Here is a 230686-nt window from a genome sequence, read left to right on the forward strand (position 1 = left end):
TGTGGAAGCCTTGTGAGGGGTGGAGCTGACCGGTACTAATAGGCCGAGGGCTTGTCCGCTGCAGGTAATTGGATGTTCGCGCACATTTGTTCACATCATGGTTTCCGTGGTGGTTATGGCGGGGGGGTTACACCCGGTTACATTCCGAACCCGGTCGTTAAGTCCTTTTGCGCTGATGGTACTGCCCTGTGGTGGGGTGGGAGAGTAGGTCGCTGCCACGGTTTTTCTTGGAGGGGGTCGCCCATGGGGCGGCCCCCCTTTTTTTGTTGTACGGGTGTGATGGTGGTTGGGGTGTGGTCGAGCGGTTGGGGGTGGTGACCTTTGGGGCCCTGTGGTGCTGTAGCGGGAGGGTTTGCGGGCCGACCCCCTGTGGTTGAGCATCCGCGACGGTGACCCTCGAACCCCCTGTGGCCAAGCGCGCGGGGGACGCTCTGCCCAACCCCCCTGGGGCTGAGCGAGCAGGGGTGCTTTGCCCAACCCCCCTGTGGTCCTGTACCGGTCAGGCCTCCCCAACCCCCCTGTGGCTGGACGGGCGGGAGTGCTTTGCCCAACCCCCCTGTGGTCCTGTACCAGTCGGACCTCCCTAACCCCCCTGTGGTTGGGCGGGCGGGGAGGGTGTAGACCCCCTTTCCGGTGACGGGTGTGCGGACCTGTGTGGGGCTTGGGGCGGGTGTTTGCTGGACCGTCCACCCCCCGCTCCTGGGGCCGGGGGTGTCATCACTTCGGAATCACGTTCCCACGTGGTGGCCGCCTTCTGCATATCTGTGGACCGTCCGGGGTGACGGTAGGTGAGGGACCTCGCCCTCCGGAACGAATTCGCTGCGCGAACACGCCCTCCGGACGAGCCACACCCCCACCGGTGACCGGGGCGGTAGAACACCACACCCAACCCCCTATGGACCCGAGAACCAGTCGACCCAACCCCCCTTCGGCGCCCCGGAGCGAGCACGCGCTCTGTCCGACCCCCTGTGGTTGGCCGACCAGGGACGGTCACCCCCGACCCCCGCAACACAAGGCCCCGGGCGGGCTCTCGGTGACCCGGGGGTCAGATGGGACGGCGGCCGGTCAGGCCGATCGGCGCGCGATGTCGGCCACCGACGGGCGGGTGGCCGGAATCCCTCCCCGCCCGGCCCAGCCACAGGGGGGTTCGAGGGTCACCGTTCCCGGGCGCTCAACCCCTCGGGGGGTAGAGGGTCACTGTCCCTCATCGGCCAGCTACTGGGGGGTTGGGTGGTCCTGTTCTCGGGTCCACTGGGGGTTGGGTGTGGTGTTTTACTGCCCCGGTCACCGGTGGGGGTGTGGCTCGTCCGGAGGGCGTGTTCGCGCAGCGAATTCGTTCCGGAGGGCGAGGTCCCTCACCTATGGTCACCGCTGGCGGTCCACAGATATGCAGGCGGCGGTCACCACGTGGGAACGTGATTCCGAAGTGATGACACCCCCGACCCCAGGAGCGGGGGGTGGACGGTCCAGCAAACATCGGCCCCAAGCCCCACACCGGTCCGCACACCCGTCACCGGAAAGGGGGTCTACACGCTCACTGCCCGCCCAACCACAGGGGGGTTGGGCAAAACATCCCTGTCCCGCTCAGCCCCAGGGGGGTTGGGGAGGCCTGACCGGTACAGGACCACAGGGGGTTGGGCAAAGCACCCCTGCTCGCTCAGCCCCAGGGGGGTTGGGCAGGGCGTCCCCCGCGCGCCTGGCCACAGGGGGTTTCGAGGGTCACCGTCGCGGATGCTCAACCACAGGGGGTCGGCCCGAAAACCCTCCCGGTACAGCACCACAGGGGATCCGCCGGAAACCCTCCCGGTACAGCACTGCCGGGAACCCTCCTGGTACAGGACCACAGGGGATCCGTCGAAAACCCTCCCACCCCGGTCACCCCAGGGGCTCCGCCGCAAACCTTCCCGCCCCGCTTCACCCCAGGGGGCCGACGGCCACCGCCCCCGCGTCCCCCCGCGGCCCGGCCCCCGCGGACGCCGCGGACACGCGTCGGCCCGGGAGGGACTCCCCCTCCCGGGCCGACGCGTGTGCGCTACGACTCCAGGGCGAGCAGGAACCTCTTGCGCTCCAGGCCCCCCGCGTAGCCGGTGAGGGACCCGTCGGCCCCGATCACACGGTGGCACGGCACGATGATGCTGATCGGGTTGCGGCCGTTGGCCATGCCGACCGCCCGGGAGGCGGTCGGACGGCCCAGCTCCTCCGCCAGCTGGCCGTAGGAGGCGGTCTCGCCGTACGGGATCGTGGTCAGGGCGGCCCACACCTTCAACTGCCAGTCCGTGCCGGCCGGGGCGAGCGGGAGGTCGAACTCCCGGAGGTCACCCGCGAAGTAGGCCCGCAGCTGGGTGATCGCCTCCTTGAACGCGGGCTGGTCCCTGTCCCAGCTCTCGGGGACGGCTTGCGCCCGGGTCCACACCCCGCTGAGGGACTCCGCGTCGCCGAAGAGCGTCAGCTCGCCGATGGGGGAGTCCATGGTGGCGTAGCGGGTCGGTCCCGTCGCCTCGCGGAACTCCTGCCGGAGCAGTCGAGGCGGGGCCTCCGGGCGGGGTACTTCCACGTCGAGTGGCAACGTTGGCTGGTTCATGTCGCATCCGTTCTCGCCCACAGGAGGTGTGTGGCGTAGGACCGCCACGGGCTCCATTGTTCCGGTGTGATCTGCTCGCTGCGCAGTGCCTGGCGGACCCCCAGGTCCCCGTCGAGGAAGACGTCGGGGTCTCCCAGGCCGCGCATGCGGATGTAGCTCGCGGTCCACGGGCCGATGCCGCGGAGCGCCAGGAGGTCCTTCTCGGTCCGTTCCCGGTCGCAGCCGGGACCGAGGTCGACGCCGCCGTCGGCGATCGCCGCGCAGAGGCCGACCAGGGCACGTCCCCGCGAAACGGGCATCGACAGGTCGGACGGGTCGACCGCGGCCAGGGTCTCCGGAGTCGGGAAGAGGTGGGTCAGCCCGCCTCCCGTGTCCTCCAGGCCCTCCGGAAGCGGCTGGCCGAACCGTTCGACGAGCCGACCGGCCAGCGTTCGGGCGGCCTGTACGGAGACCTGCTGCCCGAGCACCGCCCGGACAGCCAGTTCCGCGGCGTCCACGTGGCCGGGGGAGCGGATGCCCGGGTGCGCGGCCACCGTGGGGCCCAGGACCGGATCGTCACGCAGCGCCTCAAACACCGCGCGCGGGTCGGCGTCCAGGTCCAGCAGCCACCGGCACCGGCGGACGGCGGACATCAGGTCGCTGGGGGAGGACAGCCGGAGGCGGCACACGACGTGCCCGTCACCGGCGGAGAGTTCGACGACGCCCGGTCCGTGCGGGAGGGAGAGCGTGCGGCGGTACGCGCCGTCGCGGAACTCCTCGACGCCGGGCACCGCGCGGTCGCCCAGGAAACGCAGCGTCCGGTCCAGGCCGATCGGCTCCCGGTAGGGCAGCCGGAGCGTGAGCGACCCCTCCGGCGCGGGGCCGCCCCCGCGCATATCGGTGGGGGTCCGGTCGAAGACCACGCGCATCGTCTCGTTGAACTGCCGGATGCTGGAGAAGCCCGACGCGAACGCCACGTCGGCGAGCGGCATGTCGGTGGTCTCCACCAGGATGCGCGCGGTCTGCGCGCGCTCCGTACGGGCCAGGGCCAGGGCGCCCGCCCCCAGTTCGGCGGTCAACAGGCGGTTGAGCTGGCGTTCGCTGTACCCGACGGCCGAGGCGAGGGCGCCCACTCCGCCGCGGTCCACGGCGCCGTCCTGGATGAGCCGCATCGCCCGGCCCACGACGTCGGCCCGCAGGTTCCACTCGGGGGAACCGGGCGTCCGGTCGGGGCGGCAGCGCTTGCAGGCCCGGTAGCCGGACTCCTGCGCGGCGGCGGCCGACGGGAAGAAGCTCGTGTTCTCCCGCTTGGGCGTCACCGCCGGGCAGCTGGGGCGGCAGTAGATGCCGGTCGTGCGCACCGCGGTGTAGAACACGCCGTCGAATCGGGCATCGCGGCTGTGCACGGCGCGGTAGCGCTGGTCGTCGTCCATGTGTCCATGTTCACCGACGCGTCAGACCCTCGGCTGGCGGTTTTCGGACATTAGCCTTCCCGCGTCTTGAGGTACTCCACGTAGACCGGGCGCAGGGCCTCCTGCACCTTCGGGTCGCTCTCCACGGACAGGGCCTCGTACAGGAACCCGGACGCCTGGGCGACGCTGGCGTCGCTCGCCTCCATGTTGCCCGCGACCGCCTCGGCCGCCGGGATCAGCCTCAGCAGGCGCCAGAAGAAGCGCACGTCCCACCGCTCGCGTGCGAGCTCCACGGCGCGGTCCCGCAGTTCCTCGGTGCTGAGCCGTTCGAAGTTCTCCCCGTTCTCCCCCATGCCGGGAAGATACCCCCGAGCGTGGCCGCCATCCCTGGGTTACGCTTCTCCCGGGGGGTGTGTCATGACCAGGGTCGTCGTCGCCAAGCCCGGTCTGGACGGGCATGACCGCGGGGTGAAGATCGTCGCCCGGGTGCTGCGCGACGCCGGGGTCGAGGTCATCTACACCGGGTTGCGGCAGACTCCCGAGATGATCGTCGCCACGGCGCTCCAGGAGGACGCCGACGCCATCGGCCTGTCCGTGCTCTCCGGCGCCCACATGACCATCTTCGCCCGCGTCATGGAACTGCTTCGGGAGAACGACGCCACCGACATCCGGGTCTTCGGGGGCGGCATCATCCCCGACGCCGACATCGGGGAGCTGGAGCGCATGGGGGTCGCCCGGATCTTCACCCCCGGCTCGCCGACGGCGGAGATCGCCGAGTGGGTGCGGGAGAACGTGCGTCCGGCGACCGCGCGCGGGTGATGTTCGTCGCATCCTCCAAGGGGTGAATGCTCCCGTGGCGGTGTGATTGTTCGTGTCTCTGATCACACGAATTCCCATCAGAGGTGCCTCACGGGGCCGTATGGGCGCGGATCGGGCCGGAACGGCCCTGGGCAACACGCCCCCGGTGTCCGTCGGCCAGATCTCGGGCGACTAAGCTTTGCGCATGTCGCGGGTGGCGATACCCGGCGTCTTCTGTAGCAACCCAGCCCACGAGGCTGCGCGTCGTGTGACACATGATCAGTGAGTCGCAGCCGATCCGGACGAGGCCACCCCGGCAGACACTCTTGAGCCAGCGAGTTACAAGGACGGACCCTCGTGGACCTGTTCGAATACCAGGCGAAGCAACTCTTCGCAGAGTACGGGGTTCCCGTACCCCAGGGGAAGGTGGCGAGCACGGCCGCTGAGGCGCGTGCCATCGCTGAGGAGTTCGCCGCCGCGGGCAAGCCTCGCGTCGTCGTCAAGGCGCAGGTCAAGACCGGCGGCCGCGGCAAGGCCGGCGGCGTGAAGGTCGCGGAGGGGCCCGAGGACGCCCAGGCCAAGGCCGAGCAGATCCTCGGAATGGACATCAAGGGCCACACGGTCCACCGTGTCCTGGTCGAGGAGGCCTCCGACATCGCGGAGGAGTACTACTTCTCCTTCCTCCTGGACCGCGCGAACCGCACCTTCCTGTCGATCTGCTCCGCCGAGGGAGGCATGGAGATCGAGGAGGTCGCGGTCTCCAACCCCGACGCGGTCGCCAAGATCGCCGTCGACCCGCTGACCGGCGCTCCCGCCGACGTCGCCGCGGAGATCGTCAGGGCGGGCAAGCTCCCGCAGGCCGCCGCCGAGGGCGCGGCCGAGGTCGTCACCAAGCTGTGGGACGCCTTCGTCGGCAAGGACGCGACCCTCGTCGAGGTCAACCCGCTCATCCTCACCAAGGACGGCCGTGTCGTCGCGCTCGACGGCAAGGTGACCCTGGACGAGAACGCCGAGTTCCGCCAGGACCTGGAGAGCCTCACCTTCCCGGAGGAGGGTGACCCGCTGGAGGTCGCCGCCAAGGAGAAGGGCCTCAACTACGTCAAGCTGGACGGCGAGGTCGGCATCATCGGCAACGGCGCGGGTCTGGTCATGTCCACCCTGGACGTGGTCGCCTACGCCGGCGAGGCGCACGGGGGCGTCAAGCCCGCGAACTTCCTGGACATCGGCGGCGGGGCGTCCGCCGAGGTCATGGCCAACGGCCTGGAGATCATCCTGGGCGACCCGGCGGTCAAGAGCGTGTTCGTCAACGTCTTCGGCGGCATCACCGCCTGCGACGCCGTCGCCAACGGCATCGTCCAGGCGCTGGAGCTGCTGGAGGGCCAGGGCGGGGACGTCTCCAAGCCGCTGGTCGTGCGACTGGACGGGAACAACGCCGAGCTGGGTCGCGAGATCCTCACCAAGCGCGCCCACCCGGCCGTGCGACAGGTCGACACGATGGACGGCGCCGCCGCTCAGGCCGCCGAGCTCGCGGCGAAGTAGGGGAACGGACACCATGGCTATCTTCCTGAGCAAGGACAGCAAGGTGCTGGTCCAGGGCATGACCGGCTCTGAGGGCACCAAGCACACCCGCCGCATGCTCGCGTCGGGCACCAACATCGTCGGCGGCGTCAACCCGCGCAAGGCCGGGCAGAGCGTCGACTTCGACGGCACCGACGTCCCGGTCTTCGGCTCCGTGGCCGAGGGCATGGAGGCCACGGGCGCCGACGTCACCGTCATCTTCGTCCCGCCCAAGTTCTGCAAGGGCGCGGTCGTCGAGGCGATCGACGCCGGCATCGGCCTGGCCGTCGTGATCACCGAGGGCATCCCCGTGCACGACACCGCCGCGTTCTGGGCGCACGCGGGCGCCAAGGGCAACAAGACGCGGATCATCGGCCCGAACTGCCCGGGTCTGATCACGCCGGGCCAGTCCAACGCGGGCATCATCCCGGCCGACATCACCAAGCCGGGCCGGATCGGGCTGGTGTCCAAGTCCGGGACGCTGACCTACCAGATGATGTACGAGCTGCGCGACATCGGCTTCTCCTCGGCCGTGGGCATCGGCGGCGACCCGATCATCGGGACCACGCACATCGACGCGCTCGCCGCGTTCGAGGCCGACCCCGACACCGACGTGATCGTGATGATCGGCGAGATCGGCGGCGACGCCGAGGAGCGTGCCGCCGACTTCATCAAGGAGAACGTGTCCAAGCCGGTCGTCGGCTACGTGGCCGGGTTCACCGCCCCCGAGGGCAAGACCATGGGTCACGCGGGCGCGATCGTGTCGGGCTCCTCCGGCACCGCCGCCGCCAAGAAGGAGGCCCTGGAGGCCGTCGGCGTCAAGGTCGGCAAGACCCCCAGCGAGACCGCCAAGCTGGTGCGCGAGCTGTTCTAGGACACCGCGCCGTCACGGCCCCGTCCCCGGTGTGGGGGCGGGGCCGTTCCTCATTCGCCCTCGATCTGGCCGCGCCCGCCCCCGAGTTCGCGGCGGGTCCTCCTCGCTCGGATTTCGCGCGTGGTGGCCACGGCCACGCCGGGGACGACGACGAGTGCGAAGAAGGCCAGCCAGCCGATGATGGCGTACTGGTTCCCGCTGATGATCGCGGGCAGCCCCCACAGCACGAAGAGGAACCCGCCCCAGATGAGCGGGCCGGTCGCCCGGTTGCCCTCCCGTCCGTCGTCGGCCGCGGGCACGGCCGGGGCCTGCGCCGCCGGTTCGGCGGGTGCCAGGTCCGCGGGCGGCGTCTCCGGGTGCGTCAGGGTCGTGGGACGCAGGCGCGGGGGGAGGTCGTCGAAGAGCGGTGCCAGGTCGGCGGTGGTGACCGCGTTCAGGGCGGTGGTGGATCGGGACTCGTGCTCGTCGAAGTCCAGCCGCCCCTCCGAGAGCGCCGTCCGCAGCCGTTCCAGGGCCTCGTCGCGCTCGTCGTCGGACAGTCGGTAGCCGTGGTCGGGGCCGGTCATGGGGGTTCCTTCGGGGTGCGTGGGAGGGAGGTCGTCCGTGCGGTCTATCACATGCCCTGCGCTCCCTGCACCGCCGCCGACGGGCGCCGCGTCCGCCGACCGGACCGTCACGGCCGCGGGGACCGCTCTGTCCCCGCGCCTCCTACCGGAGCCGGGACCGGGTGCGGGAGCCTCCGAGCGCGGGGGCGTGTCCCGCCCCTGCCTCTGGGACGCCCGTCCGGGCCATCGGGTTCCGGTTCACCCACGACACGCGCGGCCGGGATACCCCGGAGCATTCCGGTGCCTGGCAGCATAAGTCGGGTGAGTACGCCAGGATCTCCCCCTGACCGCGGTCGGAAACGGCCGAGCGGCACGCCGGCCGACCCACCCAGGGAACCCTCCCACGGGCCTCGGCCGCTCTACCCGACCGGCGGGATCGCCGCCGCCACCGCGGCGGGCAGCGGCCTCGCGGTCATCGTGACGCTCACCATCGCCGGCTGGGTGGCCGCGCCGCACGCGCCGTTCGGCGAGGAGATCGTCGAACTCCTCCAGGGGGCGGTGCTCGCCTGGCTCGTGGGCCACCACGTCTCCTTCACCATCCAGGACGGCCAGTTCGGGCTGCTGCCGATCGGGCTGGTCCTCATCCCCGCCCTGCTCCTGTACCGGTCGGGGCGGTGGCTGGCGCGCAGCTGCGAGATCGGGCGGCTGAGGCACGTCCACCGGGCGGCGCTGGCGATCGCCGGGCCCTACGCGGCGATCGCGGGCACGCTCGCGCTGCTGGCGCGCACCGACGCGGTGGAGCCCAGCATGCCGCGCGCGCTGGTGATGGGGTTCGTCATCGCCTTCCTGTCCGGGGGGCTCGGCGCGCTGCGCCAGATGATGCGTGAACGGGGGGTGGCGGTGCGAGCCCTGCTGGGGCTCATGCCGGGGCGTGCGCGCTCCCTCCTGGTGGGAATGGGAGCCGCCACCGGTTCCCTGCTCCTGGGCGGGCTCCTGCTGTTCCTGGCGGCGCTCGCGGCCAACCTGCCCGAGGCGGTCGAGGCGACCCGGGCGCTCGCACCCGGGGTGGTCGGCGGGGCGCTGCTCCTGCTCGTCCAGCTCGCGTACCTGCCCAACGCGGTGGTCTTCGCCGTCTGCTACGCGCTCGGGCCGGGGTTCACGATGGGCGCGGCGACGATCGTGGCGCCGACCGGTGTCTCCGTCGGCCCGCTGCCGATGTTCCCGATACTGGCCGCCCTCCCCGCCAACGGCGCCGCGCCCGTGGTGTCGCTGGCGGCGCTGGCCGTCCCGTTCGCGGCGGGCGCGGTCGGCGGTGTGCTGACCCAGCGCAGCGCGCCGGACGTGGTCAGCGAGGCGGCGCCACTGTGGGGGTTCGTGTGCGGTGTGACCACGGGGATGGTGTGCGCGGCGCTGGGCGAGCTGGCGGGCGGTTCCCTCGGGGCGGAGCGGCTGACCGACATCGGCCCCTCCTCGTGGCAGGTGGGGCTGGTCGCGGCGCTGGAGGTCGGGGTGGCGGCGGCGATCGCGGCGTGGATCGCCAACTGGTGGTACACGCGCCGGATGCGCCTGGCGGTCGCGGCGGCGGCCGAGGTCCCGGAGAAGACGGGGACCGGCGGGGCCGAGCCGGAGCTGCCCGAGCCCGTGCCGGTCGGCGAGGGGCTGGCCACGGTGACGCCGCTGCGCCCGCGCGAGGACGGGGAGGACGAGCCCGCGGAGCGGGAGCCGTCCGAGGCGGAGCGCTTCACCGAGCGGCAACGGGTCCGGGAGAGGGCCAAGCGTGCGAAGCGGGCCGAGCGCGCCGCGCGTCGGGAGGCCCGCGCCGAGCTGCGCGCCCAGCGCGGGGAGGAGCGGCGTGCGCGGAAGGCGGAGAAGCGCCGCGGACGCCGCCGACACCGCGACGAGGAGTCCGAGGAGTTGTACGGGATCAGCTACGAGGCCTCGTCGGAGGAGGTCGACGCTCCCTGACCGCCGGGGCGGGGCGCCGCGGGTGCGCGTCCCTCGTCCGGACCGGGCCGACGCCCGGACCCGGGAGGGGGCCGTGGTGGAGCGTTCCGCCCCCAGCCGATGACGCCGACCCGCCCGTCTCGCGCCGCACGGCCCCTGGGAGCGGAACCGGGTCCCGCCGCGTGCGGCGGGACCCGGGACGGGAGGTCAGCCCTTGGCGGCGGTCTTCCTGGAGGGTTCGAAGATCGCGTTGACCAGCTCCGTGCACCACGCGAGCAGCTCCAGGTCGCGCAGCGGCTTGCCGCCGATTCCGCCCGCCTTGGGCACCGGCACGAGCAGCGTCCTGGTCGCCTCCTTGCGCACGGACTTGGGGTACATCCGGCGCAGCCGCAGTTCCTGCGACTCGCGCAGCTCCACCGGGGCGAAGCGGATCTGGTTGCCCTGCAGGACCACGTCGGACAGGCCCGCCGACTTGGCCAGCACCCGGAACCGCGCCACGGCCATGAGGTTGTCCACCGGCTCGGGCGGGGTCCCGTACCGGTCGGTGAGCTCCTCGTACGCGGCGAGGATGTCCTCCTCGCAGGTGACGCTGGCGATGCGCTTGTAGGACTGCAGGCGCAGCCGCTCGCCCGGCACGTAGTCGTGCGGGATGTGCGCGTTGATGGGCAGCTCGACGCGGGTCTCGACCTCCTCGGCCGCGTCCGGGTCGCCCTTGAGCTCGGCGACGGCCTCGCCGACCATGCGCACGTACAGGTCGAAGCCGACCCCGGCGATGGTCCCGGACTGCTCGGCGCCCAGGATGTTGCCCGCGCCGCGGATCTCCAGGTCCTTCATCGCCACGTACATGCCCGCACCGGTCTCGGTGTGCTGGGCGACCGTGGCCAGCCGCTCGTAGGCGGTCTCGGTGAGCGGCTTCTCCGGCGGGTAGAGGAAGTAGGCGTAGGCGCGCTCACGGCCCCGGCCGACCCGGCCGCGCAGCTGGTGCAGCTGGGACAGGCCGTAGGTGTCGGCGCGGTCGATGATGAGGGTGTTGGCGTTGGGCACGTCCAGGCCGGACTCGACGATGGTCGTGGAGACCAGCACGTCGAAGTTCTTCTCCCAGAAGTCGACCATCACCTTCTCGAGCTGCTGCTCGTTCATCTGGCCGTGCGCGTAGGCCACGCGGGCCTCGGGCACCAGGCGCTGGATGGACGCCGCGACCTTGTCGATGGAGGCCACCCGGTTGTGCACGAAGAACACCTGTCCTTCGCGCATCAGCTCGCGGCGGATGGCCGCGGTGATCTGCTTGTCCTCGTAGGGGCCGACGAAGGTGAGCACCGGGTGGCGCTCCTCCGGCGGAGTGAGGATGGTGGTCATCTCCCGGATGCCGGTGAGGCCCATCTCCAGCGTTCGCGGGATCGGGGTGGCCGACATGGCGAGCACGTCGACCTGGGTGCGCAGCCGTTTGAGCGACTCCTTGTGCTCGACGCCGAAGCGCTGCTCCTCGTCGATGATGACCAGGCCCAGGTCCTTGAACCGGGTCTCGGCCGACAGCAGCCGGTGCGTGCCGATGACCACGTCGACCTCGCCGCTGCGCAGCCCCTCGCGGGTCAGCTCCACCTCGGCGTCGGTCTGGAACCGCGACATCGGCTTGACCGTGACCGGGAAGGACGCGTACCGCTCGGTGAACGTGGACAGGTGCTGCTGGACCAGCAGGGTGGTCGGCACCAGCAGGGCGACCTGTTTGCCGTCCTGGACCGCCTTGAACGCGGCGCGCACGGCGACCTCGGTCTTGCCGTAGCCGACGTCGCCGCAGATCAGCCGGTCCATCGGGACCGAGCGGCCCATGTCCTTCTTGACCTCGTCGATCGCGGCGAGCTGGTCGGGCGTCTCCACGTAGGGGAACGCGTCCTCCAGCTCCCGCTGCCACGGGGTGTCCGGGCCGAACGCGTGGCCGGGGGAGGCCTGGCGGGCGGAGTAGAGCCGGATGAGGTCGCCGGCGATCTCGCGCACCACCTTGCGGGCGCGGCTCTTGGCCTTGCTCCACTCGGCGCCGCCCATCTTGGACAGCGTCGGCGCCTCGCCGCCGACGTACCGGGTGACCTCGCCCAGCTGCTCGGTGGGCACGAACAGGCGGTCGCCGGGTTGGCCGCGTTTGGACGGCGCGTACTCGATGAGCAGGTAGTCGCGGGTGGCGCCCTGTACCTGGCGGCTGACCATCTCCAGGTAGCGGCCCACACCGTGCTGTTCGTGCACGACGTAGTCGCCGGGTTTGAGCTGGAGCGGGTCGACCGTGCCGCGCCGCCGACTGGGCATCCTGCGCATGTCGCGGGTGGAGGACTTCTGGCCGACCAGGTCGGTCTCGGTGAGCACGACGGTGCGCACCGACCTGAGCAGGAACCCGTGGTCGACCAGGCCGGTGGTCACGGTGGCCACGGCGGACGCGGGCGGTTCGGCGAGGTCGGCGGCCAGGGTGGCGCCCAGGCCCGCGTCGCGCAGCATCGCCACGAGCCGTTCGGCGGGGCCGTGGCCCTGCGTGACCATGACGACGCTCCAGTCGTCGTGCAGCCAGCCCTTGACGTCGGCCAGGGCGCGTTCGGTGTCGCCCCGGTAGGACTCGGCGGGCACGGCGCCCACGACGACGGCGTGGTCCTCCTCGGCGGCGCCGTGGCCGTCGGCGCCGAACGGGGTCAGCCCCCACCAGGGCAGGCCCAGTTCCGCGGCGGTGGCGCGCAGGTCCGCGATGGACATGTACGCCGAGTCGCCGAGGTCGATGGGGGCCTCCCCGCCGGAGGCGGCGTTGATCCAAGAGGCGTCGAGGAACTCGGCGCTGGTGGCCTCCAGCTCGACGGCGCGGGTGCGGATGCGCTCGGGGTCGCAGCCGACGACGAGCGCGCCCTCGGGCAGGTAGGAGAAGAACGGCTCCATGCGGTCGGCGAGCACGGGAGCGAACGCCTCCATGCCCTCGACCGTGACGCCGTCGGCGATCCTGGTGAGGATCTCGGCCAGGGAGGGGTGTTCGGCGGCCAGGGCGCGGGCGCGTCCGCGGACGGTGTCGGTGAGCAGGAGTTCGCGGCAGGGCGGAGCGAACAGGCCGGAGGCGGCGTCGGAGCCGGGGGCGCCGCCCTCGGACGGCTGGATGGAGCGCTGGTCGGCGACCTGGAAGTAGCGGATGTCCTCGACGGTGTCGCCCCAGAACTCCAGTCGCAGCGGGTGTTCCTCGGTGGGCGGGAAGACGTCCAGGATGCCGCCGCGCACGGCCATGTCGCCGCGCTTCTCGACCAGGTCGACACGGGCGTAGCCGGTCATGGCCAGGGCGTCGACCACCTCCTCCAGGGGCGCTTCGTCGCCGGGGCGGATCCGCACCGGTTCCAGGTCGCCCAGGCCGCCCACGAGCGGCTGGAGGACGCTGCGCACCGGCGCCACGACCACCCGCAGCGGGGCGGTGAGGGGGTCGGCGGGGTCGGGGTGGGCGAGGCGGCGCAGCACGGCCAGGCGCTGGCCGACGGTGTCGGAGCGGGGGGACAGGCGCTCGTGCGGCAGGGTCTCCCACGCGGGGAAGTGCGCGACCGTGTCGGCGGGCAGCAGGGAGCCGAGGGCGTCGGTGAGGTCGGTGGCCTCCCGCTCGGTGGCGGTGATGGCCAGGACCGGCCGTCCGGCGCCGACGGGGGCGTCGGCGGCCAGTGCGCCCACCATGAAGGGGCGCAGCGCCGCGGGGGCGATGAGGTCGGTGTGGGGATCGTGGCCGCCGCGGGCGGCCTCGATCGCGCTGTGCAGCGCCGGGTCCTTGCAGACGTCGGCGAGAAGTCCAATGAGGCTCATAGCACCAAGGAGATGGGAGTGGTCCGGATCAGGCGGTGGTCGCGGCCTGCACGGTGGAGGGCGGCAATGTCGTGAACGGCCGCCCGGTTCCTCTCAGCCTAGCGACTCCCCCGGCTTCGCGCGGTCGGCCGTGGACGGCGGCCGCGGGCGCGCGCCCGCGGGCCCGCCCCGCGGGAGCGGGACGGCGCACAGCGAGTGAAACCAGCTTTGACCTGGTCGTATTCCGGATCGGTCGGATCGGCGCGGAGCCCGGGTCAGGAGCGGGCATACGCTGGGTGCATCGCGGACCACGACAGATGAGGGAGCGTGCGGTGAGTGCCAACGGGTGGGGACGCACACCGGTCGGGAACGCCGGCCGGCCGGAGGCGCGGGTGGTGACCCCGGCCCAGGACGAGCTCGCGCACCTGGAGCTGATCCTCAACGGAGCGTGTCCGCTGCCCGGTTTCATGACCAGGGAACAGGTCGCGTCGGTCGAGCGGGACGGGCGGCTGCCCGACGGCGGCGGCTGGCCGGTTCCGGTCACCCTGACCGTCCCCGAGCACCTCGCGGACGAGGACCGGCTGGTGCTGGCCGATCCCGAGGGCTTCCCGCTGGCGGAGCTGGCGGTCACCGAGCGCTGGACGGCCGACGGCGGGGACGGGCGCGCGGCCCGCCGCCACGTGGCCGGTGAGGTGTCCCTGGCCAACCTGCCCATGGGCGGCGTCCTGCGCAAGCTGCGGGTGCCGCCGGCCGAGGTGCGCGGTCAGCGCGCGCTCGGCCCCGACCATCCGCTGCTGGCCGTGGTCACCGACCGCCCCCTGCACCACCGGGCGCTGCACCAGGTCCGCGCCCAGGCCAAGGCGCTCGGCCACGCCGATCTGCTGGTGATCGTGGACGCCCCGCTGGAGGACGAGGGCCTGGCTCCGGCCGTGCTCGCGGCGGAGCCCCTGCTGTCGGCGCGTACGCGGTTCGTCGTGTGCACGCTGCCGCGCGCGGCCGCCCGTTCCGAGGGGGCGTTCGGGGGCCGGTGGGGAGCGCGCGACGTGGCGCTGGCCGCGCACGTGGCGGCCGCCTACGGGGCCACGCACATGATGGTGGAGGCGGGTCCGGCGGGCGCCGACGTCGAGGGCGCCGCGGCCCTGGAGCCGCCGGTGGTCCTGGTGTCGCCGGAGCCGTGGTGCTACGACACGGCCGGGGCGATGTGGCGGCCCCGGGAGGCCGTGGCCGAGGAGGCGCGCCGCGCCGAGCCGAGCGACGCGGAGGTGTCCGTGGAGCTGGCGCACGGCCGTGAGCTGCCGTCCTGGTTCACCCCGGCCCGGGTGGGCGCGGAGTTGGCCCGGTTGCGTCCGGCGCGGACCCGGCGTGGGTTGACGCTGCTGTTCACCGGGTTGTCCGGCTCGGGCAAGTCGACGATCGCGCAGCGGGTGCGCGAGGGCGTCAACCGGGCGGGGAGGACGGTGACGCTGCTGGACGGCGACGTCGTGCGGCTGATGCTGTCCAAGGGCCTGACCTTCTCGCGGGAGGACCGCGAGATGAACGTCCGCCGCATCGGCTACGTGGCCTCCGAGATCACCCGGCACGGCGGGGTGGCGGTGTGCGCGCCGATCGCCCCCTACGCCCGGAGCCGCGCCGAGGTGCGGGCCATGGTGGAGGAGTTCGGCGACTTCTTCCTCGTCCACGTGGCGACGCCGCTGGAGGTGTGCGAGGCCCGGGACCGCAAGGGGCTGTACGCCAAGGCGCGGGCGGGGGAGATCCCCGAGTTCACCGGGATCTCCGACCCCTACGAGGAGCCGACCGACGCCGACATGGTCATCGACACCGTGGACGAGGACCCGTTCGAGTCCGCGGCCAGGGTGCTGGCCGCGCTGCGCGAGGGCGGCTGGCTGCCGGAGAAGGAGCTGTAGGAGACGGTGATGCGCGATACCCCCGGCCACGACGGGGCCGCGGCCCCAGGACACCGGTTGCCGCACCTGGTCGAGGTGATGGCCACGCTGCGCCGGGAGTGCCCCTGGGACCGGGGCCAGACCCACGAGTCGCTGGCCAAGTACCTGATCCAGGAGGCCTACGAGACGTTGGAGGCCATCGAGGAGGGCGATCCGTCCCTGCTGCCCGAGGAGCTGGGGGACGTGCTGCTCCAGGTGGTCTTCCACGCGGCGATCGCGGCCGAGCGCCCGGAGGGCGACCCGGCGCGGTTCACCGTGGACGACGTCGCCGACGCGATCATCGACAAGATGACCCGCCGCCACCCGCACGTGTTCGGCGGGGTGGAGGTGTCCGGCGCCGACGAGGTCAAGAGCAACTGGGAGGCGATCAAGGCCGCCGAGCGGCGGGAGAAGGCCAGGGCGAGGGGGCACGACGGCGAGGGGTCGGTGCTGGACGGCGTGCCCTTCGCCCAGCCCGCCGTGCTGCTGTCGGAGGAGTTGCAGCGGAGGGCGGTGCGCAACGGCGTTCCGGCGGACCTGGTCGTCGACGACGGCGGCGCGGGCGGCGAGCTGTTCGCGGCGGTGGCGGCCGAGCGGGAGCGGGGCCGTGACGCCGAGGGCGACCTGCGGGCGGCGGCGCGTCGGTTCGACGCCCGTGTGCGGGCAGCGGAGGGGCTGGCCAGGGCGGACGGCAGCGACCCCCGGGAGTTGTCAGGGGACGCGTGGCGGCGCTACTGGGACCGTGCCGGGGAGGACCGCGAGGTGTAGGCGCCGTCCCGACGAGGGCGACGGCGCCGCGGTCCCGGTGGTGGAGCGGGCGCGCCGCGCACCGCGCGGGTATGTGTGCCCGGCACATGCCCCGGCGGCGGGAAACGGTGTCAACGGGACTTGACCCCCATGCGTCGCGTGACCCACAGTGCTCCGGTGTGGGCGCCTCCTGGGCCCGGATCTCCCCCGTTCCCCCGGGCGAGGGGCGCCCGACGATGGGAGCCTCATGCGTCGGTTCGGAAACCTCCTCGCCGCGTTCAGTGCCCGCTGGGTGCCGGACGCCTTCGTGTTCGCGATCTTCCTCACGGTCCTCGTCTTCGGTCTGGCCCTCGGGCTGACCGACCGCACTCCGCTCGAACTGGTCGGCGACTGGTACGGCGGGTTCTGGAACCTCCTCGAGTTCGGCATGCAGATGACCCTGGTGCTGGTCACCGGGTACGCGCTCGCCTCCTCGCCGCCGGCCAGGCGGGCGATCGGGTGGGTGGCGGGCCGCACGCGCGGCCCGCTCTCCGCGGTCGGCGTCACCGCGCTGGGCGCCGCTCTGCTGGGCACGCTGCACTGGGGGCTCGGCCTCATCGCGGGCGCCCTGCTGGCGGTGGAGGTGGCCCGGTCGTGCAGGGAGCGCGGCATCCGGGTGCACTTCCCGCTGGTGGCGGCGGGCGGGTACGTCGGACTGATGGTCTGGCACAGCGGCCTGTCCGGTTCGGCGCCGCTGCTGGTCAACACCCCCGGGCACTTCCTGGAGGAGCGGATCGGCCTGGTCCCGCTCAGCGAGACCATCCTCCAGCCGTTCAACCTGGTCTTCCTCGCCACGATGCTGATCGGCGCCCCGCTGCTGCTCATGAGCATGCATCCCCGGGCCGAGGACAGCGAGGAGATCGAGTCCCACGACGACGGCGCCGACGACGGCTCCGGCGGGGCGGGCGGCGGCGGGGTCCGCACCGCGACCGCTCTGCGGGAGCTGTCCCCGGCCCAGCGCCTCATGCACAGCCGTGTCCTGGTCTACCTGGTGGTGGCCGTGGGGCTGGTGTACCTGGTGCCCGCGCTGGTCGCCGGCGGTGTCGTGGGCATGGACATCAACCTGCTCAACTTCGCCTTCCTCATCGCGGGACTGGGCCTGCACGGGACGCTGGCGGGTTACTCGGCGGCGGCGGCCGAGGGGGCCCGCAACGCCGCGGCGGTCATCGTCCAGTTCCCCTTCTACGCGGGCATCATGGGGATCATGGCGAGCTCCGGGCTGCTGGAGGTCGTCACCGAGGCCTTCGTGTCCGTCGCCACGCCGTCCAGCTACCCGTTCTGGGCGCTGACCAGCGCCGCCCTGGTCAACTTCGCCGTGCCCTCGGGCGGCGGCCAGTGGGCGGTGCAGGGGCCCGTGGTCATCGGGGCCACCGAGTCCCTGGGCATCGACCCGGGGGTCGGAGTGATGGCGGTCGCGATGGGCGACCAGCTCACCAACGGCATCCAGCCGTTCTGGGCGCTGCCGCTGCTCGCGCTGACCCGGCTGCGGGCGGGCAGCGTGCTCGGCTACTCGGCGGCGGTGATGCTGTTCGCGTTCGTCGTCGCGTCGCTGTGCATCACCTTCCTCACCTGAATCGGGGCGGTGCGCCGTCCGCGGCGGGGCGGTGGTTCACCCCTCGTCCCGGCGCGGGCGCCGCCGGACCCGGCGCAGGTCGATGACCTCCGTCGCGGCGTCGCCGGGCGCGTGGCCCTCGGTGAAGGTCTCCTGGGGGCGGCGCGCCTGTTCGCTGATCACCAGCCACAGGCCGGCGATCACCCAGTTGGCCATCAGCGCCGACCCGCCCGCGGACAGGAACGGCGTGGTCATGCCGGTGAGCGGGATGACGAGGGTGGCGCCGCCCAGGACGATGAACACGTTGAAGGCCAGGAGGAACGCGTACCCCAGCGCGGTGAGCTTGAGGAAGACGTCGCGGCAGCCCAGCGCGATCCGGAAGCCCCGTTCGGCGAGCAGGAACAGCAGCATCAGAACGGCGAGGAGGCCGGTCAGCCCCAGCTTCTCGCCGATCGAGACCAGGATGAGGTCGCTGTCGGCGGCGAAGATCTCCTGGGCGAAGCCCTCGTTGAAGCCGGTGCCGAACACGCCTCCGTTGGCCAGCGCGAACATGCCCTCGACCACCTGGAAGCTGCCGCCCGGCTGTCCGTAGACGTCGGGGTCGAAGGCGTTCAGCCAGATCTCCACGCGGTTGCGCACGTGTCCGAACAGCAGGTAGGCGACGTAGGCTCCGGCGGCGAAGGCGGCGAGGCCGATGGCCACCCACGACTTGCGGGAGGTCGCGGCGTACAGGACGGCCAGGAAGGTGCCGAACAGCAGGAGCGAGGTGCCCAGGTCGCGGGTGCCCACCAGCAGCAGGATCGCCATGCCCCAGCCGACCGCCATGGGGGCCAGGTCCCGGGCGCGGGGGATGCTGAACACCTTGGTCCGGCCGACCCTGACCGTACGGGTGACCAGCGACATCACCTCGCGCCGCCGCCCCAGGTAGGAGGCGAGGAAGACGACCAGCAGGACCTTGGCGAACTCCGACGGCTGCATGGTGAACGGGCCGATCCCGATCCACCGGCGCGCCCCCAGCACCTCGATCCCCAGGGGCGAGAGCGGCAGCAGGAGCAGCAGCAGCGCTGCCACGGCGATGACGTAGGTGTACATGGTGAGGCGGCGCGGCTGGCGTACCAGGACGATCGTGGCCCCGCACAGGACCATGCCCACGACCGTCCACATGAGCTGTCGGTCGGCGTCGCCGTGGGCGGGCTCGGCCTCGGCCATCTGGAGGGCCCAGATCATGGTGAGGCCGAGCGCGTTGAGGACCGTGGCCAGCGGCAGGACGACGGGGTCGGCGTAGGGGGCGAGGAACCGGAGCAGGACGTGCAGCGCGACCGCGCCCGCGCTGACCACGGCGGCGGCGACGATGACGGAGGGTTCGACCCCGGCGGTCAGCGAGAGCGACGCGGTGACCAGGCCGGCCGCGCCGGTCACCAGAGCCGGGACGAGCAGGCGCAGTTCCGCCGATCTCTGGCGGACGGGCGGCAGCGCCCGGTGGGAGTCGTTCGTCTCGCGCTGAGGGTTGCCCATGTCGTCGTGCCGTTCCGCCGTCCACGTGAGGGGCACGGTGCCCGTGGAGGGCGGCCGCGCCCGGTCCGAGAGGGGAGGTTCGCCGTCCTCGCACTATAGGCGCGGTGCTGTCGGATGCCCGTAAGGCGTGCCGGGGCGCCCTCGGTGAGCGGGGGTGCTCAGGCGGAGGCCGGTGAGGGCGCGTCGAGGTCGATGGCCTCGGCGGCCCGGGACATCCTGTTCCCGAGTCCGGGCAGCGCCGAGAGCGCGGGGGCGGCGCGCAGCAGCAGGTTGCGCGCCGTGATCCCGAACCGGGTGCGGGGCGCGAGGAAGGACATGCCGGTGTCGGCGATGTCCTGGTTGACGCGGACGAAGGGGCGCATGCGGTCCTCGTAGGCGGCCAGCGCGGGTGCGAGGGCGTCGTGCCGGGCCAGTTCGCGGGCCAGCACGTAGGCTCCGACCAGCGCCAGGCTGGTGCCCTGTCCCGTCATGGGGGAGGGGCAGTACCCGGCGTCGCCGAGCAGGGTGACGCGCCCGGCCGACCACCGGTCCATGCGGATCTGGGCGACCGCGTCGAAGTAGAACTCGTCGGAGCGGTCCATCTCGTCCAGCAGGCGGTCGGTCTCCCATCCCGCGCCCGAGAAGTGCTCGCGCAGCATCCGCCGCTGCTCCTCGGGCGACGCGCGGTCGATGCCCGTGTCCTCGGCCGACGACAGACCGAACAGTGCCTGGGCGAGTTCCTTGCGCGGTGAGTGGTACAGGGCGGTGAGGCCGCGGGTCGTGTTGTACAGCAGGGTCTCGTCGGCGAGCCCGAGGTGGTGGGGGACGTCGCAGAAGCTGATGTAGCCGTGCAGGAACCGCCGGTACCGCTCCTCGGGGCCGAAGGCCAGCCGCCGGGTGCCCGAGTGCAGCCCGTCGGCGCCCACGACGAGGTCGGTGGTGCGGGGCGCGCCGTGCTCGAAGCGGACGCGCACGCCGTCGTCGTCCTGGTCCAGGGAGGTGAACCGGTCTCCGAGGACGTACTCGGTGTGCTCGCGGGTGTGCCGGTACAGGAGGGTGACCAGGTCCCCTCGCAGCACCTCCAGGGAGCGTCCCGAGGGGGTGAGGTCGGCGGCGTCGAACCCGGTCACGCGGTGTCCGCGTGCGTTGACGACGCTGACGCGGTTCATCCCGGTCCGGGCTCTGCGCAGGTCGGGGAGGAGGCCCATGCGGTCGGCGACGTCGACCGCCGCGCCGCGGACGTCGATCGCGTAGCCGCCGGAGCGGATCACGGGGGCTCGTTCGACCACGGTCGCGGCGATGCCGTGGCGGTGGAGCCCGTGGGCGAGGGTGGGACCGGCGATGCCGGCGCCGGAGATGAGGACGTGGCGTACGGCGGGCATGTCGTGCTCCTTGCGCTGCCGCGCTCCGGTGGGGCGGGAGCGGGGGGTCGGGACTGTCCGTGCGGGGCTCACACTAGGCGGCTACTTACCGGTCGTCAAGTAACTTACCGTCCGGCAGGTCGGCGATAGGATCGACCCATCACCGACGAGGGAGGGGAGGCCGCCGTGCCCAGGACCGAGGGCGACACGAGGGCGGAGATCCGCGAGGCGGCGCTGGAGCTGTTCGCGGAGAAGGGCTTCGAGAAGACGAGCCTGCGGGAGATCGCCGACCGTCTGGGGGTGACCAAGGCGGCGCTGTACTACCACTTCCCGTCCAAGGACGACCTCCTGCGCGCCCTGGTCGTCCCGTTCGCCGAGGAGATCGAGAGGGTCATCGACACGTACGGGGAGGGGCCCGCCCGGGATCCCCGCGCGGTCCTGACGGACTACTTCGACGTGTGCGTGCGCCACCGCGCGCTCATGCTCGGCATGCTCAACAACCTGGCCGCGCTGGCGCGGGTGGGGCTGGTCGAGTCCGTGGTCTCCTGGCGCCGCCGCCTGGAGGCCGTGCTGGTCGGCCCGGGGGCCGGAGCCGCGGCCAGCGTGGGCGCGGTGATCGCGCTCGGCGGGATCCAGGACGTCAGCGTCGTCCTCCGGCTCGACGAGGACCCGCGCGCCCAACGGGAGTACGCGGTCACCTGCGCCCTGGCCGCGTTGGAGGCCGGTGCGCATAAGGACTAGACCATTCCGGCCGGGTGGGCGAGCGACGCCGGTCAGGGGGTCGCTACCCTCGTGTCGGGTCCAGAACCAGTGGTCCGACCAACCAAGATACGGAGAGTGACCGTGGCGTCCATCGAGTCAGTCCAGGCGCGGGAGATCCTCGATTCCCGGGGCAACCCGACAGTCGAGGTCGAGGTCCTGCTCGACGACGGCACCTTCGCGCGCGCGGGTGTCCCCAGCGGTGCCTCCACCGGGCAGTTCGAGGCCGTCGAGCTGCGTGACGGCGGCGAGCGGTACGGCGGCAAGGGCGTGGAGAAGGCCGTCCGCGCCGTCAACGACGAGATCACCGGCGCGCTGCTGGGCAGCGACGCCGACGAGCAGCGCCTCATCGACCGTGCGCTCATCGACCTGGACGGCACGCCCGACAAGTCGCGGATCGGCGCCAACGCCATCCTCGGCGTCTCGCTGGCCGTGGCCAGGGCCGCCGCCGACGAGGCCGGGCTGCCGCTGTTCCGCTACATCGGCGGGCCGAACGCGCACGTGCTGCCCGTGCCGATGATGAACATCCTCAACGGCGGCGCCCACGCCGACAGCAACGTCGACATCCAGGAGTTCATGATCGCGCCGATCGGCGCGGCCACCTTCTCCGAGGCCGTGCGCTGGGGCGCGGAGGTCTACCACTCCCTCAAGGCGGTCCTCAAGTCCCACGGCCTGGGCACCGGCGTGGGTGACGAGGGCGGCTTCGCCCCGAACCTGGAGAGCAACCGCGCCGCCCTCGACCTCATCGTCGAGGCGATCACCAAGGCCGGGTACACCCCGGGCGCGGACATCGCGCTCGCCCTGGACGTGGCCGCCACCGAGCTGTACTCCGACGGCGTGTACACCTTCGAGGGCAAGCCGCGCACGTCCGAGGAGATGGCCGCCTACTACGCCGAGCTGGTCGCCGACTACCCGCTCGTGTCGATCGAGGACCCGCTCGACGAGGAGGACTGGGAGGGCTGGAAGCGCCTCACCGCCGCGCTGGGCGACAAGGTGCAGCTGGTCGGCGACGACCTGTTCGTCACCAACCCCGAGCGGCTCAAGCGCGGCATCGACGCCGACACCGCCAACTCGCTGCTGGTGAAGGTCAACCAGATCGGCACGCTCACCGAGACGCTGGACGCGGTCAGCCTCGCCCAGCGCAGCGGCTACACGGCGATGATCAGCCACCGCTCCGGTGAGACCGAGGACACCACCATCGCCGACATCGCGGTGGCCACCAACGCCGGCCAGATCAAGACCGGCGCCCCGGCCCGCAGCGAGCGCGTCGCGAAGTACAACCAGCTGCTGCGGATCGAGGAGGAGCTCGCCGACGCCGCCGTGTACGCGGGCGTGTCGGCCTTCCCGAGGTTCGCCGACCGCGGCTAGTCTGCCCCAGTGTCCCGCGAATCCAAACAGCCGCCCCCAAAGACGACGAAGGCCACCAGAGCCGACGGGTCGGAGCGCAGGGGTGCTCGGAACGCGGAGGCGCCGAGGCCGAGCGGGGGCCGCACCCGTCGGGTGCGGCCCATGCTCACCAGCCGCGCGGCCATCCTGGCCCTGGTCGTGTGCGTGATCGCTCTCAGCCTGGCCTACCCCCTGCGCGAGTACGTCCTGCAGCGCTCGCAGATCGCGCAGCTCCAGGACGAACGCGCCCGCATGGAGGAGGACGTGCGCGTCCTCCGGCAGCGGGAGGAGGAGCTCACACAGGAGGGGTACGTGGAGGACGAGGCGCGCACCCGCCTCCACTACCAGTACCCCGACGAGATCACCTACATCGTCATCAGCCCCGAGGACGAGGACGAGGACGGTCCCGAGTCGCCGCCGTCGGAGCCGTGGTTCGAGACCCTGTGGCGCTCGGTCGTGGAGGCCGACAGCCCGGTGCCGGACGCGGGGATCTGACCCACCGGCCGGAGCCGCGGACCGCCCGGTGCCCTAGGCTGGAGTCCGTCATGACTTCCGCAGATCAGCCCGCCCCCGGGCATTACGAGAACGTCCCGCGCGAGGGCGACGGCCGGTCGGCCCAGGGCCCGGTTCCGGCGCGCGACATCGCCGCCGTCGAACGCCAACTGGGCCGCGCGCCGCGCGGGGTGCGCGCGGTCGCCCACCGGTGCCCGTGCGGCCTGCCCGACGTGGTCCGCACCGCGCCGCGCCTGGAGAGCGGCGAACCGTTCCCGACGCTGTACTACCTGACCTGCCCGCGCGCGGCCTCCGCCATCGGTCGGCTGGAGAACGAGGGCCGGATGCGCGCGATGCAGGAGCGCCTGGGCGAGGACCCAGAGCTCCAGGCGGCCTACACCAGGGCGCACGAGTCCTACCTGGCCGAGCGCGACGAGCAGGCGCGGCTGGACGGGGTGGACCCGCTGCCCGCGGGGATGCAGAGCACCGGGGGCATGCCGACCCGGGTCAAGTGCCTGCACGCGCTGGTCGCCCACGAGCTGGCGGAGCCGGGGGTCAACCCGTTCGGGGCCGAGGCGCTGAAGGAGCTCCCGGACTGGTGGGACCGGGGACCGTGTGTGTGCGTGGACGAGGACGTGCCCGAGGAAGGGAACAGGTCATGAGCGGTGTCGCGGCCATCGACTGCGGAACCAACTCGATCCGGCTGCTGGTCGCCGAGGTCGTGCACGTGGACGGCGACGAGGTGCAGGTGGTCGACGTCGACCGGCGGATGGAGATCGTCCGCCTGGGCGAGGGCGTCGACGAGACGGGGGAGTTCGCGCCCCAGGCCCTGGAGCGCACGTTCGACGCGCTGCGGGGCTACGCGGAGGCGATCCGCGCGCACGGCATCGAACTCGGTCCGGACGCGGTGCGCATGGTGGCGACCAGCGCCACCCGGGACGCGGCCAACCGCCAGGTGTTCGTCGACGGGGTGAAGGAGATCATCGGGGTCGAACCCGAGGTGGTCACCGGGCTCGACGAGGCGGAGCTGTCCTTCGTGGGCGCCACCGCCGAGTTCGAGGCCGAGGCGGAGGACGACGGGTTCACACCGCCGTTCCTGGTGGTCGACATCGGCGGCGGGTCCACCGAGTTCGTGCTCGGCGGCGAGGGCGGTCCGGACGGCGAGCTGGTGCGGGCGTCGCTGTCGGTGGACATCGGGTGTGTGCGGATGACCGAGCGGCACCTGCGCGACGACCCGCCGACGGCCGAGCAGGTCGCCGCGGCCACGGCGGACATCGACGCCGCGCTCGACGAGGTGGAGAAGGTCGTTCCGCTGCGTGAGGCCGGTTCGGTGGTGTGCGTGGCCGGGACGGCGACCACGGTCGCCGGGATCGCCCTCGACCTGCCCGAGTACGACTCCGAGCGGATCCACCACACGCGGGTGGACGTCGCGGACCTGGAGCGCATCACGGCCGGACTGCTGCGCTCCACCCACGACGAGCGGGCGGGGATCGGCGTCATGCACCCCGGCCGGGTGGACGTGATCGGTGCGGGCGCGCTGGTGCTGTCCCGGGTTCTGGCGCGAACGGGCGCGGACCACTTCACGGCGAGCGAGCACGACATCCTGGACGGGGTCGCCTGGAGTCTGGTCGTGTAGGCGGTGCTTGTCCTGGGCTCCGCTGCGCTTCGGCCCGGGTTCGAGCGGGCCGGGGGTCGCAAGGCCCCTGACCTGCTCCTCCGGGTGAGACGCGTCACCCGGGCAGACCTTGTGAAAGCATTCACAACCACTCTGACCTGCGCAAACGTCGCTGGCATGGGTGGGAAAGTGGTGAGAAGGTGAACTGCTGTGAGCCTTCTCTGCCGACGGCTGCTTGTGAAAGAATGCACAAGCAACAGGGTCGTAACGCCCCAAGGGTCCCCGCCAGGGCCTGACCGGGCGTTTCGACGGGGGCGACCGAGGAACGTGACACTCTTCGCCGTCCTGGGCAAGGGCGCCACAGAACACCGTTAGGGCGGATATGCGATGACCGAGAGCAGGAACTACCGACTGGTACACGGCGGAGGGGACGAGGCGGAGATTCCGCACGTGCTCATCGTCGGCGGCGGTTACCTCGGGATGTACACCGCGAGGCGGCTGGAGAAGCGGCTCGGTCCCGGTGAGGCCCGCATCACCGTCATCGACCCGAACTCCTACATGACCTACCAGCCGTTCCTGCCCGAGACCGCCGCTGGCAACATCTCCCCGCGCCACGTGGTGGTGCCCCTGCGCAAGGTCTTCGACCGGGTCCGCGTCCTGGGCGGCCGTGTCGTGCGCATCGACCACGCCGAGCGCACCGTCCGCTACGAGCCCAACGTGGGCGAGCCCGAGACCCTCCACTACGACCACATCGTGCTGGCAGCGGGCGCCGTCTCGCGCACGCTGCCCATCCCGGGCCTGGCCGAGTGGGGCATCGGCATCAAGACCGTGGAGGAGGCCGCCTACCTCCGCAACCACGTCCTCAACCAGCTCGCCGTCGCCGACTCCACCGACGACGCGGACGTCCGCGCCAAGGCGCTCCGCTTCGTCTTCGTCGGCGGCGGGTTCGCCGGCGCCGAGGCCGTCGCCGAGCTGGAGGACCTGGTCCGCGACGCGGTCCGGATGTACAGCTCCATCGGACTGGAGGACGTCCGGTTCTACCTCATCGAGGCGGCCGACAAGATCCTGCCCGAGGTCGGCCCCGAGGTCGGCACCAAGGCGCTCAACCAGCTGCGCCAGCGCGGCATCGACGTCCGGCTCAAGACCTTCCTGGAGTCGGCGACCGACCAGCGCGTCAAGCTCAGCGACGGCACCGAGTTCGACGCGGGCACCCTGGTGTGGACGGCGGGTGTCAAGCCCAGCCCGGTCGTCGAGGCCAGCGACCTGCCGCTCGGCCCCAAGGGCCACGTCGACACCAGCGAGTTCCTCACCGTCAACGGTGTGGAGAACGCCTTCGCCGGTGGTGACAACGCCCAGGTGCCCGACGGCAACGGCGGCTACTACCCGCCCAACGCCCAGAACGCGGTCCGCCAGGCGCCGGTGCTCGCCGACAACGTCGTCGCCACCCTGCGCGGCGGCAAGCTCAAGGCCTACCGCCACAAGAACCTCGGCGCCGTCGCCGGGCTCGGCCTGCACAAGGGCGCCGCCCAGCTGTTCGGGAAGATCAGGCTCAACGGCCGCCTCGCCTGGTACGCGCACCGCGCCTACCACCTGTACGCCGTCCCGACCTTCAACCGCAAGATGCGGGTGCTGGCCGACTGGACGCTCGCCTTCCTGCTGCGCCGCGACTTCGCCGCGCTGCCGGAGATGATCGAGCCGCGGCACGCCTTCGAGGAGGCCAGCGCGCCGCAGATCGTCCAGGACGGTCACCTGCGCCGCGTCAGCTGACCCGCGGGTACGCGCACGGAACGGCCGGTTTCCCAGGGGAAGCCGGCCGTTTCGTGTCCCCATCCGGCCAAGCCGAGTCAAAGTGGGCAATCACCCCGGCCGGTATGATGGGCTCGCCCTCGTAGCCCAATGGAAGAGGCAGGCCCCCTAAAAGGGTCACAAGTGTCGGTTCGAGTCCGACCGGGGGTACTGCGCTTCCCGCGCGCTCGTCGCCTCGTGTCGGGGCCCGGCGCCGGGCCCGGCCGCGGCGGCGTCAGCGGGCTGGCCCGAGGTGCTCCATCAGCAGCTGGAGCTGCGTGAAGAGCCGCTCGCCCGGATCGCCCAGGTCGATGCCGCTCACCGCCGCGGCCCGCCGTACCCGGTACCGCAGCGTGTTCGGGTGGATGTGCAGCCGCTCCGCCGCCGCCCGCGCGTCCCCGAACGCCTCCAGGTAGGCCAGCAGCGAGTTCACCAGGTCGGCGCCGCCCGAGCGGTCGTACTCGATCAGGCGGCTCACCCGGGGATCGCGCAGCGACGGGTCCGCCCGCAGGTGGGCCAGGGTCTCGCTGATCAGCACCCGCGAACGGACGTCGGAGATGGTGGCCACCTCCCAGTCCAGGCCCCGGTCCAGGTCGCGGCCCATCGCGTCCAGCACCCGGTCCGCCTCGGCGCGGGAGTCGGGGACCTCGCCCAGCCGCTCCACCAGCGATCCCACGGCCGCCTGCACCTCCAGGTCCAGAGCCGCACGCGCCGCCGCCACGGTCTTGCGGGTCAGCGCGAGCACCGACTGCTCCACGCCGCGCCACCCCTCGCGGCCCCGCACGAGATCGGGCAGGAGCACGTACACCCGTCCCCCCAGCTCGGTCACCAGCGCGCTGCGCCGGTAGGCGGCCGTGTGCACCGACACCAGGTCGATGAGCTGGCGGCGGCGCAGTTCGCGTTCGGGCCGGTCGGGCGGTCCGGGCCGCTCCGAACGCTCCTCGCCGCCCGCCTCCGCGTCGGCGGCGGGCGCCGTCTGCTGGGTGAGGGAGAACGCCACGACCAGCGCCCCGCGGTCGGTGTGCACCTCCACCGTGTCGGCCAGCGCGCTCGCGTCGATCCGCCCCTCCAGCAGGCTCGACAGCAGGTCCTCCCGCAGGCGGAGCCCCGCGCTGGCCTGGGTCCGCTGCCGGATCATGTGCAGCGCGGTCGTGCGCGCCGCTCCCAGCAGCGCCTCCTCGGCGTGTTCGGCCAGCGGCTCCGACCCCTCCTGCACCCAGATCGAGCCCAGCGGCTGGCGCCCGGCGTGGATGCCGACCGCCAGACGTCGGCGGATGCCGAGGTCGGGGCGTTCGTCGATGCGCACGACCTCCTCGCCGGAACGCAGCTTGGTGAACACCCCCCACTCCCGCAACAGCGCCAGGTAGGGCTCCGGGCCCCGGCGGCCCAGGACGGACAGGCGGCGCAGCTCGTCCACCTCCGAGCCGGACGAGTAGGCCAGCACCCGGCTCGCCGAGTCCTCGATCGCCACCAGTCCGTTGGTCAGCCGCGCGATCGTCTGCGCCATGGAGAACAGGTCGCCCGAGGTCTCGCCCGGGTCCTCGGAGTGGGAGGGCCGGGCGTCGTCGACGATGTTCTGGCACACCGACTGCAGTTGGTCCCAGCGCACCTCGGGCCGCACGGCGAGCAGTGCGATCCCGGCGTCCTCGGCCTCCGCGCGCAGAGCGGCCAACTCGTCCTTGCCCCCGGGGCGGTAGGGCCTGGACCCGCGCGAGCCCGCGGGCGGCGGCAGCACCTCCTCGGGCGGGGCGTGGGTGCTCGTCTTGACCGCCACGGCCGTCGCGCCCCGCTCCGCGAGCGCCCGCACGAGTCTGCGGGCGGCCCCGCCGCGGGCGCCGATCAACAGGACGAGGTCCCCCGACCGGGCCTCGGTGCGGTCCTCAGGGTCGAGGATGACGACGTTGTCCACCTGGACATCCAACCCGGCGGGGGCCGCGGCGACGTCCATCACCGGATCGCCGACGACGAGGAGGAGCCTCCGCAGAGCGATCCCCGTCGCACCCGGTTCATCCTCACCAGGATGACCAGGCATGACGTCGCGCCACGCCACGGGCAGGCGAGGCTCGTCGTCTCCGGGGCGGAACGGGCCGGAAAGTGGGGCGTCTGTGCTCATATGCCCCCCATTTTGTCCTATTGGACAAATAAGCCTGGCAAAGAGTGGCCTGTCCCACAAGGTTCCCATACGTTGGTTCTGAGAGCGTTGAATCAGATCGACCCTGTGTGGAACAGGGACAGACTTTCCAGGGAGGTGCCCATGGACGCCGTGACCAACGTCCCGCTGCCGAAGAACGAGCCCGTTCTGTCGTACGCGCCCGGCAGCGCTGAGCGCGCCGAGCTCGTCGCCAGACTCGACGAACTCGGTCGGGAGAGCATCGACCTGCCGATGTACATCGCCGGTGAGCGCCGCATGGGTGGCGGCGAGCGCATCGACGCCGTGCAGCCGCACCGCCACGCCGCGGTCCTGGGCACCATGGGCAACGCCACCCACGACGACGCCCGCGACGCGATCGCCGCCGCCAAGGCCGCGGCCCCGGCCTGGCGCGCGATGTCCTTCGACGACCGCGCGGCCATCATCCTGCGCGCCGCCGAACTTCTCGCCGGCCCGTGGCGCGCCACGATCAACGCCGCGACCATGCTCGGCCAGTCCAAGACGGTGCAGCAGGCGGAGATCGACTCGGCCTGCGAGCTCATCGACTTCTGGCGCTTCAACGTCTCCTACGCGCGGCAGCTCATCGAGCAGCAGCCGCTGAGCGTCCCCGGCGTGTGGAACCGCATGGAGCAGCGGCCGCTGGAGGGCTTCGTCTACGCGATCACGCCCTTCAACTTCACCGCCATCGCGGGCAACCTGCCCACGGCCCCGGCCCTCATGGGCAACGTGGTCGTGTGGAAGCCGTCCCCGACGCAGCAGTTCGCCGCCGAGTTCACGATGCGCCTGCTGGAGGAGGCCGGTCTTCCCCCGGGCGTCATCAACATGGTGACCGGCGACGGCCTGGCCGTCTCCGACGTCGCCCTGAACGACCCGGACCTGGCCGGTGTGCACTTCACCGGTTCGACCCGCACCTTCCAGCACCTGTGGAAGACCGTCGGCGAGAACATCTCCAACTACCGGAGCTACCCGCGCATCGTCGGCGAGACCGGCGGCAAGGACTTCATCGTCGCGCACTCCTCCGCGGACCCCGAGGTCCTGCGCACCGCGATCGTCCGCGGCGCCTTCGAGTACCAGGGCCAGAAGTGCTCGGCCGCCTCGCGTGCCTTCGTCGCCCGCTCCGTGTGGGAGAAGGTCCGCGACGACCTCGTCGCCGAGACCGAGGCGATCAGGATGGGCGACGTCACCGACCTGTCGAACTTCGTCGGCGCCGTCATCGACCGCCGTGCCTTCGACAAGCTCGCCAAGGTCCTGGAGGACGCCAAGTCCGACCCGACCCTGTCGATCATCGCGGGCGGCACCGCCGACGACTCGGTCGGCTACTTCGTGCGCCCGACCGTCATCGAGGGTTCCGACCCCTCCCACGACGTGTTCCGCACCGAGTACTTCGGTCCGATCGTCGCCGTCCACGTCTACGAGGACGAGAAGTTCGACGAGATCCTCGAGATCGTCGACCAGGGCTCCGCCTACGCGCTGACCGGCGCCGTCCTGGCCAAGGACCGCGCCGCGATCGCCAAGGCCACCGAGGCGCTGCGCTTCACCGCGGGCAACTTCTACGTCAACGACCGGCCGACCGGTTCCATCGTGGGCCAGCAGCCCTTCGGCGGCGGCCGCGCCTCCGGCACCAACGACAAGGCCGGTTCGGCGCAGAACCTGTCGCGCTGGGCCAGCCCGCGTGCCATCAAGGAGACCTTCGTCGCTCCGACGACCTCCTCCTACCCGCACATGGACTAGTCGGGTCCGCCCGCACGGTCCGTCACCGCCCCGCGCCGCCGCCACCCCGGCGGCGCGGGGCGGGCCACCCCCCGAGGAGTTCACCGGTACGGCCGGTCGTCTCCGGCAGTCACCGCAGTCCGCGCCGGCCGATCGGCTCGCGCACGTCATCTTCGAGGTCTCCATGCTTCGCAAGTCCCTGCTGCTCGCCGCCAGGTCCAGGACCTGCCGCACGATCGTCGAGCGCACTCCCGTCACCCGGGGCCTGGTCTCCCGGTTCGTCGCCGGCTCCACTCTCGGCGAGGCCCTGCCCGCCGTCGCCGACCTGGCCGCCGACCGGTACGTCACGCTCGACTTCCTGGGCGAGGACACCACCGATCTGGCGCAGGCCGACGCCACGGTCACCGCCTACGAGGATCTGCTGGCGGCTCTGGGCGAGGCCGGTCTGGGCGGGCGCGCCGAGGTGTCGGTCAAGCTGTCGGCGGTCGGCCAGTTCCTCAACCAGGACGGCGAGAAGATCGCGCTGGACAACGCCCGGCGGATCGCCGAGGCCGCGGCGGCGATCGGCACCACGGTGACGCTGGACATGGAGGACCACACGACCACCGACTCCACGCTGGGCATCCTGCGCGAGCTGCGCGAGGACTTCCCGAGCGTCGGCGCCGTCCTGCAGGCCTACCTGCACCGCACCGAGGCCGACTGCCGCGACCTGAGCGGCGCCGGTTCGCGCGTGCGCCTGTGCAAGGGCGCCTACGACGAGCCCGCCTCCGTCGCCTACCGCGACAAGGCCGAGGTCGACAAGGCGTACGTGCGCGCTCTGCGCATCCTCATGGAGGGTGACGGCTACCCGATGGTCGCCTCGCACGACCCGCGCATGGTGGCGATCGCCGGGGAGCTGGCCAAGGCCAACGGCCGGTCGGCGGACGAGTACGAGTACCAGATGCTCTACGGCATCCGCGACGCCGAGCAGGTCCGCCTGGCGGCCGAGGGCAGGCGGATGCGCGTCTACGTCCCCTACGGCGACGAGTGGTACGGCTACTACATGCGCCGTCTCGCCGAGCGCCCGGCCAACGTGCTGTTCCTGGCGCGTTCGGTGATCACCCGGAACTGATCCGGCCGACGCCGCGGGTCACAGGCTCCGACTCCTCCTCGGCAGGGAGATCGGGACACCCTCGGAGCGAACTTGTGACCTGGCGCAGGAACCCGCCGGAGGCCCGATACGTTACCTTGTGGGCAGCAAACCACGCGTGAAAGGCCATGACGAGACATGAGGTTGCGGAGTTCCAACCCCGTCCTCAAGCGGGCGCTCAAGCAGTCCGGCACGGGCGGCTACGCCCAGCCCGGCTACGGTCAGGCGTACCCGCAGCAGGGATACCCCCAGCAGGGTTACGGCCAGCAGGGTTACGGCCAGCCGTACCCCCAGGCCGCCTACCCCCAGCAGGGCTACGGCCAGCCCGGATACCCGCAGCAGGGATACCCCGCGGGCCCGGTCCAGGGCGCCGACGCCCAGCCGATGACCATCGACGACGTCGTCGTGCGCACCGGGATGTCGCTCGGGATCGTCGCGGTCCTGGGCGTCGTCAACTACTTCCTCTTCAGCTTCAACCCGGGCCTCGCCCTGCTGCTGACCGTGGTCGGCGCCCTGGGCGGTCTCGTCCTGGGCCTGATCATCGGCTTCCGGCAGAGCACCAGCGCCGGCCTGATCCTGACGTACTCGGCCCTGGAGGGCCTGTTCGTCGGTGGTCTGTCCGCCCTGCTCGGCGCGCAGCTGGCGGTGACCACGGGTGACGCCGGGGCGAGTGCCTCCCTGGTCTCCCAGGCCGTGGTCGGCACCGTCGCCGTGTTCGGCGTGATGCTGGCGCTGTACAAGTTCCGGATCATCAAGGTGACCGACGGCTTCGTCAAGGCCGTCACCTTCGCGGTCCTGGGCGCCTTCGTGCTCCTGCTCATCAACTTCGTGCTGAGCTTCTTCATCGCCGGCGGCCTCGGCCTGCGCGAGCCCAGCCCGCTGGGCCTCGTGGTCGGCCTGGTGCTGGTGGTCGTCGCGGCTCTGACGCTCGCGATCGAGTTCCGCGGTATCGAGGAGGGTGTCCAGTCGGGCATCCCGGCCAAGTTCGCCTGGCAGTTCGCCTTCGGCCTGACCGTGTCGCTGGTCTGGCTCTACATCGAGATCCTGCGCCTGCTCTGGATCATCAAGTCGATCTTCGCCGAGTAGCGGCGACGGGATCGGACGTGGCGAGGGGCCGCCTCCCGGGTACTGCCCGGGGGTGGCCCCTTCGCCGTCGGACGCGGCTGCCGGAAGCGGGCCGCGTCGCTCGACGGGTCAGGATCCGTCGCGGCGAGGGGTGGGAATCGAACGGTTGCGGCGACGGCGCTCGTACTCCGTGACGATCGCCTGGGCGTACCAGTGGGGCAGGCTGTACTCGTCGGCGAGCCAGGTCGAGCGGGCCGAGCAGCGGAGCAGGCTCGGGCCCTTGTCGAGGGCGTCGAACCACTCGGGGAGCCCTCGGCCGGTGACAGCCGGGACGCGTTCGATGAGCTTGGCGTGGATCTCCGGCGAGTGGGTTACCGACATGGGCACCTCCGGCGCGTTGGCGTGTGACCTTACCTGCGACACTGCATCAGGATCACGTTCTGGACAAGCCCCGGTCACCAGCTTTTACCCTGCGCGAGGGAGATCGTTGGTCCGCGCGGCCGCCCTCGGGCGCCGCGCACGGCTCCGCCCGGACCCGTGCGGACGGGTCCGGGCGGGAGCGGCAGAGTCGTCCGCGAGGTCAGCTCAGGCGCTCGAAGACGGCCGCCATGCCCTGGCCGCCGCCGACGCACATGGTCTCCAGACCGAACGTCCCGTCGTGGAACCGCAGGCCGTTGAGGAGCGTGCCGGTGATCCGGGCGCCGGTCATGCCGAACGGGTGGCCGACCGCGATGGCGCCGCCGTTGACGTTGAGCTGGCTGTCGATGTCGATGCCGAGCTGGTCGGCCGAGGGCAGCACCTGCGCGGCGAAGGCCTCGTTGATCTCGGCCAGGTCGATGTCGCCGATGGCCATGTTGGCGCGGGCGAGCGCCTGCCTGGAGGCCTCGACCGGACCGAGGCCCATGATCTCGGGGCTCAGGCCGCTGACCCCCGTGGACACGATGCGCGCCAGCGGGGTGATGCCCAGCTGGGCGGCGCGGGTGTCGCTCATGATGACCAGCGCGGCGGCGCCGTCGTTGAGGGGGCAGGCGTTGCCGGCGGTGACCGTTCCGTCGGGCCGGAACACCGGCTTGAGTTCGCTGACCTTCTCGTAGGTGGTGCCGCGGCGGATGCCGTCGTCGGTGGTGACCACGGTGCCGTCCGGGAGGGTCACCGGGGTGATCTCGCGCTCCCAGAAGCCGTTGTCCAGGGACTTCTCGGCGAGGTTCTGCGAGCGGACCGCGAACTCGTCCTGCCGCTGGCGGGAGACGCCGGTGATCTGGGCGACGTTCTCGGCGGTCTGGCCCATCGCGATGTAGGCGTCGGGCAGGCGGCCGTCCTCGCGCGGGTCGGTCCACGTGTCGGCGCCGCCCTCGGCGCGCTTCTCCGTGCGGGCCTTGGCGTCGGCGAAGAGGGGGTTCTCGTTGTGCGGGTTGTCGCTGCTGCCGTGGGCGAAGCGGCTGACCGTCTCCACGCCGGCGGAGACGAACACGTCGCCCTCGCCCGCCTTGATCGCGTGGTAGGCCATGCGGGTGGTCTGGAGGGACGAGGAGCAGTACCGGGTCACGGTGGTGCCCGGGACGGTGTCGAGGCCGAGCTGGACGGCGACGATCCGGGCCAGGTTGAAGCCCTGCTCGCCGCCGGGAAGGCCGCAGCCGAGCATGAGGTCGTCGATGTCCTCGGGGTCGAGCTCGGGGACCTTGGCCAGGGCCGCGCCGACGATCTGGGCGGTCAGGTCGTCGGGGCGGATGTCCTTCAGGGAGCCCTTGAAGGCACGGCCGATCGGGGAGCGCGCGGTGGCGACGATGACTGCTTCGGGCATGTGCTTCGTCCCATTCGGTGTCGGGGTGCTGCGGTGCCGGTCTCTCGGGTGGCCGGGCGGCCTGGCCTGCCTCGACCCCCGTGGCCCGTCTTGTTACTGACCAGTTAACATGTCCGTCCCTCGCCGTCGCCACCCGGGGTCGGCCTTGGCGCGTCCTCCGTGCCGTCCGTCCCGTCGCGGGCGGTCCGCCCGGCCGTCTCGACGGACCGCTCCGCCCCGGTCGGGACGTCCGCCGGACCCGTCCGGGCGCCGCGCGGGCGGAAGGGCGCCCGGACGAGGGCGGCCCACCGGCCGCGCCGGCCCGTCGGCTCCACGGGGATCCGGGAGACCTCGGTGCCGGGGGTCTCGGCGGCGATCACCGCGGCGCGGTCCACCGGCAGGATGCCCTCGGACCGTTCGGGCTCGCCGAGCTCGGGGAGCAGCCCGAGCGCGGCGCACACCGAGGGAAGGACGGCGGAGGCCGCCTGGGCGTATCCGAGCGCCGACGGGTGGAACCGGTCGGGTCCGAACATGGAGGAGGGATCGGACCGGAAGTCGTCGGAGAGCAGGTCGCTCATGGAGACCGTGTACCCGCCGACCTCGGTGACGGCGATGGTCTGGGCGGCGGCGAGCTGTCTGGAGACCCGCCGGGCGACCGACCGCAGCGGCCAGCTGATCGGGCGGACCGTCCCGAGGTCCGGGCAGGTCGCCACGACCACCGCCGTGCCCTGGCCGACGAGGCGGCGGGTGAGGTCGCGCAGTTGGTCGACGGCGTCGCCCGGGCGGACCCTGCGGATCACGTCGTTGGCTCCGATGAAGACGACCGCCACGTCGTAGCGGGTGGCCTCCTGGAAGGCCTCTGCGCGTTCGGCCTGGTCGGCGAGGTCGGCGGAGGTGGCGCCGGGAGAGGCGGTGCAGCGCAGCCGCACCGGCCGGTCGGCCGCGCCCGCGATCCCCGCCGCCAGCAGCACCCCCGGGGTCTGCGCGGCCTCGGAGACCGCGAAACCGGCCGCCGTGGAGTCGCCCAGCATGAGCATGCGCAGGGGCGGTTCGGGGCCGTCGCCGTAGACCCCGTTGACCCGGGGCCGCTTCCACGGGGTGACGCCGACCGCGCGCCGGGCGAGCCGCGCCTGGAGGTAGAGGAGGGCGACGGCGCCCGCGCCCACCAGTGTCACGCCGCCGCCGCCGAACGCCGTGGCGGCGGCGATACGCCGTGCGCGCGCGGCTCGCAGCATCGGACCACCCCCGGGGCATCGTCTCCGTCCGCCCTGGGGCGGGCCGGTTGGAATCGAGGCTACATCCGGAGTACCGGCGGGTCACGTACCCCGGGCGGCACACGATGCGCGCCGGGCGGTCAGCCGGATCGCGCCCGCGCGTGACGTCGGGTGACCGACACCGCGGGAGCGCGGCGCGAACCGCGCGGGAACGGCCTAGAGTCGAGGTGTGGTGGGTCGGACCGGCCCGCCGCCCCGGTCGAGGCGGCCGGGGGCGAGGACCAGGCGGACCGACGGATCCGGCCGCCACGACTCCGAGGGAGCCCACAGTGCGGGTACACGACTCACTGATCGACCTGGTGGGGGACACCCCGCTGGTGCGTCTTCGGAAGGTCACCGAGGGGCTCGCGCCGACCGTCCTCGCCAAGGTCGAGTACTTCAACCCCGGCGGTTCGGTGAAGGACCGCATCGCGCTGCGCATGGTCGAGGCCGCGGAGAAGAGCGGCGAGCTCAGGCCGGGCGGCACCATCGTCGAGCCGACCTCCGGCAACACGGGCATCGGGCTGGCCATGGTCGCGCAGGAGAAGGGCTACCGCTGCGTCTTCGTCTGCCCGGACAAGGTGGGCCCGGACAAGCTGGCGGTGCTGCGTGCCTACGGCGCCGAGGTCGTGGTCTGCCCGACGACGGTGGCCCCCGACCACCCCGACTCCTACTACTCGGTCTCCGACCGCCTGGCCGAGGAGATCCCGGGCGCCTGGAAGCCGAACCAGTACGAGAACCAGAACAACCCGGAGTCGCACTACCACTCCACCGGTCCCGAGATCTGGGACCAGACCGAGGGGCGCGTGACGCACTTCGTCGCGGGCATCGGCACCGGCGGGACGATCAGCGGCACCGGCCGCTACCTCAAGGAGGTCTCGGGAGGGCGGGTCAAGGTCGTCGGCGCCGACCCCGAGGGCTCGGTGTACTCGGGCGGGTCGGGCCGCCCCTACCTGGTCGAGGGCGTGGGCGAGGACATCTGGCCCGGCACCTACGACACGGGGATCTGCGACGACATCGTGGCGGTGAGCGACAAGGACTCCTTCCTCATGACGCGTCGGCTGGCGCGCGAGGAGGCGCTGCTGGTCGGCGGGTCCTGCGGTCTGGCGGTCGAGGCGGCGCTGCGGGTGGCGCGGGACGCGGGGCCCGACGACGTCATCGTGGTCCTGCTGCCCGACGGCGGCCGCGGCTACCTCGGCAAGATCTTCAACGACGAGTGGATGGCCGACTACGGCTTCCTGTCGGCGGAGACCGAGGAGGCCACCGCGGGGCAGGTCCTGAACGGCAAGGGCGCCGCGATGCCGGACTTCGTGCACACCCACCCGCACGAGACCCTCGGCACCGCCGTGGCGATCATGCGCGAGTACGGGGTCTCCCAGCTGCCGGTGATGAAGGAGGAGCCGCCGGTCATGGCGGCCGAGGTGGTCGGCTCGATCGCCGAGCGCGACGTCCTGGACGCCCTCTTCGACGGCCGGGCCCAGCTGGACGACAGTGTGGAGACGCACATGGGCAAGCCGCTGGCCACGGTCGGCACGGGCACGCCGGTCAGCGACTGCGTGCGCCTGCTGCGGGGCTCGGGCGCGCTGGTCGTGCTGCGCGACGGCCGTCCCGTGGGGATCCTCACCCGACAGGACCTGCTGGCCCACCTGTCCGGCTGAGCCCGCCCGCCGACGTCCCGGGCGTTTCGCGGAGGTGACTGCCGCCCTCAGCGGACGCCTGCGGACCAGTGTCCGCCCTCGGGGCCCCGGACCGCGTTCCGTGCGGTTCGGGGCCCCGACGCGTGCATACCGGATGGAGCGGCGCATACTCGGACACTGCTACCCTTCGCGGCAACATTACTGGCAGGTAACACATGGGAGCTCGCGTGTCGCGGCTGTTGTCCTGGATCATCCGCTCCGTCTGGTCGTACGCGCGGAGCAGCGCCGAAATCCGCGCGGACTCCAAGGCGGCCAGGAGGTTCGCGCGCTTCGGCGCGGGCTCGGCGATCGCCTTCCCGACCGCCACGCTGTACGGGGAGCCGTGGATCGAGATCGGCGTGCACACCGTGCTGGGCGGCGACATGACCCTCGCGGCGGGCATGGGCCCCGACTACGACCTGGGACCGGGCACCGTCGTGCGGATCGGCTCGGGCTGCGCGATCGGCCGCGGGTCGCACATCGTCGCGCACCGCTCCGTGGACATCGGGGACCACGTCTACACCGGCCCCTACGTCTACATCACCGACCAGAACCACTCCTACGCCAACACCGAGATCCCCGTCGGCCTCCAGTGGCCCGTCGACGACCCCGTCAGCGTCGGCGACGGCACCTGGATCGGCGCGAACGCGGTGATCCTGCCCGGCGTCCACCTGGGCCGCAACTGCGTGGTCGCGGCGGGCACGGTGGTCCGGCCCGGCCGCTACCCCGACCACTGCGTCGTCGCCGGCGTTCCGGGGAGGATCGTGCGCACCCACGACCCCGAGCTGGGATGGGACCCGCCGATGCGCGGGAGCGGCACCCCGACCCGCGTGCCCACACCGGCGGCGGGACTCCCGCCCGAGGTGCCGACCGAGCCGCCGGCCCCGGGTTCGGCCACGCGGTTCCCGCCCGTCTAGGACCTGTGGAAACCGGGGCTTCAGTGGTGGTTGGCGACTATTGTGGCCCCATGACGTTCGACGGGTTTGAGACGCTGGCCATCCACGCGGGGCAGGAACCGGACGCCGGGACCGGGGCCGTGGCGGTGCCGATCTACCAGACCAGCACCTACGCCCAGGACGGCGTGGGCGGCCTGCGCCAGGGATACGAGTACTCGCGCACGGGCAACCCGACGCGCGCCGCCCTGGAGGAGTGCCTGGCCGCGCTGGAGTCCGGTGTGCGGGGGCTGGCCTTCGCCTCGGGCATGGCCGCCGAGGACACGCTGCTGCGCACGGTCCTCTCGCCCGGCGACCACATCATCATCCCCGGCGACGCCTACGGCGGCACCTTCCGGCTGATCTCCAAGGTCGTCGAGCGCTGGGGCGTCAGCTGGGACGCGGTCGACCAGACCGACCCCGAGGCGGTGCGCGCGGCGCTGCGCCCCACCACCAGGGTCGTGTGGACGGAGACGCCCACCAACCCGCTGCTCAACATCACCGACATCGAGACGGTCGCGCGGATCGCGCACGACGCGGGCGCGCTGTACGTCGTCGACAACACGTTCGCCTCGCCCTACCTCCAGCAGCCGCTCGCGCTGGGTGCGGACGTGGTCGTGCACTCCACGACCAAGTACCTCGGCGGGCACTCCGACGTGGTCGGCGGCGCCCTGGTGGTCGCCGACGCCGAACTGGGCGAGCGGCTGGCCTTCCACCAGAACACCATGGGTGCGGTGCCGGGGCCGTTCGACTCCTGGCTGACGCTGCGCGGGATCAAGACGCTGGGCGTGCGCATGGACCGGCACAGCGCCAACGCCGAGCGGGTCGTGGCCGAGCTGGAGCGCCACCCGGCGGTGCGCACGGTGTACTACCCCGGGCTGGACGGCCACCCGGGACACAAGATCGCGGAGCGGCAGATGCGCTCCTTCGGCGGGATGGTGTCCTTCACCCTGCGCGACGGGGAGAAGGCGGCGCTGCGGCTGTGCGAGCGCACCGAGGTCTTCACCCTGGGGGAGTCGCTGGGCGGGGTCGAGTCCCTCATCGAGCACCCCGGTCGGATGACGCACGCGTCCACCGCGGGTTCCGCGCTGGAGGTTCCGTCCGACCTGGTGCGGGTCTCCGTCGGCATCGAGTCCGCGGACGACCTGGTGGCGGACCTGCTGCGGGCGTTGGAGGACTGACCGGGCCTCAGACCGCGCTGGGGGTGCGGTCCCGCCGGTCGGGGGAGTGGGCGTCGTTGGCGAAGCGCAGGCCGACGACGAGGCTTCCGGTGCGGGACAGGGCGCTCCGGTCGTCGTCGTCTCGCAGGGACCGGTAGCTGCCACGGCGGTCCTGGCGTCGGATGCCGATGGAGACGGCGAGGAAGAACCCCGCGGCCAGGCCCAGGAGTACGACGCCGGCGAGCGTGATGACGAGGGGGATCATGGTGTTCTCCTCACGGATGTCGGTTCAGTTCCGCGGACTCCCCTCCTACGTCGTGGGGGGAGTCCCGCGTGTGCTCACGAGGTCTCTTCCGTGTTCTCGGCGGTCGGCGGCGGGCGACGACCGCGGATGATCTCCGTCGGCTCCGGGGGCCGGGGGCCGTGTACTTAGGGTGGCCTTCCTCTAGGATGGGTAGAGGCTCACCAGACGGACATGTTCTGTTGGTGTTGTGCTCATCTTGTTGGTACAAGCGAACCTGTTGGACTTCTACCCCTTCGAGAGCGGACTTATGCGGGCAGAAAGTAGATATCGACAGATCGCCCGGGTCTTGCGCCGCGAGATCCAGGACCGCGCCCTTCCTCCCGGAGGGCAACTCCCCTCCGAGAAGCAGTTGGAGGAGCGCTTCGAGGCCTCCCGCAACACCGTCCGGCTCGCCCTGGGCATGCTCCGCAACCAGGGACTCATCCTCAGCAGGCCCGGCCGCGGCCACTTCGTCCAGAACGTCGTCCCCGAGACCTTCTACGCCACCCGGCCCACCCAGAGCACAGGCCTCAACGAGTCCGCCCTGTCCGGACAGACCCTGGAGGAGCTCCAGCTCCTCAGCGCCACCCCCGACATCGCGAGCCGCCTCCGCGTCCCGGAGGGCGACATGACCGTCGTCCGGCGCATGTACCGGTTCTCCGGGGACGTGTCCGGCTCCATCAGCTCGGCCTACTACCCCATGGAGCTCGTCCAGGGCACCGCGCTCATGATGCCCGAGGACGTGGACAGCGCCCTGGAGGTCCTTCTGGAGCACGGCCACCGCCAGGTCGGCTGCGTCGACGAGGTGGAGACGCGCATGCCGTCGCCCCAGGAGGCGTCGCAGCTCGAACTCCCCCCGGGAGTGCCCGTGCTGAACGTGCACCGCACCGACTACTCCGAGGAGCGCCCGATCCGGGTGGTGCACACCGTCTACGCCGGGCACAGCATCCGGTACCAGTTCGAACACGGCAACCTCAAGGCCTACCACCGGGACTGAGCACACAGATGAGCACGTCAAAGAAGACCGTGGTCGCCGACCATCTGCGCGAGGCGCTGGCCAGGGGCGAGTACAAGCCCGGCGACCGCCTGCCCGGGGAGGAGGAACTCGCGGAGCGGTTCGACGTCTCCCGCGCCACGGCGCGCATGGGGATGCGCATCCTCCAGGAGGAGGGCCGCATCGCCATCCGCGCGGGCCGCGGGGCCTACGCCGCCGACCACCGGCCCATCATCCACCTGGCCACACCCGTCACCGGCGGCTCGGACTCCGAACGCTTCCAGGAGGGCTACCAGCCGCACCTGCGCGAGGCCGGTTACCACAACATCGACGAGAAGATCAAAGTCAGCCTGGACACCATGAGCCCGCGCGTGGCCAAGCGCCTGCGCCCGGAGACCGACCCCGCGGTCCCCCAGGGCGGACTCGTCGTCATCCGCTCCTGCGACCGGTTCGTCGAGGGCGGGCTCTGGCAGTCCCAGATCACCTACTTCCCGTTCACCATCGCCAACAACACGCCGCTGATGTCGCCCGAACGCCTCAACCAGGGGGTCAGCACCACCCTGAGCGGCCTGGGCCACCACGAGACCTGGAACTGGGACGTCGTCGGCGCGCGCATGCCCTCGCCCGACGAGGCCGAGGCCTTCGGGCTCGGTCCCGGCATCCCCCTGCTCGTCCAGGAACGCGTGGCCTACGCCGGGGACGTCGCGCTGCGGTTCACCGAGACGATCATGCCCGCCAACCGCCACCAGCTGCTCTACTCCGGCGGCGACGCCCCCGAGGCGCTGCTGGTCCTGGCCTCCGACGTCAACGTCTTCGAACTCTGACCGACGCCTCCCGGCCGGTCAGCCCCGCCGCCCCAGGTACCGGTCGAGCACGAGCGGACCCAGGGCCGCGGCGTCGGACCGCACGACCCGCACCGACCGCCGCCGCCCCACCTCGGCCGCGAAGGCCCGCAGCCGGGGGGCGTCGGCGAGCAGGAAGAACACCGCCTCCGCACCTTCGCGCAGCAGCCGGTCCAGCTCGGCGAGGGTGACCTCGGCGGTGCGCGGATCGGGCGGCCACGCGAACCGGGCGCGGCCGTCGTCGTCCACGTGCGCGGTGGGCTCGCCGTCGGTGACCACCAGCACCAGGGGCCGGAGTCCGCGGTGGCGCCGTGCGTTGCGTCTGGCCAGCCGTAGCGCGTGGTGCAGGTTGGTGCCGGGTGCGCGCCGCCACTCGTGCGCCGTCAGCCGACCGGGGGCCAGCTCGTGCGCGGTCTCACCGAAGCCGACGAGGTGGATCCGGTCCTCCGGGTGGTGGGCGCCGACCAGGGTGTGCAGGGCCAGCGCGGTCCGGGCGGCCGCCGTGTGCAGGTCGCGCTCGACCATCGAGTGCGACAGGTCGACCAGCAGCGACACCGCCCGCGCGCCGACCGGCTCGGTCTCGGCGACGCGGAGGTCGTCCGCCCGCAGCCGGATCTCCCGCTCCGCGGGGTCACGGCGGCGCAGCGTCGCCGCCCGCACGCTGGCCACGGGGTCGAGGGGGCGGTCGTCGTCCGCGTCGCGGGGCAGGGACGCTCCCGTGGGCTCCGTGCCCGGCGCGCCGCCGCCCGCGTGCCGGCCCGTTCCGCTCCGTGCGGCCCGCTCGATGTCGCGCAACGCGATCCGGCCGAGCCTTCGCAGTTCGCGCGGGGTGAGTCCGTGGCCGTTCCCGTCCACGGGCGCCAGAAGGCCGTCGGTTCGCGACCCGACCGGCGGTGGCGCCGCGCCGGAGCCCTCGCCCGCGTCGCCGTCCCCCTCCCGCCCGCGTCCGAGCGCGGTCGCCTCGACCCGCTCCTCCGCGCGGGGCGGATCGGGGTCGGCCAGCGGGTCCGGTCCGCCCGTGTACGCCCGGTAGCGGAACCCCATGCCCGTCTCCTCTCGCGCGCGCCCGCGTCGTCGCGGGTCAGAACCGGTAGACCCCGCCGTCGGGGACGGCGTCCTTGGACAGTCGCCGTTCCAGGTACAGCCCTTCCAGCGCGAACTCGACGACCGCGGCGGCCAGACCCTGGGTGGGCGGACCGTCCTCGGCCTCGGGCGCGGCGCTCTCGATGAGGGCGGCCAGGCCCGGTACGGCGCCCACCCGGCGCAGGAGTTCGGCGGCGGCCACGAGGTCGCCGGTCTCGACGCTGCCGCCCCCGGCGAAGCGGTCGGCGACGGGGGACAGGTCGGCCTCGCCGAGCCGGGCGCGGAAGGTCTCGGCGACCGCCCGCCGCAGGAGCACGTGCAGGATCTCGGCCTCGCGCCCCTCCGCCTCCAGCTCGAACTCGACCTTGCCCAGCAGCGGCTCGACGACGGCGGGCAGGTCGCTCACCCGGGCCACCGGGACGTCCTCACCGGTCAGGGCGGCGCGGCGCAGGGCCGAGGCGGCGACGGTCTCGGCGGCGGCCACGGAGAAGCGCACCGACACCCCGGAGCGGCCGTCGACCTTCCTGGACGCGCGGACCAGCCGCGTGAACCGCGCGACGGCCTCCAGCAGGTGCGCGGGCACGGTGGTGCCCTCGGGGAGCACCGCCTCCTGCCGCACCAGCGCGAGTTCGTCGTCGAGCGCCAGGGGGTAGTGGGTGCGCACCTGGGCGCCGAACCGGTCCTTGAGCGGTGTGACGATCCGTCCCCGGCTCGTGTAGTCCTCCGGGTTGGCGCTGGCGACCAGCAGCAGGTCCAGCGGCAGCCGCAGGGTGTACCCCCGGATCTGGAGGTCGCGCTCCTCCAACACGTTGAAGAGCGCCACCTGGGCGCGGGCGGGCAGGTCCGGCAGTTCGTTGACGCAGAAGACGCCCCGGTTGGCGCGCGGCACGAGGCCGTAGTGGATGGTCTCGGGGTCGCCCAGCGAGCGCCCCTCCGCCAGCCGTGCGGGGTCCACGTCGCCGATGAGCTCGCCCACACCGGTGTCGGGAGTGGCGAGCTTCTCCCCGTACCGGTCCTCCCGGTGCCGCCAGACGACCGGTAGGGCGTCGCCCTCGCGTTCGGCCCGTGCCCGGCACCCGGGGCACACGGGCGCGAACGGGTGGTCGTTGACAGGGCAGCCCGCGACGGCGGGCGACCACTCGTCGAGAAGTCCGGCCAGGGTGCGGATCAGCCGTGACTTGCCCTGGCCGCGCTCGCCCAGGAGCACGATGTCGTGCCCGGCGATCAGGGCCCGCTCCACCTGCGGGAGCACCGTGGCGTCGAATCCGTGCAGGCCGGGGAAGCGGGGGCGGCCGGCGCCCATCCGGCGCAGCAGGTTGTCCCGTACCTCGGCGGCCACGGAACGGTGGACGTGTCCGGACGCGCGCAGCGCGGCGCGCGTCGTCGGCAGGTCGCTCGGCGGTGGGGGAGGCGTGGCGGGACTCACGTCAAGGAGTCTAGGGAGTCTCGGCGGTCCCGGGGGCCGAAACCCCCCAGAGTGGGGCGGGGAGTGGAAGAATGGGAGTGAGGGTGCGGTCCGAGGTCCGGCCGGAGAGCCGGTGAAGGCGGGGTGGCGGCTGGTGGCACGGTTCGGCGATGCTCTGACGACGGGGGCCGACCTCGTGAACGCGGCCGAGCGGGCCGTGATGGGCGCTCTCGAGCAACTGGGCGGGGCCGCGCCGGGCGACGGCCGAGGAGGGGCGGGCGGCGCGGTCGACCTCGTGTGCTTCTTCGTCAGCGGGGCCGATCCGGACGAGGTCACGCTCGCCGGCAGGCGCGTGATGGAGCTGGTCCCCGGCGCCGTCGCGCTCGGGTGCAGCTCCACCGGCGTGATCGGCGGCGGTCGCGGTGTTGAGGGCCAGGGCGCGGTCAGCGTGTGGTGCGCGCGGCTGCCGGGCGTGGAGCTCACCCCGTTCCAGCTGGACACCGTTCTGGAGGAGGACCACCTCGCCGTGGTCGGTATGCGCGAACCCGGCCCGCTCGACCGGGTGGCGATCCTGCTGGCCAACCCCTACGAGTTCCCCACCCAGGCCTTCGTCCGCGAGTCCACCCCGGCGCTCGGCGGGCTGCCGCTCGTCGGCGGCATGGCCGACGGGCTGCGCGGGGAGGAGTCCGTCCGGCTGTTCTGTGACGGGGACGTGGTCGACAGCGGCGCCATCGGGGTGCTGGTCGGCGGCGAGGGCGTGCTCGGGACCGTGGTCAGCCAGGGCTGCCGCCCGATCGGTCCGAACATGACCGTCACCAAGGCTGAGGGGAACCTCCTCCTGGAACTCGCGGGGACCAACGCCTACGAGAAGCTCGAGGGCCTGTTGGACTCGCTGGGCGAGGAGGACCGCGAGCTGGCCGCCCAGGGGCTGCACGTGGGCATCGCCATCGACGAGTACGCGGAGAAGCACGAGCAGGGCGACTTCCTGATCCGGGCGCTCGCCGGCGTCGATCCCGACATGGGGGCGCTGGCGGTCGGGGACATGGTCGAGGTCGGCCAGACCGTGCGTTTCCAGGTGCGCGACGCGGGGACGGCGGACGAGGACCTGGCGCGCAGACTGGCCGACTTCGGCGCGGAGCACGAGGTCGGCGCCGGGTTGCTCTTCTCCTGCAACGGGCGCGGCGGGGCCCTGTTCCCCCAGGCCGACCACGACGTGCTCGCCGTCCGCCGCATCCTCGGCGTGGACGCGGTGGCGGGGTTCTTCGCCGCGGGGGAGATCGGTCCGGTCGGCGGCGTCAACCACGTCCACGGGTTCACCGCGTGCCTGCTCGCCTTCGCCGACTGAGGGTTGCCTAACGAATCGGACTTTTACCGGCGTATCACCAACACCCGACACAAGCTCCTTGAGTGCGCACGCACCAGGGCGCTTACTGAGAGTGACGAACTTGTCCTCTTTGGGTGAAGGAAGACGCCATGTCCGACCGACGGTGCCCAGCCACCGCGCAGACCCTGGCCGCTCTGAGCGCCGTCGCACTGCTGGTGCCGACGGCCCCGGCCCTCGCGCGGACGGGCTGGATCGCGCAGGACCTCGCCTCCGCCGACCGGGTCGGGCTGGTGCTCGACGACGGAGCGCTGCGCGTGGCCGCCGACGGGTCGGTGGACGGGACCAGCGCCCGCAGGGAGCACGACACGCCCGACACGGGGCTGGCCACCTTCCCCGAACAGGGGCTGGGGGCGCGCACCGACACGGTGGACGTGTCGGTGCGCGCCGAGGGGGACCGGCGCGACGTGTTGGCCGAGGCGCGCGGCGTGCGCGACGACGGCATGTGGACCGAGTGGCACCCGGCGCCGCGGCACGGCCGGGTCACCCTGCCCGAGAGCGTCTCCCGCGTGCAGCTGAGGGTGGAGGTGGACGGGGACGACGCGGCGCTGACCGGGCTGGGCGTACGTCCGGGCGACCCGTCGCCGGACGGCGGACCCGACGGGGACGGCGCCGCGGGGGAGGACGGCGCCGACGGGGAGGACGGCGCCGCGGGGGCGGACGGTACGGAGGGGACGGACGGTTCCGACTACCCCGAGGACCGGACCGGCGGGGAGGAGGGGCAGGAGGGGACCGCCGACGAGCGGACCGAACCGTTCTCCGCCCGGCTCTTCGCCACCCGCATCGGGCTGGTCGGCGGGCGGACCGCCAACGGACACACCATCCGCACCGCCGACCACTTCGTGGCGCTTCCGTCGCGCCGCGCACTGGCTCCCCGCGGCGGGGGCGACTACACGGTGCGGGTGTGCACCACGGGGGTGCTGGGACCGAAGGCCCAGGGCTCGCCCGCGGACCACGAAGCCCGCTGCGCCTACCTCCCGGTCTGGGACGTGGGCCCGTGGAACATCACCGACGACCACTGGAACGAGTCCCGCCAGAGCTGGCCCGACCTGGACCACGGCCGCCCCCAGGCGCAGGCCGCCTACTCCGACGGCCACAACGGCGGTCGCGACGGGTTCGGCCGCAGGGTGCGCAACCCGGCCGGGATCGACCTGGCCGACGGCGCGTTCCGCGAGGGGCTCCAGATGCCGGACAACGGGTGGGTGGAGGTCGACTACCTCTGGACCGCGGACTACGGCGCCAAGGCCAGGATCACGACCGCGACGCGGCGCGACCCGGTGGTCGTGCGGGGCGGGCCCGGGCTGGAGCACTCCCCGGTGGGTCTGGCCGCGCACACGGCGGTCGTGGACGTGGCCTGCCAGGCGGTCGGGGATGTGGCCAGGGGGCCGTTCGGGACGGATGACGCCTGGTACCGGATCGGAGAGGGCAACTACGTCCCGGCCGTGTTCGCCGACGGCGGCGCCGACGCGCCCGCGTGCGAACCGCTTCCGTGAGGGTCTCTCCCGGCGGTGCGGGTCAGTCGCGGATGACCACGGTTCCGCAGGCCCGGTCGTGGAGGGCGCGGCGGTGCTCCCCGAGGGAGGCCATGGACTCGCCCAGGGAGAACAGGTGGCCCAGGACCGGCAGTGACTGCGGAAGTCCGAACAGCGCGGCCCGGCCCATGGCCTGGCCCTGGCTGAGCCGGCCGCCGTCGGCGGCGTCGACCACCCTGATCCCGACCACGGCCTTGCCCAGGGTGCGTCCCCACGCCACCAGGTACAGCCAGTCGTAGAAGAACAGCAGCACGCCCCAGCCGAAGAAGAGCATCAGTGCCCAGACCTCGGCCTGGGCGTCGTTGTCGCCGGAACCCCCGGTCAGCACCTCCAGCAGGATGACCGCGACGACGAAGAACGCGGTCGCGGCGATCACGGCGAGGACGTAGTCGATGGACCGTGCGGCCAGGCGGCGGCCGAAACCGGCCGGTTCCGGCCCTCCGCGCGCCGCGTGGGCGGACGGGACCGCGGGGGCGGCGTACCTGGGGTCCTGCGGATACCAGTGGGGGGTGGACATGCGGTTCCTCGGTGGGTGGTTCTCGTCGGGGCGCGGCCGCCCTGACGGAATTCGAGAGTACCGCCGCGATGGCCGCGCCTGGTGCGGCCGACGAGGGCCCGATCGGGCGGAGGCGGGGGGCGGATCGCCGCCCCCCGCCCGAACTCCGCGGCGTCAGGCGCCGTTGTAGGGCACCGCGTCGATGATCTCCACGCCCAGCGAGCGGCCGTTGGGGAGCGGGTAGCTCACGCTCTCGCCCACGCGCTTGCCGTTGATGGCCGAGCCGAGCGGCGACTTCGGGGAGTACACGTCGATGGGGGCGCCGCTCTCCTCACGGGAGGCGAGGAGGAAGGTGACCTCCTCGTCGTCACCGTCGAACCTGACGGTGACCGTCATGCCGGGGCCCACCACGCCCTCGGTCCGGGGCGCCTCGCCGACCCGCGCGGTGCGCAGGATCTCGGTGAGCTGGAGGATGCGGGCCTCCATCTTGCCCTGCTCCTCCTTGGCGGCGTGGTAGCCGCCGTTCTCCCTCAGGTCGCCCTCTTCCCGGGCCGCCTCGATCTTCTCCGCGATCTCGACGCGCCCGCGCCCCGTCAGGTGGTCCAGCTCTCCCTTGAGCCGGTCGTACGCCTCCTGGGTGAGCCAGGTGACGTTGTCGTCGCGGGTCTGGGTCACGGGAACTCCTTGGTGTACTCGTAGCTCTGGCCACCAGGCGGCCAGAGCTGAACTCACGAGATTATCACCGTGCGTCGACACGCACTGGCACTCGCGTGTCCGCCCTGGCGCCGGGCCACGCAGGGGGAGGGCTCGGTGGATCAGTCCTCCGGGTCTTGTTCCCTGCACGAGGCGACTTCTACCGTGGAAGCCTCTCGAACCGTGTCAACGCTCGTGGTGACCATGCGGTTCCCCGCCTCGACCGCGGAACGGGCCTGGCCGACCTGGACGTGCTGGTCGTCCAGGGCCGTGATGAGGCACCGGGCGCCGGCCTGGCTGTTGACCTCGAAGGTGATCCTCGCCTCGTCGGCCGACGCGATCTCGTAGGACACGACCTGGTGGTACACCCCGCCGGCCAGGCCCGAGTAGTTCATGACGGAGTAGCCCCACCCGATCGCCGTGACGACGGCGAAGACGGTCCCGAAGACGAAGAAGAGCGGGCCGTTGCCGTGGCGCTTGCGCAGCGCTGGCGTGGCGTCGGCACTGTTCACGGCGGCTTCTTCCGGGGTCGCGGGCATCGGGAATCTCCGAACGAGGGGACGGTGTTGTCTAAGATATCCCCGACCTGACAGCCCCCCTACTCGGCCCACACGTGAGTCGTCCATGCCGTGCTTCCGGGGTGCCCGGACGGCCCACCCATCGAGCCGTTCACCGAGTCAAGGAGAATCCTTCGTTGTCCGAGCGACTGCGCCTCATGGCGGTTCACGCCCACCCCGACGACGAGTCCAGCAAGGGCGCGGCCACCATGGCGCGTTACGTGGAGGAGGGCGTCGACGTACTCGTCGTCACCATGACCGGCGGCGAACGCGGCGACATCCTCAACCCCGCGATGGAACGTCCCGAGATCCGAGAGAACATCGCCGAGGTCCGGCGTGAGGAGATGGACCGGGCCAGGGAGATCCTCGGCATCAAGCAGGAGTTCGCCGGTTTCGTCGACTCCGGCCTGCCCGAGGGCGACCCGCTGCCGCCCCTCCCGGAGGGCAGCTTCGCCACCCTCCCGGTCGAGAAGGGCGCCGAGCCCCTCGTCGAGTCCATCCGCCGGTTCCGCCCGCACGTCATCCTCACCTACGACGAGCAGGGCGGATACCCGCATCCGGACCACATCATGACCCACAAGGTGTCGATGCTCGCCTTCGACGCCGCCGGCGATCCGGACGCCTACCCGGAGGCCGGTGAGCCGTGGCAGCCGCTCAAGCTGTACTACTTCGTGTCCTTCCCGCCCGAGCGGTTCGACGCGCTGGCCAAGGTCCTCGCCGAGCGGGGCCTGGAGAACCCGTTCGCCGAGTGGGTCGACCGCATCAAGGACATGGACCGCCCGCGCTGGGAGATCACCACCCAGGTCCAGGCGAGCGAGTACTTCGACGTCGCCGACGAGGCGCTCAGGGCGCACGCCACCCAGGTCGACCCGAACGGGTTCTGGTTCGCGGTGCCCAACGAGATCAAGGCCGAGGCCTGGCCGACGGAGGACTACCACCTGGTCCGTTCGCTGGTCGACACCGAGGTCCCGGAGACGGACCTCTTCGCGGGCGTCACCGAGTCCGTGGGAGTATGAGTGGCATGAACACGCTTCTGATCTCCGCGCCCGTGCTGGCGGACCAGATCGAGCTGGACCGGAACCTCGTGACCCCCGGTGTCCTGGGCTTCCTCACGGTGTTCGCGATCGGGGTCGCGCTCTACTTCCTCATGCGCAACATGACGGGGAAGCTGCGCGGCCTGTCCGCCGAGGCCGCCGAGGCCGGCGACGGCGCCACCGCGGCCGCGGCGACGGGCGACGGCGCGGAGGCCGGCAAGGACTGAGGCTCGTGCCCCGCCGTGCCCCAGCGGGGACCACGCCTCCGCGGAGGCGCGTGCGGCTGATGGCACAGTGGGGATATGCCCAACCGCCTGAGCGACGCGACCAGTCCGTACCTCCTGCAGCACGCCGACAACCCCGTGGAGTGGCACCCCTGGGGTGAGGAGGCGTTCGCGGAGGCACGCCGTCGCGACGTGCCCGTGCTCGTCTCCGTCGGCTACGCCGCCTGTCACTGGTGCCACGTGATGGCCCACGAGTCCTTCGAGGACGCGGCGACCGCCGAGCGGATGAACGCCCTGTTCGTCAACGTCAAGGTGGACCGCGAGGAGCGTCCGGACGTCGACGCCGTGTACATGGAGGCCACCCAGGCCATGACCGGTCAGGGCGGATGGCCCATGACCGTGTTCGCCACCCCCGACGGGGCTCCGTTCTACTGCGGGACCTACTTTCCGCGCGACCACTTCCAGCGGCTCCTGGAGGGCGTGGCCACGGCCTGGCGCGACCGGCGCGACGAACTCCTCAAGCAGGGCGAGCGGGTGGTGGCCGCGCTCAGCGGGCCGCGTACGCTGGCCGCCGCGCCCCCGCCCACGCGGGAGACCCTCGACCTGGCGGTGCAGGCGCTGGTCCGCGACTACGACCACGGCCACGGCGGTTTCGGCGCCGAGCCCAAGTTCCCGCCGTCCATGGTGCTGTCGTTCCTCATCGCGCAGCACGAGCGCACCCTGCCGCTCCAGAGCACCGGTGACCCCACACCCGCGGGGCTGATGGCCGCGGGCACGGCGGTCGGAATGGCCCGCGGCGGCGTCTACGACCAACTCGGCGGCGGTTTCGCCCGCTACTCGGTGGACCGGGAGTGGGTGGTGCCCCACTTCGAGAAGATGCTCTACGACAACGCGCTCCTGCTGCGCGCCTACACCCGGATGAGCCGCAGGCCGTCCGACGCGGGCCTCGCCGGGCCCGACGAGCGCCCGCTCCTGCTCCGGGTCGCCGAGGAGACCGCCGACTGGATGGTGCGCGACCTGCGCACCCCCGAGGGCGGGTTCGCCTCGTCCCTGGACGCCGACACCGAGGGCGAGGAGGGCGCCTTCTACGTGTGGACGCCCGCCCAACTGCGCGAGGTCCTCGGCGACGAGGACGCCGAGTTCGCCGCGCGGGTGTTCCGGGTGACGGAGGAGGGCACCTTCGAGCGCGGGGCCTCGGTCCTCCAGCTCCCCCGGACGCCCGCCGATCACGACCGGTACGACCGCGTCCGCGCGGCGTTGCTGCGCGCCCGCGCGGACCGCGAGGCTCCCGGCCGGGACGACAAGGTGGTCGCCGCCTGGAACGGTCTGGCCGTCGCCGCCCTGGCCGAGGCGGGCGCCCTGCTCGAACGCCCCGACCTCGTGGACGCCGCCCGCTCCGCCGCCGACCTGATCCTGGACGTCCACCTGCGCGACGGCCGTCTCGTGCGCACCTCCCGCGACGGCCGCGCCGGAACCAGCGCGGGTGTGCTGGAGGACTACGCGGACATGGCCGAGGGGCTGCTCGCCCTGCACGGGGTGACCGGGGAGGCCCGCTACGCGCACGAGGCGGGGCGCCTGCTCGACGCCGTCCTGGAGCACTTCGGCGACGGGGAGGGCGGGCTCTTCGACACGGCCGACGACGCCGAGCACCTGTTCAGCCGCCCCCAGGACCCGACCGACAACGCCACCCCCTCGGGGCGGTCGGCCGCCGCCTCCGCGCTGGTGGCCTACGCGGCGCTGACCGGTTCGGAGCGGCACCGCACGGCCGCGGAGGGGGCGCTGTCACCGGTGTCCCTCCTGGCGGAGAAGGCCGCCCGGTTCGCCGGGTGGGCCCTGGCCACGGGGGAGGCCGTGCTGAGCGGACCGCGCGCGGTCGCGGTGGTCGGCGACCCGCGGGACCCCGCCGTGGACGAGTTGGTGCGCACGGCGCTGCGTTGGGCGCCGTTGGGAACGGTGCTCGCGCGCGGCGACGGCCGCACGGACGGCGGCGTGCCGCTGCTGCGGGGACGCGTGCCGGTCGAGGGCCGTGCCACCGCGTACGTGTGCGAGGGTTTCACCTGCAAGCTGCCGGTCACCACGCCGGAGGAGCTGAGGGAGCAGGTGGCCGGAGTCTGAGCCGCCGGTGGCCCCGGCGGCGCCCGAGGAGGCGGGACGGTTCAGCGCAGCGCGATCGCGGTGATGATCCTGTCCACGAGGTCGGGCCGGTAGTCGGGCTGCCGGACCTCCAGGTAGACGGTCTTGGGCACGCCCGGTTCGTGGACGGCGGCGCTGCTGAAGGACCCGTTGCCGTTGCAGTCCGCCCACTCCCACACGGTGCCCTCCCACGTGCGGCCGTCGACGGCGCGCTCGGTCGGTCGGCCGTCGCACGGGTCGGTGTCGGCGATCGCGGCCAGGGGTTGGGCGCCCGGCATGACCGTCGTGTAGACCCCGTAGGACGGCTTGTCGGTGGAGTGCCAGTCGTCGACGTCGGTCGCCACGAGCAGTCCGGGGCCCGCGCCGGCGTCGGCCGCCACCGGCCGGGCCTCCTGGTCGACGTCGAGTTCGGCGAGCCAGGCCATGGGGACGCCCACCTCCAGCTCGTGGCCGTCGGACTGGATGAGCGTCAGGTCCATCCCGGGGTGGCCGACGGAGGAGGTGACGCCCGCGAACGTCACGACGAGGGCGGCCAGGAGGCGGCCCGCCCGGTGCCAGGGCATCCGGTAACGGCTCCACCACGGGTCCGCCCGGGGCAGGTCGGGCGACATGCGGATCGCCCTGACCCGATCGGTGAAGGTTTTGGCGTCCGCTGGGCGGCTTTCCCGGTCCACCGAAAGTGCCGACAGAATGAGCGTGTCGAGCGCCGGAGGCAGCCCTGGCCGGATCCGGCCAGGGGCGATCCGCACGGGCGGGCGCGAGGGCGGACGGCCGGTGATGAGCTCGTAGGCGACCGCGCCGAGCGAGTACACGTCCGAGCGGACGTCCAGGTCACCGCCGGGGATGCTCTGCTCCGGAGACATGTACCCGGGGGTCCCGGCGGCCGCGGTGAACCCCGACGCCTCGTCGATCGACTTGGCGAACCCCAGGTCCGCCACCAGCACCCGCTGACCCACCGGCGACGACTGCAGCAGCACGTTGGACGGCTTGATGTCGCGGTGGATCGTGCCGTGGTTGTGCAGCACGGTGATGCCCTGGCCGATCTCGGTCAGCAGCCGCAGCGCCTCGTCGAGAGGCAGCTGACCTCGGCGGATGAGGTCTGCGACACTACCCTGGTCGGCGTAGGTCATCACCATGTACGGCCGCCCGTCCGGCAGCACGTCCACGTCGTGCACGGCCACCAGCCAGGTGGAGTCGGTCTGGCGCAGGATGCGCGCCTCCTCCAGGAACCGGTGCTGGATGTCCATCTGGTGCGCCCAGTTCTCGGCGAGTACCTTGATGGCCACCGGATAGTTGAGTAGATCGTCCTGTGCCAACCAGACGGTCGCGAAGGAGCCGGAACCCAGGCGCCTGATGACGCGGTAACGTCCGAAGGCCTCCGGTTGGCTCATGTCCGCCTCGGTCTGTCGGGGGTGGAAACGCGGTCGTTGCCCACTAATACACCATCTAGACCCCCACGCCGCGTTCCGCGGATATGATCCCCACTCCGGATACCTCCGATCACCGCGGGGCATGCACACCCATGGGATCCGTAGGCGGACGTGTGCACCACACGAGGGGCGCGAATCAGGGAGAGACCACTCATGGCCAGTAGTGACCACCCAGTCCACGACGAGACCCCCGCGCCCCGGCGCCGGGTGGCGAGCAACGTCGACCAGGAGCTGGAGGATCTCGCCCGGCGGGCCAGGGACGGCGACGCCGCGGCCCTGGACGAGGTCCTCCGCCGCATCCAGCCCGAGGTGCTGCGTCGCTGCTCCCGGTTCCTCCCCTACCGCCAGGACGCGGAGGAGGCGTGCCAGGACGCGCTGCTGCGCGTGGCCCGCAAGATCGGCAGCTTCAAGGGCGACTCCCTGTTCACCACGTGGCTGTACACGGTGGTGTCCAACTCCGCCCGGCAGACCTACCGTTCCATGAAGCGCCGCGCGGCCGAGTTCCCCACCGAGGCCGAGCGCATGCCCCACCAGAGCGACCCCCGCACGACCAGCGTCATCGCCGGTTCGCGCATCGACTTGCTGGAGGCCCTCGACCAGCTGGAGAAGGACCGCCCCAACCTGGTCGCCCCCCTGGTCCTGCGCGACCTGTGCCAGATGGACTACAACGAGATCGCCTCCGAGCTGAACCTGGCGCTGGGCACGGTCAAGTCCCGGATCCACCAGGGGCGCAAACACGTGCGCAAGTCGCTCGCCGTGACGTGACCGCCCGCGGCGAACTACTCTGGGAGACATCCCGTCCCGGCCGCCGCTCCGGCGTGCGCCGTTCCCGCTCCAGCTCTGAGAGGTATCGCCCATGGGGCTTCGTGACCCCCTGTACTGGTTGTACGAGCGACGTCTCGAACGTCACCTGACCAGCCAGGAGATGCCGCGCCACGTCGGTGTGGTGCTGGACGGGAACCGGCGCTGGGCCCGGAGCAGCGGCAAGCAGGCGCTCGAGGACGGGCACCGGGCCGGCGCGGACAAGATCTTCGAACTCCTGCGCTGGTGCGACGAGCTGGGCGTGCAGGTGGTCACCATCTGGATGCTGTCCACCGACAACCTGACCCGTGACGACTCCGAGCTCCAGCCGCTCCTGCGCATCATCGAGGCCACCGTCGGCCGACTGCGGGACGAGGGATGGAACACCCGGCCGGTCGGAGCCCTCGACGTCCTGCCCGACACCACCGCCCGCGCCCTGAAGGAGGCGGAAGCGGCCACATCCGGCAATCCGGGCCTGGTTGTCAACGTCGCCGTCGGGTATGGGGGTAGACGTGAGATCGCCGACGCGGTTCGGTCCCTCCTCCAGGAGGAGGCGGCCAGGGGCACCGGTATCCAGGAGCTCGCCGAGCGCCTGGACATCGAGGACATCGCGCGGCATCTCTACACGCGCGGCCAACCCGATCCCGACCTGCTCATCCGCACGTCGGGGGAGCAACGACTGTCCGGTTTCATGCTGTGGCAGAGCGTGCACTCGGAGTTCTACTTCTGCGAGGTCCACTGGCCTGCTTTCCGCAGGGTCGACTTCCTCCGTGCACTGCGTTCGTACGGCGCGCGCAACCGTCGCTTCGGCTCCTGACCCCCAACCCCGCCCTCCTCATCGGAGGCGCCCCTTAACGCGGTATTCACCGCATGTCGGGCCGGGGCTCTGGAAAACGGGCCGGTGGGCACGTAGCGTCGGATCTGACGGGTGGCGTTCGTCCATCCGTTCGGGAGGCCCCGGCTCATTGATCTCCTCCGTCACAGCGGAACGTCAACGAGGAGGGCCGGACCCGGCCCTCTGGGGCCAGGTCCCGGTCCTCCATGATCCCGTGACAGTAGGGCGCCCCAGCGGTGCCCAAGGGGAGAACGAGTGGCTAGTTCCTCGACCGATCGCCGTGACACCCAGTCCCCCACCACCCCCCACCCGGAGGTGACGGAGGGCACGCGCGTGTACGTGCTCGACACCAGCGTCCTGCTCGCCGACCCGATGGCGGTCACCCGGTTCGCCGAGCACGAGGTCGTCATCCCCGTGGTGGTGATCACCGAGCTGGAGAGCAAGCGACACCACCCGGAGCTCGGGTACTTCGCGCGCCAGGCGCTGCGCCTCCTGGACGACCTGCGGGTCGCCAACGGTCGGCTGGACGTCCCGGTGCCGGTGAACGACCAGGGCGGCACGCTGCGCGTCGAACTCAACCACAGCGATCCGGAGGTCCTGCCGGCGGGGTTCCGCCTCGGCGACAACGACACCCGGATCCTGACGGTGGCGCGCAACCTCCAGCTCTCGCCGCACGGCCGCGGGGACGCGGCCGAGGGGGAGGACGCCGAGGGCGACGTCGTGCTGGTGAGCAAGGATCTGCCGATGCGGATCAAGGCCTCCTCGATCGGCCTGGCCGCCGACGAGTACCGGGCCGAGCTCGCCATCGAGCACGGGTGGACCGGCATGGCCGAGCTGGACGTGCCCGCCCACCGGATCGGGGAGTTGTTCGAGGCGGGCACCAGTGAGATCGAGGAGGCCCGCGACCTGCCCTGCCACACCGGTCTGGTGCTGGTGTCCGAACGGGGCAAGGCGCTCGGCCGGGTGCGTCCCGACAAGTCCGTGCGGTTGGTGCGCGGCGACCGCGACGTGTTCGGCCTGCACGGACGCAGCGCGGAGCAGCGGATCGCGCTGGACCTGCTCACCGACCCGGAGGTGGGAATCGTCTCCCTGGGCGGGCGCGCGGGCACCGGTAAGTCGGCGCTGGCGCTGTGCGCGGGGCTGGAGTCGGTCCTGGAGCGCCGCCAGCACCGCAAGGTGATGGTGTTCCGCCCGCTCTACGCGGTGGGCGGCCAGGAGCTCGGCTACCTGCCCGGGACCGAGAACGACAAGATGACCCCGTGGGGCCAGGCGGTGCACGACACCCTGTCCGCGGTGACCAGCGAGGACGTCATCGAGGAGATCGTGGACCGGGGCATGTTGGAGGTGCTCCCGCTCACGCACATCCGCGGGCGCTCGCTGCACGACGCGTTCGTGATCGTGGACGAGGCCCAGTCGCTGGAGCGCGGGGTCCTGCTCACCGTGCTGTCCCGGTTGGGGGAGAACTCGCGGGTCGTGCTGACCCACGACATCGCCCAGCGCGACAACCTGCGGGTCGGTCGCCACGACGGCGTCGTCGCGGTGATCGAGAAGCTCAAGGGCCACCCGCTGTTCGCGCACGTCACCCTGACCCGCTCCGAGCGGTCGCCGATCGCCGCACTGGTCACGGAGATGCTGGAGAACTGACGGGGAACGGGACCACGCCGCAGGCGTTCGCCCGGGGCGGCTCGCGTCCGCGCGAGGCGCTCCGGGCGGTGGCGGGCGGGCCCGCGGCGCGTCACCGCTCCCCGGCAGCCGTCAACGCATTCCGGACACCAGGGCGCCCCACCGCCTGACGCGGGCCAGGCTGGCCTCGTAGCGCGCTCCCACCACGAGCAGGGCCGCGCCGACGACCGCGAACGGCACCCAGTTCGGCAGCTGGACGGTCAGGTCCCACAGCGGCGGCCCGAAGGCCCGCAGCGACGACACCAGCAGGGCGGTCGCGCCCAGGACCAGCCCTGCCTGGAGCCTCGCCCGAAGCCCCCATACGGCGACGGCCAGGCCCGCGGCGAGCACTGCGGGCACCCGCCAGAGCGCGCCGGAGCCGTCGAACACCATCCACACGGTCGGGAGGAGGAGCAGCGCGAGCCCGCCGCCGTACGCGACCCAACTGGACGGCGGAGGGACGGCCTTGCGGCTCCACTCCCACCCGACGACCAGCGCGGCGGTCGCGGGCACGACCGTGTACGCCTCGGGGACGGTCACACGCCAGGCCCCCAGCACCGTCCACAGCGCCATCAGCAGGAGCGCGCCGCCGACCCCGGCCAGCCAGCGGCGGCGCGGCCGTACGGCGCTGGCCAGGGCGATCACACCGACCAGGGCGAGGGCGAGCGCCACCAGCTCCCCGCGCGTCCCCGCCACCGCGGTCACGGTCACCGCGACCGCGGCCCACAGGGCCGCCGGGATCTCGGCGCTCTCCAGCAGCGGAGCGCGCAGTCGGGGTGCGACCGCCGCGACCCCCGCCACCAGGGCGATCGGCACCAGGGCCGCGTACTCCACGGGCACTCCCAGGGCCAGCGGCACCGCCAGCGCGCAGGCCCCGGTGGCCGTCGTGGCCGCGGCCGTGCCGCCGGCCGCGGCGAGGGCGGTCCTGGCCAGCGCGGCTGCGACGGCGCAGGCGACCGCGACGGCCGTGAGCGCTGCGGAGAGGGCGTACGGCTCCGGCAGGGCCCAGCACAGCCCCAGCAGCAGCGTGAGCAGACCGGTCACCCCGGGCACCCAGGTCACCCGTCGGTCCCGCGGCAGGGCCGAGGCCACGACGAGGGCGGAGCCGACGGCCAGGGTCCATGCCAGGGCGACCGCGAACGGAGCGCCGAGGACGATCGGCACGGGGACGAGCGCGGACGGAGCCACGAGCGCGGCCGTGTGCGCGCTCCACCGACGGGCGAGGACGAGGACCGCCCCGGCGGCGAGCACCCCGCTCAGCACCAGCCCGGACGCCACGGCCACGGCGGTGCCCGTGTCCGGCTGGCCCGGAAGTCCCAGGAAGACGTGCGCGGGCAGGAGGAGGTCCTCGGGGGCGGCGGGGGCGAGGAACGGGACGCGGACGAACCCGGACAGCACCGGCGCGCCGCGCGGTCCGGCGACCAGGGGGACGACGGCGAGCAGGAACAGGCCGACCAGGCTGGGCAACGACGGTCGGGCGCCCGCTCCGGCGGGCACCGGAAGGAACGGGAACGCCGTCCGGCTGACCGTCAGGGCGGCGGTCCCGACCATGAGCGCGGAGGCGGCGAGCAGCCACCGGGACACGGGTCCGCCGTCGGCCGCGGCGATCGCGACCAGGCAGACCGCCCCGATCACGACGGCGAGCAGCCCCAGCGCCACGGTCGTCACACCCACCCGCAGCGCCCGGTCCCGCCGCTCGGGAGCGGTGGTCCGGACGAGGACCGCCGCGCCGGCCGACGCGGTCGCGGAGAGAACGGCGAGCGCGACCAGGGTGGCGTGCCGTTCGGGCAGCGCCCACAGCACGCCGAGGAGGAGGGTGAGCGTGCCGGTGGCCGCGGGCACCCAGGCGGAGCCGCCCGCGACCCGGGACACGGCCAGGACGAGCGCGGCCCCGACGAGCGCCGTCCACACGACCGCCGCGACGAACGGAAGCCCGAGGACCACCGGAAGCGGTACGAGCGCGGCGGGGGCGGCGAGCGCGGTCGCCGCCCCCGTCCACCGCCGGTCGGCGACCCTGGCCACCAGGACGGCGAGGATCCCGGTCACGACGACGCCGAGCGCGATCCCGACCGCGGGGACGCCCGACCGGACCGACACGCCCAGGACCTCGTGCGCGGGGTCGAGCAGCGCCGACGCGGGCGCTGCCCAGGGGGCGTGGGGTCCCGCCGAGCCCGGCAGCGCGGGGGAGGAACCCGGGCCGGTGAGCAGCGGGCCGGACAGGAGCGGGGCGGCCGGCAACAGGAGCAGACCCGCGACCGTGGCCGACGGCGGAACGGCGGACCCGTCCGCTCCCGGCCCGGCGAACGGGTTCGGGGACCGCCCGAACACCAGCGCGGCGGCGCCGGCCGTGAGCACGAGCGCGGTGAACGACCAGTCCGGCGGTCCCGCCGCGCCTCCGGCGGCCCGGGTCCAGGCGAGCAGAGCCGCGCCCACGGCCAGGGAGAGCGCCCACAGCGCCGCGCTGGCCGCGTACAGGGGCCGGACGGGTCCGTCCCCCCGCCCGGCCCCCAGCCGCGCCTGGGCGAGTGCCAGGACGAGCGCGGTCGCGGCCACCAGCAGGAGCGCGGCCATGGTGGTGTGGGGCGAGGACAGCGACCAGCACACGCCCGTCACGACGGTCAGCGTGCCCGTGACCGCCGGGATCCAGCCCAGGCGGTCCGTTCGCAGGGCCACCGCGCCCAGGACGAGCGCCGCGCCGCACAGGACCGCCCAGACGGCCGCGGCGGCTCCGGGGAACCCCAGGAGCGACGGCACCGCCAACAGCGCGGCGGGAGCCGTCACGGCGACGACGGGCAGGACGAGCCGGCGCAGCAGCAGGGCGGGCGCGGCCACCGCCAGTCCGGCGCCGAGCAGGACCGCGACGAGGTGGGCGAGGGCGGCCGACGACCCCGGATCCGGGACGGCGACCCCCGACAGCGCGGCGATCGGGGCGGTGACGGCGTCGTTCCCGCCCGACCACGGCGCCGCCGGTATCCGGGGGAGCGCGGGCAGCGAGGCGGGACCGGCCGCGAGCGGCACCGCGCCCAGGGCCGCGAGGGCGGCGCCGGCGAACGCCCGGGGCGCGAGGCCCGGAGCGGGCACGGGACGGCGTGCCAGCAGCAGGCCGGTCACGCCGAGCAGTGCCAGGGCCGCGGCCACCGGCCACCGGCGTTCGGGGTCGATGCCGGGGTCGGCGCCGAACAGCACGGTCGCGGACGCTCCGGCGGCGCCGAGCCACAGCAGGAGCGCCGACCAGTACAGGGTCCGTACGGGACGCCCGGAGCGGGGCGTTCCGAGCCGACGGGCGACGACCGTGTCGGCCAGCGCGGTGGCGGCGACGGCGGGCAGCAGCCAGGACCAACGGCCGTCGAACGGCGTGGCCAGCACGGCCAGGAAGGCGACCGGTTGGGCGAGCACGACCGTGAGGACCCGGGGCCCGGCCAGGGGGACGACCAACGGGTACAGGGCGAGCAGCGCGCCGATCGCCGCGAGGGCGCCCGCCGCGTACCCCGCCGCGTTGGTGAGCCCGTCCGACAGCAGGAACAGGGCGAGGGCGTCGACGCAGAGCAGGCCCGCCGCCAGGGCCCCGAAGGTCTCGGCGCTCGCGCGCAGGCCGCGCCGGTGCAGGGGGAGGGCGACCCCGGCGATGGCGAGGGTGGTCAGGCCGAGCACGGTCGCGCGCGTGCCGGTGCCCATGTCGCTCCACGTCCAGACGGCGAAGACCAGGGCCGCGATGCCGACGAGCAGTCCGCCCAGACCGAGGATGGCGTTCTGCGCCGAACGCCGGGTGACCTCGCCCGCGCGCGTCGCAGCGGGGTGCGCCCCGGCGTGGGGTGCACCCGGATCGGCTCCGGGGACCCCGGAGGACGCGAACCCGGCCGCCGGCCCCTGGCCGGGGCCGACGGAGCCGTCCAGGGCCATCGGCGGGGTGTCGGGTGCGGCGGCCGGGCGCGACCGCGCACGCGAGACCCCCTGGGCTGGGGGGTCCTGGAGTGCCTGGGCGGCGATGAGGGACTCCCGGCGCAGCAGCCGGAGCAGGAGGACCCGCTCGGCGTTGAGCGCGGTCCCGCGGTCGGCGAGGGCGGCCAGCTCGGTGTCGATGTGCCACAGGCGTTCGGCCGCGGGGCCCACGAGCAGGATCCCGCACCGCGCGCAGGCGCGGGCCCGGTCGCTCAGGGGGGCGCGGCAGTCCGGGCACGCGAGATCCGGAACCGCGCGGTGCGGTGGGGGTCCTTGTCCGTTCATGCGGCCATCCTGGTCCGATTCCGGCGCGCGGACATCCGTACGGATACTCAGATCTCGGTTTCGGACACCGCGCCACGCTCACGGAGAGCTCAGGGGACACTCCCCACAACACAGACCACTTGGCCGACTCTTGACTCTTCGTGTCATATTGCAGGTCAGAGCACTGCAAATCCGACACATTCCGTGATGTGACCCAAGGCACAGTAAAAGTGGCGTTACTTTACCGTGACGGTGGTGCAGGCTGAATCCGCCGCTCAGTGCGTTCCGCCCTGAGCGGGCCCCTCGTCGCGGCGGGTCGAACGGAGTCCCCGTCCCCGCCGCGCGGCACGTGCCCGGACCGGGCCGTGCGCGCTGTGGCGCCCGACCCCCCAAGCGCGGGCGCCCACCTGTTCCACCAGGAATCTCCCTGCCCGAACACCCCTCTTGGGAAAGGCAACCGTGGTACTCAACCGAATGTCGCTGCGCATCACCGCGGCCGTCGGTGTGGCGACCCTCGTCGCCGGCGGGACCTTCGCCGTCGTCGCCTTCGCCGACGACGACACCGAGCCGGATTCGGCCGTCAACGCCGCCGTCCCCGACACCGAGGAGCCCGCGGACGAGGCGGAGTTCTTCGCCTCCGAGGAACTGACCGACGAGGAGCTCCAGGGCCTGCGCGCGCAGGCCGAGCAGGAGCGCGACGCCGCGGTCGGCGGCGGCGTGCTGTCCCTCCAGGTCCAGGCCGGCGACATCGTCGAGGAGGTGGAGGAGGAAGAGGAGGAGCCGGCGGACGACGCTCCCGAGTTCACCGGCGACGCGAGGGCCGTCGCGCGCGACATGGTCCTGGCCGAGGGCTGGCCCGCCAGCGAGTTCGACGACTGCCTGGAACCCCTGTGGCAGAAGGAGAGCAACTGGAACCACACGGCGCAGAACCCGAGTTCCGGCGCCTACGGCATCCCGCAGTCCCTCCCCGGCGACAAGATGGCCAGCCACGGCGACGACTGGCGCACCAACCCCGCCACGCAGATCGCGTGGGGCATCGACTACATCAAGGGTCGCTACGGCACCCCCTGCGAGGCCTGGGCCCACTCCCAGACCAACGGCTGGTACTGACCGGCCCGCCGCGCGGGCGCGGGGACCGGCGCCCGGCGCCCGCGCGGCCCCGCGTCAGCCGGTGTGCGGGTCGAACGTCTGGACGACCTCCTCGGCGAGGTCGTCGAAGTCGTCGGCCTGCCCGCGCGGCACGTTGACGCTCACGAGGTAGAAGATCCGCTGGCCCTCGTACTCGAAGTTGATCACGTACCGCCAGAAGTGGCGCTCCGCCGTGCCCCACTGCACGTTCGAGAAGTCGGCCTCGACGCAGGCGACGTCCCACTCCTCGCCCCACGCGTCGGGGAAGTCGTCGCTGTCGACCTCGTTCAGCTCCAGCTGCTCGTAGTCGGTCGTGACGTCGTCCGGAACGACGTTCGTGCCGCCCTCCGTCTCCTCCAGGTACTCGGCGCTGGTCCCCTCGAACTCCTGCTCCGTCCAACCGGTCGCCAGAACCTGGTGGTCCTGCCCGGGCGCGACGAAGTAGACGAGCGTCTCGTCGATCCTGGTGTCGTCGACCGTCCACCCGCTCGGGTAGTCCACGTCGAACCACTGCGAGCGGAAGGTCGTCAGGTCGTCGTAGGACGGCGGATCCTCGTCGGTCCGGCCCGGATCGCCGCTCCCGGCCGGCTCCGGAGGGGACTGCTGGGCCGTGGGGCCGCCCGTCTGCCGCGGGGTCTCGACCACCTGCTCCTGCCCGCTCGGTTCACCGCCCGCGCGGACCATGAGCGCCGCCGCCACCACCGCGACGAGCACCACGGCCACGCCGCCGGCGCCCAGCCCGATGAGGAGCTTGCCCGTCGTGCCCGTCCCGGACCTCCGCCCCCCGCCGTGCCCACCGGAGTGGACGGGGCCGGTGGTGCCGCCGGGCCCGCCGCGCGGCGGCACGGGCGGGTGGACGGGCCCGTGCGGGGGCCGTCCGAGGCTCGGGTGGGGTGTCGTCGGCCCGGGGCCCGGATACGGACCCGCGGGCCGGGGCCCGGTGTTCGGCGCGGGGTGACCGCCGCTCGGCGCGTGGTGGGCGGGCCCCCGGAAGCCCGCGTGGGGCCCGCTGGGGTGCCCGGCCGTGCCGGGCACGGGCGCTCCGGCCGGTCCGGGCGCGAAGACGCCGACCGCGCCGAGCGCGCCGGCGGCGTGTCCACCGGTGCCGCCTCCGGGCGCCGCGGAGGGCTGGGCGCCCGTGCCGCCGCCGCGCTCGCGCAGCAGGGCCAGCGCCGCGTCGGCGGACAGCCGCCGGTCCGGGTCCCGCTCCAGGAGGCCGCTGATGACCGGCTCCAGCCACCCGGCGCGCGTCATCGGCGGCAGCGGCGCTGAGATCACCGCGGCGATCGCCGCCGTGATGGTGTCCCGCTTGAACGGCGAGACGCCCTCCACCGCGGCGAACAGGGTCACGCCGATGCTCCACAGGTCGCCCCTGTGCTCGGCGGGACCGCCTTCCAGACGCTCCGGCGGCATGTACTCGGGCGAACCGATGAGGGCTCCGGTCCGCGTGATGCTCGGCCCGCCCTCCATCGTGGCGATGCCGAAGTCGGTGAGGATGACCCGGCCGTCCGCGGACATCATGATGTTGCCGGGTTTGATGTCGCGGTGCAGGACACCGGCCTCGTTGGCCGCCCGCACGGCCCGCAGGAGCGATGCGGCGACCGTCGCGGCGCTCTCCGGGTCCAGGGCGCCGCGCTCGGCGAGCACGTCCTGGAGCGACCCGCCCTCGACCAGCTCCATGACCACCCACGGGTCGCCCTCGAAGACGAACACGTCGTGGATGGTGATCACGGTGGGGTGGCTGACCCGTGCCGCCGAGCGGGCCTCGCGCCGCACCCGCGCGTGCGCGTCCTCCCGCTCCGACTCGGTGAAGTGGTCGGGCAGGAGGACCTGTTTGATGGCGACGATCCGGTCCAGGGAGGGGTCGAAGGCCTCCCAGACCACACCCATCCCGCCGCGGCCGAGCTCGCGACGGAGGACGTAGCGGTCCGCGACGATCCGTTCAGGGTCGCTGTTCATCGACATGTATCGCTCTCTCGGCGGGCTCATGCGGGTGCTCTGACACGAAGGTCCGATGACACCCGGAGCGAAAAGGTTCCTGGGGAAGGGGGGCGGAACCACGACCGTGACCCCGGTCGGCGGGGCGCGCCGCCGTCATGGGGCGCCCCGCCGTCGTCGCGCGGCTACTGGCGCGCGTTGGTCATCTTCAGGACGTCGAGGGCGGCGTCGAGCTGCTCCTCGGTGAGCTTGCCGTCCTCGACGTACCCGCGCTCGATGACCACCTGCCGGATGGTCTTGCGCTCGGCGAGCGACTGCTTGGCGACCTTGGCGGCCTCCTCGTAGCCGATGTAGCGGTTGAGCGGCGTGACGATCGAGGGGGAGGACTCCGCGTAGGTGCGGCACTGGTCCTCGTCGGCCTCGATCCCGGCGACGCAGCGGTCCGCGAACACGCGCGAGACGTTGGCCAGCAGACGGATCGACTCCAGCACGTTGCGGGCGATCATCGGCAGCTGGACGTTGAGCTCGAAGTTGCCGCTCGCGCCGCCGAAGGCCACCGCCGCGTCGTTGCCGACCACCTGCGAGGCGACCTGGAGCACGGCCTCGCACAGGACCGGGTTGACCTTGCCGGGCATGATCGACGAGCCGGGCTGGAGGTCGGGGAGGCGGATCTCGGACAGGCCGGTGGTCGGGCCCGAACCCATCCAGCGGATGTCGTTGGCGATCTTGCAGTAGGCCACGGCGATCGTCCGCAGCTGGCCGGACAGCTCGACCAGGCCGTCACGGGCGCCCTGGGCCTCGAAGTGGTCGCGGGCCTCGGTGAGCGGAAGGCCGGTGTTCGCCGCGATCTCGGCGATGACGCGCGCGGCGAAGCCCTCCGGGGTGTTGATGCCGGTGCCGACGGCGGTTCCGCCCAGGGGGAGCTCGGCGACGCGCGGCAGGACGGCCTCCAGGCGCTCGACGCCGTAGCGCACCTGGGCGGCGAACCCGGCGAACTCCTGGCCGAGGGTGACCGGGGTGGCGTCCATGAGGTGGGTGCGGCCGCTCTTGACGACGGACGCGAACTCGACCGACTTGCGGGTGAGCTCGCCCTCCAGGTGCCGCAGCGCCGGGATCAGGTCCTTCTGGACGGCCGCGGTGGCGGCGATGTGGATCGAGGACGGGAAGACGTCGTTGGAGGACTGCGACGCGTTCACGTGGTCGTTGGGGTGCACGTCCAGGCCGGTGCGCTCCCTGGCGAGCGTGGCCACGACCTCGTTGGTGTTCATGTTGCTGGAGGTGCCGGACCCCGTCTGGAACACGTCGATCGGGAACTCGGAGTCCCACCGTCCCTCGGCGACCTCCAGGGCCGCGTCCCGGATGGCCTTGCCATGGTCGTCGCCGATGACGCCGAGCTCCGCGTTGACCTTGGCCGCGGCGGCCTTGATCTGGCCGAGGGCGGCGATGTGGGCGCCCTCCAGACCCTGGCCCGAGATCGGGAAGTTCTCGACCGCGCGCTGCGTCTGGGCCCGCCACTTGGCCTCGGCGGGAACCCTGACCTCACCCATCGAGTCGTGCTCGATGCGGAACTCACTCATTGCAACCCATCCCTCCTGGGAAAACCTGTGAGTCACAGCCTGCCAGACGCGCGATCGGGCACAGCCACTCACCCTGAGTTGGCGGTGTCGCGTGCGTCATGTCCGGTTTCGGGGCCCGGGTTCAGGCGCCGATCCCGCGCCGCCGCGGCCGTCGCCGCCAGCCCAGGAGGCGGCGTCGCCTGGGCTGACGGATCCGGACGGAGCCCAGCAGGGTGAAGCCGTCGATCTCCAGGACGGGCGGGTGTGAAAGCGTGGACGGGCGCGCCGCGGTGGTGCGCAGTCCGAGGAAGGACCAGCCGCGCAGGCGCACCTCGACGCCCTCCGGAACCTCGATCTCGACGCGGCCGAGCACGGCGCTCACGGTCATCCGGTGCCGGTTGCGCAGGAGCAGGGCCTCGCGCATGTCGACGTCGACCCGTCCGGCGAGCGCGGCCACGTGCTCGCCGGGGACCGCCACCCAGCGGCCGCGGCGGCTGAGCGTCGAGAACAGGGCGAGGACGGGCTGCGGCTCCAGACGGATGGGCTGCTGCTCGGCGGGGAGGAGGTCGGCGGTCAGGGCCGGGAGTTCGCCGAGAGTGCGGGCCTCCTGCGCGCGACCGCTGCGCTCGGTGAACTCGTCCAGGTCGAGCCGACCGTCGGCGGCGGCGTCGCGCAGCACCTTCAGGACCCGTTCCCGGTCGCGGTGCGAGGCGCGGAGTCGGGCGGGGGAGACATCCTCACTCACACCGCCACCCTAGGGCGTCCCCGGCGGACACGTACCCCGCTGCGCGAGGGGCGGCGTCCGCCGGGCGCGTCTCGGACGCGCCGCGCGGCGGAGCCGGCCCCGTCCGCCGGGTCGGCCGCGTCGGCGGACCCGGCGGACGGGGACCCCGGTCAGGGGAGGAGCGGCATCCGGAGCGGGACGGCGGCGACCGCCAGGGGCCGCACCGCCAGGCGCACCAGCGCGCGGGCGTTGTCGTCGCCCGCGACGCGGTTGGCGCCGAGCTCCCCGCACCGGACGCAGCGGTGGACGACGAGCCACTCGCCGTCCGATCGCGTCGTCAGACTGAGGGCGGCCATCCGCCCCCGGCAGTCGGCCGCGCGGTCGCCGGGGACGCTCCGGTCCACGTGCAGGCTGGTCAGGCAGTGCGGACAGTGGTTGCGGTGGGCCGTGCCCGGAGCGTCGACCGGGACCAGGAGCCGGCACTGCGCGCAGCGGAACGCCCCGGTACGGCCGGACCCGCCGCGGACGTGCGTGACGCTCTTGCGGCGCTGCGGGCGCCGGTCGCGGGGGGAGTTGCGGCGCCCCACGGTCACACCTCCCCGAGCAGGTCGAGCGGGAAGGGCGGGTCGGCGAGCGGACGCACGGCGATGCCCATGAGCACGAGGTGGTTGTCGTCCGCGGCGACGGGGCCCTCGGACATCTCGTCGCACACCACACAGCGGTGCACGAGCAGCCAGGCGCCGCCGCGCTGGACCGCGACGGAGATCGGCGCCATCCGTCCGCCGCAGCGGGCGGCGCCGCCGGTCTGGTCGACGACGTGTCGGGAGCTCAGGCAGCTCGGGCAGTGGTCGCGCGGATCGCCGTCGGGCCCGACGGCGGAGACGGTGAGGCCGCAACGGACGCAGGTGAACGTGGCGGGGTTCGGTTCGGTGCTGGACACCCGGGAACTCCTTGCTGGACTGGTCGGAAGGACAGCAGGAGGAGCGCCGAGCGGGTCTCGACGGCGGGGCGGGGCCGCGTCAGGTCGCCGAACGGGACCGGGGACGCGGGTCGTCCGCACAGGGGTGAGGCGCGCTCGGCGCGGTCCGGGGCATACTCACCGATCCTTGTCATGCGCGGGCGAGGCCCGCGGGGTGTCGTCAGCAGTGGTCGATGATAGGTCGGCCGGTGAGCGGGGGCAACGGGTTTTCCGCGCGGCCGGGGGTCGGCCAGCGTTGTCCACAGGCGGGGAAAAGCGCTGGATATCCGCGCTGTCCGATGCCTACGGTTGGCTCATGAGCACATCACTCCCCGGCCGTCGGGCACCTGGAAGCGCCGCCATGAGCGGCCGGGACGCCCCGGCCGTGCCCGCACTGCTCCTGCGCGGGGTCGTCAAACGCTTCGGATCCCTCACCGCCGTCGACGGACTGGACCTGGAGGTCCCCCAGGGCGTCGTCCTCGGGCTCCTGGGGCCCAACGGGGCGGGGAAGTCGACCACCATGCGGATGCTCACCGCGCAGAGCCTGGCCGACGAGGGCGAGATCCGCATCCTCGGCCACGAGATCCCGACCGAGTCCAAGTGGGCCCGCGCCCGCATGGGCGTCGTGCCCCAGCACGACAACCTCGACGAGGAACTCACCGTCGAGCAGAATCTGCTGATGTTCACCTACCTGTACCGCGTCCCGCGCCGCCGCCGCGCCGAGGCCGTCGCCCGCGCCATGCGGCTGGCCCAGCTCGACGGCCGGGGCGGCACCCGGGTGGACAGCCTGTCCGGCGGGATGCGCCGCCGCCTCCTCATCGTCCGCGCGCTGCTGCACCGACCGGAGCTGGTCCTCATGGACGAGCCCACCGTCGGGCTCGACCCCCAGGTGCGCCAGGACCTGTGGAGCGTCATCTCCGCCCTGCGGGACGAGGGGGTCACCGTCCTGATGTCCACGCACTACATCGAGGAGGCCGAGCGCCTCTCCGACGAGGTCGCGCTCATGGCCCGGGGCAGGATCGTCGAGCGCGGGAGCCCGGCCGACCTCGTCGCCAAGTACGCGGGCGCCACCGTGGAGGAGTACGTGCCGGGCGCGGAGGGCGTGGGCGGGCTCGAACGCCTCCTCCACGACCAGGGCTTCACCACCCGCCGCACCGGAACCACCCTGTCCGTGCTGCGCGCCGAGGAGCTGCCCGACCCGCTGCGTGACCGGCTCGGCGAACCCCTGCGCCGGGCGAGCAATCTGGAGGACGTGTTCGTCGCCCTGACCGGAGAGAGTTTCGAATGACGCTGGAACAGACCCGTGAGGACGCGCGCCCGGAGGCGCACGCGCGGCCCGGACGGTTCGAGCTGGACGCGGTGCTGGGCGTCGTCGCCCGCGAGTGGATCCTCTACCGGGAGTCCTGGCGGTCGACCACCTTCGCCGCCGTGGTGGAACCCACGCTGTACCTGCTCGCCTTCGGCTTCGGCATGGGCGCCCTCGTCGGGACGCTCGCCGGATACAGCTACATCGACTTCCTCGGCACCGGCATCGTGGCCGTGTCGATCATGTTCCAGTCGATGATGCCCGCCGTCATCAACACCTTCATCAAACGCCGGTTCCAGCACACCTACGAGGGGATCCTCGCGGCCCCCGTGGACGTGCGCGAGGTGGTCACCGGAGAGGCCCTGTGGCTGGCCCTGCGCTCGGCGGCCTACGGTTGCGTGCCGCTGCTGGTGGCGGTCGGGTTCGGTCTGAGACCGGGGCCCTGGGTGGTGTTCGTGCCGGTCATCTCGTTCGTCGTCGGCTTCGCCTTCTCGCTGTTCGGGATCTGGATCTCGGCGGTGATCAGGTCGGTGCGGTCCATGGACTACGTGTTCAGCGGACTGTTCACGCCGCTGTTCCTCATGGCGGGCACGTTCTTCCCGCTGACCGAGTTGCCGGGGTGGGTGCAGGCGGGGGCCATGGCGAATCCGCTCTACCACGCGGTCGAGCTGATCCGGGGCGCGGTGTTCGGCGGCCTCGAGGCACGGGCCGTGCTCGGACACGTCGCCGTGGTGCTGGCGTTCATCGTGGTCATCTGGTTCCTGGCGGTCAGACAGATGCGCCGCCGCGTCGTCAGCTGAGGCCGTCGCCCCTTCCGGGCAGCGAACCGGCGCCGGACACGGGAACGGCGCGGGAGGCGGTCCCTCCCGCGCCGCGCGCAACGCGTGTCCGGCCTGCGGGCTACGCCGCGCTGGGCGACCAGCGCAACTCGACGCTGCCCCGGCGCCCCTCGTCGGTGACGCTCATGCCGAACCCCACCGCGCCCCACTGGTCGGGGTCGGCGACGTCCCCCTCGGGCAGCACCTGGCGCAGGTCGAAGAACCCGGCGATGACGGCGTCGTCCATGTCCTGCATGGTCTGCTGGAACACCGGGTCGTCCGCCAGCTGCCCCGTGTCGCTGGTGCCCTGCGAGACCACGACGGCGTCGCCCTCGCTGCTCACGTTCGGCGGGGTCGAGTACGTTCCCTCGAACGTCCCCGCGATGAGGTCGCTGAGCGCCTGCTCGTCGCCGCCGACCGCGCGGTACTGGAAGCTGATCTCCTCGCCGCCGCCGCTGCCGCCGTAGGAGGGGGTGAAGAAGCTGTTCGGGTCGATGCTGGTGATCCCGAACGCGGTCGAGCCGCCCAGCAGGCCGGAGAGGCTGGCGGGGAGCGGGAGGCCGAAGGAGTTGAACTCGCGCTCGATCTCCGTGCGCTCGCCCCGGCTCATCGGCAGCTGGTCGTTCTCCCAGGCCTGGGTCAGCGCGTCGCCGAGCCCGCTGGCGCCCACGGCGACGACCGTGTTCTCGGGCAGGGTGCCCATCGCCTCCACGCTCGCCCCGGGCGCCTCCGCGAGCCAGGACAGGTCGGACTCGCCCACCTCGAAGTCGAAGGCGTCCATCCGCGCCTCGAGGTAGTCGCCGTCCACGCGCACGGACGCGGTCACCCGGCCGCTGACCTGCTCGGCCTCGACGAGGCCGTACTCGTCGCTCGCGAACTCGTCCAGCTCCATGAGCGCCGCGCCGTCCGCCCACACCGCGGCCAGGCTCCCGGAGGGGAGACCGGCCATGTCCGCGGAGAACACGTCGTCGCGCTCCAGCGGGCCGAACTCCTCCATCTGGTCCTGGAGGTCGTCCAGCATCGCGTCGGAGTCGGAGAAGACGACGAAGCCGTCCACCACCTCGTAGGCCAGGTCGTCCTCCTCGATGCCGACGAAGGTCTCCTCGGCCAGCCGCTCGTCGGTCACCGCCAGCGCCACCGCGCCGCCCATGTCCCCGTCGACGTTCGACGAGTCCGTCGGCCAGACGGCGGCCCCCACACCCTGGCCGATCCACTCCTCGACCTCGCTCTGGCGGGCGTCCGGGAAGACCTCGGTGAAGCCCTCCGCGAGCGTTTCCGTCATGTCGCCGTCGGGCTCGCCCATCTCCTCGGTGACCTCGTCCGGGAGCCGTTCGACGAACTGGAGCAGCTCGATCGCCTGGGCGCCGTCGATGGACAGGTCGAGCTTGGCGAAGGCCGCCGCGCTCGCGGGCAGGACGGACTCGGGCTTGGGGCCGCCGAAGTCGACCAGCGCCACCGTGGCCCACACCGTGCTCGCCATCACCACGACCGCCACCCCGACGGCCGAGGGGATCAGCCACCGGTTGCGCCCCCCGCCCGAGGGCGGGACCGGTCCACCGGGGTACGGTCCGCCCGCGAACGGCCCGGAGGGCGGACCGGTCGGCGGCGGACCGCCGGGCGCACCGCCGCCGGGGTACGGCGGCTGACCGGGCACGCCGCCCTGGGGCGGCCCGAAGCCCGGCATCGGCTGTCCGGGCTGGGGCGGCTGCCACGGGGGCTGCTGCGGGGGATCGGGGTAGGACATCGAACCTCCGATGAGGGGAACTCGGTGTGCGGTCACACGGGGTACACGAAATCTGATGCGCGCGGGCTCCGTGACGTTCCCGACGTGCTCGTGTTCTTGGTGTGACGGATGCGACGCGTGGCCCGACCGGTCCCGTGCGGGTGGGGGACGGTCACGGGGCGGACGTGAGGTCCACGCCGCTGTAGGCCGACAGCTTGCTCAGCCGGTGCTCGCTGAGCACCTGGCGGACGGTACCACTGCGGCCGCGCATGACGAGCGAGTCCGTGATGACCCGGGAGGACTCGTAGCGCACCCCGCCGACCAGCTCGCCGTCGGTGATGCCCGTCGCCGCGAAGAACACGTCGTCGGAGGAGACGAGGTCGTCGGTGTACAGCACGCGGTCCAGGTCGTGGCCGGCGGCGATCGCCTTCTGGCGCTCCGGCTCGTCCTTGGGCCACAGGCGGCCCTGGATGACACCGCCCAGGCACTTCATCGCGCAGGCGGCGATGATGCCCTCCGGCGTGCCGCCGATGCCGAGCAGCAGATCCACACCGGTTCCGGCGCGGGCGGCCATGATCGCGCCCGCGACGTCGCCGTCGCGGATGAACTTGATGCGCGCGCCCGCGTCCCGCACGTCCTGGACGATCTGCTTGTGGCGGGGACGGTCCAGGATGACCACCGTGACGTCCTGCGGCGACTTCCCCTTGGCGCGGGCGACCGCGCGGATGTTGTCACCCACCGGAGCGGCGATGTCGACGACCTCGGCGGACTCCGGGCCGGTGGCGAGCTTCTCCATGTAGAAGACCGCGGAGGGGTCGAACATGGTGTGCCGCGGACTCACCGCGATCACGGCGATCGCGTTGGGCATGCCCATCGCGGTGAGCGTGGTGCCGTCGATCGGGTCGACCGCCACGTCCCACTCCTGGCCGCCGCCGTCGCCGACGCGCTCGCCGTTGAAGAGCATGGGGGCGTCGTCCTTCTCGCCCTCGCCGATGACCACGGTGCCGTTCATCGAGACGGTGCTGATCATGTGCCGCATGCCGCGCACGGCGGCGCCGTCCGCGCCGATCTTGTCGCCCTTGCCGACCCAGCGGGCCGCGGCCAGCGCGGCGGTCTCGGTGACGCGGACGAGCTCGAGCGCGAGGTTGCGGTCGGGGGCGGCGGGGGACTCGGGCGAGCCGCTGGCCTGCGACATGGGGTGACACCTTCCGTCAGGGATCGGGGTGGGGCTTCGGCACCTAGGGTAGTCACCCGACGTGATCCCCGGCTGCTGTGGGTGCGCCGCACCAGATGACGGCGCCCGCGGCCCGCCCGGTACCGTCTAGTCTGGCGGCACGCGGACTGGAGTGAGGGCATGACAGTGGACAAGACGGACAAGCCCGCGCGGGTGTCCCCACGTGGCGCGGCCACCCGTAGTGCTCTGCTCGGGGCGGCGGCCCAGGTCTTCAACACCGTGGGTTTCGCGAAGGCGGGCGTGAGCGAGGTCGTCTCGGTGGCGGGCGCCAGTGTCGGCAGCCTGTACCACCACTTCACGGGCAAGGCCGACCTGTACCTGGCCCTGTACGAGGAGTTCCAGCAGCGGCAGCAGGAGCGCACCCACCGGGCCGTGGTGGACGCCCGCGCCGCCGGTGAGAGCGACCCCACACGGCTGATGAACATCGCCGCCCGCGCCTACCTGCTGGGATGCATCGAGGAGCGGGACACGGCACGGCTGTTCTTCAGCGGCGACGGCCCGCCCGGATTCGACTACCAGCTGCGCGCGCGGCTCACCCAGTGGACCGACCGCAACGTGGCGCTGTTCCGCAAGGCCGACGAGCCGGTGGACGAGGCGCTGCTGATCGTGGTGAGCGGAGCGATGCTGCTGGCCGTGGCCGAGGTCGTGCGCCGCGACGACGCGGACGCGCGTGCTCTCGCCGACGACATCACGCGCCTGCTCACCAAGCTGGAGCCCGGGCGCCGGGAGTGACGGCGGCGGCCAAGCCGACCCCGGGTCAGACGGGTCCGGGACCTGCGGCAAGCTGGGGTGCGTCATGAGTGAGTACAGCCGGTCCAACGCGACCTTCGTCAACTACGCCATCTCCCTGGGGATCGTCGTCGGCATCCTCCTGGTGATGGCGTTCGTGGTCTCCACCCGCTCCGGCGAGCGCATCCCGACCGTGGACTACCGTCCCGACGTCGACGTCCTGCGCGAGGCGGCCGACTACCCGGTGACCGTTCCGTCCGAGGACCTTCCGGCCCAGGGGTGGACGCCCACCAGCTCGACCCTCGACACGAGCGGTCCCGTGGAGTGGAGCGTCGGCTACGCCACGGCGGCGGACAGCCACGCCAGGTTCGTCCAGAGCGACGCCGATCCGGGCGGATTCGTGGCCGAGCAGGTCCGCGACGCGGAGGAGGTCGGCACGGTCGCGGTGGGCGGACGCGAGTGGGGCCACTACGAGTCCGAGGACTGGGGCGCGCTCGTCCTGTACGAGGAGGACGTCACCCTGGTCGTCGCGGGCAGCGCGGACGTCGACGAACTCGCCCAGCTGGCCGAGGGGCTGGAGACCGACGCGACCGGTGCGGACGACACGGAGGGCGGGCCCGCCGGCGGCGGCGACGCGTCCGAGGAACCGCAGGACGCCTGAGCGGCGCGTTCCGGCTGTCCGCGCCTTCCACCGCCCGGACACGACGACGGCCCCAGCCGAGTGGCGGGGGCCGTCCGACGTGCGACTACTCGGCGCGCAGGTCGCGGCGCAGTTCCTTGGGCAGCGAGAAGGTCAGAGTCTCGTCGGCCGTGGTCACCGGGGTGACCGAGCCGTAGCCGCGCGCGGACAGCTGGTCGAGCAGTTCGCGGACCAGGATGTCCGGCACGGAGGCGCCGCTGGTGACGCCGACCGTGGTCACGCCCTCCAGCCACGCGTCGTCCATGAGCGAGGCGTTGTCGATGAGGTGGGCGGCGTCGGCGCCGGCGTCGAGGGCGACCTCGACCAGGCGGACCGAGTTCGACGAGTTGTCGGAGCCGACCACGATGACGAGTTCGCACTCGGGGGCCATCGCCTTGACCGCGTCCTGGCGGTTGGACGTGGCGTAGCAGATGTCGTCGCTGGGCGGGTCGAGCAGATTGGGGAACCGGTCGCGGAGCGCGTTCACGGTCTGGGTGGTCTCGTCGACCGACAGCGTGGTCTGTGACAGCCAGGAGACGTTGTTCGGGTCCCGGACCTGGACCTTGTCCACCTCGTCCGGGCTCTCCACGATCTGGATGTGCTCGGGGGCCTCACCGCTGGTGCCCTCGACCTCCTCGTGGCCGATGTGGCCGATGAGGATGATGTCCCGGTCCTCGGCCGCGAAGCGCTTGGCCTCCTTGTGGACCTTGGTCACGAGCGGGCAGGTGGCGTCGATGGTCTTGAGCTTGCGCCGCTCGGCCTGCTCGTGGACGGCGGGGGACACGCCGTGCGCGGAGAAGACGACGATGGCGCCCTCGGGCACCTCCTCGGTCTCCTCGACGAAGATCGCGCCGCGCTCCTCCAGGGTGCGCACCACGTGGGTGTTGTGCACGATCTGCTTGCGCACGTAGATCGGTGCGCCGTACTGCTCCAGGGCCTTCTCGACGGTGATGACCGCGCGGTCGACACCGGCGCAGTATCCGCGGGGGTTGGCGAGCAGGACACGGCGTTGGTTCGTCGCAGTGGTCGTCGCAGTCATGCCCCCCATCCTAGGTGTCCTGAGCGGTTCCCGGGGCGGATGTGGGTGAGGGCACTGACATGGCCTTTCCCGGGAACGGTCCGTTCGGGGCCGCGCGCGGGCCGGGCGGGAGCGGCCGGGATGGCGAAACGTCGCCGGTTCTCCCGCGACGTGGCGAAATCGTTCACTTATCCCCTGCTCATGGTGATCCTCCCTCCTCTATCCTGGTTCACCATCGCATCCGATCGGCGGTTCGCCCCCAACACGGCCTTGCTGGTTTGCTGGACGCGCGCCGCTCGCCCACCCGCCGAAAGCATCAGGAGCCCCCGTCCTATGTCGAATCCGACCGTCGCCACGAAGCTGCTGACCCTGGTCAAGGGGATCTTCGGGCGCAAGGAGGCCGTGCCCGCCACCGCTCCCGCGAAGGGGCCCGAGTCCCGGAGCGCCGAGCCGGCCCCGGCCGCCGAGGAGAAGCCCGAGGCCTCCGCCGCCGAGGAGAAGCCCGCCGCCCAGGAGACCGAGGAGTCCGCGACGACCGACGCCTCGGAGAAGGCCGAGGACTCCGTGCCCGAAGAGTCCGCCCCGGTCGGGACGGCCACCGTGCCGGAGGCGGCCGACGACGCTCCCGCCTCCGTCGAGGAGGCCTCGCCCGAGCCCCCCGCCCCAGCCACGGCCGACCTCCAGGAGAAGAGCGCGGAGATCGCCGAGGAGATCGCGGTCGCCGAGGCCCACACCGAGGTCGCCAGCGACGAGGTCCTCGAGCGGGTCCGCAAGGAGGCCGCCCCCAGCGCCGACGAGCTCGCCGTTCCCACCTACGACGACCTCACGCTGCCCTCGATCCGCGCCCGCCTGCGCAAGCTCACCATCGTCCAGGTCCGCGACCTGCGCGCCTACGAGGTCGCGCACCAGGGGCGCTCCGAGTTCATCAAGATGTACGACAACCGCATCGCCAAGCTGGAGTCCGCCGAGTGACCGCCCCCGTCGCGGCGGGGCCGCCCCTTCGTTCGGACGGCCCCGCCGGGGGTGCGCTCAGGCGCCCGTGATCGCGCGCAGCGCGGCGACGTGCGCGCGGTAGGCGGCCCGGCCCTCCCGGGTCAGGGAGAGCCACACACGCTGTCGGCGATCCCGCGTGGCCCGGCTCTGGTCCAGGTAACCGTGGTCCATCAGGACGCTCACGTGCTTGCTGAGGACCGACGCGCTCACGCCCAGCCGCGCCTGGACGGTGGCGAACTCGACCCGGTCGGCCGCGTCGAGCATCGCGCAGATCCGCAGCCGCTGGGGCGCGTGGACCGTCGCGTTGAAGCCGCCGTCCGACTCGGCGCTCAACGGTGCCCGCCCTCCTGGTAGTAGGGGCTCGTGCGCCGGTGGTACGGCCCGAACAGGGCGATGGCGACGCCCAGACCGACGGACGCGGCGACCCAGGCCCACGGGGTGCCGTAGGCGAGGTACAGCCCGATCCCGCCGAGGACCGGGAACACGGACCAGATCGCGACGGGCCGCAGTTCGGTGGGGCTCAACCACCGGAGGACCCCCATCTGGTTCACACCCGCGCGCATCAGCACGACGGTCGCGGCCATGAAGGCGGCCAGACCGAGCACGTACACGGCGAGCCACACGCCGGTGCGGGGGATGACGAACAGCAGTCCGTAGGGGGCGACCAGCAGCCCCAGCACGGGGTAGTACCAGGCGGGCACCCTCACGGCGCGGGTGGTCTCCTGGACGGCCTCCACCTCGCGGAGCGCGGCGGCGGCCTCCTCGGGGGTGGGGCGGGGGGTCACGGGGTCAGTTTCCATGGTGGAAACTTAGCCGCTGACTTTCCATGTCGTCAACTGAGGATCCGTCCCGCCGCGCGCCGCGTGGTGCGAGGTTGTCGGCGGCCTCCCGTAGGGTCGATCGGTATGGGGATGGAGAGTTCCGCCGAGGCGCCGCAGCCGGTACGCGTCGTGCTGAGCGCCGTCGGCAACTGGATCAACCGCCTGGGCCGGATCTGGGTCGAGGGCCAGATCGCCGAGCTCAACCGGCGTGGCCGCATGGCGTACATGACGCTGCGCGACCCCGTCGCCAACGTGTCCGTGCGCGTCGTGTGCCAGACCTCGGTCCTGGACGCGCAGAGCCCGCCGCCCGAGGCGGGGGCGCGCGTGGTCGTCCACGCCAAGCCCGACTTCTACGAGGTGCGCGGCACCTTCTCGCTGCGCGCGCTGGAGATCCGCCACGTCGGTCTCGGCGAGCTCCTCGCCCGGCTCGAACAGCTGCGCCGCACCCTGACCGCCGAGGGCCTGTTCGACGCCGAACGCAAGCGCCCGCTCCCGTTCCTGCCCAACACGGTCGGCCTCATCTGCGGCCGTGACTCGGCGGCCGAGAGGGACGTGCTGGAGAACGGCCGCCGCCGCTGGCCCGCGGTGCGCTTCGAGGTCCGTCCCGTCGCCGTGCAGGGCGACCGGGCCGTCCGCGAGGTCATGGAGGCGCTCAAGGACCTGGACTCGCACCCGGACGTCGACGTCATCGTCATCGCGCGCGGCGGCGGATCCCTGGAGGACCTGCTGCCGTTCTCCGACGAGGCGCTGGTCCGGGCGGTGGCCGCCGCCGGGACGCCGGTGGTGAGCGCGATCGGGCACGAGCAGGACGCCCCGCTGCTCGACCACGTCGCCGACCTGCGCGCCTCCACGCCCACCGACGCCGCCAAGCGGACCGTCCCCGACGTGGGGGAGCAGCTGGAGATCGTCCGGCAGCTGCGCGACCGGGGCCGCCGGGTCATCCGTGGCGGCGTGGAGCGCGAACTGGCCTGGCTGCGGGGCGTCCGTTCGCGCCCGGCGCTGGCCAGCCCCGTCCGCGAGATCGACCGCCTCACCGAACAGGTCCTGGAACTGCGCGACCGCGCCCGTCGGAGCCTGACCGTCTCCCTGGACCGGGCGGAGGAGGGACTCGCGCACACACGGGCGCGCCTGCACGCCCTGTCCCCGGCCACCACCCTGGCGCGGGGTTACGCCATCGTGCAGCGCGAGGACGGGTCGGTGGTCCGGTCCGCGGCCGAGCCGGGCGTGGGGGAGGCCCTGCGCGTGCGGTTCGCCGAGGACAGCCTGACGGCGACCGTGGACGCGATCCACACCGGGCGAACCGAAGACACCGAGCACACCACGGAGGGGGAGTAGGCATGGCGGAGCGGGTCGAGGACCAGGACGAGGCGAACACCGAGCCCGAGCTCAGCTACGAGGAGAGCCGGGAGGAGCTGAACAACGTCGTCCGCCGGCTGGAGTCCGGCGGTCTGAGCCTCAAGGACTCCCTCGCGCTGTGGGAGCGCGGCGAGGAGCTGGCGCGCGTGTGCGAGCAGTGGCTGGAGGGGGCTCGCGCCAAGCTGGCCGCCGCCATGGACGAACGCCAGGGCGACGCCTCCGAGAACGGCGACGCCCCCTTCTAGGAGTCGGCCCGCCCCTGGGCGGACGCTCCGTCGGGCGGCCCTACCGCCGACCGTTGACGTCGTCGCTCAGCTCGCGGATGTTGCCGGGCAGCCCCCGGAACACCCCGATCACCAGTACCAGCGCCGTGCCCAGGAACAGCCACGGCGCCACCTCGGCCAGGCGCGAGGCCAGCCCCAGCGTCAGCACGCGGGCGAAGCCCTCGTTGCCCAGCGCGATCAGGCTCTCGGCGGCGGCCACGGCGACGAAGTAGGCGATGGGCGGGCTGACCGACAGCGACAGCAGGTCGCTCGGACGGACCAGTGACGCGGTGACCAGACACGCGGTGGTGAAGGCCAGGCCCGGGGCCGCTGGAGCGGACGTCCAGTGCGCGATCATCGTCCCGGCGAAGCTGAGGACGCAGATCAGCAGCACCCCGCCCCGGCCGGTCAGGCGGGGCGGCCGCCCCGCGGGCGCCGAGGGTGGTGGATCCGTACGGTTGGACTTCGTGGCGCGAGGGACGTCCCGTCCGCGGCCGCGGGGCCGTACGGAGTGCGGTGCGTGTCCGGGCCTCGGACCATCCGCCTTCCGCGGGGGCATGACCGTGCGCCTCCCAAGTGTGTTACTCACGGTGTTCAGTGTGTCACTTCACGTGAGTCTTCGGTGACTTTTCCTTGGATCGTGTCGCCATTTCGGCTGGTTGCCCCATCCGCGACGAACACGTCTTCCACCCGTTGGACACCGGGTTGGGGCGTGATGGTTCCGCCTGGATCCGGTACCACACAGCGTGAACGGTACCTTCTGGATCCATTTGGGACTGTCCCTGCTTCGCGTTAACCCCGTACCGAATTTTGTCGCGGACAGTGACTGACCCGATGGCGGACATTCCTTATTCAACCATTTCAGGTGCGGACAGTTCGGGCGCGGCCACGGCACGCGGGTGCTCCTCCACACCCGAGGGCCGTTCCAGCTCGCCGTCGGCCAACCCGAGTTCGTTGAACCGGCGGGCGGTCACCAGGACCCGGCTCTCCAGGGAGCCGACCGTCTGGTTGTACGCGCTCACCGTCCGCCCCAGCGCCCGGCCCAGGCCCTCCACGTGCCCGCCCAGCGTGCTGAGGCGGCCGTGCAGCAGCTTGCCCAGCTCGAACACCTCCCGCGCGTTCTCGCTCAGCGCCTCCTGCTGCCACGCGTACTGCGCGGTGCGCAGCAGGGAGATCAGCGTCGTCGGGGTGGCGATGTGCACCCGTCGGGCCATCGCGTGCTCCAGCAACCCGGGGTCGCGCTCCAGGGCGGGCGCCAGGAACGCCTCCCCCGGGACGAACAGCACGACGAACTCCGGAGCCGGAGCGAAGGCCGCCCAGTACGACTTCGCCGCCAACTGGCCGACATGCGTGCGCAGTTGCCTGGCGTGGGCGCGCATCCGCTCGGCCGAGACCGCCTCGTCCTCGGCCTCGACCGCGTCCAGGTAGGCGGCCAGCGGGACCTTGGCGTCCACGACGACGTTCTTTCCGCCCGCGAGGCGCACCACCATGTCCGGTCGGAGAGCGCCGTCGCCCGTGCTCGCCTGTTCGTCGAAGTCGCAGTGCGCGGCCATCCCGGCCAGCTCCGCCACCCGGCGCAGTTGCAGCTCGCCCCACCGCCCGCGCGCCTCCGGCCGCCGCAGCGCGGTCACCAGCGCCCGTGTCTGGTCCCGCAGGCGCTCGGAGCCCTCGCGCACCAGCTCGACCTGCTTGGCGAGTTCGGCGTGGGCGGCGGCCCGCCCCGCGTCCGCCTCGCGCAGCTGCGTCTCCACCCGGTTGAGCGTGGCGGTCAGGGGTTCGACCATGCGCTCCACCGCGCGGCGCCTCGCGTCGAGGTCTCCCCCGGCCTCGGCGCTGACCGCGCGCAACCGGCCCTCGGCCAGTTCGAGGAAGCGCTGGTTGGTCTGGTCCAGCGCCTGTGCCGACAGCGCGCGGAACCGGTCGGCCAGCTGTTCCTCGACGTAGGCGGCGCGCTCCTCGGCCGCGCGGGCGTTCGCGCGGTCCTCGGCCGAGCGGCCTCGGGCCAGGGCCCAACCGACCGCGATCCCGATGGCCAGACCGACGAGGAGCACGAGAACGAGAACGAGGGCGTCCATGCCGCCCATGGTGTCAGGAGCGGTCGGATTCCGGGGGCGCGCCACGCAGGACATCGGTGAGGAGTCCCACCAAGACCGGCATGTCCACCGAATCCGGGTCGTAGAGCCACTGGAGCTGGATGCCGTCCATGGCGGCGGTGAGAAGGGCCGCGGCCTGGTCGGGGGTGGCGCCGCTCGGCAGCCGGTCCCCGTGTTCGCCGCGCAGGGTGCGCGCGAGCTGCTCCCGGACGCGAGCGTAGCGGTCGCGGACGTAGTCGGAGGCGGGGTGGTCGCCGGTCAGGCCCTCGGCGGTGAGCAGGCTGTGCAGGCGGACCACCTCGGGGCGGCGGGCGTTGCGTTCGGCCAGCTCGACGACGGCGGAGGTCTCGTCGAGGCCGTCGAGTTCACGGACGTCGACCTCGTCGCGCCGGGCGAGCGCCGCGATGAGGAGGGCCTCCCTGCTGGGGAAGTGGTGCAGTACGCCCTGCTGGCTCAGCCCGACCCGGCGCCCGACGGCGGCGAGCGAGGTGCCCTGCACGCCGGACTCGGCGAACTCGGCCAGCGCGGCGTCGAGGATCTCGTCCCGGCGTCCGGTCGCGGGCGGGCGGCCGCGGCCCCGGCGGGCGGGACCGGGCGCCGACGGAGGAGTGGGATCGGGCTCGGTCATCGGGGCCAGGCTACCCGTGGGGGGCTTCACACGTTCAGCTTAAGCGTTTAACCTGAGGTCAGTGTTTTGCTGAATGACCGGTAGGTAAATTCCTTCCGTGTCCCCCGACGCACCCGTGGGAGAGACATGAACGCACCGACCGACGCCGACCTGGCCCGCGAGCGGCGGGTCGACGCCGCCCTCGCCGCCCTCGACCTCGAAGCCAAGGTCCGCCTGCTCTCCGGCGACTCCATGTGGGCCGTCGCCGCCAACCCCGCCATCGGCCTCGGCCGCCTCGTCATGTCCGACGGGCCCGTGGGCGTGCGCGGCGAGCGCTGGACCCCCGACGACCCCTCCGTCCAGCTGCCCAGCCCCACCGCCATCGCCGCCACCTGGGACCGCGACCTCGTGCGCACCGCCGGGCGCCTGCTCGCCCAGGAGGCCCGGCGCAAGGGCGTCCACGTCCTGCTCGCCCCCGCCGTCAACATGCACCGCTCCCCGCTCGGCGGACGGCACTTCGAGACGTTCTCCGAGGACCCCTACCTCACCGGGGAGATCGGAGCCGCCTACGTCCTGGGCGTCCAGGACGGCGGAGTCGGCACCACCGTCAAGCACTTCGTCGCCAACGACTCCGAGACCGACCGCTTCACCGTGGACGTCCGCGCCGAGGAGCGGACGCTGCGCGAGATCTACCTGGCGCCCTTCGAACGCATCGTCACCCGCGCGCGGCCCTGGGGCGTGATGGCCGCGTACAACAAGGTCAACGGCACGACGATGACCGAGCACCTCGACCTCAACACCGTGCTGCGCGACGAGTGGGGCTTCGACGGGTTCATCGTCTCGGACTGGACCGCCGCCCGAGACACCGTCCGCGACTGCCTGGCGGGGCTCGACGTGGCCATGCCCGGCCCCAACACGGTGTACGGGCAGCACCTCGTCGACGCCGTCCGCGACGGTCGCGTTCCGGAGAAGGCGGTGGACGCGCTCGCCCGGCGTGTCCTGCTGCTCGCCGCCCGTGTGGGCCTGCTGGAGGGCGCCGAGCCCGTCGTCGCCCCGGCCGACCGGCCGTCCGTCCTGGACGGACGTGCCGTCGCCCGTGAGATCGCCACCCGGTCCTTCGTGCTGCTGCGCAACGAGCGCGGGGCCCTGCCCGTCGACCCCTCCGGGACGGGGCGGGTCGCGCTGATCGGACTGGCCGCCTCCGAGGCCCGCACCAGCGGAGGCGGCAGCGCCAGCGTGTTCGCCGAGCGCACGGTCACTCCGCTGGAGGGGCTGCGTGCCGCCCTGCCCGAGGGGGTGGAGCTGACCTACGCGGTGGGCGCCGATCCGCGCGTGAGTCTGCCCGCGGTGGCCGCGCCGATGACGGCCGCGTTCCTGGCCGCCGACGGCCGGGTGCTGGCCACCGAGTCGCTGCCCGACGGCACCGCCCGTTGGATCGGCGAGCTGCCCGACGGCGTGGCCAACGCCGAGCTGGACCGGGTCGAGGTGAGCGGGGCCCTCACACCGGAGGCGACCGGCGAGCACGTCTTCGGCATCTCGGGCGCGGGGCGCTACGTCCTCACGGTCGGCGGCGAGGTCGTCTTCGACGGTGAGCTGCACTTCGAGGGCGACGACCCGGCCGCGGCGATGTTCGACCCGCCCACGACCAACGTCCCCGTCGGGCTGACCGCGGGCGAGGAGGTCCGGGTCAGCGTCGTCAAGACCCACCAGGACCTGGGGATGGGCGACTTCGCCTTCATCGGCTTCACCCTCGCCCACCGGGGGCCGATGGCCGGTGACGACGAGCTGATCGCTGAGGCGGTCGAGGCGGCTCGGGACGCCGACGTCGCCGTCGTCCTGGTGGCCACGACCGCGGAGGTGGAGTCCGAGGGCTTCGACCGCTCCGACCTGCGGCTGCCCGGGCGCCAGGACGAACTGGTCGCGCGGGTCGCGCAGGTCAACGAGCGCACCGTGGTCGTGGTCAACGCGGGTTCGCCCGTGGAGATGCCCTGGCGGGAGGACGTGTCGGCGATCCTGCTGACCTGGTTCGGCGGCCAGGAGGTCGGTGGAGCGCTCGCGGACGTGCTGCTCGGCGAGCGGGACCCGTCCGGGCGCCTGCCCACGACGTGGCCGGTCGCCGCGCGGGACGTGCCGGTGCTGGGGGTGGCGCCCACCGACGGCGTGCTGGACTACGCCGAGGGGGTGTTCGTGGGTTACCGGGCCTGGGAGCGCGTCGGGACCGCCCCGGCGTTCTGCTTCGGGCACGGGCTTTCCTACACCGAGTGGCGCTACGACTCCGTGGACGTCGAGCTGGCCGGTCCCGGCGCGGAGGGGGACGACCTGGCCGGTGTGCGGGTGCGGGTGACCAACGTCGGCGAGCGCGACGGCGACGAGGTCGTGCAGGTCTACCTGGCGCCGCGCGAGCCCGGGGACCGGCCCGCGCGCGTGCTGGCCGGGTTCGCGTCCGTGCGCGCGGCGGCGGGAGAGACCGTCGAGGCCGTGGTCACGGTGCCGCGCGACGCGATCCGCACGTGGGCGGCCGACGCCGACGAGTGGGAGTACGCGACGGGGACCTACGCGTTGCTGGTCGGGCGCTCGTACCAGGACACGCGCCTGTCCGTCCCGGTCGAGCTGCGGTGACCGCGCCCGTCCGTTGACCGGGCCCCGCCCGGCCGCAGCGTGCCGACGCGCGCCCGGTCGGGCGGGGCCCGTGCCGGGTCGCCCGAGCGGTCCGCCGCCGTGCCCGCGCCCGGGCCGCGTCGTCCACAGGCGCCGGGACAGGACTGGCGGACCGGGGCTCCGCCGTGGTCCTCTGTCATACAAGGGGGGTCTCACCCGTCCCCGCCATGCGGCGTGCCCGTCGAGCCGCCCGCCCCGCCCGCGGGCTCCCCGCCCTATGTCTCCCGGCGCACCAGGACCGGCGTCCACGGGGACAGGTGGACCTCAGCGCGGTCCCGGACCGCGTCGACGATCCGCCGGGCCGTGGCCTGGGGGTCCTCCGACTCCACGCGCACGCTCGTCAGCCGCGGCCGCAGCATCTGGCAGAGCATCACGTCGTCCGCGCCCACCAGCGCGACCTGCTCGGGGACCCGCACACCCGCGTCCGACAGGGCGCCGAGCAGCAACCCGCTGAACTCGTCGTCGTAGCCGAACACCCCGTCGGGCAGCCCCTCCCCGACCCACGTCCGGACGAGCTCGGCCGCGCTCTCGGGCGTCCAGTCCATGTCGTGGCGCCGTACGGCGGCCCCCGCCCCGGACTCCACGGTCGCCCCGGCCCCGGACCGCACGCCCTCCAGGCGCCGCTCGCCCATCTGGCGCAGCACGTCCTGCCGGGGCACGACCGCGGCGATGTCGAGGCAGCCCCGTTCGACCAGGTGGCGTCCGGCGATCTCACCCAGCCGGTGGTGGTCCATGGTCAGCGTCGACACGCCCAACTCCTTGGCGCGCCCGGTCGACGTGCCCACCGCGATCACCTGGATGTCCGCCTTGCGGAGCAGCTCGATCCCCGCCGGGGTGAGCCGGTCGTCCCCGGCGATGACGGCGGACGGACGCATGCCCGCCCAGGTCCGTGCGGCCTTGACCCCCCGGCTCCGCTCCGCCCCGTACTGCATGAGCGTGTATCCCAGTGCGCGCAACCCGTGCGACAGGTCGTGCAGGAACCGCGAGGCCAGCGGTCCCTGCACGACGTCCATCTGCACGTACAGCACGAGGTCGCTGCTGCCGGTGCGCAGCGACCGGGCGCTGGCGTGCGGGACGTAGCCCAGCTCGTCGGCGACGGACCGCACGCGGGACCGCGTCGCCTCCGGGATGCGCGCCCCCGGGGTGTCGTTGAGGACGTACGACACGGTCGCGGTCGACACGCCCGCGCGTTTGGCGATGTCGGTGATGGTCGCGGGTCGGGGGCGGATGGAAGTCATGGACCTATCTTGCCCTGCCTGTCGGGGCCGGAGCCCGGTGGACGTCCCGGACGGGACCGGCCTGTGTGAACTGTCGATGTCGTATCTATTGACAAGGTTAAACGCGTAACCTAGCTTAAACGCATAACCAGAGCCTGAACAGGCATTTCTTCGTCACAAAGGTTCACGCCAGGGAGACACGACATGTCCGAGCACGCTTCCCCCAGGCCGGACGCGCGGGGCTCCGCCCCCACCCCAGCCCCCACCCCACCCACCGGACGGCGTGGCCTCGGCCGTCTCATCCCGCTCATGGGAGTGGGCAACCTCGCCGTCTACGCCTTCTACCTCGGCGTCGGCGCGGTCCTGCTCCCCCTGCAGGTCCAGGCCCTCACACCCGGCGACGAGCAGGCCGCCGTCGCCAACCTGGGACAGGTCGCCGGCATCGCCGCGGTCTTCGGCACCGTGTTCAACCCGATCGGCGGCGCGCTCTCCGACCGCACCCGCACCCGCTGGGGGCGCCGCAACCCCTGGCTCCTCGGCGGCGCCGCGGCCGCGTTCGTCCTGGTGTTCGCCCTGGGCTACGCCGACTCACTCCTGATGATCGCGATCGGCTGGTGCCTGGCCCAAGGCGCCATGAACCTGCACCACGCGGCACTCACCGCGATCATCCCCGACCGCGTCCCCCACGCCCGGCGCGGCACCGCTGCCGCCGCCATGGGGATCGCCGTCTCCGTGGCGGGCGTCCTGGGCACCGGCCTCGCCGCCCTCTTCACCGCCCGGCTCGCCCTCGGCTACATCGTGCTCGGCGCCCTCGTGGTCGCGGCGGCGGTCCTGCTCACCTCGACCACCCACGACCCTCGCGGCGACGAACTGCCCGAGCGCGGCACCACCGCGGGCGGCAACCCCGTCGCCGCCCTGGGCCGCTTCCTGTCCGCGCTGTCCCACCGCGACTTCGCCCTCGTCTTCGCCGGTCGGGCGCTGCTCTTCCTCGGCTACTTCCTCATCTTCGGCTTCCAGCTCTACATCCTCGACTACTTCATCGTGCTGCCCGAGGGGCTCGCACCCGCCGCCGCCGTCACCGTGCTCACCCTCGTGAGCGCCGCGGGCACCATCCTCACCACGGCCGTCGGCGGCCCGCTCTCCGACCGCCTCGACCGACGCAAGCTCTTCGCGCTGGTCTCCGGCGTCGTCTCCGCGCTGGCGATGCTCATCCCCTTCCTCTCGCCGACCTGGACCGGCATGCTCGTCTTCGCCGCCGTCAACGGCAGCGCGTTCGGGTGCTTCATGGCCGTGGACACCGCGCTGGCCACCCTCGTCCTGCCGAGCGACGCCGACGCGGCCCGGGACATGGGCGTCCTCAACATCGCCGCCGCTGGGCCGCAGATCATCGCTCCGTTCATCGCCTCGGCGATCATCCTCCACCTGGGCGGCTACGGTTCGCTGTTCCTGGTCGGCTCGGCCGTCGGCCTCCTGGGCGCGCTCGCCATCGTCTTCGTCCGCCAGGTGCGCTGACCCCCTGGCGCCCGACCACCCCGAACGCGTCCCCGACCACCCGTACAGGAGAGACCATGCGACTCGCGACCCACGTGACCGGCGACGGTGACCGGACCGCCCTGCTCGTCCACGGCGCCATGTCCGACCACGGCACCTGGCACGCCCTCGAAGCCGACCTGCTCGACCGCGGCTACCGCGTGATCGGCGTCGACCTGCGCGGCCACGGCAGGAGCCCGCGCGGCGCGTACTCCGTCGCGGCGCTCGGCCAGGACCTGGTCGACACCCTTCCGACCGGCGCCGACCTCGCCGTCGGCCACTCCATGGGCGGTCTGGCCCTCTCCCTGGCCGTCGGTCACCTGCGTCCGGCCCGCGCGGTCTACTCCGACCCGGCGTTCCAGTTCAGCGGCGCGTCGGCGGCGGCTCTCGGCGCCATGCGCCGCATGGTCTCCGAGGCCACGGCGGAGAGCGTGCGGGCCATGAACCCGCGGTGGAGCGACGCCGACGTCGAGGCCGAACTCGTCGGGTTCGCCGCCTTCGACCCCGACTTCTTCGACGTCGTCACCGAGGCGTCCGCGGAGGACCGGATGCCGAAGGAGGCCGTGGTGCCCTCCCTGGTCCAGTTGGCCGACCCGAGCTTCACCGTGGGCGAGGACGGCGCCCGCCTGCTGGCCGGGCGCGGGTTCACCGTCCGGACGGTGGAGGGCGCGGGCCACTGCATCCACCGGGACGACTACCCGGCCTTCCTCGCGTCCCTGGACGGCTGGCTCTAGCCGCGGCGCGGGAGGACCGCCGAACGCACAGCGCACCCATCCCCCGACACGGAAGGCCGCTCGATGTCATCCCGTAGCCACCGCGCGATCCGCCGCACCGCCGCCCTGGCGGCGCTCCCCCTCCTCGCCGCGTGCACCGCCCCCGGCGTTTCCTCCGACCAGGCCACCGACGCCGGCGGGCAGGAGGAGTTCGCCCCCGCCTCCCTCGACGGCGTCCGGGTCCTCCTGGGCAACGACGACTCCATGCGCGCGGCGGAGGAGGACGGCTCCGACGGCCTGGGCCTGTACGAGCTGCGGTCGGCGCTCTGCGCGGCGGGCGCGGACGTCGTGGTCTTCGCGCCCTGGGACTACCAGTCGAGCATGAGCAGCGCCGTCTCCCACAGCGGGTCGTTCGGTCTGGGCGGGCACCCCGGCCTCCCGGACGAGTACGCCGACGACTGCGCCGACGCCTCCGGGCAGGGGGCGGTCTACGGAGTCTGCGTCGAGGACGGACCGTGCGAGGACGGCTCGCCCAGCGCCACCCCCGTCGACGCGGTGAACTTCGCGCTCCGCCACGGCCTGCCCGAGTTGGTCGGGTGGGACGACGCACCCGATCTGGTGGTGTCCGGCGCCAACTCCGGCCCCAACGTGGCCACCCAGATCCCCCACTCCGGCACGGTCGGGGCCGCGCTCGCGGGCCAGCTCGCGGGGGTTCCGTCCGTCGCGGTGAGCGCGTCGATCGACGACGACCTGACCGTCGCCCCCGAGACCTACACCGCCGCGGCGGCCTTCGCCACCGACCTCATCGCCAGGCTGCACGGCGCGGACCTGCTCACCAGTGCGTACCTGCTCAACGTCAACCACCCGCACTCCCCGGACGGGGAGCCCGCCGCCGACGTCCGGTGGACCGAGGCGGGCACCGGAACCGTCCTGCTCCCCGAGTACACCGGCGAGGACTCCTACGAGCTCGGCGTGACCGTCTGCGGGCCGGACACCCCGGACTGCCTGCCCGAGACGAAGGAGAACGCAGACAGCACGGCGCTCCTCGTGGAGGGCGCGGTCTCGGTCAGCGCGCTGACCGCCGATCGGACCTACGCCTCCGGCGAGGACCCGGCCGAGGTGGAGCGCCTGGCCGCCCTGGTGGACTCCCTCGGCTCCTCCTGACGGGTCCGCCGCGGGCCCGCCGCTCCAGGCGGGCCCGTACACCGCCCGCCGTCCCCTCCGCCGCTCAGCACTCCCGCCGTGCCGCGGGCGAACACTCCTCCAGGGCGCGCCGCCACGCCCTGACCGAAGACCAGAACGCCTCCGTGGCCGGGGACGGAGTGAACATCCACATCCGCTCCCACGCGGGCGACGCCCGCCCGGCGATCTCCGGGCGCGGCTCGTAGGGCGGCGGGCCGCTCACCGGGTACCACGTGTACCCCAGCGGGTCGAGCAGCGCCATGAGCCGCTCCTCGAGCCCCCGGTCCGGACGCACCTTCACCAGCATCCAGGGCCGGTGGCGCCGGAGGACCTCCAGCCCGCCCGCCACCACGTCCGGTTCCGTGCCCGCCGTGTCCACCTTGAGCACCGACGGCCGGACCGACGCCTCCTCGTTCCACCGGCACAGGGTCACCACGGAGACCGGGATGTGCGCGAGGTCGGCGCGCGAGGTGTGGACGATCGTGTTGCACATCTCGTTGTGCCGGGCCCGGCGCAGGTGGGCGGTGCCGTTGTGGTTGCTCAGCGCCAGTTCCACCACCGTGAAGCCCAGGTCGGCGCTCCGGGACACCACGCGTGCGGCCGAGGCGATCTCCGGGGTGGGCTCGAAGGCGAAGACGGGGCGCTCCGTGCGAGCGCTGGCCAGGATCGAGTACACGCCCACCCCGGAGCCCACGTCCAGGACCGCGCCGGGCGGGGTGTGGTCGAGCATCGCCAGGAAGCAGGCGAGGCTGTCGGGCTCGTGCCGGGTGAAGCCGGACGCGGCCAGGCGCCGGGGGACGGTCAGGTCTCCGGGCAGGCGCAGCGCGATACTGTCCGGCCCGGTGGAGGGCGTGCCGGTGTCCAGCCGGGGCAGGACGACGGTCAGGTCCCGGTTCCACGGAGGCACCCTGGCGGGGTCGAGCCCGCCCCACCGTCTGGGGAGGTGGACGCGGATCTGGCGCGTGGCGAAGCGCACCATGGGATAGCGGCGTACGAGCGCGCGTAGCTGGTCGGTGACCACAGTTGTCTCCCCCTGTCTCCCCCGGGAACGGGGTCGTGGCGCGGGATGGGGGAGCGGACCGCTCGGCGTCCCGCGACACCGGGGCGACGCCCGTCTACGGCGCCCCCGTGTGCCCCCTCCGCCCCAGGACTCCGGCGACTGCTCCGAACTTACTGTGCGTGGTGGTCCCTGCGCAGTGCGTTTGGGTGATTGGCCCCGCCCCCGGAGCGCGACGGATCGGCCCACCCGTCGGTCCGCATAGACTCTGACCTTGTGAGTCTGTCTATCGGGATCGTCGGCCTGCCCAACGTCGGCAAGTCCACCCTCTTCAACGCGCTGACCAAGAACGAAGCTCTGGCCGCGAACTACCCGTTCGCGACCATCGAGCCCAATGTCGGGGTCGTGGGCGTGCCCGATTCCCGGCTCGCCGCCCTGGCCGGGATCTTCGGTTCGGCGAAGGTCCTCCCGGCGACGGTGGACTTCGTCGACATCGCGGGCATCGTGCGCGGCGCCTCGACCGGTGAGGGCCTGGGCAACAAGTTCCTCGCCAACATCCGCGAGAGCGACGCCATCTGCCAGGTGATCCGGGTCTTCGACGACCCCGACGTCACCCACGTCGACGGCGACATCGAGCCTTCGCGCGACATCGAGACCATCAACACCGAGCTGATCCTCGCCGACCTCCAGACCCTGGAGAAGGCGATCCCGCGGTTGGAGAAGGACGCCAAGCGCAACGCCAAGGACAAGGACGCCCAGGAGCTGCTGCGGACGGCGCTGGCCGCCCGCGAGGTCCTCGACGGCGGCACCTCCCTCTACGCGGCCGAGGGCCTGGACACGCACCGGCTGCGCGAGCTCAGCCTGCTCACCGTCAAGCCGTTCATCTACGTGTTCAACCTCGACAGCGACGAGCTGACCAACGAGGCCCTGCGCGCGAAGCTCCAGGAGATCGTCGCCCCGGCCGAGGCGATCTTCCTCGACGCCAAGATCGAGGCGGAGCTGGCCGAACTGGACGAGGACGAGGCGCAGGAGCTCCTGGAGTCCATGGGCCAGAAGGAGTCGGGCCTGGCACAGCTGGCCCGGGTCGGCTTCGACACCCTGGGCCTGCAGACCTACCTCACCGCCGGTCCGAAGGAGGCGCGTGCCTGGACCGTGCGCAAGGGCGCGACGGCTCCCGAGGCGGCCGGGGTCATCCACACCGACTTCCAGCGCGGCTTCATCAAGGCCGAGGTGGTCTCCTACGACGACCTGGTCGAGGCGGGCGACATGCAGGCGGCCCGCGCCGCCGGCCGGGTCCGCATGGAGGGCAAGGACTACGTGATGGCAGACGGCGACGTGGTGGAGTTCCGCTTCAACGTCTGACGCACGGCCACCGCCGCGCTCATCCGGTGAGAACGCATGCCGAAGGGGCCGCCTCCGCGGAGACGGCCCCTTCGGCATGCGCTGTCGGGGGCGGCCGGCGGGCCGCCCGTGCCGACCCCCGCGCCGCGACGGGCGTCGCTACACGGTGCCCGACTTCGCGATGAGGGCCTCCTTGGCGACCCGTCCGCTGGCCGAGCCCAGCTTCTCGATCTCCCTCACGAGGTCCATGCCCTCGACGACCTCGCCGAAGACGACGTGCTTGCCGTCCAGCCAGGCGGTGGGGACGGTGGTGATGAAGAACTGGGAGCCGTTGGTGTTCTTGCCCGCGTTCGCCATGGAAAGAAGGCCGGGCCGGTCGTGCTTCCGCTCGAAGTTCTCGTCGTCGAAGGTCTCTCCGTAGACGCTCCTGCCGCCGGTGCCGTCGCCCTTGTCGAAGTCGCCGCCCTGCAGCATGAACGCCGGGATGACGCGGTGGAACGAGGAGCCCTCGTAGCCGAAGCCGTGCTCGCCGGTGGCGAGCTCCCGGAAGTTCCGCGCGGTCTTGGGCACCACGTCGTCGTACAGCGTGAAGACGATCCTGCCCGCGGGCTTCCCGTCGATGGTGATGTCGAAGAAGACGTTGCTCATGGCGCAATCCTGCCACAGGGCGACCCGGCGGCGACCACCTGCGACGGCTTCGCCGCCGGTCAGCCGCGGTCGGGCAGGGCGCACCCGTCGGGACCGCACGCCTCGGAGTCCTGCGCGCCGTCGACCATGGTGAGCGGCGTGCGCTGCGCCCAGGCCTGTTCCAGCGCCTGACGGAACGCCTCGACGGGCTGGGCCCCGGAGACGCCGTAGGCGCGGTCCAGGACGAAGAAGGGCACCCCGGTGGCGCCGAGCTGGGCGGCCTCCCGCTCGTCGGCGCGCACCTCGTCGGCGTAGCGGTCGGGGTCGGCGAGGACCGAACGGGCCTCGCCGGCGTCCAACCCGGCCTCGGCCGCCAGTTCCACGAGCCGGTCGACCCCCTCGAAGGCGGAGCGCTCCTCGGCGAAGTTGGCCCGGTACAGGACGTCGATCAGCGCGCCCTGGCGGCCGTGCTCCGCGGCGAGGTGCAGCAGCCGGTGCATGTCGAAGCTGTTGCCGACGTCACGCCCCTCCGTGCGGTACTCCAGGCCCTCGGCGGCGGCGTTGCCGGCGATGCGCTGCTCGGCCTGGACGGCCTGTGCCTCGGTGATGCCGTACTTCCTCGCGAGCAGCGGCAGCACGGGAACGACCTCGTCGCGGGGGTGCGAGGGGTCCAGCTCGAAGGAGCGGTGCACGACCTCCACCCGGTCGCGGTGCTCGAAACCGTCGAGGGCCTTGTCGAAGCGGGCCTTGCCCACGTAGCACCAGGGGCAGTTGATGTCGGTCCAGATCTCGACGCGCATGTGACGGCTTCCTTGTCGGGGCGACCGGGTTCGGGGCGGGAGCACGTCGCCCGGGCGGGGTGTCTGCTTGCGAGGGACGTCAACACCGGTCGGCCGCCCGGCATTCCGAACACGGCGCCCTGCAACGTCCACGGGTGGGCGGCCGTGTTCCGCCACGGTGGAGACCGCAGGGCGCTGTGCCGCGCCGACCGGCTCATCGATGCGCCTGGCTCCGGTGTCCTCGGCCGTGTCGGCCAGGGCGCCCGTACGGGGCCGTGCGGAGTCCGGGGCGGGGCTGTCGGGGCCGGAGCGGCCCCAGGGGAACGAGACTCCGGTTACATCCCGCCAACGGTTTTCCGCCCCCGGGGGCGACACCCCGCTTTCCGCCAGGTGACTAATCCCTGTCTCGGTCAGCCGGAAATGCGCTGACCTGCACGGTCGTGGTCCCGTTTACCTGGGAATTCTTCGCATTCGATCACTTTTGTGCACTTCGACCGGTCTGGTTCGTCCGCCATCGGTGTGGAAACACGGAGCCACCATGGCCGCTCCCAACCCGCACAATGCCTCACTATAGGGATGGGGTAGACAAGGGCATGGCGGATCCGCCGTCCGGAGCGGGTGGCGGCGACTGAACGCGGGAGGCGGGGATGGCGAAGGCGTCACGGCTCGGCACGTCCGGGCGTGACCTGTCCGACGGCACCGGGGACGGAACCGGCGTACCCGGACCGCGTCCACCCCGATCGGGAGCCGGCGGGCGCTGGTGGGTCGGAGTGGGCCGCGCCGTCCTGTGGGCGTTCATCATCGTCGTCGTCTTCAACGGCATCTGGTTCCCCCTGCGCGGCGGTCTCGCCCTGCCGAGCACCGCGGAGGAGCCCGAGACCGGTGACGCCGTCACCTACCCCGAGACCGCGTCCGCGGCGTTCGCCCTCCGCTTCGCCGAGGTCTACCTCGACACCTCCGACACCGAGGCGCGCCTCGGTGGGCTCGCCGCGTTCGTCCCCGAGGGCGAGGCCGCCGCCCTCGACGCCGCGGCCGACAGCCTCACCGGCGACAACCTCACCGTCGTCGCCGTCGACGTCCTGGACGACAACAACGCGGTCGTCGTCGTCCGCGCCGACGTCAACGGCGAACCCATGCGCCTGGACGTGCCGGTCTACGCCGACGAGGACGCCCTGGTGGTCTCCGGGCGCCCCGCACTGCTGGCCGCGCCCTCGCAGGCGACGCTGCCGCCCGGCGCCGCCTTCGAGACCGACCCGGCCGCCACCGAGCAGCTCGAGGAGGTGCTGCCCGGTTTCTTCGAGGCCTACGCCGGGGAGCCGGAGTTCCTGGAGCGATTCCTGGAACAGGGTGCCTCGATCACCCCACTTCCGCAGAACACCCTGGAATTCGCCGAACTGTCCGAGATCACGGTGCCATCCCAGTCCTCGACCGGGGATGATGACGTACGACAGGTGGCGGCCACCGTGCGCTGGAACGTCCCGGCCTCCGACGGGACGGAAGCCGGCCAGTTGGTGCAGGACTACCTGGTCACCGTGGTCGACTCCGGCGACGAGTGGCACGTGCGTGACATCCAGGGCGCCCCGAGTTCGTTCGGCGGCTGACGGGGCCCGTAGGCAAGGAGACGAGAAGAACCATGCGCACACGCAAGACGACACCGGAGGACGGCGCCTGACATGCTCCCCCTGTTGTCCTCCACGACGGACGCCCTCGCCCAGGCGGGCGGCGCCGACCTGATCCACCTCGCGTCGTCGACACAGGAGGCCCCGGACACCGGCGGCCTCGCCGACTTCCTCCGCGGATTCTTCGGGCCGCTCTTCCTCGTCATCGTGTCGATCGTGGCGGTGTTCTTCCTGTTCACGCGGGAGATCACGCGGTTCGCGCAGTTCATCATCCTGGCGATCTTCATCGGGATCGTCTTCTACGTCCCCGGCATCATCGAGGTCATCGCGGTGGCGCTCGCGCGAGCGATGGGCGTATCGGCGGAATAGGCGAGGGAGGCCGGGAACGTGGATCTGCCCACATACACCAACATCTGGCGTATCGAGAAGCGGCTGTACAAGCTCTACGATTTCCGGTTGCCCATGCCGCTCCCCGTGGGGACCTTCGGGGTCGCCCTGGGCGTCTTCGCGATCTGGGTGGTGCTGCTCAGCATCGTCAACGCCCCGTTCACCTTCGGCAACGGCTGGCACCTGGTGCTGTGGGTGGTACCGCCCGGGGTGATCACCGTGCTCGCCACACGGCCGGTGATCGAGGGCAAACGCCTCACCGAACTGCTCATCTCCCAGGCCCGGTTCCTCGCCGAGTCCCGTGTGTACACGCGGCTGGCCCCCGAGTACGAGCCCGGCGAGGTCCGGGTGGTGGTGCGGGTGTGGCACCGCCACCCGGACGCCGGTCCGCTGCCCGCGGTCGGTCGGCGCCGCGCCGAACACGCCGCTCCCGAGGTCGAGGCGGCGGTCGTGGAGGAGGCGACGGAGCGTCCCACCCCGGAGTCGGCCCCGCCCCTCGTCGGTGTGGCCGGGCCCGCCGCCCGTCCCGAACCCGCCGTCGCCGACGAGCCCGTGTACGTCCCGGCCCAGGACGAGGACCGCGCGGAGGCCGCGGACACCCGCGGCGTGAGCCGTCGGGTCCTGAACTACTTCGGCTTCGCCCTGCGGCCGGCGCCCCCGGCCGCGGCCGGGGGCGAGGCCGACCCCCGGGAGGAGCACGAGGAGGAGGGCGACGACGCCGCGTGGCTCACCCGCCTGCGCGCCCCCTCCGGCCAGACCCCCGTCGGCCTGAACGCCGCGGCCGCCTACGAGGTCGGCGACACCGCGGCGATGACCCGTGCCGAGGTGGACGAGGCGACCGCCGGTCCAGAGCGCGAACGCGAGCGCCGCCGCGCCGAGGAGGTCATGTCCGCCCCCGAGCCCGAGACGGCCGAGTCCTCCGCCGCCCGCCGCCTCCGCGGACGCGTTCAGGGCATCCGCGTCGCGCGCGAACTCGACGAGCGCCGGTCCGAGCGCGTGCGCGAACGCGCCCCCCAGGACCCGCCGTCCGCGCGGTCGCGCGCGACCGCGCTTCCCGCTGGCGAACCGCCGCGCCCGCCCCGGCGCAAGGGCCGTCCCCACGCGGCTCCCTGGGAGCTGGACAGCGCACGGCACGACGGGACCGAGCCGGAGCCGTCGGACCGCGCGAACCCCGGCGGCCTGTCCGACTACGCCGAGCGTTACGCGGCGGCGACCGGGCGCTCCGTCGCACCGACACCGGAGAGCTCCTCCGCCCCGTGGCTGCCGCCCGCCTCCGCCACCCTCGAGGACGATTCGGCCACCGGTTCCGACGCCTCCGCCGAACCCGCCGATCCGGCGAAGCCGCCGCTGGAACTGGACCACGGCACCGGCGAGCAGGCCGCGATGCCGTCCCAGCCGACCGCCGACGACGAGGACCGCGGGCCGGAGTGGAAAGCGCACATGTCGGTGCTCGACCAGCACCTCAGCACGGCGGACACCCCCGCTCCGCCGCGGCCCAAGTTCGCCGACGCGCTGCGCGGCGGCGAGCGCGCCCCCGAGGAGTCGAGCCCCGCGGAGTGGTTCGACGACGGCAAGAGGCGCCACCCCGACCAGCCCAAGGTGGGTGACCGGGGGAATCCGGTGATCCCGGCCAGCGAGCTGCGGGAGGACGTCGCCGATCCCGCTGATCCCGCCGAGCCGGCGCCCGGCACCGCCTCCGCGCCTGCCTCCGCGCCCGCGCCCGCGGCCGAGGACGCGGAGACCGGGGCCGTCGCCGACGGCACCCCCGCCTCCGGTGGCGAAGCCGCGGATGCCAAGCCGTTCACACAGCTCGACCACGGAACGGGGGAGCTGGCGAGCTTCGCGGAGGTGCGCGGCGCGACCGACGGCGACGCCGGGCCCGGCCGACGCCCCGCCCCCCGGCCCGGCGCCGTGCCGGGCGCCGCGGCCGACACGCGCAACCGATCCGCGTCCGATCCCAGGAGCCCGGCCGACAGCCCCGCCGCGGAGGCGGAGCCCGGCCCCCGTGCGACCCCCGGGCCGTCGGACGCCTCCGCCTCCGGGACGCCGTCCGAGACCTCGACCGACGCCGAGTCCACCGCCTCTCCCCGGGGCTCCTCCGTGGCCGGGGCCACAGCGCACTCCCAGGACACGCCGGAGTCCACGGATGCTCAGACGGCGCCGGACGCGCCTGCGGCGGCCTCCTCCGAGGCCGAGACAGCCGTGTCCGACGCCGACAGCCGATCCACCCCCGACCCCCGGCGCACGGCCGACGCCCCGTCCTCCTCCGACTCCCGAGGCGGGCGGGCTCTGGGGCCAGCAACCCCCTCCGAGGCCGTCGACGAGCCCTCGGCCGGTCCCGGACCGGCCGCCCGCACCGACGCCGACGGGGCGGCCGCTCCCCGCCGGACCGCGGCGGACCTGGAGGAGGCCGAGGCCGCCGCGCTCGTGCGCCGCCGCGAGGCCGCCCGGCGCCCCTCCGACGCGCCCCTCCGCGACCCCCGCGCCAACCGCAGCATGGCGGACGCCCTCTCCGAGGAACGCGCCGCCGCACCGGCCCGGGACGAGGCCTCCGACCAGGCCGCCCCCCACACCCGCCCCGACGTCCACGACCCGCACGACGGAGCCTTCCACCGGGTCGCGCAGAACGCGCGCAAGCTCGGCCACCTCTTCGGTCGGCCGGCGCCCGGCGAGGCCCCCGAGCCCCCGCACCGCGAGGAGCCCAGGCCCGACCTCGAACTCGACCACGGCACCGGCGAGCAGGAGCGCCTCGGCGACACCCCCCGCGGCGTCCCCGCTCCGCGCCCGGAACCTCCGTCCTCCGAACCCGAGGACCCGACCGCCCACGACTCCGGCGGCACGCGCGGCTGGCGCCGACTGGCCAAGGTGGTCACCGGCGGCGCCACCCCCGTCCGCTCCGACCTGCCCGCGAGCGACATCGCGCGGCTGCGCACCCCGATGACCGAACCCCGCAGCCTCGTCGTGCTCGGCTGCACCGGCGGCGCCGGCCAGACCGTCACCTCGCTCATGATCGGGCACACCCTCGCCGCCCACCGTGACGAACCGGTCGTCGCGGTCGACGTCAACCCCGGCCCCAACGGTCTCTCCCGCCGCGTCGGCGCCCAGACCCCCGAGACCCTCACCGCCCTGCTCGCCAACGCGGACGAGGTCGACGACTACGCGCGGATGCGCGGCTACACCTCCCGCGCGAGCACCGGGCTGGAGGTCGTCCAGACCCTCGACGACCCCTACGTCCAGACGCTCGACGACCGCGACTACGCCCACTTGACCGACCTGCTCGGCCGCTTCTACTCGGTGACGCTCCTCGACCCCGCGGCGACCGGCGTGGCCAGGGCTCTCCCGGTGGCCGACGGGCTGGTCCTGGTCGCCCCGGCCAACGCCGACGCGGAGCGGGCCGTCTCCATGACCTTCGAGTGGCTGGACGGGAACGGTTACGGCGCCCTGCGGGCGGCTTCGGTACTCGTGGTGAACGGTGTGAGCAAGCGCAGCCTGGAGGACGTGGACGCCGCCGAACGGGTCGCGCGCGGCCGCTGCCGGGCGATCGTCCGCATCCCCTGGGACGACCACCTGGGCTCGTCCTACACCCGCATCGACGTGGGCGCCCTGCGCCCCGCGACCAAGCGGGCCCACGGCGCCCTGGGCGGCGTCCTCGTCAACACGCTCACCCGGACCTGACACACGGAGCGGGCGGGCGCACGCCCGCCCGCACGGTGGGGCTCGGGGTGTCGAACCTCAGCGGCCGACCGGTGTGAAGTCGCGCGCGGACAGGAATTCCGGGCGCGGGTCGGACGCGGCGAACGGTTTCACGCACGCGTTCTCGACGCTGTTGAACACGATGAAGATGTTCGACCGGGGGTGGGGAGTGATGTTGCCGCCCGAACCGTGCATGCAGTTGGCGTCGAACACGGTCGCGTCGCCCGCCTGACCGGTGAGCACGTCGATGCCGTGCCGCTCGGACAGCATGGTCAGCGAGTCCTGGTCGGGCGTGCCGACGTGCTGGCTCCTCAGCGACGCCCGGTAGTGGCCGTCCGGGGTCGCGCCGACGCACGACACGAACGTCCTGTGCGAGCCGGGCATGATCATCAGGGCGCCGTTGTACGTGAAGTTCTCGGTGAGCGAGATAGAGATGCTGACCGCCCGCATCCGCGGCATGCCGTCCTCGGCGTGCCACGTCTCGAAGTCGGAGTGCCAGTAGAAGGAGCCCCCGCCGAACCCGGGCTTGTAGTTGATCCGGCTCTGGTGCACGTACACGTCCGACCCGAGGATCTGCCGGGCGCGGTCCACCAGACGCGGGTCGTGGACCAGGTCGTGGAAGACCTCGCTGACCGTGTGGACCTCGAAGATCGAGCGGACCTCGTTCGACGCCGGCTCCACGATCACCCGCTCGTCCTCGCGCAGCGCGCGGTCGGCGCTGAGCCGGTCCAGTTCGGCGCGGAAGGCACTCACCTCCTCCGCCGAGACGAGGGCCGGGACCTGGGCGTATCCGCGCTGGTCGTACGCGCTGACCTCCTCAGCGCTGAAGGGTCCGTCCTCCGCGGCGCCCCAGACGGTGGGGTCCTTGCGGTACAGGAGGGCGGGTTCGTTCGCCTTCCGGGTCGGGTACTCGTCCGCGGTCGGAGCATCCATCTGCAGAGTCATGGCCGATCCCCTCGGTGGGGTTCATCCTCTCTGAGGTCGACGGTCACCTTACGACACGCGAACTTAACAAATATCCCCCGACCTTCATCAGGATGCCCGTTGGCATGGTGTTTAATGAACTTCTGGCTGGGTATTACTGCCATACTATATGGGGAGAAACTGAAAATCCGTCCCCCCGTTTCTCCCCTTTTTTGGTCGACTCCGCCGCCCCGGGTCCGCCTCACCTGCGCCATTGCGTCAAGCGCGCTTCAAGAGCGTCATTCGGCGCATCGCCCCAGGTCGTCCAGGTGCGGACGTCGTTGGAGCGATAACCGGCAGACGCCTCGACTTTTCCTGTGCACTAGATCACACGGATCTGGTACAGCCGTGAGGCCGGGGTCCCTGCGAGGACCCGACCCGGACACCCCGGATTACGCGTGAATTCCCCCTGAGGGACTGGTGCGGAAACCGTTGGCGGCGCACTCTGGTGGGGCCCCTTCCCTCGACCCGCTCCAGAGGAGAGAACGTGCCCCCCACCCCCCGCCCCCTCCACAGAGCCCTGGCCGCCGTCGCCGCCGCGATCCTGCTGGTCGTCCTCGGTTGGGCGTCACCCGCCTCCGCGGACCACACCCTCCCCCCGGGCATCCCCAGCACCTCGGCGGCCCAGAGCCAGCTCAACTCCCTCACGGTCGCCCCCAAGGGGCCCCAGTCCGGCTACGACCGCAGCCTCTTCCCGCACTGGGTCGACGTCCAGGGCAACTGCTCGGCGCGCCAGGTCGTCCTCATACGCGACGGCCACGACGTCGTGACCAACTCCAGCTGCCAGCCCACGTCCGGCAGCTGGTGGAGCGCCTTCGACGACACGTGGGTCTACAACGACCCCTCGCGGATCAGCGTCGACCACATGGTCCCGCTCAGCGAGGCCTGGAAGACCGGCGCCCGCTACTGGAGCACCTCCGAGCGCCGTGCCTTCGCCAACGACGTGAGCTCGTCGCAGCTGTGGTTGGCCACCCCCTCCAGCAACAGCAGCAAGGGCGACGACGACCCCTCCGAGTGGATGCCGCCGAACACGGCCGTCCACTGCGACTACGCCAAGTCCTGGATCAACGTGAAGTACCGCTACGACCTCACCATCACCTCGGCCGAGCGGTCCACCCTCCAGTACACGCTCAACACCCGCTGCTAGGGCGTGTTCCGCGGGGGCGGGCGCTCCGGTAGCGCCCCGCCCGCCGGACCAGGCCGACGGGGCCCGCTCCCTTCCGGGGGCGGGCCCCGTCCGTCTCGGGGACGGCGCGTCCGCGTCGGCGGGGCGGCCGGGCGGCACGAGACCGGCGGCCCTGGGGACGCCCGACTCCTTCGGACACGGTGGCGCGCACCGGCGCCAGACCGACGTGGGAACCCGCGGACAACCCGGGCCGGGCTTCCCCCGCGGCCTTCCACGCACCCCTTGGTCCGCCCCGCACGCCCCTCCCGCACCGCCCTCGCCGACCCCAGGTTTCGGCACTGGAATTCGGGCGCGCCGGAATCCCTTCCGCTTCTCTGCCCCCCACCGATGCACCACTATGGAGAGTGGCACAGGCGGGAGACCCGGGGGCGGCCCCGGATCGGGGGCTCGCCCCGCCGCGACGCGACCAGAAGGGCTACAGATGACCGGCACCAGGGGTACCCGGGGCGCGACCCGCCTCGCGGTCCGCTACTTCGACGACCGCGTGCTGTTCAGCGACACCGAGGCCTGGGCCTACTTCCGCCTGCCGACGGTGTCCTACGAGTTCACCACCCCCGAGGAACGCCAGGCACTCGCCACCAACGTCACCATCGCGCTCGCCGCCATCCGCATGAACGACGCCGAGGTCCACCTCCGCGTCGCCCACCGCACCTACCCCGCCGCCGCGTGGGCCACCCGCCTGGACTCCACCTCCGACTCCGGTCCCGGCTGGTACGACTACCTCGACGAGATGTACCGCCACGTGTGGGCCAAGGACTTCTGGACCAAGGAGGTCTACCTCGGCGTCCGGCTCGGCCCGCGCAACGCCGGGGGCGGCCTCGGCGTCCTCTCCCAGCTCTTCGGCGCCTACCAGCGCACCGAACAGGTCCTCGGCATCACCGACGACGCCGTCGACGACCGCGAGACCGCCCGCTGGACCGAGCAGTCCGAACGCCTCGGCCGCGCCCTGGCCGCCAGCTCCCTGCACGCCCGCCACGCCACCTCCGACGAGATCGCCTGGCTGATCCGCCACGCGGTCAGCGGCACCGCCGAGGAGGTCCGCCCCTCCGCGGTCGGCCGCCGCACCTGGGGGCGGGGCGAGATCGAGGCGCTCGTGGACGGCGTCGTGCACAACGGCCGCTCCTCACTGCGCCTCGAACAGCCGGCCGGGTCCACCCACGTCGCCTTCCTGTCCTTCGCGCGCTTCCCGGACCTCATGCCCTTCCCGGACGGCGAGCCCTGGATGCACCACGCCGACGCCCTGCCCTTCCCCGTCGAGATGTCCCTGCGGATGAAGCTCATCCCGCCCGCCAAGGCCAGCAAGGACGTCGGCCGCAAGCTCGCCCACGCCCGCGACATGGACGCGCACATCCGCGAGGCGGGCGTGGAGGCCCCCATCGCCCTGGCCGAACAGATCGACGCCGCCAGGATGCTGGAGCACGGCATCACCAAGGAGCGCCTGCCGTTCGTCTACGGCTGGCACCGCCTCATGGTGTCCGCGCCCACCGATCGCCTGCTCGGCCAGCACGTCGAGGCGGTCATCGAGCACTACCGCGACATCGGCATCGACGTCATCAACTCCACCGGCGACCAGTTCTCCCTGTTCAGCGAGGCCCTGCCCGGCGACCGTATCCGCCTGAACGCCTACGCCCAGCGCCAGCCCCTGCGCACCATCGCGGGCGGCATGCCCACGGCCACCGTCGACGTCGGCGACCGCGTCGACCACTCCGGCGGCGGCTGGGTGGGCCCCTACGTGGGCGAGACCATCGGCAGGGCCCGCTCCATCGTCCACTTCGACCCCCTGGTCGCCGCCGCCCGCAACCGCCCCACCGCCATCGCGATCACCGGTGAGCCCGGCGGCGGCAAGACCACCCTCGCCCTGCTGCTCATCTACCAGCTCGCGCTGCGCGGGGTCACCGTCGCCGCGATCGACCCCAAGGGCGACGCGGAAAGCCTCGTCGAACTCCTCCAGCGCCGTGGCCGCAAGGCCCGCGTCATGTCCCTGGGGTCGGCCCAGCCGGGCCTGCTCGACCCCTTCGCGTTCGGCGACGACCTGCCCTCCCGCAAGACCATGGCCACCGAGACCCTGCGCCTCCTCCTGCCGCGGATGAGCGAGGAACGCGAGTCGGCGATGATCCAGGCCGTGGCCGCGGTCGCCAACCAGCCCCGCCCGTCCCTGGCCAAGGTGGTCGACCACCTCGTCTCCTCGCCCGGAGCCGCCTCCCGCAACCTGGGCGCGGTCCTCCAGTCGATGTCGGAGATGCGCCTGGCCAGCCTGTGCTTCGACCCGCAGGGCGACGCCCGGATCGACACCGAGGGGTGGACCACCGTGTTCACCCTGGGCGGCCTCACCCTGCCCGACTCCGGCGTGGGCCGCGACGACTACTCCTACGAACAGCGCCTGTCCGTCGCCCTGCTCTACCTGGTCTCCCAGTTCGCCCGCCGCCTGATGAACGGGTTGGACCGCCACCTGCCCAAGGCGATCTTCCTCGACGAGGCGTGGGCGGTCACCTCCACCCCCGAGGGCGCCAAGCTCGTCCCCGAGGTCTCCCGGATGGGCCGCTCCCGCAACACCGCGCTCATCCTCGTCTCCCAGAACGCCGGTGACCTGCTCAACGAACAGGTCACCAACTGCCTGTCCTCGGTGTTCGCGTTCCGCTCCAGCGAGCGGTTCGAGGTGGAGAGCGTCATGGCACTGCTCGGCGTCGAGCCGACCGAGGACCACCTGGCGGTGCTGCGCAACCTCGGCAACGGCGAGTGCCTGTTCCGCGACCTCGACGGACGGGCGGGCCGGATCGGCGTGGACCTGGTCTCCGACAACCTCCTGCGCTGGCTGGACACCAACCCCACCCGCCAACGGCCGTCCGAGGAGGACGACGACCTCGTGTCCGCCTCCGGACAGGCCGGGTAGGGCAGCGGGCGGCGCGCGCCGACGGCGTTCGCGCACGTCCACGGTCGGAACGGACAAGCCACCGTAAAGGGGATGAGTGGCGCCAGGTTCGTGGTCCGCCCGGGATGGGGATGACCTACTCTGTCGGGTTCCCCGTCCCGGCGCACCGACTCCGCACCCCGACCGAGACCCACCACTCACGAGGGACCGCCCATGAGTGAGGACGTGCCGCGACCTGTCATCGACCCCACCCTCCCCGAGGCGCTGCGCGAACGGATCGCGCGGGACAGCCACGCCCCGGAGCCGCCCCCGCGCCGAGCCAACGGGGACGTCGTCACCCGCTCCCTCCGTGTCCGCGAGGGCGCCGTCCAGGTGCTCGCCGTCGGTTTCACCGCCGGTGTGGCCGCGGCCGCCGGGGGCTGGCCGCTCGGCCTGCTCATCACCACGGTGATCCTCATGGCGCAGGTTCTCGTGTTCGTCTGCGCCGAGGACACCCACCCCGCCACCCGGCTCCTGGGCGTGACCGCCGGGGCCGGAACGGTCGTCTCGACCCCCGTCCTCGCCGTGGCGGCCCACGACGCGGTCACGGCCGTGCCCTGGCTCGTGTTCGGCGTCTTCGTCGCCCTCGTCGGCACGGACGCGGCCACCTCCCGGGTCCGCGAACCCCTGGCCGACCACGAGGGCCAGGTCGTGCTGCCCGACGACGTCAGCGACGTCGACCACGCCCAGCTCGTGGCCGTCCAACGCACGATCGACCGGGTGGCGTCCGCCCGCCACGAGATCGGCGGGGACTCCCTCGACACCGACCGCGCCCTCGCGGTCCTGCGCGACCAGGAGTGGCGGATCGCGTCCCTCCTGGCCCGTCAGCGGGAGCTGCGCCGCGCCCACCTGCGCCGCTGGCAGCGGGCGGCCTCACCCCGGGTCCGGCAGGCGCTCCGGCCCCAGCGCGCCCAACTGGAGGCCGTCGACGCGGCGGTCCGCGCCCGGGTCGAGCAGATCACCGAGTACGGGAGGATGGTGGACCAGGCCGTGGCCGCGCACCAGGAGTGGGAGCAGTGCCAGGAGGCGGTCGACTCCACCGCCGAGTACACCGAGCACCTGGCCTCGGCGGCCTTCCTCGACACCCGCTCCGCGGACCTTCGCGAACTCGCCGCGACCACCGAGGCCGCCCGGCGCGTGCGCGACGAACGGGTCCGGCGGCTCGTCGACCACGACCTCACCGCCGGGGTTCCCGGGGCGTGGCCGGGCCCGGGAGACGACGTCCCCGGCGACGACGTCACGCGCACCGACATGCCGGGCGCCGACGTCGCGGGGGCCGGGTCACGCGTGTCCGCGGGATCTGACAGATTGGGCCCATGACGGAAGACTGGGAGCCCCTCGCCACCGCCCTCGCCGGCGCGACCGCCAACGTCGCGTACGGGGACGGCGGTTTCGTCGAGATCTACCGCACGGCACGTCGGGACCTGCTCGACTCCATCGAGTCCGACGCCGAACGGGAGGGCTCGGAACGGCCGCGGGAGTCGGAGGTGGCGGAGGCCCTCGCCGTGCTCGGTGCGGCCGTCGACGGCGCCATGGCCGAGCACGCCCAGCAGCAGCGCCGCTGGCCCGCGCGCACCGACGGCGAGCGGCTCACCCGTGCCTTCCGGGCCCTCGACGAGTCCGGAATCCTCGCCCGCGAGGACTTCACCTGCTGCAACACCTGTGCCCGCGACGCCGTCCGCGCCGAGATGTCCGCCCACGGCTCGGACGAGGGCTCCGCGATCCGCGGCTACGTCTTCTACCACTCCCAGGACACCGCGCGCGCCACCGAGGACGGCGGGCTCTGGCTCGGTTTCGACGCCGTCCACGAGATCCGCCGCGCCGCCGTCGGCGACGAGATCGCCGAGACCCTCCGGGCCCACGGCCTCACCGTCACCTGGAACGGCGACCCGGACACCAAACTGGAACTGGCCCTGGACGGCCGCTGGCGTCGTTGGGGGCGGTCCGCCGCCCACCCGGGGCCCGCCGTCGAGGGGGAGCCGTCGGTCGAGGTCGCCTTCACCAACCCCAGCGCCTACGCCACCCCCGTGTGGGTCAGCCACTACGAGGGCAGGGTGACCGTCCGCGAACTCGCGCGCATGGTCCTGCCCTGGCTGCCGGAGAACTTCACGGCCACGGTCACCGGCGACCGGGGCGACGCGATCCGGATCGAGCGCGACTTCGACGTGCTGCGGGTGCGCGAGACCGGACTCGCCCTGTCCCGTGAACGTGTGGAGGAGCCGCTCAGCCGATGGGCGGTCGGCGGGGTCTGGCCGGAGGAGGACGCCGCGGCCGACCGGGTCGGCATGGTCGACGTCAGCTATCAGGACACGTCCCAGTACGGGGTCGGCGCCGTCGACGTCCCCGAACCGATGGAGACCGCCGCCGCCCGCGCCCTCGTCCACCGGCTCACCGCCGCCCCGGACAGCTTCGCGGTGTTCGTCGCCCACGACGGCTCGTGCGTCCAGATGATGTGGCACGCCGGTCCCCGGTTGTGGATGGAGACCCCCGACCTCAAGGAGTCCCTGTCCAGGGGACGCCACGTCAGCGTCTCCGAGGCGGAGGAGATGGTGCGGATCCTCGCCGAGGAGGGCCGCGTCGCGCTCGACGAGCTCGGCGAGCTGGCGGTCATCACCTGGTAGCGGGCGCGGGGCCCGAGCGCGATCCCCCCGCCCGCCCCCGTGCGGAGAGGCCGAGCGGGGAGGACGCCCGTGTTCAGGAGGCGCCGGGACCGAACCCGAAGAACGCGCGCGCCCTCGGCGGGATCAGCAGCAGCCCCCCGATCGCGAGATTGAACACGAGTACCAGCGCGTACCAGAACAGCAGGTCGGGTGTGTAGACGAACACCGAGAACATGGTGAGGACCAGCAGCACCGACACCACGGCCTGGACGATCACCACCGCCCCGTACAGGATGCGCGACCGCGCCATCAAGCCCGTCCCGGCGAACGCGGAGAACACGCCCCAGCCGCCGACCAGCAGCACGGTGCCCCACGTGTAGTCCTCCGACCCGTTCATCGCCTCGCGGGCGAACAGGGCCGTGAGCACCATGAGGTAGAGCGCGTTCAGTCCCAGCATCACCGCGGCGGCGATCACCGTCCCGGGCTTGGGCGCGTCGGTGTCCCGGTCGTTCCACGCGGGTCCGCCGGCCGGGCCCCGCGGCCGCGTCCCGCCCTGGGGCGGCTGTCCGACGGTGTACCCGGTGTTCGCGCCCGGACCGAACCGCGAGGTGGCCCCCGCCCCGGTCGGACCGGTGCCCGTGACGGAGCCGACCCCGCCGGGCCCCGTCCGCGCGTGGCCCGGCGGGTGACCGGGGTGATGTGCCTGCTGGGGTCCGCTCGGCGGCTGTCCGGGGAACCGCCCGGCCAACGGATTGGGGGTGTGCGGACCGGGCGCCTGGAGACCGGGGAACCCCCGCTGCTGCGTGTGCGGCCCCGGCGTGTTCGGGTGCGGGGTGTCGTGCGGCCCCTGCCGGGGTTGTCCGGGCCGCGTGCCCATCGGCCCGCTCGCCGGGCTCTGGGGGCCGCTGACGGGGGCCTGGGGCCCGCTCATGGGGGTCTGCGGGCCGCTCATCGGCGCCTGGGGGCCGCTGACGGGGGCCTGGGGCCCGCTGGCCGCGTGCGGGCCGGACACCGGGTGCTGGGGTCCGCTCATCGGGCCGTGCCGCTCACGCACGGGGTTCTGCGGGCCGCTCCCGGGATGCCGCGGTCCGCTGACCGGGAGCTGCGGGCCGCTCGCGGCGTGCGCGGATCCGTTGCCGGCCACCCGCGCCGAGCGCTCGCGCTCCAACAGGGCGAGTGCCCCGCCCGGGGTCGGTCGAGCCGACGCGTCCCGGTTCAACAGCGCGCCGATCAGCGCGTTCAGCGGCGCGCCCGCCGCGTGGTCGGCGGCGCCGGGCAGGGCCAACCGCGGCGGCAGGGGGGCCGTCAGGACGGCGCTGATGATTCCGGTGATGCTGTCCCTCTTGAACGGGGACCGGCCCTCCAACAGCGAGCACAGCGTGACGCCCAGGCTCCACAGGTCGGAGGCGGGCAGCGCGCGCTCTCCCTCGAACCGCTCCGGGGCCATGTACTCCGGAGAACCGATGTACACCCCGGTCTGGGTGAGCGCCGTGCTGCCGTCGACGTTGGCGATGCCGAAGTCGGTCAGCACCGTCCGGTCGTCGTCGGTGAGCATGATGTTGGCGGGCTTGATGTCCCGGTGCGTGACCCCCGCCGCGTGCGCCGCGCGCAGGCCGTCGAGGACCGACCGGGCGATCTCCTCCACCCGCTCCACCGACATGGGGCCGTGCGCGTCCAGGTGCTGCTGGAGCGACGACCCCGACAGCAGCTCCATGACGATCCACGGGCTCTCGCCCTCGTCGAGCACGTCGTGGACGGCGACCACGGCCGTGCTGTTGATGCGGGCGGTCGCCTGGGCCTCGCGCATACTGCGGGCGTGCGCCTCCGCGCGGGCGTCCGGGTCCATCCCCTCGGGGAGCAGGACCTCCTTGACGGCCACGTCGCGCTGGAGGGCCGGATCCCAGGCGCGCCACACCGTTCCCATTCCGCCCGCGCCGAGCCGCTCGCGAAGCTCGTAGCGGCCCACGGAGGAACGACCGTCGGACGACATAGGGGCGCATCCCTTCTTGGGGGGTGGGGGGACGATGCGCAGGCCAATCTATCCGAGAAGAGCCCTACCGCCCTGGATTGTGCTGGCGGGTGCCGACATCAGCGTCCATCTCACTGTAAGCCGGACAGTCGCGAACGCCCCGGGGGCCGACGCGAGCTGACCGGTTGCGGACATTGGTGGTACGGGGTGCACGGGGGGCGGAGCCCGTCAGCGGCTCGAAATCCCCGGACTCACCGCCGCCGCGCCGCACCCGTGTCAGCTCGGGCCCGCGCACGCGGCGGCACGGGGGAGCCGTTCGGTGCGGGGGAGACCGTGGGGAGGTCCCCGCATGGCGCTCGGAGGCGGGCGGGTGCGTCGGTGGGGCACCCGCCGGGGGTGTCGATTTTCGGCTGTGCGGCAATGGGGGCTGCGGGTATCGCGGAAGCCGGACCGGAAGCCGGGTCCCAGTCCGATTCCTGAGGAGATGTCCACTTTTGGCGGTGAAAGTGGATGTGATGCCGCTCATACTCAGGACTGGGTCAGTAAATTGTGGCCTGGTGGTTTATGGGTGTTCCGGAAGTCCGTTGACGTCCGTTACCTGCGGAAACATGGATAGCGTGCTGCTTCGTGTGCCCAGGGTGCACTGGCGTGGTGGCAGGAACCGGAAATCCCGACGCGTTGCACTCATCTTCCGACCCCCTGATGGAGCACCATAGAGGATGGGGTAAGGACATGCGGGGGGCTGTGCCCGTGCGCGGTCTGGCGACAGCGTGCGCGGGCGGAGTCACCGTGTCTGCCATCGACCCTCGGCACGAACCACGACGCAGGAGAGCCAGCAGATGACGCTTCAGCACGTCCGACGGCGCGGATGGCGACGCCTCCTGATGATGTTCCTCCTGCTGGTGGGGTTCGTCGTCCTCCCCGCGGCGGGCGCGCAGGCGAACACGCTGTGCCCCGGAGAGCCCGCGCCTCTGCCCGAGGCCGCGGGAAGCGGATCGGACGGGTTGTTGGTTCCGCCGCAGTCGCAGTCCGCGATCCAGGGATCGCCGGACGGGCTCCCTCCCGACGCGAGTATGTACGGACAGTACGGGACCGCCGGAACCCAGTGGCACATGATCACCGAATCGTGCGTCGACGGGATCTCCAACGGGGCCCAGGCCACCCTCGCCAACACGGCGTGGGATCTGTCCAAGACGATCAACCAGTCGACGATCACCGTCTATCAGGCCGCCACCTCCGACGGTCTGCTCGCCAGTTTCAACGAGTTGGTCGAGGACGTCGTCGTCACGCTGAGGGAGGGAATCTGGCGGCCGCTGATCCCGACGATCATCATCCTCGGCGCGATCTGGCTCGGGTGGTACGGGCTGATCCGCAAGCGCGTGACGCTCACCATCGAGTCCACGGTGTGGATGGTGGCCGCGGTGGGGCTCGGCATGTGGATCCTGGTGAACCCGGCGCAGATCATGGGTCTGGCCAGTGGGTTGGTCAATTCGGGCAGCCAGTTGGTGACCAGTACGGTCGGGCAGGTGCCGTACGGGGGAGGCTCGGGCACGTGTCCCGCTGGGGCCGAGGCCCCGGAGCGGGCGGACTGGGAGTCCGAGGCGGATTTCCAGGTCAGACGGAACGCCGACATGCTGTGGTCGAGCCTGGTGTGCCAGCCGTGGGTGGCGGGACAGTTCGGGAATGACGGGTTGGCTGAGGACGCTTCCATCGACCATGCAACTGACCTGATCTCAGCTCAAGCGATCAGCCGCATCGAACAGCAGCAGATCGCCGACGGTGAAATTGACCCTGCTGAGCTTGTTTCGGAAAAGCGTGAATCCTATGAGTCCATTGCTGCAGATATAGAGTCAACGTATCCAAGCGTCTACCCACTGTTCTCAGGGCAGGATCAGGGGAGCCGACTGGGAGTTGCTACTCTCGCGCTCTTCGCGGCGATTTTCGCGGGCGGCCTGATCCTCGCGGGTTCTGTAGCCCTTATCGTGCTGAAGATCGCGTTCCTCCTTCTCTTCCTCCTCTCACCGATCTTCCTCCTCATCGGTATCCATCCCGGGTACGGACGCATGGTCCTATTGCGCTGGGTGGAGCTAATGGTCGGCTTCCTACTCAAGCAGATCTTCGTGGTGCTCCTGATCTCCCTGCTCGTCATGTGCTACGGGATGGTCATGTCGAGCACGCTCGGTTGGGGTCTGCAGATGATTCTGCTGGCCCTGTTCACCGTCGCGCTCTTCGTCTACCGCAAGCCCTTCGCGTACCTGTTCACGTCGGTCAACGCGAACTCCTTCACCTCGCGCATCGTCAGCGACGTGGCACAGAGCCAGGCCCTCAGCAAGAGTGCTGTCGTGCTCCCGCCGATGGCCAACCTCAAGGCTCAGGCCTGGGGGCTGAGGAGGGCTCCCCAGATCGCCGCCGCGGCCTCAGGAGTGCCAGCGGGGGGCGGGGTCCCGGTGGGCGACGTTGACGCTGGTGCTGGAGAGACCGCCCCGGGCGAAGGCGGCGGGGTCCGGAGTGACGGCGTTCGGGCACGCGGAGTCGCGGGGTACGGGCGGGTCCGAGGTGAGCGCACGGCTCCACCGCTGAATGTGAACCGCTCTGGCCCCGCGCCCTCGGGCGGAGGCCAGCGTTCCGGGGAGACCACTGGCCGAAACACCGAGCAGGCGCCCAGCCTGAGCGGTGGCAGTTCGATCCCACCACGGCCGAGCGGCGGCTACACAGGAACCGGAGACAGCGGATGGGCCTCCGTGTTCGGAACGAACTCGGGTGGTCGAGGTTCCTCCGACCGAAGCGATGACGGCGGTCGAGGAGGCGGAGGTTCCGTGTTCGGCGGAGGCACGCCCACGGCTGGCGGGCGTGCCGCGAGCGCCGAGCGTCCGGAACCCAGTACAGGACGAGGAATCTTCAACGGCCGGGAGGAAACCCCCGCGAAGGGCAACATCGGCAACCGGGGCTCCCGGTGGGGGTCTCCGAGGGAGCGGCGGGAACGTCCCGCTCCCCAGCGTCCCGCGCGCCCGGCACCGTCGAGTGGCAGCCGCGGCGACGGAGACGGCGGGTGGCTGACCGGATCCGACAAGCGCAAGAGTGACGCGCCCATCACTCCCTTCTGGGGGGAGTCCAGCTCCCGCCCCCGGGACCGCAAGCGCGACGTCCCCTTCTGGCTGAACGACGACTGACGTACGAAGGCCCCGATCGATGCCCAACTCTCTGTCCGAACGCGCCCAGCGGCTGATCTTCATCGGCCTGATCGTGGTCCTGGTGGTGTTCGGTGTCTATCTCAGCCTCGGTGGTTTCGGCGGAGGCGATGACGACCAGGAAGACCCGACCGCCGCCCCCGAAGAGCCAGGGCCGGAGCAGGAGGACCGAACGAGTGAGAGTTCGGCCCTGGACGGGCTGTCCACGGCCGAGCCGAGCCCCATCCCCACGACGGACGAGGACGACGTCGACGTTCTGGCCTGGTTCCCGTTCGCAGAGGACGAGCTCCGCGCGGCGGGAGCCACCGCGCGGACCTTCGCTGAGGCCTACGGAACCATCGACTACGACCAGTCCCCGGAGACGTACTTCGGTGCGATGGAGGAGCTGGCCACCGACGAGTACGCCGGGGTCCTGGCGGACACGAGCCGGGTCGGTGCCTTCTGGGAGGAGATGTCGGAGGCAGAGGCGGTCGCCGAGGGACGCGCCGAGGTGGATCGGATCCGGACCTTCGGCGAGGATTCCATCACCTTCGTCGTCACGGCACAGTCCATTACCGAGACCGGGGACGCGGAGTTCGACGAAGACCTCGGCGAGTTCGCCGTGACGGTCGTCCGAGAAGGCAACACCTGGTTGGTCTTCGACTTCCAACCCGCCGACGTAGGACAGTTCGGGGAGGAGTAAACCTTGGTCCCCCGCCTCACCCTCACCCCCACGACCCCCTCCGACCAAGGTGCGACGAGCACGTGGGTCGGCCTCACGGCCGCGATCATGGTCGCTCTCCTGATCATGCTGACGATGTTCCTGGTTCCGCTGGTCACCAACTCCACACAGCAGATCGGCAGTTTCCTCTCCAACGGGCTTGCCTGCGGCCCCAACGCAGACGCCGACCAACCGGGCGCGAGTGGATACGCGATGGACTCCATCCCCGAGAACTACCTGGACCTCTACATGGAAGCGGGAGAGGATCGTGGCATCCCCTGGAACATCCTCGCCGGGGTCGGGCAGGTGGAGTCCCACCACGGGCGGTGGGATGGGCCGGGCATCACCGAGGGGCACAACGACTGGGGAGCGGCTGGCCCCATGCAGTTCGGTGCCCTGGACGGCTCCGCTGCCGGCAACAGTTGGGGTGGCGAACCGATCCAGGCCGTCGACGATCGCCCCGACGAGGGTTTCGGCGTCGACGGCAATGGCGACGGCATCGTCAATGTCTACGACCCCGCGGATGCGATTCCGGCCGCCGCCGACTATCTCCTCGCGGCAGGTCTGGAGACGGATGTACGTCAGGCGATCTTCGGATACAACCACGCCTGGTGGTACGTGGACGACGTGATGGAGTGGGCCGAGCGGTACGCCGACGGTGACTTCGACACGTCGGGTTCCATCCAGACGGCCGTTCTGTGTGAGCTGAACACGGACGGGCTGCCGATCGGACGGGCACCTGACGAGATCACGCAGGCCGTGGTCGACTGGGCGTTGGCGCAGCGGGGGAAGCCCTATATCTGGGGCGGAACGGGACCGGTCGGTTTTGACTGCTCAGGGCTTATGCAGAAGGCCTACGAGAGCATCGGGATCACTATTCCCCGTGTCTCCCAGGACCAGTGGGGATTCGGGCCCGAGATTCCCATGGGGGAGGAACAGCCGGGTGACCTGGTGTTCTTCGATGTCACGAGGGCTGGTGAACCTCCGGGCCCCGGGCATGTGGGAATGGTGGTCGGTGACGGGCTGATGGTGGAAGCCTGGTGCACCAACTGCGGTCCGATCGCGGTGCGCGAGTACGATGACCCCAACCGCGCGAACATCTTGGGGTTCACGCGTCCGTCGCAGCACCCGAACGTGCTCGCCCAGTTGGAGGCACAGGATAACCGTGGCTGACACGAAGGAGCCCGTGCGGAAGAAGGGCCTGCACGGTTGGCGGGCGGCGGCGGCGGTCTTCGGCTGTGGAACGCTCGCGGCCTTCGGTGTCTTCGGTGCAGTGATCGGTGTGCTCAACCTGCTTCTCGACACAGCGGCCTCCGGGTTCAGCTCCGACGGTGAGGATATTCCCGCGGTTGCCCAGTCGGTGCAGCCGCGGGCGGAGTTGGAACCCGGAGCTCTGGATCTGTGTTCTGATTATTTGCCGCAGATTTCAGACATCACCATTGCGAGTGAGCTGACCGCAGAGCATTCAGACGAGGCTCAAGATTCCAGTTTCAGCAGCGAAGTTGCTAGGACGGTTACTGGTCGATGTACTTTTGAGCTTACGCCGCAGTTCGGAACTGTCAATAAATGGCTCTTCGGGTTTGAGTTTGAGGCTGTGATTCATGATCCAAGTCAGAATCGTGATCAGGTGGCTTCGAGTATTTTGCAACAGCGTTTGACTGACGTGGAAGGCGAGTTCGAGTCTATCGAATCACAAGGAGAGCACGATTGGGCCGACGCCTCCCGATCTTTCTATGGAGAGAATGCAGATGGTGTATCCCAGTACGTTGTAGTTTCGCAAACTCGAAGTGCAGTTTATACCATCATATTTACAGGAGATCCCGAGTCTGTGGACAACGGGGCCGTTTCCGAATTTGACTTTGAACGCCAGGCAGAGGTCCTGGCCGGACGCCTCCACGACAGGTTCTACAGGGTTATTCCGGAGTGAAGTTCTGAGGACGAATGTCAGGCGACGCCAGCCATGAAGTGGTGGCGGCACAGCGTCGTGTACGACTCGTTGCCGCCGATGTGCACCTGTTCGCCCTCGTAGACCATCACGCCGTCGACGACCCGCGCGTTGTGCGTCGCGCGCTCACCGCACCAGCATCGCGCGGACACCGGCAGCACCTCGATCTTGTCGGCCAGCTCGACCAGTCGCTTGGAACCGGGGAACAACCTGCCCTGGAAGTCGGTCAGGATGCCGTAGCAGTACACGTCGACGCGTAGCCCGTCGACGACCCCCGCGAGCTGTCCGACCTGCTTGAACGACAGGAACTGCGCCTCGTCGCAGATGACGTAGGGGGCCTTGCGCTCGGCGATGTCGTCGTACAGGTCGAGGTCGTCGCTGACCTCGATCGCGGGCGACTTCAGACCCAGGCGCGACGAGATGATCCCCGCCCCGGCGCGGTCCTGTTTCGTGTACAGCACGCCCCCACCGCCGCGCGAGTGGTGCTCCTGGAGAGCCATCGTGCTCTTGCCCGAGTTCATCGACCCGGTGAAGTACTTCAGCTCCGGCATGCCTCTTCCTCGGTCGCGGACGCTGCCCGGCGGCTCGGGCTCCCTCGCCGTGGCCAGCAGTGAAGATACCAGCGGGCCCCGCTCCCCGGAGAATCACCGTTCGCTGGCCCGCATCCCTTCCGTCACCTGGGTTTTGCGCGACCGTATCCGGGAGTCCTGTGTGACCGCCTCGTTTCCGGCCTCGGGTCTCGGGAGGTCGGCCAGAGCCGAAAACGCGGGTGTGGGATGTCGCACCCGGATCCGCGACTCTCCGTCGCCCCCGGTGACCGTGAATGTCCATCCCGTCAGTGCGGTCGGCGGTGGTCGGGCCGTACAGGGCGCGTGACGTACGGCCTACTTTCGGCGGGGCGGGAAGTGGCCCAAGGGACGGACCGACCGCTTCGATATATTTGGTCGCCGGTTGCCCGAATGGGGGTGGAATTTCGGAGGGGGATGTGGCGTTGCGGCGTGCTCAGGTCACTCGCTTGGTGGAGAGCAGATGGTTTTCCAACCTGATGCTCCTGGTGATTCTGGCCAATGCCGCCGTTTTGGGGTGGGCCACCTACGGAGGTTCGGCCCTTCCGTATCTCCTGCTCGTGGAGCGCCTGTTCATCGGTGTCTTCGTCATCGAGTTGGCGCTCAAGGTCTACGCCTGGCGAGGACAGTACTTCCGCAGCGTGTGGAACTGGTTCGACTTCCTCGTCGTGGTCGTGTCGGTCATCCCCGCGACCGGCCCGTTCTCCGTGCTCCGGGTGCTGCGCGTGCTGCGGATCCTGCGGATCATCAGCGTCGTGCCCCAGATGCGGATGATCATCACGGCGCTGTTCCGCTCGGCCCCCGGCATGGGGACCGTGATCGGCCTGCTCCTGGTGATCATCTACTCCGCGGCGGTCCTCGGGCACCAGCTGTTCGGGGCGAACGTGCCGGAGTACTTCGGCGACCTGGGGACGACCCTCTACACGCTGTTCCTCGTGATGACCACCGAGAACTGGCCGGACGTCGCGGATGCGGTCGCCGCTCACCACCCGATGGGCTGGATGTTCTTCGTCCTCTACATCGTGCTCACGACCTTCATCATCCTCAACCTCGTCATCGGTGTGATCGTCACGTCGATGGAGCAGGAGGTCGACAAGAGTATGTGGGCGGAGGACCAGGAGCTGGAGGAGATCCAGCACAAGGCCGTGATGGATCGACTCGCTGAGCTGAGCCAGCAGGTGGAGCGCCTGGAACGGTTGGTGCGTGAGCGCGAGGGACAGCCGGTGAGCCCGCCCGGAAGTGAGAACTGACGATTGTGGGCGGAGAACACCCGGAGGCCCGGGGGAGGGCGTCCGGGTGTCGAGTGCGTGGGTGCTAGAGCTGAGCGGCCCTGAGGAAGGTCGCCCACTCCGCAGCGGAGAAGGGGAGGTACCCGGCGTCGGGGTGCTTCGAGTCGCGGATGGCGGCTCCGCTGGGAAGGTCGCCGACCTCGACGCAGTTGACCCCCTGTCCGCTGTAGCTGCTCTTGCGGAAGTTCGTGGGGATGTGTGCGACCTCGACGCAGTTGACGTCTCGGCCGCTGTAGCTGCTCTTGCTGAACTTCAGCGCGGGTGATCTCAAGTGGTGCTCTCCAAGGTGCGTATCTGCTGGGTGATGTACTCGGCGGTCTCGGCGGCACTGATCGCCGAGGCCTGGACATCCCCAAAGGTGGCGGCGTACAGCTCTACATCATCGGGATCCTCGAGATACAGAGCATCGCTCAGAGTCTCCACACACACGATGGAGGAGTCCAGAGGGTTGGGGAAGTCCAGGATCGTGAACGAGGCAGTGAGCCCAGAGTGTGCGCCCTTGCTGAGAGGGAGCATCTGAACATCGATGTGCGGCATCTGAGCCATGTGAAGCAGGTACCTGAGCTGGCCAGCTAGCACCTCAGGTCCGCCTATGAGACGTTGGAAGGCGGACTCATCGACGACCGTTCGTAGGTGCACAGGAACGAACCGGGTGAGGATCCCCCTGCGTTCCATTCGTGCTTCGGTGCGCCGTTCGATCTCCTGGGGATTTGCGTAGCGTCCGCCCTTGAAGATGGCCGCCGCGTAAGCAGGAGTTTGGAGCAGGCCAGGGATCACCTGGGACTCGTACGTCCGAAGGACGGATGCTTCCGCCTCGAAGTCCGGTAGCGACTCGTTCCGGAAGACGTCCTTGTACCTTGACCACCATCCTCGCAGGCGGGCATCCTTCGCGAGCGCGTGCATGGAGTCGCGCTTCTCCGCGTCGCTGATCCCGTACAGATCCATGAGTTTGTCTAGATCGTCTGGTTTTATTCGTTTTGACTCGCTGGTCTCCATTTTTGTGACTTTGGGGGAGCTCCACTTCAGCTCCTTGGCCACGCTGGTGGAGGAATATCCGGAAGCGAGGCGGGCGCGGCGGAGTTCGGTCGCGAGTCGTCGTAGGCGCAGAGATGGGCTTCGGGGGTCTTGCATGTCGTGAGCCTAACTTGTTACTCGTGGGTAGAATTCTAGATCAGCTTGCAAAACTCGAAGAATAACGGTTATCTGGATGGCGTAGTCACCGGCGGATCACTGAGGGTTCTTGCTGGTCAGGCTACGCCGTGCCCCATCCCGTCGTCACGGGATTCTCGAACTCACCTGTTGCGGGCACAATTCATCCCTTTTGTCCGTACTCCGACATGTCAAGGAGTGTGTTCGTCATGCCCGCGACCTTCGCGATGCCGTCCCTCGGCGACGTCACCGTGCCGCTCTCGACCTTCATCCGGCCCCGGTGCAGGCACTACTTCTCGGGTCGGCCCGAGCGCTCCAACTACCGCGTCCGGCGCTATGACTTCCCCGGCACCCCGGTCGTCATGCCGCTGGTCAGGGCGTTCCTCGACACCTGCGCCGCGACCGGGTCCGAGGACTACCGCTACCTGTTCACGCTCCTCGGCTCCGAGTTGGCCAACAACGCCATCCGGCACACGCGTTCGGGACTGCCGGGCGGGACCTACAGCCTCGTCGTCGACCGGCACCGCGACGGTCTGCACCTGGTCTGCCGGGACAACGGGACGGCCGGATGCGCCAGGGAAGGCGTCCCCGCCGCCAATCCGGACAACGTCTGCCTCAACGCCGAATCCGGCCGGGGGCTCGCCCTGGTGGACGCGTTCGCGACCGACTGGGGGAGCGACGCGCGCGGCCGGACCCGTCACGTCTGGTGCTACCTGGCCTTCGACCTCGAAGACAGCCTGTGGGACGCGAGCCCAACAGCATGACACTCACGGGCCGGGCGTGCCCATCTCTGCCGCGCTCGGCCCGACCTCACATCCCCCGCCCCCGTGTACGACCCACACCCACAGGCAGGACGCGATGTTCAAGAACCTTTCCGTCTTCACTCGCTCCGGCGGCGCTCCGAGCGCCCACACCCCTGAGCTCGCGGGCCCGTGTGCTCCGGCGCTGAGGAAGGCGCTGACGCTCGGGCCGGTGTGTCCGCGCTGTTCCCACCCCACGTGCCGGACGATCCGAGCGCAGGCTCTCCCCCTCCTCGGCGGACACCGCGCCGAGTATTCCCATGAGCACGCCAAGGCCGCCGCGATCCAGGTCCGCTACCGGCACCTCGTGATCTGGTTCGGCGAGGCGACCCAGTCGTACTGGGTGATGACCGGCGACGGCCTCCAGGAGGCCGAGGACATCGACGCCCTGTTGCTGATGCTCTGGCCGCACGCGGACCCGGTTCCGGATCCTGAGCCCGGACCGGTGCCGTCCCGGCGACCGTTGATTCCGTGGCCCCGCCGCGAGGCCCGCCACCCGGTGTCCGTCGCCAGTTGACCTGCCCCGCCGCGCGGATCGCAGCCGTGACCGCGCGCGAGAACGTCCATTCCCGCTGCAGGGCAGCGGCGGGTGCGGCCCGCTTGCCAGGCCGTTCCTCATGGAAGCCAGGACGGTGTCACTCGGTGGCTCGTCCTTCGGCTTCTTCCTGGAGCTTTTCGCGGAGCCAGTCCGGGATGTACTCCTCGTCGCGAGGGAAGTACTTCAGGTCGACCGTGAACCCGTGCGCAGTGGGGAAGGTGATCTGGGGATCTTCGTCGTAGTTGAACTCGGCATTGAACGTCCCGGGAGGAGTGATGACGTACTTCATGGAGAACCAGGTGCCCTTGCCCTCCTGGTACATCCCGGCTCGAAGTTCGTCGACTAGCAGGCTGATCGTGGGAGGGGGGGAAACCCTGGAGTTCGATCCATCCTCGTGTTCCACTTCCACGATGCCTGTGGAGTGCTCGATGACAGATTCCTCGAGGTACGTAATCCTGCTCCAGCCATCCGGAACTCTCCCGAGAATTTTTTCGCCGATCTGCGTCAGGATTGTCTGCTGTTGAATCGGGTTCAGGTGTCCCTTTTTGAAGTTGTGGGTTGTCATATATTTCTTCACTCTTCCGTGTTCGTGAGAGGAGGCAGATTCATATAGCGTTGGACTCTCATTGGGACTCCATTGAGTTCCCATTCGACTATGATCTTGCTTGGTGGGGGCGGAATCATCCTATCAGGGTCACTCGGGTGTGGCACGGATGGAAGATTGGGATCGTAGATATTGGAAATCCTTACGTCGATTTGCGGGTTCGTGGGATTGAGGGCTAATGCCGCATCCCATGAGCCGTCGTTGAATCGAGGGTCGCTGAAGCCGTGCCATTTGTCCTTTTGCTGCATGATTCCACGCCAGGACCGTTCGAGGTTGCGGAAGCTTCCGTCGATGCCTCCCCTGGCCTCTTCGGGGATGTCTGGCAGCGCGGTCTCGGTGCGGTTCTGGTTGACATCGAACCGCATCGGAACCTGGTTGAGGCGCTCGCCGATACCGAAGAACTCGGCGTACCCGATCAGGTGCCCTCCGTCCCATTGGATGTTCTGGTACTGGGGTGCCTCTCCGGGACCGAACTCCTCCCTGAGTTGTTTGTTAAGCTCTTCGAAATATATACGCCCCTGGGAGTTGACCCAGTTCTGTTCGCCCTCGTTGCGGACGTTTGTTCCGCTCCGCAGGGTGCCCTCGACCGATTCGGTTCTGCCGAGACTGTCGGTGCGATACGTGTAGCTGCCGTCGACCACGTAGGTCATATCCGGGCGGGGGTTCATGAATTCGGGATGCTCGGAGTTCCAGCCGTCGGAACTGGCGCGGACCTCGCGGATCTTCCCCTGGCTGTCCGTGATGTACTCGGTGCGGAGATCGCTGCCGTGTTCCAGCAGCGTGTAACGCGTGTCGGGGTCGAGTTGAACACCGTCGCCGAATCGCCGTCCCTTGTCCGGGACCAAGTCCCTGTGATCGGGATTGCCGGGGTCGACGGTCTGAGCGGACAGAGGCGTGTCGCCACCGTCGCCGCCACCGTCGCCGCCACTGTTGCCGCGCACATTGAGACCGCCGCCGATGTTGGTCGTCCGGCGCGCGCCACTATGGGTGTCCGGTGCACCTTGGATCCCCTCACCGCCGTCAGCGTGATCCGACGCGTTGCTGTCACCGGGCGGAGAGTCCGGTCCTTTGTCGTCTGCCGCACTGTTCGTGACGTCCGGGGCGCGGTCGCGCAGGTTCACGTCGCCGTCGTGCTGGGTGCCCGGCAGGTCGTCGCTCATACCGATGCCGGTGAGGTCCACCCGGCGTTCCGCGGCCGGGCCGGGGATGTCCCCGGTCGCGGTCAGCGTGTCGTCGCCGCGACCGCCCACGCCCGCGGGAACCCGCGCGCCATCGGCCTCCGGCCCGTCCGTGTCGCTGTGCGGCGAAGCCTCCCAACTTCCCGGGGTGCCGTCGGAGCGGACGTCGTTCTCCAGGAAGTCGCCTTCGTACTGCTCCCGGAGCCGTGCGGCCTCCGGAGAGGTCGGGTCGAGCACGTCCTGGACCGTCACGACGTCGGCGAGGTCCTGCGCGGTCGGATCCTCGGGTGCGGCTCGACGGTGGTGGGGGGAGTCGGCGGACTCCGCGCCGCCCGCGCCGAACCGGGCGGTCAGCCGCTCCACCGCGCCCTGGGCCTCGGCCAGGCGCTCACGGCTCAACCCGCCCAGGTCGAAGCTGGACGTGTCGATCCGGAACAGCTCCCGCGAACCACCGACGAAGTTCGGCAGGTTGAGGTTGACGCTGATGCCAGGCGAGTCCATGTCGGGCAGGTCAACGTCCGGCACCCGGGAGTCGCCCATGCGGCTGATGATCGCCGCGCCCCGCCAGGCCATCAGCGGCACGCCGACCGCCGCCCCCACGCCGGTCGCGGACAGGGCCGCGCCCAGGGCCGTGACGCCGATGTTGAGCACGGCGGTGCCGATCACGTAGCCGGGCCGTTCGCCCCACTCCTCCCACGGCACCACCGCGTGCGCGGCGTCCCTCCACGCCGACCCCACGGTGCCCCAGCCGGACCAGCCCCAGTCGTCGGACTCGGCGTCGTACATGCCCACCAGCGACGCGACTGACTGGGCACTGCTCTCCCACTGCTCGACCATGGCGTCGCCCCAGGACATCTCGAACCAGCCCTCGGAGCTGTGCGCGCCGACCATGGCGCCCAGGCCCTCGACCGCGCCCACGACCCAGTCGCCCACGGCGGCGCCCACGTCCACCCACCAGTGCTCGTCGGTGGCGGCCACCTCCATGCCCCACGCGGTGGCCAGGTCCGACAGGTCCTGGTCGTAGCCGTGGTAGAAGACGTCCGGGTCGAGCTCGCCGCTCTCCGGCATGGCGGCGAACCTGGTGCGGTCCGGGATCCCGGCGTTGATCCGGTTGGCGCAGGAGCGCTCGGCCTCGGCGTACTCCTCGATGAGGGCCAGGCCCCGGTCGACGTAGCCCTGGTTCTCGGCGACGTCGGGGCTCTCCCCGATGCCGAAGAAGCCCTTGATCCCCTCGGCCTCACGCCACTCGTCGCCCTCGGCGTCGATCCGGTTCCGGAACTCGTGGGCTTCGCCGCGCAGGGTCTCCCAACGGGACTTGATCCCGCTGAGCGCGTCGGCGAAGTCCTCCAGTGCGCTGGCGGTGCCGTTCAGGCCTTCCGAGACGGTGTCGCCGTCGGCGGCCACAGGGTTCAGGACGGTGTAGAGCTCTCCGGCCTCGGGAGCGGTGTAGCAGCCGGTCAGGCCGCCCCAGGAGGCGTCGATGTCGTGGCCGATGCCGCTGATCGCCCCACCGGACGTGCGCAACCTGGAGGCGAGGGTCTCGATGTAGCCGGGCGAGGGGGTGGGCACCGGGAAGGTGGCGGGGCTGATCCTGCCGTCGCCGTCGGTGAGCATGCCGGTCTGCTCTTCGATGGACAGCGGAGCACCGGCGGCGGGCGTGTCGGCTGGAGGCACAGGGGGTCCTTCGCTGAGGGGGCGGGGTGGGATCAGACCGCTCGCGCGTCGCCGGGCGGGGGAGCGGGGGGCTCCGGTTCGGGCACGACCCCGGCGTTGCGCTGGGACTCCAGGGCCATCTCCCGGTTGCCCTCGACGTACGCGGTGGTGGCCTCGCTGGTCTGTTCCAGGGCGTTGGCGGTCAGGCTGAGCATGTCGCCCATGAGGCCGAAGTGGTGCTCGGCGAACTCGCCCAGCGCGATGCTGATCGGGGCGCTGTTGATGTGGCCGCTGGCGAGGGTGATGTCGGTCTCCAGACGGTCGACCTCCCCGAGCAGGCCGTCGGTGCCGCCCTCCTCGCCGAGGTGGGCGGCGGTGGCCGACAGGACGGAGCCGACGTCCTGGGGAGTGATGTCCCAGCTGGACAAGGGTGGGGCCTCCTGCTCAGAGGGTGGTGGCCGGGTCAGTCGGACGTGCGCGCGCCGAACGCCTCGGGACGGAAGCCCGGGGGCGGGGGTAGGTCGGCCGTGCCGGTGTCGTCGGGGGAGTCCTGGGCCCGGGCGGCCTCGACGGTGTGGTGCATCCGGTTCAGAGCCGAGCGGACGCGGGCCAGATCGGTGCCGGAGCGCGTCCGCAGGTGGGCGAAGGCGCGTCGCAGCCGCGCGTCGGGTGCGAGCGCGGGGGTCCCGCCGTCCGCGCCCTCACCGGATACCGTCGATCCCGGAGCCGGGCGGGGGGACTCCTCGCCGTGGTCGAAGGGGACGACGTCGAACTTCACGTCCCACCTCCTTCCTGATCCTCGCGGTTCGAGTGAGGAGTGTGCCGCCTGGCTCGTCCCGATCGGCGACGTCGCGCGTCGGAGACGGAACTGTCTGTAGGCGTTGTCCTGATTTTGTCAGGTTTTGGGGACGTTTGCGGTGTGCGGTGAGCCGCACAGGGGTGCGGTGCGGCCGTTTCCGGAACGTCGAACCAGGTCAGCACCGTGCGCGGTGGCGGAGGAACGGGCGGTGACCGCTTCCGGCCACGCCCCTGGGCGTCGGGCGTGTGACCGCTTCCGGTCACGCCGCGCGGCCCGCCGTGACCGCCCCGCGCCTTCCCGTTCGGGGAGAGCCGTCGGTCCGGATCCCCACGCCCACGCAGGTGAGGCACGACCGCCGACACCCCGAGCGCGGCGTCCGGGAGCCCGCCCGGATCCGCGCGCTGATCCCCAGCGGCCCCGGGAGCCTCGTCCTGACCTCGGGGACGGCCCCGGCCTGGGCGAACGCCACGTGCGCGACTGGGGCACGACCGGGACCGCAGACGCCCGCGGAGGGGTGGCGAGGGGTGTGGCAGGGCGTCGACGGCCGCTCCTGCTCCCGGGCGCCGTGCCGGTCCAGGGCCGTGGTCGGTTCAGGGGGACGGCCGAGGCCGGAGCGTCCCGGGGCGGGCGCCGGTCAGGACGGCGGCGTCCAGTAGGCGACGAGGCGGCCGACCCCGTGCTCCACGCCGCGCCACGGCGCGTCGAGGGCGAGTACCGCGACCGCGCTGGCGGGGAAGCCGGAGATGTTGAGCTGGGCCAGCAGGTCGCCCTCGGCCTCCCCGGCCAGGGTGTCGGCGAGCCAGTGGAGGCCGGGGTTGTGGCCGACGATGAGGAGGTCGTCCACGTCGTCGTCGACCTCCTGGAGGAGGGTGACCAGGTCAGAGGGGGTGGCCTCGTAGAGCCGCTCGTCGTAGGAGGTCCTGGAGGGGGCGGGCAGTTCGCGGCCGGCGAGGGTCCAGGTCTCCTGGCAGCGGACGGCGGTCGAACTCAACACCAGGTCGAAGTCGAGCCCGTTCTTCGCCAGCCAGCGACCCGCGGCGGGGGCCTGTTCGCGCCCGCGATCGGACAGCGGGCGTTCGTGGTCGGAGTCATGGGACCAGCTGGCCGTGGAGTGGCGCAGGAGCGCGACTCGGCGTGTCTTCTCACCCATGGTCGTGATGGTCGCACAGAGTGACCGGCCGCGCGGCAGAACCGGGAAACCCGACCGGCGGCGCGGAGGGCTCCTGGGCGCGGCCCGTGCTCACTCCGCGGGGTGTCCGGTGACGGACTCGACCAGGGTGCGGCGCTCACCGGGGGCCTCCGGGCGTACGGAGGGAGCCAGGCCCTCCAGGTCGGAGGGGGAGTCCGGTGGCGACGTCAGGCTCACGACCGTGCCGTCGTCGAGGCGGACCCGCAGTTCGCCGGGGGTGCCCGGGCCCCGGTCCACCAGGACGGAACCGCCGGCCTCCCGGCAGGTCACCCCGGGGAAGTCGCAGCCCGCGCGGACGCCGTCGCCGTGCGGGTCGAACGCGGTCGACCCGCCCCAGGAGTGCACGTGGACCGTCGCGCCGTCCGCGCCGCGGTAGGTGAGACGCAGGGCGTCGTTCACCTCGTGGACGCACTCCACGGACCAGTCCGGATGGTCGAGGACGGCGATCGTCTGCGTGAAGTCGGCGATCTGGTCGCGTGAGCGCTCCTCGGCCGCCCACGCCCGCATGACCTCCGAGGCCGACGGCAGCGACACCAGCGCCGCGACGACCACCGCCGCGGCGGGCAGCGGGCCGGGCGGCCACGGGTACGGCAGCCGGTCCACCAGGACGCACACGGTCAGGGCGGCGGTGGTGATCACCGCGGTGAGGAGGGCGATGTTGACGGCGAGGCCCCCGGGGAACGGGGTGAGCGCCGGAGCCAGGTACGCCACGACCACCGGCGTGGTCATGGCGGTGGCGGTCACCAGTGCCGCCGTCGAGGTGGGGTGGTGCGCGCCCGCTCCCTCCAGCCAGCGGGCGGACAGCCACATCATCAGGAGGATGGCGCCGACGATGACGGGGGCGAAGAGCAGCGCCCACTGGACCGCGCCGCTGAGCGCCAGCGCGCGGACCGCCGCCCAGACGCCGAGCGGGAACAGGGACATCAGCGGCGAACCGACCAGGCACAGGGCGAGCACCGGCCCGACCGCGGATCCGCGCGGTCGGATCGTGGGCGATCGTGTCAGCACACCGTACATGACAACCCGGATCATCTCCCTGGCGGTGACAACACGCTACGCCTGTTCAGGCTTGGGCGCCAGATGTGCAGCGCCCGATTCGGACTTGACACGAGGCCCCGAGGGTCGAGTCCGGTTCAACTGCGCCTGTCACTGGGTCAACAGCCGACGGTCGAGAGTCAACGGCGAGCGGCGGCGGCGTCCCGGTCGGCTCCGCGTCCCGGGTGGACCCCGGGATCCGTCCCTGGCGCGGTCTAGGAGCCGAGTTCGCGGCGGTACTGGCGGCGGAAGGCGTTGAACCACGCCCAGTCCGGGTCGAGTTCGCTGCGGAGCTTGACCTTCCCCTCGGGCCAGTCGACCAGCTGGGCCTCGAACTCCGGCAGGACTCCCGACTCCGGGTCCAGGTAGTAGTGGTAGTGGCGCTCGCCGCGCTCGGTCTTCTGGGCGAACAGCGCGCCGTTCCGGCCCAGCACGCCCTCCAGCCGGGCCTCCAGGTCGCCCAGCGCCGCCTCGGAGACCTCGATCGGGCGCTTCTCGGCGTCCATGGTGGCGAAGGGGACGACCACCTGCACGTACAGGGAGAGCGCGGGGAAGTCGCGGCGGGTCAGCGGGTGGCGGATGAGGATCCGCACCGCGCCGAACAGCGGGTGGGCTCCCTCCAGGGTGACCCAGCCGTTGGCGCCGCCGAGCAGGTCGGCCATCTGGCGGGCCACCGAGGGCATCGAGGTGGGCGGGAGCGGGTCCAGCGGCGGCTCGTCCAGCGACGTGGTCGCACCGATCCAGCGGACCACGTCGTCCTCCCCCAGGGCGAGCAGGGTGACGTGTTCGGCCACGCCGCGACGCACGTCGTCGGGCAGGAACATGTTGTCGGGGTGGTAGACGCCGACCTCGATCTTGCCCGTCGACTGGTTCACGCGCAGGGACACCGACACGTGCGAGAGGTCGAGTTCGTGATCGCCCCAGGTCAGGACGGACGTGAGCTTCTCGTGGTCGGCCGGGCGGACGGGCTGGAACACCCACTGGTCGTCGGAGGGCGCGGAGCGGGCCCAGCGCTCGGACATGATCCGCGCGTCGTCGGAGGCGCCGGGCCGCAGGGTGACGGCGTGGGTGGGGCCACCGGTGAGCCTGGAGGGGTCGTCCAGCGCGGCGAGCTGTTCGAGGAGGGCGCTCGGGTCGACGTCCGGCGACAGGTCGAGGTCCTCGATGTCGCCGCCCTTCTGCTCCGGCGGGCGCCCCACCTCCCAGTCGAGGTCGGGGTGGATGCCCCTGACCAGGGCGGTGACGCGGTCGGCCACCTCGGCCGGGGCGGGTTGGCCGGACTCCACGGCGTTGGCCAGCGGTTCACGCACCTCGGGCCAGGCGTCCCAGAACGCGGTGACGGCGGTGGTGGAGTCGGCGGAGCGGCGACGACGGAACAGAGCCATGCTCCGATTTTCGCAGAGACCGGCGACCACCCTCGCCGCGCGGAGCGGGGCCGGTGCGCCTGACGGCGGCGGACCCGGGACGGCGCGGAGTGGCGCAATCCTCGTGGCCGCGACCCCCGCGCGCCGCATACGCTGGACGGCACTATGACTTTGCGTGTACTGGCAGCCATGTCCGGCGGAGTCGACTCCGCGGTCGCCGCGGCCCGGGCGGCCGAGGCCGGCCACGACGTCACCGGCGTTCACCTGGCACTCTCGAAGAACCCGCAGTCCTACCGCACGGGGGCGCGGGGCTGCTGCACGGTGGAGGACTCCCACGACGCCCGGCGCGCCGCCGACGTCATCGGCATCCCGTTCTACGTGTGGGACATGTCCGAGGAGTTCGACCGGGAGGTCGTGGCCGACTTCGTCGCCGAGTACGAGGCGGGCCACACGCCCAACCCGTGCCTGCGGTGCAACGAGAAGATCAAGTTCGAGGCGGTGCTGGACCGGGCGATCGCGCTCGGCTTCGACGCCGTGGCCACCGGACACCACGTGCGCAAGATCGACGGGCGCCTGGTGCGCAGCGTCGACCACGCCAAGGACCAGTCCTACGTCCTGGGCGTGCTCACCGCCGACCAGGTCGGGCACGCCATGTTCCCGCTGGGCGACTGCACCAAGGAGGAGGTGCGGGCCGAGGCGGAGCGGCGGGGCCTGTCGGTGGCGGACAAGCCGGACAGCCACGACATCTGCTTCATCGCCGACGGCGACACCGCCGGGTTCCTCAACCGGCGGCTGGGCGCCAGGCCGGGGCCGATCCAGGACGAGGACGGCAACGTGGTCGGCACGCATGACGGAGCGCACGCGTTCACGGTGGGCCAGCGCAAGGGGCTGGGGCTGGGCGGCGCCCCGCACCCGCGCTACGTGCTGTCCATCGAGCCGGTCGACAACACGGTGACGGTGGGTCCGCGGGACGCGCTGCGCGTCGACCGGATCACCGGCGCGCGTCCGGTGTGGAGCGGCTCCGAGCCGCTGACCGAGCCGACCGACTGCCACGTGCAGCTGCGCGCCCACGGGGAGGTGTACCCGGCCAGCGTCGTGCAGCGCGACGGTGTGGACGGGCCCGAGCTGGAGGTGCGCTTGGCGGAGCCCGCCACGGGCGTGGCGCCGGGGCAGGCCGTGGTGGTCTACGACGGCGACACCGTGCTCGGGTCGGCCACGATCGCGGCGACCGCTCGGGAGCGGGAGGCCGGGGTCGGCGGCACCGGGTCGTCGGCGGGTGTGTGACCGGCGCCCTGCCGTCGGCGGGTCTCCGACCTGGACCGCGGCTGGGAACACCCGCGTCAGAGCCGCCGCCCCTCTTGCCGAAGTTAGGTAAGGCATAGCATAGTGACGGCGAGATGAGGGGGCCTGGTCCATGCCTGAGTTCGGTTTCCTGGAGGGGCAGCCCTTCTGGATCGTCTACTTCACGCTGCTCGGTGTGATCCTGCTCCGGGTCCAGGCCACGTACTGGATCGGCCGGGGGCTGGGCGAGGGCGTGTCCCGCAGCCGGACGGGCAGGCGGCTCGGCCCGCGCCTGGAGACCGCGCGTGAGCGCATCGACCGGTTCGGCGCCCCCGTCGTCACCCTGAGCTTCCTGACCGTGGGCGTGCAGACCGCCGTCAACCTCGCGGCCGGGGCGATGCGCATGCGGTTCGGGCGCTACCTCGTCGCGATGTTCCTCGGGTCGCTGATCTGGGCCGGTCTGTGGTCGGTGGTGTTCTCGGGCGTGGTCGGGAGCTGGTGGGCGCTGTTCCTGGACTCGCCGTGGGCGGCGGTCGGAGTCATGGCGCTGGCGGGCGCCGTCGTCGCGGGCACGGTGTGGCGGTCGCGCCGCCGCGAGCGCGCCGGGGCCGTGGCGACCGCCGAGGTCGACGGAGCCGAGGGGGCGCCTACCTCGGCGCGGTGAGGATCTCGGCCCCGTCGTCGGTGATGGCGATCGTGTGCTCGCTGTGGGCCGTCCGGCAGCCCGTCGCACTGCGCAGCGTCCACCCGTCGGCGTCGGTGACGAGTTCGGCGGTGTCCGCCATGACCCACGGCTCCAGCGCCAGCAGCAGCCCGGGGCGGAGCGCGTACCCCCGGCCGGGCCGCCCGGTGTTCGGCACGTGCGGGTCCTGGTGCATCGTCGATCCGATGCCGTGACCGCCGTACTCGGTGTTGACGGCGTACCCCGCTGCGCCGAGGACCGTGCCGATGGCGTGGGAGACGTCGCCGACGCGGGCCCCGGGCCCGGCGGCGGCGATCCCCGCCGCCAGCGCGCGTTCGGTCGCACTGATCATCGCGACGCTCTCCGGGGGGCGTGTGCCGCCCACGACGAAGCTGACGGCGGCGTCCGCGGCGACCCCTCCGCGGGAGACGGCGAGGTCGAGGGTGAGCAGATCGCCGTCGGCGAGCGTGTAGTCGTGCGGCCGTCCGTGGAGCACGGCGTCGTTCACGGCCGTGCAGACGTGGTGGCCGAACGGGCCGCGTCCGAAGGGCGGCGCGTAGTCGACGTAGCAGGACAGCGCTCCCGCCTCGGCGATCATGGCCTCGGCCCACCGGTCGACGTCCAGCAGGTTCGTGCCGACTGTGCTCCGGCTCCTCAGCGTCCGCAGGATGTCGGCGACCAGTGCGCCCGTGTCCCGCGCCCGGTGCAGCCGGGCGGGCTCCAGGATCTCGATCACGCGGCTCTCCCGTCAGGTGGCGAATAACTATACCGGTCATACTGTACCGGTACGTGAATTCGCTCCATCCGCGGGCCGCCCTCCCCCGCGCCGCCCGGGCGCCCGGACCGCCGCGGACACGACCCCCCCCACGGTCACGCGTCACCCGCGCCCCGTTGCCCTAACCTTGGGCAACGTGACCGAACAGCACCGCTACCCCTGGCCCGACGCCTCCGCGACCGGTGTCGGGTCCTGGCCGGGGGAGGACCCCGACGAGGCCGTCCGCACCGTCCTCGGCGAACTCCCCGACCTGCCGCACCTCCCCGAGCTCCCCGCACGCGGCGTCGGCGCCGACATGGTCGGCCGCACCGGCGGCCTCCTCGTCGACTTCCCCATCGAGGTCCAGCCCAGCGGCTGGCGGGTCGTCGACAGTCCCGGCCGCGACGTCGCGCGCGCCACCAGCCTGATGTCCTACGACCTGGACGCCCTCACCGAGCACGCGCACGGCTTCCAGGGGGCCCTCAAGATCCAGGTCGCCGGGCCGTGGACGCTCGCCGCCTCGATCGAGCTCCGCTCCGGCCAGCGCCTGGTCTCCGATCCCGGCGCCCGCCGGGACCTGGCCGAATCCCACCTGGAGGGCGTCCTCGCCCACGTCGCCGACGTCCGCGGACGCGTCCCCGGCGCCCGCCTCCTCGTCCAGGTCGACGAACCCTCCCTGCCCGCCGTCCTGCTCGGCTCCCTCCCCACGGCCAGCGGGTACGGGCGGCTGCCCGCCGTCGACCGCGTCCACGTCGAGGGCGCCCTGCGCGTGCTCTTCGCCGCCCTCGACAGCGCCGGGGCGGTCCCCGTCGCGCACTGCTGCTCCGCGGGGGTCCCCATCGACCTCATGCGCCGCAGCGGGGCCCGGGCCCTCAGCCTCAACGCCCTGCTGCTCGACCGGGACCACGACGAGATGGTCGGCACCGCCGTCGAGGCCGGTGTCGGGCTGCTGCTCGGCGTCGTCCCCTCCCTCGACGGCACGCGCGCCGTGGCGGCTCGAATGTCCGACCCGGAGGCTACCGTCGATCCCGTACGCGAGCTTTGGAACCGGCTGGGAATCACCCCTGACCTGCTCTCCCGCGCGGTGGTCACCACACCCACGTGCGGGCTCGCGGGTGCCTCCCCCGGGCACGCGCGCGCCGCCCTCGACGCGGCCCGCGCCGGCGCCCGGGTCCTGCGGGACGAACCCCGCAGATAGGCACACCCCGGGTCCGCGACCGCGGCAGGCGAGCACGAGAGCAGAAGAAAGGCAGGCAGTGAGCGCGCACGACGACTCCACCCACGTTCCCGACGAGGTCCGCGACCGACACGAGCGGCTGTGTCAGGATCTGGACGACTACAGCTACCGGTACTACCTCGGCAAGCCCGTCGTCTCCGACGCCGAGTACGACCAGCTCATGGGCGAGCTGCTCGACATCGAGCGGCGCCATCCCATCCTCGCCACCCAGGACTCGCCGTCGCAGAAGGTCGGCGCCCCCATCAGCGTCGACTTCGCCGAGGTCGAGCACCTGGTGCGTATGGAGAGCCTGGGCAACGCCTTCGACCACGAGGAGCTGGGCGCCTGGGCCGACCGCGCCGGTTCCGAGGTCCCGGTGGACGCCTACCTGTGCGAGCTCAAGATCGACGGCCTCGCGGTCGACCTCGTCTACGAGCGCGGCCGGCTCGTGCGCGCGGCCACCCGCGGCGACGGCCGCGTCGGCGAGGACATCACCCCCAACATCCGCACCATCGACGTCGTACCGGAACGCCTCGACGAGTCCGTCCGCCCCGCCCCCCGGCTCCTGGAGGTGCGCGGCGAGGTCTTCCTGCCCGTCGAGGACTTCGAGCGCCTCAACAAGCGCATGGCCGACGCGGGCGACCACGTCTTCGCCAACCCGCGCAACGCCGCCGCCGGTTCGCTGCGGCAGAAGGACCCGCGCGTCACGGCCACGCGCCCGCTGTCGATGATCGTGCACGGCGTGGGCGCCTACGAACCCGCCGGCGGCGAGGGCTCGTCGGACGGCGCCGCCCTGACCAGCCAGTCCCAGGCCTACACGCTCCTCGGCGAGTGGGGGCTGCCGCTCAGCGACCGCTACGAGGTCGTCGACTCCATGGACGCGGTCCGCGCGTACGTCTCCCGCTACGAGCGCGACCGGCACGTGCCGGCCTACGAGATCGACGGCATCGTCATCAAGGTCGACGACTTCGGCCTCCAGCGCCGCCTGGGCTCCACCAGCCGCGCCCCCCGCTGGGCGATCGCGTACAAGTACCCGCCCGAGGAGGTGACCACCAAGCTCGTCGACATCAAGGTCGGCGTGGGCCGCACCGGCCGGGTCACCCCGTACGGCGTGATGGAGCCGGTGGTCGTGGCCGGGTCCGAGGTCGAGTACGCCACCCTCCACAACGCCCAGGAGGTCGCCCGCAAGGGCGTGCTGATCGGCGACACCGTGGTCCTGCGCAAGGCGGGCGACGTCATCCCCGAGATCGTCGGCCCGGTCGTCGACCTGCGCACCGGCGACGAGCGCGAGTTCGTCATGCCCGAGCGCTGCCCCGAGTGCGGCACCGGGCTCGGCCAGCAGAAGGAGGGCGACGTCGACCTGCGCTGCCCCAACGCCCGCTCCTGCCCGGGCCAGCTGCGCGAACGCGTCGCCTACATCGCCGGGCGCAAGGCGCTGGACATCGAGGCGCTCGGCTACGTGGCCGCCACCGCCCTGACCCAGCCCCTGGAACCCTCCGAGCCGCCGCTGCGCGACGAGGGCGACCTGTTCGACCTCACCGTCGACCAGCTGCTGCCCATCCGCACGTACGTCCTCGACCCCGACACCACCGAGCCCAAGACCGACCCCAGGACCGGCGATCCCAAGGTGGTGTCCTTCTTCGCCAACAAGGAGGGCGAGCCGAAGAAGACCGTCGAGAAGCTCTTCGAGCAGTTGGAGGAGGCCAAGGGGAAGCCGCTGTGGCGGGTCCTGGTGGCCCTGTGCATCCGGCACGTGGGCCCGCGGGCGGCCGAGGACCTGGCCCGCCACTTCCGCTCCATGGACGCCATCCGGGAGGCCAGCGAGGAGGAGCTGGCCTCCGTCGACGGCATCGGACCGACCATCGCGGCGTCCATCCGCGAGTGGTTCGAGGTCGACTGGCACGCCGAGATCGTCCGTAAGTGGCGCGACGCCGGGGTCCGCATGGAGGACGAGGCGCCCGAGTACGGGTCGGGCCTGCTCAAGGACCTGTCCATCGTCGTGACCGGGGGCCTGGAGGGCTTCACCCGCGACAGCGCCAAGGAGGCGATCGCCGAGCGCGGCGGGCGCGCGACGTCGTCGGTGTCCAAGAAGACCAGTTTCGTGGTGGCGGGGGAGAGCCCCGGCTCCAAGTACGACAAGGCGGTCAAGCTGGGCGTGCCGGTCCTCGACGAGCGGGGCTTCCACGTCCTGCTGGAGGCGGGGCCGGAAGCGGCCATGGGGGAGCGGACCAATCCGCCCGAGGACACCGACGGTGACGGCGACGAGGCCTAGACGCGCCGTGGTCCCCGGGGACGCCCGGACGGGCCGCGTACCGCGTCTCGGGCGAGCGTAGCCGGGGTCCTGCGCCGGAGGCGCCGGTCGGGAGCGGCGGAGGCCCGAGGCGGGCACGGCGGCTCCGGCCGGGGGAGTCCCGGCCGGACCCGCCTCGTCCACCGCCGTTACGCACCGTGTTTCACGGATAGTCCCGGGCACGCGACAGTTGGTGATGAAACCGCGTAAGCTGGACATCAAGCGCGTGGATGTGGACACATCCAAATCCCGGATTCGGCCATGAGGGGTGGCCGTTTCGTGGGAACCTCGACTCACAGGAGCGGCGGCGTCACAGGCGTCGCCGGCCTCCGCGTCCCCCTCACGAGGACCACGGATGAAGGACCCCATCAGCACCAGGGACATCGGTCCCCGGGTCGGGACACCACTCTGGCTGTACATGGCGAGCACCATGGTCGCCGGTCTGGGCCTGCTCGTCTTCGCCAGCCTCGAACTCGGCCTCGCCCAGCTCCAGTCACTCGTCTCCGAACCGCTGCTGTGGGTCCTGCTGTGCATGATCGTCCTCGGTGAGCTCAGACCGATCTCCATGCCGGGCCAGCCGCCCAACAGCGGCACCCCCACCTCCCTGCCGTTCTCCTTCGCCGTCGTCCTCTTCTTCGGCCTCCCGGTCGCCGCCCTCCTCCAGGCCGTGGCGACCGGTGTCGGCGGGTTCGTCCGCGGCCACGCCGCCCACCGGATCGTGTTCAACGCCGCCCAGTACACGCTCTCCCTCGGCGTCGCCGACGCGGTCCTGCGCCTGGCCCTGCCCGCCGTCCTGGACGTCCCCTGGATGCCCGAAGGCGGCGAACTCGTCGCCGTCGCCCTCGCCGGAGCCGCCTACTTCGCGGTCAACCGCGTCCTGGTCATGTGCGCGGTCGCCATGCACGAACGCGCGCCGCTGGCGCAGGTCATGGTCAAGGGGCTCGGCCAGCAGGTCTACGTCAACGGCGTCCTGCTCAGCCTCGCGCCGCTGGTCGTCACCGCCATGACCCACTCCGTGCTGTACGTGCCGCTGTTCGCCGTGCCCCTGGGCGCCCTCTACACCAGCGCGCTGCTCTCGGTGAAGCGCGACCACCAGGCCAACCACGACGAACTCACCGGACTGGCCAACCGCGCCCGCCTGACCGTGCGCGCCCGCCAGGACATCGGCCACGCCCAGCAGCGCGGCAGCCGGGTCGGCCTGCTCCTGCTCGACCTCGACCGGTTCAAGGAGGTCAACGACACCCTCGGCCACCCCACCGGCGACCGCCTCCTGCAGACCGTCGCCCAGCGGCTCACCCACAGCGTGCGCCCCGGCGACCTCGTCGCCCGGCTCGGCGGGGACGAGTTCGCCGTCCTGCTGCCCAAGGTCCGCGACACCGCCTCGGCCCGCGAGGTCGCCGCCCGCCTCCGCGACGCCCTCGCCGAACCCGTGCGCCTCGACGGCATGGACTTCGACCTGGAGGCCAGCATCGGGATCGCGCTCTTCCCCGACGACGCCCCCGACTTCGAGCTGCTCATGCAGCGCGCCGACGTCGCCATGTACGTCGCCAAGAGCGGCCGGACCGGCGTCGAGTCCTACGACCCGGGCAAGGACCGCAACTCCACCGCCCGCCTCAGCCTCTTCAGCGAACTCCGGCGCGGCCTCACCGAGGGCGCCCTGGAGATGTACTACCAACCCAAGGTCTGTCTCACCGACGGCCACCCCGTCGGCCTGGAGGCCCTCGCCCGCTGGCGGCACCCGACCCGGGGCCTGCTCACCCCCGACGAGTTCATGCCGGTCGTGCAGCAGTCCAACCTGTTCCGCGCGTTCACCGGCCAGGTCCTGGACACCACCCTGGCCCGCGTCGCGGACTGGCGCCAGGGCGGGATCGACCTGCCCGTCTCCGTCAACCTGAGCATGCGCGAACTCCTCGACCCCGCCCTGCCCGGCACCGTGGACGCCGCGCTGCGCGAGCACGGGGTCCCGCCCGAGCAGCTCGTCCTGGAGATCGGCGAACAGGCGCTCATCACCGACACCCAGGCCGCCACGGCCGCCGTCCGGGCGCTGCGCGGTCTCGGCGTCGGCCTGGCCCTCGACGACTTCGGCACCGGACACTTCACCCTCGCCCAGCTCGCCGGACTCCCCCTGGACGAGGTCAAGATCCACGAGTCGTTCACCGCGCGGCTGACCGACGACTCCGACAACGGCCACACCGTCGTCCGGGCCGCCATCGCCCTGGTCAGGGCCCTGGGGATGAGCGCGACCGCCGAGGGCGTCCAGACCCGCGAACTCGCCCTGGCCGCGGGGGACACCGGCTGCCACGCCGCCCAGGGCCACTACTTCTCGCCCGCGCTCGCCGCCCGCGACGTCACCGGGTGGCTCGGCGGAAGGGGCCGCGGCGCACCCGCCGCGGCCTCCGCCCGCCACTGCTCCGCGCGTCGGCGGTACGTCCCCCGGTCGGCGTCGGGACCGGTCACGGAGCCATAGGATTGGGCCGGTACAACAGTCCGCCGAAGAAACGGTTCACATGACCGCCATCACCCGCGATGAGGTCGCGCACCTCGCCCGGTTGTCGCGGCTGGCGCTCGACGAGGGCGAGCTCGACACGCTCGCCGTCCAGCTCGGTGACATCCTCACCGCCGTGGCCAAGGTGCAGGAGGTCGCCAAGGGCGACATCCCGCCCAGCTCGCACGCGCTGCCGCTGACCAACGTCTACCGGCCCGACGAGGCCCGACCCTGCCTCACGCCCGAGCAGGCCCTGTCCGGGGCCCCCGCGGTGGAGGACCAGCGCTTCCGGGTTCCGCGGATCCTCGGGGAGGAGGAGTGATGAGCGAGGTCGTCAGCCTGACCGCCGCCGAACTCGGCGCGGCCATCCGGGCCGGTGAGGTCTCCTCGGAGGAGGCCGCCACCGCCTACCTCGACCGGATCGGCGCCGTGGACGGGGAGATCGGCGCCTTCCTGCACGTGGGCCGCGAGTCCGCGCTCGCCCAGGCCCGCGAGGTGGACGCCCGCCGCGCCGCCGGCGAGGAACTGGGCCCGCTCGCCGGTGTCCCGGTCGCGCACAAGGACGTGTTCGCCACCAAGGACATGCCCACCACCGCCGCCTCGAAGATCCTGGAGGGCTGGCGCCCGCCGTACGACGCCACCGTCACCTCCCGCCTGCGCGAGGCCGGTCTCGTCATCCTCGGCAAGACCAACATGGACGAGTTCGCCATGGGCTCGTCCACGGAGAACTCCGCCTACCAGGTGACCCGCAACCCGTGGGACACCGACCGCATCCCCGGCGGCTCCTCCGGCGGCTCCTCCGCGGCCGTGGCCGCGTTCGAGGCGCCCCTGGCGACCGGCACCGACACCGGCGGCTCCATCCGCCAGCCCGCCGCCGTGTGCGGCCTGGTCGGCGCCAAGCCCACCTACGGCGGCTCCTCCCGCTTCGGGCTGATCGCCTTCGCCTCTTCCCTGGACACCCCCGGCCCGTTCGCGCGCAACGTGCTCGACGCCGCCCTGCTCCACGAGGCGTTCTCCGGCCACGACCCGCACGACTCCACCTCCGTCGACGCGCCGGTGCCGCCGGTCGTGGACGCCGCCCGCATGGGCGACATCGAGGGCCTGCGGGTCGGCGTGGTCAAGGAGTTGGACAGCGACGGCTTCCAGGCGGGCGTGCGCCAGCGCTTCCACGAGACCATCGAGCTCCTGGAGTCCCTGGGCGCCAAGGTCGTGGAGCTGTCCTGCCCGAGCTTCGACGCCGCGCTGTCGGCGTACTACCTCATCGCCCCCAGCGAGTGCTCCTCGAACCTGGCCCGCTTCGACGCCATGCGCTACGGCCTCCGCGTCGGCGACGACGGCACGCGCAGCGCCGAGGAGGTCATGTCGCTGACCCGCGCCCAGGGCTTCGGCGCCGAGGTCAAGCGCCGCATCGTCCTGGGCACCTACGCGCTGTCCAGCGGGTACTACGACGCCTACTACGGCAGCGCCCAGCAGGTGCGCACGCTCATCAAGCGCGACTTCGACGCCGCCTTCGAGAACGTGGACGTGCTGGTCTCCCCGACCACGCCGACCACCGCGTTCCCGATCGGCGAGCGCCTGGACGACCCGATGGCGATGTACCTGGCCGACCTGTGCACGATCCCGTCCAACCTGGCCGGGAACGCGTCGCTGTCGGTGCCGTGCGGCCTCGCCCCCGAGGACGGCCTGCCCGTCGGCTTCCAGATCATGGCTCCGGCCCTGGCCGACGACCGCACCTACCGGGTGGCGGCGGCCGTCGAGCGCGCCCTGGCCGAGCGCGACGGCGACCTGCTCGCCCGGAACCCCTACGCCGTGTAGCTCTGGCCGGATCGCCTCCTGCCCTGGAGGCGGTCCCGGAGCGCAACGTCCGTGCCCGCCGTGTCCGACACGGCGGGCACACGCGTGTCCGCCGGCCGTGGGCCGGGGCGGCTCGCCGCACGGGGCGGGCGGCGTGAACGGGCGAGGGGCCCGCCCGCGTGATCACTCACACGGACGGGCCCCTCGTGCGCGACCGCCCACGGCGGCCCCTGGGACTACTGTCAGCCCTCCAGGGACTCGTTGGCGGAGGACTTGCGCTTGCGGCTCAGGTAGATCGCACCGGCGCCGGCGCCCAGGGCCGCGAGACCGGCGGCCACCAGACCGGCCAGAGCGCCACCGGTGACCGGCAGGGACGGCTCGTCACGGTCGTCCGCGGGCGGCGTGGTCGGGGTCGGGGTCTCGGACGGGCTCGGGGACGGCGTCGGCGTGGGCTCCGGGCTCGGGCTGGGAGAGGGCTCCGGGCTCGGGCTCGGGGAGGGCGACGGCTCCTCCTCGACGGCGGTCCAGTTGGCCGTGGCGGAGGCGGAGACCTCGACCTCGCCCTCCTGGGCCGTGATGAGGGTCTGGGTCGGCTCGTTCTCGTCCTCGCCCTTGAACAGGCGACCGGTCTGCACCGTGGCGGTGGTGGACAGGCTGAAGGAGGCGGAGCCGTCCTCGGCGTCCCCGGGGACGGAGAAGCCGACGGTGTCGCCGTTGCCGACCGCGTCCACGGCCTGGCCGGACTCCAGGTCGACCAGCTCGACGCCCTCGGGGACGCCGTCGCCGAGCTCGACCGGGATGTCGCCCTCGACGCTGGTCTCGACGAGGAACTCGCCGACGGTCCCGCCCGCCTCGCCGGAGGCCTCGCTCGGCGTGATGCTGAGCGTGGCGTTGGGCTCGGCGGTCTGCGGGAGCTCCTCGGCGTTCCCGATGAGGTACTCGTAGATCGTCTCGATGTTCGGGTTCGCCCGGGTCAGCTCGGCACCGTTGCTGAAGTGCCAGATGGCGGCCTGGGTGGCGGAGAGCGCCTGGGCGTCGGTGGTCCGCCCGGTGGCGCCGGCGGCCTCGGCCAGCGCGGCGGTGTCGACGGCCGGGTACCCGTTCTGGAGGACCCAGTGCACCTTGGCGGGCTGGGCGAAGTCGCCCTGGCCCGGGTAGTTGCTCCAGGCGTCCTCGCGGTACCACGCGTCGCCGCGGATCGCGGTCTCGAAGTCGATGCAGTAGGTGGTGAGCGTGTTGCCGTTCTCCAGCTGGAGGTTGAACAGCGTCACTCTGGTGCGCTGGCCGTTCACCTCGATCCGCTCGCCGGACTCGGCGTTGCCGACGTACTGGCCGCGGACGGAGCCCTCGTAGGGCTCCGCCGGGTCGGCGGCCGCGGGGGCGGCCAGGCCGAAGGCGAGCAGACCCGCCACGGTGGCCGCGAGGCCGACACGGGCGGTGGAACGGGGGAGGTTCGAATGGATCAACTTGTGTCCCGGTTGTACTAGGGGTTACCGGTAGGCCCGGACGGGTGGACGTGGGGGGTGGAACGGGCACGGCTTCCACGGGCGGCGGCGCGACGAGTCTTCGGGGGTCGTCGCGGCCAACTGGGCGCTCACTGGACAGTCCGAACGCGTGAGGCACCGCGTCCGTGGGGCGGACGCGTCATCGGTGGGGCGCCAACGCGGGAGCGGGCCGCGTTCGGTGTGGAATGTCTGCCGCGGGCCCGATACTAGCGACCGCGTACGCCGTATCCAACCCACTCCGTGGAATTTGTCCTTGAATCGGACATGTACAAAACGCGGTGCCTTATGTCCTGATCCGGATCCCACGCCAGAGCGGAACCATACCGGTCAGTTCCGGCGTTTGCGACCCAGAACCAGAATGAGCAGGCCGGAGACGACCAGCGCGCCCGCGATGACCAGCAGGCCCGACAGCCAGGTCCCGGTGCCCGCGAGGCCGTCGCCCCCGACGCGTTCCTCCTCCTCGCGAGTGGGTTCGTCCGAGGGTGTGGCGTCGGGCACCTCGACCGGGCGCTCGGCGCCGGACGCGGACTCGGGGGAGGGAAGGACGGTCTCGGGCGGCCGCGGTTCGGGACTGGGGGGCGCCTCCGGCGCCTCGGCGTGCCAGGTGAGGGTCGCGGCGGTGGAACTCGTGGTCGTCCCGGGTTCCGCCGTGACCAGCGGCCGGGTCCGCACACCGTCGCGCCCGGTGAACAGGCGCCCCTCGGGCAGCGGCACGTCGCTGCCGCGCGCGTGCAGGGTCACCACCCCGGCCGGGACCGACGGGTCCACGTCGAGGTAGACCGTCGCGCCGCCGCGCACCCGGCGCACCTGCTCTCCGCCCGCGTCGACCAGCCAGGCCGCCGGGGCGCCCCGAACCGAGAGCTGGACCGGTGCCGTGCCCGCGCTGGTCACGGTGATCGGCCCCAGGGGCTCCTCAGGGGACACGGCCTCGATCTGGGACGGGGTGATCTCCAGGGACGGTGCCGCCGACTCGTCGGGGGCGCTCTCACTGCCCGCGACGAGGTGCTCGTACAGCGCGGCCACCGCGACGTCGTTGGCGGCCGGGTCCAGTTCGGCCCCGTCCAGCACGTGCCACAGCGCCGCCTGGGTGCCCGCGATCGCCTGGCGCTCGTCGAGGAACACGGTCTCGGAGGCCAGGGCCAGCTCCGTCAGACCCACGGAGGGATAGGAGTTGGCGACCACCCAGGCCGCCCGGTCCGCGGGGCCGGTCGCCGCGTCGGTTTCGGACCACTGCGTGCTGTCGTCCCACGCTGACTCGACGTAGGCGGTGCGCGGTTGCACCTCTCCCTCGGCGGTGGCCGTGTAGGCGCCCACGGAGTCGCTGCCGCCCAGCCGGAGGCTGAACAGGGCGGTGGGGAGTTCATCTCCGTCGGTGAGGACCACCGCCGTGCCCTCGACCGGGTCGCGGTCCACCCGGGAGAAGTCGTCGGCGAGAACGGGGGAAGCGCCGGCCAGTCCGCCGACCAGGGCCGCCGACGTCAGCACGGCGGCGCACCGACGCAGGATGCTCCACACGCTCACATGCTCCCCGCGAAAGGTCGGCGGCCCGATGGGCAGCCGACGAAACCACGATGTTGGGACACCCAGACTAACGGTCCGGCACCGTCGGTGACGGGGGCGGGGCACGACAGCGGCGCAATCGTGTGCTCCCCGTGACCTCCGGCGCGGGCGCCGCGGGGGCGCGAGGGAGTACCGGTCCGGAGGCGTAGGACACTGGCCGCATGCCGAAGATCCGACGGACGCGTCGTGGCGCCCTGAAGGCCGCGTGCGGTAGTTCGCCCGACGAGTACGCCTGGCCCAGCGGCCGCGCCGACCTGCCACGCGGGGGCGCCGACGGCACGGGCGGGCCGCGACCCGTGTCCGCTCCCGCCCGCCATTGGACCGCTCCCGACCCGCGAGCCGGGGCCACCCGCCGCCGGTTCGCGGCGGACGCCGCCGTGGCCGCGGCGCACCTGCTCGTCTTCGGCGCGCCCGTGCTGGACCGTGCCGGAACGGCCGTCGGCACATGGGCCGCCCTGTCGCTGCTCGGCGCGGTCAGCGCTGGGATCCTTCTGCGCTGGCGGTGGCCAGCCCGCTCGTTCGCCGTCGTCCTCGTGGTGAGTCTGGCCGGCCTGGGCACGGGGTGGAGCTCCGACCCCCTGACCGCCGCGGCCTGGACCCTGTACCCACTGGCCCTGACCTCGTCCGCCGGTGCGGCGCGCCCCCGCCACGCCGCCTGCCTCCTGGGCGGGGTGGTCCTGGCCGCCTCCATCGGCCCCGCCGGGGCGGGGCCGGCCGTGCTGACGGACCTGCTCCGGGCGGCCGTGGTGGGCTCGATCCTGCTCGGCGGAGCGTGGCTGCTCGGCCGGTCGGTCCACGAGCGCCGGATCCAGGAGGAGCACGCGCTCGCCGCCGCGACCCGCGAGGCCGAGGCCAGCGAGCGGCTGCGCGTCGCGCGCGAGGTACACGACGTCGTCTCCCACACACTGGGCGCGGTCGGCATGCGCGCGGGCGTCGCCCGCTACACGGGAGGCGACGATCCCGACTCCCTGCGGGCCGCCCTGTCCGACATCGAGGCCGCCACCCGGGCCGCATCCGACGAGCTCCGCCGTCTTCTGGGGGGCCTGCGCGCACCCGACGACGCCCCGCTGGCGCCCCAGCCCGGGTTGGCCGACCTTCCCGACCTGGCGGCCACGGCGCGCGGTGCGGGGATCACCTGCCACCTGCGCGTCGATGGGGCCGAGGACGTCCCGCCGAACACCGCCGCCAGCGTCCACCGCGTGGTCCAGGAGTCACTCACCAACGCGGTCCGGCACGCCCCCGGCACCACCTGCGACATCACCGTCACCGTGGTCGCGGACGGCGGCGGGCACGTCGTGGACGTGGTGGTCGCCGACACCGGACCGGCAGGGGACCACCGGCCCGCACCTGGCAGCGGAACCGGTCTGGTCGGCATGCGCGAGCGTGTCACCGCCCACGGCGGCGCCCTCGCCACCGGACCGCACCCGGACGGGGGCTACCGTGTTCACGCCCGTATCCCCTTCGGCGGCTGAGCCCCCGGACGCCGCCGCGCGGACCGGCGACCGACAGGACAGGAAACGACCTATGAGCGCCCCGGCCGAGAACATACGGGTCCTGATCGCCGACGACCAGGACCTCTTGCGCGGCTCCCTGCGCATGCTCCTCGACGCGGCCCCCGGACTCACCGTGGTGGGCGAGGCGCGCACCGGCCGTGAGGCGGTCGACCTGGCCGCGCGCCACCGGCCCGATCTGGTCCTCATGGACGTGCGCATGCCCGACCTGGACGGCCTGGCCGCCACCCGGGCGATCCGCGAGGCCAGCGACCGCACGCGCGTCGTCGTCCTGACCGTGTTCGACCTGGACGAGTACGTCTACTCCGCGCTGCGCGCCGGCGCCAGCGGCTTCCTGCTCAAGAACACCGGACCGGAGGAACTCCTGCGCGCCGTCCGCGTCGTCGCCGACGGTCAGGCGCTGCTGGCCCCGGAGGTCACCCGCCGTCTGATCGCCGACGTCGTGCGCGGCGGCGGGGTCCGCGAACCGCACCGTTGGAGGGGGATCACCCTGACGCCGCGCGAACGGGAGGTCGCCACCCTCGTCGGGCGCGGGCTCTCCAACGCCGATATCGCCGAGCGCCTCACGCTCAGCCGCGCCACCGTCAAGACCTACGTCAGCCGCCTGCTCACCAAGCTGGACGCCCGCGACCGGGCCCAACTGGTGGTCTTCGCCTACGAGAGCGGGCTGGTGCAGGCCGCCGGGGGAGAGTGACTCAGGTCAGCGGTCCAGGCGACCCGCCAGACCGATGTCCCCCCAGGTTGACACTCGTACTGTCACCCCCGGGCCGATGCGGCGGACCACCCGGGCGGCCCACGATGGGCCCATGATCGAGATACGCGGACTCACCAAGCGCTTCGGCGCCCGCACGGCCGTCGACGACCTCACCTTCACCGCCTCCTCCGGACAGGTCACGGGGTTCCTCGGGCCGAACGGCGCGGGCAAGTCGACCACCTTGCGCGTGCTGCTCGGGCTCGACCGGGCCGACGGAGGACGGGCGCTGATCGACGGGAACCCCTACACGTCCCTGCGGCGCCCCGCGTCCGCGGTCGGCGCCCAGTTGGACATCGGCGGCGCCCACCCGGCACGCACCGCTCGGGCCCACCTGGCGTGGATCGCCCGTGCCAACGGCATCCCCGCCTCGCGGGTGGGGGTGGTTCTGGAGGCCGTGGGCCTGGGCGCGGCCGCCCGATCCCGGGTGCGGACCTTCTCCCTGGGGATGGGCCAGCGGTTGAACCTGGCCGCGGCCCTGCTCGGCGATCCGCGGGTGATCGTCATGGACGAGCCCGTCAACGGCCTTGACCCGGAGGGCATGCGGTGGATCCGCGACGTCACGCGCCGTCTCGCGACCGAGGGCCGCACCGTGCTGCTGTCCAGCCACCTGATGGGGGAGATGGCCCGGATCGCCGACCACCTGGTGGTGATCGACCGGGGGAGACTGGTCGCCGAGGGCTCCCCGGCCGAACTGACGGCTGGTCACGCGTCGCTGGAGGACGCCTTCTTCGCGCTCACCGGTCGGTCCGCGGCGGGGGGCGTGTGAGCGTGCTCGACACCGTTCGCTCGGAGGCGGTCAAGCTCCGTACCGTGCCCTCCGTCCTGGTCGCGTGCCTCGCCACCGCGGTCCTGACCATCGGTCTGGCCTACCTGTCCGGATGGTCGGTGGGGAACGCCCTCGACACGGACCCCACCCGGATCGTGGGGAACTTCACCCCCGAGTCGAGCGGCTTCGACGCGATCGCCTACGGCCAGGCCGGGATGGTGGTCCTCGGCGTGCTGGCGGTCAGCGGCGAGTACGCGGGCGGGCAGATCCGCACGTCCCTGATCGCGGTGCCCGATCGTCGCCGTCTCCTCGCCGCCAAGGCGGCGGCCGTGACGGTCGCGGCGCTGGTGGTCAGTGCGGTGACCGTGCCCGGCGCGTTCGCCGTCACGCAGATCGGGCTGGGTGACCACGGCTATCCGTGGGCCGACGTCCCCGACGGGCCGGTCCCAGGGGCGCTCGTGGGCGCCGTCGTGTACTGGGTGGTGCTCGCGCTGCTGTCCGCCGGACTCACCGTCGTGGTCCGCAACGCGGTGGTGCCCCTGGTCGTGCTGATCAGCCTGGTGCTGGCGGGGTCGTTCTTCCTGACGATGCTGACCGACATGGCCGACCTGCTTCCCGACCGGGCGGGGGCCCAGATGTACGACCTGCGCGGCGGCCACGCCTACGACCTCACCGCCGTGGAGGGGGGAGCGGTCATGCTGGCGTGGACGGCGGCCGTGTGGCTGGCGGCGGCGGTGCTGTTCACCCGCAGGGACGCCTAGGAAGGGAACCGCGCCGGAGGTTGCGGGGGCGGGCCACCCCCGCAACCTCGGTAGGCTGACCTGGAAGGTATGTCCTCTACGGAAACGGGTTTGCGGCGATGGCCCACGCGGTAACTCCCAGCACTGCACCGAACGGCGGCCCCACCCCTGTGGCCTACGAGCAGGCGCTGGCCAAGTACGAGCCCGTGCTCGGCTTGGAGACCCACATCGAACTGGGCACCGCCTCCAAGATGTTCTGCTCCTGCCCCACGGCGTTCGGCGCGGAGCCCAACACCCAGGTGTGCCCGGTCTGCCTCGCGCTCCCCGGCTCGCTGCCGGTCGTCAACCGGAAGGCCGTCGAGAGCGCCATCCGGCTGGGGCTCGCCCTCGACTGCTCGATCGCCCCCTGGGGCCGGTTCGCCCGGAAGAACTACTTCTACCCGGACATGCCGAAGAACTACCAGATCAGCCAGTACGACGAGCCGATCTGCGCCGACGGCCACCTCGACGTCACCGTCGACACGCCCGAGGGCCCGCGCGTCTTCCGCGTGGACATCGAGCGCGTCCACATGGAGGAGGACACCGGCAAGACCTCCCACGTGGGCGGGGCCACCGGGCGCATCCACGGAGCCGACTACTCGATCGTCGACTACAACCGCGCGGGCATCCCGCTGCTGGAGATCGTCACCAAGCCCATCACCGGCACCGGTGAGCTCGCCCCCCTGGTCGCCCGCGCCTACGCCGCCGAACTGCGCGACCTGGCCCGCTCCCTGGGCATCTCCGACGTACGCATGGAGGAGGGCTCCATGCGCGTCGACGTGAACGTGTCCGTCAACGAGCGCGGCGCCGACGAGTGGGGCACCCGCAGCGAGACCAAGAACGTCAACTCGCTGCGCTCCGTCGAGCGCGCCGTCCGCTCCGAGATCGAGCGCCAGGCCGGTGTGCTGGACGCCGGGCAGAGGGTCGTCCAGGAGACCCGCCACTTCCAGGAGAACACCGGCCGCAGCATCTCCGGCCGCTCCAAGGAGGAGGCCCAGGACTACCGGTACTTCCCGGACCCCGACCTGGTCCCCGTCGCGCCCTCGCGGGAGTGGATCGAGGAGCTGCGCGCCACGCTGCCGGAACTGCCCGCCGCCCAGCGCGCCCGCGTGCGCGCCGAGTGGGACCTCTCGGACACCGAGCTGCGCGACCTCGTCAACGCCGACGCCATCGACCTGGTCGAGGCGACCGTGGCCGCGGGCGCGCCGTCGGCGGAGGCGCGCAAGCTGTGGCTGAACGAGCTGTCGCGCCGCGCCACCGAGCAGGAGGTCGAGCTCGCCGCCCTGCCGATCACCCCCGGCCAGGTGGCCCGGGTCATCGCGCTCGTCGCCGAGGGCACGCTCACCAACAAGCTGGCACGGCAGGTCGTCGAGGGCGTCCTGGCCGGAGAGGGTGAGCCGGACGCGGTCGTCGAGGCGCGCGGCCTCAAGGTGGTCAGCGACGACGGCGCGCTCGGCGCGGCCGTCGAGGAGGCGATCGCGGCCAACCCGGACGCGGCCGACAAGGTGCGCGGGGGCAAGGTCGCCGCGGCCGGCGCGCTCGTCGGCGCGGTCATGAAGGCCACGCGCGGGCAGGCCGACGCCGGCCGCGCCCGCGAGCTCATCCTGGAGAAGCTCGGCGCGAACTGAGCGCGCGCGGGTGTGCGCCGGGCTCCCGGCGCACACCCGATGTTCACGGAGCGTGATGGCTCCGACGTCAACTCTCAGTCGGTCCTCAATCGCTGTGTGACCTTGGTTGCGTAGGGTGGCCGAACATGGGGGTGCGCGCGCCCTCCCGGACCGCCGGTCGCTCCCGGTCCCAGGGCCCGGACGACCGGGTGCCGTGCCGCGCCCGGAGTCGAACGACACGAGGTTGGTGCCCCATGTCCGAGGAGAGAGCGCGACCGCGGCCGAGGGCCGCGGGCACCGCGCCCCGCACCCTGGGAGGTCGGTGATGGGCAGCAGGGCACGCCACCTGTGGCTGTCGGGCGTGGGCGCGGTCTTCCTGGTGCACGTCGCTCTGACGCTCGTGCCCACGGCCGGCGGGACGGTGGCCGCGGAGCTCGCCGAGTGGCCCACCGCCGTGGCGGCGGGGGTCGCGGGGGCGTCCCTGCTGTACGCCTCGCGTCGCTGGGCGGTCACCGGAGCGGACCAGGAGGCCCAGGCGGACGGAGCCGACGGTCCGGCCGCGCTGCGCAACCTGGCGTTCGCCGCCTTCGCCTGGTGCGCGGGCGGTCTCACGCACGGGATCACCGGTCTGCTCAGCTCCGGGTCCGTGTTCTCTCTCACGTTGGGTGACCTCTTCGCACTCGCCGCGTTGCCACTCTTCGTAGTCGGATTCACCAGGTTCGCGCCGTGGCCGGGCGGGCTCCGGACCGCGCTTCGGCACATCACCGACAGCTACGTCTGCGCCGCCGCCGTGTTCTCCGTGGTGTGGCTGCTGATCTTCGCGCCGCTGTACAGCGAGCTGGGCGAGGGCGCCGGTTTCCTCGGGTTCGCGCTGGTCTACCCGGTCGCCGACATCGTCGTGCTGTGCCTGTTGGTGCCCCTGGTGTTCATGTCGCCGCACAGCACGCGGCGGGCGGTGCTGTGGGCGATCGGCTCGCTGATCCTCATCGCCGGGGCGGACCTGATCGGCGCGATCACGCGGCTCACGGGTCCGCCCGTGGCCGGGGGCATCGAGTACCCGGTCAAGCTGCTCGGCTTCGCGCTCCTGGGCGCGCTCCCGTGGCTCGTGGAGCACCGCCAGGCCGCGACCCCGCGCCGGATCACCGGGCGGGGCCTGTACCGGTTCGCCCCCGAACTCGCGGCCATCGGCGCCGTGTCGGTGGCCACCGTGGTCCTGACCGTCGCCTCGCTCGCGCTGCCCGGGGTCGCCCCGGTGCTGCCGCTGGCCGCGGGGACCGCCGTCGTCGTGCTGCTCGTGCGTGTCCTGGGCATGCTGGAGGAGAACGCGACCCTGTCGCGCATGGTGCGCAACCGGGAGGGGCACTTCCACGAACTGGCGCGCAACAGCGGGGACGTCATCCTCATCCTGGACCGCGACGGGGGCGTCCACTACGTCAGTCCGGGCACGGCGGAGGCGTTCGGCTACCGGCTCGACGACGTGCTCGCCGCCCCGGTCACCGCGCTCGTCCACCCGGAGGACCTGACGCGCACGGAGGCCGTCACCGACCTGTTCACCGACCGGGGCAGCCAGGGCGTCCACCTGCGCCTGCGCGTGCGTGCGGCGGACGGGACCTGGCGGCACACCGAGTCGACGGTGTCCCTGTACGAGCAGCCGGGCGAGCCCGCGCGCCTGCTCGTGACCACGCGCGACATCAGCGCGCAGGTGGCGCTCCAGGACGAGGTGGAGCACCTGACCTTCCACGACGGCGTCACCGGGCTGCCGAACCGGGCGTACCTGGAGGAGCGGGCGAGCGACGTGCTCGCGCACCGCTCGATCAGCGACGAGCCCACGGGGGACATCGCGGTGATCTTCCTGGACCTGGACGGTTTCACCGCGGTCAACGACTCCGCCGGGCACGTGCGCGGCGACCACCTCCTGGGCCAGGCGGCCCGCAGGCTCCGCGGCGATCTGGACTCCACGGCCACGCTCGCCCGTTGGGGCGGCGACGAGTTCGCGGTCCTGGTCGAGGGGATGCCGCGCGCCCAACAGGTCGTGGACCTGGCCGAACGGCTGGGCCGGGCGATCGCGTCGGAGCCCTTTCCCGTCGCCGACCGGGACATCCTGCTGACGGCGAGCATCGGCGTGGCGTTCGCGGAGCCCACCATCGACAGCGGCGAGCTGCTGCGCAACGCCGACGTGGCGATGACGCGCGCCAAGGAGCGCGGGGCGGGCCACGTGGAGGTGTACGCCGCGCACATGCACGACACGGTGGTCTCGCGCCTGGAGCTCCAGATCCGGTTGCGCGAGGCGCTCGCCGGGGGCGAGTTCTTCCTGGAGTACCAGCCGATCGTCGACCTCGGGACCTCCCAGGTGACGGCGGTCGAGGCGCTCGTGCGGTGGAACCGCGACGGGGAGCCGGTCGGCCCGGACGCGTTCCTGGGCGCGGCCGAGGAGTCGGGGATGATCGTGCCCCTGGGCGAGTGGATCCTGCGCGAGGCCTGCGAGAAGGTCGCGGTGTGGCGCGTGTCGGACTGGGACATCGGGCTGTCGGTGAACCTGTCCGCCAAGCAGGTGCTGTCGCCGCGCTTCGTGGAGACCGTGGAGCGGATCCTCGCCGAGACGGGTCTGCCGGCGGAGGTGCTCACCCTGGAGGTGGACGAGGACGTCCTGCTGGGCGACGGCGGGGAGGCGGTCGAACGGCTCGGCGAGCTGCGCACGCTGGGCGTGCGCCTGGCCATCGACGACTACGGCATGGGCTACGCCTCCCTGGCGCACCTGCGCGAGCTGAGCGTGGACGCGATCAAGATCGACCCGTCGTTCACCGCCGACCTGGGCCGCGACGACACGGTCACGCTGCTCACCCACACCATCATCCAGCTCGGGCGCGACCTGGGCGTGCAGGTGGTGGCCGAGGGCATCGAACGCGCGGAGCAGCTCGAACAGCTGCGCGGCATGGGCTGCGACCACGGCCAGGGCTTCCTGGTGGCCCGTCCGATGCCCGCCAGCGGTGTGGAGGCGCTCGTCGGAGGCGAGGCGGGCGCGAGCCTGTAGCCGTACGCGTCCGGGCATCGGCGACATACCCGGACGTTGCGTCGTTCACCCGCGCGGAAGCCCGTGTACCGGCTACGTCGCCGCCATGCCCTCATTCCACCACGAGTTCCCCCTCGACCTGTTGCGGAACGACCCCGGTTTCGCGGCGGAGCTGCTCCAGGAGGCCACCGGGAGGCCGTTGCCCGAGCACACCCGGGTGCGCTGCGACGCCGCCGAGGCCACGAGCACGGCGTTCCCGTACATCAACTCGGACAACGTCGTGGTCTGCGAACGTCCGCCCCTCCCCGGCGAGGGCGACGAGCCGGTGCACGTGCTGGCGATCGTCACCGAGCCTCAACGCACGTGGGAGCCGCACAAGCTCTACACATGGCCCACCTACGTCACCTACACCCGTCTGCGTCTGAAGTGCCCGGTCGCCCTGCTGGTACTGACACCGACCTCGGCCCTGGCCCAGAGGTACGACGAGCCCATCGACATGGGCTGCGGCGAGGTCCGGCCCACGGTACTGGCCCTCGACACGCTCAAGCCCGTCACCGACAAGCGAGTGGCCGCCGACCACCCCGTGTTGACGGCCCTGGCCATCGCTGCCAATCCCACCGAGGACCGAGCCGCGCTGGAGGCCTTGTCGGTGGCCTTGCGAAGCCTCGATGCGTCGACGTCCTCGCTGTACTCTGACTATGTCCTCGCGGCGTTGTCCGCCGCGGCCCTGGGATCTCTGGAGGAGATCGTGAAGCTGCGCGACTACGAGTTCAAGACCGAGTTCATCGGTCGCCCCTTCCGTGAGGGAGAGACCCTGGGCCTCACCGAGGCGATCATCGAGGTTCTGGAAGCCCGGGATCTGGAGGTCAGCGATGAGGTCCGTCAGCGGATCGACGCCATGGCGGACCGCGAGACGCTACGTGCTTGGGTCCGTCGGGCCGCAACGGTTGACTGTGCCGAGGATCTGTTCCGCTGACCGTCGCGGGGATCCGTCCATGGGCTGGACGGGTCCCCGTCCGATCGGGACACGCGGAAGGCCTCCGGCGTGTTCTGTGTTACACGGCGCGGTGTGCTTGGTCGGGTTTGCCCTGCTCAACGCCGCAGCGTGTCAGCGTGGTCGGCCGGATGCTGACATTCGCGTCTCAATCAATGAGACAAAATGACGTTCTTGTTGACGCGCGGCCACTCCTTCGGTCACTGTTGTGATCGTGCAGAGCAACTCCCTGATTCTCGTACTTGGTCGGCGCGCCGCAGCCAGCTGACCTGGTTCTGCTGCGCGCCACCCCTCAACCGCATCGGCGGTGGGGGTTTTTTTATTGCCCGACCAGGCCGTCAGACCCACCACGCCAGAGCCGCAGTGCCGCTCTGGACCCTCGCTGAAGGATCTTGAGATGACCGAGCAGATGACCGGCGCCCAATCGCTGATCAGGTCGCTGGAGCACGCCGGCGTTGACACTGTCTTCGGGATTCCCGGTGGCGCCATCCTCCCCGCCTACGACCCCCTCTACGACTCGGCCAAGGTGCGCCACATCCTGATGCGCCACGAGCAGGGGGCGGGCCACGCGGCCGAGGGCTACGCCTACGCCACGGGTCGACCCGGGGTGTGCATGGCGACCAGCGGCCCCGGAGCGACCAACCTCGTCACGCCCCTCGCCGACGCGCACATGGACTCGGTTCCCATGGTCGCGATCACCGGCCAGGTGGCCTCCCCGATGATCGGCACGGACGCGTTCCAGGAAGCCGACATCTGCGGCATCACGATGCCGATCACCAAGCACAACTTCCTCGTCAAGGACGTCCGCGACATCCCGCGCACGGTCGCCGAGGCCTTCCACATCGCCTCCACCGGCCGCCCCGGCCCCGTCCTGGTGGACATCTCCAAGGACGCCCTCCAGGCCTCGGCGGACTTCGTCTGGCCCGAGCGCCTGGACCTGCCCGGCTACCGCCCGGTCACCAAGCCGCACGGCAAGCAGGTCCGCGAGGCCGCGCGGATGATCAGCGAGGCCAAGCGCCCGGTCCTGTACGTGGGCGGAGGCGTCCTGCGCGCCGGGGCCTCGGCCGAACTGCGGGTCCTGGCCGAACTGACCGGCGTGCCCGTGGTCACCACCCTCATGGCCCGCGGCGTCTTCCCCGACAGCCACCCGCTGTGCGTGGGCATGCCGGGCATGCACGGCGACGTCGCCGCCGTCGGCGCCCTCCAGAAGGCCGACCTGATCGTCGCCCTGGGCGCCCGCTTCGACGACCGCGTCACCGGACGACTGGACAGCTTCGCCCCGGACGCCAAGGTCGTCCACGCCGACATCGACCCGGCGGAGATCTCCAAGAACCGCCACGCGGACGTCCCGATCGTCGGCGACTGCCGCGAGGTGCTGGCCGACCTGGTGGTCGCGGTCCGGGCCGACCAGGAGAAGGGCCGCCAGGGCGACTACGCCGCCTGGTGGAGCCAGCTCGACCGGCTGCGCACGACCTACCCGAAGGGCTTCGACGAGCCCACCGACGGCAGCCTGTCCCCGCAGGCCGTCATCCAGCGCCTGGGCAAGATCGCCGGACCCGACGCCAGCTACGTCGCCGGAGTCGGCCAGCACCAGATGTGGGCCGCCCAGTTCATCGACTACGAGCGCCCCGGAGCCTTCATGAACTCCGGCGGCCTCGGCACCATGGGCTTCTCGGTCCCGGCCGCGCTCGGCGCCAAGGTCGGCGACCCGGACCGCGTGGTGTGGTCGGTCGACGGCGACGGCTGCTTCCAGATGACCAACCAGGAGCTCGCCACCTGCGCGATCGAGGGCATCCCGATCAAGGTGGCCGTCGTCAACAACGGCAACCTGGGCATGGTCCGCCAGTGGCAGACCCTGTTCTACGAGGGGCGCTACTCCAACACCGACCTCCAGACCGCCCCCAAGGACGAGAAGGTGCGGATTCCCGACTTCGTCCGCCTCTCGGAGGCGTACGGTTGTGTCGGCCTGCGTTGCGAGCGCCCGGAGGACATCGACGCCACCATCGAGAAGGCCATGTCGATCGACGACGCCCCGGTCGTGGTGGACTTCACCGTGAACCACGACGCCATGGTCTGGCCGATGGTCGGCCCCGGTGTCAGCAACGACAACATCCAGTACGCGCGCGACATGGCGCCGAACTGGGAACACGAGGACTAGGAGAGGCCCGAACCACCATGAGCCGCCACACGCTTTCCGTTCTGGTGGAGGACACCCCGGGTATCCTCGCACGTGCCTCCTCCCTCTTCTCCCGCCGCGGGTTCAACATCGACTCGCTCAGTGTCAGCACCACTGAGTACGCGGGCCTGTCCCGGATGACGATCGTGGTCAACTGCGACCTCCACCCCTTGGAGCAGGTGACCAAGCAGCTCAACAAGCTGGTGAACGTCGTCAAGATCGTGGAGATGGACACCACCGCGTCGGTCCAGCGCGAGCTTCTGCTCGTCAAGGTCAAGGCCGACGCGTCCAGCCGCACCCACGTGCTTCAGACGGCCGAGCTGTTCCGCGCGCACGTCGTGGACGTCAGCCCGGACGTCGTCGTCATCGAGGCCACCGGTGATCCCGAGAAGCTCGATGCCCTGGTCAAGAACCTGGAGCCGTTCGGTATCAGGGAGCTCGTCAAGTCCGGTCTGGTCGCCCTGGGCCGCGGGCCCCGGTCGATCACCGACCGCTCCCTGCGCGCGGTCGACCGCAGCGCCTGAGAGTCCGCGCGGGCATCCGGACGCTGGTACCGAGCCCGGACACGAACGTAAGAATCAAGGAGAAACCCCAAGTGGCAGCACAGATGTACTACGACGACGCCGCGGACCTGGCGCTCATCCAGAGCAAGAAGGTCGCCGTGATCGGCTACGGCAGCCAGGGGCACGCCCACGCGCTGTCGCTGCGGGACTCGGGCGTCGACGTGCGGATCGGCCTGGCCGAGGGCTCCAAGAGCCGGGCCAAGGCCGAGGAGGAGGGGCTGCGCGTCCTCACCCCCGCCGAGGCCGCCCGTGAGGCCGACGTCATCATGATCCTGGTGCCGGACCACATCCACCGGGACCTGTACGCCAACGAGATCGCGCCCAACCTCGAGGCGGGCAACGCGCTCTTCTTCGGCCACGGCTTCAGCATCCGCTACGGCCTCATCACCCCGCCCGAGGGCGTCGACGTGGCGATGGTCGCCCCCAAGGGCCCGGGCCACCTGGTCCGCCGCCAGTACGAGGCCGGGCGCGGCGTGCCCTGCCTGGTCGCGGTCGAGAAGGACGCCAGCGGGCAGGCCTGGGACCTGGCGCTGTCCTGGGCCAAGGGCATCGGCGGCACCAAGGCGGGCGTCATCCGGACGACGTTCACCGAGGAGACCGAGACCGACCTGTTCGGTGAGCAGGCCGTCCTGTGCGGTGGCGCCGAGGAGCTGGTCAAGGCCGGTTTCGCCACCCTGGTCGAGGCGGGCTACCAGCCGGAGATCGCCTACTTCGAGTGCCTGCACGAGCTCAAGCTGATCGTCGACCTCATGTACGAGGGCGGCATCTCCAAGATGAACTGGTCGGTGTCGGACAACGCGGAGTACGGCGGCTACACCCGCGGCCCGCGCGTGGTCACCGAGCAGACCCGCGAGGAGATGCGCAAGATCCTGCGTGAGATCCAGGACGGCAGCTACGCCAAGGAGCTCATGGACGAGTTCGACGCCGGCCAGCCGACCTTCACCAAGCGTCGCGAGGCCGAGCAGAACGAGCCGATCGAGAAGGTGGGCGCCCAGCTGCGCCCGCTCATGAGCTGGCTCAAGGCCTGACGATCCGGCGCCTCCGGGGCGGGTGACCACCCGCCCCGGACGCGTATTCGGGGTGGGGACCCCGGCGGATGGCGGAGCGGGCTCGTGCGCTCGATCCCCGACCCAGCGACCGACCAGCGGGCTTCCCTACTCCGGCAGTAGACTTTTGATCGGCCGTCACACCCGATGCGGGCCGCTCCCTCCACCCGTCCGGGTAGCACCACCCGAAAAGGAATCGTTGTGCCCAAACCCGCCGTACTCGTAGCGGAAGAACTCTCGCCCGCCGGAATCGCGCTGCTCGAAGAGGACTTCGAGGTCCGCCGCGTCGACGGGGCCGACCGCTCCCAGCTCCTCCCGGCCATCGCCGACGTCGACGCCGTCATCGTGCGCAGCGCGACCAAGATCGACGCCGAGGCTCTGGCCGCGGCCAACCGCCTCCAGGTGGTCGCCCGCGCCGGTGTCGGCCTGGACAACGTGGACGTGGACGCGGCCACCAAGGCGGGCGTCCTGGTGGTCAACGCCCCGACCTCCAACATCATCAGCGCCGCCGAGCAGGCGATCAACCTGCTGCTGGCCAGCGCGCGCAACACGGCCCCGGCGCACAACGCGCTCGTCAACGGGGAGTGGAAGCGCTCGAAGTACACGGGTGTGGAGCTGTACGAGAAGGTCGTCGGCATCGTCGGACTGGGCCGGATCGGCGCCCTGGTCGCCCAGCGGCTGTCGGCGTTCGGCACGAAGGTCATCGCCTACGACCCGTTCGTGCAGCCCGCCCGGGCCGCGCAGATCGGCGTGGAGATGACCACGCTGGACGACCTGCTGGAGCGCAGCGACTTCATCACCATCCACCTGCCCAAGAACAAGGACACGTTGGGCCTGATCAGCGACGAGGCGCTGAGCAAGGTCAAGCCGAACGTGCGGATCGTCAACGCCGCGCGCGGTGGGATCCTCGACGAGGACGCGCTGTACCGGGCGCTCAAGGACGGTCGCGTCGCGGGCGCCGGCATCGACGTCTTCGCCAAGGAGCCGTGCACGGACAGCCCGCTGTTCGAGTTCGAGAACGTCGTCGTGGCCCCGCACCTGGGCGCCAGCACCGCCGAGGCCCAGGAGAAGGCGGGCACGCAGGTGGCGCGCTCGGTGAAGCTGGCGCTGTCGGGCGAGTTCGTGCCCGACGCGGTGAACGTGCAGGGCACGGGTGTGGCCGAGGAGATCAAGCCGGGCCTGCCGCTCACGGAGAAGCTGGGTCGGGTGTTCACCTCCCTGTCGGGGACGATCGCCAGCCGGATCGACGTCGAGGTGCGCGGTGAGATCGCCGCCCACGACGTCAAGGTGCTGGAGCTCGCCGCGCTCAAGGGCGTGTTCGCCGACGTGGTCGAGGACACGGTGACGTTCGTCAACGCCCCGCTGCTGGCCAAGGAGCGCGGCGTCGAGGTCAACCTCGTGACCAGTGACGACAACAGCGACTGGCGCAACCTCATCACCGTGCGCGGTGTGCTCGCCGACGGGCAGCGGGTGTCGGTTTCGGGCACCCTGACCGGTCCCCGCCAGGTCGAGAAGCTGGTGGAGATCAACAACTACGGCATGGAGATCAGCCTCAGCGAGCACATGGTGTTCCTCTCCTACGAGGACCGCCCGGGCATCGTGGGCAAGGTCGGCGCGCTGCTGGGCGACGCCGGGGTCAACATCGCGGGCATGCAGGTCATCCGGGACCAGGAGGGCGGCAAGGCGCTCATCGCCCTGACCGTGGACTCCGCGGTGCCGGACGACGTCCTGGCCTCGATCTCGGCCGAGATCGAGGCGGACGTCACCCGCCAGGTCGACCTGGAGGACTGAGGGACGGGGGGCGTCCACAGGCGTGGCTCCTTCCGTGTCCGGTGTTCGCCGGACGGGAGGACCGTTCTCTGTCGCTCCCCCGATCGGCGCTGGGCCGTGCCACGACCGTGGCGCGGCCCTTCTGCGTACCGGAGCCGAGGCAGTGAGCCCCTCTGACCTGCGGCGACACGCGTTTGTCCCACATGTTGAGATGTCCTGGTCAAATACTTGGACATCCGATATTCTGTCGTCCTAGGAGTCAGCGGTCCGGATCCACCGTCCGGCGCCGCCGCCCACCGCCCCGCCCGCCCGAACCGGGCCCGCGACGGCGGCATCCGGCAGTCGATCCCGCCGGGGCGAACCGCTCCTTCTTCCGTGGCCATCGCCGCCCACGCCCGAGGCGCTCCGGCGTCCGGGGCCGCACGGCCGCCGCGCCCCGCTCCGCGTGGCTCCGCCGCACGCATCCACAGCCGACAGTGCCCTTCCCGGCCGCCGTCGCGCGTCGCACCCGGAGGATCACATGTACGACCTGGTCGAGTACCCGTCCACGCCCGACACCGAGGACGAGGTCCACCGCGCGCTCCAGGGCGCGCTGGACCGCAGGGACGGCGGAGGTCCGCTGGACCGCTAGGCTTGTCTCATCCACTGTTCAACCTGATCTCGCCATGTGAGACACGCGGGGTCCGTTCGAGTTAGAGGCAGTCCGTATGGCAGCGCGCACGGTGAAACTGGCCGTCATCCCCGGTGACGGGATCGGTCCCGAGGTGGTCGGCGAGGGGCTCAAGGTCCTGGAGGCCGTCGCCCCGCAGCACGGCCTCGCCATCGAGGCCACCGAGTACGAGCTGGGCGCCAGGCTCTGGCACAGGACCGGTGAGACGCTGCCCGACTCCGTCGAGGCCGAACTGCGCGAGCACGAGGCGATCCTCCTGGGCGCCGTCGGCGACCCCAGCGTCCCCAGCGGCGTCCTGGAGCGCGGCCTCCTGCTGCGCCTGCGCTTCGACTTCGACCACTACGTCAACCTCCGCCCCGTGCGCCTCTTCCCGGGCGTGGAGAGCCCGCTGGCGGGCGTCTCGCCCGAGGACATCGACATGCTCGTCGTGCGCGAGGGCACCGAGGGCCCCTACGCCGGAGCCGGGGGCGTGCTGCGCAAGGGCACCCCGCACGAGATCGCCACCCAGGACAGCGTCAACACCCGCTTCGGGGTCGAGCGCGTCGTCCGCTACGCCTTCGAGAAGGCCGCCGCCCGTCCGCGCAGGAAGCTCACCCTGGTCCACAAGGACAACGTCCTGACCTTCGCCGGCGAGCTCTGGCAGCGCGTCGTGCGCGAGGTCGGCGCCGAGTACCCGCAGGTCGCCGTCGACTACTGCCACGTCGACGCGGCCGCCATGTTCTTCGTCAACCAGCCCGCGCGCTTCGACGTCGTGGTCACCGACAACCTGTTCGGCGACATCATCACCGACATCGGCGCCGCCGTCACCGGGGGCATCGGGCTCGCCGCCAGCGGCAACGTCAACCCCGACAACGCCTTCCCCAGCATGTTCGAGCCGGTCCACGGCTCCGCCCCCGACATCGCGGGCCAGGGCAAGGCCGATCCCACCGCCACGGTGCTGTCGGTCGCCACCATGCTGGACCACCTCGGGGTGCCCGAGGCCGCCCGCCGGATCGAGGACGCGGTCGCCGCGGACCTCAAGACCCGTGCGCAGGGCGACAAGGCGCGCTCCACCTCCCAGATCGGCGACGACCTCGCCGCGCGAGTAGGCGAGCAGGGCTGACACGACGCCGTCGGCCCTGCCCCTCCACGCGGGCGCGGCCGTCGGCCGGAACCACCGACACACGCTGACGGGCGCGCCCGGGTCATCCGCGCGCGCCCGTTGTCCGCATACCTTCCGGTCTGGCACCGGGTGCGCTCTTCCGACAGACTAGATCCCAGGTCGGCGGCGCTGCCGACCTGTTGCACCCGAGAGGACCACCGACGATATGAACAACGACACCACCACAAGCGGGTTGACGTTCGACATCCAGCTCTCCGACCGGCGGAAGACCCCGCGCGAACGAGAGGAACTGCTGGAGAATCCCGGGTTCGGCCAGGTGTTCACCGACCACATGGTGACCATCCGTTACACCGAGGGCAAGGGCTGGCACGGCGCGAGGCTGGAGCCGTACGGCCCGCTGAGCCTGGACCCGGCGACCGCCTCCCTGCACTACGCCCAGGAGATCTTCGAGGGCCTGAAGGCCTACCGCCACCCGGACGGCTCCCTGGCCTCCTTCCGGCCCGACGCCAACGCGGCGCGGTTCAACCGGAGCGCGGCCCGCATGGCGATGCCGGAGCTGCCCGAGGACCTCTTCCTGCGGTCGATCGAGCTCCTCCTCGAACACGACGGCGACTGGGTTCCGAGCAAGCCCGACTTCAGCCTCTACCTGCGCCCCTTCATGATCGCGACGGACGTCGGCCTGGGGGTGAACCACCCGTCCCGCAGCTACCTCTACCTCCTGATCGCGTCACCGGTCGGCTCCTACTTCTCCGGCGGCGTCAAGCCGGTGACCGTCTGGCTGTCGAAGGACTTCACGCGGGCCGCGCCGGGCGGGACCGGCGCCGCCAAGTTCGCGGGCAACTACGCGGCCAGCTTCCTCGCCCAGGCGCAGGCGGTCGAGAAGGGCTGCGACCAGGTGGTCTGGCTCGACGCCCGCGAGCACCGCTGGGTCGAGGAGATGGGCGGCATGAACCTGTGGTTCGTGTTCGGCTCCGGTGAGGACGCGCGCCTGCGCACACCCCCGCTGACCGGGACGCTGCTGCCGGGCATCACCCGCGAGTCCCTGCTGCGGATGGCGCCCGACCTGGGCTACGGGGCCGAGGAGGCGCCGCTGTCCGTCGAGGAGTGGCGGGAGGCCGCGGAGTCCGGCGAGATCACCGAGGTGTTCGCCTGCGGCACCGCCGCGGTGATCACCCCCGTCGGCTTCGTCCGGAGCGACGACGGCGAGTTCCGCATCGGCGACGGCACCCCCGGCCCCGTCACGATGCGCCTGCGCGAGGAGCTCGTGGGCGTCCAGACCGGCCAGCGCGCCGACAAGTACGGGTGGGTCGCCCGCTTCTAGGGTCCGGCCGCTCAGTGGTCCCACCGCGGGCCGTCCGGAGCCCCGGGCGGCCCGTCGCCGTGCCGGCCGGAGCCGTGTCGGGGGAGGGGCGGAACGTCCGGTAAGAGAAATCACAGTCTCGTAGAGTGAGACATTCCGTGCGTGAACTCGGAGGACGCCATCCCCGTGTGGCACACTGGCCCCATGCCGTCTCAGGTTCTCATTATCGTGAGGCGCGCTGGCTGACCGACTGCCCACCCACGCCGGGACAGTCCACACGGACCCTGCCAGCGCGCTGACCTCTCGTGTCCACGAGGGGTCTTTTTTGTTGGTCGGGCCGGTGCCCCGGCGTCCACCTTCGGGAGTACCACCCATGAGGGATGACGGTTTCCACGTCTTCGACACCACGCTGCGCGACGGCGCCCAGCGTGAGGGGATCAATCTTCGGGTCTCCGACAAGCTGGCCATCGCGCAGCTGCTCGACGACTTCGGGGTGGGGTTCATCGAGGGCGGGTGGCCGGGGGCCAACCCCAAGGACACCGAGTTCTTCCAGCGGGCTTCACGAGAGCTCACGCTGAAGCACGCGCGACTCACCGCGTTCGGCGCGACCCGCCGGGCCGGTGTGAGGGCCGCCGACGACCCACAGGTGGCCGCTCTGCGCGACAGCGGCGCACCGGTCGTCACCCTTGTCGCCAAGAGTGACGGCCGGCACGTCGAACGGGCCCTGCGCACCACCCTGCCCGAGAACCTCGCCATGATCGCCGACACGGTGTCCCACCTGCGCGAACACGGCCAACGGGTGTTCGTGGACTGCGAGCACTTCTTCGACGGCTACCTCCACGACCCGGCGCACGCGCTCGACGTCGTGCGCACGGCCGCCGAGGCCGGGGCCGACGTGGTCGTGCTGTGCGACACCAACGGCGGCATGCTCCCGGCCGACGTCGCCCGCGTGGTGACCGGGGTTCGGGAGGCCACCGGGGTCCGCCTGGGCATCCACGCCCAGGACGACACCGGCTGCGCCGTCGCCAACACCCTCGCCGCGGTCGAGGCCGGCGCCACTCACGTGCAGTGCACCGCCAACGGCTACGGCGAGCGGGTCGGCAACGCCAACCTGTTCTCCGTCGTCGGCGCGCTCACCCTCAAACAGGGCCGCGACGTCCTTCCCGAGGACTGCCTGCCGGAGATGACGCGGGTGGCGACCGCGATCGCCGAGATCGTCAACCTCGCCCCGGACACCCACCAGCCCTACGTGGGCGTGTCCGCGTTCGCGCACAAGGCCGGGCTGCACGCCTCCGCGATCAAGGTCGACCCGGACCTGTACCAGCACACCGACCCCGCGTTGGTCGGCAACCGCATGCGCATGCTGGTCTCCGACATGGCCGGGCGCGCGTCGATCGAGCTCAAGGCCAAGGAGCTGGGGCTGGACCTGGGCGGCGACCGCGAGCTGTCGGGGCGCGTCGTGGACCGGGTCAAGGGGCTGGAGCTGTCCGGGTACAGCTTCGAGGCCGCCGACGCCTCGCTGGAGCTGCTGCTGCGGGAGGAGCTGGGATCCCCGGTCCGGTACTTCGACACCGAGTCCTGGCGGGTCATCACCGAGCGGCGCCCCACCAGCGGGGCCAGCCCGCTGGACGACAGCTACGAGAGCCTCACCGAGGCCACGGTCAAGCTCAAGGTGAAGGGCGAGCGGGTGATCGCCACGGCCGAGGGCAACGGCCCCGTCAACGCGCTCGACCGCGCGCTGCGCAGCGCGCTGGAGGGCGTGTACACGGCGCTGGCCGGGTTGGAGCTGACCGACTACAAGGTCCGCATCCTGGAGGGCAGCTCCGGCACCAACGCCATCACGCGGATCCTGATCAGCTTCAGCGACGGCACGGGGGAGTGGACGACGGTGGGCGTGGGTCCGAACGTCGTCGACGCGTCCTGGGTGGCGCTCGAACAGGCCGTCACGTACGGCCTCCTGCGGCAGGGCTACCCGCGGAGCTGAGGCCGGCGGGAGGCCCGAAGCGGTACGGCCTCAGCCGTTCTCCGGGTGCACCCACCCGTTGGGCTCGCACCCCTGGAGGCTCAGCGTCTGCTGCTGCATCACCGGCGCGGGTTCGCCCTCGCCGGGGCAGAAGACGTGGCCGCGCCCCAGGGTGTGCCCCACCTCGTGGTTGATCAGGTAGATCCGGTAGGTCTCCAGGTCGCCGTCGAAGTGCTCCACGCCCGACACCCACCGGTTCTGGTTGATGACGGCGCGGTTCCCGCTCGCACACGAGACGAAGCCGTTGGTGCGCAACGGCGCGCACAGGCGGTCGACGGTGTCCGGGGCGGCCAGGAGCACCCGGAAGTCGGCGTCGTCCCCGTCCACCCGCTGGAGCGACCGCTCGCCGTGGTTGCCCCAGCTGCGGGGGTCGCCGAGGATCTCCTCGACGGCCGCGACGAAGTCCTCGGCCTCCCCCGGCAGACCCTTCTCCACCTCGACGGCGAAGGTCAGCAGCGGACCCTCGCCCATGACCTCGCCCTCGCCGCCCATGATCCGCACCTCACCGTCGGCGGTGTCGACCTCCTCCTCGACCGCGCGGAGCAGGACGGGAACGTCCTCGTCGGCCTCCGGCCCGGCGGCGGCCTCCTCGTCGGCCCCGGGCTCCGCGGTCGGACCGACGGTGGCGGTGGCGCTCGCGGAGCCCTCCGGCGCGGAACGGCGCTCGGTGCCGGCCTCGCCCGCACCCTCCTCCAGGAGCGCGGTCGCGCCGGTCTCGGCCGGAGCGGCCAGGCCGCCCGGTTCGGGCACGGCGACCATGAGGACCACGGAGGCCCCGGAGACGAGGCACAGGCCGAGCGCGAGCCCCATCGGGTACCGGCGGCGCCGGCGGTGCCGGGCTCGGGATCCCCTGCGTGATGCGGACATGGGCACTGGCTGCAACCTCTCGACAACGGACGTCCCTTCCAGGATGCCAGAGGCTGCCCGGAATCCGGGCCAAGGCGGCGCACCGGAAGCCCGACGGGGGAGGGGATGCCGTTCGATCGGCGCGATGGCGTGTGCTCACGGCGGTCCGCGCGGTTACCCTTCAACCGCAAGTGAGTCGACGGGGGTGCTGGGAGGCATCAGGTGCGCATCGCACGTTTCGCGTCCGGGGACGAGGTCGGTTTCGGCCTGGTGGAGACCGACACCGACAGCGGGGAGGAGTTCGTCGCCCGGCTCAACGGCCACCCCCTGCTGGGTGACATCGCGCCGACCGGCGAGCGCGCCAAGCTGTCCGACGTCCGGCTCCTGTCCCCCGTCCTGCCCACCAAGGTGGTCTGCGTCGGCAAGAACTACGCCGACCACGTCGAGGAGATGCGCGACGTGACGGGCGAGCCCACGGAGGAACCCGTGGTCTTCCTCAAGCCCTCCACCTCGGTGACCGGTCCCCAGGACCCGATCTTCCACCCCGCGGTCTCCGAGGAGATCCACTACGAGGGCGAACTGGCCCTCGTCATCTCCCGGCCGTGCCGCGAGGTTCCCCGCGAGCGCGCCAAGGACGTGGTCTTCGGCTACACGGTCGCCAACGACGTCACCGCCCGCGACCTCCAGAAGAGGGACAAGCAGTGGACGCGGGCGAAGGGCTTCGACTCCTTCTGCCCCCTCGGCCCCTGGATCACCACCGGCCTGACCGTCGAGGAGGCCCAGAACCTGGCGCTGGCCACCACGGTCGACGGGGAGGTCCGGCAGGAGGGCCACACCTCCCGGCTCATCCACGACATCCCGGCCGTCATCGAGTACGTCACCTCGTTCATGACCCTGCTCCCCGGCGACGTCGTCCTCACCGGCACCCCGGCGGGCGTGGGCCGGGTGCGGGTCGGCCAGGAGGTCGCGGTGACCGTCGAGCGGCTCGGCACCATCCGCAACCGCGTGGTCGCGCGCGACTGACCCGCCGCCTCCCTCCGGGCGGGCCGCGGTCGCACACCTCCCGGCCCCGGCTCCGGGCACGTCCGCGGGTCGGCGGTACGCTCTCCGTACCGCCGACCCCGGGAAACGGGAGGATCCCCTGTGGCCACGCTCCGACGTCCGGCTCCGCTCGCGATCGCGGGGGTGCTGGCCGTCGTGCTCGTCGTGCTGGGCGCGGGCGTGTGGGCCCTCACCCGGTACGGATCCGACGACCGCGACCCCGTGCAGGAGGCCCCCGTGCGCGAACCCAGCCGCGTCATGATCGCGGGCGACTCCATGACGCAGGGCGCCGACGGCGACTGGACCTGGCGTTACCGCCTGTGGAACCATCTCGCCGCGCACGTCGAGGACCTGGACTTCGTCGGCCCCTACTCCGCCCCCGCCACGCGGGACATGATGTTCCCGGTGCCGACCGCCGAGGACGACGCCACGGAGGCCCCGGGGGAGCCGACCGACCCGCCGGCGACCGCGTGGCCCGGCACGGACGGCGACCCGGCAGCCGTCGAGTACCGGGACCCCTCCTTCGACCAGGACCACAACGCGCTGTGGGGGCGCACCCTGCTCGACGCGACCGGCTCCATCGAGGAGGAGGTCAGGGTCCACCAGCCTGACGTGCTGTGCGTCATGATCGGCGTCAACGACCTGCTCTGGCCGGTGGAGACCGAGGAGATGGAGCGGCGCCTGCGCGACTACGTGGAGGCGGCGCGGCGCGGCAACCCGAACCTGCGCGTCGTGATCGCCGAGGCCCTTCCCATCGCCCTCGCCGAGACCGACGAGGGGTTCGCGCTGCGCGTGTACGCCTACAACGAGGTGGTCCGCGCGGTCGCCGCCGGACTGTCCACGGACGCCTCCCCGGTGGTCGCCGTGGACATAGCCGGGTCGCACGGCTGGGACCCGGCCGTCGACGCCTACGACGGAACCCACCCCAGTGCCGAGGGCGAGCTGAAGATCGCCGCCGCCTTCGCCGACGTCCTCTCGCAGCGGTTCGGGATGGGCCCCGCCTACCCCCGACCGCTGCCGTCCGGGACCTGACGCCCCTGTCACCGACGCCGACCAGCGGTGTTCCGGGAGCGGCCGCCCGCCCCCGATACCCTGGTGACCGTGACTGAGACTCCTATTCGCACCCGATTCGCCCCGTCCCCCACGGGCATGTTCCACGTCGGCGGCGCCCGCTCCGCGCTGTTCAACTGGGCCCTGGCCCAGCAGGACCCCGGGGGCCGCATGGTCCTGCGCGTCGAGGACACCGACGCGGCCCGCAACCGCCCGGAGTGGACCGACGGCATCATCCGCGCGCTGGCCTGGCTGGGGATCAGCGACGCCGACCCGCACTTCGAGGGACCCTACTTCCAGTCCTCCTACGCCGACCAGCACCGTGAGACCGCCGAGCGGCTCCGGGAGCAGGGCCGCGCCTACTTCTGCGACTGCACCCGCGAGCAGGTCCAGGAGCGCCGGGACAACCCCAACCTGGGCTACGACGGGTTCTGCCGCGACCGCGCCCTGGGGCCCGGACCGGGCCGCGCGCTGCGGTTCCGCGTGCCCGAGGGCGGTCCCACGGTCGTCGAGGACCGGATCCGCGGCAGCGTGGAGTTCGACCACGCCTCCATCGAGGACTTCGTGATCGCCCGTGCCGACGGCTCCCCGCTGTTCGTCCTGGCGAACGTGGTCGACGACGTCGAGATGGGCATCACGCACGTCATCCGCGGCGAGGAGCACCTGTCCAACACCCCCAAGCAGCAGCTGCTGTGGGAGGCGCTGGACCTGGTCCCGCCGACGTGGGCGCACCTGCCCGTCATCGTCAACGAGCAGCGCAAGAAGCTCTCCAAGCGCCGCGACAAGGTCGCCCTGGAGTCCTACCAGGACGAGGGCTATCTGGCGGAGGCGATGGTCAACTACCTCATGCTGCTGGGCTGGGCGCCGGGCGACGACCGCGAGATCATGCCGTGGGAGGAGATGCGGCCGCTGTTCCGGGTGGAGGACGTCAACGGCTCCAGCGCGTTCTTCGACGAGAAGAAGCTGCGGGCCTTCAACGGCGAGTACATCCGCGCCCTGGACCTGGACGACTTCGTCCAGCGCTGCCAGCCCTGGCTGACCGGTGGGGCCGCGCCCTGGGACCCGGCCGACTTCGACCCGGCGGTGTTCCGCGCGGTGGCCCCGCTCGCGCAGAGCCGCGTCGCCGTGCTCAGCGAGATCGTGCCCAACGTGGACTTCCTCTTCCTCGCGGAGCCCGTGGAGGACGAGAAGAGCTGGACCAAGGCGATGAAGCCGGGCGTGGGCAGGGAGATGCTGGAGGCGGCCCAGGACCGCTTCGCCGACCCGGCCCAGGAGTGGACCGCCGAGGCCCTGAAGACCGCCACGGAGGAGGCCGGCGCCGCACTGGGGCTCAAGCTCGGCAAGGCCCAGGCCCCCGTGCGCGTGGCCGTGACCGGACGCACGGTCGGCCTGCCGCTGTTCGAGTCGCTGGAGGTGCTCGGCCGCGACCGCGTCCTCGCGAGGATCGGAAGCGCCCTGGAACGGCTCCGCGCCGAGGAGAAGGACGCCGCGCGGGAGTGAACGGACGGGGTGGCCGGATCCACAGCCTGGTCACCCCGATTTCGGTTCGCGAGCACTCTGGATGTCCGCTAGAGTTAACGACGTCGCCGAGGGGGACAGGGAAGCGAAAGCGTCCAGGTCCTTCCGAAAGCACTGGGGTATGGTGTAATCGGCAGCACGACTGATTCTGGTTCAGTTAGTCTAGGTTCGAGTCCTGGTACCCCAGCTCCGGCATCACGGTTCTCCGTGATCCGTGCGGGTCATCGACCCGAACGTGCGCCCCCGTCGTCTAGTGGCCTAGGACGCCGCCCTCTCAAGGCGGTAACGGCGGTTCGAATCCGCTCGGGGGTACGACAGGGAGAGGCTCCCACAATGTGGGAGCTTTTCCTCTGGTCGGCGCTTGTCGTCGATGTCCGGTTCGGGCGGGTATCGTGGTTTTCACGGTCGCGCTTGGACCGTCCGAGGCCCCCGTCGTCTAGTGGCCTAGGACGCCGCCCTCTCAAGGCGGTAACGGCGGTTCGAATCCGCTCGGGGGTACACGTCAGGAAGGCCCCGCTCCGTGCGAGCGGGGCCTTCGCCGTGTCCGGGGGCCGACCGGAGGGTCAGTCCGCGCCGTTCCCGGCCAGCAGCGCCGTTCTCGCCCGATCGCCGTCGGGCGCGCCGCACGCGGCCACCATGGCGACCAGCTGGTCGAGCAGCAGGTCAGCCAGGTCCTCCAGCGGCATCGGGCGCTCCTCCAGCCACACCAGCACCGCGGTCTCCACCGACGCCGTCCAGCAGCGCAGGGCCAGGAGCACGCGCGGCGAGGGGTCGTCGATCCCGACCCGGTCGAGGATCATCGTGCGCACCCGGTCGCGCACACGGTCGATCTCGGCCTCGGTCTCCTCCGTCGCGATGACCGAACCGCCGCGCAGCAGCGCCCGGTACGAGGGCGCGTAGGCCTCCGCGAAGGAGACGAACGTCCGCAGCGGCACGCGCAGCTGCTCCAGGGGCGGCAGGTCCCCGGCGGGGGCGAGCCGGGGCAGCAGCTCGGCCGTCGCCTGCTCCAGGGCGGCCCGCCGCAGCTCCGCCATGTTCGGGAAGTACCGGTAGACCAGCGCCCGGGAGACGTCGGCCTCCTCCGCGACGTCCTCGGGGGTGACGTCTCCGGGAGGGCGCCGCGCGAACACGCGCAGTGCCGTCCGGATCAGGTCGTCGCGGCGTTCGTGCGGCGCCATGCGGCGGGGTCGCCGCCGGGTCTCCGGCGAGTCCGCCGGGACCTCCGACCGTGTGGTCACCCGCGCCTGGTGACGGCCGGTCCTGTGGGACACCACGGTCGTCATGACCTCCTGAGGACGTGTCGCGCGCGGGCGTGCGCCCGGCGGCCCGTGCGGAGACGGGCCCGGGCCTCCGGGCACCGGGTCCCCGCCCCTCGAACCTACCGCCCGGACGCGGGGGCCGGCGCCCGCGGTCACGGTCCTCAGAGGTCGACGACCAGCCGTTCGCCCTCCCGTGCGCGCGACACGCACAGCGCGAACCCCTCTCCGCGCGGGGAGCCGCCGGTCGGGCGGTCCCGGTGGTCGGGAACGCCCGCGAGCAGCCGTACGCGGCAGGTGCCGCAGAAGCCCTGGCGGCAGGAGTACGGGGTCTCCGGACGCACCCGGCGGACCGCCTCCAACGCCGTCTCTCCGGCCGGGACGGACAGCACGGGGCCGTCGTGGCCCAGGCGCACCTCGAACGGCGCGCCGCCGACGATCGGCGCGGGGGCGAACCGTTCGGTGAACAACGGTGTGTCGGCGGGGACCCGTGCGCGGACCGCGCCGATCAGCGCCGGCGGACCGTCCCACCGGCGCACGTGCGGCAGGTCGTCGTCGAGCCAGTAGGCGTCGTCCCCGGTGACGACGAGGATCTCCTCGAACTTCACGCCGATGTCGCGGAAGCCGATGTGCGGTTCGACCGCCCACATGCCGGGGGTGGCGGGGTGCGCGGAGACGTCCCCGTCGGCCCACAGCGGTGAGCGGTGGTGCGCGCGCTCGACGACGAGGTCGCCGACGAGGGTCTGGAGCGAGCGGATCCCGAAGCCCGCGACGACCGCTCGGGGGAGCCGGGAGCGCACCCTGCCGACCCGGTGGGCGATGACGCGGCCCGGATACACCCGGTGGCGGTTGTCGTAGCCCTGGTCGCGGATGAGGGCGTCGACGGCGCGGTAGACGTCCTGGAGGGTGTCGCCCGCGCGGACCCGCTCGACGATGAGGCGGCGGTGTGCGCGCAGGTCGTCCATGAGGCGGTCGTGCAGGGGGTTGTCGCCGAGGTAGCCGGAGTAGCCGATGTCGGCGACGCAGCCGTCGCGGACGGGCGCGCAGTCGAGGATGAACGGCATCCCCTCCTCGAGCGCGCGGCGGGTCGGAAAGTACTGCGGGGGCGCCCTGAAGCCGCGGAAGGCGGTGCGGTCGCCGAACCAGGCGAACGGGGTGTGGAACCAGTCCTGGACTCCGTGTGCCTCCAGGTGGACGCGGATGCGGCGGGCCGCCTCGCGTTCGGTGACGCCGGGTTCGAGGCCGGCCGCGACGTCGCCGGCGGCCTGGTAGGCGAGCCGTTGGAGCTCGCGGAAGGCGTCGAGTTCGGCCTGAGGGGGTGTGTTCTCAGTCACTTTCGTGTGAGACATGCTGTCATGTTAGACGGGATGTCAATAAGTGTCCACGGTCCGGTCGGCCCGCGGGAGCACGGAAACGACCGCGCCCGCCGGGGTGCGGCGGGCGCGGTCGGTGGCTGTCGTGTTCCGGTTCTGGCGGCGGTGGCCGGTCTGGCGGGGGACCGCGGGCGGAGGGCTTCCGTCGCGGCCCCGGGCGGAGGCGGGCGGCGGCGGGCCGCGGCCGCCGCCCCTAACGCCCCTCGTACGTGTGCAGCGACTCACTGATCTTCTCGGCGGCCGACAGCACCGCCTGGGAGTGCATCCGTCCGGGTGAGCGGGTCAGGCGCTCTATCGGGCCGGAGACCGAGACGGCGGCGATCACCCGGCCGCCCGGGCCGGACACGGGAGCCGACACCGACGCGACGCCCTGCTCGCGCTCGGCGACGCTCTGGGCCCACCGGCGGCGTCGCACCTGGGCGAGGCTGGCCGCGGTGAACCGGGCGCCCACGAGGGAGCGGCGGATGCGGTCGGGGTCCTCCCAGGCGAGCAGCACCTGGGCTGCCGAACCGGCGTTCATCGGGAGCTCGCTGCCGACCGGCACGGTGTCCCGGAGGCCGCTGGTGCGCTCCGAGGCGGCCACGCAGACCCGCAGGTCGCCCTGGCGGCGGTAGAGCTGGGCGCTCTCCCCGGTCAGGTCGCGCAGCTGGACGAGCACGGGCGCGGCCACGGCCAGGAGCCGGTCCTCGCCGGTGGCGATGGAGAGCTCTCCCAGGCGCGGACCCAGCACGAAACGGCCCTGGCTGTCGCGGGTGACCATGCGGTGCCGCTCCAGGGCGACGGCCAGGCGGTGGGCGGTGGGCCGTGCCAGGCCGGTGATCTGAACCAGCTGGGCCAGGGACGCCGGGCCCGACTCCAGGGCGTCGAGGACCGACATTGTCTTGTCCAGCACACCGACGCCGCTGGATGAGCTAGAGTTGTCCATGGCTTGATATTGCCGTCTCGAAATATGGAATGCAAGTCAGCCCGAACGTCCGCGCTGGGTCCACCACCGTCCGGACCCGAGACGAAGAACGAGAGAGGCGATCGCCCATGGCACGCACGATGGCCGAGAAGGTCTGGGAGGAGCACGTCGTCCGACGTGCCGACGGCGAGCCGGATCTGCTCTACATCGACCTCCACCTGGTGCACGAGGTGACCAGCCCGCAGGCCTTCGAGGGGCTGCGCCTGGCGGGTCGGTCCGTGCGGCGTCCCGACCTCACCATCGCGACCGAGGACCACAACGTCCCCACCCAGAACCTGCTGGCCCCGATCGCCGACCCCGTCTCCCGCAAGCAGGTCGAGACCCTGCGCAAGAACTGCTCGGACTTCGGCGTGCGCCTGCACCCGATGGGCGACATCGAGCAGGGCGTCGTGCACGTGGTCGGCCCCCAGCTGGGCCTCACCCAGCCCGGCATGACCATCGTCTGCGGCGACAGCCACACCAGCACCCACGGAGCGTTCGGCGCGCTGGCCTTCGGCATCGGCACCAGCCAGGTCGAGCACGTGCTGGCCACCCAGACGCTGCCCATGGCCCCCTTCAAGACCATGGCCGTCACGGTGAACGGCACGCTCAGGCCGGGTGTGTCCGCCAAGGACATCATCCTCGCGGTGATCGCCAAGATCGGCACCGGCGGCGGGCAGGGCTACGTCATCGAGTACCGCGGGGAGGCCATCGAGTCGCTGTCGATGGAGGCCCGCATGACGGTGTGCAACATGTCCATCGAGGCGGGCGCCCGCGCCGGGATGATCGCCCCCGACCAGACCACGTTCGACTACGTGCGCGGGCGCGCCCACGCCCCGCAGGGCGAGGACTTCGACGCGGCCGTCGAGCACTGGACGAGCCTGCGCACCGACGAGGGCGCCGTCTTCGACGCCGAGGTGGTCCTGGACGCCGACGAGCTGAGCCCGTTCGTCACGTGGGGCACCAACCCCGGCCAGGGCGTTCCCCTGGACGCGTCCGTGCCGGACCCGGCCTCCTTCGGGGACCCCACCGCGCGCGCCGCCGCCGAGAAGGCCCTGGCCTACATGGACCTGGCCCCCGGCACGCCGATGCGCGAGGTGAGCGTCGACACCGTGTTCCTCGGCTCGTGCACCAACGGCCGGATCGAGGACCTGCGCACCGCCGCCGAGATCATCCGGGGCCGCAAGGTCGCCGACGGCGTCCGCATGCTGGTCGTCCCGGGCTCCATGCGGGTCAAGGAGCAGGCCAACGAGGAGGGGCTCGGCCGGATCTTCGAGGAGGCCGGCGCCGAGTGGCGCGAGGCCGGGTGCTCCATGTGCCTGGGCATGAACCCCGACCAGCTCAAGCCCGGCGAGCGCAGCGCCTCCACCTCCAACCGCAACTTCGAGGGCCGCCAGGGGCGCGGTGGCCGCACCCATCTGGTGTCGCCGCAGGTGGCCGCCGCGACGGCCGTGCGCGGAACGCTGTCCTCGCCCGCCGACCTGGTGTCCCGGTAGGGCCCCGACCAGCTAGGAGAGACCTGTCATGGAGAAGATCGACGTCCACACCGGTCGGGCCGTGCCGCTGCGCGCCAGCAACGTGGACACCGACCAGATCATCCCCGCCGTCTACCTCAAGCGCGTGAGCCGCACCGGCTTCGAGGACGGCCTGTTCGCCGAGTGGCGCGGGAGCGACCCGGACTTCGTCCTGAACCGGCCCGAGTACTCGGGTGCGTCCGTGCTGGTGGCCGGCCCCGACTTCGGCACCGGCTCCTCGCGCGAGCACGCCGTGTGGGCCCTGCAGGACTACGGCTTCCGCGCGGTGCTGTCGTCGCGCTTCGCCGACATCTTCCGGGGCAACTCGCTCAAGGGCGGGCTGCTGACCGTCCTGCTGCCCCAGGAGGTCATCGAGAGGCTGTGGGACATGGTCGAGGCCGACCCCGCCACCGAGGTGACCGTCGACCTGGTCGACCGCCAGGTGCGCGCCCCGGGCGTCCAGGAGGCCTTCGAGCTGGACGACTACACCCGTTGGCGGCTGATGGAGGGTCTGGACGACATCGCCCTGACGCTGCGTCACACGGACGGGATCGGGGAGTTCGAGCAGGCGCGCCAGCGCTGGCTGCCCGTGACCCTGTAGCCGCCGGATCGTGCTGTGGGCGGGGGTTGGAGGGTGGTGTGACGCAGTACACCCGCCAGCCCCCAAATATTTTACCTTTACTTGGTGTGACCGGTCGCTTGCGGACTTTGCGTCCTTAAGCGCGTCGCGTGACGTGCCCGGAATCCGGTTATACGTAGGCATTTGAGCCTCACACGCTGGGGCAAAAGGGACGCGTGGGACGGTGTCTCGTGAGCTGAGGCCACAGCCTTCCGTGACTGACCCGCAGGTGGGCACGGGCTCGACACGCCTTCCCCACAGGCGTTTGTATTTGTGTAACGGGCCGGGCTTCCCCTAATTTCGTGCGAGCAAGGGGGAACCGGAGGAACCTTATGAACAAGCGTGACCTGATCGACGCGATCTCCGCGCGTCTCGGAGACAAGAAGACCGCGACCGAAGCGGTCAACGCTGTGCTCGAGACCATTCAGACCACAGTGGCGTCGGGCGACAAGGTCGCCATCACGGGCTTCGGTGTGTTCGAGAAGTCCGAGCGTGCGGCCCGTACCGCCCGCAACCCCGCCACCGGGGCCACCATCAACGTCCCCGCGAGCTTCGTGCCGAAGTTCCGCGCTGGCGCTGACTTCAAGGCCCTGGTCAACGACGGGAAGAAGTAGTCCCGCCGCCGAACGGCGACGGACCGGCACCGCCCGGGTCCCCCACGGGGGCCCGGGCGGTACGCGTCCGCGGGCCCGGGCCGTCGGCGAGGGCGCTCCCGTCCATCCGCGACAGCAGGTCCCGCGTGTGCGCCCCCACCCCGAGACGGACCGCCGCCCGCAGGTCCTCGGGGGTGTCCACGTCCCTCCGGACCGAGTCCACACCCGCTACGACCAGTTCCCGGGCTCCGGACGCCAGGTGCCGGACGCGCGAGGCGCCCTCGAACGCGGGTCGGAACGGCTCCCCGGGTCTGGACGCGAGCAGGGTCGTGCCCACGCCGGGCGCGTCGGGGAGGAAGGAACGGGGCCGCCCCGACGCCGCCGACAGGACGCGGGCGAGTTCTCCGGGGCGCAGCGCGGGCAGGTCGGCCGACAGGGCGCACACCCCGTTGCCGGGGAGGCGCCGCCGCGCGACCGCGGCCCCGTGCCGCAGCGCGGGGTTGAGCCCCGTGCCCGGTTCTCCGCCGACCACGACCGCGCCGAGGGCGGCCAGCGCCTCGCGGGCCCGGGCGTCGTCGGTCACGGCGAAGACCGCGTCGACCCGTGCGCAGGCGAGCGCGGCGGTCACCGTGTCGCAGGCGACGGCCAGCGCGAGTGCGCCCCGGTGGGGTCCCGCGGCACGGGCCAGTCGCGACTTGGCCCGGTCGAGGTGCTTGACTGGGACGATCAGGGACCAGCGCACCCCGGCGCCCGCGGCCCCGTCTCGCTCTCCATGGCCGGTCACGGTCCCCCCGGAGATGCGGCAACGACAGTGACACGAGGGTAGGCGCTCGGGGTCCGGAGCGGCGCGGGCCCCTACGGGTCGGGCACCCGCCCGGTGACGTGCGCCTCCGGGCTGGAGGAGCGGGTACCGACGCGTCCTAGACTGAACCGGTTGTGCTTCGGGGTCCGGACGGGCCGGGAGCGATGAAGTGAGGAGTCCCGTGGCCGAGCAACGAGAATCACGGTGGGTGAAGGTGGTCGTGGCATGGATCGTGCGACCCCTCCTCCGGCTGGTGACCAAGCCCGTCTGGCGGGGGACCGAGCACGTTCCCGCCCAGGGCGGGGTGATCATCGCCGCCAACCACCTGTCCACCGTCGACCCGCTCACGGTCGCGCACTTCATGTACGTGGGCGCGCGCCGCTGGCCGACCTTCACCATGAAGGACGCGGTCATGCGGATTCCGGTGGTCCGGTCGGTCGCCAGGAGCACGGGGCAGATCCCGATCAAGCGCGGGACCACCGAGGCGGTCAAGGCGCTGCGGGAGGCCGAACTGGCGCTCACCAGGGACGGCGCCTCCGTGATCTTCTACCCGGAGGGAACCTGCACGCGTGACCCCCAGCTGTGGCCGATGACCGCCAAGACCGGCGTGGCCCGCCTGGCGCTGACCACGGGCGTGCCGGTCGTGCCGGTGGCGCACTGGGGCGAGCAGGACATCCTTCCGTACCAGGGGGACAAGAAGCTCAGCCTGTTCCCGCCCAAGCGCGTGGAGTTCCTGGCGGGACCGCCGGTGGACCTGTCCCGGTACCGGGACAGGCCGCTGACCGCCTCGGTCCTGACCGAGGCCACCGAGGCCATCATGCGCGACATCACCGGCCTCCAGGCGAAGATCCGGGGCGAGGAGCCCCCGGCGGTGCCCTACGACATGAAGCGGGCGCGGGTCGAGGCCCGGGCCGAGCACACCGTTGAGAAGGACGACGCGGAACCGGCGGCGGACGGGGCCGGGGACGGCGACAACGGGAAGAACGAGGCGTGACGGGACGGATGGGCAGCGACAAGGTGAGGATCGCCGTTCTCGGCGCGGGTTCCTGGGGGACCGTGTTCGCCAACATCATCGCGGACGGGGCCGACCAGACGCGGGTGGAGGAGCCGGGCGGTCCGGCGGTCGAGGTCGTGCTGTGGGGGCGGCGCCCGTCAGTCGTGGACGCGATCAACGAGACCTCGCAGAACCCGGACTACTTCCCGGGGATCACGCTCAATCCGGGGCTGAGGGCCACGGCCGACGCGGCCGAGGCGCTGTCCGGGGCCGACGTGGTGGTGCTGGCGGTGCCCTCGCAGTCGCTGCGGGCCAACCTCGTCCAGTGGCGGGAGCACCTGCGCGACGACGCGGTGATCGTCAGCCTGATGAAGGGCGTGGAGCTGGGCACGCTGCTGCGGGTCAGCGAGATCATCGCCGAGGTCCTGGAGTTCCCCGAGGAGCGGATCGCCGTGGTCTCCGGGCCCAACCTGGCCCGCGAGATCGCCGAGCGCCAGCCCGCGACCGCCGTGGTGGCCTGCCCGCGCGAGGAGACGGCCGTGCGCCTCCAGGCGCTGTTCCGGGCGCCGTACTTCCGTCCGTACACCAGCACCGACCTGGTCGGGGTGGAGATCGGCGGCGCGATGAAGAACGTCATCGGGCTCGCCGTGGGCGTGGCCGAGGGGATGGGTCTCGGGGACAACACCAAGGCGTCCCTCATCACCCGCGGGCTGGCCGAGACGACGCGTCTCGCGGTGACCCTGGGGGCCGACGAGCACACCCTGTCCGGGCTGGCAGGCATGGGTGACCTCGTGGCGACATGCTCCTCACCCTTGTCGCGGAACCGGACCTTTGGTGAGAAACTGGGCGCGGGCAAGACCCTGGAGCAGGTCGTCGCGGAGACCAAGCAGACGGCCGAGGGGGTCAAGTCCTCGGAGTCGATCCTCGAACTGGGTTGGCGGCACGGCGTCGACATGCCGATCACCGAGGCCGTCGTCAAGATGATGCACCACGACCTGAGCCCGGCGGAGGCGCTGACCGCGTTCATGGCGCGCAGCACCAAGCCGGAGCGCTACGGGGTCTGAGAGAGAGCAGTATGCCGCCTACACCCGCACCGGGACCCGACACGGAACACACCCTGGCGCAGAACCTCCCGCACGCCCCGGTCCCGGCGGAGCGCCCGATGCGGATGCCCGTCCACCGGGCCACCACCTACGCGTTCGACACCTCGAGCGAGTACGCGGACGTGCTGGCGGGACGGCGGGAGGGATACTCCTACGCGCGGATCGACAGCCCGACGGTGGACGCGTTCGCCCAGGGGGTCGCGGCCCTGGAGGGCGGCGGCTCGCGGACGCCGGTGCGGGGACAGGCGTTCGCCTCGGGCATGGCGGCGATCAGCACGGTGCTCATGGCGTTGACGGAGGCCGGGTCGCACGTCGTGGCGGCGCGGTCGATCTACGGCACCACGTACTCCCTGCTCGACGGGCTGCTCCGGCGGTTCGGCGTGCGGACGGACTTCGTGGACATCACCGACCCGGACGCCGTGCGGGCGGCGGTGCGAGCGGACACGGCGGTGCTGTTCACCGAGACGCTGTCCAACCCCACCATGGCGGTGTCCGACCTACCCGCGCTGGCGCGGATCGCACGGGAGGCGGGCGCGGCCCTCGTCGTGGACTCGACGTTCGCCTCCCCCGTGGTGTGCCGCCCGCTGGAGCACGGGGCGGACGTCGTGCTGCACTCGGCCACCAAGTACATCGGCGGCCACAGCGACGCCACGGGCGGTGTGGCCGTGGCCGCGCCCGAGCTGATCGACCGGATCCGCGCGGCCCGGATCGACCTGGGGCCGTGCCTGGCCCCCGACGAGGCGTACCTGCTGCACCGGGGGTTGGAGACACTGCCGCTGCGGGTCGGGCGGCAGTGCGAGACCGCGGCCGCGTTCGCCGCCGCGCTGGAGGGGCATCCCGCGGTGGAGCGGGTCGACCACCCGTCCCTGGCCTCGCACCCGCAGGCGGAGCTGGCCGCGAAGCTGTTCGACGCCGGGCGGTGCGGTGCGGTCGTGACCGTGCACCCGCGCGGCGGCTGGGACGCGGGCATGGCCTTCGCCGACCGGATCAGGCTGGGCACGGTCGCGGCCTCCCTGGGCGGGACGCACACGCTGGTGGGGCACGTCGCCTCCACCTCGCACCGCACGATGGGCGAGACCGAACTGGCGGACGCCGGTATCTCACCTGGAGCGGTGCGGTTCTCCATCGGCCTGGAGGACCCCCGGCACCTCATCGAGGACGCCCTCGCGGCGCTCGACGGGGACATTTGACGCGAACGGGATGGTTTCCTGTTTCCGGTTCCATGAAAAGGCGAGATAGGGTCAGGCAGCATGTCGTCCGAGCAGCGCAAGATTCGGGTCGCCGTCGTCTTCGGCGGTCGTAGTTCCGAGCATGAGATCTCCTGCGTCACCGCGGGCAGTGTCCTGTCCGTCATCGACCACGACCGCTACGAGGTCGTGCCGGTCGGCATCACCAAGACCGGCAACTGGGTCCTGACTCCGGCCGACCCCGAGCGGTTGCGGATCGACGGGGAGACCAAGGCGCTGCCCGCCGTCCCCGAGGACGGCGCGGACCTGGCGCTGCCCTTCGACGCCGCCGGTCAGCTGATGACCGTCGACCCGGAGCGCGGCGTGGAGCGCCTGGCCGGGGTGGACGTCGTGCTTCCGCTGCTGCACGGGCCGTTCGGCGAGGACGGCACCGTCCAGGGCCTGTTCGAGATGATGGGCGTGCGCTACGCGGGCGCGGGGGTGTTCTCCAGCGCGGCCGCCATGGACAAGGTGTTCATGAAGGCGATGCTCATCGGCAACGGGATCCCGACCAGCGACTACGTGGCGATCACCGACCGCCAGTGGCGGACCGAGCGCAAGAAGGTGCTCGACGACGTCGCCGAGCTCGGCGGGACCGTCTTCGTCAAGCCCGCCCGCGCGGGCAGCAGCGTCGGCATCAGCAAGGTGGGCGACGCCGGGGACGCCGACGCGGTGATCGCCGCCGTCGAGGCAGCGCGCGAGCACGACCCCAAGGTCATCGTGGAGGCGCAGGTCGTCGGGCGTGAGATCGAGTGCGGCGTGCTGGAGGCCGAGGACGGCGCGACGCCCGACGTCTCCCTCCCCGCCGAGGTGCACGTCGCCGACGGGTTCGACTTCTACGACTTCGAGGCCAAGTACCTCTCCACGAGCAGCCTCACCATCCCGGCGCGGATCCCCGAGGAGGCCACCGCCCGGCTGCGCGCGATGGCCGCCGAGGTCTTCGAGGCGATGGGCTGCGAGGGTCTGGCCCGGGTGGACTTCTTCTACACCGAGGACGGCGAGATCCTCGTCAACGAACTGAACACGATGCCCGGGTTCACCCCGGCGTCGGCCTTCCCGCAGATGTGGGAGGCGACCGGCGTGGACTACGCCACGCTCGTCGACCGGATGATCACGACGGCCCTGCGCCGGTCACCGGGCCTGCGCTAGCGAGCACGCGAAGGGCGGGTGACCGGCACGGTCACCCGCCCTTCGCGTGCGGTGGGGGAGCCGGAGCGGCGCTCAGCCCCGGGCGGGCGGGCGTCCCGGACCCCGGGGCGGCCAGGGGGTGCCGGGAGCCGGCGGGGTCCCCGGCCCGGGCGGCCCCTGCGGAATCCCCGGCGGCGGGGTGGCACCGCGGGGGAGCGCGCCGCCGGTCCGCAGCGCGTCGGCTCCGAGCAGTTCCCGCGCCAGGATGGTGCCGCCCGCCGCGGCCGCCGGGAACACCACGATCGCCACGAACGGGATCGCCAGCAGGAAGTACGTGGGCACCGCGTACCCGAGGACGCGCAGCCGCCGAGTGGCCATGTACCGGCGCCGGTCCCGGACCAACAGCAGGTCGCGCCGGTCGAACGCCCCCGCCAGGAGTTCGATGGCGAGCAGCCACCCGCCGAGCACCGCTGCCAGGACGGCGCCGACGACCTGCCCGATCAGGGGGACGAAACCGATCGCGAACACGACCAGGGTGACCGCGAGCGAGGCGAGGATGATCCCGAGCGACTGGCGGATCGCCCGCAGGACGGAGGCCGTCAGCGTCTCGTCGGACCCCTCGGGCGCGTTGCCCAACTGCTCCTCGACCAGCTCGGTGATCTTGTCGTAGATCGGCGCGCCCAGGGTCAGCGTCACGGTCGTGAAGGTCACGACCATGACCAGGACGGCGCCGACCGACAACGCCACCGCGACCGCGCCTCGCAGGACGTTGCGCCAGACGGGTTCCCACCCCTCCGAGAACGGCGTCGCCCACGCCGCCAGGTCGGACACGTTGACCAGCAGGGTCACGAACAGCGCCAGGAACACCAACGACGTGAACAGCGGGGGCAGCGCGCCGAGCACGAAGAGGCGCGGGCTGCGCACCATCATGCCGAAACCGCGCGCGAGCGCGCCCGCACCACCGAGGACTTCGCGAAGAGACTTGATCACGCACGCACCCTAGAGGATGGGCCCGCCGGTGTCAGCCGCGCGGGCGACCAGGGGGGCGTGCGCTGGCCTGCCGGGGTTCATCCCTGACTATTTCCTGGAGAACGCGTACGCTTGTCGTGTGCCTTCGCTACCGTCGGACACGTTCCGAACACTGCGGGGGGTTGCGAATGACGTGTGCTATTCACGAGCGGGTGGAGGAAACGACTGTGGACCTCCCAACGCTGGCTGACAACCTCGAACTCCCGGAGGGTTATCGCACGGAGATCATCGACGGGAGCATCGTCGTGTCACCAACACCGTCCTACCGGCACGCTGACATCGTGACAGTTCTTCACGAAGTCCTGATCCGGGCAGGACTCGCTGACCTGCGGGCGCTTCAGGTGGTCACCGTAGAAGTCGCTGAGACAGGGGACCGTTACGTTCCCGACCTGGCGGTCATACCGACCTCAGTGGTCCGCAGAGAGGGCAACTCCGGTCCGGACTGGGTTCGCCCCGCCGAGGACCTCGAGCTTGCGGTCGAGGTCGTCTCGCCAAGCAGCACCCTCCATGACTGGCAGAGCAAGGTGAAGGGGTACGCCCGGGCTGGTGTACCGCTCTATCTGGTGATCGACCCGCGCAAGAGTGAGATCGCCCTGTTCTCCAACCCTGACAAGGGTCAGTACAAGGAGGTCGCTCGGGCGGTCCGGGGCGCGTCCGTGAAGCTTCCGGAGCCCTTCGGTATCGAGATCGAGGCGACGCCACTCCTCACCTGACAGGGCCACCTCTCCGAGCAGCCGGGTGACCTGGACAGTCGCCCGGTTCGTTGTGCTCACGACGTCTTGGGAAGGCCTCCCAACCACCAGCACGCTCAGTGGGTGCTCACGGTCCGGAACCACCCCTCCTCCCGTGACAGCTCCGCGTACGTCCCCGACTGGATCACCTTCCCCTCGCGCACCACGTAGATCCGGTCGACCCGTTCCAGCCCCGTCAGGTCGTGGGTGATCAGCAGGGTCGAGTAGCCCTCGGCGGCGTCCAACAGGTCGTCGATCACCGCGTCGCGGGTGTCCGGGTCCAGGTGCGCGGTCGGCTCGTCCAGGACCAGGACCCGGGGTGAGGCGAGCAGGGCGCGGGCCAGCGCCAGCCGCTGCACCATGCCGCCGCTCAGCCCCGAACCGTGCGTGCCCACCCGGGTGTCCAGGCTCTCGGGCAGAGCGGCGACATCGTCGGCGAGCCGTGCCCGGCGCAGCGCCGCCCACAGCTCGTCGTCCTCCGCGCCGGGCCGCGCCAGCCTGAGGTTCTCCCGGAGCGTCGACGCGAACACGTGCGGATCCTGCGGCACCCCCGACACCACGGCGCGCACCTCGTCCGCGGGGTAGGCGGTCACGTCCGTGCCGCCGATCTCCACCCGCCCCGAGTCCGGGTCGCGGAACCGCAGCAGCACCGACGCCAACGTGCTCTTCCCCGCGCCGCTCGGACCGATCACCGCCACCGTCCACCCGGCCGGGATCTCCAGGTCCACCCCGTCCAGGGCCCAGGGCTCCTCCGGGCCGTACCGCACGCGCAGGTCCCGCACGCGCACCGTCGGGTCGCCGTCCGGCTCCAACCCCGTACGGGCCGGGGGAGCGGTGGCGGGCGGCGTGTCCAGCACCCCGAACAGCCGCGCCCCGCTGGCCCGGATCGCCCCCAGCCTGGCGGCCACCGCGGGCAGCGGCGCGACGATCTCGAAGGCCGCGAGCGTGGTCAGCACGAGCACCGCCAGGGACACCGCGCCCAGCGTGCCGCCCTCCACTGCGGCGACGCCCAGCAGCAGCGCGGCCCAGACGGTGAGCCCGGTGATCAGCGCGGTCGCCCCCGCGCCGAAGCCGAGGATCGCCGCGTCCCGGCGCTCCGTCCGGGCGAGTTCGGCGTCGGCGGCGTTCACCCGCTCCACCTGCCGCTCCATCGCCCCGTAGACCACCAGGTCCGGAGCCCCGTGCAGGGTGTCCACGAGCGCGGTCGCCAGCTCGCCGCGGGCCCTGGCCTGCCGCCGGCCCGGGCCCCGGCCGAGCGCGGCGGCCGCGAGCGGCACCGCCAGACCGGCCAGCAGCAACCCCGCGGCGAGCAGGGGACCGCCCGGCACGTACACCGAGGTCAGGAAGAGTACGGTCGCGCCGCCGGTCACCACCGACACCAGCGGCGGCGTCAACCCGCGCACGAGCAGGTCCAGCGTCGCCTCGGTGTCGCTGACCAGCCGCGACACCAGGTCGCCCGAACGGAACCGGCCGAACGGCTCGGTGGCCGCCAGCCGCTCGTACACCCGGACCCGCACCTCGGCCAGGGTGCGGAAGGCGGCGTCGTGGGTGACGAGGCGTTCGAGGTAGCGGGCCACGCCACGGCTGACACCCAGGGCCCGGGTGGCGACCACGGCCACCCCGAGCGCGGTGATCGGCGGGTGGTCGGCGGCGGTCGCGAGCATCCACGCCGCCACACCCAGCAGGGCGACCCCGGCGCCGGTCGCGGCCGCGCCCAGCAGCACGCCCAGCGCGAACCGGCCCCCGCGCGGCCACGCCAGGGCGATCATCCGCCGCAGCGGGTCCCGGCCGTCGGCGGGCCCGTCCGTTCCGCGTTCCACGGGGATCTCCGTGTCGGCACTCATCGCGGCACACTCCGCTCCAGGCTCCGCAGTGGCAGGGTCGCGACGCGCGGCGCGGCGCCGAGCACGTCGCGGGCCCATCCGGTGTCGTGGGCGACGATGACGGCGGTCCGGCCCTCCAGGAGCCGGGCGACCGCCGTGCGCACCGCGGCCGCGTTCTCCGGATCCAGGTGGGCGGTCGGCTCGTCGAGCAGGACCAGGGGAGCGTCGCGGCACAGCGCCCGCGCGAGCGCGATCCGCTGCCGCTGACCGGCTGACAGCCGTGCGCCGCGCTCGCCCAGGCGGGTGTCGTACCCCTCCGGCAACGCGGAGACGAACGCGTCGGCCTCGGCCCGCCGCGCCGCCTCGCGCACCCGCTCCATGGTGGCGACCGGGGCTCCGAGCCGGATGTTGTCGGCGACCGAGACGTCGAACAGGTAGGGGTGCTGGGGGACCCACGCGATCCCCCGCCGCCAGTCCTCCGCGGGGATGTCCTCCAGCGGTGTCCAGTCCCCGCCGGGCGCCCGGACGCTGATCCGGCCCTCGCCGGGTTCGTTCAACCGCAGCAGCAGGGACAGCAGGGTCGTCTTGCCCGCCCCGCTGGGTCCGGTGAGCAGGACGTGCTCTCCGGCGGTGATCTCCAGGTCCAGGCCGCTCAGCGCGGGCAGGTCCCGTCCGGGGTAGCGCACGCCCACCCCCTCCAGACGGATGTCTCCGGCGGTGGCGGCACGGACTCCGGCGGTCGGCGCGGGCTCCTCCCCGTCCCTCTCCTCGCCCCCGGGCTCCCGCCGCGCCTTCCCGCCTTCCCCGACCGGCCGCGGTCCCCCGGCCCCGGCCGCCCGGCGGGTGCCGCGGGTGCGGTCCAGTTCGGCGAAGACCTGTTCGGCGGCGGCCACCCCCTCCATGCTCGCGTGGAAGCGCGCGCCCACCTCGCGGAGCGGCAGGTAGGCCTCGGGGGCCAGGATCAGCACGAGCAGGGCCGTCTGGTAGTCCATGTAGCCGCCCAGGAGCCGCAGTCCGACCTCCACGGCCACCAGCGCCACCGCGAGGGTGGCCAGCAGTTCGAGCGCGAACGCCGACAGGAAGGCGATCCGCAGGGTGCCCATGGTGGCCCGCCGGTGCTCCTCGCCGACCCGCCGGATGACGGCCGCCTGCGCCTTGGCCCGGCGGAACACCGCGAGTGTGGGCAGCCCCTCCACGACGTCCAGGAAGTGCCCGCCCAGGCGGCTCAGCAGCCGCCACTGCCGGTCGGTGCGCGACTGGGTGTGCATCCCGATCAGCGCCATGAAGACGGGGATCAGCGGCAGCGTCACCAGGATGACGATCCCGGAGATCCAGTCGGCCCAGAAGACCACCGCCAGCACCGCGAGCGGGACGATGGCGGACAGCACCAGTTGCGGCAGGTATCGGGCGAAGTAGTCGTCGAGCGCGTCCAGGCCCCGGGTGGCCAGGGTGACCAGCTCGCCCGCCTTGGGGGAGACCGCATCGCCGTCGGCCCCGGGTTCGGCCGTCCACACCCGGCCGGAGCCGGTCACGTGCGCGACCAAACGTCTGCGCAGCTGGGACTTGGTGCGCGCGGCGCTGTGCAGGGCGGAGGCCTCGGCCAGGTACGAGAGCGCCGCCCGGGCCACGGCGACCCCCGCGACGGCGGCGATCGCCCACCCCAGGGTCTCCGTCCCGGCGCCCCGGGCCGCCCCGGTGATGGTGTACGCGAGCAGCCAGGCCTGCGCCAGGATCAGCCCGGTGACGAGCACGCCGCTGGCGACGGAGACGGCCAGGTGGACCCGGACCGCGTCGGCGGTGCGCACCAGGCGTGGGTCTAGCGGTTTCAACCGGGTCTCCTTGCCGGGGGATGGTACGGCGGGACGATCTCCTTGGACCCTACTCACTCGGTCCGAGGCGCGGCAGGGCCTCTTCTCCGGCTGTGGACGACGCCGGACGAACCCCGTCGGTGGGGGGAGGCGCACGCGGAGGGCCGCGCGGAAGGCCGCGCGTGGAACGTCCGGGCGGGGCGATGCGCACGGACGTCCCACGCGCGGTGTCTACGGAGGGCGGGCCGGTGCGGAGCCGCCCCCGGTCCTCCTACCGGGGCCCGGCACTCCCGGATCCCGCCTCCCCGACGGGGGCCGACGCGCCGGTGGCCCGCGCGCCGGGGCCCTCTCCGCCCGCGAGGTGGTCACCGGTGACCTGCGCCCCGGTCACGCGCCGGCGGAACACCCAGTAGCTCCACCCCTGGTAGAGCATGACCAGCGGCAGGAACACCACGGCCACCCAGGTCATCACCGTGAGCGTGTACTCGGCCGAGGCCGCGTTCGACACGGTCAGGCTGAACGCCGGGTCGGTGGTCGAGGGCAGCACGTTGGGGAACAGCGACCCGAAGACGGCCGCGGACACGGCCAGGACGGTCACGGCGGTCAGGGCGAACGACACGCCCTCGCGGCCGGCCCGGGCCGCGACGACCCCGCCCACCAGGGCCGCGGCGGCCGCTACGACCACCGGCAGGGTCCAGGGCGCGCCGTGCGCGGCCTGGGTCCAGGCGAGGAAGGCCGTCCCCGCGGGGATCGCGACGCTCGACGCGACCAGCGCCGCCCGCCGTGCCCGAACCCGCACCGGTCCGTCGGTCTTCAGTGTCAGGAACACCGCCCCGTGCAGCGTGAACAGCGACAGCGTGGTCAGACCGCCCAGCAGGCCGTAGGGGTTGAGCAGGTCGGGGAGACCGGCGGTGACGGTGTGGTCGGCGTCCATCGCCACGCCCCGGACGACGTTGGCGAAGACCAGGCCCCACAGGAACGCGGGCGCGGCGCTGCCGAGGAAGATCGCCCGATCCCACCAGAGGCGCCACGGGGCGCTGTCCCGCTTGCCCCGGTACTCGAAGGCCACGCCGCGGACGATCAGGGCGGCCAGGACGACGAGGATCGGCAGGTAGAACCCGCTGAACATCGACGCGTACCAGGCGGGGAAGGCGGCGAACGTCGCGCCCACCGCCGTGAGCAGCCACACCTCGTTGGCGTCCCAGACCGGCCCGATCGCGTTGATGGCGACGCGGCGGTCCACGGAGTCGCGCCGGCCCATGAAGGGCAGCAGCGTCCCCACCCCGAAGTCGAAGCCCTCCAGGACGAAGTATCCGGTCCACAGGACCGCGATGGCGGCGAACCAGATGACGGTCAGATCCATGGTCCTCGGCTCCTAGTAGCTGAAGTGCGGGATGCGGGCCTCGTCCCCGTCGTCCGCCAGTTCGGGGACGAGGTGCGACGGCCCTGCCTTGACGTACTTGACCAGCAGTCCGACCTCGACCACGAAGAGGACGCCGTACAGGGCCGTGAGGACGGAGAGGCTCGTGGCGACCGCCCCGAGGCCGACCCCCGGGGAGACGCTCGCGGCGGTGAGCAGTTCGCCGTGGACGGTCCAGGGCTGGCGGCCCATCTCGGTGAGCACCCAGCCCAGGATGTTCGCGGCCAGCGCCGCGGGCAGGGCGAGCATGCCCAGGAGGTAGAACCACGGTCGCGGCGAGCGGCGGCCCCAGGTCAGGAGCAGCCCGAGGGCGGCGACCGCGACGCCGGCCAGACCGAGGCCGATCATCAGGCGGAACGCCCAGTACACGACGAACACGTTGGGCGTGTAGTCGCCGGGTCCGTACGCCTGCTCGTAGGCCTCCTGGAGGTCGTTCATCCCGTGCACCTCGCCGTCGAACTCCCCGGTGGCGAGGAAGCTGAGCACGTTGGGAACGGTGACGTCGATCGGGTTGTACCGGGCCTCGGTGTCACCGACGGCGAAGGCCGAGAAGTCGGCGCCCTCCTCGGTGTCCCACAGGGCCTCGGCGGCGGCGAGCTTCATCGGCTCGTACTCGGCGGCGAGCTTGGCCTGGTGGTCGCCGGAGACCACCACGATCATCCCGGCCAGCAGGGTGAAGACGAGCCCGACCTTGAGAGTTCCGCGGAACAGGGCGCGGTCGCCCGCGGGCGGGACCACGCCCGCCACTCCGGTGTCGCCGTGCCGTGTGTTCCGCCAGAGCTTGTAGCAGCTGACGCACACGACGAACAGCCCGGCGGTGACGAACGCCGCCGACACCGTGTGCAGGTAGGTCGACCAGGCCTGGTCGTTGCTGAGCACGGCCCAGATGTCGGTGAGCTGGGCGCGGCCGGTCTCCGGGTCGACCCGGTAGCCGACCGGGCGGCGCATCCACGCGTTGGCCGCCAGGATGAAGTAGGCGGACAGGTTGGTCCCGATCGCCACCAGCCAGATGCACAGCAGGTGCACCGCGCGCGGCAGCCGGTGCCATCCGAAGATCCACAGGCCGATGAAGGTCGACTCGAGGAAGAAGGCGAGCAGGGCCTCCATCGCCAGCGGGGCGCCGAAGACGTCCCCGACGAAGCGCGAGTACTCGCTCCAGTTCATCCCGAACTGGAACTCCTGCACGATCCCGGTGACCACGCCCATGGCGAAGTTGATGAGGAACAGCTTCCCGAAGAACTGGGTCGCCTGGAGGTACTCGTGCCTGCCGGTCCGGTACCAGACCGTCTGGAGGACCGCGACGATGAGGGACAGCCCGATGGTCAGGGGTACGAAGAGGAAGTGGTAGATCGTGGTGATCCCGAACTGCCACCTCGCGAGATCAAGAGCTTCCATGCCCACCTCTCAGGTGCCGACTGGCCGTAGTACTACACAATGTAGTGCTACATCGCGTCGTAAGTCTGGGCGACCCCGGGAATTCACTGGTCGACGCGGCCCCGAGGGGCGGGAGAGGGGTGCGGGGGTGGTGCGTGTGGAGCGTCCGGTGCGACCGCATCACTCCGGCTGTCGGGCCTTCACCTGCGACAACGCGGTCGCGTGCGCGCTCGGTCCCGCTCCGGGAGTGACCGTGGACACAGGACGGCGTGCGGTGCGACACGCACGCGGGGGCGCTCCGGGTCCCGGCCGCGTTCCGCCCCGGCCTCCGGGGCTGGCACGGGTCTCCACGGGGTGGTGGCGGGCGGCGCGTGGGAGGGGGCGCCCGGGCCGGAGGAGCTCAGTCCTCCGCGGCGGCCTCCCCGGCGTCGACGCCCCGGTCGGCCAGCATGGCCTCCATCGCCTCGATCTCCTTCGCCTGGGCGTCGGCCATCCCCCGGGCCAGGTCGGTCACGAGCTCCTCGCGGCCGAGTTCGACCTCCACCTCGGCCATGTCGATGCCGCCCTCGTGGTGGGCGATCATCAGCTCCAGGAACATGATCTCGGCCTCCACGCCCTCGGCGGCCCGGAAGGCGTCCATCTCCTCCTCGGTCGCCAGTCCGGGCATGGTCTCCGGAACGACGCCCTCGCCCGCGCCGTGGTCGTGCTCGGAGCCCTCCATCCACGCCATCGGCGGCTCCGCACCGCGCGAGTTCAGCCCCCACATGGTCAGCCAGCCCTGCATGATGCCGATCTGGCCCTGCTGTGTGCGGGCGATGTCGACCGCGACGATCCGCAGCTCCGGGTCCTCGGTCTTGTCCATGACGATGAGCGACATGTCCACGGCCTGGGCGTGGTGGGAGCTCATGTCCCGGAGGAAGCCCGCGTCGGCGCTGTTGTCCAACGGACTGGACGGGCGCCCCACGAGGTAGCCGACCGCCAACGCGAGAGTGACCAGAATCACGGTGATGCCCAGGGGAACGGTGCGCCCGGCCGAACGGAGGGGCCCGCTCCCGGGGACGTCGCCCGTCTCCCCCGCGCTACCGCGTCCGATCGCGGCCCCGTCCGGCGCGTCGTCGGTTCCGTCGGCGGCTCCGGCGGAGGTCTCGCTTGTGTGTCCCATGGACCCAATCCTGGTCGAATCGCACAGCTGTGGTGCCAAAGTAGAGGATAGATAAGTCCTATTCGACCGCATGTGTACCAGGAGGCCCGGTGGCCAAGAAGAAGACGGCGGAGGAACGGCGTCGTAGAGCCGCGGAGATGCGGGAACAACGGCTCAAGCTCGAACGGCGTCGCAAGGTACTCAACATCGCGGGCGTCAGCGCCGCCGCCGCCCTGGTCCTGGGTCTGCTCGCGTTCGCGGTCTTCATGGAGATCCGCAGTCGGATCATCCCCGGTCTGGAGGAGTTCGAGGTCGGCTCCTACCAGCACGTCGACGTCGGAGAACGGGTGGACTACGCGCAGTCGCCGCCGGTCGGCGGGGACCACTGGGCCTACTGGCAGAACTGCGGGGTCTACCCCGAGGCCGTGACCCCCGAGTTCGGCGTGCACTCCCTGGAGCACGGCGCGGTGTGGATCAACTACTCGCCCGACCTGGCGCAGGACCAGGTCGACGCCCTCGTGGACCTGTACAGCCCCGGCGACTACCTGCTCATCACCCCCCACGACGACCTGGACGCGCCGATCGTCGCCTCCAGCTGGGGCCGCCAGATCACCGCCGAGGCCGCGGACGACGAGGCCCTCCAGCGCTTCGTCGCCCTCTACGAGCGCGGCACCGACGTCCCCGAACCCGGCGCCGCCTGCTCGGGCGCGATCTCCGCGACGGCGTCCGTGGTCGAGGAGGGCCTCGAGACGGGCGACATGGGCTTCCTCGGTGGAGAGACCCCGATGGACGACGGGTCCGGCGCCGACACCGGCGCGGACGACGCGGACGGTGAGGGCGGAGAGGACGCCGAGGGCGACGCCGCCGACGAGGAGCAGGCGGACGGGGAGGCCGGGAACGAGGAGGACGCGCCCGCCTCGGACGCGCCCGCCGAGGAGTAGCCCCTCACACCGATCCCTCCCGTCCCACCGATCCCAACCACCGCGAGGACCCGGGGCCGCCGACGCACTGTCGGCGGCCCCCTTCCCGTCCTTCGTCCGTGTTCCCCCGGTCTCCGCGCGGCCTACGCGCCCGGGGTCAGAGCCGGTCCCCGGGCAGCGGCGGGATGTGCTCCTCGACGAGCGTGCTCAGGGTGGTCAGCGCGGCGGCCGGAGGGCCGTAGCTCGGAGGCGCCGTCAGCTCGACGTAGGCGGTGTGGCCCACCGCCACGAACATGGTGGGGTCGTCGGCGGGCACCGGGAGCCAGGGCACCCCGTCGACCTCCTGGAGGGGGGCGTCGATGGTCAGCGCCGCGGGACGGGGGATTCCGCAGCGCACACCGATCGGGGGATCGCCCCACGCCGCCATCACGTCGGACTCGGGGCGCACGTCGGCGCGTTCGGCGTCCAGGAGGGTGTCGGGAAGCGCGGCGACGAACGCGGTACAGGCCTGCGTGGTCGTCTCGTCGGCCTCCGGCGGTTCCATCCGCACGGTCCCCGCTCCGCACCCGGTCGCCGACAGGACGGCGGCGACGGCCGCTCCCACACCCGCTCTCCACACGGTCAGCACCCCCGCCCGCCCGTCAGATGTTGACGATGGGGCAGGTCAGGGTGCGGGCGATCCCGTCCAACCGTTGGATCCGGGCCACCACCAGGGCGCCCAGGGAGTCGACGTCGTCGGCGTGGGCCTGGACGATCACGTCGTAGGGCCCCGTGACGTCGTGCGCCTCGTCGACGCCCTCGATCCCCCTGATCCGTCCCGCGACCTCCGCGGCGCGCCCGACCTCAGTCTGGATCAGGATGTATGCCTGCACCATGTGAACTCCTTCGTGTGTGCCGGGTGTGAGGTAGAGCGGCCCCGGCCGAGCCGACGGTGCGGCCGATGACGAACAGGTGACAATCGTGGGTCTAGACCACTGTTCCGGAGCGTCACCGTACCCTGATCCCTGTGTTGAGCACCATTGGGGGTCTTGGTGAGTTCGCTCTGATCACACGCGTGACGAGCAAATTCCCCACGACGCAAGATGTAATCCTCGGACCAGGCGACGACGCGGCGGTCGTCGCGGCGCCCGACGGCAGGACGGTCGCCACCACGGATGTGCTGGTCGAAGGGCGTCACTTCCGTCGGGAGTGGTCGTCGGCGCGCGACGTCGGACACCGTGCCGTGGCGCAGAACTTCGCCGACGTCGCCGCCATGGGCGCCCGCCCCACCGGGCTGCTCATCGGCTTCGCGGCCCCCTCCGACCTGCCCGTCGCCTGGGCGGAGGAGTTCGCCGCCGGGGTGCGCGACGAGTGCGCGCTGGCGGGCGGCGCCGTCGTGGGGGGAGACACGGTGGCGTCCGACACACTGACCGTCGCGATCACCGCCCTCGGCGACCTCCAGGGGCGAGCCCCCGTGCGCCGCGACGGCGCCCGCCCGGGCGACGTCGTGGCCTACTCCGGCCGGCTCGGTCTGTCGGCGGCCGGTCTCGCCCTCCTGGAGGCGGGGCTCGACGGCCCCGCGGAGTGCCTGTCCGAGCACCGCAGGCCGAGCCCGCCCTACGCCGAGGGCCCGGCGGCGGCGAGGGCCGGAGCCACCGCCATGCTCGACGTGAGCGACGGCCTCGCCCAGGACCTCGGCCACGTCTGCCGTGCCAGCGGGGTCCGCATCGATCTCGACCCCGACGCGCTCCGCCCCGACCCCGCCCTCCTGGAGGCGGTCCGCCTCCTGGGCGCGAGGCCGGAGGACGCCGAACGCGCCGCCCGTGAGCTCATGGTCGGCGGGGGCGAGGACCACGCCCTGGCCGCGACGTTCCCACCCGGCGTCGACCTCCCCGAGAACTGGATCCGGATGGGCGGCGTCCTCACTGGCGGGGAGGAGGCCGGGGACGTGACCGACCCGTCGGCGCGGACGCCCGTCACCGTGGGCAGCCGGCCGCCGGTCCGGAGCGGGTGGGATCACTTCCGCGATCGTTGACGCAGTCGGGATTTGTCCCGTTTGGCGATCGCGCTAGGCTGTGCCAACGCGGCTCGCGCCGTCCGCTGGGCGGCCCGCCCGTCCTCGTGGAGCGCGAAGAGCCCCGGAACGTTCGTCACCGCCCGGGCACGGAAGGTCCGCGACCGGCGTCCACCCGGCGAGGGCAGGCAGAAGCGGAGCATCGTCGAGAGGCGGTTTATGGGGCGGCACGTGTCGCGGCACGACTCCCGGCGCGGTGTGCACCGCAGCGAACGGGCGGACGCCGGTGTGCTGCGACGGATCGGCGGCTACCTGGAGAGCACCGTTCCCAAGCGCGTCGAACCCCCGCGGCTGATCAACGTCCTCGTCGTGTCCGGAGTCATCCTCGGCCTGCTGCTCTTCGGCTACAGCACGACCCAGATCTACCTCCAGTTCGGCGGTTCGCCCGGAGCGACGCAGGTCCCGGGCACCCAGGACGGGGCGCACCCCAGCCACGGGGCCTCGCCCGACGACGCGGAGGGCGGCTCCTCCGGGGAACGCGGCGAGGAGGTCCAGTCGGGCGCGGAGCCCACCACGGTGGTGTACGAGATCGTCGAGACCAGTGCGACCGGGTTCACGGCGCGGGTCACCGTCACCAACACCTCCCGCGTCACGCTGGACGCCTGGGAGTTGGCGCTGGCCTTCGACACCGCCGAGGTCACCGAGGTCCGCGACGCCGACTGGGAGCCGTTCTCGGACGGCATCCTCGCCCGCCAGCCCGGTTCCCAGGAGGACCTGGACCCCGGCGACTCGGCGGCGCTCGAGCTCGACGCCCTCGGCGCGCCGCAGTATCCGGTCCGCTGTTCGCTCAACGGCCACGTCTGCGCTCTCTGACCGGCCCGCCCCCCGGACGGGCCCGGCGGTCCCGGCCCCGGACACGCCGAAGGCCCCCCGACCACTGATCGGAGGGCCTTCGCCGAATCCAGAAGGCTGGAACCCTAGCGGGTCACCTTGCCGGCCTTGATGCACGAGGTGCAGGCGTTCACGCGCTTGGGCGTGCCGCCCACACGGGTGCGAACGGTCTGGATGTTGGGGTTCCAGCGGCGGCGGGTGCGACGGTGCGAGTGGGAAACACTGTTACCGAACCCTGGTCCCTTGCCGCAGACGTCGCAGACGGAAGCCACGGTAACTCCATTCAAGCGCTCGGGATCGCGCACGTCGCCGCACGCGAAGGGTCGACCGACCGGGAGAGGCCGGGTGGGCAGGCTGGCGCGGACGCCAACCGTGGAAGAGTACACGAAGGCCGTGGTCGCGGATGCGTACCGCGGACCGGTGCCCGTACTCGCCGTGGTGGAGACGGTGCGGCCGAAGCCCTCGCACCCCCACCTGAGCATCGCATCCACCACGCGGGCATGGCGAAAAGGCGATGAACTCCGACGAGTATACCCCTGCCGGGAGGGGTCGGACGCCCGCCCGGTTCCGACCGCCGGGCCCACGCGCCTCCCACGCGTCGCACGCTGCCACTACGGTGACGTTGAGCAGAGCGAACCGGCGGGGACGGGGACACCGTGAGCACCTGGGACGAACCGCTGCGCGTGGCCCTCGGGGGCTCCGCGCGGGCCTTCAAGGACAAACTCGACCTGCACACCCTCGGCGACCTGCTGCGGTACTACCCGCGCCGGTACGACCGCCGGGGCGAGCTGACCGACCTCGCCGCGCTGCGCGAGGGGGAGGACGTCACCGTGCAGGCGCGCGTCCTGGACGCCAAGCGCCGCACCGTGCCCGCGCGCCAGGGCCGACGCCGGATGGACATGATGGAGGCCACGGTCACCGACGGGACCGGCCGCCTGCACCTGACCTTCTTCAACCGCGGCGCCCACCACCAGAACTCCCTGGTCCCCGGTCGGCTGGCGCTGCTCTCCGGCCGGGTCTCCACCTACCGCGGCCGCCGCCAGCTCGACCACCCCGAGTACCAGCTCATCGACGAGGACGGCAGCGAGGGCGAGCGCGCCCGCGCCTTCGCCGAGGAACTCATCCCGATCTACCCGGCGGTCAAGGGGCTGGACTCGTCCCGGATCGCGTTGGCGATGGACCTGGCCCTCGCCCGGGCCGCCGACCTGCCCGATCCGCTCCCTCCCGGGGTGCGCGAACGCCACCGCCTGACCGGCGTCCAGGACGCCCTCGAACGGATCCACCGGCCCTCGGAGTGGGCCGACGTGGGCAGCGCCCGTCGCCGCCTGAAGTGGGACGAGGCCTTCGTGCTCCAGTTGGCCCTGGCCCGGCGCCGCCACCAGGCCGAGGAGCTGCCGGCCAGGCCGCGCCCGGGGGCCGAGGGCGGGATCCTCGACGCCTTCGACGCCGAGCTGCCCTTCACCCTCACCGACGGCCAGCGCGAGGTGGGCGACCGCCTCGCGGAGCGGTTGGACGCGGCCCACCCGATGCACTGCCTTCTCCAGGGGGACGTGGGCGCGGGCAAGACCCTGGTCGCGCTGCGCGCCATGCTCCGCGTGGTCGACTCCGGAGGTCAGGCCGTCCTGCTCGCACCCACGGAGGTCCTCGCCCAGCAGCACCACCGCTCGATCGGCGCCATGCTCGGACCGCTGGCCCGCGCCGGCCAGCTGGACGGGGCGGAGAACGCCACACGGGTGGCTTTGCTCACGGGTTCCATGAACACCGCCGCGCGCCGCGCGGCCCTGCTCGACGCCGCCTCCGGCGCGGCCGGGATCGTCGTGGGCACGCACGCCCTCCTCCAGGAGCACGTGTCCTTCGCCGACCTGGGCCTGGTCGTGGTGGACGAGCAGCACCGGTTCGGGGTGGAGCAGCGCGACGCCCTGCGGGAGAAGGCGGTCGACGGGCGTCCGCACGTGCTCGTGATGACCGCCACGCCGATCCCGCGCACGGTCGCCATGACCGTCTACGGCGACCTCGACGTGGTCGCGCTCACACAGCTGCCCACCGGTCGCGCGGGGGTGTCCACGCACGTCGTCCCGGCCAGGGAGAAGCCGCACTTCCTGACCCGCGCCTGGGAGCGGATCGTGGAGGAGGCCGCCCGGGGCCGCCAGGCGTTCGTCGTCTGCCCGCGGATCGGCGAGGACGGCGGGGGCGTCGGCGGGGAGGACGCCGACGAGGAGGTGGGCGGCGACCAGGACGAGGAGGCCCCGGGTGCCCGACCTCCGCTGGCCGTGCTCGACGTGGCCGCGCGACTGGCCGAGGGGCCGCTCGCGGACCTCGCGGTGGAGGTTCTGCACGGCAGGATGGCCCCCGACGACAAGGACGCGGTCATGCGCCGGTTCGCGGACGGACGGACCGACGTGGTGGTCTCGACGACCGTCGTCGAGGTGGGCGTGGACGTGCCGAACGCCACCGTGATGGTGGTCATGGACGCGGACCGCTTCGGCGTCTCGCAGCTGCACCAGCTGCGCGGGCGCGTCGGCCGGGGGAAGCTGCCCGGGCTGTGCCTGCTCGTCACGGACGCGGAGGAGGGCTCTCCGGCACGGGAGCGGCTGGGCGCCGTGGCGGCGACGACCGACGGGTTCGAGCTGTCCCGGGTGGACCTGGAGGCGCGCCGGGAGGGCGACGTCCTCGGCCGGGCCCAGTCCGGTGCGCGGTCGTCCCTGCGGATGCTCACCCTGCTCAAGGACGAGGAGCTGATCGGCGAGGCGCGGGAGGAGGCCACGGCCTACGTCGGGGGCGACCCCGACCTGACCGCGTACCCGCCGCTGGCCGAGGCGCTGGCCGAGCTGTTGCCCGAGGACCGCGCGGAGTACCTGGACAAGGCCTGAGGAGCCGGGCCGACGCCCGGACGCCCTAACGTGGAGGCATGACGCGCATCATCGCCGGAGCGGCGGGCGGACGGCGGATCGCCGCGCCCGACGGCCGCACCACCCGACCCACCAGCGACCGGGCGCGCGAGGCCCTGTTCGCCTCCGTCCAGTCCGACCTCGGCTCCCTGGAGGGGCTGCGGGTCATGGACCTGTACGCGGGGTCGGGGGCCATCGGGCTGGAGGCGCTGTCCCGCGGCGCCGCGCACGCGCTGCTCGTGGAGGCCGACCGGAGGGCGGCGCGCGTCGTCCAGGACAACATCGGCGCGTTGGGCCTGCCCGGCGCCCGCCTGGTGGCCGACCGGGTGGAACGGGTGGTCGCCGCCGTGCACCCCGGCGAGCCCTACGACCTGGTCGTGGCCGACCCCCCGTACGCGGCCGACGACGAGGAGGTGGCCGGTGTGCTCACCGACCTCGTGCGCAACGGGTGGCTGGCCCAGGACGCGGTGGTCGTGGTCGAGCGCTCCAAGCGCGGCGCCGAACCGGCCTGGCCGAAGGGTTTGGAGCGGGACCGGAGGCGGGGCTACGGGGAGGCGGTGCTCTGGTACGCGCGGCCCCCCGCCCGGTGAGACCCCGCGGCGCGCCTCCCCGTGGGCCGGACCGGCCGCGGTAGAACTCCGTTATGCGGGTGTCGCCCCGATCCGCGCCGGGGGCAACCCCTACGATCGCTGTACTCGAGAGTAACTCCTGAGAGGGGCGATCCACCGTGCGCCGAGTCGTCTGCCCGGGTTCCTTCGACCCGGTGACCTTCGGACACATCGACATCATCGGACGCGCGGCCAAGCAGTACGACGAGGTCGTGGCGGCCGTGCTCAACAACGTCAACAAGCGCGGGCTGTTCACCGTCCCCGAGAAGCTGGACATGCTCCGGGCGAGCACCGCCGACCTCGAGAACGTCCGCGTCACCGACTTCGACGGGCTGCTCGTCGACTTCTGCCGTGCGAACGGCATCGAGACGATCGTGCGCAGCCTCCGCTCGGTCAGTGACTTCGACTACGAACTCCAGATCGCGCAGATGAACTTCCGGCTCTCCGGCGTGGAGACCGTGTTCATGACCGCCAACCCGCAGTACTCGTTCCTGTCGTCCAGCCTGGTGCGCGAGATCGCCCAGCACGGAGGGGACGTGTCCAGTCTGGTGACGCCGTACGTCCAGGAGCGCCTCCGGGACAAGTACGAGGAGCGCTCACGCCGCTAGCCGACCGCCCGCCCCGGGACCGACACCCGCGCTGGGACCGGCTCCGGCGGCTGATTTGGGTGGTCGGGCCCATGATAGGTAGAATCTGGGTCCGACCCTGAGCGTCGCCGTACTTGGCGTGCGCGCGGGCTGGTCACGCCGGACCCGTCATCCGTCCGCGTGCCCGGCACCGAACCTCTCGTGAAAGCGCGATTACCCTGTCTCGTCCTGAACCTCGTGACCCGTTCGTGGTCGACACCCGTCAGCTGGGCCGCCAGCCGGGGTCGATGCGAACCGTCAACCGCATCGTGACCGTGCCGGAGGCCTTCTCCGGGGCGCTGGCGAGCGTGCCCGAGGGCAGCGAGGTCGAACTCGACCTCCGGCTGGAGGCGGTGATGGAGGGCGTCCTCGTCACCGGCACCGTCAGCGGACAGCTCACGGCGGAGTGCTCGCGCTGCCTCGATCCCCTCTCCGACGAGATCGAGGCGGGTTTCCAGGAGCTGTACCGCTACTCCGCCGACGACGGCGAGTCCGCCGCGGCCGAGGAGGACGCGTCCGACGAGGATGAGGACTACTATCTACAGGGCGACCTGCTCGATCTCGGACCCGTGGTCAGGGACGCCGTCGTGCTCGCCCTCCCGCTCTCGCCGCTGTGCGAACCGGACTGCCCCGGTTTGTGCGCGGAGTGCGGTGTCCGACTCGCCGAGGTCGGTCCCGACCACGGCCACGGCGACGCCGTGGACCCACGCTGGGAGGCTCTCCGCGCCATCGCGGAGGATCCCGGAGAACGATGAGCCCGTGAACCGGTCACGGGGCGTCCGTCGGGCGCCCGCGTGACGGGACACACCCTCCCCGCCGCAGCGCGCGGGGTGACCAGATAAGCGACCTCCCGCGACCGCGGGGGTGACCCAGGAGGATTGAAGTGGCCGTCCCGAAGCGGAAGATGTCGCGGAGCAACACCCGGACCCGCCGTTCCCAGTGGAAGGCGTCGCGCCCGGTGCTGGTCAACTGCCCGCGCTGCCGTGACCCGAAGCAGCCCCACATCGCGTGCCCGACGTGCGGCACCTACAACAACCGCCAGGTCACCAACCCGGCGTAACACGCTCGTGTCAGGCATCGGGTCCCACACCCGACGATTCGCCTCGGGGCGGACCCCAACACCGGGTCCGCCCCGAAGTGCTGTCGGAGGGAGTCCGTAGGGTGAGTGACCCGCGCCAACGTGGGCAGTAGACAACCAGAACCGCAGAAGCACCCAGCCGTGATCCGGGCTCCCACGGGTTCCCGAGTTCGTGGTGGCTGCCGGGGGAGCCCCGCTCCCGCGACGATCACCTCGTGTTCGAGCACCCCTGCCGAGCCGGGGATCCGCACCCGACCGCAGGATGCGCGTCCTCCCCGGGGCGCGTCAGAACAGGGAAGTGAACTCGCGTGGCAAGCCAACTCTCCGTCTCCGAGGCCAGGGCGTTCCACAAGGCGATCGGCGTCGAGGTCGATCCCAAGATCCTGCTCCGCGCCCTCACCCACCGGTCCTACGCCTACGAGAAGGGCGGGCTGCCCACGAACGAGCGCCTGGAGTTCCTCGGCGACTCCGTGCTCGGCCTCGTGGTGACCGACACCCTCTTCCGCAAGCACCCCGACCTGCCCGAGGGACAGCTGGCCAAGCTCCGCGCCGCCGTCGTCAACATGCGCGCCCTCGCGGACGTGGCCCGCGGCCTCGGCATCGGCGCCTACATCCGCCTCGGCCGGGGCGAGGAGGGCACCGGCGGCCGCGACAAGTCCTCGATCCTCGCCGACACCCTCGAGGCGATCATCGGCGCCGTCTACCTCGACCGGGGACTGGACGTGGCCTCCGAGTTCGTGCACCGCCTCTTCGACCCGCTCATCGCGACGGCCTCGGGACTGGGCGCCGGACTGGACTGGAAGACGTCCCTGCAGGAGCTGACCGCGGCCGAGATGCTCGGCGTCCCCGAATACCACGTCGACGAGAGCGGCCCCGACCACCAGAAGACCTTCCGCGCCACCGTGCGCGTCGCGGGCGAGAGCTACGGCCTCGGCGAGGGCCGCAGCAAGAAGGAGGCCGAGCAGCAGGCCGCGGAGTCCGCGTGGAAGGCGATCCGCGCCCGGGCCGACGCCGCCCAGTCCTCCTCCAACGGCCAGAACCGGAGCTGACGTGCCCGAACTCCCCGAGGTCGAGGTCGTGCGCCGCGGCCTGGCCGCGCACGCGCTGGGCCGGACGGTCGGCGCCGTCGAAGTCCTGCACCCTCGGTCGGTACGCCGCCACGTCCCCGGCGCCGCGGACTTCGCCGCCCGCCTGGAGGGGCGGGTCCCCACGGCCGCCCACCGCCGGGGCAAGTACCTGTGGCTGTCCCTGGACAGCGGTGAGATGCTGCTGACCCACCTGGGCATGAGCGGACAGATGCTCGTCCAGCCCGTGGGGAAGCCGGACGAGAGGCACCTGCGGGTGCGGCTGCCGCTCTCGGACGGCCAGGAGCTGCGCTTCGTCGACCAGCGCACCTTCGGCCACCTGCTGGTGGACGCCCCGGGCGAGCGGGACGGCGTCCCCGCCTCGGTCGACCGCATCGCGCTGGACCCGCTGGACCCCGACTTCGACCCCGATGCCTTCGTCCGCGCCCTGCGCGCGCGGCGGACCGAGGTCAAGCGCGCGCTGCTCGACCAGTCCCTCATCAGCGGTGTGGGCAACATCTACGCGGACGAGGCGCTCTGGCGTGCCCGCCTGCACGGGGCCCGCTCCGCCCGGGGCCTGTCCCTTCTCCAGGCGGCCGAACTCCTGGAGCACGTACGCGACGTCATGAACGAGGCGCTCGCGGTGGGCGGGACCACCTTCGACGGGCTGTACGTCGACGTCAACGGGCAGAGCGGGTACTTCGAGCGCGGTCTGAACGCCTACGGGCGCGAGGACCGGCCCTGCGGGCGCTGCGGCGCGCCGATCGTCCGGGAGGCGTTCATGAACCGGTCGTCGTTCAGCTGCCCGCGCTGCCAGCCGGCGCCGAGGGCCCGCCGCTGAGCTGTGCCCGCTCTGGGCCTCCGCCGCGCCTGGCGCCCGTTCCTCGCCGGCGGCCCGCCCCGTCGTGCGGCACCCCGGCGGCGCCCGAACGAGTCGTGCGGCACGCGAGACAGGTTGGTCGGGCGTGTTGGTGAGGAAAGTATCTCCGTGAGGTAAGGAAAGGTGTGGCGCGTGGAGGACCTCGAGGAGTCGGTCCGGCTGACCGCGTGGGTGCGCGGCCGGGTCCAGGGTGTGGGTTTTCGCTGGTGGACGCGGTCTCGGGCGCTCGAACTGGGGCTGAGCGGGGCGGCGACCAACCTCGCCGACGGGCGGGTCGAGGTGGTCGCGGAGGGTCCGCTCGGCGACTGCGCCCGCCTTCTGGAGCACCTGAGGAGCGGTCGTGCACCCGGACATGTGGACTCCGTGGTGGAACGTTGGTCATCGCCTGGGGGGACGTTCACCGGATTCGTCGAGCGGTGAGTATGCTTGTGGCGTAACGCGATTCGGTCCGCTGTCGCGGCGGTCCCGCAGGGGCACCGCGACGGGAGCAGGCCCGCTCCGCGCGCGCCTTCGGGGCGTGCGACACGGGGGGTGGGTGCGTCCGCATCGTGTGACCTCACGTGCCCAGGTCGTTCCGGCCCGGGGTGTGGTCGTTACGGACTGTTGTAATCCAATCTTGACCAGCGGCGCGCGGAGTGAGACTCTGGAAGGCACATCGCGCAATCTTCCACCCGTGGCATCGACTCGAACGTCGACGATCTTCGGGATGTCGTGTGCGCGTTTCATCACTGGTCACTCAGTGTGGAGGACCCACATCATGGCGAAGGCTCTGTTTGGCCACGTCGGCGGCTCCGACCCTCGTATGGTCCAGGAGATGCGACGGCTTCAGAATCGAGTACGTGACCTCGAGGCCGAGATCAGCCGCCTCCAGGCACGTAACGACCAGCTCAGCATGGCCGTCACCGACGTCGCCGTCAGCGCGACGGATCGCGAGCCCGCGCTCGCCTGACCAGCGCCGTCGACCCACCGGGCCACACACCCGGTCGACCGCGTGACACGTGAACCACGGACGGGACGCCGTACGCAGCACCCAAGGCGTCCCTGACGGTAGTTCCGTCAGCCGCTCCGCGGTCCGGTCGATCCAGCGCTTTGTTCCCCGAACCCTCGGCCGCAGACTTCCTTTCCTTTTCCTTGCGGCATTGTTTACCTACCCGGCGGACACCTCCGCAACCCTCCGTGTTCGCCGGAAACTCCCCCCAGGATCCGACGGTGGCCCACCTCATCGGGCCCGTCAGCGCGAACCGCGCCCGCCACCCCCGGCTTCGTGGCACCCTTGGATGATGCTGCGCGCGTCGTCAGGGCGTTCGCGCCATCGTCGAAACGGCCCGCGTGGGCCCGGTGGCCGGTGTGGGAGGTGTGGGTGTACCTGAAGAACCTGACGTTGCGCGGCTTCAAGTCGTTCGCGTCGGCCACCACCCTGCGTTTCGAGCCCGGGATCACCTGCGTGGTGGGCCCCAACGGATCCGGGAAGTCCAACGTCGTCGACGCCCTGTCCTGGGTGATGGGCGAACAGGGCGCCAAGTCCCTGCGGGGCGGCAAGATGGAGGACGTGATCTTCGCGGGCACCTCCACCCGCCAGGCGCTGGGCCGCGCCGAGGTCAGCCTCACCATCGACAACTCCGACGGCGCCCTGCCGATCGACTACACCGAGGTCACCATCCGCCGGACGATGTTCCGCAACGGCGGCTCCGAGTACGCGATCAACGGCGACACCTGCCGTCTCCTCGACATCCAGGACCTGCTCAGCGACTCCGGCATCGGCCGCGAGATGCACGTCATCGTCGGCCAGGGACAGCTCGACACCGTCCTGCACGCGGGGCCCGAGGAACGCCGCGCGCTCATCGAGGAGGCCGCGGGCATCCTCAAGCACCGCAAGCGCAAAGAGAAGGCGATCCGCAAGCTCAACGCGATGCAGGGCAACCTCGACCGCGTCACCGACCTCACCGCCGAGTTGCGCCGCCAGCTCAAGCCCCTGGGCCGCCAGGCCGAGCTCGCCCGACGCGCCGCCGTCATCCAGGCCGACCTGCGCGACGCCCGGCTCCGCCTCCTGGCCGACGACATCGTCACCCTCACCGACCAGCTGGCCAAGGAGGAGGCGGACGAGAAGGAGGTGCTCGAACGCCGCGCCGCCGCCGAGGCCGCGCTCACCCAGACGCAGCAGCGCGAGACCGCCCTGGAGGCCCAGTCCGCCGAGGCGGCCCCGGTCCTGGCGCGCGCGTCAGAGACCTACCATGCGCTGTCCCGCCTCGCCGAACGTCTGGACGCCGTGCGGGGACTGGCCAGTGAGCGCCACCGCAACCTGGTCTCCGTCACCGACGAGCCCGTGAGCCGCCGCGACCCCGAGGAACTGGAGACGGAGGCCGAGGAGGCCGCCGCCCAGGAGGAGGAGCTGCTCACCCGGCTGGAGGAGACCCGGGAGGCCCTGGAGGCCGCGGTCGAGGAGCGCACCTCCGCCGAGGACGCCCTGTACCGGGAGGAGAAGCGGCTGGAGGCCGCGACCCGCGCCTCCGCCGAACGCCGCGAGGGCATCGTGCGTCTGAGCGCGCGGGTGGAGAGCCTGCGCGGCCGGTTGGGCGAGGGCGAGGCCGAGATCGCCCGGCTGGAGGAGGCCGCCCGCCAGGCCGCCGAACGTGCGGCCGAGGCCCAGACCGAGTACGGGATGGCCGCGGAGGAGTCCGCCGGGCTGGACGAGGGCGACGCCGAACTCGACACCGCCCAGGAAAGGGCCGCCCGGCTGCTGTCGGCGGCCGAGTCCGAACTCAACGAACTGCGCGACGCCGAGCGCACGGCCGAACGGGAGCGGTCCGCGCTCGCCGCCCGCAAGGAGGCCCTCGAACTCGGCCTCGCGCACAAGGACGGCGCGGGCACCCTGCTGGACGCCGCGCCGGACGGGCTGCTCGGCAGCCTGGCCGCGCTCGTCCAGGTCGACCCCGGCCACGAGACCGCCGTCGCCGCCGCCTTCGGCCGGGCCGCGGGCGCCGTGGCCGTGGCGTCCCCGGAAACCGCGGCCGCCGCCGTCCGGCTGCTCCGGGACCGGGACGCGGGCCGCGCGGGCATCGTGATCGCGGGCGCGGTCCCGGCCGCGCCGCGCGGTGACTGGCCCGCCCTGCCCGACGGCGCGCGCTACGCCGTCGACGCGGTCGCCGCTCCCGACCGCCTGCGCGGGACCGTCACGGCCCTGCTCGACCGCACGGTCCTGGCCACCGACGCCGCGCACGCCCAGGAGCTGGTCGCCGCTCTGCCCCGCGTGCGCGCGGTCACCCCCGACGGCGACGTCTTCAGCGCGGAGATGGTCTACGGCGGCTCGGCCGCCGCTCCCAGCCTCCTGGAGGTCCAGGCCGCCGTGGACGAGGCGGCCGAGCTGTTGGAGGAGGCCAACGAGACCGCCAAGCGGGCCGCCGCGGACCTGGAGGCCAGGAAGCGCGCACGCGCCGAGCTGGCCGAGGCCGCCGACGAGTTGACCGCGCGCCGTCGCCAGAGCGACCGCAAGCGCAACGAGTCCGCCCAGCGCCTGGGCAAGCTCGCCGGTCAGGCCAGGGCCGCCGAGGCCGAGTCCGAGCGCTACGCCGCCTCGGCGGCCAAGGCGGCCGCCACCCGGGGCGAGGACGCGGGGAGACTGGCCCGGCTGGAGGAGGAGCTGGCCGAGGCCGAGGAGACGGCCGCCTCCATCGAGGAGGACGCCCCCGACCCCGAGACCCGCGACGCCCTCGCCGCGCAGGCCTCGCGCTCCCGCGCCACCGAGATGGAACGCCGCCTGGCCGTGCGCACCGCCGAGGAGCGTGCGCGTTCCGTCGCCGGCCGGGCCGAGGCGCTGCTCGCCCAGGCCGCCGAGGAGCGCCGGGCCGTCGAGCGCGCCGCCGAGCGCCGACGGACCCGTGCCGCCCAGGCCGTCATCGTCGACGCCGTCGCCGGGAGCGCCCGACTCGCCCTGGAACGGATCCGGGCGTCCCTGGCCGCCGCCGAGAGCGAGCGGACGGCCGCCGAGGCCGGGAAGGAGGCCCGCGACGCGGAACTGCGGACGGTGCGGGCGCGCGTGCGGGAGCTGTCGGTGGAGATGGAGAAGCTCACCAGCTCGGCGCACAGCGGCGAGGTGGCGCGGGCCGAGCGGCGGATGCGCCTGGAGCAGCTGGAGACCAGGGCGGTCGAGGAGATGGGCGTGGACGTGCCCACCCTCGTCGCGGAGTACGGCCCCGGGGTCCCGGTGCCGCCGCCCGCCGACGCGGGGGAGGACGCCGAACCCGCGCCGTACGTGCGTGAGGTGCAGGCCAAGCGGGCCCGCGGCGCCGAGCGCCAGCTCAACCAGCTCGGCAAGATCAACCCCCTGGCGCTGGAGGAGTTCGCGGCGCTGGAGGAACGGCACGCCTTCCTCAACGCCCAGCTGGAGGACCTGAAGAAGACCCGCCGGGACCTGATGGAGATCGTGCAGGAGGTGGACGCCCGCGTACAGGAGGTGTTCTCCTCCGCCTACCTGGACGTGGAGCGCGAGTTCGCCGCGATCTTCGGCCGCCTGTTCCCGGGAGGCGAGGGGCGGCTCCTGCTCACCGACCCGGACGACATGCTGACCACCGGGATCGAGGTGGAGGCGCGCCCGCCGGGGAAGAAGGTCAAACGGCTGTCCCTGCTGTCGGGCGGCGAGCGGTCGCTGACGGCGGTGGCCTTCCTGGCCGCGATCTTCAAGGCGCGCCCGTCGCCGTTCTACGTCATGGACGAGGTCGAGGCGGCCCTGGACGACACCAACCTCCAGCGTCTGCTGGTGATCTTCGAGGAACTGCGCTCGTCGTCCCAGCTCATCGTGATCACCCACCAGAAGCGCACGATGGAGTCGGCCGACGCCCTCTACGGCGTCACGATGCAGGGCGACGGCATCTCCCAGGTGATCAGCCAGAAGCTCGACCGCCCCGCCTGACCGGAGCCGCCGCGCACGCGGCGGGACCGCCCCCTCAGCGGGGGGCGGCCCCGGAGTCGGCTGGGGCCGGTCAGCCCCGGTCGATGGTGATCACCGGCGACGTCCAGGTCTCCCAGTGGTCGGGGTCGTCCGGGTCGCCCAGCGCCTTGAGCGCGCGGACCTCCAGACGGTACTCACCGTCCCGGACCTCGCGGATCCGGTGCGCGTCGCTGACCGTCCCGTCCCACACGTAGGAGAAGAACGCCGTCGACGTCGCGTTGCGCCCGACGTCGGCCACGTCCACGGCGACGTTGCGGGTCGGGTGCACCGGCCGGCCGGTGCGCTCGCTGACCACCCGCATCTCCAGCTGGGAGACGTGGTGGTCGAAGTGCGCGATGACGTAGGGGTAGTCGGGGAGACCGTCGACCCACGACATGGTGTACGTCGCCCCGTCCGGCTGGTTGGCGAAGGTCCCGCCGCCCGACGCGGCGCACTCCAGTCCGACGAACACCTCGCACTGGGTGATCCGCGTCAGCCAGGGCAGTTCCCGGACGTTGCCGTCCCCGTCGGTGATCGGGGTCATCGCCTCGATCTCCTGGTAGTCGCCCGCGTAGGCCGCGTACGGGACGCGGAGGGTCTCGCCGTCGGCCCGGGTGACGGTGACGTACCCGCCGTACACGGGCTGGGAGAGCTCCGCGGCGGGCGGGGTGATGGTCACCTCGACGTCCACCGACTCGCCCGCGCCCACGGCCACCGAGTCGGCGCTGAAGGACACCTCGGCGAAGGCGTCGTTGAACGACGGCGTGAAGGTGTTCCCGTGCGTGCCGAGCGCGGCCTCGTGGCCGAGGTCGTAGACGGCCTCGGCGTCGCCGTCGTTGGTGATGGTGACGGTCTCGGTCACGGCCTCCCGCGTCTCGCCCGGGGCCAGCTTGCCCGGGGAGACCGTCGTGGTGGCCAGCACCGCGCCGGGGATGTCGACCATGCCCGCGCCCTGGCGGTGGACGTTGTCGAGGAAGCCGAGGCCCGGATTGCCCCACCACGCCTTGGGGTCGGCGTTGTTCTGCAGGACGGTGCGCACCTCGTCCGCCGCGAGCTCGGGACGGGCCTGGAGGAGCAGTGCCACGGCGCCGGCCACGTGCGGCGAGGACATGGATGTGCCGCTGATGGTGGCGTATCCGCCCTGGTCCATGGGGTAGGTGGAGTTGATCAGGCCGCCGGGTGCGCCGATGTCGGGCTTGAGGTCGAGGTCGGGGGACATGCCGTAGGAGCTGAACGAGCTGATCAGGCCGCCGGTCGGGTTGGGGGTGCGCACGGTCTCGTCGGTCCAGGTCAGGGTGACCGGGTCCGGGCCCTCCAGGAGCTCCCTCAGGTGGGCGCCCGCCTCGTCGGAGACGCCGATGGAGAAGGCGCCGCGGTCGGTGATGCCGCCGCCCGCGAACATGCCGGCGACGTTGTTGTGGACGACGACGCCGGTGGCGCCCGCGTCCAGCGCGGTGTCGTACTTCTCCGCGAACGTGCAGTTGCCGCGGACGATCAGCGCCGTGCGGCCCTCGGGGTCGCCCTCGAGCTGGTCCCCCAGGGACGAGCAGGCGCGGCCGATGTAGACGAGTTCGTCGGTCTCGCCCTCGGTGGGCGGAGCGGTGGCGTCGCCCATCGGCATGAACGGCAGCGCCTCGCCGCCGGGGTTGGCGATGACGGACGCCGCGCTGATGTGCGTGTTGTCGAAGGAGGCCACGCCGATCACGTTCGCGCCCAGGCCGGGGGCTCCGGCCGAGTACAGGCCGGTGTCGCCCTCGTTGCCGATGGACGCGACGACCACCATGCCCTCGTCCACCAGGTTGTCGGAGGCGACCGCGGTGGGGTACCCGGGCCAGGTGTGGGAGGATCCGATGCTCATGTTGAGCACGTCCATGTCGTCGGCCAGGGCACGCTCCATGGCGGCGATCATGATGTCGGCCGTGGTCGAACCGGAGCAGCCGAACACCTTGTAGGCGCCCAGGTCGGCCTCGGGCGCCACGCCCGTGACCTGGCCGGAGGCGCCGACGATTCCGGCGACGTGCGTGCCGTGCCCGTGGCAGTCCTGGGGGTCCTCGTCCGGTACGGGGGTGGTGGCGGCGGGGTCGCCCGCGTTGAAGTCGTCACCGACGAAGTCGTATCCGGCGACCACGCGGCCGTTGGGGAAGCCCCCCGGTCCGCCGAGGTCGGGGTGGGTGTAGTCGATGCCGGTGTCCATCACGGCGACCCGCAGGCCCTCGCCGGTCAGGCCGAGCTCGTTCTGGCCGATGTCGGCGCCGGTCATGCTGAGGGCGGTTTCCAGGTCGGGCTGGGACTGGTCCGGTTCGGGGGCCTCGTAGCGCATGACCGGGTAGATGGCGTTCACGCCGGGGATCTCCCGGGCGGTCCCCACCTGGGCGTCGTCCATCTCGACCGAGAAACCGTTCCACAGCTCGCCGAAGGCGTGCCGTTCCTCGTACTGGAGGCCGTGCTCCTCGGCGCCGGCGCGGAACGCGCGCTGTTCCTCGTCGACCGCGGCCTCGGAGTTGCCCTCGGCCTCGGGAGGTCCCTCCAGTTCGATGAACCACAGGCCGTCGGCCTGGTGGGTCATCTCGCCGTTCTCGGCGCTGGGGGCCGGGTGGAGGGGGGCGATCTCGGATCCGTCGTCGGCGCTGGCGGGGGTGGCCGCGACGAGTCCCGCTATCAGGGTCAGCCCGGCGAGCGACGCCAGGTGCGAGCGGTGGGGTACCACCTTGTCAACACATCCCTTCTGCGTGCGTCGCGGAACACCGGGGGAGCGGGCGGTCCGGTGACGGATTCTCGTGTACCGGGGGATAGCCCGATTGGTGTCCGTTCTCGGGTTTTCGACGCACATAGCACCGAGATCATTGCGGTGTGTCATAAAAGTGTCAATGTTCTCCGAGCCTCAATTCGGCCACACGGGAGAATAAAAGGATCTTCGGTGATCATGTTTCACATAGATCAACAAAGTAGGCAGACAAGGCTTTTATTGGGAGAAAAGGGAAGAACCGACCCGGGGCATGCGGGGATGGAGGTGTGAATCTGGTCACTCGATCCGATGGTGGCCGGTAGTGGTCGGAAAGGTGCGTCATCCAGGGGCTGAACAGGGACGAAAGGGTTCACGAGTTACAGTGGTGGCGTCGGGTCGCCGCTGGCGGTCCGACGGTGTGGACCGAGCGAAGTCCGGTCACGCGGCCCCCGGCCGCCAATCCGGCGCTGTCCCGCAACTGTGAGGCCCCGCTCCGCGCGGGGACGAGCCAGGTCGCCTCGCCCACACCGACGCACCCGTCCTCGTGGGAAGGACAGGCCGTCCCCCGTGGGCCGTGCTCCCCTTCCCCCTGCCCACCCCAAGGAGCACAGTGCGGATCGCACGCCATCTCCCCCTCGCACTCCTCGGCGCCACGCTCGCGCTCACCGCGTGCGGCGGCCAGGACCCCCAGACCGACACCGCCACCGACGAGCCCGCGGAGAGCCCCTCCGCCGTCTGCGGCCCGCCCGAGGCCGACCCGGACCGCGCGACGGTCGGCGACGGCGCCTTCCCGGTCACCCTCACCGACGCGCTCGGCGAGGTCACCCTGGAGGAGGCGCCGGAGCGGATCGTCTCCCTGTCGCCCAGCCACACCGAGATGCTCTTCGCCATCGGCGCGGGCGAGCGGGTGGAGGCCGCCGACGAGTACTCCGACTTCCCGGCCGAGGCCCCCACCACCGACCTCAGCGGGTTCACCCCCAGCGTCGAGGCGATCGCCGAGTACGACCCCGACCTGGTCGTCCTGGCCCGCAGCGCCGAGGCCACCGTCCCGCAGCTGGAGGCCGTGGACATCCCGGTCCTGACGCTGGACGCCGCCGCCGGCCTGGAGGACGTCTACGCCCAGATCCGCCTGCTCGGCGACGCCACCGGGATGACGGACGAGGCCGACGCCGAGGCCAGCCGGATCGAGACCGAGTTCACCGAGATCGTCGAGGGCGTGTGCGCCGAGGCCGGGGACTCCGGGCTCAGCTTCTACCAGGAGCTCGACGACACCCTCTACTCCGCCACCTCCGAGACCTTCGTCGGCCAGATCTACGCCTCCTTCGGCCTGGTGAACATCGCCGACGAGGCCGACGACGGCACCGCGGGCGGCTACCCGCAGCTGTCCCAGGAGTACGTGGTCGAGGAGAACCCCGACCTCATCTTCCTGTCCTACGCGGGTGAGGACGCCGTCGGCGCGGTCGCCGAGCGGCCCGCCTTCGACACCGTCGCCGCGGTCCAGAACGACGCCGTCGTCCAGCTCGACGCGGACATCGCCTCCCGGTGGGGTCCGCGCGTGGTCGACTTCGCGGAGGCGGTCGGCGCGGCCGTCACCGAACACGCCGGCTCGTGAGGAGCGGGGTCGGAGTTTCGACCGGATGGCTGGTTGGCGGTCTCGGCGCGCTGGTCGCGGCCGCCCTCTTCGGCGTCTCGGCGGGCGCGGCGGACATCACCGCGGCCGACATCGTCCGCCACCTGCTCAGCCTCGCCGCGCCGGCGGTCGAGAGCCCGCTGACCGAGCGGCAGGTGGCGCTCCTGGTCGAACTGCGACTGCCCCGGGTGGCCATGGGCGCCGTCGTCGGCGCCCTCCTGGCCACCGCGGGCGGTGCGTACCAGGGGGTCTTCCGCAACCCCCTGGCCGACCCCTACCTGCTCGGCGCCGCCGCGGGCGCCGGGCTCGGGGCGACGCTCGTCATGGTCTTCGGCGAGGAGGTGAGCGACGCGCCCCGCGCCCTGGTCCCCGTGGCGGCCTTCGCGGGCGCCCTCGTCGGAGTGGCGGCGGCCTACGGCCTCGGCGCGACGGCGGGCGGCGGCGGGACCGCCTCCCTCGTCCTGGCGGGCGTGGCCGTGTCGTCGTTCCTGTCCGCCGCCCAGACCCTCGTCCAGCAGATCGGCGCCGACCAGCTCCAGCGGATCTTCTCGTGGCTGCTCGGCGGACTGGGCCGCGGCGGATGGGACGACGTCCGGCTGGTCGCGCCCTACACGGTGGTCGCCCTGACCGTCCTGCTCATGTGCGGCTACCTGCTGGACATGCTCGCGCTGGGCGACGACAAGGCGGTCAGCCTCGGGCTCAACCCGTCCGCGGTACGGATGGTCGTCATCGGGGCGGCGTCCCTGGCCACGGCGGCCGCCGTGGCGGTGAGCGGACTGATCGGCTTCGTCGGAATCGTCGTCCCGCACATCGTGCGCCGCCTCGTCGGCTCCAACTACCGGGCGATCCTCCCCGTGACCGTGTTCTTCGGCGGCGCGTTCATGATCGCGGTCGACATCGTCGCCCGTACCGTGGTGGCCCCGGCCGAGCTGCCCCTCGGCGTGGTCACGGCCTTCCTCGGCGCACCCTTCTTCCTCCTCATCCTGCGCGGCACGCGCCACCGCACCACCTGAGCCGCGCCGACGCCGGGCGGCCCGACGACGAGGGCGGCCCCTCTGGAATACTGGAGCCGCTATGGACATCACCGTGCTCGCAATCCTGATCATCGTCGTCGCGCTCCTGGTGGTCGGCGGATCCTTCCTGGTCACGACCCGACGTTCGGTCGCGCCGGGCGAGGAGGAGACCACGCCCGAGGTCACCGGGGAACCCCCGGCGGCGGCCCCCGTCGAGGACCGCGACCGGGGTGCGGAGGCGGTCGCCACGCCGCCCGCGAAGGCGCCGCCCGCGGGGGAGGCGGCCGTGAAGCCCGCCGAACCGGTGCTGGAGACGCCGCCGCCGTCCGCGGGCCGGATGGTGCGCCTGCGCGCCCGCCTGGCCCGCTCGCAGAGCACCCTCGGCCAGGGGCTGCTCAACCTGCTGTCCTCCGACAGCCTCGACGAGGACACGTGGGAGGAGATCGAGGACACGCTCATCACCGCCGACATCGGTGTGACCTCGGCCGCCCAGATCGTCGAGCACCTGCGCACCCGGGTGAAGGTGCTCGGCACCCGCGACACCGACGAGGTGCGCGCCCTGCTCCGCGAGGAGCTGCTCAACCAGATCGGCGGGGACACCGACCGCACGGTCCGCACGGAACCGCACGGCGACCGGCCGGCCGTGATCATGGTCGTCGGCGTCAACGGAACCGGCAAGACCACCACCACGGGCAAGCTCGCCCGCGTCCTGGTCGGGGACGGCCGCAGCGTCGTGCTGGGCGCGGCCGACACCTTCCGCGCCGCCGCCACCGAGCAGCTCCAGACCTGGGGCAGCCGGGTGGGCGCTCCCGTCGTGCGCAAGGAGGAGGGCGCGGACCCGGCCAGCGTGGCCTTCGACGCGGTCTCCCGGGGGGTCGAGGACGGCGCGGACACGGTCATCGTCGACACCGCCGGGCGCCTGCACACCAAGACCGGGCTCATGGACGAGCTGGGCAAGGTCAAGCGGGTCATCGAGAAGAAGTCGCAGGTCGACGAGGTTCTGCTGGTGCTGGACGCGACCACCGGGCAGAACGGCCTGCGCCAGGCGCGCGTGTTCGCCGAGGTCGTCAACGTCACCGGGATCGCGCTGACCAAGCTGGACGGCACCGCCAAGGGGGGCATCATCGTGCAGGTCCAGCGGGAGCTGGGCGTGCCGGTCAAGCTGGTCGGACTGGGCGAGGGCCCCGACGACCTGGCCCCCTTCGACCCCGAGGTGTTCGTCGACGCCATCCTCGCCACGGACTGAGCGTTCGCGTTCCGAGGAACCACGGCCGGGCTCCCGCGGGGGCCCGGCCGTCGCCGTGCCGCCGGGGTGACCGGTGTCACATGGCGGAAACCACGCGGAAACACCGCGGCGCGGAACCTGTCGGTGACTTCGTTACCGGTGTGAGATCGACCTGAGATCTGACGCACGGTGTCCGCAATGTCGCTCGGAGTCCATGAAACCGCGGCCGGTCTGTACCGGTGCACGACCGTTCGCACGTCCTGAGCCATCGGTTCACGTCGCCTTAACACTCCTGGCAGTCCTTTTACACGCGCGCAACATGACGGCTCAGGACGAGAAACACCCAGGTCGGACAGTTGCGTCCGTGGTACTGCATCGGGCCCGAAGATGCGCTCGCTGACTGCCGCCCTCTCCGATACATCCCCCGTCCGTCCCACGGAGGCGACGACATGATCGACACCGGCAACACCACGTGGCTGCTGATCAGCGCCGCGCTGGTGATGCTCATGACCCCGGGCCTGGCCTTCTTCTACGGAGGTATGTCGCGGGCCAAGAGCGTCCTCAACATGATGCTCATGAGCTTCGCGAGCATCGCCATCGTCAGCGTCCTATGGGTGCTCATCGGCCACTCGCTGACCTACGCCGAGGGCCCCGGAGCGCTCAACCACTTCATCGGCGGCTTCGACTACCTCGGCCTCACCAGCCTCGTCGGTGAGATCGAGCCCTCCGACGGCGAGGGCGGCGGCGGATACCCGCTCCTCGTCGACGCCGGGTTCCAGATGATGTTCGCCATCATCACCGTCGCGCTCATCAGCGGCGCGATCGCCGACCGCGCCAAGTTCGGCGCCTGGCTGATCTTCGTGCCCGTCTGGGCCCTGCTCGCCTACTTCCCCGTGGCCCACTGGGTCTGGGGCGGCGGCTGGTTCGAGCTGATCGGCATCGGCGACGCGAGCGTCATCGACTTCGCGGGCGGTACCGCCGTCCACATCAACGCCGGTGCCGCGGCCCTGGCCCTGACCGTCGTCCTCGGCCGCCGCAAGGGCTTCGGCGTCGAGTCCATGCGCCCGCACAACCTGCCCTTCGTCCTGCTGGGCGCCGCCCTGCTGTGGTTCGGCTGGTTCGGGTTCAACGCCGGCTCCGCCTACGCCGCCGACGGCGTCGCCGCGCTCGCCCTGGTCAACACCCAGGTGGCCACGGCCGCCGCGATCATCGCCTGGATGCTCGTCGAGAAGCTGCGCTACGGCAAGGCCAGCGCCCTCGGGTTCGCCTCCGGCGCCGTCGCGGGTCTGGTCGCCATCACGCCGGCCGCCGCGGACGTCTCGCCGATGGGCGCCATCGCCGTCGGCCTGGTCTCCGGCGCCCTCTGCGCCTACGCCATCAGCTGGAAGTTCAAGTTCAAGTACGACGACGCGCTCGACGTGGTCGGCGTCCACCTGGTCGGCGGCGTCATCGGTTCGCTGATGATCGGCATCGTCGCCTCCGCGGTCGGCTCCTCCGGCGCCGACGGCCTCCTCTACGGCGGCGGCATCGACCTGCTGGCCGTCCAGCTGATCGCCGTGGTCGCCACGATCGTCTACTCCTTCGTCGTCACCTGGGTCATCGCCAAGGTCATCGACCTCGTCATGGGCTTCCGCCTCCCCGAGGAGGTCGAGACCAACGGCCTGGACCACGAGCTGCACGCCGAGACGGCCTACGCGTTCGAGGAACTCGACGAGCTGGAGGAAGGAGCGGTCTCCTCGCCGACGCCTCCGGGCGGGGAGACGGCCTCATCGCCGGTCAAGTCCTAGCCTCGACGCTGAGGTCGCGGATCTTGTACCGCTGAGGCGGTGAGGTGACCCTCGGGGTCGGCGGGGAGAGATCCCCGTCGGCCCCGTTTCGGCGTTCCCGGGCGGGCGTGCCCGTGCCGCGCGCCCGCGGCCGGGCGAGTCGGGTGCCGCGGTTGGATACCCTTCGAAGCGATGCGGCGGGAGCGCCGGGCGACCGTGGGAGCCCACCCGGGGGTGGGCGGGACGCGGAGGACGGCCCCCGTCCCGGGCCGGAGCGCGATCGGTGCGACCGCGAGCCCGCGGAGCCGCATCCCACGCCAGGGACGGGACCCGCGTCCGCGGTCCCCCCTCCCCGAGAACCCATGCGTATTCGTACAGTGCCCCGTCGGTCGGGGTCAGGAGGCAAGATGGCGCCGGAGAGTCACAACAGGGGCCGCGGGAGCGGCCGGACCGCGTTCGCCGCGGCGGGCACGGTCGTCGTGTTCGCTCTGACGGGGTGCTCCGCCCTCAGCGGCCTTCTGCCCGGCGGCGGGGACGAGGCGGAGCCCAGCCCCGAGCCCGCGGAGACGGTGGACGCCGCGCCGCTCATGGCGGAGGCGCTCGCCGACCTGGCCGCCTACCCCGCGCTCACGGCGACCGGGCAGGTGGCCGAGAGCGTCGGGGGCCAGGTGCAGGACACCGCCCTGACCGTGGCCGACAGCGGCGCGACGAGCGGCACCGTCCAGGTCAACGGCGCCGAGGGCGAGCTGATCAGCGTCGACGGCCGGACCTACGTCCGCGCCGCCGAGGACTTCTGGCTGGACCGCGGCGTCTTCGGTCCGGACTTCGACGACTTCGAGGGCAACTGGGTGCGCACCTCCGCCAGCCAGACCGGGATCGACCCCGCGACGACCCTGGCCCCGGCGGACCTGGCCGCCATCCTCGGCACGCTGGAGATCGAGGAGGCGGACGCGGTCGAGGAGAACCTCGACGGCACGCTCACCTACCGGGTCGACCTGGCGGGCGAGCGCGACCAGGTGTGGATCAACGCCGAGACCAACCAGATCCAGCGCATCGCGATCGAGGAACTCGTCCCGGAGGGCGCCGAGACAGGACCCCAGGTGCGGCTGGACCTGGTTCAGGCCGAACAGCCCGAGATCGAGGAGCTCTACGACGGTCTGATCACCACCGTCGAGGAGGAGCTGACCAGCTCCCGCGACGCGCGCGTCGAGGTGGCCTGGGAGGGAGATCCCGACCTCACCTGCGAGGACGGGCCCAACTGCACGTGGTCCGGCACCGTCGCCGACTCCGGCGGCACCGCGGGCGGTAGCGTCTCGGTCCGGATGGACGTGACCTTCAGCGAGGAGGAGCTCGGCCAGTTGGAGTGCAGCGACAGCGGCACCCTGGAGGCCGGGAGCACCCTGGAGCTGTCGTGCAGCGCCGACTACAACAACGTCAGCACCTCCGAGCAGGAGCGCTCGGTCGACGGTGAGGCCCGGCTCTCCACCAGGGGCATGAGCGGGGACGAGCAGGAGGCCGTCCTGACCGCCCTGCGCGAACAGCGCGAGGCGACCCTGACGGGCGAGGGCGCCGCCGGGGACGGGGCCGGCGCCGAGGAGTCGCCCGCCGAGGACGGCTCCGGGAACTGAGCCCGGCCCAGGCGGGTCCAGGGCAGGTAACCTAGGAGACCAATTCCGAGACGAAGGACTGGCCACACTCGTGTTCGAGACGCTTTCCGACCGGCTGACATCGGTCTTCTCCTCGCTGCGCGGCAAGGGTCGCCTGTCCGAGGAGGACATCAACGCGACCGCGCGGGAGATCCGTCTCGCCCTCCTGGAGGCGGACGTCGCGCTTCCGGTGGTCCGCGAGTTCATCGCGCGGATCAAGGAGCGCGCACGGGGGGAAGAGGTCTCCAAGGCCCTCAACCCGGCGCAACAGGTCATCAGGATCGTCAACGAGGAACTGGTCGAGATCCTCGGCGGTCAGACGCGGCAGATCCGGTTCGCGAAGAACCCGCCGACCGTCATCATGCTGGCGGGCCTCCAGGGCGCCGGTAAGACCACCCTGGCGGGCAAGCTCGCCCGGTGGTTGAGCGCGGAGCGCAACACCCCGCTTCTGGTCGCCGCCGACCTCCAGCGTCCGAACGCGGTCACCCAGCTCCAGGTGGTCGGGGAGCGCGCCGGGACGCCCGTGTTCGCCCCCGAGCCGGGGAACGGTGTCGGCGATCCGGTGCAGGTCGCCCGGGAGTCCGTCGAGCACGCGCGTCGCAACAACCACAACGTGGTGATCATCGACACCGCGGGTCGCCTCGGTATCGACACCGAGATGATGCGGCAGGCCGCGGACATCCGCGACGCGGTCAAGCCGGACGAGATCCTGTTCGTCGTCGACGCGATGATCGGTCAGGACGCGGTCAACACCGCGCAGGCCTTCCTCGACGGGGTCGGCTACGACGCGGTCGCGCTGACCAAGCTCGACGGTGACGCGCGCGGTGGTGCGGCGCTGTCCATCCGGCACATCACCGGCCGTCCGATCATGTTCGCCTCCACGGGTGAGAAGCTGGAGGACTTCGACCTCTTCCACCCGGACCGGATGGCCTCGCGCATCCTGGACATGGGCGACGTCCTCACCCTCATCGAGCAGGCGCAGCGCACGTTCGACGAGGCCGAGGTCGAGAAGATGGCCTCGACCATCGCCTCGGACGAGGACTTCACGCTGGACGACTTCCTCCAGCAGATGTCGATGGTCCGCAAGCTCGGCCCGATCGGGAACCTGCTCGGGATGATGCCGGGCATGGGCCAGATGCGCGACCAGATCGACAACATCAACGACAAGGACCTGGACCGCATCCAGGCCGTCATCCAGTCGATGACCCCGGCCGAGCGGGCCAACCCCAAGATGATCAACGGCTCGCGCCGACTGCGCATCGCCAACGGTTCGGGCACGCAGGTCGGCGACGTCAACGGCCTGGTCACCCGGTTCTTCGAGGCGCAGAAGATGATGCGCAAGATGAAGAACGGCGGCATGCCGGGGATGCCCGGGATGCCGGGCATGGGGGCCGGCGGCAACCGCAAGAAGGCCAAGGCCCAGGCCAAGAAGGCGAAGAAGGGCAAACAGCGCAGCGGCAACCCGATGAAGGCCCGCCAGCAGGAGGCCGAGCGCGCCGCGGAGCGCCAGCGCCGTCAGGAGGAAGGCGGTCCGACCATGCCGCAGCTTCCCCCGGGTCTCGGCGGCGGCGCCGGTCAGCCGCAGCTCCCGCCGGGTCTCGGCGGCCCGAACATGCCGGACCTGTCGAACTTCAAGCTGCCCAAGAAGAAGTAGGGCGGTCCGCCGTCCCGGGCTCGGCCCGTCTCCAGCGGGGCGCTGGGGGCGGGCCGCGCGTTCGTCGAAGGTGTGACGGTCCGCGCGCGGTGTCGTGTCCGAGGAACCCGCCGACGTCTGGCACAATGAGTAGTCGACTAACGGTGGCTGGCCAGCCCTCTAACTCGTCCGCCACCCATGTCAGCCTTGGCGGGTGCCACAGCCCCACGTGGTTCGTCGCCGGGCGCCTAACACCGTTAATCGGGAGAAGACCACTCCAGTGGCTGTCAAACTGAAGCTCAAGCGTATGGGTAAGATCCGTACGCCCCAGTACCGCATCATCGTCGCCGACGCCCGCAGCAAGCGTGACGGCAAGGCGATCGAGGAGATCGGCAAGTACCACCCCAAGGAGCACCCGAGCCTCATCGAGGTCGACTCCGAGCGGGCGCAGTACTGGCTGTCCGTGGGCGCTCAGCCGTCCGACGCGGTGAAGGTCCTCCTGCGCAAGACCGGTGACTGGCAGAAGTTCAAGGGCCTGCCCGCTCCGGCTCCTCTCCAGGTCGCCGAGCCCAGGGACCCCGAGGCCAAGGAGGCCGCCTTCCAGGCCGCGCTGAAGGAGCTCGTGCTCCCCGGCGGCGAGCCCAAGGGCAAGGCCAAGAAGTCCGAGAAGAAGGCGGACAAGGCGGCGGAGAAGCCCGCCGAGACCGCCGAGGCGGAGAAGTCCGAGGGCGAGGCCTGACGTGCTGGAAGAGGCGCTTGAGCACCTCGTGAAGGGGATCGTCGCGAACTCCGACGACGTCCAGGTGCGGGCCAGGAGGCTCCGCAAGGGCAAGGTCCTGGAGGTTCGGGTCCACCCCGACGACCTCGGCAAGGTGATCGGCCGCAACGGCCGTACCGCCAAGGCACTGCGGACCGTGATCGGTTCCCTCTCCGGGGGCCGCTACGTCCGCGTGGACCTGCTGGATCTGCACGAGGTGCGCTGACACGCCTCTCGGGGCGCCGACCGGGCCGGTCGGCGCCCCGCAGCCATGCCCGGGGTCCGTCCCCGGGCTCCGTCGTCCCGGCCCCGCGGGGTCGGACACCAGGGAGGGATGGAGCTCCATGCTGCTCGTCGTGGGCCGGATCGGCCGTGCGCACGGGGTGCGCGGTGACGTCGCCGTCGACGTGCGCACCGACGATCCGGCGCAGCGGTTCGCCGTGGGCTCCGTGCTCACCACCGACCCCGCCGACGCGGGGCCGCTGCGCGTCACCGCGAGCCGCCGCCACAGCGGGAAACTGATCGTGCGCTTCGAGGGCGTCGCGGACCGGGACGCCGCCGAGGGACTGCGCGGCACCACCCTGCTCGTCGACTCCGCCGACATCGCGCCGACCGGAGACCCGGACGAGTTCCACGACCACGAGCTCATCGGACTGGCCGTGGTGACCACGGGCGGGGAGTCCGTCGGCACGGTGCGGGACGTGCTCCACCACGCGCAGGACGTGCTGGTCGTGGCCGCCGCCGAGGGACGCGAGGTCCTCGTGCCGTTCGTGTCGGCCCTGGTCCCCGAGGTCGACGTGGCCGGGGGCCGGATCGTCATCGACCCGCCGAGCGGCCTGCTCGACCTCGCCGAGTGAAGGGGCGCCCCATGCGCATCGACATCATCAGCATCTTCCCCGACTACTTCGCCCCCCTGGACCTGTCGCTGATCGGCAAGGCGCGCACCGCCGGACTGCTCGACGTCCGGGTTCACGACCTGCGGTCCTGGACCCACGACCGGCACAACACCGTCGACGACACGCCGTACGGCGGCGGTCCGGGCATGGTGATGAAGCCCGAGCCGTGGGGCGAGGCGCTCGACGAGGTCGTGGGAAGGGGTCCCGCGCGGCTGATCCTGCCGACCCCGAGCGGTCGCCCGTTCCGCCAGGCCGACGCGGAGCGCCTGGCGGGGGAGGAACGGCTGGTGTTCGGCTGCGGGCGCTACGAGGGGATCGACGCGCGCGTGGCGGAGGACGCGGCCGGTCGGATGCCCGTCGAGGAGCTGAGCATCGGCGACTACGTGCTCAACGGTGGCGAGTCCGCCACTCTGGTCATGGTCGAGGCGATCACGCGGCTGCTGCCCGGTGTGCTCGGGAACACGGAGTCGGCCGTGCAGGACTCCTTCGCCTCGGGTGGGATGGAGCACCTCGTCGAGGGCCCCGTCTACACCAAGCCCGCCACGTGGCGCGGGCAGGAGGTGCCGCCGGTCCTGCTGTCGGGCAACCACGGAGCCGTCGACCGCTGGCGGCGCGACCAGGCGCTGCGCAAGACCGCGCGGAACCGCCCGGACCTGGTGGCGGCCACCCCGGAGGAGCGCCTGGACCGGCGTGACCGGGAGGTTCTCGCCGAGGAGGCCGTTCGGGAGGACGGCCAACCTGTGGCAAACTAGGTGAGTTCCCCTTGGTGATCGGCCGCATCCGCATGCCGGCGGCAGGACGTCGGCCTCTGTGACGGTCACCCGGGCGGTACGACAGTCAGACCCATGAGGGCCCTCGCCCGCGCACCCCTCCCCGGCCACGGCGCCGGGGACAGGACGCGGAGCGCTACCGATGAGGATTCGCGAGATGCACACCGCCATTCAGGAGCTCGAGAAGGCTCAGCTTCGCACCGACGTCCCGGAGTTCCGCCCCGGTGACACGCTCAACGTCCACGTGCGCGTGACCGAGGGCAACCGGACCCGTGTCCAGGTCTTCAAGGGCGTGGTCATCCGCCGTCAGGGCTCGGGCAACCGCGAGACCTTCACCATCCGCAAGGTGAGCTACGGCGTCGGCGTGGAGCGCACCTTCCCCATCCACACCCCGGCCGTCGAGAAGTACGAGGTCGCCGCCCGCGGCCGCGTGCGTCGCGCCAAGCTGTACTACCTGCGCGACCTGCGCGGGAAGGCCGCCCGCATCCGCGAGCGCCGCGAGCCCGCCGCCAAGTAGTCCCCGCGCCGCTCCGCCCCTCACCTCACGGCCTCCGCACGGCAGGCAGGATAGGCTTTCGGGCGATGAGCAAAGACGACAGGGACCGCGTCGAGAACGGGGTCCAGGACGAGGATTCCGCCCGACCGGGCCCGGAGGAGCACGGCTCCGACACTGGCTCCCGAGTGCACGAGCACCCGGGAGCCAGTCGTGTCTCCAGCGGCGGCGGTCCGGAGCAGGAGAAGGGGGCGGACAGCGAGATGAGCAAGTCCGAGAGCAGTGAGAAGAAGGGGTCGTTCTGGAAGGAACTCCCCATCCTGATCGTCATCGCCTTCGTCCTGGCCTTCGTGATCAGAACATGGGTGATGCAGGCCTTCTACATCCCCTCCGGCTCCATGGAGAACACGCTCCTCGTCGGCGACCGGGTGCTCGTCAACAAGGTCGTCTACGAGCTCCGCGACATCGAGCGCGGTGAGGTGGTCGTCTTCAACGGCGAGGACTCGTGGGACGACCCGAGCACGGTGCAGGTGCCCGAGCCGACCAACCCGGTCGCCGGCGCCTTCACGTGGGTACAGCAGCAGCTGGGCGCGGCGCCCACCGGCAAGGAGTACATCAAGCGGGTGATCGCCCTGCCGGGCGACGTCGTGGAGTGCTGCGACGAGCAGAACCGTGTCCTGGTCAACGGCGTTCCCCTGGAGGAGGACGCCTACCTCTTCCCGGGCAGTGTGGAGAGCCACACCGAGTTCGGACCGATCGAGGTACCGGAGGGGCACCTGTGGCTCATGGGGGACCACAGGGCGATCTCCGTGGACTCCCGGGGCAACCAGAACAACCCGGGCGGCGGCGCGGTCCCGATCGACCACGTGGAGGGGCGCGCGTTCGTGATCATCTGGCCGTTCAGCCAGTTCGGATCGCTGGGCGTGCCCGAGACCTTCGAGGAGCTCAACGCCGCGGACGACTGAGGCGCGCCGGTCGCGTCGGGCGCCGCCCGTGCGGACGGCGGCCACCGTCCCGCCGTGTGCCGCGCGGAGGGCGCCGCGGGGTCCTGGTGGCGCCCCGGGGGTGACGGGTCGGTGAAGGAAATCCGTCCGAAGGAGTACACGGGGGCCCTCCGTGACGCATGATGGATTCCGGGTCGTCCTGTCGTCGCCCGTACGTGGATCCGCCGCTCCGGCGGGAACAAGCCGGGGGCCGGCGGTGTCCATGGGACAGGGGGTCGAAGCGACCGGAGAGTGCGACGAAAGCGAGCGCGTGGATGAGTTCTGAGGACCTGGAGAAGTACGAGGCCGAGATGGAGCTCCAGCTCTATCGCGAGTACCGGGACGTCGTCGGGCTGTTCAGCTATGTGGTGGAGACCGAGCGCCGGTTCTACCTCACCAACCACGTCGACCTCCAGCCGCGTTCCACCGAGAACGGGGAGATGTACTTCGAGGTGGTGATGGAGGACGCCTGGGTCTGGGACATGTACCGGCCCGCCAGATTCGTGCGCAACGTGCGGGTGGTGACGTTCAAGGACGTCAACGTGGAGGAGATCACCAAGGCGGACCTGGAGGTGCCGCCCACGGAGGGCGACGGCTCCTGATCCCGGGCGGGTTCGACCGGGCCCGCCGGACGCGAGCCGCTCCGGATCCCGGGGAGCCCCTCCGCGACGGGATCCCGGGCGCCCCCCCGTTCCCCGCCGCGCCGCCCCCGTCGTCCACAGCGGAGCAACTGCCTCTGGCACGCTGACCCCCGATCACCGACCGTGGTAACGGGAGGTGGTCGCCGATGGACCAGCGGGCCGTGTACCGCCGCGTGCTGGGTGTCCGAGGTGAGGACCTGGCGGTGGTGTTCCTCGAACGCGTCGGGATGCGGGTGCTCGACCGCAACTGGCGCGTTCCGGCCGGGGAGATCGACATCGTGGCCCGGGACGGGCGCACACTGGTCGTGGCGGAGGTCAAGACCCGCACCTCCGCGCGGTTCGGCCATCCGCTCGACGCCCTCACCCCCGCCCGACGCTTCCGGTTGCGCGGCCTCGGCTCGGCCTGGGCGGCCCGGCACCGCGTTGCGGGCCGACCGCTGCGGGTCGACGGCGTCGGCGTCCTGGTGGTCGGCGGCCGCGTGTTCGTCACCCACGAACGCGGGGTGGGCTGATGTCGTTCGCACGCGCGCACTGCGTCACCCTGGTGGGCGTCCAGGGCCACGTCGTGGAGGTGGAGGTCCATCTGGGCGGCGGCAACCCCGGCCTCACCCTGGTCGGGTTGCCCGACGCCGCACTGCGGGAGGCCCGCGACCGCATCCACGCCGCCGTGGTCAACAGCGGGGAGCGCTGGCCCAGCGGCCAGATCACCGTCGGCCTCTCACCCGCCAGCCTGCCCAAGTCCGGCAGCCTCTTCGACCTCGCCATCGCCGGCGCCGTCCTCGCCGCCTCGGGCGAGGTGCCGATGGACCGGCTGGACAGGACGGTCCTCCTCGCCGAACTGGGTCTGGACGGACGCGTGCGTGCGGTACGGGGGGTGCTGCCCGCCGTGGTGGCGGCGGTCGAACGGGGCCACGAGCGTTTCGTCGTCGCGCGCGGCAACGCGGCGGAGGCCCGCCTCGTGCCGGGGATCGAGGTCCGGGCCGTGGACGCGCTGGCCGACGCGTGCCACTGGTTGCGCGGCGGGGAGCCGCTGGAGGAGCCCGAGGCGACGCCGCCGCCCGGCGACGGCTCCCCGGACGATTCCGGTGTGGACCTGGCCGACGTCCTCGGCCAGCCGGTCGCCCGGCGGGCGGTGGAGATCGCGGCCGCGGGCGGGCACAACCTCATGATGTTGGGGCCGCCGGGAACGGGGAAGTCGCTGCTGGCCGAGCGGTTGCCCACGGTGCTGCCCCGGCTGACCCCCGCCGAGGCGCTGGAGGCGACGGCGATCCACTCGGTGGCGGGGACCCTCCCCCGGGGCGCGCCGCTCATCACCGCGCCGCCCTTCGCCGCCCCGCACCACTCGGCCAGCCGCGCCGCGATCATCGGCGGCGGCAGCGGCCACCCCACGCCCGGATGGGCGTCCAAGGCCCACCACGGGGTGCTCTTCGTCGACGAGGCCCCGCAGTTCAGCAGGGGGGTGCTCGACTCCCTGCGGGAGCCGCTCGAACGCGGCGAGGTCGTGCTGGCCCGCGCCTCGGCCACGGTGGTGCTGCCCGCACGCTTCCAGCTGGTGATGGCGGCCAACCCGTGTCCCTGCGCCAAGCCCGGTTCCCTGTGCACGTGCCCGCCGGGCGAGCGGCGTCGATACCTGTCGCGCCTGTCCGGGCCGCTGCTGGACCGGGTCGACCTCAAGGTGGAGCTCCAACCCGTGGCCCGCGCCGAACTGCTGGCCGACCGCGCCTTCGCCGAGTCGTCCGCGGTGGTGGCCGCACGGGTGGAGAAGGCCCGGGCACGGGCGGCGGCGCGACTGTCGCACACGCCGTGGACCACCAACGCGCAGATCCCGGGCGCGCGGCTGCGCAGGGAGTTCCCGGTCGAACCGGAGGCGCTGCGGGTCCTCGGCGGTGCGATGGACCGAGGCCAGATCAGCGCCCGAGGCGTCGATCGGGCGCTGCGGGTCGCCTGGACGCTGGCCGACCTCGCCGACCGGGACCGGCCCGGCGAGGAGGAGACCGCGTACGCCTTCGCTCTGTGGTCGGGCCGGGCGTGGTGAGGATCGCGATCCCGGGACCGCCGAGCGGAGCGGTCACGGGGCGGAGGGAGCGGCGTGGTCGCGGGTCACCCAGCGGTGCGCGCGCGGCCACGAGGAGCCGAACGGAGAGCGAGACACCGCGGCAGCGAAGGGCGGCGTGACGACGGTTGCCGCCAGGCGGCACGTCGGTGCGCGGACGGGGCGGACGCGATGCCGGGACGGAGTGCGGGAGGAGCGGACGGTGGTCGGACGGGACGGTGAGGAGGAGGCGGACGCCCGCGCGCGGGCCTGCCTGACGGCCGTGGTGCCGCCGGGTGACCCGTGGGTGGGGGAGATGCTCGTCGAGCACGGCGCGGACCGGGTGTGGGCTGACCTGACGGCGGGCGCGCCCGCGCCGACGGTGTCGGGCGCCGCCGACACGGACCCGGTCACGCGGGAACGGCTGCGGCGGCGCTGGGACCGGTGGAGCCGCAGAGCCGAGGCGGTGGACGCCGACGCTCTGCTGAACGCGTCGGCGGAGGCCGGGATCCGGCTGGTCGTGCCCGGCGATCCCGAGTGGCCGGGGCGGCTCGAGGCGCTGGAGCTGCCCGGCGGGAGCCGGTCGCACGGACTCTGGGTACGGGGCCACGGGGATCTGCGCAACCTGTGCCTCCGTTCGGTGGCGATCGTGGGTGCGCGTGCCGCGACCGCCTACGGTGAGCACGTCGCGTCAGAGCTCGCCTATGATCTGGCCGCGCGTTCGGTCGTGGTGGTGTCCGGCGGGGCGTACGGGATCGACGGGGCCGCGCACCGGGCCGCGCGCGCGGTCGGCAACACCGTGGTCGTGCTCGCCTGCGGGCTGGACGTGGACTACCCGCGGGGGCACGCCGGTCTGTTCGCGGACGTGGCGAGAGCCGGAGCGCTGGTGAGCGAGCGGCCCGTCGGCGCCGCACCGCGCGCACCGGACTTCCTGGTGCGCAACCGGCTGATCGCCGCGCTCACCCCCGGAACCGTGGTCGTGGAGGCGGGACGGCGCAGCGGCGCGCTGAACACCGCCGCGCACGCGGTGGAGATGCACCGGGCACTGATGGCGGTGCCGGGCCCGGTGACGTCGGCGATGTCGGTCGGGTGCCACGCGCTGCTGCGGGACTGGCAGGCCGGATGCGTCACGTGCGCCGATGACGTCCTCGCCCAGGTGACGCCGCTGGACGACGAGCCGCCTCCGCCCGGGCCCTTCCGGGTGGCAGCCGACCTCGGCCCCGAGACGGCACGGGTGCTGGAGGCGGTGCCCCGAACGGGTGCGGGGACCGCGACGATCGCCGCGCGCAGCGGCGCCCCTCTTGAGCGGGCGATGCGCTCGCTGGGGTTGTTGGCCGCCGCGGGCCACGTGGAGCGCTGTGCGAGCGGTTGGCGGATTCCGCGTTGACGGGGTCGGGTTCCGCCGAGGCTCTGCGGGTACGGTGGGGCCATGGCTTCCACGTACAGCGACGCACTGCTGGCCGACGGCCCCCTCCTGTTCGTCTCCGGGCAGATCCCGCGGGCCCCCGACGGCAGCGTCGCCGGAGACGTGACGGGCCAGACCCGCCAGATCTTCCGCAACATCGAGGCCGTCCTGGCCCGCCACGGCGCGGACCTCACCCACGTCGTGAAGCTCACCTCCTACCTGCGGCACATCACCGACCTCGACGAGTTCCGCCCGGCACTCATCTCCTGCCTCCCCGGCGACCATCGCCCGGCCGCGACCCTGGTGGAGGTCAGCGGGCTGATCAACCCGAGCTACCTGGTGGAGATCGACGCCGTCGCCTGCCTCCCCCGGCGGTAGCCGTGCTGGAGCCCTTCGCCGCCCACCTGACCGGTGAGCTGGGCCGGTCGCCGCACACGGTGCGCGGCTACCTCGCGGATCTGCGCTCACTGCTGACCCACCTGGAGGAGACCGGGCACGAGGTGGCGGAACTGGACGTCCCCCTCGTGCGCGGTTGGCTGTCCCGAGCCCGCGCGGCGGGGGCCAGCCGCGCCACGATCGCCCGACGTGTGGCCGCGGTGCGGGCGTTCACCCGGTACCTGCACCGCGAGGGCGTTCTGGCCACCGATCCGGGCCCTTGTCTGGCCAGCCCGGCCCAACGGCGCTCACTGCCGGCGGTGCTGGACGAGCGCCAAGCGGCCGACGCGCTCGCCGATCGGGCGGCGGAGTCGCCGACCGGGCTACGTAGGCACGCCGTCGTGGAGGTGCTCTACGCCACGGGAGTGCGCGTCGCCGAACTGTGCGCCCTCGACCTGGAGGACGTGGACCGCGCGCGGAACACCGTGCGTGTGCTGGGCAAGGGGAACAAGGAACGCACGGTACCCGTGGGCCTGCCCGCCCTCGACGCCCTGGACGGCTGGCTCACCGGGGGGCGCCCCGAACTGGCCACCGCCTCCAGTGGAACCGCCGTGTTCCTCGGCGCCCGGGGCGGCCGCCTGGGCGTGCGCCAGGCCCGGGAGGACGTCCACGTCCACCTGCGCGCCGCCGGAGTGGACAGCGGCCCGCACGGCCTGCGGCACAGTGCCGCCACGCATCTGCTCAACGGCGGCGCCGACCTGCGCAGCGTCCAGGAGTTCCTCGGCCACGCGAGCCCGCGCAGCACGCAGGTCTACACGCACGTGTCGGTGGAGCGGCTCCGCGACACCTACCGGCGAGCTCACCCCCGCGCCTGACGAGGCTGCGGTGCCTTCCTCGGCTTCGGCGGTGCAGAGTCGCCGTCGGAAGACGAGGGCGGTCATGGCGACCGAGCGGGTTGCCGCCTGCCCGGCTGGAGGAGAACTTCGCCCCCAGGGGCGCGATCCGGTCGGTCTCCTCCATCCTGGACACGAACGCCGCGAGCGCGTCGTCGCCGGTGTCGCAGATGAGGTTCCGGTCCAGGCCCGAGGTGTGGTCGAGCAGGTGAGTCACCCTCAGTCCCTCGGTGGCCCCTCGTCCCTCAGCCGCAGTTCCGGGACGTGGTGACGCACCGGCGCGTGCAGTTCGACCCGCTCGGCGCGGACCGGGCGCATGGGGTCGGCAGCGGGTTGTCGACGCTGGTGACGCCGTGACAGGCGTGGGTCTCCCAGTCGTCGTGCAGGACGCCGACCGCGGCTCCGGGGATCCCGCGCCGCGGCCCCGGGACGGCTGACGCCGCACATGGGGCCCGCACGCTGGCCGGAGCCGGGGCGCGTCCCCGCGACGGCTAGGCTTCCCGTTGCTATGCGAGTGCTCTTGCTGGGTCCCCTGGAAGTACGGTGCGACGACGATCGCCCCGTCGACGTCGCCGGTGTCAGGGTGGGTGCGCTCCTTGCCCGGCTCGCCCTGGAACCGGGGCGTGTCGTGTCCGACGACGCCCTGACCGACGCCGTCTGGGGCGACGAGCCTCCGGCGGGGGGAGCCAACGCCCTCCAGGCGCTGGTCTCACGGGTCCGCCGCGCGATCGGTGCGGACAGGATCGAGCGGCGGGTGCCTGGATACCGGCTGGTCATCGATCCGGCCGACGTCGACATCGTCCGTTTCGACCGGCTCGCCCAGGACGGTCGCACACTCGGCGACCTGGCCGCCCTGCGGGAGGCCGAGGCGCTCTGGCGTGGTCCGGCCCTCGCGGGGCTGACCGAACTCCGGTTCGCCGAAGCGGAGGCGGTCAGGCTCGACCAGGTGAGGGCGTCGACGACCCGGGAACGCCTGTCGATCGAGCTCGCCGCCGGACTCGACGTGCTCGACGAGCTGCGCCCGATGGCCGAGGCGCATCCGTTGGACGAGCGCTGGCAGATGCTGCTGATCCGGTCCCTGTACGCGGCCGGACGCCAGTCCGACGCCCTGGCGGCGTACGAGCGGACCCGTGGTCGCCTGGCCGACGACCTGGGACTCGATCCCTCCCCCGAGCTGGGCGACCTGCACCTGCGGATCCTTCGGCACGAACCGCGCACCGGGCCCGGAGAGGGGGGCTCGACCGGGGAACGGCCCCGTTCGAACCTGCGCGCCCAGCTGACCAGCTTCGTCGGGCGCGACGACGACGTCACCGCGTTGGCCGGGGCGCTGCGTTCCGGCTCCACCCGGCTGATCACGGTCACCGGCCCCGGCGGTGCGGGGAAGACCCGTCTCGCCGTGGAGGCCGCACGGCGCCTCGGCGCGGGCGACGGCGACGGGCCGACCCCGGAAGGGGTCTGGATGGTCGAGCTCGCGGCGGTGGCCGACGGGCACGACGTCGCTCCCGCCGTGTTGCGGGCCATCGGCGCCCGAGAGGTCGGGCTGCTGGAGCGGTCGGAGCACGACGCGGTCGGGCGGCTCGAGGAGTACTTCGGCGACCGGTGCGCGGTCCTGGTCCTGGACAACTGCGAACACCTCGTCGACGCGGCCGCCGAGCTGGCCGACCGGCTGCTCGGCACGTGCCCGCGCCTGCGGGTGCTGGCCACGAGCCGCGAGGCCCTCTCCGTCGGCGGCGAGCACCTGTATCCGATCCCCCCGCTGCGCTGGCCCGAGCGGCCCGACGGCGTCGGGGACTCGGCGGACAGCCCCGCTGTCCGGCTGTTCCGCGAACGCGCTGCCGCGGTGCGCCCCGACTTCACGATCGACGAGGGCAACGCCGCCGCGGTGGTCGAGATCTGCCGCAGGCTCGACGGCCTGCCCCTGGCGATCGAGCTGGCGGCCGCCCGGATGCGCGCGCTCGACGTCCACCAGATCGCCGCCAGACTGGACGATCGTTTCGCGCTGCTCGGAGGCGGGCCGAGGACGTCGGCGCCGCGGCACCGCACGCTGCGGTCGGTCATCGCGTGGAGCTGGGCCCTGCTGTCCGAGACCGAGCGTGCGTCGGCGATGCGGATGGCCGCGCACCCGGGAGGCGCGACGATCGACCGCGTCGGGGACGTGGACGCGCTGGCGGGGCTGGTGGACAAGTCGTTCGTGGAGCGCGTCGGCGACCGGTACCGCATGTCGGAGACCATCCGGTCCTACGCGCTCGACCGGTTGGGGGAGAGCGGCCGGGGGGAGGAGGTGCGGCGCGAGCACGCCTACCATTTCGCCGGGCTCGCGGAGCGGGCCGACTCCGCGTCGCGGCGGGCCGCGCAGGTGGAGGCGCTGCGGCGGCTCGACGCCGAGCACGACAACGTGCTCGCCGCCCTCGGGTTCGCCGTCGACACCGGGGACGCCGAGCTCGGCGTGCGCCTGGTGGCGGCGATGTTCTGGTTCTGGCATCTGCGAGGTCTGAGCACCGAGCGGACGCGCTGGACCCGGAGGGTCCTGGGGATGACCGCCGACACGCCTGACCAGGGCGCACTTGCCGCGGTGACGACCGTGCTCGGCGGGGTCCTGCTCTTCGAGTCGGGTGAGTTCGGGGCGGGGGTGACGGCGATCGTCGAGGGGGTCGCTTCGGGCCGGGGAGCCGGTGGACCGGCCGACGCGCTGGGGCGGGAGCTGTTCGTCATCGCGTCGGCGTTCACGCAGGGCGCCGGTGACGCCGCCCCCGCGGCGCCCGTCGGGGACATGTCCGCCTGGGAGCGCGGCATGACGTTGCTGATGTCGACGGCCGACGCCGAGTTCGGCCCGGACACGCTCGACCGGGTGGAGCGGGCCCGGCGGGAGTTCGACCTGATCGGCGAGCGTTACGGGCTGGCCTCGGCGCTGCGGGTCCTGGCCGAGCACAGGTCGCGGCTCGGGGAGCGGGACACGGCGGTGGCCGCGCTCGACCGCGCCGCGGCGGCGGTCGAGGAGCTCGGCGTGGACAGCGAGGCCGCCGAGGTCTGGGCCGAACTCGCCGTGGCGCACACGAGAGGGGGCGCGTTCGGACAGGCCGAGGCCGCGCTGGCGAGAGCGTGGGAGTGGGCCGAGACGAGTCGGGAACCGCGTACGACGGCGTATGTGCGACTCGCCGCGGCCGAGTTGCTGGCGCGGACGGGCTCCTGGGAGGAGGCCCGACGCGAACTCGCCGCGGCCGAGACCGGGTTCGCCGCGACCGCGCTGGTGGCACGGGTGCGGGTGTGGAGCGCGGTCCTGCGGGCCCTGATGGCCCTGATGGACGGCGACGGGTCGACGGCCCTGCGACTGCTCGACGGTGTGATGGTGGAGGGGGTGGAGTCCGCGGCCAGACCGGACATCGCGCAGGTGGCGAGGATGTACGCCGCCGTCGCGGTCGACGGCGGGCACGCCGGGCGGGCCGCGTTCCTGCTCGGGGTCGCCGCGGGGGTGCTCGGGACCGAGGACCGCCGGGGCTACGACGCGCCGCTGCGTACGGCCGAGCGCGCCCGGGCGCTGCTCGGGGCGCGGGGGTTCGACGAACACCGCCGCCGCGGCGCCGAGCTGGAGCCCGGCGCCGCGCTGAAGGTCTCGTTCTCGCGTCCGCTGCGGGATCTACGCCTTGCGGAAGTGGGTCCGGGCCGGTCGGAGGGCCAGCAGGACGACGGCGACCAGGCAGCCGAGGGTGACGATCGCGAAGCGGGCGGATTCGACGGCGGGTAGCCAGCCCGGGTAGGCGCTGTAGGCGGCGTCGAGGAGGGCACCGGCGTCGAGGCTCTGCAGAGCAGGGTCGCCGGACTCGTCGAAGAGGGTCTGGACGGTGTCGGCCGCGGCGGCGTTGCTGGCCATGATGAGGCCGTTCCCGATCAGGACGAGCGGGAGGAAGATCCACGACAGGACGCGCCCGAAGCGCTTTCCGGCCAGGACGGTCGCTCCGACCGCCGCGACCAGGGCGGCGATGGAGACCGGCGCCCACAGGGCCGCGCCGGTCTCGTCGAAGGCGAGTCCGTGCTCCGCCAGGACACCGGGGTCCTGCCCCTGGCGGGCGGTCTCGGCCTCGGCCGCGGCCTGGACGTCGGCGCCGTAGACCAGCCCGATGAGCGGGATGCTGAGGAAGGCCAGCGCGATCGCCCAGTGCAGGACCGCGGCGGCGGTGACGACGCGGGGGCGGGTGCGGCCGTGGGCGGTCTGGGAAGCGGTGGCCATGGAGGTCTCCTTGCCGGGGCGGTCGTGTCGGGAACCGGGAAGCGGCCGTGGCGCCGCTGTCCATGCACGGCACGATCACAGGAGTTCCTGACACGCCGCTGACACCGTCCGCGCGGGGCCGTGGCGGAGCAGCCGTCGTGGGGGCCGTGCCCGCCCCGTGCGCCCCCGGAGACGGACGGATCGCGCCTGCGTGCCGAGGGGCAGCAGTCGGACCTCGCCGTGGCCGAGGAGCGCCAGGGGGTCCAGGTGAGCCGGGCCGCGCAGGAGGCCCCAGTGCAGGCAGGTACGGTCCGCACAGTGCGTCGGTCCGTCCGCGACCGTCCCGATCACCTCACCGGCGTCGACCGGGTCGCCCCGGGAGAGCGCCGAGTCCACCGGCAGATAGGTGCTGCGCAGGTCGCCGTGGACCACGCTCACCAGGGGCGTCCCCGCCACGGGCCCGGCGAAGTGCACCCGTCCGGGGCCGGTCGCGTACACCTCCTCTCCCGGTTCGGCCGCCAGGTCCACGCCCAGGTGGCCGGGGAGCCAGCGCCGGGCGGGCGGGTCGAAGCCGCGCAGCACCGTCACCGGGGGCTCCAGCGGCCACCGCCACGCGGTTCGGTCCGGGGAAAGCGGGAAGAGCAGAAGGCAGACGGCCAGCAGCAGACGGATGAGAGGGCTCATACCGTCCAGGGTCGGGGGGACGGGGGTGGTCCGCCAGGGTGACTCGGCAAGCTGTGGACAACGTGTCCACGGGCGGTAGATCCCCATGCACAGAGCGCAGGTCCTGTGTATCCCCGACGGACGATAGAATCGTCTGCGGCCCATCGGGCCGACCACAATTCGCACGTCCACGCGCCTCCCCCGGGAGGGGCCGCACCCACGGTCCACACCGCTTCGGCGGGGTGGCGGTACGGCCGGGGCGTCAGGCACAACCGACGGCGGAGTGCACACTCCGCCACCGCAAGGAGGACCAGGTCATGGCCACAGTCGTGACGATCCGCCAGCTCCTGGAGAGCGGCGTTCACTTCGGGCACCAGACCCGCCGTTGGAACCCGAAGATGAAGCGCTTCATCTTCACCGAGCGCAACGGCATCTACATCATCGACCTCCAGAAGTCGCTGGCGTACATCGACCGGGCCTACGAGTTCGTCAAGCAGACGGTCGCCCACGGCGGCACGATCCTGTTCGTCGGCACCAAGAAGCAGGCGCAGGAGGCCATCGACGAGCAGGCCCGCCGCGTCGGCATGCCCTTCGTCAACCAGCGCTGGCTGGGCGGCATGCTCACCAACTTCTCCACCGTCCACAAGCGGCTCCAGCGCCTCAAGGAGCTGGAGGAGATCGACTTCGACGACGTCGCCGGCTCCTCGCTCACCAAGAAGGAGCTCCTCAACCTCCGCCGTGAGAAGGAGAAGCTGGAGCGCACCCTCGGCGGTATCCGCGACATGTCCCGCGTGCCCAGCGCCGTGTGGATCGTGGACACCAAGAAGGAGCACATCGCGATCAGCGAGGCCCGGAAGCTGAACATCCCGGTCGTCGCGATCCTGGACACCAACTGCGACCCCGACGAGGTCGACTACCCGATCCCGGGCAACGACGACGCGATCCGCAGCGTCAGCCTGCTCACCCGCGTCGTCGCCGACGCCGTCGCCGACGGCCTGCTGGCCCGCTCCGGTGCCGCCGGCACCGAGGCCGCCGGTGAGGAGAAGGCCGCCGCCGAGGAGCCCCTGGCCGAGTGGGAGCGCGAGCTCCTGGAGGGCAAGGGCGAGGCCGCCTCCGCCGAGGCCGCCCCGGCTGAGGCTCCGGCCGCCGAGGCTCCGGCAGCTGAGGCCCCGGTCGCCGAGGCCCCGGCCGCTCCGGCCGAGGAGCCCGCCGCCGAGGAGACCCCGGCCCCCGAGGCCTCCGCCGAGTAGGGCTCCGGGTCCGTCCCACCCCGCCGCCCCACCGAACACGGGTGGGGCGGCTCACGCGGGTCCATGGGTGCCGCCCGGGACCCCAGTCCACCGACGCTCCACTCCAAGGGAATCCGAGAACAGTCATGGCGAACTTCACCGCCGCGGACGTCAAGAAGCTGCGCGACATGACCGGCTCCGGCATGATGGCCTGCAAGAAGGCCCTCACCGAGGCCGACGGCGACTTCGACAAGGCCGTCGAGGCCCTCCGTATCAAGGGCGCCAAGAAGCAGGCCGAGCGCGGCGAGCGCACCGCCGCCCAGGGCATGGTCGTCCTCAAGCAGGAGGGCGAGGGCAAGGCGACCCTGATCGAGCTCAACTGCGAGACGGACTTCGTCGCCAAGAACGACCAGTTCATCGCGCTGGCCAACCAGGTCGCCGACTTCGTCGCCGCCGCCGACGGCGACGACCTCGCGACCATCGCGGCCGCCGAGATCGAGCCGGGCAAGAGCCTCCAGACCTTCATCGAGGAGAAGGGCGCCGTCATCGGCGAGAAGCTGGAGCTGCGCCGCCTCGCCAAGTTCGACGGCGCCTTCGTCGCCAGCTACCTGCACAAGTCCGACCCCGACCTGCCGCCCACCATGGGTGTTCTGGTCGAGCTCGACAAGGCCGACGCCGAGGTGGGCAAGGACCTCGCCCAGCAGGTGGCCGCCCTGGCCGCCCAGTACGTCGGCAAGGACGACGTCCCCGCCGAGGTCGTGGAGAAGGAGCGCCGCATCGCGGAGCAGACCACCCGCGAGGAGGGCAAGCCCGAGCAGGCGATCCCCAAGATCGTCGAGGGCCGCGTCAACGGCTTCTTCAAGGAGGTCACCCTCCTCGGCCAGCCGTTCGTGAAGGACAGCAAGAAGACGGTGCAGAAGGTCGTCGACGAGGCCGGCGTGAACGTCAAGCGCTTCGTCCGCTTCAAGGTCGGCCAGGCCTAGGGGTTTTGACATGATGGAGGTGCCGGGGAGAGTGCTCCCCGGCACCTTCGGCGGATTCGGGCGGGTTCGGACGCCACAGTGCGGCGTCCGCCCGCGGCAGGAGCTACTCGGGGGTCCCTGTGCCGCTCGGGGATGACAAGGGAGGCCAAGGGCCGTGTCGGAGGACAACGCGATGAGCACCGCAACAGCCATGCACGATTCCGGTTGGAAGCGTGTGATGCTCAAACTCTCCGGAGAGGCCTTCGCGGGCGGCGGCGGTCTGGGCATCGACCCCGAGGTCGTCCAGTACGTCGCCGAGTCCATCGCCGAGGCCGTCTCCGAGGGCATCCAGGTCGCCGTCGTCGTCGGCGGCGGCAACATGTTCCGCGGCGCGCAGCTCACCGAGGGCGGGATCGAGCGCGGCCGCGCCGACTACATGGGCATGCTCGGCACCGTCATCAACTGCCTCGCGCTGCAGGACTTCCTCGAGCGCCTCGGCGTGGACACCCGTGTGCAGACCGCGATCCACATGAGCCAGGTCGCCGAGGCCTACATTCCGCGCCGCGCCGTCCGCCACCTGGAGAAGGGCCGTGTGGTCATCTTCGGCGCCGGTCTGGGCGCTCCGTTCTTCTCCACCGACACCACGGCCGCCCAGCGCGCGCTGGAGATCGGAGCGCAGGCGGTCCTCAAGGGCACCCAGGTCGACGGCGTCTACGACTCCGACCCCCAGCGCAACCCGGACGCGGTCAAGTTCGACAAGCTCAACTACAACGAGGTCCTCACCCGTGGCCTCAAGGTCATGGACGCCACGGCGGTCAGCCTGTGCATGGACAACGGGCTGCCCATCGTGGTGTTCGACCTGATGAGCCAGGGGAACATCCTGCGCGCCGTGCGCGGTGAGAAGATCGGCACCATCGTCGGACCGGCCCCCGCCTGACGCGGGCGCGCCACCCCAGCAAGCCACGAACACCAGAGTCGAATCCGGGAGCGCTGACAATGATCGAAGAGACCCTCCTCGAGGCCGAGGAGAAGATGGAGAAGGCCGTCACGGTCGCCAAGGAGGACTTCTCCACGATCCGCACGGGTCGTCCGACGCCCGCGACGTTCAACAAGATCACCGTGGACTACTACGGTGCGAGGACGCCGATCAACCAGCTGGCCTCGTTCTCGGTTCCCGAACCGCGCATGGTGGTCATCTCGCCGTTCGACGTCAACTCGCGGACCGAGATCATCAACGCCATCCGCAACAGCGATCTGGGCGTCAACCCCTCCGACGACGGCCAGGTGATCCGCGTGGTCTTCCCGGACCTGTCCGAGGAGCGCCGCAAGGAGTACGTGAAGGTCGCGCGGACCAAGGCCGAGGACAGCAAGGTCTCGATCCGCAACATCCGCCGTCACGCCAAGGACGCGTTCGAGAAGGGCGTGAAGGCGGGCGAGCTCGGTGAGGACGAGGCGCACCGCGCCCAGGCCGAACTGGACAGGCTCGCCCACACCTACGTCGCCAAGATCGACGAGCTGCTCAAGCACAAGGAAGCGGAACTGCTCGAGGTTTAGTCGGTGACCACTCCTTCCAGCGGCTCCGGAGGCGACGACCTCTCGCCGGAGCACAGACCCGACGAGAGTTCGTCCGCCGACCAGGCCGCCGGACAGCGTTTCGTGCTGCACAAGCCGGGAGGTGAGCCCGTGAAGACCGGTCGCAACCTCCCGGTGGCCATCGCGAGCGGGTGCGTCCTCGGCGCACTCGTGTTCTTCTCGATCTTCCCCTGGCCCCAGCTGTTCACGATCATCACCTCGCTGGCGGTGCTCATCGGCCTGCGCGAGGTCAACCGGGCCTTCGCGGGCAAGGGCATGCGCCTCGCGCTGGTCCCGATGGCCGTCGGCGGTGTCGCCATGCAGGTCTGCGCCTACTTCGGCGGGACCGAATGGCTCGTCGGAGCGACCGCGCTGACCGCGATCGCGCTGCTCGTGTGGCGGCTGCGCGGCGGCTCCGAGGGGTTCGTCGCCGACGCGGCGGCCAATCTGTTCACCCTCGTCTACCTGCCCTTCCTCCTGGGCACGTGGCAGCTGCTCATCTCGCATCCCGACGACGGGCAGTTCCGCCTGGTGACGTTCATCGTGGTGACGATCTCCAGCGACATCGGCGGGTACTTCTCCGGGATCCTGCTGGGACGGCACAAGATGGCGCCCGTGATCAGCCCGAACAAGACATGGGAGGGCTTCGGGGGCTCGGTCGTCGGCTGCGCGGTGGCCGGTGCCCTGTGCGTGGTGCTGATGCTGGACGGGCCCTGGTGGGTCGGCGTGGTGCTGGGGCTCGCGGTGGTGCTGGCGGCCACGGTGGGGGACCTCATCGAGTCGCTGTTCAAGCGCGACCTCGGCGTCAAGGACATGGGCAGCTTCATGCCGGGGCACGGCGGGCTGATGGACCGCCTGGACTCCCTGCTGATCGCGGCGCCCGTGGTGTGGGTGGTGCTCGGCGTCCTGCTCTGACCCGTGGACACGCCCCTCCCGCGGACCGGCCGGTCACGGGGG

Annotated in this window: 193 protein-coding genes, 4 tRNA genes and 1 rRNA gene; 130 read left to right on the forward strand and 68 right to left on the reverse strand. The window is 72.1% G+C overall.

Annotated elements, in window-relative coordinates; all coding sequences use genetic code 11:
* Positions 1 to 105: 105 nt before the first annotated feature.
* A 5S ribosomal RNA gene (rrf, locus tag ACIBFB_RS14165) occupies positions 106 to 221 on the forward strand.
* A gap of 1811 nt (positions 222 to 2032) precedes the next feature.
* Here the strand turns inward: rrf and ACIBFB_RS14170 are convergent.
* From ACIBFB_RS14170 to ACIBFB_RS14180, 3 genes are read right to left on the reverse strand one after another with little or no spacing between them, the layout of a single operon-like run.
* Positions 2033 to 2581, reverse strand: coding sequence for a methylated-DNA--[protein]-cysteine S-methyltransferase (locus ACIBFB_RS14170; protein WP_397229984.1), 549 nt, complete (start codon positions 2579 to 2581; stop codon positions 2033 to 2035).
* Entirely contained in the window at positions 2578 to 3993 is a 1416-nt protein-coding gene (locus ACIBFB_RS14175; RefSeq protein WP_397229986.1) for an AlkA N-terminal domain-containing protein, read from the reverse strand. The genes ACIBFB_RS14170 and ACIBFB_RS14175 overlap by 4 nt, the downstream gene beginning before the upstream one ends.
* A gap of 50 nt (positions 3994 to 4043) precedes the next feature.
* On the reverse strand, positions 4044 to 4325 hold the full coding sequence (locus ACIBFB_RS14180; protein WP_397229988.1) for a hypothetical protein: 282 nt from the start codon (positions 4323 to 4325) through the stop codon (positions 4044 to 4046).
* A gap of 64 nt (positions 4326 to 4389) precedes the next feature.
* Here ACIBFB_RS14180 and ACIBFB_RS14185 point away from each other — a divergent pair, with 64 nt between their 5' ends.
* From ACIBFB_RS14185 to sucD, 3 genes are all read left to right on the forward strand, one after another.
* The gene (locus ACIBFB_RS14185; protein ID WP_397229990.1) at positions 4390 to 4791 is read left to right on the forward strand and encodes a cobalamin B12-binding domain-containing protein; all 402 of its coding nucleotides are present in this window, start codon (positions 4390 to 4392) and stop codon (positions 4789 to 4791) included.
* A 336-nt stretch (positions 4792 to 5127) separates the two neighbouring features.
* Positions 5128 to 6309, forward strand: a complete 1182-nt coding sequence (sucC, locus tag ACIBFB_RS14190) for an ADP-forming succinate--CoA ligase subunit beta (RefSeq protein WP_397229992.1) — start codon at positions 5128 to 5130, stop codon at positions 6307 to 6309.
* Positions 6310 to 6322: 13 nt separating this feature from the next.
* Positions 6323 to 7201, forward strand: a complete 879-nt coding sequence (sucD, locus tag ACIBFB_RS14195; protein ID WP_397229994.1) for a succinate--CoA ligase subunit alpha — start codon at positions 6323 to 6325, stop codon at positions 7199 to 7201.
* Positions 7202 to 7251: 50 nt separating this feature from the next.
* On the opposite strand, the gene ACIBFB_RS14200 is transcribed toward sucD, so the two are convergent.
* Positions 7252 to 7767 (reverse strand): DUF1707 domain-containing protein, encoded by a 516-nt coding sequence (locus tag ACIBFB_RS14200; protein ID WP_397229996.1) that lies wholly within the window; start codon positions 7765 to 7767, stop codon positions 7252 to 7254.
* Positions 7768 to 8067: 300 nt separating this feature from the next.
* Here ACIBFB_RS14200 and ACIBFB_RS14205 point away from each other — a divergent pair, with 300 nt between their 5' ends.
* Positions 8068 to 9711: a DUF6350 family protein gene (locus ACIBFB_RS14205; protein ID WP_397229998.1), complete on the forward strand. Its 1644-nt coding sequence runs from the start codon at positions 8068 to 8070 to the stop codon at positions 9709 to 9711.
* A gap of 186 nt (positions 9712 to 9897) precedes the next feature.
* Here ACIBFB_RS14205 and mfd read toward each other — a convergent pair whose 3' ends face one another.
* Positions 9898 to 13491, reverse strand: a complete 3594-nt coding sequence (gene mfd, locus ACIBFB_RS14210; RefSeq protein ID WP_397230000.1) for a transcription-repair coupling factor — start codon at positions 13489 to 13491, stop codon at positions 9898 to 9900.
* A 296-nt stretch (positions 13492 to 13787) separates the two neighbouring features.
* On the opposite strand from mfd, the gene cysC reads away from it, so the two are divergent.
* The 3 genes from cysC (at position 13788) to ACIBFB_RS14225 (ending at position 17751) form a co-directional block, all read left to right on the forward strand.
* Positions 13788 to 15374 (forward strand): adenylyl-sulfate kinase, encoded by a 1587-nt coding sequence (cysC, locus tag ACIBFB_RS14215; RefSeq protein WP_397230002.1) that lies wholly within the window; start codon positions 13788 to 13790, stop codon positions 15372 to 15374.
* 9 nt (positions 15375 to 15383) lie between these two features.
* Complete coding sequence (locus tag ACIBFB_RS14220; protein ID WP_397230004.1) at positions 15384 to 16160, forward strand: MazG family protein; 777 nt, start codon at positions 15384 to 15386, stop codon at positions 16158 to 16160.
* A gap of 226 nt (positions 16161 to 16386) precedes the next feature.
* Positions 16387 to 17751 carry a short-chain fatty acid transporter gene (locus ACIBFB_RS14225; protein ID WP_397230006.1) on the forward strand — a complete coding sequence of 455 codons (1365 nt, stop codon included), beginning with the start codon at positions 16387 to 16389 and terminating at the stop codon, positions 17749 to 17751.
* Between the two features lie 36 nt (positions 17752 to 17787).
* Here the strand turns inward: ACIBFB_RS14225 and ACIBFB_RS14230 are convergent, their stop codons facing one another.
* Positions 17788 to 19245 (reverse strand): FtsW/RodA/SpoVE family cell cycle protein, encoded by a 1458-nt coding sequence (locus ACIBFB_RS14230; protein WP_397230582.1) that lies wholly within the window; start codon positions 19243 to 19245, stop codon positions 17788 to 17790.
* Between the two features lie 158 nt (positions 19246 to 19403).
* Positions 19404 to 20606, reverse strand: a complete 1203-nt coding sequence (locus tag ACIBFB_RS14235) for an FAD-dependent monooxygenase (RefSeq protein ID WP_397230008.1) — start codon at positions 20604 to 20606, stop codon at positions 19404 to 19406.
* Positions 20607 to 20771: 165 nt separating this feature from the next.
* Between ACIBFB_RS14235 and ACIBFB_RS14240 the strand changes: the two genes are divergently transcribed.
* The 7 genes from ACIBFB_RS14240 (at position 20772) to ACIBFB_RS14270 (ending at position 26793) form a co-directional block, all read left to right on the forward strand.
* Positions 20772 to 21326, forward strand: a complete 555-nt coding sequence (locus tag ACIBFB_RS14240; protein ID WP_397230010.1) for a TetR/AcrR family transcriptional regulator — start codon at positions 20772 to 20774, stop codon at positions 21324 to 21326.
* Positions 21327 to 21428: 102 nt separating this feature from the next.
* Entirely contained in the window at positions 21429 to 22712 is a 1284-nt protein-coding gene (gene eno / locus ACIBFB_RS14245) for a phosphopyruvate hydratase (protein ID WP_397230584.1), read from the forward strand.
* Positions 22713 to 22853: 141 nt separating this feature from the next.
* Positions 22854 to 23225, forward strand: a complete 372-nt coding sequence (locus ACIBFB_RS14250) for a septum formation initiator family protein (RefSeq protein ID WP_397230012.1) — start codon at positions 22854 to 22856, stop codon at positions 23223 to 23225.
* 50 nt (positions 23226 to 23275) lie between these two features.
* Entirely contained in the window at positions 23276 to 23884 is a 609-nt protein-coding gene (locus tag ACIBFB_RS14255; RefSeq protein ID WP_397230015.1) for a DUF501 domain-containing protein, read from the forward strand.
* Positions 23881 to 24858: an exopolyphosphatase gene (locus ACIBFB_RS14260; RefSeq protein WP_397230017.1), complete on the forward strand. Its 978-nt coding sequence runs from the start codon at positions 23881 to 23883 to the stop codon at positions 24856 to 24858. The genes ACIBFB_RS14255 and ACIBFB_RS14260 overlap by 4 nt, the downstream gene beginning before the upstream one ends.
* 366 nt (positions 24859 to 25224) lie before the next feature.
* Positions 25225 to 26604 carry an NAD(P)/FAD-dependent oxidoreductase gene (locus ACIBFB_RS14265; RefSeq protein ID WP_397230019.1) on the forward strand — a complete coding sequence of 460 codons (1380 nt, stop codon included), beginning with the start codon at positions 25225 to 25227 and terminating at the stop codon, positions 26602 to 26604.
* Between the two features lie 115 nt (positions 26605 to 26719).
* A tRNA-Leu gene (locus ACIBFB_RS14270) sits at positions 26720 to 26793 on the forward strand.
* 64 nt (positions 26794 to 26857) lie between these two features.
* Here the strand turns inward: ACIBFB_RS14270 and ACIBFB_RS14275 are convergent.
* Entirely contained in the window at positions 26858 to 28654 is a 1797-nt protein-coding gene (locus ACIBFB_RS14275; protein ID WP_397230021.1) for a helix-turn-helix domain-containing protein, read from the reverse strand.
* Between the two features lie 222 nt (positions 28655 to 28876).
* On the opposite strand from ACIBFB_RS14275, the gene pruA reads away from it, so the two are divergent.
* The 3 genes from pruA (at position 28877) to ACIBFB_RS14290 (ending at position 32696) form a co-directional block, all read left to right on the forward strand.
* Positions 28877 to 30502 (forward strand): L-glutamate gamma-semialdehyde dehydrogenase, encoded by a 1626-nt coding sequence (pruA, locus tag ACIBFB_RS14280; RefSeq protein WP_397230023.1) that lies wholly within the window; start codon positions 28877 to 28879, stop codon positions 30500 to 30502.
* Positions 30503 to 30665: 163 nt separating this feature from the next.
* Positions 30666 to 31592 (forward strand): proline dehydrogenase family protein, encoded by a 927-nt coding sequence (locus ACIBFB_RS14285; RefSeq protein ID WP_397230025.1) that lies wholly within the window; start codon positions 30666 to 30668, stop codon positions 31590 to 31592.
* Positions 31593 to 31748: 156 nt separating this feature from the next.
* Complete coding sequence (locus ACIBFB_RS14290) at positions 31749 to 32696, forward strand: Bax inhibitor-1/YccA family protein (RefSeq protein WP_397230027.1); 948 nt, start codon at positions 31749 to 31751, stop codon at positions 32694 to 32696.
* Between the two features lie 108 nt (positions 32697 to 32804).
* Here the strand turns inward: ACIBFB_RS14290 and ACIBFB_RS14295 are convergent, their stop codons facing one another.
* The 3 genes from ACIBFB_RS14295 to ACIBFB_RS14305 form a co-directional block, all read right to left on the reverse strand.
* A complete protein-coding gene (locus ACIBFB_RS14295) occupies positions 32805 to 33056 on the reverse strand; it encodes a DUF4287 domain-containing protein (protein WP_397230030.1) in 252 nt (83 codons plus the stop codon).
* Positions 33057 to 33255: 199 nt separating this feature from the next.
* Positions 33256 to 34476 carry an acetyl-CoA C-acetyltransferase gene (locus ACIBFB_RS14300; RefSeq protein WP_397230032.1) on the reverse strand — a complete coding sequence of 407 codons (1221 nt, stop codon included), beginning with the start codon at positions 34474 to 34476 and terminating at the stop codon, positions 33256 to 33258.
* Between the two features lie 104 nt (positions 34477 to 34580).
* Positions 34581 to 35690, reverse strand: coding sequence for an SGNH/GDSL hydrolase family protein (locus ACIBFB_RS14305; protein ID WP_397230034.1), 1110 nt, complete (start codon positions 35688 to 35690; stop codon positions 34581 to 34583).
* 308 nt (positions 35691 to 35998) lie between these two features.
* Between ACIBFB_RS14305 and ACIBFB_RS14310 the strand changes: the two genes are divergently transcribed.
* The 3 genes from ACIBFB_RS14310 (at position 35999) to ACIBFB_RS14320 (ending at position 39497) form a co-directional block, all read left to right on the forward strand.
* Positions 35999 to 37366 (forward strand): cystathionine beta-synthase, encoded by a 1368-nt coding sequence (locus ACIBFB_RS14310; RefSeq protein WP_397230036.1) that lies wholly within the window; start codon positions 35999 to 36001, stop codon positions 37364 to 37366.
* A 194-nt stretch (positions 37367 to 37560) separates the two neighbouring features.
* Positions 37561 to 38301, forward strand: a complete 741-nt coding sequence (locus ACIBFB_RS14315; RefSeq protein WP_397230038.1) for an acyltransferase — start codon at positions 37561 to 37563, stop codon at positions 38299 to 38301.
* A 50-nt stretch (positions 38302 to 38351) separates the two neighbouring features.
* Positions 38352 to 39497, forward strand: a complete 1146-nt coding sequence (locus ACIBFB_RS14320; protein ID WP_397230040.1) for a cystathionine gamma-synthase — start codon at positions 38352 to 38354, stop codon at positions 39495 to 39497.
* A gap of 7 nt (positions 39498 to 39504) precedes the next feature.
* Here the strand turns inward: ACIBFB_RS14320 and ACIBFB_RS14325 are convergent, their stop codons facing one another.
* Entirely contained in the window at positions 39505 to 39741 is a 237-nt protein-coding gene (locus ACIBFB_RS14325) for a hypothetical protein (protein WP_397230042.1), read from the reverse strand.
* Positions 39742 to 40027: 286 nt separating this feature from the next.
* Between ACIBFB_RS14325 and ACIBFB_RS14330 the strand changes: the two genes are divergently transcribed.
* Positions 40028 to 40756 (forward strand): GntR family transcriptional regulator, encoded by a 729-nt coding sequence (locus ACIBFB_RS14330; protein ID WP_397230586.1) that lies wholly within the window; start codon positions 40028 to 40030, stop codon positions 40754 to 40756.
* A gap of 8 nt (positions 40757 to 40764) precedes the next feature.
* On the forward strand, positions 40765 to 41577 hold the full coding sequence (locus tag ACIBFB_RS14335) for a GntR family transcriptional regulator (protein WP_397230044.1): 813 nt from the start codon (positions 40765 to 40767) through the stop codon (positions 41575 to 41577).
* Positions 41578 to 41595: 18 nt separating this feature from the next.
* On the opposite strand, the gene ACIBFB_RS14340 is transcribed toward ACIBFB_RS14335, so the two are convergent.
* Positions 41596 to 42639 (reverse strand): VWA domain-containing protein, encoded by a 1044-nt coding sequence (locus ACIBFB_RS14340; protein ID WP_397230046.1) that lies wholly within the window; start codon positions 42637 to 42639, stop codon positions 41596 to 41598.
* Positions 42640 to 42676: 37 nt separating this feature from the next.
* The gene (locus ACIBFB_RS14345; protein WP_397230048.1) at positions 42677 to 44104 is read right to left on the reverse strand and encodes a sigma 54-interacting transcriptional regulator; all 1428 of its coding nucleotides are present in this window, start codon (positions 44102 to 44104) and stop codon (positions 42677 to 42679) included.
* Between the two features lie 133 nt (positions 44105 to 44237).
* On the opposite strand from ACIBFB_RS14345, the gene ACIBFB_RS14350 reads away from it, so the two are divergent.
* Positions 44238 to 45428 carry an FIST N-terminal domain-containing protein gene (locus ACIBFB_RS14350; RefSeq protein WP_397230050.1) on the forward strand — a complete coding sequence of 397 codons (1191 nt, stop codon included), beginning with the start codon at positions 44238 to 44240 and terminating at the stop codon, positions 45426 to 45428.
* 128 nt (positions 45429 to 45556) lie between these two features.
* Positions 45557 to 46957, forward strand: coding sequence for a hypothetical protein (locus tag ACIBFB_RS14355; protein ID WP_397230052.1), 1401 nt, complete (start codon positions 45557 to 45559; stop codon positions 46955 to 46957).
* 22 nt (positions 46958 to 46979) lie between these two features.
* Here ACIBFB_RS14355 and ACIBFB_RS14360 read toward each other — a convergent pair whose 3' ends face one another.
* The 3 genes from ACIBFB_RS14360 to ACIBFB_RS14370 all read right to left on the reverse strand — a co-directional run bounded on the left by ACIBFB_RS14360 (position 46980) and on the right by ACIBFB_RS14370 (position 48724).
* Entirely contained in the window at positions 46980 to 47513 is a 534-nt protein-coding gene (locus ACIBFB_RS14360) for an RDD family protein (RefSeq protein ID WP_397230054.1), read from the reverse strand.
* Positions 47514 to 47666: 153 nt separating this feature from the next.
* Complete coding sequence (gene greA, locus ACIBFB_RS14365; protein WP_397230056.1) at positions 47667 to 48167, reverse strand: transcription elongation factor GreA; 501 nt, start codon at positions 48165 to 48167, stop codon at positions 47667 to 47669.
* 140 nt (positions 48168 to 48307) lie between these two features.
* Complete coding sequence (locus ACIBFB_RS14370) at positions 48308 to 48724, reverse strand: DUF4307 domain-containing protein (protein WP_397230058.1); 417 nt, start codon at positions 48722 to 48724, stop codon at positions 48308 to 48310.
* A gap of 155 nt (positions 48725 to 48879) precedes the next feature.
* Here ACIBFB_RS14370 and mca point away from each other — a divergent pair, with 155 nt between their 5' ends.
* The 3 genes from mca (at position 48880) to ACIBFB_RS14385 (ending at position 52115) form a co-directional block, all read left to right on the forward strand.
* Positions 48880 to 49758, forward strand: coding sequence for a mycothiol conjugate amidase Mca (mca, locus tag ACIBFB_RS14375; RefSeq protein ID WP_397230060.1), 879 nt, complete (start codon positions 48880 to 48882; stop codon positions 49756 to 49758).
* A gap of 5 nt (positions 49759 to 49763) precedes the next feature.
* Entirely contained in the window at positions 49764 to 50003 is a 240-nt protein-coding gene (locus ACIBFB_RS14380; protein ID WP_397230062.1) for a hypothetical protein, read from the forward strand.
* A gap of 75 nt (positions 50004 to 50078) precedes the next feature.
* A complete protein-coding gene (locus ACIBFB_RS14385; RefSeq protein WP_397230064.1) occupies positions 50079 to 52115 on the forward strand; it encodes a thioredoxin domain-containing protein in 2037 nt (678 codons plus the stop codon).
* Positions 52116 to 52156: 41 nt separating this feature from the next.
* Here the strand turns inward: ACIBFB_RS14385 and ACIBFB_RS14390 are convergent, their stop codons facing one another.
* Positions 52157 to 53524, reverse strand: coding sequence for a serine/threonine-protein kinase (locus ACIBFB_RS14390; RefSeq protein WP_397230066.1), 1368 nt, complete (start codon positions 53522 to 53524; stop codon positions 52157 to 52159).
* A gap of 192 nt (positions 53525 to 53716) precedes the next feature.
* Here ACIBFB_RS14390 and ACIBFB_RS14395 point away from each other — a divergent pair, with 192 nt between their 5' ends.
* From ACIBFB_RS14395 to ACIBFB_RS14405, 3 genes are all read left to right on the forward strand, one after another.
* The gene (locus ACIBFB_RS14395) at positions 53717 to 54328 is read left to right on the forward strand and encodes an RNA polymerase sigma factor (RefSeq protein WP_397230068.1); all 612 of its coding nucleotides are present in this window, start codon (positions 53717 to 53719) and stop codon (positions 54326 to 54328) included.
* Between the two features lie 91 nt (positions 54329 to 54419).
* On the forward strand, positions 54420 to 55181 hold the full coding sequence (locus ACIBFB_RS14400) for an isoprenyl transferase (RefSeq protein ID WP_397230070.1): 762 nt from the start codon (positions 54420 to 54422) through the stop codon (positions 55179 to 55181).
* A gap of 273 nt (positions 55182 to 55454) precedes the next feature.
* Positions 55455 to 56843, forward strand: coding sequence for a PhoH family protein (locus tag ACIBFB_RS14405; protein ID WP_397230072.1), 1389 nt, complete (start codon positions 55455 to 55457; stop codon positions 56841 to 56843).
* A 111-nt stretch (positions 56844 to 56954) separates the two neighbouring features.
* On the opposite strand, the gene ACIBFB_RS14410 is transcribed toward ACIBFB_RS14405, so the two are convergent.
* Entirely contained in the window at positions 56955 to 61085 is a 4131-nt protein-coding gene (locus ACIBFB_RS14410) for an SCO7613 C-terminal domain-containing membrane protein (RefSeq protein ID WP_397230074.1), read from the reverse strand.
* A 453-nt stretch (positions 61086 to 61538) separates the two neighbouring features.
* Between ACIBFB_RS14410 and ACIBFB_RS14415 the strand changes: the two genes are divergently transcribed.
* Positions 61539 to 62174 carry a transglycosylase SLT domain-containing protein gene (locus ACIBFB_RS14415; RefSeq protein ID WP_397230588.1) on the forward strand — a complete coding sequence of 212 codons (636 nt, stop codon included), beginning with the start codon at positions 61539 to 61541 and terminating at the stop codon, positions 62172 to 62174.
* A 54-nt stretch (positions 62175 to 62228) separates the two neighbouring features.
* Here the strand turns inward: ACIBFB_RS14415 and ACIBFB_RS14420 are convergent, their stop codons facing one another.
* From ACIBFB_RS14420 to ACIBFB_RS14440, 5 genes are all read right to left on the reverse strand, one after another.
* Entirely contained in the window at positions 62229 to 64157 is a 1929-nt protein-coding gene (locus tag ACIBFB_RS14420) for a serine/threonine-protein kinase (RefSeq protein WP_397230076.1), read from the reverse strand.
* 158 nt (positions 64158 to 64315) lie between these two features.
* On the reverse strand, positions 64316 to 65707 hold the full coding sequence (locus tag ACIBFB_RS14425; protein ID WP_397230078.1) for a class II fumarate hydratase: 1392 nt from the start codon (positions 65705 to 65707) through the stop codon (positions 64316 to 64318).
* A 121-nt stretch (positions 65708 to 65828) separates the two neighbouring features.
* Positions 65829 to 66431 (reverse strand): DUF1707 domain-containing protein, encoded by a 603-nt coding sequence (locus ACIBFB_RS14430; protein ID WP_397230080.1) that lies wholly within the window; start codon positions 66429 to 66431, stop codon positions 65829 to 65831.
* A gap of 149 nt (positions 66432 to 66580) precedes the next feature.
* Positions 66581 to 67003 carry an RNHCP domain-containing protein gene (locus ACIBFB_RS14435; protein ID WP_397230082.1) on the reverse strand — a complete coding sequence of 141 codons (423 nt, stop codon included), beginning with the start codon at positions 67001 to 67003 and terminating at the stop codon, positions 66581 to 66583.
* Entirely contained in the window at positions 67000 to 67350 is a 351-nt protein-coding gene (locus ACIBFB_RS14440) for an RNHCP domain-containing protein (protein WP_397230084.1), read from the reverse strand. Before ACIBFB_RS14440 ends, ACIBFB_RS14435 begins: the two co-directional genes overlap by 4 nt.
* A gap of 379 nt (positions 67351 to 67729) precedes the next feature.
* Here ACIBFB_RS14440 and ACIBFB_RS14445 point away from each other — a divergent pair, with 379 nt between their 5' ends.
* Both ACIBFB_RS14445 and ACIBFB_RS14450 read left to right on the forward strand, forming a co-directional pair.
* The gene (locus tag ACIBFB_RS14445; protein WP_397230590.1) at positions 67730 to 68656 is read left to right on the forward strand and encodes an ABC transporter ATP-binding protein; all 927 of its coding nucleotides are present in this window, start codon (positions 67730 to 67732) and stop codon (positions 68654 to 68656) included.
* Complete coding sequence (locus ACIBFB_RS14450; protein WP_397230086.1) at positions 68653 to 69474, forward strand: ABC transporter permease; 822 nt, start codon at positions 68653 to 68655, stop codon at positions 69472 to 69474. The genes ACIBFB_RS14445 and ACIBFB_RS14450 overlap by 4 nt, the downstream gene beginning before the upstream one ends.
* 100 nt (positions 69475 to 69574) lie before the next feature.
* Here ACIBFB_RS14450 and ACIBFB_RS14455 read toward each other — a convergent pair whose 3' ends face one another.
* On the reverse strand, positions 69575 to 71236 hold the full coding sequence (locus ACIBFB_RS14455) for a hypothetical protein (RefSeq protein ID WP_397230088.1): 1662 nt from the start codon (positions 71234 to 71236) through the stop codon (positions 69575 to 69577).
* 151 nt (positions 71237 to 71387) lie between these two features.
* Complete coding sequence (gene glpX / locus ACIBFB_RS14460) at positions 71388 to 72410, reverse strand: class II fructose-bisphosphatase (RefSeq protein ID WP_397230090.1); 1023 nt, start codon at positions 72408 to 72410, stop codon at positions 71388 to 71390.
* Positions 72411 to 72575: 165 nt separating this feature from the next.
* On the opposite strand from glpX, the gene ACIBFB_RS14465 reads away from it, so the two are divergent.
* Together ACIBFB_RS14465 and ACIBFB_RS14470 are read left to right on the forward strand one after the other, a co-directional pair.
* Entirely contained in the window at positions 72576 to 73181 is a 606-nt protein-coding gene (locus ACIBFB_RS14465) for a TetR/AcrR family transcriptional regulator (protein ID WP_397230592.1), read from the forward strand.
* Between the two features lie 64 nt (positions 73182 to 73245).
* Positions 73246 to 73839: a DUF4245 domain-containing protein gene (locus ACIBFB_RS14470; RefSeq protein WP_397230092.1), complete on the forward strand. Its 594-nt coding sequence runs from the start codon at positions 73246 to 73248 to the stop codon at positions 73837 to 73839.
* A gap of 85 nt (positions 73840 to 73924) precedes the next feature.
* Here ACIBFB_RS14470 and ACIBFB_RS14475 read toward each other — a convergent pair whose 3' ends face one another.
* Entirely contained in the window at positions 73925 to 74896 is a 972-nt protein-coding gene (locus ACIBFB_RS14475; protein ID WP_397230094.1) for a 4-hydroxy-3-methylbut-2-enyl diphosphate reductase, read from the reverse strand.
* A 312-nt stretch (positions 74897 to 75208) separates the two neighbouring features.
* On the opposite strand from ACIBFB_RS14475, the gene ACIBFB_RS14480 reads away from it, so the two are divergent.
* Positions 75209 to 75847, forward strand: coding sequence for a hypothetical protein (locus ACIBFB_RS14480; protein ID WP_397230096.1), 639 nt, complete (start codon positions 75209 to 75211; stop codon positions 75845 to 75847).
* Between the two features lie 57 nt (positions 75848 to 75904).
* Here the strand turns inward: ACIBFB_RS14480 and ACIBFB_RS14485 are convergent, their stop codons facing one another.
* Both ACIBFB_RS14485 and ACIBFB_RS14490 read right to left on the reverse strand, forming a co-directional pair.
* Positions 75905 to 76201, reverse strand: coding sequence for a transcriptional regulator (locus ACIBFB_RS14485; RefSeq protein WP_397230098.1), 297 nt, complete (start codon positions 76199 to 76201; stop codon positions 75905 to 75907).
* A complete protein-coding gene (locus ACIBFB_RS14490) occupies positions 76198 to 76668 on the reverse strand; it encodes a hypothetical protein (protein ID WP_397230100.1) in 471 nt (156 codons plus the stop codon). The genes ACIBFB_RS14485 and ACIBFB_RS14490 overlap by 4 nt, the downstream gene beginning before the upstream one ends.
* A gap of 105 nt (positions 76669 to 76773) precedes the next feature.
* On the opposite strand from ACIBFB_RS14490, the gene xseA reads away from it, so the two are divergent.
* Positions 76774 to 78024, forward strand: coding sequence for an exodeoxyribonuclease VII large subunit (xseA, locus tag ACIBFB_RS14495; protein WP_397230102.1), 1251 nt, complete (start codon positions 76774 to 76776; stop codon positions 78022 to 78024).
* A gap of 2 nt (positions 78025 to 78026) precedes the next feature.
* On the forward strand, positions 78027 to 78290 hold the full coding sequence (locus tag ACIBFB_RS14500) for an exodeoxyribonuclease VII small subunit (protein WP_397230104.1): 264 nt from the start codon (positions 78027 to 78029) through the stop codon (positions 78288 to 78290).
* Positions 78291 to 78330: 40 nt separating this feature from the next.
* Here the strand turns inward: ACIBFB_RS14500 and ACIBFB_RS14505 are convergent, their stop codons facing one another.
* The 3 genes from ACIBFB_RS14505 to ACIBFB_RS14515 form a co-directional block, all read right to left on the reverse strand.
* Positions 78331 to 78867 (reverse strand): DUF6542 domain-containing protein, encoded by a 537-nt coding sequence (locus ACIBFB_RS14505; protein WP_397230594.1) that lies wholly within the window; start codon positions 78865 to 78867, stop codon positions 78331 to 78333.
* Positions 78868 to 79156: 289 nt separating this feature from the next.
* On the reverse strand, positions 79157 to 80383 hold the full coding sequence (locus ACIBFB_RS14510; protein ID WP_397230106.1) for a DNA recombination protein RmuC: 1227 nt from the start codon (positions 80381 to 80383) through the stop codon (positions 79157 to 79159).
* Between the two features lie 13 nt (positions 80384 to 80396).
* A complete protein-coding gene (locus ACIBFB_RS14515; protein WP_397230108.1) occupies positions 80397 to 81029 on the reverse strand; it encodes a TetR/AcrR family transcriptional regulator in 633 nt (210 codons plus the stop codon).
* Between the two features lie 126 nt (positions 81030 to 81155).
* Here ACIBFB_RS14515 and ACIBFB_RS14520 point away from each other — a divergent pair, with 126 nt between their 5' ends.
* Positions 81156 to 83627, forward strand: coding sequence for a glycoside hydrolase family 3 protein (locus ACIBFB_RS14520; RefSeq protein ID WP_397230110.1), 2472 nt, complete (start codon positions 81156 to 81158; stop codon positions 83625 to 83627).
* 254 nt (positions 83628 to 83881) lie between these two features.
* On the opposite strand, the gene ACIBFB_RS14525 is transcribed toward ACIBFB_RS14520, so the two are convergent.
* On the reverse strand, positions 83882 to 84904 hold the full coding sequence (locus ACIBFB_RS14525; protein ID WP_397230112.1) for a LacI family DNA-binding transcriptional regulator: 1023 nt from the start codon (positions 84902 to 84904) through the stop codon (positions 83882 to 83884).
* A 183-nt stretch (positions 84905 to 85087) separates the two neighbouring features.
* Here ACIBFB_RS14525 and ACIBFB_RS14530 point away from each other — a divergent pair, with 183 nt between their 5' ends.
* From ACIBFB_RS14530 to ACIBFB_RS14540, 3 genes are all read left to right on the forward strand, one after another.
* Entirely contained in the window at positions 85088 to 86395 is a 1308-nt protein-coding gene (locus ACIBFB_RS14530) for an MFS transporter (protein WP_397230114.1), read from the forward strand.
* 56 nt (positions 86396 to 86451) lie between these two features.
* Complete coding sequence (locus ACIBFB_RS14535) at positions 86452 to 87147, forward strand: alpha/beta fold hydrolase (RefSeq protein ID WP_397230116.1); 696 nt, start codon at positions 86452 to 86454, stop codon at positions 87145 to 87147.
* Between the two features lie 63 nt (positions 87148 to 87210).
* Positions 87211 to 88290 carry a 5'/3'-nucleotidase SurE gene (locus ACIBFB_RS14540; protein ID WP_397230118.1) on the forward strand — a complete coding sequence of 360 codons (1080 nt, stop codon included), beginning with the start codon at positions 87211 to 87213 and terminating at the stop codon, positions 88288 to 88290.
* A 64-nt stretch (positions 88291 to 88354) separates the two neighbouring features.
* Here ACIBFB_RS14540 and ACIBFB_RS14545 read toward each other — a convergent pair whose 3' ends face one another.
* A complete protein-coding gene (locus tag ACIBFB_RS14545) occupies positions 88355 to 89329 on the reverse strand; it encodes an FkbM family methyltransferase (RefSeq protein WP_397230120.1) in 975 nt (324 codons plus the stop codon).
* A 252-nt stretch (positions 89330 to 89581) separates the two neighbouring features.
* On the opposite strand from ACIBFB_RS14545, the gene ychF reads away from it, so the two are divergent.
* Positions 89582 to 90667, forward strand: coding sequence for a redox-regulated ATPase YchF (gene ychF / locus ACIBFB_RS14550; RefSeq protein ID WP_397230122.1), 1086 nt, complete (start codon positions 89582 to 89584; stop codon positions 90665 to 90667).
* Positions 90668 to 90805: 138 nt separating this feature from the next.
* On the opposite strand, the gene ACIBFB_RS14555 is transcribed toward ychF, so the two are convergent.
* Positions 90806 to 91294: a peptidylprolyl isomerase gene (locus tag ACIBFB_RS14555; protein WP_397230124.1), complete on the reverse strand. Its 489-nt coding sequence runs from the start codon at positions 91292 to 91294 to the stop codon at positions 90806 to 90808.
* A gap of 59 nt (positions 91295 to 91353) precedes the next feature.
* A complete protein-coding gene (locus ACIBFB_RS14560; RefSeq protein WP_397230126.1) occupies positions 91354 to 92073 on the reverse strand; it encodes a DsbA family oxidoreductase in 720 nt (239 codons plus the stop codon).
* Positions 92074 to 92699: 626 nt separating this feature from the next.
* Between ACIBFB_RS14560 and ACIBFB_RS14565 the strand changes: the two genes are divergently transcribed.
* The 3 genes from ACIBFB_RS14565 (at position 92700) to ACIBFB_RS14575 (ending at position 97733) form a co-directional block, all read left to right on the forward strand.
* Entirely contained in the window at positions 92700 to 93653 is a 954-nt protein-coding gene (locus tag ACIBFB_RS14565; RefSeq protein ID WP_397230128.1) for a conjugal transfer protein, read from the forward strand.
* A 72-nt stretch (positions 93654 to 93725) separates the two neighbouring features.
* A complete protein-coding gene (locus ACIBFB_RS14570) occupies positions 93726 to 94040 on the forward strand; it encodes a hypothetical protein (RefSeq protein WP_397230130.1) in 315 nt (104 codons plus the stop codon).
* Between the two features lie 18 nt (positions 94041 to 94058).
* Complete coding sequence (locus ACIBFB_RS14575) at positions 94059 to 97733, forward strand: TcpE family conjugal transfer membrane protein (RefSeq protein WP_397230132.1); 3675 nt, start codon at positions 94059 to 94061, stop codon at positions 97731 to 97733.
* A gap of 57 nt (positions 97734 to 97790) precedes the next feature.
* Here ACIBFB_RS14575 and thpD read toward each other — a convergent pair whose 3' ends face one another.
* Positions 97791 to 98696, reverse strand: a complete 906-nt coding sequence (gene thpD / locus ACIBFB_RS14580; RefSeq protein WP_397230134.1) for an ectoine hydroxylase — start codon at positions 98694 to 98696, stop codon at positions 97791 to 97793.
* A gap of 505 nt (positions 98697 to 99201) precedes the next feature.
* Between thpD and ACIBFB_RS14585 the strand changes: the two genes are divergently transcribed.
* From ACIBFB_RS14585 to ACIBFB_RS14600, 4 genes are all read left to right on the forward strand, one after another.
* Positions 99202 to 99861 carry an HNH endonuclease family protein gene (locus ACIBFB_RS14585; protein WP_397230136.1) on the forward strand — a complete coding sequence of 220 codons (660 nt, stop codon included), beginning with the start codon at positions 99202 to 99204 and terminating at the stop codon, positions 99859 to 99861.
* 460 nt (positions 99862 to 100321) lie between these two features.
* Positions 100322 to 102790: an ATP-binding protein gene (locus tag ACIBFB_RS14590; protein ID WP_397230138.1), complete on the forward strand. Its 2469-nt coding sequence runs from the start codon at positions 100322 to 100324 to the stop codon at positions 102788 to 102790.
* A 192-nt stretch (positions 102791 to 102982) separates the two neighbouring features.
* Positions 102983 to 104128, forward strand: a complete 1146-nt coding sequence (locus tag ACIBFB_RS14595) for a hypothetical protein (RefSeq protein WP_397230140.1) — start codon at positions 102983 to 102985, stop codon at positions 104126 to 104128.
* Positions 104125 to 105429: a DUF6891 domain-containing protein gene (locus tag ACIBFB_RS14600; protein WP_397230142.1), complete on the forward strand. Its 1305-nt coding sequence runs from the start codon at positions 104125 to 104127 to the stop codon at positions 105427 to 105429. Before ACIBFB_RS14595 ends, ACIBFB_RS14600 begins: the two co-directional genes overlap by 4 nt.
* A gap of 73 nt (positions 105430 to 105502) precedes the next feature.
* Here the strand turns inward: ACIBFB_RS14600 and ACIBFB_RS14605 are convergent, their stop codons facing one another.
* The gene (locus ACIBFB_RS14605) at positions 105503 to 107398 is read right to left on the reverse strand and encodes a protein kinase (protein WP_397230144.1); all 1896 of its coding nucleotides are present in this window, start codon (positions 107396 to 107398) and stop codon (positions 105503 to 105505) included.
* An 818-nt stretch (positions 107399 to 108216) separates the two neighbouring features.
* Here ACIBFB_RS14605 and ACIBFB_RS14610 point away from each other — a divergent pair.
* The 4 genes from ACIBFB_RS14610 to ACIBFB_RS14625 all read left to right on the forward strand — a co-directional run bounded on the left by ACIBFB_RS14610 (position 108217) and on the right by ACIBFB_RS14625 (position 113192).
* Complete coding sequence (locus ACIBFB_RS14610) at positions 108217 to 110547, forward strand: conjugal transfer protein TrbL (protein WP_397230146.1); 2331 nt, start codon at positions 108217 to 108219, stop codon at positions 110545 to 110547.
* 19 nt (positions 110548 to 110566) lie between these two features.
* Positions 110567 to 111247, forward strand: a complete 681-nt coding sequence (locus tag ACIBFB_RS14615; protein ID WP_397230148.1) for a hypothetical protein — start codon at positions 110567 to 110569, stop codon at positions 111245 to 111247.
* A gap of 87 nt (positions 111248 to 111334) precedes the next feature.
* A complete protein-coding gene (locus ACIBFB_RS14620) occupies positions 111335 to 112438 on the forward strand; it encodes an NlpC/P60 family protein (protein WP_397230150.1) in 1104 nt (367 codons plus the stop codon).
* The gene (locus ACIBFB_RS14625; RefSeq protein WP_397230152.1) at positions 112431 to 113192 is read left to right on the forward strand and encodes a hypothetical protein; all 762 of its coding nucleotides are present in this window, start codon (positions 112431 to 112433) and stop codon (positions 113190 to 113192) included. Before ACIBFB_RS14620 ends, ACIBFB_RS14625 begins: the two co-directional genes overlap by 8 nt.
* A gap of 17 nt (positions 113193 to 113209) precedes the next feature.
* Here ACIBFB_RS14625 and ACIBFB_RS14630 read toward each other — a convergent pair whose 3' ends face one another.
* Entirely contained in the window at positions 113210 to 113761 is a 552-nt protein-coding gene (locus ACIBFB_RS14630) for a thymidine kinase (protein ID WP_397230154.1), read from the reverse strand.
* Between the two features lie 494 nt (positions 113762 to 114255).
* Between ACIBFB_RS14630 and ACIBFB_RS14635 the strand changes: the two genes are divergently transcribed.
* Positions 114256 to 115026 carry an ion transporter gene (locus tag ACIBFB_RS14635; RefSeq protein WP_397230156.1) on the forward strand — a complete coding sequence of 257 codons (771 nt, stop codon included), beginning with the start codon at positions 114256 to 114258 and terminating at the stop codon, positions 115024 to 115026.
* Positions 115027 to 115090: 64 nt separating this feature from the next.
* Here ACIBFB_RS14635 and ACIBFB_RS14640 read toward each other — a convergent pair whose 3' ends face one another.
* Complete coding sequence (locus ACIBFB_RS14640; protein WP_397230158.1) at positions 115091 to 115336, reverse strand: DUF397 domain-containing protein; 246 nt, start codon at positions 115334 to 115336, stop codon at positions 115091 to 115093.
* Positions 115333 to 116196: a helix-turn-helix domain-containing protein gene (locus tag ACIBFB_RS14645; RefSeq protein ID WP_397230160.1), complete on the reverse strand. Its 864-nt coding sequence runs from the start codon at positions 116194 to 116196 to the stop codon at positions 115333 to 115335. The genes ACIBFB_RS14640 and ACIBFB_RS14645 overlap by 4 nt, the downstream gene beginning before the upstream one ends.
* Before the next feature lie 227 nt (positions 116197 to 116423).
* On the opposite strand from ACIBFB_RS14645, the gene ACIBFB_RS14650 reads away from it, so the two are divergent.
* Both ACIBFB_RS14650 and ACIBFB_RS14655 read left to right on the forward strand, forming a co-directional pair.
* A complete protein-coding gene (locus ACIBFB_RS14650; protein ID WP_397230162.1) occupies positions 116424 to 116978 on the forward strand; it encodes an ATP-binding protein in 555 nt (184 codons plus the stop codon).
* A gap of 94 nt (positions 116979 to 117072) precedes the next feature.
* A complete protein-coding gene (locus ACIBFB_RS14655; protein WP_397230164.1) occupies positions 117073 to 117531 on the forward strand; it encodes a hypothetical protein in 459 nt (152 codons plus the stop codon).
* Between the two features lie 118 nt (positions 117532 to 117649).
* Here the strand turns inward: ACIBFB_RS14655 and ACIBFB_RS14660 are convergent, their stop codons facing one another.
* The 7 genes from ACIBFB_RS14660 to ACIBFB_RS14690 form a co-directional block, all read right to left on the reverse strand.
* Positions 117650 to 118117, reverse strand: a complete 468-nt coding sequence (locus ACIBFB_RS14660; RefSeq protein WP_397230166.1) for a hypothetical protein — start codon at positions 118115 to 118117, stop codon at positions 117650 to 117652.
* Positions 118118 to 118125: 8 nt separating this feature from the next.
* Positions 118126 to 121008, reverse strand: coding sequence for a hypothetical protein (locus ACIBFB_RS14665; protein ID WP_397230168.1), 2883 nt, complete (start codon positions 121006 to 121008; stop codon positions 118126 to 118128).
* A gap of 32 nt (positions 121009 to 121040) precedes the next feature.
* Entirely contained in the window at positions 121041 to 121415 is a 375-nt protein-coding gene (locus ACIBFB_RS14670; RefSeq protein ID WP_397230170.1) for a DUF6507 family protein, read from the reverse strand.
* Between the two features lie 35 nt (positions 121416 to 121450).
* Entirely contained in the window at positions 121451 to 121765 is a 315-nt protein-coding gene (locus tag ACIBFB_RS14675; RefSeq protein ID WP_397230172.1) for a hypothetical protein, read from the reverse strand.
* 655 nt (positions 121766 to 122420) lie between these two features.
* Positions 122421 to 122936, reverse strand: a complete 516-nt coding sequence (locus ACIBFB_RS14680) for a SixA phosphatase family protein (RefSeq protein WP_397230174.1) — start codon at positions 122934 to 122936, stop codon at positions 122421 to 122423.
* A 90-nt stretch (positions 122937 to 123026) separates the two neighbouring features.
* Complete coding sequence (locus ACIBFB_RS14685) at positions 123027 to 123992, reverse strand: hypothetical protein (protein ID WP_397230176.1); 966 nt, start codon at positions 123990 to 123992, stop codon at positions 123027 to 123029.
* Positions 123993 to 124225: 233 nt separating this feature from the next.
* Entirely contained in the window at positions 124226 to 125395 is a 1170-nt protein-coding gene (locus tag ACIBFB_RS14690) for a DUF695 domain-containing protein (protein WP_397230178.1), read from the reverse strand.
* Between the two features lie 144 nt (positions 125396 to 125539).
* Here ACIBFB_RS14690 and mnmA point away from each other — a divergent pair, with 144 nt between their 5' ends.
* Both mnmA and ACIBFB_RS14700 read left to right on the forward strand, forming a co-directional pair.
* A complete protein-coding gene (gene mnmA / locus ACIBFB_RS14695) occupies positions 125540 to 126658 on the forward strand; it encodes a tRNA 2-thiouridine(34) synthase MnmA (RefSeq protein ID WP_397230179.1) in 1119 nt (372 codons plus the stop codon).
* 130 nt (positions 126659 to 126788) lie between these two features.
* The gene (locus ACIBFB_RS14700; RefSeq protein ID WP_397230181.1) at positions 126789 to 127319 is read left to right on the forward strand and encodes a DedA family protein; all 531 of its coding nucleotides are present in this window, start codon (positions 126789 to 126791) and stop codon (positions 127317 to 127319) included.
* Here ACIBFB_RS14700 and map read toward each other — a convergent pair.
* Positions 127303 to 128073: a type I methionyl aminopeptidase gene (gene map / locus ACIBFB_RS14705; protein ID WP_397230183.1), complete on the reverse strand. Its 771-nt coding sequence runs from the start codon at positions 128071 to 128073 to the stop codon at positions 127303 to 127305. The genes ACIBFB_RS14700 and map overlap by 17 nt on opposite strands.
* Positions 128074 to 128248: 175 nt before the next feature.
* On the opposite strand from map, the gene ACIBFB_RS14710 reads away from it, so the two are divergent.
* The 5 genes from ACIBFB_RS14710 to gatA all read left to right on the forward strand — a co-directional run bounded on the left by ACIBFB_RS14710 (position 128249) and on the right by gatA (position 135897).
* A complete protein-coding gene (locus tag ACIBFB_RS14710) occupies positions 128249 to 129289 on the forward strand; it encodes a methionine synthase (RefSeq protein WP_397230185.1) in 1041 nt (346 codons plus the stop codon).
* Between the two features lie 58 nt (positions 129290 to 129347).
* Positions 129348 to 131579, forward strand: a complete 2232-nt coding sequence (gene ligA / locus ACIBFB_RS14715; protein ID WP_397230187.1) for an NAD-dependent DNA ligase LigA — start codon at positions 129348 to 129350, stop codon at positions 131577 to 131579.
* 373 nt (positions 131580 to 131952) lie between these two features.
* A complete protein-coding gene (locus tag ACIBFB_RS14720; RefSeq protein WP_397230189.1) occupies positions 131953 to 134064 on the forward strand; it encodes a putative bifunctional diguanylate cyclase/phosphodiesterase in 2112 nt (703 codons plus the stop codon).
* A 40-nt stretch (positions 134065 to 134104) separates the two neighbouring features.
* On the forward strand, positions 134105 to 134404 hold the full coding sequence (gene gatC, locus ACIBFB_RS14725) for an Asp-tRNA(Asn)/Glu-tRNA(Gln) amidotransferase subunit GatC (protein WP_026127522.1): 300 nt from the start codon (positions 134105 to 134107) through the stop codon (positions 134402 to 134404).
* Positions 134404 to 135897 carry an Asp-tRNA(Asn)/Glu-tRNA(Gln) amidotransferase subunit GatA gene (gene gatA, locus ACIBFB_RS14730; RefSeq protein WP_397230191.1) on the forward strand — a complete coding sequence of 498 codons (1494 nt, stop codon included), beginning with the start codon at positions 134404 to 134406 and terminating at the stop codon, positions 135895 to 135897. Before gatC ends, gatA begins: the two co-directional genes overlap by 1 nt.
* Before the next feature lie 221 nt (positions 135898 to 136118).
* Here the strand turns inward: gatA and ACIBFB_RS14735 are convergent, their stop codons facing one another.
* Positions 136119 to 137342: a thioester domain-containing protein gene (locus tag ACIBFB_RS14735; RefSeq protein ID WP_397230193.1), complete on the reverse strand. Its 1224-nt coding sequence runs from the start codon at positions 137340 to 137342 to the stop codon at positions 136119 to 136121.
* A gap of 366 nt (positions 137343 to 137708) precedes the next feature.
* The gene (locus ACIBFB_RS14740) at positions 137709 to 138896 is read right to left on the reverse strand and encodes a thioester domain-containing protein (RefSeq protein ID WP_397230195.1); all 1188 of its coding nucleotides are present in this window, start codon (positions 138894 to 138896) and stop codon (positions 137709 to 137711) included.
* A 206-nt stretch (positions 138897 to 139102) separates the two neighbouring features.
* Between ACIBFB_RS14740 and ACIBFB_RS14745 the strand changes: the two genes are divergently transcribed.
* The 14 genes from ACIBFB_RS14745 to cimA all read left to right on the forward strand — a co-directional run bounded on the left by ACIBFB_RS14745 (position 139103) and on the right by cimA (position 158973).
* On the forward strand, positions 139103 to 140413 hold the full coding sequence (locus ACIBFB_RS14745) for a sensor histidine kinase (RefSeq protein WP_397230197.1): 1311 nt from the start codon (positions 139103 to 139105) through the stop codon (positions 140411 to 140413).
* A gap of 52 nt (positions 140414 to 140465) precedes the next feature.
* Complete coding sequence (locus ACIBFB_RS14750) at positions 140466 to 141146, forward strand: response regulator (RefSeq protein WP_397230199.1); 681 nt, start codon at positions 140466 to 140468, stop codon at positions 141144 to 141146.
* A gap of 112 nt (positions 141147 to 141258) precedes the next feature.
* Complete coding sequence (locus tag ACIBFB_RS14755) at positions 141259 to 141972, forward strand: ABC transporter ATP-binding protein (protein WP_397230202.1); 714 nt, start codon at positions 141259 to 141261, stop codon at positions 141970 to 141972.
* A gap of 2 nt (positions 141973 to 141974) precedes the next feature.
* Positions 141975 to 142733 carry an ABC transporter permease gene (locus tag ACIBFB_RS14760; protein ID WP_397230205.1) on the forward strand — a complete coding sequence of 253 codons (759 nt, stop codon included), beginning with the start codon at positions 141975 to 141977 and terminating at the stop codon, positions 142731 to 142733.
* Between the two features lie 149 nt (positions 142734 to 142882).
* Positions 142883 to 144379, forward strand: a complete 1497-nt coding sequence (gene gatB, locus ACIBFB_RS14765; protein WP_397230208.1) for an Asp-tRNA(Asn)/Glu-tRNA(Gln) amidotransferase subunit GatB — start codon at positions 142883 to 142885, stop codon at positions 144377 to 144379.
* Positions 144380 to 144683: 304 nt separating this feature from the next.
* Positions 144684 to 147389 carry a putative bifunctional diguanylate cyclase/phosphodiesterase gene (locus tag ACIBFB_RS14770; protein WP_397230210.1) on the forward strand — a complete coding sequence of 902 codons (2706 nt, stop codon included), beginning with the start codon at positions 144684 to 144686 and terminating at the stop codon, positions 147387 to 147389.
* An 85-nt stretch (positions 147390 to 147474) separates the two neighbouring features.
* On the forward strand, positions 147475 to 148344 hold the full coding sequence (locus ACIBFB_RS14775; protein ID WP_397230212.1) for a hypothetical protein: 870 nt from the start codon (positions 147475 to 147477) through the stop codon (positions 148342 to 148344).
* Positions 148345 to 148744: 400 nt separating this feature from the next.
* Positions 148745 to 150520: an acetolactate synthase large subunit gene (locus ACIBFB_RS14780; RefSeq protein WP_397230596.1), complete on the forward strand. Its 1776-nt coding sequence runs from the start codon at positions 148745 to 148747 to the stop codon at positions 150518 to 150520.
* Between the two features lie 17 nt (positions 150521 to 150537).
* Positions 150538 to 151062 carry an acetolactate synthase small subunit gene (ilvN, locus tag ACIBFB_RS14785; RefSeq protein ID WP_075927147.1) on the forward strand — a complete coding sequence of 175 codons (525 nt, stop codon included), beginning with the start codon at positions 150538 to 150540 and terminating at the stop codon, positions 151060 to 151062.
* A 71-nt stretch (positions 151063 to 151133) separates the two neighbouring features.
* Positions 151134 to 152129: a ketol-acid reductoisomerase gene (ilvC, locus tag ACIBFB_RS14790; protein ID WP_358566336.1), complete on the forward strand. Its 996-nt coding sequence runs from the start codon at positions 151134 to 151136 to the stop codon at positions 152127 to 152129.
* A gap of 219 nt (positions 152130 to 152348) precedes the next feature.
* Entirely contained in the window at positions 152349 to 153938 is a 1590-nt protein-coding gene (serA, locus tag ACIBFB_RS14795; RefSeq protein WP_397230217.1) for a phosphoglycerate dehydrogenase, read from the forward strand.
* Between the two features lie 686 nt (positions 153939 to 154624).
* Positions 154625 to 155689: a 3-isopropylmalate dehydrogenase gene (locus tag ACIBFB_RS14800; RefSeq protein WP_397230219.1), complete on the forward strand. Its 1065-nt coding sequence runs from the start codon at positions 154625 to 154627 to the stop codon at positions 155687 to 155689.
* Positions 155690 to 155894: 205 nt separating this feature from the next.
* Positions 155895 to 157010, forward strand: a complete 1116-nt coding sequence (locus tag ACIBFB_RS14805) for a branched-chain amino acid aminotransferase (protein ID WP_397230222.1) — start codon at positions 155895 to 155897, stop codon at positions 157008 to 157010.
* A gap of 352 nt (positions 157011 to 157362) precedes the next feature.
* Positions 157363 to 158973 carry a citramalate synthase gene (gene cimA / locus ACIBFB_RS14810; protein ID WP_397230224.1) on the forward strand — a complete coding sequence of 537 codons (1611 nt, stop codon included), beginning with the start codon at positions 157363 to 157365 and terminating at the stop codon, positions 158971 to 158973.
* 30 nt (positions 158974 to 159003) lie between these two features.
* Here the strand turns inward: cimA and ACIBFB_RS14815 are convergent, their stop codons facing one another.
* Positions 159004 to 159822 carry a DUF3152 domain-containing protein gene (locus ACIBFB_RS14815; protein WP_397230598.1) on the reverse strand — a complete coding sequence of 273 codons (819 nt, stop codon included), beginning with the start codon at positions 159820 to 159822 and terminating at the stop codon, positions 159004 to 159006.
* Positions 159823 to 160080: 258 nt separating this feature from the next.
* Between ACIBFB_RS14815 and ACIBFB_RS14820 the strand changes: the two genes are divergently transcribed.
* From ACIBFB_RS14820 to ACIBFB_RS14845, 6 genes are all read left to right on the forward strand, one after another.
* Positions 160081 to 160881 (forward strand): fumarylacetoacetate hydrolase family protein, encoded by an 801-nt coding sequence (locus ACIBFB_RS14820; protein ID WP_397230226.1) that lies wholly within the window; start codon positions 160081 to 160083, stop codon positions 160879 to 160881.
* Positions 160882 to 161001: 120 nt separating this feature from the next.
* Positions 161002 to 161931: a GDSL-type esterase/lipase family protein gene (locus ACIBFB_RS14825; protein ID WP_397230228.1), complete on the forward strand. Its 930-nt coding sequence runs from the start codon at positions 161002 to 161004 to the stop codon at positions 161929 to 161931.
* Between the two features lie 69 nt (positions 161932 to 162000).
* Entirely contained in the window at positions 162001 to 163449 is a 1449-nt protein-coding gene (gene gltX / locus ACIBFB_RS14830; protein ID WP_397230230.1) for a glutamate--tRNA ligase, read from the forward strand.
* Between the two features lie 133 nt (positions 163450 to 163582).
* Positions 163583 to 163654 (forward strand) — tRNA-Gln (locus ACIBFB_RS14835).
* A gap of 52 nt (positions 163655 to 163706) precedes the next feature.
* Positions 163707 to 163779: transfer RNA gene (locus ACIBFB_RS14840), tRNA-Glu, on the forward strand.
* 113 nt (positions 163780 to 163892) lie between these two features.
* Positions 163893 to 163965, forward strand: a tRNA-Glu gene (locus ACIBFB_RS14845).
* Between the two features lie 65 nt (positions 163966 to 164030).
* On the opposite strand, the gene ACIBFB_RS14850 is transcribed toward ACIBFB_RS14845, so the two are convergent.
* The 3 genes from ACIBFB_RS14850 to ACIBFB_RS14860 all read right to left on the reverse strand — a co-directional run bounded on the left by ACIBFB_RS14850 (position 164031) and on the right by ACIBFB_RS14860 (position 166973).
* Entirely contained in the window at positions 164031 to 164645 is a 615-nt protein-coding gene (locus tag ACIBFB_RS14850; RefSeq protein ID WP_397230600.1) for a TetR/AcrR family transcriptional regulator, read from the reverse strand.
* A 242-nt stretch (positions 164646 to 164887) separates the two neighbouring features.
* Complete coding sequence (locus ACIBFB_RS14855) at positions 164888 to 166072, reverse strand: M24 family metallopeptidase (RefSeq protein WP_397230232.1); 1185 nt, start codon at positions 166070 to 166072, stop codon at positions 164888 to 164890.
* A 217-nt stretch (positions 166073 to 166289) separates the two neighbouring features.
* A complete protein-coding gene (locus ACIBFB_RS14860) occupies positions 166290 to 166973 on the reverse strand; it encodes an IclR family transcriptional regulator (RefSeq protein ID WP_397230602.1) in 684 nt (227 codons plus the stop codon).
* A gap of 155 nt (positions 166974 to 167128) precedes the next feature.
* On the opposite strand from ACIBFB_RS14860, the gene leuC reads away from it, so the two are divergent.
* From leuC to ACIBFB_RS14875, 3 genes are all read left to right on the forward strand, one after another.
* A complete protein-coding gene (leuC, locus tag ACIBFB_RS14865) occupies positions 167129 to 168535 on the forward strand; it encodes a 3-isopropylmalate dehydratase large subunit (protein ID WP_397230234.1) in 1407 nt (468 codons plus the stop codon).
* Positions 168536 to 168563: 28 nt separating this feature from the next.
* Entirely contained in the window at positions 168564 to 169154 is a 591-nt protein-coding gene (gene leuD, locus ACIBFB_RS14870; RefSeq protein WP_397230236.1) for a 3-isopropylmalate dehydratase small subunit, read from the forward strand.
* Positions 169155 to 169504: 350 nt separating this feature from the next.
* The gene (locus tag ACIBFB_RS14875; protein WP_075927139.1) at positions 169505 to 169786 is read left to right on the forward strand and encodes an HU family DNA-binding protein; all 282 of its coding nucleotides are present in this window, start codon (positions 169505 to 169507) and stop codon (positions 169784 to 169786) included.
* Here the strand turns inward: ACIBFB_RS14875 and cofC are convergent.
* Positions 169767 to 170549 (reverse strand): 2-phospho-L-lactate guanylyltransferase, encoded by a 783-nt coding sequence (gene cofC / locus ACIBFB_RS14880; RefSeq protein ID WP_397230238.1) that lies wholly within the window; start codon positions 170547 to 170549, stop codon positions 169767 to 169769. The genes ACIBFB_RS14875 and cofC overlap by 20 nt on opposite strands.
* 199 nt (positions 170550 to 170748) lie before the next feature.
* On the opposite strand from cofC, the gene ACIBFB_RS14885 reads away from it, so the two are divergent.
* From ACIBFB_RS14885 to ACIBFB_RS14900, 4 genes are read left to right on the forward strand one after another with little or no spacing between them, the layout of a single operon-like run.
* The gene (locus ACIBFB_RS14885) at positions 170749 to 171561 is read left to right on the forward strand and encodes a lysophospholipid acyltransferase family protein (RefSeq protein ID WP_397230240.1); all 813 of its coding nucleotides are present in this window, start codon (positions 170749 to 170751) and stop codon (positions 171559 to 171561) included.
* Between the two features lie 8 nt (positions 171562 to 171569).
* Positions 171570 to 172625 carry an NAD(P)H-dependent glycerol-3-phosphate dehydrogenase gene (locus tag ACIBFB_RS14890; RefSeq protein ID WP_397230604.1) on the forward strand — a complete coding sequence of 352 codons (1056 nt, stop codon included), beginning with the start codon at positions 171570 to 171572 and terminating at the stop codon, positions 172623 to 172625.
* 11 nt (positions 172626 to 172636) lie between these two features.
* Positions 172637 to 173854: a trans-sulfuration enzyme family protein gene (locus tag ACIBFB_RS14895; protein WP_397230242.1), complete on the forward strand. Its 1218-nt coding sequence runs from the start codon at positions 172637 to 172639 to the stop codon at positions 173852 to 173854.
* 60 nt (positions 173855 to 173914) lie between these two features.
* Positions 173915 to 175039 (forward strand): D-alanine--D-alanine ligase family protein, encoded by a 1125-nt coding sequence (locus tag ACIBFB_RS14900; RefSeq protein ID WP_397230244.1) that lies wholly within the window; start codon positions 173915 to 173917, stop codon positions 175037 to 175039.
* 72 nt (positions 175040 to 175111) lie between these two features.
* On the opposite strand, the gene ACIBFB_RS14905 is transcribed toward ACIBFB_RS14900, so the two are convergent.
* Positions 175112 to 176005: an EI24 domain-containing protein gene (locus ACIBFB_RS14905; RefSeq protein WP_397230606.1), complete on the reverse strand. Its 894-nt coding sequence runs from the start codon at positions 176003 to 176005 to the stop codon at positions 175112 to 175114.
* A gap of 194 nt (positions 176006 to 176199) precedes the next feature.
* Between ACIBFB_RS14905 and ACIBFB_RS14910 the strand changes: the two genes are divergently transcribed.
* Positions 176200 to 176760: a Uma2 family endonuclease gene (locus tag ACIBFB_RS14910; RefSeq protein ID WP_397230248.1), complete on the forward strand. Its 561-nt coding sequence runs from the start codon at positions 176200 to 176202 to the stop codon at positions 176758 to 176760.
* A gap of 95 nt (positions 176761 to 176855) precedes the next feature.
* Here ACIBFB_RS14910 and cydC read toward each other — a convergent pair whose 3' ends face one another.
* From cydC to ACIBFB_RS14935, 5 genes are all read right to left on the reverse strand, one after another.
* Complete coding sequence (gene cydC, locus ACIBFB_RS14915; protein ID WP_397230250.1) at positions 176856 to 178622, reverse strand: thiol reductant ABC exporter subunit CydC; 1767 nt, start codon at positions 178620 to 178622, stop codon at positions 176856 to 176858.
* Positions 178619 to 180430, reverse strand: a complete 1812-nt coding sequence (gene cydD / locus ACIBFB_RS14920) for a thiol reductant ABC exporter subunit CydD (protein ID WP_397230252.1) — start codon at positions 180428 to 180430, stop codon at positions 178619 to 178621. Before cydD ends, cydC begins: the two co-directional genes overlap by 4 nt.
* A gap of 250 nt (positions 180431 to 180680) precedes the next feature.
* Entirely contained in the window at positions 180681 to 181772 is a 1092-nt protein-coding gene (gene cydB / locus ACIBFB_RS14925; RefSeq protein WP_397230254.1) for a cytochrome d ubiquinol oxidase subunit II, read from the reverse strand.
* A gap of 12 nt (positions 181773 to 181784) precedes the next feature.
* On the reverse strand, positions 181785 to 183224 hold the full coding sequence (locus ACIBFB_RS14930; RefSeq protein WP_397230256.1) for a cytochrome ubiquinol oxidase subunit I: 1440 nt from the start codon (positions 183222 to 183224) through the stop codon (positions 181785 to 181787).
* A 379-nt stretch (positions 183225 to 183603) separates the two neighbouring features.
* Positions 183604 to 184365, reverse strand: coding sequence for a DUF305 domain-containing protein (locus tag ACIBFB_RS14935; RefSeq protein WP_397230258.1), 762 nt, complete (start codon positions 184363 to 184365; stop codon positions 183604 to 183606).
* 89 nt (positions 184366 to 184454) lie between these two features.
* Here ACIBFB_RS14935 and ACIBFB_RS14940 point away from each other — a divergent pair, with 89 nt between their 5' ends.
* Entirely contained in the window at positions 184455 to 185285 is an 831-nt protein-coding gene (locus tag ACIBFB_RS14940; protein ID WP_397230260.1) for a DUF3105 domain-containing protein, read from the forward strand.
* Between the two features lie 136 nt (positions 185286 to 185421).
* On the opposite strand, the gene ACIBFB_RS14945 is transcribed toward ACIBFB_RS14940, so the two are convergent.
* Together ACIBFB_RS14945 and ACIBFB_RS14950 are read right to left on the reverse strand one after the other, a co-directional pair.
* A complete protein-coding gene (locus ACIBFB_RS14945; protein ID WP_397230262.1) occupies positions 185422 to 185868 on the reverse strand; it encodes a DUF3515 domain-containing protein in 447 nt (148 codons plus the stop codon).
* 37 nt (positions 185869 to 185905) lie between these two features.
* Positions 185906 to 186139, reverse strand: a complete 234-nt coding sequence (locus tag ACIBFB_RS14950; protein WP_397230264.1) for an Lrp/AsnC family transcriptional regulator — start codon at positions 186137 to 186139, stop codon at positions 185906 to 185908.
* Between the two features lie 131 nt (positions 186140 to 186270).
* Between ACIBFB_RS14950 and ACIBFB_RS14955 the strand changes: the two genes are divergently transcribed.
* Positions 186271 to 187278 carry a thiamine-phosphate kinase gene (locus tag ACIBFB_RS14955; RefSeq protein WP_397230266.1) on the forward strand — a complete coding sequence of 336 codons (1008 nt, stop codon included), beginning with the start codon at positions 186271 to 186273 and terminating at the stop codon, positions 187276 to 187278.
* 198 nt (positions 187279 to 187476) lie between these two features.
* Positions 187477 to 188130 carry a cellulose binding domain-containing protein gene (locus ACIBFB_RS14960; RefSeq protein ID WP_397230608.1) on the forward strand — a complete coding sequence of 218 codons (654 nt, stop codon included), beginning with the start codon at positions 187477 to 187479 and terminating at the stop codon, positions 188128 to 188130.
* 104 nt (positions 188131 to 188234) lie between these two features.
* Here ACIBFB_RS14960 and rpmB read toward each other — a convergent pair whose 3' ends face one another.
* Positions 188235 to 188420, reverse strand: a complete 186-nt coding sequence (gene rpmB / locus ACIBFB_RS14965; protein ID WP_013151263.1) for a 50S ribosomal protein L28 — start codon at positions 188418 to 188420, stop codon at positions 188235 to 188237.
* 384 nt (positions 188421 to 188804) lie between these two features.
* Here rpmB and recG point away from each other — a divergent pair, with 384 nt between their 5' ends.
* The 10 genes from recG (at position 188805) to smc (ending at position 200198) form a co-directional block, all read left to right on the forward strand.
* Positions 188805 to 191018 (forward strand): ATP-dependent DNA helicase RecG, encoded by a 2214-nt coding sequence (recG, locus tag ACIBFB_RS14970; RefSeq protein ID WP_397230268.1) that lies wholly within the window; start codon positions 188805 to 188807, stop codon positions 191016 to 191018.
* Between the two features lie 38 nt (positions 191019 to 191056).
* Positions 191057 to 191626 (forward strand): 16S rRNA (guanine(966)-N(2))-methyltransferase RsmD, encoded by a 570-nt coding sequence (rsmD, locus tag ACIBFB_RS14975; RefSeq protein WP_397230270.1) that lies wholly within the window; start codon positions 191057 to 191059, stop codon positions 191624 to 191626.
* Between the two features lie 137 nt (positions 191627 to 191763).
* Positions 191764 to 192252: a pantetheine-phosphate adenylyltransferase gene (gene coaD, locus ACIBFB_RS14980; RefSeq protein WP_397230272.1), complete on the forward strand. Its 489-nt coding sequence runs from the start codon at positions 191764 to 191766 to the stop codon at positions 192250 to 192252.
* Between the two features lie 227 nt (positions 192253 to 192479).
* A complete protein-coding gene (locus tag ACIBFB_RS14985) occupies positions 192480 to 193025 on the forward strand; it encodes a YceD family protein (RefSeq protein WP_397230274.1) in 546 nt (181 codons plus the stop codon).
* 128 nt (positions 193026 to 193153) lie between these two features.
* Positions 193154 to 193330, forward strand: coding sequence for a 50S ribosomal protein L32 (rpmF, locus tag ACIBFB_RS14990; RefSeq protein WP_013151268.1), 177 nt, complete (start codon positions 193154 to 193156; stop codon positions 193328 to 193330).
* 326 nt (positions 193331 to 193656) lie between these two features.
* Entirely contained in the window at positions 193657 to 194397 is a 741-nt protein-coding gene (rnc, locus tag ACIBFB_RS14995) for a ribonuclease III (RefSeq protein ID WP_397230277.1), read from the forward strand.
* A gap of 1 nt (position 194398) precedes the next feature.
* Entirely contained in the window at positions 194399 to 195253 is an 855-nt protein-coding gene (gene mutM / locus ACIBFB_RS15000; RefSeq protein WP_397230279.1) for a bifunctional DNA-formamidopyrimidine glycosylase/DNA-(apurinic or apyrimidinic site) lyase, read from the forward strand.
* Positions 195254 to 195424: 171 nt separating this feature from the next.
* Positions 195425 to 195712 (forward strand): acylphosphatase, encoded by a 288-nt coding sequence (locus ACIBFB_RS15005; RefSeq protein ID WP_397230281.1) that lies wholly within the window; start codon positions 195425 to 195427, stop codon positions 195710 to 195712.
* Between the two features lie 337 nt (positions 195713 to 196049).
* Positions 196050 to 196241 (forward strand): hypothetical protein, encoded by a 192-nt coding sequence (locus tag ACIBFB_RS15010; protein ID WP_075927123.1) that lies wholly within the window; start codon positions 196050 to 196052, stop codon positions 196239 to 196241.
* Between the two features lie 411 nt (positions 196242 to 196652).
* The gene (gene smc / locus ACIBFB_RS15015) at positions 196653 to 200198 is read left to right on the forward strand and encodes a chromosome segregation protein SMC (protein WP_397230282.1); all 3546 of its coding nucleotides are present in this window, start codon (positions 196653 to 196655) and stop codon (positions 200196 to 200198) included.
* A gap of 70 nt (positions 200199 to 200268) precedes the next feature.
* Here smc and ACIBFB_RS15020 read toward each other — a convergent pair whose 3' ends face one another.
* The gene (locus ACIBFB_RS15020; protein ID WP_397230284.1) at positions 200269 to 202923 is read right to left on the reverse strand and encodes a S8 family serine peptidase; all 2655 of its coding nucleotides are present in this window, start codon (positions 202921 to 202923) and stop codon (positions 200269 to 200271) included.
* A 628-nt stretch (positions 202924 to 203551) separates the two neighbouring features.
* Between ACIBFB_RS15020 and ACIBFB_RS15025 the strand changes: the two genes are divergently transcribed.
* The 19 genes from ACIBFB_RS15025 to ACIBFB_RS15115 all read left to right on the forward strand — a co-directional run bounded on the left by ACIBFB_RS15025 (position 203552) and on the right by ACIBFB_RS15115 (position 224841).
* Positions 203552 to 204553 (forward strand): ABC transporter substrate-binding protein, encoded by a 1002-nt coding sequence (locus tag ACIBFB_RS15025; RefSeq protein ID WP_397230286.1) that lies wholly within the window; start codon positions 203552 to 203554, stop codon positions 204551 to 204553.
* Positions 204550 to 205584 (forward strand): FecCD family ABC transporter permease, encoded by a 1035-nt coding sequence (locus ACIBFB_RS15030; RefSeq protein ID WP_397230288.1) that lies wholly within the window; start codon positions 204550 to 204552, stop codon positions 205582 to 205584. Before ACIBFB_RS15025 ends, ACIBFB_RS15030 begins: the two co-directional genes overlap by 4 nt.
* 61 nt (positions 205585 to 205645) lie before the next feature.
* Positions 205646 to 206830, forward strand: coding sequence for a signal recognition particle-docking protein FtsY (gene ftsY, locus ACIBFB_RS15035; protein WP_397230290.1), 1185 nt, complete (start codon positions 205646 to 205648; stop codon positions 206828 to 206830).
* Between the two features lie 428 nt (positions 206831 to 207258).
* Positions 207259 to 208596, forward strand: a complete 1338-nt coding sequence (locus tag ACIBFB_RS15040) for an ammonium transporter (protein WP_397230292.1) — start codon at positions 207259 to 207261, stop codon at positions 208594 to 208596.
* Between the two features lie 386 nt (positions 208597 to 208982).
* The gene (locus ACIBFB_RS15045) at positions 208983 to 210203 is read left to right on the forward strand and encodes a hypothetical protein (RefSeq protein WP_397230294.1); all 1221 of its coding nucleotides are present in this window, start codon (positions 208983 to 208985) and stop codon (positions 210201 to 210203) included.
* A gap of 70 nt (positions 210204 to 210273) precedes the next feature.
* Positions 210274 to 211875 carry a signal recognition particle protein gene (gene ffh, locus ACIBFB_RS15050; protein ID WP_397230297.1) on the forward strand — a complete coding sequence of 534 codons (1602 nt, stop codon included), beginning with the start codon at positions 210274 to 210276 and terminating at the stop codon, positions 211873 to 211875.
* 259 nt (positions 211876 to 212134) lie between these two features.
* Positions 212135 to 212593, forward strand: coding sequence for a 30S ribosomal protein S16 (rpsP, locus tag ACIBFB_RS15055; RefSeq protein WP_397230299.1), 459 nt, complete (start codon positions 212135 to 212137; stop codon positions 212591 to 212593).
* A gap of 1 nt (position 212594) precedes the next feature.
* On the forward strand, positions 212595 to 212837 hold the full coding sequence (locus ACIBFB_RS15060) for an RNA-binding protein (protein WP_075927115.1): 243 nt from the start codon (positions 212595 to 212597) through the stop codon (positions 212835 to 212837).
* 118 nt (positions 212838 to 212955) lie between these two features.
* Positions 212956 to 213468, forward strand: a complete 513-nt coding sequence (rimM, locus tag ACIBFB_RS15065; protein WP_397230302.1) for a ribosome maturation factor RimM — start codon at positions 212956 to 212958, stop codon at positions 213466 to 213468.
* Positions 213469 to 213479: 11 nt separating this feature from the next.
* On the forward strand, positions 213480 to 214259 hold the full coding sequence (gene trmD, locus ACIBFB_RS15070) for a tRNA (guanosine(37)-N1)-methyltransferase TrmD (RefSeq protein WP_397230304.1): 780 nt from the start codon (positions 213480 to 213482) through the stop codon (positions 214257 to 214259).
* Positions 214260 to 214434: 175 nt separating this feature from the next.
* Complete coding sequence (gene rplS, locus ACIBFB_RS15075; protein ID WP_397230306.1) at positions 214435 to 214794, forward strand: 50S ribosomal protein L19; 360 nt, start codon at positions 214435 to 214437, stop codon at positions 214792 to 214794.
* Between the two features lie 65 nt (positions 214795 to 214859).
* Entirely contained in the window at positions 214860 to 215735 is an 876-nt protein-coding gene (gene lepB / locus ACIBFB_RS15080) for a signal peptidase I (protein ID WP_397230308.1), read from the forward strand.
* Between the two features lie 293 nt (positions 215736 to 216028).
* Positions 216029 to 216355, forward strand: a complete 327-nt coding sequence (locus ACIBFB_RS15085; protein WP_075927111.1) for a DUF2469 domain-containing protein — start codon at positions 216029 to 216031, stop codon at positions 216353 to 216355.
* A gap of 185 nt (positions 216356 to 216540) precedes the next feature.
* Complete coding sequence (locus tag ACIBFB_RS15090; RefSeq protein WP_397230311.1) at positions 216541 to 216906, forward strand: YraN family protein; 366 nt, start codon at positions 216541 to 216543, stop codon at positions 216904 to 216906.
* Entirely contained in the window at positions 216906 to 218429 is a 1524-nt protein-coding gene (locus ACIBFB_RS15095; protein WP_397230313.1) for a YifB family Mg chelatase-like AAA ATPase, read from the forward strand. Before ACIBFB_RS15090 ends, ACIBFB_RS15095 begins: the two co-directional genes overlap by 1 nt.
* A 220-nt stretch (positions 218430 to 218649) precedes the next feature.
* The gene (locus tag ACIBFB_RS15100) at positions 218650 to 219813 is read left to right on the forward strand and encodes a DNA-processing protein DprA (RefSeq protein WP_397230315.1); all 1164 of its coding nucleotides are present in this window, start codon (positions 218650 to 218652) and stop codon (positions 219811 to 219813) included.
* A gap of 42 nt (positions 219814 to 219855) precedes the next feature.
* The gene (locus ACIBFB_RS15105; protein ID WP_397230317.1) at positions 219856 to 220209 is read left to right on the forward strand and encodes a RidA family protein; all 354 of its coding nucleotides are present in this window, start codon (positions 219856 to 219858) and stop codon (positions 220207 to 220209) included.
* Positions 220210 to 220211: 2 nt separating this feature from the next.
* Complete coding sequence (locus ACIBFB_RS15110) at positions 220212 to 221081, forward strand: tyrosine recombinase XerC (protein WP_397230319.1); 870 nt, start codon at positions 220212 to 220214, stop codon at positions 221079 to 221081.
* 526 nt (positions 221082 to 221607) lie between these two features.
* The gene (locus ACIBFB_RS15115; protein WP_397230322.1) at positions 221608 to 224841 is read left to right on the forward strand and encodes a BTAD domain-containing putative transcriptional regulator; all 3234 of its coding nucleotides are present in this window, start codon (positions 221608 to 221610) and stop codon (positions 224839 to 224841) included.
* Here the strand turns inward: ACIBFB_RS15115 and ACIBFB_RS15120 are convergent.
* Positions 224734 to 225324, reverse strand: a complete 591-nt coding sequence (locus ACIBFB_RS15120) for a hypothetical protein (RefSeq protein ID WP_397230324.1) — start codon at positions 225322 to 225324, stop codon at positions 224734 to 224736. The two genes, ACIBFB_RS15115 and ACIBFB_RS15120, sit on opposite strands and share 108 nt — an antisense overlap.
* Before the next feature lie 75 nt (positions 225325 to 225399).
* Positions 225400 to 225987, reverse strand: coding sequence for a M23 family metallopeptidase (locus tag ACIBFB_RS15125; RefSeq protein ID WP_397230326.1), 588 nt, complete (start codon positions 225985 to 225987; stop codon positions 225400 to 225402).
* A 296-nt stretch (positions 225988 to 226283) separates the two neighbouring features.
* Between ACIBFB_RS15125 and rpsB the strand changes: the two genes are divergently transcribed.
* From rpsB to ACIBFB_RS15150, 5 genes are all read left to right on the forward strand, one after another.
* Positions 226284 to 227216 (forward strand): 30S ribosomal protein S2, encoded by a 933-nt coding sequence (gene rpsB, locus ACIBFB_RS15130; RefSeq protein ID WP_397230328.1) that lies wholly within the window; start codon positions 226284 to 226286, stop codon positions 227214 to 227216.
* Positions 227217 to 227341: 125 nt separating this feature from the next.
* Positions 227342 to 228178 carry a translation elongation factor Ts gene (tsf, locus tag ACIBFB_RS15135; RefSeq protein WP_397230330.1) on the forward strand — a complete coding sequence of 279 codons (837 nt, stop codon included), beginning with the start codon at positions 227342 to 227344 and terminating at the stop codon, positions 228176 to 228178.
* Positions 228179 to 228350: 172 nt separating this feature from the next.
* A complete protein-coding gene (gene pyrH, locus ACIBFB_RS15140; RefSeq protein WP_358566149.1) occupies positions 228351 to 229094 on the forward strand; it encodes a UMP kinase in 744 nt (247 codons plus the stop codon).
* Between the two features lie 59 nt (positions 229095 to 229153).
* Positions 229154 to 229711 carry a ribosome recycling factor gene (frr, locus tag ACIBFB_RS15145; RefSeq protein WP_397230333.1) on the forward strand — a complete coding sequence of 186 codons (558 nt, stop codon included), beginning with the start codon at positions 229154 to 229156 and terminating at the stop codon, positions 229709 to 229711.
* Between the two features lie 3 nt (positions 229712 to 229714).
* A complete protein-coding gene (locus tag ACIBFB_RS15150) occupies positions 229715 to 230644 on the forward strand; it encodes a phosphatidate cytidylyltransferase (protein WP_397230335.1) in 930 nt (309 codons plus the stop codon).
* Positions 230645 to 230686 lie beyond the last annotated feature (42 nt).

It is taken from the genome of Nocardiopsis sp. NPDC050513 (genome assembly GCF_044457925.1).
In the GTDB taxonomy this organism is placed as follows: Bacteria; Actinomycetota; Actinomycetes; order Streptosporangiales; family Streptosporangiaceae; genus Nocardiopsis.

What these genes read in the sequence shown, in the direction of transcription:
- ACIBFB_RS14170 (WP_397229984.1), bottom strand. Translation starts at nt 2,581, where the DNA reads ATGAACCAGCCAACGTTGCCACTCGACGTGGAAGTACCCCGCCCGGAG.
- ACIBFB_RS14175 (WP_397229986.1), bottom strand. Translation starts at nt 3,993, where the DNA reads ATGGACGACGACCAGCGCTACCGCGCCGTGCACAGCCGCGATGCCCGA.
- ACIBFB_RS14180 (WP_397229988.1), bottom strand. Translation starts at nt 4,325, where the DNA reads ATGGGGGAGAACGGGGAGAACTTCGAACGGCTCAGCACCGAGGAACTG.
- ACIBFB_RS14185 (WP_397229990.1), top strand. Translation starts at nt 4,390, where the DNA reads ATGACCAGGGTCGTCGTCGCCAAGCCCGGTCTGGACGGGCATGACCGC.
- sucD (WP_397229994.1), top strand. Translation starts at nt 6,323, where the DNA reads ATGGCTATCTTCCTGAGCAAGGACAGCAAGGTGCTGGTCCAGGGCATG.
- ACIBFB_RS14200 (WP_397229996.1), bottom strand. Translation starts at nt 7,767, where the DNA reads ATGACCGGCCCCGACCACGGCTACCGACTGTCCGACGACGAGCGCGAC.
- mfd (WP_397230000.1), bottom strand. Translation starts at nt 13,491, where the DNA reads ATGAGCCTCATTGGACTTCTCGCCGACGTCTGCAAGGACCCGGCGCTG.
- cysC (WP_397230002.1), top strand. Translation starts at nt 13,788, where the DNA reads ATGAGGGAGCGTGCGGTGAGTGCCAACGGGTGGGGACGCACACCGGTC.
- ACIBFB_RS14220 (WP_397230004.1), top strand. Translation starts at nt 15,384, where the DNA reads ATGCGCGATACCCCCGGCCACGACGGGGCCGCGGCCCCAGGACACCGG.
- ACIBFB_RS14225 (WP_397230006.1), top strand. Translation starts at nt 16,387, where the DNA reads ATGCGTCGGTTCGGAAACCTCCTCGCCGCGTTCAGTGCCCGCTGGGTG.
- ACIBFB_RS14230 (WP_397230582.1), bottom strand. Translation starts at nt 19,245, where the DNA reads ATGGGCAACCCTCAGCGCGAGACGAACGACTCCCACCGGGCGCTGCCG.
- ACIBFB_RS14235 (WP_397230008.1), bottom strand. Translation starts at nt 20,606, where the DNA reads ATGCCCGCCGTACGCCACGTCCTCATCTCCGGCGCCGGCATCGCCGGT.
- ACIBFB_RS14250 (WP_397230012.1), top strand. Translation starts at nt 22,854, where the DNA reads ATGCTCACCAGCCGCGCGGCCATCCTGGCCCTGGTCGTGTGCGTGATC.
- ACIBFB_RS14255 (WP_397230015.1), top strand. Translation starts at nt 23,276, where the DNA reads ATGACTTCCGCAGATCAGCCCGCCCCCGGGCATTACGAGAACGTCCCG.
- ACIBFB_RS14260 (WP_397230017.1), top strand. Translation starts at nt 23,881, where the DNA reads ATGAGCGGTGTCGCGGCCATCGACTGCGGAACCAACTCGATCCGGCTG.
- ACIBFB_RS14265 (WP_397230019.1), top strand. Translation starts at nt 25,225, where the DNA reads ATGACCGAGAGCAGGAACTACCGACTGGTACACGGCGGAGGGGACGAG.
- ACIBFB_RS14275 (WP_397230021.1), bottom strand. Translation starts at nt 28,654, where the DNA reads ATGCCTGGTCATCCTGGTGAGGATGAACCGGGTGCGACGGGGATCGCT.
- pruA (WP_397230023.1), top strand. Translation starts at nt 28,877, where the DNA reads ATGGACGCCGTGACCAACGTCCCGCTGCCGAAGAACGAGCCCGTTCTG.
- ACIBFB_RS14285 (WP_397230025.1), top strand. Translation starts at nt 30,666, where the DNA reads ATGCTTCGCAAGTCCCTGCTGCTCGCCGCCAGGTCCAGGACCTGCCGC.
- ACIBFB_RS14290 (WP_397230027.1), top strand. Translation starts at nt 31,749, where the DNA reads ATGAGGTTGCGGAGTTCCAACCCCGTCCTCAAGCGGGCGCTCAAGCAG.
- ACIBFB_RS14295 (WP_397230030.1), bottom strand. Translation starts at nt 33,056, where the DNA reads ATGTCGGTAACCCACTCGCCGGAGATCCACGCCAAGCTCATCGAACGC.
- ACIBFB_RS14300 (WP_397230032.1), bottom strand. Translation starts at nt 34,476, where the DNA reads ATGCCCGAAGCAGTCATCGTCGCCACCGCGCGCTCCCCGATCGGCCGT.
- ACIBFB_RS14305 (WP_397230034.1), bottom strand. Translation starts at nt 35,690, where the DNA reads ATGCTGCGAGCCGCGCGCGCACGGCGTATCGCCGCCGCCACGGCGTTC.
- ACIBFB_RS14315 (WP_397230038.1), top strand. Translation starts at nt 37,561, where the DNA reads ATGGGAGCTCGCGTGTCGCGGCTGTTGTCCTGGATCATCCGCTCCGTC.
- ACIBFB_RS14320 (WP_397230040.1), top strand. Translation starts at nt 38,352, where the DNA reads ATGACGTTCGACGGGTTTGAGACGCTGGCCATCCACGCGGGGCAGGAA.
- ACIBFB_RS14325 (WP_397230042.1), bottom strand. Translation starts at nt 39,741, where the DNA reads ATGATCCCCCTCGTCATCACGCTCGCCGGCGTCGTACTCCTGGGCCTG.
- ACIBFB_RS14330 (WP_397230586.1), top strand. Translation starts at nt 40,028, where the DNA reads ATGCGGGCAGAAAGTAGATATCGACAGATCGCCCGGGTCTTGCGCCGC.
- ACIBFB_RS14335 (WP_397230044.1), top strand. Translation starts at nt 40,765, where the DNA reads ATGAGCACGTCAAAGAAGACCGTGGTCGCCGACCATCTGCGCGAGGCG.
- ACIBFB_RS14340 (WP_397230046.1), bottom strand. Translation starts at nt 42,639, where the DNA reads ATGGGGTTCCGCTACCGGGCGTACACGGGCGGACCGGACCCGCTGGCC.
- ACIBFB_RS14355 (WP_397230052.1), top strand. Translation starts at nt 45,557, where the DNA reads ATGTCCGACCGACGGTGCCCAGCCACCGCGCAGACCCTGGCCGCTCTG.
- ACIBFB_RS14360 (WP_397230054.1), bottom strand. Translation starts at nt 47,513, where the DNA reads ATGTCCACCCCCCACTGGTATCCGCAGGACCCCAGGTACGCCGCCCCC.
- ACIBFB_RS14370 (WP_397230058.1), bottom strand. Translation starts at nt 48,724, where the DNA reads ATGCCCGCGACCCCGGAAGAAGCCGCCGTGAACAGTGCCGACGCCACG.
- ACIBFB_RS14380 (WP_397230062.1), top strand. Translation starts at nt 49,764, where the DNA reads ATGAACACGCTTCTGATCTCCGCGCCCGTGCTGGCGGACCAGATCGAG.
- ACIBFB_RS14385 (WP_397230064.1), top strand. Translation starts at nt 50,079, where the DNA reads ATGCCCAACCGCCTGAGCGACGCGACCAGTCCGTACCTCCTGCAGCAC.
- ACIBFB_RS14390 (WP_397230066.1), bottom strand. Translation starts at nt 53,524, where the DNA reads ATGAGCCAACCGGAGGCCTTCGGACGTTACCGCGTCATCAGGCGCCTG.
- ACIBFB_RS14395 (WP_397230068.1), top strand. Translation starts at nt 53,717, where the DNA reads ATGGCCAGTAGTGACCACCCAGTCCACGACGAGACCCCCGCGCCCCGG.
- ACIBFB_RS14400 (WP_397230070.1), top strand. Translation starts at nt 54,420, where the DNA reads ATGGGGCTTCGTGACCCCCTGTACTGGTTGTACGAGCGACGTCTCGAA.
- ACIBFB_RS14410 (WP_397230074.1), bottom strand. Translation starts at nt 61,085, where the DNA reads ATGAACGGACAAGGACCCCCACCGCACCGCGCGGTTCCGGATCTCGCG.
- ACIBFB_RS14415 (WP_397230588.1), top strand. Translation starts at nt 61,539, where the DNA reads ATGTCGCTGCGCATCACCGCGGCCGTCGGTGTGGCGACCCTCGTCGCC.
- ACIBFB_RS14420 (WP_397230076.1), bottom strand. Translation starts at nt 64,157, where the DNA reads ATGTCGATGAACAGCGACCCTGAACGGATCGTCGCGGACCGCTACGTC.
- ACIBFB_RS14425 (WP_397230078.1), bottom strand. Translation starts at nt 65,707, where the DNA reads ATGAGTGAGTTCCGCATCGAGCACGACTCGATGGGTGAGGTCAGGGTT.
- ACIBFB_RS14445 (WP_397230590.1), top strand. Translation starts at nt 67,730, where the DNA reads ATGAGCGGCCGGGACGCCCCGGCCGTGCCCGCACTGCTCCTGCGCGGG.
- ACIBFB_RS14450 (WP_397230086.1), top strand. Translation starts at nt 68,653, where the DNA reads ATGACGCTGGAACAGACCCGTGAGGACGCGCGCCCGGAGGCGCACGCG.
- ACIBFB_RS14455 (WP_397230088.1), bottom strand. Translation starts at nt 71,236, where the DNA reads ATGTCCTACCCCGATCCCCCGCAGCAGCCCCCGTGGCAGCCGCCCCAG.
- glpX (WP_397230090.1), bottom strand. Translation starts at nt 72,410, where the DNA reads ATGTCGCAGGCCAGCGGCTCGCCCGAGTCCCCCGCCGCCCCCGACCGC.
- ACIBFB_RS14470 (WP_397230092.1), top strand. Translation starts at nt 73,246, where the DNA reads ATGAGTGAGTACAGCCGGTCCAACGCGACCTTCGTCAACTACGCCATC.
- ACIBFB_RS14475 (WP_397230094.1), bottom strand. Translation starts at nt 74,896, where the DNA reads ATGACTGCGACGACCACTGCGACGAACCAACGCCGTGTCCTGCTCGCC.
- ACIBFB_RS14480 (WP_397230096.1), top strand. Translation starts at nt 75,209, where the DNA reads ATGTCGAATCCGACCGTCGCCACGAAGCTGCTGACCCTGGTCAAGGGG.
- ACIBFB_RS14490 (WP_397230100.1), bottom strand. Translation starts at nt 76,668, where the DNA reads ATGGAAACTGACCCCGTGACCCCCCGCCCCACCCCCGAGGAGGCCGCC.
- xseA (WP_397230102.1), top strand. Translation starts at nt 76,774, where the DNA reads ATGGGGATGGAGAGTTCCGCCGAGGCGCCGCAGCCGGTACGCGTCGTG.
- ACIBFB_RS14500 (WP_397230104.1), top strand. Translation starts at nt 78,027, where the DNA reads ATGGCGGAGCGGGTCGAGGACCAGGACGAGGCGAACACCGAGCCCGAG.
- ACIBFB_RS14505 (WP_397230594.1), bottom strand. Translation starts at nt 78,867, where the DNA reads ATGCCCCCGCGGAAGGCGGATGGTCCGAGGCCCGGACACGCACCGCAC.
- ACIBFB_RS14510 (WP_397230106.1), bottom strand. Translation starts at nt 80,383, where the DNA reads ATGGACGCCCTCGTTCTCGTTCTCGTGCTCCTCGTCGGTCTGGCCATC.
- ACIBFB_RS14515 (WP_397230108.1), bottom strand. Translation starts at nt 81,029, where the DNA reads ATGACCGAGCCCGATCCCACTCCTCCGTCGGCGCCCGGTCCCGCCCGC.
- ACIBFB_RS14520 (WP_397230110.1), top strand. Translation starts at nt 81,156, where the DNA reads ATGAACGCACCGACCGACGCCGACCTGGCCCGCGAGCGGCGGGTCGAC.
- ACIBFB_RS14525 (WP_397230112.1), bottom strand. Translation starts at nt 84,904, where the DNA reads ATGACTTCCATCCGCCCCCGACCCGCGACCATCACCGACATCGCCAAA.
- ACIBFB_RS14530 (WP_397230114.1), top strand. Translation starts at nt 85,088, where the DNA reads ATGTCCGAGCACGCTTCCCCCAGGCCGGACGCGCGGGGCTCCGCCCCC.
- ACIBFB_RS14535 (WP_397230116.1), top strand. Translation starts at nt 86,452, where the DNA reads ATGCGACTCGCGACCCACGTGACCGGCGACGGTGACCGGACCGCCCTG.
- ACIBFB_RS14540 (WP_397230118.1), top strand. Translation starts at nt 87,211, where the DNA reads ATGTCATCCCGTAGCCACCGCGCGATCCGCCGCACCGCCGCCCTGGCG.
- ACIBFB_RS14555 (WP_397230124.1), bottom strand. Translation starts at nt 91,294, where the DNA reads ATGAGCAACGTCTTCTTCGACATCACCATCGACGGGAAGCCCGCGGGC.
- ACIBFB_RS14560 (WP_397230126.1), bottom strand. Translation starts at nt 92,073, where the DNA reads ATGCGCGTCGAGATCTGGACCGACATCAACTGCCCCTGGTGCTACGTG.
- ACIBFB_RS14565 (WP_397230128.1), top strand. Translation starts at nt 92,700, where the DNA reads ATGGCGAAGGCGTCACGGCTCGGCACGTCCGGGCGTGACCTGTCCGAC.
- ACIBFB_RS14570 (WP_397230130.1), top strand. Translation starts at nt 93,726, where the DNA reads ATGCTCCCCCTGTTGTCCTCCACGACGGACGCCCTCGCCCAGGCGGGC.
- thpD (WP_397230134.1), bottom strand. Translation starts at nt 98,696, where the DNA reads ATGACTCTGCAGATGGATGCTCCGACCGCGGACGAGTACCCGACCCGG.
- ACIBFB_RS14590 (WP_397230138.1), top strand. Translation starts at nt 100,322, where the DNA reads ATGACCGGCACCAGGGGTACCCGGGGCGCGACCCGCCTCGCGGTCCGC.
- ACIBFB_RS14595 (WP_397230140.1), top strand. Translation starts at nt 102,983, where the DNA reads ATGAGTGAGGACGTGCCGCGACCTGTCATCGACCCCACCCTCCCCGAG.
- ACIBFB_RS14600 (WP_397230142.1), top strand. Translation starts at nt 104,125, where the DNA reads ATGACGGAAGACTGGGAGCCCCTCGCCACCGCCCTCGCCGGCGCGACC.
- ACIBFB_RS14605 (WP_397230144.1), bottom strand. Translation starts at nt 107,398, where the DNA reads ATGTCGTCCGACGGTCGTTCCTCCGTGGGCCGCTACGAGCTTCGCGAG.
- ACIBFB_RS14610 (WP_397230146.1), top strand. Translation starts at nt 108,217, where the DNA reads ATGACGCTTCAGCACGTCCGACGGCGCGGATGGCGACGCCTCCTGATG.
- ACIBFB_RS14615 (WP_397230148.1), top strand. Translation starts at nt 110,567, where the DNA reads ATGCCCAACTCTCTGTCCGAACGCGCCCAGCGGCTGATCTTCATCGGC.
- ACIBFB_RS14620 (WP_397230150.1), top strand. Translation starts at nt 111,335, where the DNA reads ATGGTCGCTCTCCTGATCATGCTGACGATGTTCCTGGTTCCGCTGGTC.
- ACIBFB_RS14630 (WP_397230154.1), bottom strand. Translation starts at nt 113,761, where the DNA reads ATGCCGGAGCTGAAGTACTTCACCGGGTCGATGAACTCGGGCAAGAGC.
- ACIBFB_RS14635 (WP_397230156.1), top strand. Translation starts at nt 114,256, where the DNA reads ATGCTCCTGGTGATTCTGGCCAATGCCGCCGTTTTGGGGTGGGCCACC.
- ACIBFB_RS14645 (WP_397230160.1), bottom strand. Translation starts at nt 116,196, where the DNA reads ATGCAAGACCCCCGAAGCCCATCTCTGCGCCTACGACGACTCGCGACC.
- ACIBFB_RS14650 (WP_397230162.1), top strand. Translation starts at nt 116,424, where the DNA reads ATGCCCGCGACCTTCGCGATGCCGTCCCTCGGCGACGTCACCGTGCCG.
- ACIBFB_RS14655 (WP_397230164.1), top strand. Translation starts at nt 117,073, where the DNA reads ATGTTCAAGAACCTTTCCGTCTTCACTCGCTCCGGCGGCGCTCCGAGC.
- ACIBFB_RS14660 (WP_397230166.1), bottom strand. Translation starts at nt 118,117, where the DNA reads ATGACAACCCACAACTTCAAAAAGGGACACCTGAACCCGATTCAACAG.
- ACIBFB_RS14680 (WP_397230174.1), bottom strand. Translation starts at nt 122,936, where the DNA reads ATGGGTGAGAAGACACGCCGAGTCGCGCTCCTGCGCCACTCCACGGCC.
- ACIBFB_RS14685 (WP_397230176.1), bottom strand. Translation starts at nt 123,992, where the DNA reads ATGTACGGTGTGCTGACACGATCGCCCACGATCCGACCGCGCGGATCC.
- ACIBFB_RS14690 (WP_397230178.1), bottom strand. Translation starts at nt 125,395, where the DNA reads ATGGCTCTGTTCCGTCGTCGCCGCTCCGCCGACTCCACCACCGCCGTC.
- mnmA (WP_397230179.1), top strand. Translation starts at nt 125,540, where the DNA reads ATGACTTTGCGTGTACTGGCAGCCATGTCCGGCGGAGTCGACTCCGCG.
- ACIBFB_RS14700 (WP_397230181.1), top strand. Translation starts at nt 126,789, where the DNA reads ATGCCTGAGTTCGGTTTCCTGGAGGGGCAGCCCTTCTGGATCGTCTAC.
- ACIBFB_RS14720 (WP_397230189.1), top strand. Translation starts at nt 131,953, where the DNA reads ATGAAGGACCCCATCAGCACCAGGGACATCGGTCCCCGGGTCGGGACA.
- gatC (WP_026127522.1), top strand. Translation starts at nt 134,105, where the DNA reads ATGACCGCCATCACCCGCGATGAGGTCGCGCACCTCGCCCGGTTGTCG.
- gatA (WP_397230191.1), top strand. Translation starts at nt 134,404, where the DNA reads ATGAGCGAGGTCGTCAGCCTGACCGCCGCCGAACTCGGCGCGGCCATC.
- ACIBFB_RS14745 (WP_397230197.1), top strand. Translation starts at nt 139,103, where the DNA reads ATGCCGAAGATCCGACGGACGCGTCGTGGCGCCCTGAAGGCCGCGTGC.
- ACIBFB_RS14750 (WP_397230199.1), top strand. Translation starts at nt 140,466, where the DNA reads ATGAGCGCCCCGGCCGAGAACATACGGGTCCTGATCGCCGACGACCAG.
- ACIBFB_RS14755 (WP_397230202.1), top strand. Translation starts at nt 141,259, where the DNA reads ATGATCGAGATACGCGGACTCACCAAGCGCTTCGGCGCCCGCACGGCC.
- ACIBFB_RS14770 (WP_397230210.1), top strand. Translation starts at nt 144,684, where the DNA reads ATGGGCAGCAGGGCACGCCACCTGTGGCTGTCGGGCGTGGGCGCGGTC.
- ACIBFB_RS14775 (WP_397230212.1), top strand. Translation starts at nt 147,475, where the DNA reads ATGCCCTCATTCCACCACGAGTTCCCCCTCGACCTGTTGCGGAACGAC.
- ilvN (WP_075927147.1), top strand. Translation starts at nt 150,538, where the DNA reads ATGAGCCGCCACACGCTTTCCGTTCTGGTGGAGGACACCCCGGGTATC.
- ACIBFB_RS14800 (WP_397230219.1), top strand. Translation starts at nt 154,625, where the DNA reads ATGGCAGCGCGCACGGTGAAACTGGCCGTCATCCCCGGTGACGGGATC.
- ACIBFB_RS14805 (WP_397230222.1), top strand. Translation starts at nt 155,895, where the DNA reads ATGAACAACGACACCACCACAAGCGGGTTGACGTTCGACATCCAGCTC.
- cimA (WP_397230224.1), top strand. Translation starts at nt 157,363, where the DNA reads ATGAGGGATGACGGTTTCCACGTCTTCGACACCACGCTGCGCGACGGC.
- ACIBFB_RS14815 (WP_397230598.1), bottom strand. Translation starts at nt 159,822, where the DNA reads ATGGGGCTCGCGCTCGGCCTGTGCCTCGTCTCCGGGGCCTCCGTGGTC.
- ACIBFB_RS14850 (WP_397230600.1), bottom strand. Translation starts at nt 164,645, where the DNA reads ATGGCGCCGCACGAACGCCGCGACGACCTGATCCGGACGGCACTGCGC.
- ACIBFB_RS14855 (WP_397230232.1), bottom strand. Translation starts at nt 166,072, where the DNA reads ATGTCTCACACGAAAGTGACTGAGAACACACCCCCTCAGGCCGAACTC.
- ACIBFB_RS14860 (WP_397230602.1), bottom strand. Translation starts at nt 166,973, where the DNA reads ATGTCGGTCCTCGACGCCCTGGAGTCGGGCCCGGCGTCCCTGGCCCAG.
- leuC (WP_397230234.1), top strand. Translation starts at nt 167,129, where the DNA reads ATGGCACGCACGATGGCCGAGAAGGTCTGGGAGGAGCACGTCGTCCGA.
- leuD (WP_397230236.1), top strand. Translation starts at nt 168,564, where the DNA reads ATGGAGAAGATCGACGTCCACACCGGTCGGGCCGTGCCGCTGCGCGCC.
- ACIBFB_RS14875 (WP_075927139.1), top strand. Translation starts at nt 169,505, where the DNA reads ATGAACAAGCGTGACCTGATCGACGCGATCTCCGCGCGTCTCGGAGAC.
- ACIBFB_RS14890 (WP_397230604.1), top strand. Translation starts at nt 171,570, where the DNA reads ATGGGCAGCGACAAGGTGAGGATCGCCGTTCTCGGCGCGGGTTCCTGG.
- ACIBFB_RS14895 (WP_397230242.1), top strand. Translation starts at nt 172,637, where the DNA reads ATGCCGCCTACACCCGCACCGGGACCCGACACGGAACACACCCTGGCG.
- ACIBFB_RS14900 (WP_397230244.1), top strand. Translation starts at nt 173,915, where the DNA reads ATGTCGTCCGAGCAGCGCAAGATTCGGGTCGCCGTCGTCTTCGGCGGT.
- cydC (WP_397230250.1), bottom strand. Translation starts at nt 178,622, where the DNA reads ATGAGTGCCGACACGGAGATCCCCGTGGAACGCGGAACGGACGGGCCC.
- cydB (WP_397230254.1), bottom strand. Translation starts at nt 181,772, where the DNA reads ATGGATCTGACCGTCATCTGGTTCGCCGCCATCGCGGTCCTGTGGACC.
- ACIBFB_RS14930 (WP_397230256.1), bottom strand. Translation starts at nt 183,224, where the DNA reads ATGGAAGCTCTTGATCTCGCGAGGTGGCAGTTCGGGATCACCACGATC.
- ACIBFB_RS14935 (WP_397230258.1), bottom strand. Translation starts at nt 184,365, where the DNA reads ATGGGACACACAAGCGAGACCTCCGCCGGAGCCGCCGACGGAACCGAC.
- ACIBFB_RS14950 (WP_397230264.1), bottom strand. Translation starts at nt 186,139, where the DNA reads ATGGTGCAGGCATACATCCTGATCCAGACTGAGGTCGGGCGCGCCGCG.
- ACIBFB_RS14960 (WP_397230608.1), top strand. Translation starts at nt 187,477, where the DNA reads ATGGGGCGGCACGTGTCGCGGCACGACTCCCGGCGCGGTGTGCACCGC.
- rsmD (WP_397230270.1), top strand. Translation starts at nt 191,057, where the DNA reads ATGACGCGCATCATCGCCGGAGCGGCGGGCGGACGGCGGATCGCCGCG.
- ACIBFB_RS15010 (WP_075927123.1), top strand. Translation starts at nt 196,050, where the DNA reads ATGGCGAAGGCTCTGTTTGGCCACGTCGGCGGCTCCGACCCTCGTATG.
- ftsY (WP_397230290.1), top strand. Translation starts at nt 205,646, where the DNA reads ATGGACATCACCGTGCTCGCAATCCTGATCATCGTCGTCGCGCTCCTG.
- ACIBFB_RS15040 (WP_397230292.1), top strand. Translation starts at nt 207,259, where the DNA reads ATGATCGACACCGGCAACACCACGTGGCTGCTGATCAGCGCCGCGCTG.
- ACIBFB_RS15045 (WP_397230294.1), top strand. Translation starts at nt 208,983, where the DNA reads ATGGCGCCGGAGAGTCACAACAGGGGCCGCGGGAGCGGCCGGACCGCG.
- rimM (WP_397230302.1), top strand. Translation starts at nt 212,956, where the DNA reads ATGCTGCTCGTCGTGGGCCGGATCGGCCGTGCGCACGGGGTGCGCGGT.
- trmD (WP_397230304.1), top strand. Translation starts at nt 213,480, where the DNA reads ATGCGCATCGACATCATCAGCATCTTCCCCGACTACTTCGCCCCCCTG.
- rplS (WP_397230306.1), top strand. Translation starts at nt 214,435, where the DNA reads ATGCACACCGCCATTCAGGAGCTCGAGAAGGCTCAGCTTCGCACCGAC.
- lepB (WP_397230308.1), top strand. Translation starts at nt 214,860, where the DNA reads ATGAGCAAAGACGACAGGGACCGCGTCGAGAACGGGGTCCAGGACGAG.
- ACIBFB_RS15085 (WP_075927111.1), top strand. Translation starts at nt 216,029, where the DNA reads ATGAGTTCTGAGGACCTGGAGAAGTACGAGGCCGAGATGGAGCTCCAG.
- ACIBFB_RS15090 (WP_397230311.1), top strand. Translation starts at nt 216,541, where the DNA reads ATGGACCAGCGGGCCGTGTACCGCCGCGTGCTGGGTGTCCGAGGTGAG.
- ACIBFB_RS15095 (WP_397230313.1), top strand. Translation starts at nt 216,906, where the DNA reads ATGTCGTTCGCACGCGCGCACTGCGTCACCCTGGTGGGCGTCCAGGGC.
- ACIBFB_RS15105 (WP_397230317.1), top strand. Translation starts at nt 219,856, where the DNA reads ATGGCTTCCACGTACAGCGACGCACTGCTGGCCGACGGCCCCCTCCTG.
- ACIBFB_RS15115 (WP_397230322.1), top strand. Translation starts at nt 221,608, where the DNA reads ATGCGAGTGCTCTTGCTGGGTCCCCTGGAAGTACGGTGCGACGACGAT.
- ACIBFB_RS15120 (WP_397230324.1), bottom strand. Translation starts at nt 225,324, where the DNA reads ATGGCCACCGCTTCCCAGACCGCCCACGGCCGCACCCGCCCCCGCGTC.
- ACIBFB_RS15125 (WP_397230326.1), bottom strand. Translation starts at nt 225,987, where the DNA reads ATGAGCCCTCTCATCCGTCTGCTGCTGGCCGTCTGCCTTCTGCTCTTC.
- rpsB (WP_397230328.1), top strand. Translation starts at nt 226,284, where the DNA reads ATGGCCACAGTCGTGACGATCCGCCAGCTCCTGGAGAGCGGCGTTCAC.
- tsf (WP_397230330.1), top strand. Translation starts at nt 227,342, where the DNA reads ATGGCGAACTTCACCGCCGCGGACGTCAAGAAGCTGCGCGACATGACC.
- pyrH (WP_358566149.1), top strand. Translation starts at nt 228,351, where the DNA reads ATGAGCACCGCAACAGCCATGCACGATTCCGGTTGGAAGCGTGTGATG.
- frr (WP_397230333.1), top strand. Translation starts at nt 229,154, where the DNA reads ATGATCGAAGAGACCCTCCTCGAGGCCGAGGAGAAGATGGAGAAGGCC.